This window comes from Salipiger sp. CCB-MM3 (assembly GCF_001687105.1).
Classification (GTDB): Bacteria; Pseudomonadota; Alphaproteobacteria; order Rhodobacterales; family Rhodobacteraceae; genus Salipiger.
Map to the genome: position 1 here is coordinate 334099 of NZ_CP014595.1, position 225771 is coordinate 559869.

Consider the following 225771-nt stretch of genomic DNA (forward strand, 5'->3'; position numbering starts at 1 on the left):
TAGGCATCTTCCACGCGACACGAAAGCGTCAAAGCCTGTCATCGCCCGCGCCGCCGGGGGTTTTCTTTCGGCTTTGTGACAGTATCTTGTCAGGTGCCAATAATCTGTCAGTTGGGCCACGCGCAGTGAGTCGCGAAATGCCCGAATCGCCGCCCCAAGGAGCCCGCGTGATGAAGAAGACCGACCGCCTCTATGCGCTGATGCAGCGGCTGAAGGATGGCGCGCTGCACACCGCCGAGGCGCTGGCCGAAGACTTGGGGGTTTCGGTGCGGACCATCTATCGCGACATGGACACGCTGGCCGCCTCGGGCGTGCCGATCGAGGGCGAGCGCGGGCGCGGCTACACCGCGCGCGCTGCCTTCACCCTGCCGCCGCTGAACCTGAGCGAGCTCGAGCTCGAAGCGCTGCACCTCGGCCTTGCCGCCGTCGGTCAGGGCGGGATGCCGGATCTGGCGCAGGCCGCCGAGAGCCTTTCGGCCCGCATCGACGCGCTGCTGCCCGAGGATGGCGAGACGCAGGGGGCCTTTGGCTTTGCCACCTATCCGTTCCGCGATGCCGCCGAGGGGTTTCGCTTCATGCCCGACTTCCGCGCCGCGATCCGCGCCCGGCAAAAGCTGCGCGTGACGCTGAAGGATCGCACCGAGCCGCAGGAGTTGCGCCCGCTGCACATGGACTACTGGGGCCGGATCTGGACCTGCATCGCGTGGAACGAGACGGCGCGCGGCTTCGAGACCCTCCGCATCGATCAGGTCAGCGCCGTGACGCCCCTGCCCGGCCTCTTCGTCGATGAACCGGGCAAGAGCCTCGCCGATTACCGCGCGCAGGCCCGCTGAGCGCGCTTCGCGCTTGACCGAAGGGCCTTGCCGCGGCGACGCTGAGATATGGATCAGAGCGTTGCCACACGGGGCTTTTTCCCCTCCGAATACCACAGCCGGCTGGAGCGGGCGCAGGCACGCATGGCCATGTCGGGGATCTCTGCGCTGCTGCTGACGACCGAGCCCGAGGTACGCTATTTCACCGGCTTCCTGACACGGTTCTGGGAAAGCCCGACGCGGCCATGGTTCCTTGTGGTGCCGGCCGAGGGCGATCCGGTGGCGGTGATCCCCTCGATCGGCGCGCATCTGATGGCGCAAAGCTGGATCACCGACATCCGCTGCTGGAGTTCCCCCGATTACGAGGACGACGGCATCTCGCTGCTGGCCGAGGCGCTGGCCGAGGCGGTGCCGCCGGGCGAATGGGTCGGCGTGCCGAGCGGCGGCGAGACTCATCTGCGCATGCCACTCACCGACTGGGAGGCGCTGAAGCACCGGCTGCCCGACCGGCTGTTCGGACCCGATGCGGGGATCATGCGCAAGCTGCGTATGGTGAAATCCGAGGCCGAGATCGCCTGCATCCGCGCCGCCTGCGACGTCGGCACCCGCGCCTTCGCCCGGCTGCCCGAGATCCTGCGCCCCGGCGTGCCGCTGTCGGAGGTGTTCCGACGCTTCCAGATCCTCGCGCTGGAGGAAGGTGCCGATTGGGTGCCCTATCTGGCCGGGGCTGCCGGACCGGACGGCTATGGCGACGTGATCTCTCCGGCCAGCCAGACGCCGCTCTGCGAGGGCGATGTGCTGATGCTCGACACCGGGCTGATGCGCGATGGATATTTTTGCGATTTTGACCGCAACATCTCGCTCGGCACCGCCGCGCCCGGTGTTCTTGATGCCCATGCGCGGTTGCTAGATGCGGTGCAGGCGGGGTTCGCCGCCGCCCGCCCCGGTGCCCGCGCCAACGATCTGTTCCGGGCGATGGCCGCGATCACCGGCGGGTCGGACGTCGGGCGGCTGGGCCATGGGCTGGGCATGCAGCTGACCGAGCCGCCTTCGCTCATCGCCGCCGATGACACGCGGCTGGAGCCGGGCATGGTGCTGACGCTGGAGCCGGGGATCGCGCTCTCTCCCAGCCATATGCTGGTTCATGAGGAGGACATCGTGATCACCGAAACCGGTGCCGAATGGCTCACCATCCCCGCCACCAGCCTGCCGGAGGTGCCGGTATGAGCGATGCCCTGAAAGGACTGCACTTCCCGCATGAACTGGACCCGGTCCGCGCCGCGCAGGTTGGTCTGATCGTGCTGCAGTCGGATGAGACCATCGAGACGGATTTCCGCCAGTTGATCCCGACCGAACTGGAACTTCTGGTCAGCCGCATCCCCTCAGGCGCCGAGGTTACGCCCGACACGCTGGCGGCGATGGAGGGCTATATGACCGCCTCTGCCGCGCTTTTCCCGCAGGGCGCAGATCTGGCGGCGGTGGGCTATGGCTGCACCTCGGGCACCGCGCAGATCGGTGCCGCGCAGGTCGCCGCGCGCATCCGCAAGGCCATCGACGTGCCGCAGGTGACCGAGCCCGTCTCGGCCCTCATCGCCGCCTGCCGCAGCCTTGGCGTGCGGCGGCTGGCGATGCTGTCGCCCTATCTGCCCGAGGTCTCGGAGCGGCTGCGCGAGGTGCTGGCGGCGGCGGAGATCGACACGCCGGTCTTCGGCAGCTTCGAGATCGAGGAAGAGGCCCGCGTGGTGCGCATCTCGGCAAGCTCGATCGTCGAGGCGGGCGCGGCGCTGATCGCGCAGGCCCCCGAGCCGGTGGACGCGCTCTTTTTGTCGTGCACCAACCTGCGCGCCCTGCCCGCCATCGATGCGCTCGAGGCCGCGACGGGGCTGCCAGTGCTGGCCAGCAACAGCGTTCTGGCGTGGCATCTCGCGCGGCTCGCCGGTCAGCAGGCGCGAGGGCCGGGCCGCCTGCTGCGCGCCAGCCCGCCGCCGCTGCGCGCCGCCGAGTAAAATCTGTCCCTAAAATGTGCCGGAAAAGCCGCTCTGCGCGGCGGATCCGCGATTGACGCAAGAGGCCTCAACAGGCATCGAGCCGCTAAGATTCGCCCGCAGCCCGCCCCTCCTTAGATCGCCCCCCATTTCGCCCCGGAGGCCCTCATGTTCCAGCTAGTCACCAGTGTCTGGTCGCTTCTTCTTGGCGTCTTCCTGATCATGATCGGCAACGGCATGCAGGCCACGCTGATGGGCGTGCGCGGCGATATCGAGGGGTTCTCTACCTTCGAGCTGTCGCTGATCACCTCGGGCTATTTCCTTGGCTTCCTCGTGGGCTCGCGGCTGACGCCGAAGATGATCCGCAAGGTCAGCCACGTGCGGGTCTTCGCGGCGCTCGGCTCGATGATGTCGGCGCTGCTGATCGCCTTCCCGCTGCTGTCGGACCCGTGGAGCTGGACCGCGCTGCGGGTGCTGCTGGGGTTCTGCCTGTCGGGGCTCTATGTGACCTCGGAAAGCTGGCTCAACGACCGCGCCACCAACCAGACGCGCGGCACGCTGCTGTCGGCCTATATGGTGGCGCAGACGCTGGGCATGGTGGCGGCGCAGGGCCTGCTCAACTTCGGCGACGCGGCGGGGTTCTCGCTGTTTGTGGTCGCCTCGATCCTCGTATCGGTGGCCTTCACCCCGGTGCTGCTGTCGGCGGTGCCGATCCCGGCGGTGGAATCGATTAAGCCGATGAGCCTGCGCCAGCTTTACGACCGTTCGCCGCTGGGCACGATCGGCACGCTGCTGCTGGGCGGGGTGTTCTCGGCGCAGATGGGCATGGCGGCGGTCTATGGCGCCAAGGTCGGGCTGTCGGTGCAAGAGATCTCGGGCTTCGTGGCGGCGCTCTTCATGGGCTCGTTCCTGTTCCAGTTCCCGGTGGGCTGGCTGTCGGACCTGATGGATCGCCGGGTGATGATCCTGACGCTGGCGGCGGTGGGCGCGCTCACCTGCGGCATCGCGTTTTTCTACAGCCAGTCGCTCACCGCGCTGCTGGTGGCCGGTCTGATCATGGGCGGCATGGCCAGCCCGCTCTATTCGCTCTTCATCGCCTACACCAACGACTACCTCGAGCTTGAGGACATGCCCGCCGCGGCGAGCGGCATGGTGTTCATCTATGGCGTCGGCGCCATCGCGGGGCCGCTGGTCACCGGTCAGGCCATGGACATCGCCGGGCCGCAGAGCTTCTGGGCGGTGCTGACCGTGCTTTTCGCGATGATCGCGATCTATACCGCGTGGCGCATGACACGCCGTCAGGCGGCGGATGGCGATGGGTCGGCCTATCTCAACGTTCTGCCCAACTCGTCGACCGTCGCGGTCGGTGCCGCCTATGAGTGGTACGCCGAGGCCGCCGCCGAAGAGGAAGCGGCCGCCGAGGCGGAAGAGAATGCCGGAACGCAGGGCCACTGACGCCCTGCCGCGCATCAAAAGCCATCATTGCCAGACATGAAAAAACGGGCCCGAAGGCCCGTTTTCTTTTACCTCAAAGACCGCTGCGCGATCAGGCCGCGGCTTCGGCCTTGGCGCTGGCGAGATACTCCAGCAGGTTTTCCGGGCTGGACACGCCATAGGGGTCTTCGCCGTGGTTGTCGCACAGGCCCGGCTCTTCGAACCATGCCTCGACCACGCCGTCGTTGATGATCGCCGCATAGCGCCACGAGCGCATGCCGAAGCCGAGGTTGTCCTTGTTCACCAGCATGCCGATGCGGCGGGTGAACTCGCCCGAGCCGTCGGGGATGACCGAGACGTTCTCGAGGTTCTGCGACTTCGCCCATTGGTTCATCACGAAGCTGTCGTTCACCGACATGCAATAGATCGCGTCGATGCCCTGCGCGCGGAAGGTCTCGGCGTTCTTCTCGAAGCCCGGCAGCTGGTAGGTCGAGCAGGTCGGGGTGAAGGCGCCCGGCAGCGAGAACAGGATGACGCGCTTGCCTTTGAAATAATCGGCAGTGGTCATGTCCTGCCAGCGGAAGGGGTTCGGACCTTCGATGGACTCGTCACGCACGCGGGTGCGGAAGGTGACATTGGGGAGGGCGACACCGGCTTTCATGGCACAGGTCCTTTCGTGTAACTGGCACTTCGATTTCCTCCCTGACGCTGGGATAATTTCGCCGCTCCGAAGACGCAACCGCCGATCTTGCCCCGGGTGCCGCAGCGATGCACAAGCGGGCCTGCCTGCTCAGCAATTGCGCTTTGTGCCGGATCGGCGTAGGGGACCATAACGTATCTGCCGTCCCGCAGCCGGACCGGGCCCGGGCGCAGGGGTGGAACCTGCGCGGACAACGGTCTATCTTGCGGGAAACCTGACCCACATCGCGGGGGAAACGCTTTGCGAGACCTGAAGATCCCGGCGCAGCGCCATCCGGAAAAGGCGCATCGGCCCGACAATGCCCAGCCCAAGAAACCGGACTGGATTCGCGTCAAGGCGCCCGGCGGCGCGGGCTATAACGAGACCCGCCGCATCATGCGCGAGCATGGTCTCGTCACCGTCTGCGAAGAGGCTGGCTGCCCGAACGTGGGCGAGTGCTGGAGCCAGGGCCACGCCACCATGATGATCATGGGCGACATCTGCACCCGTGGCTGCACCTTCTGCAACATCGCCACCGGCCGCCCCGACACGCTCGACGTCTTCGAGCCGGGCCGCGTCGCCGACTCGGTCGCCAAGCTGGGGCTGAATCACGTGGTGATCACCTCGGTGGACCGCGACGACCTCGACGATGGCGGGGCCGAGCATTTCGCCCAGACCATCCGCGCGATCCGTCACCGTGCGCCTGCCACCACCATCGAGATCCTGACGCCCGACTTCCTCAAGTCGAAGCCCGGCGCGCTGGAGACCGTGGTTGCGGCGCGCCCCGATGTGTTCAACCACAACCTCGAGACCGTGCCCGGCCTCTACCCCGAGGTGCGCCCCGGGGCCCGCTACTTCCACTCGCTGCGCCTGCTGCAGCGCGTGAAAGAAATGGACCCGCATATCTTCACCAAGTCGGGCATCATGGTCGGCCTCGGCGAAGAGCGTCAGCAGGTCGTGCAGGTGATGGACGATATGCGCGCCGCCGACATCGACTTCCTGACCATCGGCCAGTACCTGCAGCCGACGCCGAAGCACCACCGCGTTGACCGTTTCGTCACGCCCGACGAGTTCGCCTCGTATGAGAAGACCGCGTTCGGCAAGGGCTTCCTGATGGTCTCGGCCACGCCGCTGACCCGCTCGAGCTATCACGCGGGCGATGATTTCGCGCGGCTGCGCGAGGCCCGCGAGGCCAAGCTCGCCAAGGCCTGAGCGCGGCGCATCTTCGCAAAACGGAAACGCCCTCGCAGTCATCTGCGAGGGCGTTCGTCATTTAAACCGTCCCTAGGTGGGCCGTCCCCTTGGACCGGTATCGGTCCTCGTCTTCTTGCGCCTTAATCCCTGCGCCCAAGTCCGAAGACCGAGCACAGCCCCACGATCAAAAGCAGCAGCGACGCTCCCAGCCGCCAGAGCGACAAACCCTCGCTTGCCTCAGGCATCAGCCACAGCGCGAAGGCCGAGAGCGCCAGAAGAAATCCCACCATCTGCGTCAGCACGCGCAGCCCCAGCATCACCGGATCATTGGTCTCCGTAAAGCGGGGGTCCCCCATCGACATCGTGCTTCCTCCAACTCGTCACGTTCTTAACGAAGAAAGGTTTTGACGCCGAAACGCGTCAGGAATGGGGCACGACCGGGGAAGACCCCCGGCGATTTCGCGCCCTGCCCCGAGGTCATGCGCCGCAAGTCCTAACGCAAGGTTTCGGCGCCGCAGAGGCGCGCTCATCAAGCGGCCCATCAAGGGTTGAATCCCCCGCCCAAGGGTGTATAGAGCGCCATCCCTCCGCGAGATCACGTGAACCGCGCAGTCTCTCGTGGGCAGGTGCGGAGTGGACTGCCTGCCCTATGAAATGCGCCCGGACAGAAATGGAGCACACATGCCGCTTTATGAGCATGTTTTCATCACGCGTCAGGATCTTTCCAACGCGCAGGCTGAAGGCCTTGTCGAACACTTCGGCACCGTCCTTTCGGACAACGGCGGCAAAGTCGTCGAATCCGAGTACTGGGGCGTGAAGACCATGGCCTACAAGATCAACAAGAACCGTAAAGGCCACTACGCCTTCCTGAAGACCGACGCTCCGGCGACTGCGGTTCAGGAAATGGAGCGTCTGATGCGCCTGCATGACGACGTCATGCGCGTTCTGACGATCAAGGTCGAAGAGCACGCCGAGGGCCCCTCGGTGCAGATGCAGAAGCGCGACGAGCGCGAAGGTCGCGGCGAACGCCGTGGCCGTAACTGATCTGAACGAGAGGAGCTAAACAATGGCTGCAAAACCGTTTTTCCGCCGTCGCAAAGTCTGCCCCTTCTCGGGCGACAACGCACCCAAAATCGACTACAAGGACACCCGTCTCCTGCAGCGCTACATCTCTGAGCGCGGCAAGATCGTCCCGTCCCGCATCACCGCAGTGTCGGCAAAGAAGCAGCGTGAACTGGCCCGTGCCATCAAGCGCGCCCGCTTCCTCGCCCTGCTGCCCTACGCCGTGAAATAAGGAGAGAGACCCATGCAAGTCATTCTTCTGGAACGCGTGGCCAAGCTCGGCCAAATGGGCGATGTCGTTGACGTGAAGCCCGGCTTCGCGCGCAACTACCTGCTGCTGCAGGGCAAGGCACTGACCGCGTCGAAAGAGAACATCGCGCAGTTCGAAGAGCAGAAAGCTCAGCTCGAAGCGCGTAACCTCGAGAGCAAAAAAGAAGCCGAAGCGCTCGGCGAGAAGCTCGGCGGCCAGCAGTTCGTCGTGATTCGTCAGGCGTCCGATGGCGGCAACCTCTACGGTTCGGTCACCACCCGTGACGCCGCAGACGTCGCCACCGAGGAAGGTTTCTCGATCGACCGCAAGCAGGTCATCATCCGTCAGCCGATCAAAGAGCTCGGCCTGCACGAGGTGGAAGTTCACCTGCACCCCGAGGTGATGGTCACCATCAACCTCAACGTCGCACGTTCGCCCGAAGAGGCCGAACTGCAGGCGTCGGGCAAGTCGATCCAGGAACTCGCCGCTGAAGAAGAAGCACAGGCCGAGTTCGAGATCTCGGAACTGTTCGACGACATCGGCAGCGCCGCATCGGACGACGACGACGCTCCGGCAGCCGCCGAAGCCGAAGAGACCGAAGACAACGCCTGATCCTTTCGGATCATCGCGAAATGTCGAGACCGCGCCGGAGCTTTCCGGCGCGGTTTTTCTTTGTGCGCTGACCTGATTGCTCAGCCCATGCTGGTCCGGTCCCGGCGCATCTGAGCGCGCCGCTGGTCGTCGCGCCAGCTGATCAGCGCCGCAACGCTCCACGCCGCGCAATACCCCGCCCCGGCCGCCAGAACCAAGCCGCCGTGAATAGGCCCCACCCCCGCCCGCTCGATCAGCTGCACCGGCGCGGTCAGCGGCTCGGGGTGGACCAGCAGCTTGCCGATATAGGCGACGCTCTGGATCAGCAGAATCCACACGTAATTGCGCCGGATGCGCCGCCCGATCGCCACCCAGAGCGAGACGTGGTAGCGCGGCTTCCAGTAATCCTCGGCCAGCGTCTGCTGCCAGCCCTCCTCCATATGCAGATCGCCGTCGTGCAGCATGGGAGCAAAGAAATGCGTCTCCATCCAGCGGCAGCGCGCGCGCCAGACGTTGAAGTAGCGATAGCGCCGCGCCTCCTGCATCAGGAAGAACAGGATCAGAATGCCGACAAGGATCAGCGGCAGCGGCGAGGCGGCGGGCGAGCTGTAGGAGATCGACAGCGCGATCCCCAGCGTCACCACCGCCCAATTGGTGGTGGTGTCGAGCCGGGTGCGCCAGATGGTCGAGCGATAGACCTCGCCGCGATAGAGATGCGACAGCGCGGTGATCTCCGAGCTGTCGAGCATCTTGCGCGGCTTCTGCGCGGCACGGGGCTCGGGTCCGTCCATGATCTCCTCCGGGGTCGCCTCCGGGCACCCAAGATCACATGCAGACCCCGGCTGCGGCAAGGAAATTCGCCGCCGCAGTGCCGCAAACGCAAAAGGGCCGCCCCTGCGGGCGGCCCTCAATCCTGCGCCAATGGCGCCGGAAATTACTCTTCGTCGAGCTCTTCGACGGCCTTCTGGAGGTCTTCTTTCGAGACTTCCTTTTCGCTCACATTCGCGCCTTCGGCGATGTGATCGATGACCTTGTCTTCGAAGATCGGCGCGCGCAGCTGCTGCTGCATCTGAGCGTTCTGGCGCACGAAGTCGAAGAACGCGCGCTCCTGACCCGGGTACTGACGCGCCTGCATCATGATCGCCTGGGTCATCTCCTGATCGGTCACCTCGATCTCGGCTTTCTGGCCGATCTCGGCGAGCAGCAGGCCAAGACGCACACGGCGCTCTGCAAGCTTGTTGTGCTCGTCGGTGGGCTCGATCTCGCCGTGGTCGTGACCGTGATCGTCCGGGTGCTCTTCGTGGTAGAGCTGGTGCGCGATCTGCTTGGCTTCGGCTTCAACGAGGCTCGGCGGCAGTTCGAAGGAGACCTGCTCGTCCAGCGCGTCGAGCATGGCGCGCTTCATCACCTGACGCGATGCGCCGGTGTATTCAGCTTCCAGACGCTCACGGATCTGGCCTTTCAGCGCCTCGAGGTCCTCGGCACCGAATTTCTTCGCCAGCTCGTCGTCGATCTCGGCAGCAACGGGCTCTTTCACGGCCTTGACGGTCACGTCAAAGACAGCGGCTTTGCCTGCGAGGTTCTCTGCGCCGTACTCCTCGGGGAAGGTGACCTCGACGGCCTTCTCTTCCTCGACCTTCACGCCGACCAGCTGCTCTTCGAAGCCGGGGATGAAGGAGTTGGAGCCGAGCACCAGCGGGTAGTCTTCCGCCGAGCCGCCTTCGAAGGCTTCACCGTCGACCTTGCCGACGAAGTCGATGACCACCTGATCGCCGTCTTTCGCCTTGGAGCCCTTGCGGCGGTCCTTGAAGTCCTGCGCGTTCTCGGCCAGCTGTGCCAGCGCCTCGTCGACGGCGGCGTCATCGGCCTTCACCACGAGCTTCTCGAGGGTGATTTTCGACGCGTCCACGTCCGGAACTTCCGGCAGCTTCTCGTAGCTCATCTCGACCGCGACGTCGTCGCCTTCTTTCCAGTCCTCGTTGGTCATCTTGACCTGCGGCTGGAGCGCCGGACGGTCGCCCGACTTCTCGAAGTGCTCGTTCATCGCGCCGTCGATGGCTTCCTGCATGCTCTCGCCCAGCAGACGCTGGCCGAACTGCTTCTTGAGCAGCGGCATCGGGACCTTGCCCTTGCGGAAGCCCTTCATCTCAATCTCAGGCTGCGCCTCGGCGAGCTTCTCGTTCACCTTCGCGTCCAGCTCTTCGGCGGTGAGGATGAGCTCGTACGCGCGCTTCAGACCTTCGTTCAGCGTCTCGTTGACCTGCATGCCAATTCCCTTGTGGTCGTGATGCGAGGGCACGGAATCCGGCCCACCGCGAAATTCGAATTTGCGGTCTTCTATGCGTCCCCGAAGGCCCTTGCAAGGCGGAAACGCGCCTCTGGCGCGGGCTCTGGCGGCTTTGCGGGCACAATCCGCCGATTTGCCGCGGCTGCGAGGGGCGCGCGGCACGCCGCCCTGCCCCGGTGCCGCGCTGCGGCGCCGTTTCGCCCTGCGTATTTGACAAAGAGAAGAAGACCCGCCTTGCCGCCCCGGTCGCTTCTTCTCTTCTCAAATACGCACTCCGCCCTCGCCGCCTGCGGCGCGCCGGGACTGGGGCACTGAGACTGGGGCGCACCGGCCAAGCAAAGGGGCCCCGCCATCGCTGGCGGGGCCCCTGTCATTTTGTCGTTCAGGCTCAGCTGATCTTGTTCAGCAGCTCGCCAATCGACTGTTTCGCGTCACCGTAGTACATCCGCGTGTTGTCCTTGTAGAACAGCGGGTTCTCAATGCCCGAGTAGCCGGTGCCCTGACCGCGCTTGGAGACAAAGACCTGCTTGGCCTTCCACACTTCCAGCACCGGCATGCCGGCGATGGGCGAGTTGGGGTCTTCCTGCGCGGCGGGGTTCACGATGTCATTCGAGCCGATGACGATGACCACGTCGGTCTCGGGGAAGTCCTCGTTGATCTCGTCCATTTCCAGAACGATATCGTAAGGCACTTTCGCCTCGGCCAGCAGCACGTTCATGTGGCCCGGCAGACGGCCCGCCACGGGGTGGATGGCGAAACGCACCTCCTTGCCCTTGGCACGCAGCTTGCGGGTGAGTTCCGCGACGTTCTGCTGCGCCTGCGCCACGGCCATGCCGTAGCCCGGCACGATGATGACACTGTCGGCTTCTTCGAGCGCCGAGGCCACGCCGTCGACGTCGATCGCCACCTGCTCGCCTTCGACTTCCATCGCAGGACCGGATGTACCGCCGAAGCCGCCGAGGATCACCGAGATGAACGAGCGGTTCATCGCCTTACACATGATGTAGCTCAGGATCGCACCCGAGGAGCCCACTAGCGCACCGACGACGATCAGCAGATCGTTGCTGAGCGAGAAGCCGATGGCCGCCGCGGCCCAGCCCGAGTAGCTGTTCAGCATCGAGACCACCACCGGCATGTCGGCGCCGCCGATGCCCATGATCAGGTGGTAGCCGATGAAGAGCGCGCAGAGCGTCATGATCAGCACCGGGAAGAGCCCGGCGGTGTTCATGTACCAGATCAGGCAGATCACCGAGAGCGCCGCTGCAGAGGCGTTCAGGATGTGCCCGCCCGGCAGTTTCTCGGCCTTCGAGGTCACCTTGCCCGCCAGCTTGCCGTAAGCGATCACCGAGCCGGTGAAGGTCACCGCACCGATGAAGATGCCGAGGAAGAGCTCGACCTGCAGGATGCTCAGCTCGACGGGCGACTTATGCGCCACCAACCCCGCGAATACGCCGTGGTCGGTCGTCACCATATGCTCGAAGGCGTCCTTCGCAAGATCGGAGGCCGCGCGAAGCTTCTCGACGCTGCGCATGGTGAGATGCGCGTTGAAGCCGACGAAGACCGCCGCGAGACCCACCAGCGAGTGCATGGCGGCAACCAGCTGCGGCATCTCGGTCATCTCGACCTTCTTGGCCACGTAGGTGCCGATGATGCCGCCCGCCGCGATCAGGATGACCGAGAGCAGCCAGAGGCCCGAGCCCGGGCCGATCAGCGTGGCGAAGACCGCGAGGCCCATGCCGACAATGCCGTACCACACGGCGCGCTTGGCGCTTTCCTGCCCCGAGAGGCCACCCAGCGACAGGATGAACAGAACGGCCGCGACCACATAGGCCGCCGTCGTGAATCCGAATTCCATAGTCCCCACCTCTCCTTACGATTTCTGGAACATGGCGAGCATGCGCCGTGTCACGAGGAAGCCGCCGAAGATGTTGATCCCGGCCATAAAGACCGAAAGCGCGGCAAGGATGATCACCAGCCAGTTGCCCGAGCCGATTTGCATCAGCGCGCCAAGGATGATGATCGAGGAGATGGCGTTGGTCACGGCCATCAGCGGGGTGTGCAGGGAATGCGAGACGTTCCAGATCACTTGGAAGCCGACAAAGACCGACAGCACGAAGACGATGAAGTGCTGCATGAAGCTAGCGGGTGCCACGAGGCCCACGCCGAGCAGCAGCACGGCACCGACGGTGAGCAGGGTCACCTGCTGTTTCGTCTGCGCCTTGAAGGCGGCCACTTCCTGCGCGCGCTTCTCTTCCGGCGTCAGTTCGGGCGCCTTTTCCTTCGGCTTCTGCGCCGCGATCGCCTTGGTTTTCGGCGGCGGCGGCGGGAAGGTGACCTCTTTGGCGTGCGCGATGGTCGCGCCGCGGATCACGTCGTCGTCCATGTTGTGGTTGACCGTGCCGTCCTTCTCTGGCGTCAGGTCGGCCATCATGTGCCGGATGTTGGTGGCGTAGAGCGTCGAGCTCTGCGTCGCCATGCGGCTCGGGAAGTCGGTGTAGCCGATGATGGTCACGCCGTTGTCGGTGACGATCTTCTCGTCCATCACCGTCAGCTTGCAGTTGCCGCCGCGCTCTGCCGCCAGATCGACGATCACCGAGCCGGGCTTCATCGCCTGCACCATGTCCTCGGTCCACAGCTCGGGAGCTTCCCGGTTCGGAATGAGGGCGGTGGTGATAACGATGTCCATCTCGGGCGCAAGTTCACGGAACTTGGCAAGCTGGGCTTCACGGAACTCGGGGCTGGAGACAGAGGCGTAGCCGCCCGAGGAGGCGCCGTCGGCCTGCTCTTCCTCGAAGTCGAGGTAGACGAACTCTGCGCCCATGCTCTCGACCTGCTCGGCCACTTCCGGGCGCACGTCGAAGGCATAGGTGATGGCGCCCAGCGAGGTCGAGGTGCCGATGGCCGCAAGACCGGCCACACCGGCGCCGACGATCAGCACTTTGGCGGGCGGCACCTTGCCGGCGGCGGTCACCTGACCGGTGAAGAAGCGGCCGAAGTTGTTGCCCGCCTCGATCACCGCGCGGTAGCCGGCGATGTTGGCCATGGACGACAGCGCGTCCATCTTCTGCGCGCGGCTGATGCGCGGCACCATGTCCATCGCGATCACGCTGGCACCGAGATCGGCGGCCTGCTTCATCAGTGCCTCGTTCGAGGCCGGGTAGAAGAAGGAGATCAGCAGCTTCTCGGGCGTCAGCCGGGCCGCTTCCTCTTCACTCGGCGGGCGCACCTTGGCGATGATGTCGGCGCCGCTCCACAGCGCGTCGGCATCTGCCACCACGGTCACGCCAGCGGCCTCATAGGCCGCGTCGGCAAAGCCTGCCTTCGCGCCGGCGCCTGACTGTATCAGGCAATCGTAACCCAGCTTCTGCAGTTGCAGCGCCGAGTCCGGGGTCATGGCGACACGCGCCTCACCCTCGAAAATCTCTGTCGGCGTTCCGATCTTCACGTAGTTGGTCCCCCTTTTAGGCCGTTCCGAAGGCCCTTGGTTCTAGATTTGTCGTCCTCCGGTTGACGTATGGTCTACCTTTGCGGCGCCATGCTCACAACCGGGTCGAACGTGTTAACCACATAGTGCGGCGAATTCAAAGCCACCGGCGGGTTTGTTGCTCATATTTCCGAAACTCGGCAACAAACTTGCGACGCAGCCGCACCTCTTCCGGCACGATGAAGCGTTTTTCCAGCACCCAGACGAAGACCGGCAGCAACACCAGAGACGGCACCGCATCCCAATAAAGAATGAGTCCGGTCAGAATCATCACATCCCCCAGATAGATCGGGTTGCGGGAAAAGCGAAAAATCCCCGAAGTCACCAACCGATCCGCCTCGGCATGCGGCATGAAGGTGGTGCGCTGGCGCCGCATCTCGGTCAGTGCCACAGCGGCGATCAGCACACCGCCGCCCACCAGCAGCCCGCCCAAGAGATCGGCCCAGACCGGCCCAAAGCTCAGCCCCATGGGGAAATGCCGCGCCTGCGTCCATGCCAAAGCCAGAAACGCCAGCAGCCAGACCGGCGGCAGATCGAGGGTGCGCGGCATGGCAAAACTCCTTCATCTTTCCCAAAATACTCCGGGGTGAGGCGCGCAGCGCCGAGGGGCAGCGCCCCTTTCAACCACTCCTACCGCAAGGGTTTCCGCCTTGACCCTGCGCGATATGCCGCAGCCCCGTCTTGCCTCTGGCGGATTTCCCGGCCAGTTTCTCTGCGAACAACCGGAGGATGCCATGCTCAGCGGAACCCACGCCCTGGTGACAGGCGGCGGCACGGGCATCGGGCTTGCCATTGCGCGGGCTCTGGCCACTGCCGGGGCCGAGGTGACCATCGCCGGGCGCCGCGCCGAGGTTCTGCAGGCCGCCGCCGGGCCTCGCCTGCATCCGCTGGTCATGGATGTCTCGGATGAGGCCTCGGTGCAGCAGGGCCTCGCCGAGGCCACCGCCGCGCGCGGGCCCTTCGGCATCTGCATCGCCAATGCGGGCCTCGCCGAGCCGTCGGAGCTTGCCAGCACCAGCCTCGAGACATGGCGGCGCACCATGGCCACAAATCTCGACGGTGCCTTTCTGACGATCCGCGAGGTGCTTCCTGCCATGCTCGAGGCGGGCTGGGGCCGCGTCATCGCAATCTCCTCGGTCGCGGGCCTGCGCGGCATGCGCCGCGCCGTGCCCTATGTCGCCTCGAAACACGGGCTGGTCGGGCTGATCCGCGCGCTGGCCGCCGATCACGCGGGCCTGCCGGTCACCTTCAACGCGCTCTGCCCCGGCTATGTCGAGACCGAGATCGCCCCGCGCAATATCGAACGCGTCATGGCCCGCGAAGGGCTGACGCAGGGCGAGGCCACGGCGCTCGTTCACTCCGCCAATCCCCATAATCGCCTGATCGCCCCGGACGAGATCGCAAGCGCCGTGCTCTGGCTCTGCGGTCCCGGCTCGGGCAGCGTGAACGGTCAGGCCATCGAAATATCAGGAGGCCAGTTTTGACCACATCCCCCGACGCGCTCTTTGCCTGGACGAAAGAGCAGTTCCACCTGCCGCTCGGGCTCATCTATCTCGACGGCAATTCGCTGGGTCCGCTGCCCAAGGCCACGCCCGAGCGCGTGCAGAGGATGATGACCGACGAATGGGGCGAGCATCTGATCACCGGCTGGAACGCCTGCGGCTGGATGGGCATGCCCAGCGAGCTTGGCGACCGCGTTGGCCGCCTCATCGGTGCCGAGCGCGGGCATACGGTGATTGGCGACACGCTGTCGATCAAAGTGTTTCAGGCGCTGGCGGCGGCGGTCTCGATGAACCCGGGCCGCAAGGTGATCCTGTCGGACACCGGCAATTTCCCCTCTGATCTCTATATGGCCGAGGGGCTGATCGAGCTTCTGGGCGACGAATATGAACTCCGCCTCGCCGAGCCGCACCGGCTGGCCGAAGAGATCACCGAAGAGGTTGCCGTGCTCTTGGTGACCGAGGTCGATTATCGCACCGGGCGGCGCCACGATGTGGCCGCGCTCACCGAGCGGGCGCATGAGATGGGCGCGCTGGCGATCTGGGATCTGGCGCATTCGGCGGGCGCGCTGCCGGTGGATGTGGCGGGCGGCGGGGCCGATTTCGCCGTCGGCTGCACCTATAAATACCTCAACGCCGGGCCCGGCGCGCCGGCCTTCATCTATGTCGCACCGCGCCATGCGGACCATGCCGAACCCGCGCTGTCGGGCTGGCTCGGCCATGACACGCCCTTCGCCTTCGAGCGCAGCTATCGCCCCGCCTCGGGGATCGAGCGGATGCGCGTCGGCACGCCGCCGGTGCTGCAGATGGCGGCGCTCGACGCGGCGCTGGACGTCTGGGACCGGATCGACATGAAGGCGCTGCGCCGGCGCTCGCTGGAATTGACCGGCCTGATGATCGAAGAGGTCGAGACCCATTGCCCGGGCCTGAAGCTCGCCACACCGCGCGAGAACGACAAGCGCGGCAGTCAGGTCAGCTTTCGCTTCGAGCATGGCTATGCGGCGATGCAGGCGCTGATCGATCAAGGCGTGATCGGTGATTTCCGCGCGCCCGACATCATGCGCTTTGGCATCACGCCGCTTTACATCGGCGAGGATGAGATCCGTGAGGCGGTGGAAATTCTTGCGCGTATCCTGCGCGGCGCGATCTGGGATCAGCCCAAATACCAGCGCCGCAAGCGCGTCACCTGATCAGGCCGAGACGACCCGGGGGGCGTGCTGCCCCTCGCCCCCGCCAGCCCAGGCCCGCACCGCATCGCCGAAAGCCTCGAACAGCGGCCGCGAGACCGGATCGTTCGCCGCATCCCACTCGGGGTGCCATTGCACCGCCATGGTGAAACCCGGCGCGCCCTTGACGTACAGCGCCTCAGGCGTGCCATCGGGGGCGTAGCCCTCGATCTCGATGCGCGCGCCAGCGGTCTTTACCCCCTGCCCGTGCAGCGTGTTGGTCATCACCTCGGGCGCTCCGAACAGCTTGTGGAAGCGCCCGCCGGGCGTCAGCGTCACCTTGTGGCGCAGCGCGAAACGCTCCTCCAGCGTGCCGTCTGGGGGCATGCGGTGGTTCATCCGCCCCGGCAGATCGCGGATCTCGGGATAGAGCGTGCCGCCCATGGCGACGTTCACTTCCTGAAAGCCGCGGCAGATGCCAAGGAACGGCTGGCCGCGCTCGACGCAGGCACGCACCAGCGGCAGCACGATGGCGTCGCGGGCCCGGTCAAAGGCGCCATGCGCCTCGGTCGCCTCTTCGCCGTATTCTTCGGGGTGCACGTTCGGCCGCCCGCCGGTGAGCAGGAAACCGTCGCAGGTCTCCATCAGCTCTTCGACCGAGACAAAGCGCGGATCGGCGGCAATGAGCAGAGGCAGGCAGCCCGAGACGCAGGCCACCGCCTCGGTGTTCATGACCCCCCCGGCATGCGCCGGATAGGTCTCGTTGAGCATGTGCTGGTTGCCGATGATGCCGACGGTGGGACGGGTCATTTGCATGCCTCTCCTTGCCTGTTCGTTGAAAACATAAGGCACGGAGAGGCGCTGTAAAAGGCCGCTCAGATCACCGCGGTGAGGCCGACCGCCTCGATGCCCGCTTTTGCGGCAGCCGCATCATTGTCCGAACTGTCGCCGGTGACCCCCACCGCGCCCAGCGTCCGGCCCTTGGAATCCTTGACCAAAACGCCGCCCGGCACGGGGATCAGCTTGCCGCCGAACGCGCCGTTTGCGGCGGCGATGAAATAGGCCTGCGACTCGGCGCGCGCCATTTGTGCAGAGCCGGGCATGCCCAGCATCACCGCGCCATAGGCCTTGCCAAAGGCGATCTCGAACCGGCCCGGCGCCGCGCCATCCTGGCGCTCGAAGGCCTGCACATGGCCGCCCTCGTCCAGCACCACCACCGAAAGCGGCGCCATGCCCGCGTCCTTGCCTGCTTCCAGCGCCTTGCGGATGATGGTCCGCGCGCGGCTCAGCGAAATCCCTGCCATGTCGTAAGTCCTTCTTGTTGGTACGACGTTCGCCCGAAAGCGCCCGCCTCTTCCTCTTGGCGAAAATATCCTCGGGGGGGCCGAGGGGGCAGACAGCCCCCTCGTTCCAGCCCATGGTCTGGCGCGCCTTAGAGGCGCGCCGCACGGATCAGCCCGCCTTCAGTTCCAGACGGCGCTTGTGCAGCACCGGCTCGGTGTAGCCCGAGGGCTGAACCCGGCCTTCGAAGACCAGATCGCAGGCGGCCTTATAGGCCACGGTGTCAAAGCCCGGCGCCATGGGAATATAGGCGGCATCCCCGGCGTTCTGACGGTCCACCACGGCGGCCATCTTCTCCATCACCCCGCGCACCTCTTCGGCGGAGACCACACCATGGTGCAGCCAGTTCGCCAGATGCTGCGAGGAGATGCGGCAGGTGGCGCGGTCTTCCATCAGGCCGACGTCGTGGATGTCCGGCACCTTCGAGCAGCCGACACCCTGATCGACCCAGCGCACCACATAGCCCAGAATGCCCTGCGCGTTGTTCTCGATCTCCTCGCGGATTTCCTCTTCCGACCAATTGGCGCCCGCGGCGACCGGGATGGTCAGCAGGTCTTCGAGCGTGCCGCGCGGCCCGCCCTCGGCGATCTCCGCCTGCCGCGCCAGCACGTCGACCATGTGGTAATGCAGCGCGTGCAGCGTGGCGGCGGTGGGCGACGGCACCCAGGCGCAGTTTGCCCCCGCCTTGGGATGACCGATCTTCGCCTCCAGCATGGCCTCCATCAGGTCGGGCATGGCCCACATGCCCTTGCCGATCTGCGCCTTGCCGCGCAGCCCGCAGGCCAGACCGATGTCGACGTTGCGGTCCTCATAAGAGGCGATCCACGCGGTGCCCTTGATCTCGCCCTTGCGCAGCATCGGGCCCGCTTCCATCGCCGTGTGCATCTCGTCGCCGGTGCGGTCGAGGAAGCCGGTGTTGATGAAGGCAACACGGTTCTTGGCGGCGCGGATGCACTCCTTGAGGTTCACCGAGGTGCGGCGTTCCTCATCCATGATGCCAAGTTTCACGGTGTATTGCGGCAGGCCGAGCGCCTCTTCGACAAAGCTGAAGATCTCATTGGCGAAGGCCACTTCTTCCGGCCCGTGCATCTTCGGCTTCACCACATAGACCGAGCCTTGGGTGGAGTTGCGCGGGCCGCGGTCCTTCGCCAGATCGTGCTTGGCGATGAGCGTGGTGATCATCGCGTCCATCAGCCCCTCGAAGATCTCCGAGCCGTCTTTCAGCAGGATCGCCGGGTTGGTCATCAGGTGGCCGACATTGCGCACCAGCATCAGCGCGCGGCCTTTCAGCACCAGTTCGCCGCCGTCCGGCGCGGTATAGCTGCGATCGCCGCTCAGCGTGCGGGTGACCTGCTTGCCGCCCTTCTCGAAGGTGTCCGACAGATCGCCCTTCATCAGGCCGAGCCAGTTGGTGTAGGCCAGCGTCTTCTCTTCGCCGTCGACGCAGGCCACCGAGTCCTCGCAGTCCATGATCGCCGAGATCGCCGATTCCATCAGCACATCGGCCAGCCCCGAGGCATCGTCCTTGCCGATAAAATGGCTGCGGTCGATGACCAGTTCGACATGCAGCGCGTTGTTGACCAGCAGCACCGCCTCCGGCGAGGCCGCCTCGCCGCGGTAGCCCGCGAATTGCTCCGGCTGGGCCAGAGGCTTACCGCCCACCAGCAGCGCGCCGCCATCGATGGTGTAGCCCGCCGCCTCGGCATGGCTGCCGCCCGCCACCGGGAAGTTCTCGTCGAGGAAGGCCTTGGCCTTGGCGACCACCTCTTTGCCGCGCGCCGCGTCAAAGCCGCCCTTCGCCGGGGTCGAGCCCATGGCGTCGGTGCCGTAGAAGGCATCATAGAGCGAGCCCCAGCGCGCGTTGGCCGCGTTCAACGCGTAACGCGCGTTGGTGATCGGCACCACCAGCTGCGGGCCGGGCACCGAGGCGAACTCGGGGTCGGTGTTCTCGGTCTCGATCTCGAAATCCGGGCCCTCGGGCAGCAGATAGCCGATCTCTTCGAGGAAGGCGGTATAGGGCACCATCTCGGGCTGGCCGGGGTTGGCCTTGTGCCATGCGTCGATCTTTTCCTGCAGCGCGTCGCGCTTGGCCAGCAGCGCCGCATTGCGCGGCCCGAACTCGTGCGCCAGCTTCGAGAGCGCCGCCCAGAACGCATCGGCCTCGACGCCGCTGCCCGGCAGGGCCTGCTCTTCGACGAAATTGCACAGAACGGGGTCGATCTGCAGACCGTGGCGTTGAATACGCGCGCTCATGGGGAGCCTCCTTCGGAATCGTGGTTGCGACACGTTTAGGAAACAAGTTTCCGATAGGCAACACGCGTGGTCATATAAGCTAACCAAAATGGGCGCTGCCCCATAGGCTTTGCCAATACTCCCGCGCCGGGGCCCCGCCCCGCGCCCGCCGCAATATGCCCTTCATTGTTCCACAAATACGCAGCCCTGCCACCCGCGCGCCGCCCCGGCCCTGTCGCGACACCGCCACCAGCGGGAGATTGCGTATTTTCAGAACAATGAAGGGCGCCCGCCGCAGCGCACGCCCCCATTTCATCTTTCTAAAAATACCCAGTCCCGCCGGGTCAGGCGGCGCGCTCCTCGGCCTGCTGCAGCGCCCAAAGCTGCGCGTAGCGCCCGGCGCGCGCCAGCAGCGCCTCATGGGTGCCTTCCTCAACCACCTCGCCCTTTTCCAGCACGACGATGCGGTCGGCGTCGGCGATGGTCGACAGCCGGTGGGCGATGGTCAGCACCGTGCGCCCCTCACCGGCGCGGCGCAGCGCGGTCTGGATCGAGGCCTCGGTTTCGGTGTCGAGCGCCGAGGTCGCCTCGTCGAGCAGCAGGATCGGCGGGTTCTTCAGCAAGGTCCGGGCGATGCCGACGCGCTGCTTCTCGCCGCCCGACAGCTTCAGGCCGCGCTCGCCGACCATCGTATCGTAGCCTTCGGGGAGCGAGCTGATGAACTCATGGATCTGCGCCGATTTCGCCGCCGCGATCACTTCCTCTTCGCTGGCACCGCCGCGACCGTAGGCGATGTTGTAGCGGATGGTGTCGTTGAACAGCACGGTGTCCTGCGGCACCACGCCGATGGCGCCATGCAGGCTGTCTTGGGTCACGTCGCGCAGATCCTGCCCGTCGATGCGGATCGCCCCGCCCGAGACGTCGTAGAAGCGGAACAGCAGCCGCCCGATGGTGGATTTGCCCGACCCCGACGGCCCCACCAGCGCGACGCTTTCGCCCGCGCCCACGGTCAGCGAAATGCCCTTGAGGATCTCGCGCTCGGGGTCATAGCCGAAGCGCAGGTGATCGAAGCTCACCTGCCCGCCCGAGACCCGCAGGTCCGGCGCGCCGGGCTTGTCGGAGACCTCCGAGGGTTGATCCAGCAGGTCGAACATCTGCCCCATGTCGACGAGGCTCTGGCGGATCTCGCGGTAGACCGTGCCGAGGAAGTTCAGCGGCATGGTGATCTGGATCATATAGGCGTTGACCATGACGAAATCGCCCACCGTCAGATCACCGTTCTGCACGCCGAGCGCCGCCATGACCATCACCGCCACCAGCCCGGCGTTGATGATCAGCGCCTGACCGAAGTTGAGCATGGCCAGCGAGGTCGCGGTCTTGACCGCAGCTTCCTCATAGCCCTGCATCGCCTGATCGTAGCGCGCGGCCTCGCGCGCCTCGGCGCCGAAGTATTTCACCGTCTCGAAGTTGAGCAGGCTGTCGATGGCCTTCTGGTTGGCATCGGTGTCCTGCGCGTTCATCTTGCGGCGCAGGCGCACGCGCCATTCGGTCACCGCAAAGGTGAACCAGACGTAGAGCGCGATGGTCACCGCCACCACCGCCAGATACCACACGTCGAACAGCCAGAAGAGCACGATGCCGACGAGCAGAAGCTCGAGGATCAGCGGCCCTACCGAGAACAGCATGAAGCGCAGCAGAAACTCGACGCCCTTCACCCCGCGCTCGATGATCCGGCTCAGCCCGCCGGTCTTGCGGGTGATGTGATAGCGCAGCGAAAGCTTGTGGATGTGGGTGAAGGTTTCGAGCGCCAGCTTGCGCAGCGCGCGCTGCCCGACCTTTGCAAAGACCGCGTCCCGCGCCTGCTGGAACGCGGCGTTGAAGATACGCGCCATACCATAGGCCAGCGTCAGCCCGACCGCGCCCAGAAGCAGCGTCGAAGCCTCGCCGCCCAGCCTGTCCACCGCCTGCTTGTAGAGCATCGGCGTGCCCACGGCGATCAGCTTGGCCGCGATCAGCATCAGCATCGCCAGCACCACGCGGCGTTTCACCCATGTCTGCCCCTCGGGCCACAGATAAGGGGCGACGCGGCGGATGGTGCGCAGCCCCGAGCGGCGCTCGGCGTCGGCGATGGTGGTCTGATCGGTCTCGGGAGGCATGGCTGGGCTCTCTTGGCTTGGCGGGTCCTGCCCTTATCGCGGCGGGCGCACAAAGGCCAGTGCGGGGCGTGCACAGTCGCCTGTGCGCTGCCGTCCGGTTCCTGGCCCATCAGCGCTTCGGATCAGTCGGGCCGGATCAGTCAGGCCCGATCAGTCAGGGAAATCGAAAATCTGCCCGGGATAGATCAGGTTGGGATCGCGGATCTGCGTCTTGTTGGCCTCGAAAAGACGCACATAGGCCAGACCGTCACCGTAGCGCTCGCGCGCGATGGCCCAGAGCGTATTGCCCGGCTGCACGGTGATCGCGGTCACCTCCTCGGCCTCGGTCAGCTCTTCGCTGGCAGCGGCGAGCTTTTCGACCGGCTCGCGGCGGAACGGGCTTTCGGCGCGCGCGGTGACCTCGCCGCTGTCATCCACCTGATCGACGCGCAGCGTATAGGTGCCCGCCTCAACGCCCGGCAGCGCCACTTGCCAGCGGCCGTCGCCCGCGACCTTGAGCGTGGTGATCGGGCTGTTGTCGAGATAGACCTGCAACATGGCATCGCCCCGGCCCCGGCCCGACAGCGCCACGCCGCCGGTCTCGTCATAGGTGATCGCGTCGATGGCGACATTGCCCGGCGCCATGGGGGCCGCGCTTTGCATCACCTCGACACCATCCGCATCCGACAGCAGCACGGTGGGCGCCGCCGTCACTGCGGGCTGGGCGCTGGCCAGTTCGGTCTCAGCCGCTCCCTCTGTGGTCTCGCCCTCGGCCACCTGATTTGCTGCGGCGACCGGCGGCGTCAGAATGACTTCCTGTTCGGACTCAATTGCTTCGCCGTTCAGCATCATACGCAGACGCAGCACCTGCGCCTCGCCCGAGGCAGGCAGGTCGAAGAACGCGGCGAAGCGCCCGTCGCTCCCGGCGCGGCTGGTGAGTTCCTCTTCGCCGTCGAGCAGCAGGGTCACCTCGGTGCCGGGCTCGGCACGGCCCGCCACGGTGATCAGCCCGCCCGGCTCGGCGCGCACGAGATCAAAGCTGGGCGCTGCGGTGACCGGCGCCGCCTCTGCGGCATCTGTGGCATCGGACGCGGGGTCGTCGCCCTGCGCGGTTCCCGGCGCGGCCTCATCGGGCGCGAGCAGTGCCACTTCGGTTTCTTCGGGGTCTGCGGTTGTGCCCTCAGCGGTGGTCTTGTCCGAGGCGGGCGCGTTTTCTGTGTCTGCAACGGCTGCGTCGGAACTTGCCGTTTCGTCTTGCGTCTCAGCCGTGGCCTCAGCCGTAGTCTCTGCGGCAGCGTCCCCCGATGCTGCCGTGATTTCCGCCGGTTGCGCGGCTGTGTTGTCTGTATCCGACGCGCTGACCTCAGGCTCCGGCGCGGCGCTTTCGGCCACGGGTGTCGCTTCGGTCAGGCCCTGCGGTGGCTGTTGCGGGCCGATCACACCACTGACGTAGAGCGCGCCGATAACCGCGGCAGCACCCAGTCCGATCCAGACCCAATGTTTCTCGTTCATCTTTACATAATCCCAATCACGGCGCCCGTTTTCCTGTCCCTCACGAGCGCGGTTGAGAACCTATAACAATCCCGTTATCACCGGTCAAAACAGCATTTTTTTGGATTATCCACATGCCCGTCAAATCTGTCTGCATTTATTGCGGCTCGCGCCACGGTACCGCGCCCAGTTACACGGCAGCTGCCTCAATGCTTGGCACTTCCATTGCACAGCAAGGTTGGCGACTTGTCTACGGTGCAGGTGACGTCGGCCTGATGGGAGAGGTCGCGCGGGCCGCGCAGACCGCTGGCGGCGAGACCTTCGGGGTAATCCCCACCCACCTTCTGGCGCATGAAGTGGGCAAGACCGACCTCACCCGCTTCGTGATCACCGAGACAATGCACGAGCGCAAAAAAGTCATGCTGATGAATGCCGATGCGGTGGTTCTTATGCCCGGCGGCGCGGGCAGCCTCGACGAGTTCTTCGAGGCACTCACATGGCGCCAGCTTGGGCTGCACGCCAAGCCGATCGTGCTGCTGGATACCGAAGGGTTCTGGGAGCCGTTGAAGGCGCTGATGCAGCATGTGGTCGACAAAGGATTTGCCGAGGCCTCGCTGCTGGACTTCGTGCAAAGCGCCGACAGCCCCGAGGGAGTGATGGAGATCCTGCGCCAAGAGTTCACGTAACACATCACGCGAGCTTTGGCGCTTAAAGTCATGTTTCAAATGGGAAACGCCGCCATAAATGGCGGCGTTTTTCTTTCGGAATTCCCTGAACCTGTCAGGCCGGAGCGAATTCGTCGCGTAGCAGTTTCTCGATCTTGTCGAGCGGATGGTTGGTCAGGGTCTTGTCCAGTTCGGCCACGACCTTGTCTGAAACCTCTTTGTGCAGCTTGCTGCGCAGCTCGCCCAGCGTGGCGGGCGGTGCGACCAGAACGATGCGGTCGAACTTGCCCTTATGCGCCTGCTTGTAGAGGATCTCGGCCAGATCATCGGCGAAGCGTTCCTTCGCCAACTCGTGCCAGTCGGTGTCCTCCACCGCGGATTTCTGGCCCGGTCCGCCATCGTGCATCCGCCCCGGGCGGTTCGCCGATTGCTCGCGGTCCGAAGGGTTCTCCTGCTCTTCGATGCGCACGACGTTCAGATCGGGATCCTGCTCGTCCACATCGTTGCGCAGGAACAGCGCTTTTTCGCCGTCCGCGATCAAAACCCAAGTGCCATTGGTGAGAATCGCCATGGTCGTGCCTCCTTACACCTTTTCCTTGTCGCCGCTGCTGTCCTGATCCTGAGCCAGCGGCCGGGTCGCGCCCGCGGAGGTTTCATCGACGCGCTTCTCCTCGTCGCGCGTCCCGACCTTGCGAGCCATTTCGCCGCCTTTGCGGCCTTCCTGTGCGGTGGCGCCCGGCGTGACCGGCTGACCGTCGAGGATTTCAGCGGTCTCGCTGCGCCCGTCCTGCGATCTCTTGCGTTCAGACATAGGGTCCTCCTTTTCTTCTGCTCCCACAACGCAAGGATGTGGGCCCGCGTTCCACCGGCGATCACGCGCCGATCTCACGTCCGGTCACAGCCGCGCGGGACACAGCAAAACGCCCGGCCCCTCGTGAAGAGGCCGGGCGCTTCAGGCCCATCCGGGCCGCGTGCAATCAGGCGTGGATCAGAGCGACGCCTGGTAGATCTTGTCGATGTTGCTGCCCAGAAGCGCGTTGAACTCATCGTCCGACTGCTTCTTCGACAGGCCCTCGGCCAGCGCACGGCTGAAGGAGGCGATCATCTTGGCGTTCTTCGACAGGCGCTCGCAGGCGTCATCGGTGGTGTAGCCGCCCGACAGGGCCACCACGCGCACGACGCGCGGGTGATCGGCCAGACCGTCGTAGAGGCCGGGCTTGCTGGGGATGGTCAGCTTGATCATCACGTCCTCGCCCTCGGCCAGCGTGTCGAGGTGCTTGGCCAGCGACGCCTCGAGCAGCGCCTCGGCTTCGTCCTTGCTCTCGGAGTGGATGTTCACCTCCGGCTCGAGGATCGGCACCATGCCCGCTGCGATCACCATGCGGCCCACTTCGAACTGCTGCGCCACGACGGCCTCGATCCCCTCGGCATTCGCCTCGTGGATCACCGAGCGTTCCTTGGTGCCGAAGATGCCAAAGTTCTGCGCCGCGTCGGTCAGCAGGTCCTCGAGGCCGGGCATCGGCTTCATCACCTGCACGCCGTTTTCCTGATCTGCCAGACCCTTGTCGATCTTCAGGAAGGGCACCACGCCGCGCTTTTCCCAGAGGTATTGCGCGGTGGGGATGCCGTCGATCTCGCCGCGCATGGTGCGCTCGAACAGGATCGCGCCCAGCACTTTGTCAGAGGTAAACTCCGGCGCGGTGATGATGCGGGTGCGCATCTTGTGGATCTCGCCGAACATCTCCGCTTCGCCGTTGTATTCGCTTTCCTCGACGCCGTATTGCAGCAGCGCTTTCGGGGTCGAGCCGCCGGACTGGTCGAGCGCGGCGATGAAGCCCTTGCCCGTTGCCATCTGGTCTTTTTGCTTTGCAAAAACGGCCTTGTCCTGTGCCATGGAAGATCCTCTTTAAGATCGTTAAAATTGCTTTGCCAAAGGCTTAGCCCAATCGCCGGGTATTGGATAGATCGAAGCCGCCGTTTATCGCTACCTTTAGCGCTAGCGGGCGGAGATGCGCAGCCAGATGCCGCTGCGCGCCCGCACGGTCAGAAAGGCCACCGGCTCGGGCATCTTCTCGGGGACGATTTCGAGCTTCAGATCGCGCAGGATCAGCGACAGCAAAAGCACGCCCTCGACCATGGCAAATCCCGCGCCCGTGCAGACCCTGGGCCCGGCGGAAAACGGCATATAGGCCTCGCGCGCACAGGTCTTGCCGTTCTCGGTGCCCCAGCGCGCCGGGTCGAAACCGTCAGGATTGTCCCAGAGCCGCTCGTGCCGGTGCTGGTGCCACGGGCTCAGCACCACCTGCGCGCCCTTGGGCAACTCGCGGTCGCGGAACCGCTCGGGGCAGCGCGTTTCGCGCACCATCATCGGCACCGGCGGATAGAGCCGCAGCGCCTCGCGGAACACGTCGCGCGACAGCCGCAGCTTGGCGATGTCGGAAAACTCCGGCGTATCGCCCAGAACCTGTGCCTCTTCCGCCAGCCGCTCTTGCCACTCGGGATGCGCCGCCACCAGCCACAGCGCCCAGGCCAGCGCCGAGGCAGAGGTCTCATGCCCGGCCAGAAAGAAGATCGCCACCTGATCCACCATCTCCGAAGTCGAGAAGGTCTCGCCGGTCCGCGGATCGCGCGTGGTCATGATCTTGGTGGCCAGATCATCGGGCGCCCTGCCCGCCGCGATATCCGCCTGCCGCGCCGCGGTCAGTTCGGTGATCAGCCCGCGGATGCGTCGTGCTGCGGCCTTCGTCGAGGCGCGGTGAAACCGCGGCATCCAGCGCGGCAGAGGCAGAAAGGCGGCGAGGTTGAGAATGGGCTGGGTGCGCTGGTAGGCGCGGAACTCGTGGAACACCGCCTGCGCCACCTCATGCTCGATCGGCAGCGAAAACAGCGTGCGAAAGATCACATCGGCAGCGGCGTGGCTGGTGTGCGCCTCGATCTCCACCTCCGCGCCCGCCTCTGCCTTGAGCCGTGCCAGCGCCGCCTGCGCCGCGTCCCACATAGCGGGATAGGTCTCACGCAGCCGCCCGCCCTCAAAGGCCGGGTCGATGATCCGCCGCTGGCGCTGCCACGTCTCGCCGTTGGTCAGGAAGACCGAATTTCCCAGCAGCGGCCGCAGCCCCTCGGCGATCCGTCCCGACTTGGGAAACTCCATCGGCCGGTCCTTCAGAACCGTTTTCACCAGATCCGGCTGGTTCACGAGATAAGACCGAAAGAAGGGCGTGCGAAACTCGGCCATCCACGCCCGATAAAGCCGCGCGGGCTGGGCCGACAGCAGATCGGCCCGAAAGAGCCGCAGGTAGCGCAGCAGCGAGACCCTGTCGGGCCGCGATTTCGGCTTCGGCGGGATCATGCGGCGCGCGCTGATGAACTTGTGGGCGCGGTCGAGGTGAAGCGGTTCACCGGCGCCTCCAGCCGACTTGCCGAGGGCGGGCGCTGCGCATAGCGCGTGGCCAGCGTCAGCGGCCCGGCGGTGATGCGGAAATAGTCATAGTCGAGCGGCCTGTCGAAGGCGCAGAGATACTGGAAATGCAGCCGGAAGAAGCGCCAGCGCAGCTCTTTCCAGCGCGCGGGGCTGAGCGAGCGGGTGAATTGCGCCGAGAACACCAAGGGCCAGCGCTTGCCCTCGGGCGCCACGCCCGACACCGCCACCGGATCGCAAAGCGCAAAGGCGCAGCCATCGCCGGGCGCGGTCACATCCACCCAAGTCAGTTCGCCGCGCTGCGACAGATAGGCAAGATCAGCGCGCAGCCGCCATGCCTCGGGCAAGAAAGACACCATGGGCACCACCTGGCCAAGGCTGAGAAATCCCAGCCGAGGCCCCTGCTCCGGCACTTTGCCCGACCGGATGAGATCGGCGAGGATCGACACCGCCAGATGCGCGCCGGAGCTGTGCCCGACCACCAGCACCTCATCCACCTCTTCGCGCAGCGCCGCGGCGATGATCTCGCCGAACAGCGACAGCCGCGCTTCCAACTCGGGCGGATTAGCACCACGGTGACGGGCGGAATAGGCGTAATCATGCATGAGGTAATAGGCGAAGAACTTGCCGTCCTTGGCCTGAAACCAGCGCAGCAGCGCCCAGCCGAGCCCCAGCCCTGCCGCAGCGCCAATGATCCGCGCGACGAGCCCCAGCAGCGGTTCCGCCAGCGTCGCCAGCGCGTAGACACCCCACGCCAGCAGCGCCGCGAGCAGCAGTTGCAGTAGCAGCATCCCCACCGGGTAAAGCGCCGCAATGACCGGTCCTTTGCGCAGCCGCATCAGCCGAAAGAGCGCGCCGGTGGAGATATACACCCAAGCCGTCCGCAGCAGCTGCAGGTAAGTGGCGGGAATGGAGTTGGACATGCTGGAGCGCACAATTTCGGACCAGACCAGCACCTCGATCTCTGCCGACACCTGCGCGCCGTCCATCTCGGCCGCCACCTGCCAGCCATAGGGGCTGCCGGGCACCGCGCTCTTGGGTTTGGGTTTCAGCGTCAGCGCATAGCCCGAGATCGCCGCCTGCGCGGCGCCCTCCTTGCGGTAGAGCTCACGGTAGCGGCGCGGATGGATCGGATCATAGCCGGGGATGTAGAACACCCGCCTGCGCCGCACCTCTGGCTGCCCGTCACTCATACCCCTGCCCTCACTGCTCTTTGGACGATGCCTTTAGCAGCCCGCGAGGGCAAGAGTGAGGCAGTGGCAAGGCAGGCTTTAATCTTTCCCCAAATACTCATCCCGCCCGCAGTAGCAGAGCCTCCGGCGGGAGTATTTTCCGAAAGATGAAAGTGTCAGCCGAGCTGCCCCAGCGCCGGGAAGGTTTCCAGCAGCCAGAACGAGAAGGCCGAGAAGGCCCCGGTCAGCAGCGCCAGACCGACGGCGATGAGCAGGACGCCCATGATCCGCTCGATGGTCTTCATATGGCGCTTCATGCGGTTCATCAGCCCCATGGCGCGGCTCAGGAACATCGCCGCCAGCAGGAACGGCAGCCCAAGGCCAAGCGCGTAAACTCCCAAGAGCAGCGTGCCGCGCGCCACCGAGCTTTCGGTTGCCGCCAGCGACAGGATCGCGCCAAGCTGCGGGCCGATGCAGGGCGTCCAGCCGAAGGCGAAGGCGAGCCCCAGCAGATAGGCGCCGAAGGCCGAACCGCCCGCCTCACCGGTGTCGAGACGCGCCTCGCGGTCGAGGAAGGGAATGCGGAAGACATGCAGGAAATGCAGCCCGAAGACGATCACCACGACGCCGGAGATACGCGCCAGAAGCAGTTGGTTCTGCAAAAAGAACGTGCCCAGCCAAGACGCGGTGAACCCCAGCAGGATGAACACCGTCGACAGACCGAGCACAAAGAAGAGCGCCGCGATGAAGGCGCGCCAGCGGGCGCTGCCACCGGCCTGCATCTCCTGCAGGCTCACGCCCGACATGAAGGCCAGATAGGGCGGCACAATGGGCAGCACGCAGGGGCTGAGAAACGAAATCACGCCCCCGAAAAGCGCCACGAGCATGGCGGGGAGCAGGCTTGCGTCGATGATCTCGATTCCGAACATGCCACCCGAATAGGCGATCGCGCTTGCCGCGTCATCAGACAGCTTGTCACGTCTGCGTTGCCGCAGGTCCTCTGATGTTACAGAGCCACGGCTTCACGCGCGGCGCGAATGAACAAAAACGCCCCGGCGCGAGCACCGGGGCGTTCTTATCTCTGTCCTGCGGGTCTAGCTTGCGCTGCGGCGTCGCCTCAGCGGCTCCACCATCCGCGACGCTTGGGCTTCGGAGCCTCTTCCTGAACCGGCTCTGCCGAGACAGGCTCGGGTTCCGGCGCGGGCTCAGGCTGAGGCTCGGGCTCAGCGGGCGTTTCCGCAACCGGCACCTCTTCGGCGGGTGCTTCAGGCGCAGCCTCGGCCTGCGGCTCGACCGGAGCTTCGGCGACGGGCGCCTCGCTTACCGGCTCGGGCGCCGCTTCGACCTCGGTCACCACCGGCTCTTCGCTCACCGCAGGTGCCGCCTCTTCCGCAGCGGCTTCGGGCGCAGGCGCGGCAGCAGCTTCAACAGCAGCTTCCGCCGGTGCCTCGGCTGCCGGTGCCTCAGTCGGTGCCTCCGTCGCTTCGGGCTCGGCCTTCTTGCGGCTGCGCGAGCGGCGGGTGCGCTTGGGCTTCTCGGCGGGCGCCTCTTCGGCAGCAGGCGCCTCAGTGGAAGCCTCGCTGGAGGCCTCGGTGGAGCCTGCCTCTGCCGGCGCCACCTCGGTCGCAGCTTCCGCCGTTCCGGTCACCGTTTCAGCAGCGGCAGCTTCGGAGACTTCGGTCGGAGTGGCGTCATTGCCCTCGCCGTTGCCCTCACCATTCTCGCCGTTCTGCGCGTCCTTGTTCTTCGAACGCGAGCGGCGGCGGCGGCGGCGGCGCTTCTTCGGCTTGCCGTCACCGTCTTCGGATCCGTTGCCGTTCTCGCCGTTGCCGTCACTGGAAGAGTTGTCTTCAGCCTGATCTTCAGCCTGAGTTTCGAGCTGATCCTCGTCCTCGTCTTCTTCGGCGGCCACGTCTTCGTCGACCTGATCCATCAGCGAGGCGTTGGCCGAGACCACCGGCGCGACCACTTCGGGCACGTTGCGGGTGGCGGTCTTGAACTTCTCCATGGTGAAGTCGGGGCTGACGAGGTGCAGATCGCCCTCGATGCGCACGGCCATGCCGTAGCGCGCCTCGATCTGGGCCACATGCTCGCGCTTCTGGTTCATCAGGTAGTTGGCGATGCCCACCGGGCATTTCACCAGCACCTCACGCGAGCGGCGGCGCACGCCCTCTTCCTCGACCTGACGCAGGATGTTCAGCGCCATATTGTCATCCGAGCGGATAAGGCCGGTGCCGTGGCAGGCCGCGCAGGGCTGCGTGGTGGCCTCGATCATGCCCGGGCGCAGACGCTGGCGCGACATCTCCAGCAGGCCGAAGCCCGAGATGCGGCCAACCTGAATGCGCGCACGATCGGTCTTGAGCTTGTCTTTCAGCTTCTTCTCGACGGCGGCGTTGTTCTTGCGCTCTTCCATGTCGATGAAGTCGATGACGATCAGACCCGCGAGGTCGCGCAGACGCAGCTGACGCGCCACTTCTTCGGCGGCCTCTAGGTTGGTCTTGAGCGCCGTCTCTTCGATCGATCCTTCCTTGGTGGCCCGGCCCGAGTTCACGTCGATCGCCACCAGCGCCTCGGTCACACCGATCACGATGTAGCCGCCGGATTTCAGCTGGACCGTCGGGTTGAACATGCCCGCGAGGTAGCTTTCGACCTGATAGCGCGCGAAGAGCGGCATCGGGTCGAGGTAGTGTTTCACGTTCTTCGCGTGGGACGGCATGATCATCTTCATGAAGTCCTTGGCGATGCGGTAGCCGCGCTCGCCTTCCACGTGAACTTCGTCGATCTCGCGGTTGTAGAGGTCGCGGATCGAGCGCTTGATGAGGTCGCCCTCTTCGTAAATCTTCGCCGGGGCAACCGACTTCAGCGTCAGTTCGCGGATCTGCTCCCAGAGGCGCTGCAGGTATTCATAGTCGCGCTTGATCTCGGTCTTGGTGCGCTTGGCACCCGCGGTGCGGATGATCAGACCGGCGCCCTTGGGCACGTCGATGGTCTGCGCGATCTCCTTGAGCTTCGAGCGGTCGGCGGCATTGGTGATCTTGCGCGAGATGCCGCCGCCACGGGCGGTATTCGGCATCAGAACGCAATAGCGGCCCGCAAGCGACAGATAGGTGGTGAGCGCCGCGCCCTTGTTGCCGCGCTCCTCCTTGACGACCTGCACCAGAAGGATCTGGCGGACTTTGATGACTTCTTGGATCTTGTACTTGCGCGGACGCGGCTTGCGCGCCGGGCGGATGTCTTCCTCGGTGTCGTCGTCAGCGACCGACTCGATGCTGTCATCGGCTTTCGAAGAGCCAACGTGATCGTCGTCATGATCCTCGTCGTCGTCTTCGACCGGCGCCTTGGCTTCGGTCTCGGGCGCGCCTGCATCCGTCTCCGGGGTGCCCACCACCTCGGCCTCTGCCGCGGCGGTGTCCGCTTCAGTGCTGTCGTTGGGGCCATCGTTGGGCTCTTCGACCGGGGTCTCGGCCACGGTCTCCATCGGCGACAGGCCTTCGCCCTCGCCCGGCTCGACGGTGTCGTCGCCGAGGTCAATGGTCTCCATACCCGATATGCCGGTCGACACTTCGGACACTTCGCTGGTCACCGTCTTGTCGTCGGTGCTGGCCTTCTCGGCCTTGCTGCGCGAGCGCGAACGACGGGTGCGCGAGCGCGAGGATTTCGAGCGCGACTTTTCCTTGTCGTCGTCATCGTCCTCGGCGGCGAGTGCAGCCTCTTCCTCCATCAGCGCCTGACGGTCGGCGACGGGGATCTGGTAATAATCGGGGTGGATCTCGGAAAACGCGAGGAACCCGTGGCGGTTGCCGCCGTAGTCCACGAAAGCGGCCTGAAGCGACGGCTCGACCCGCGTGACTTTCGCGAGATAGATATTGCCTGCTAGTTGGCGCTTGTTTTCCGATTCAAAGTCGAATTCCTCGACCTTGTTTCCGTCGACCACCACAACGCGGGTCTCTTCCGCGTGGGTGGCATCGATGAGCATTTTCTTTGCCATGTTTTCCGTATGCACGGCACATGCGCCAAGGGCCCGGGCGGAGCCGGGCTGCGTGGTGATGTGGCGTGGCTTGTCTGGGCGCTGAGCGGCGCGCAGGCACGGGAAGACAATCTGTCTTCGCCCGGGTGCCTCACTTGCGTCGCGCGCGTCATCGCGTTTCTTCTCCGACACCCTCGCCGCGGATCGCGCCTTGGTGCCTTGTTGCGGCCCGGAGCGTTGGATGTCCGGACGGTGTACTCGGCCTTGCGGCCTGATCGGTCTGCCCGGGGTCCCTGTACGGACGGCTCCGGAGCAGCGAAACTCTTTGGCTTTTCACGAAACTGCAGCGCGGCTATCGGCTGTGGATAACCATGTGCGAAACGCAATTGCCTAACAGGTAGCATAGGGGCATCGCAGCCCCAATGACAATATCCAATATGACGCGCGCATGAATTCCCCGTCCCATTGCCCGATGGCTGCACAAAGCCCGCCAGACGTCCCCTCTCCCGGCTTTCATTGTTCCCCAAATACGCAGCGACACGCCGCGCCCTCCGCTCGAGTCTCATCGCTCCCTTCGCCGCGCGCCCACCTCAATTTGGTATACCATTTATATTGACCTTGCGTCGCGCAGGGTATTCAACTCGTCCGGGTGGCCCGGGCACGCAGGCTCGCGCCAAGACGAGGAGGACATGATGACAGGAAGAAACAGGCTCAAGGCGCGGCTCAAGGCCGGCGAGACGGTGACCGCCGCGTGGTTCGAGCTGGGCTCGCCAGAGGTGGCCGAACTGCTGGTCTACAGCGGCTGGGACGTGCTGGTGATCGACTGCGAACACGGCAGCGCCGGGCTTGAGGCGGGGCTGAACCTGCTGCGCGCGGTGGAAGGGGCTGGCGGCGAGGCGGTGATCCGCGTGCCTGACTCTTCGGAGGCGACGCTGAAACGGGCGCTCGACCGCGGCGCGCGCTCGATCATGGTGCCGATGGTGCATACCGCCAAGATGGCGCGCGAGATCGCTTCTTTCTGCCTCTACGCGCCGCGCGGCCGCCGCGGCTATGCCGCGCCCATCGTGCGCGCCACCAATTGGGGCAACCTGCCCGGCTATGCCGCCACCGCGCACGAAGAACTGCTGATCATGGCGCAGGTCGAACATGTGGAGACGGTGGCCGAGGTTGAAGAGATCGCCGGGATCGAGGGCATCGACATGGCCTTCGTCGGCCCCAATGATTTCGCCGCCTCGATGAACCACCTCGAGGACATGGATCACCCTGACGTGCGTGCCAAGATCGAAGAGGTCGAGCGCAGCGCGACCGCGAGTGGACTGATGCTGGGCACGATCACCGGCGTCGCCGGTCCGGGGCGCAGCTATTCGGAACTGCGCGACGCGGGCTATGGCTTCATCGTTGGCCCCAATGACGTTGGCTTGCTGGCCGGGGCCGCCCGCGCCGCGAAGGCGCAGGCCGCCAAAGAGCTGGGCGAGGAGACCGGTGAGGCCGCCCCGCTGCCGTCTTACTGATCAGTCGAAGGCCTTCAGGCGCTTGATCAGGGCGGAGGTGTCCCAACGGCCGCCGCCCATCGCCTGAACGTCCTTGTAGAACTGGTCCACAAGCGCCGTCACCGGCAGCGAGGCGCCGATCTCGTCGCCGGTGGCAAGGCAGATGCCAAGGTCCTTGCGCATCCAGTCCACCGCGAAGCCATGGTCGAACTTGTCGTCCAGCATGGTCTCGAAGCGGTTCACCATCTGCCACGATCCGGCTGCGCCGCCGCCGATCACCTCGACCACCTCGCGCCCGTCAATGCCCGCCTTTTCGGCAAAGGCCAGACCTTCCGACAGGCCCTGCACCAGCCCGGCGATGCAGATCTGGTTGACCATCTTGCACAGCTGCCCCGCGCCGCTCTCGCCAAGGCGCTTGCAGAGCTTGGCATAGGCGTCGATCACCGGCGCTGCGGCGTCGTAATTCGCCTGCTCGCCGCCGCACATCACCACCAGCTGGCCATTCTCGGCCCCCGCCTGCCCGCCAGAGACCGGCGCGTCGATAAAACCAAGGCCCTTTTCCGCGGCGATCGCCGACAGCTCGGTGGTCACCATCGAGGACACGGTGGTGTGATCGACAAAGATCGCCCCCGGTTTCATGCCTGCAAAGGCGCCCTCCTCGCCGGTGCAGACGGCGCGCAGATCATCGTCATTGCCGACGCAGGCCATGATGAAATCGGCGCCTTCTGCCGCCTCGCGCGGCGTCGCGGCGCTGGCGCCCCCGAACTCCGCCACCCATTTTTCGGCCTTTGCTGCGGTGCGATTGTAGACCGTCACCTCGTGCCCGGCCTTGGTCATATGCCCGGCCATCGGATAGCCCATCACACCCAGACCCAGGAATGCGCATTTCGCCATGGATCAACCTCCTGTTACGATTGTCGTTGCGGGAGTTGTCGCGCCTCACCCAGCCCTTGGCAAGGGGGCGGGTCTTGGGTAAGCCCGTCGAAAGCCGAAAGACGCGGGACAGATCATGGCACTTATCTTCCGATGGCTCCTCAGGCTCGTCAGCACGGCGATCCTGTTGGCGGTGATTGCCGTGGCGCTGGTCTATTACCTCGCCTCGCGCTCGCTGCCCGAGTACGACAAGACGCTTGCCGTCTCCGGCACCACCGGGGATGTCGAGATCGTGCGCGACAACGCGGGCGTGCCGCATATCTTTGCCCCCGTGGATCGCGACGTCTACTTCGGCCTCGGCTATGCCCACGCGCAGGACCGGCTGTGGCAGATGATGATGCTGCGCCGCACCGCGCAGGGCCGCCTGTCCGAGCTTTTCGGCCGCCGCACGGTCGAGACCGACACGCTGATGCGCCGGCTCGACCTCTACACCCACGCCATGCGCTCGGTCGAGGCGCAGGACCCCGAGACGCGCGACGCGCTCGAAGCCTATGCCGCCGGGGTCAATGCGCGCGTGCAAGAGATCAACTCGGAAAGCCTCGGTCGCGGCGCGCCGGAGTTCTTCCTGTTCAATGCCCCGATCGCGCCGTGGCAACCGGCGGATTCGCTGGCGGTGATCAAGCTGATGGCGCTGCAACTCTCGGGCCAGTTCCGAGATGAGATCCTGCGCGCCCGCACCTCGCTGGCCCTGCCCGATCCCGAGATGATCCGCGATATTCTGCCCGACATCCCCGGCCCCGGCATCGCCGAGCTGCCCGCCTATGCCGCGCTCTTTCCCGGCAAGGGCCTGCCGCAATATGCCAGCGCGTCGCGCCCGCGCCCGGCGATGATGCCGGTGGCCGAGCCCGGCCTTGCCGGGGCCTCCAACGCATGGGCCGCCGCGCCGGATCGCTCTGCCGGTGGCGGCACGCTGCTGGCCAATGATCCGCATCTTGGCTTCACCGCGCCCTCGACGTGGTATCTCGCGCGGATGCAACTGTCATCCGGCGACGTCATCGGTGCCACCATTCCCGGCGTTCCGGCGATCATGCTGGGCCGGTCCGAGCATGTGGCTTGGGGGCTCACCTCGTCCTATCTCGACGATCAGGACCTGCATATCGAAGAGCTCGACCCCGAGAACCCCGAGCGCTACCGCACGCCCAGAGGCTTCAAGACATTCAGCACCCGCCGCTCGATCGTCAATATCAAGGACGAGGCGCCGGTCACCCTTACCCTGCGCTGGACCGACAACGGCCCGGTGCTGCCGCGCACCGCCTTCGATCTCGACCAGATCACCCCGCGCGGCGATGTGGTCTCGCTCAGCTGGACCGCGCTCAGCGACGACGACAGCTCGATGAGCGCCGCGATGGGCCTGATGCGCGCGCAGGATGTGGATGAGGCGCTGACCGCCAGCGAAGATTTCGTCGCCCCCTCGCAGATGCTGACGCTGATCGATGACGAGCATATCGCCATGAAGCTGATCGGTGCCATGCCCAAGCGAGATGCGACCCATCAGACCGAGGGCCGCATGCCCAGCCCCGGCTGGATCGAGGCGAACCGCTGGCAGGGGATGTTCCCGCCCTCCGAAAACCCCGTCTTCAAGGACCCCAAGGGCGGCATCCTCGGCAATACCAACAATAAGATCATCGACCGGCCCTTCCCCGAGCATGTCACCTTCGACTGGGGCGACAGCCAGCGGGTGATGCGCTGGCAGGCGCTGATGCAGGGCCGCGAGGTGCACACCCGCGACAGCTTTATCGAGGCGCAGCTCGACACCGTTTCGCCCGCCGCGCGCACCCTGCTGCCGCTGATCGGGCGCGATCTGTGGTTCACCGGCGAGGCCGCGCCCGAGGGCACCCCGCTGCGCCAGCGCGAGCGCGCGCTCGACCTGCTGGCCAATTGGAACGGCGAGATGAACGAGCATCTGCCCGAGCCGCTGATCTACGCCGCATGGCTGCGCGCCCTGCAGGACCGGCTGATCCGCGACGAGATCGGCCCGCTGGCGGATGAGTACACCCACGTCGACCCGCTGTTCATCGAGCGCGTGTTCCGCGACATCGACGGCGCGGGAAAATGGTGCGACGTGCTGCGCTCGGCCCCGGTCGAGACCTGCACCGACATCGCGCGCATGGCGCTCGACGACGCGCTGGTGTGGATCGGTGAGCGCTATGGCACGCAGCTCGAAAGCCTGCGCTGGGGCGATGCGCACCAAGCCACGCATAAGCACAGCGTGCTGGGCGATGTGCCGCTGCTGAATTACTTCGTGAACATCCGCCAGACCACCTCGGGCGGCGACTTCACCCTGCAGCGCGGCGTCACCGCGGGCGACGGCCCGGATCCTTTCGCCAACGTGCATGGCGCCACCTATCGCGGCGTCTATGATTTCGCCGATCCCGACAGTTCGGTCTTCATCATCGCCACCGGCGAGTCGGGGCACCTGCTGTCGCGCCACTACGACGATATGGGCACGCTCTGGCGGCGCGGCGAATATATCCCGATGTCGCTCGACGAGGATCTGGCCCGCGCGGCTTCGGTCGGGATCACGCATCTGGTCAAACCATGACGGCTGGCAGCCGCCTCAGCCGCGCCGAGGCGCAGGCGCTCGCCCGCGACGCGCTGGCCGAGCAGCATCCGGAGCGCGCCTTTGGGCTGGGCTGCCTGAAGAACATCGACCGCCCGATGCGCGCGCAGGTGTTTTGCGCCGCCCATCCGGACGCGCATCTGGTGGTGAAGGTCTACGCCCCCGCAGAGGCCGACAAGGCCCGCGCGCAGGCCGAGCGGCAACGCGCGGTCGCGGCGCAGCTGCAGGCCGGACCGTGGCGCGCACCGGAGGTGCTGTTCTTTGACGAGGCGCGGCTGGTTCTGGGCATGAGCTACGCCCCCGGCCCCAACCTCGCCGAGCTCTGGCCGCGCATCCCGCCCGCCAAGCGCGACGTGCCGCTCATCGCCGCAGGCTGCTGGCTGGCCGCGCTGCACCGGCCCACGCTGGAGCCGCGCAAGCTGCGCCCGCGCGGCCAGCTTGCTTGGCTCGAAGCGCAGCTTGAGGCGGCCCGCGCCTCTGACGACGGCTTTGCCGAATGCGAGAATTTCGCCTTTGCGCTGGCGGCCCTGCAGGATCTGTTCCCGCAGGCGCGCGGGCGCATGGCGACCCGCGCCGTCACCCACCGCGATCTGCATCTGTCCAATCTGGTGAGCGCGACAGGCGCGCTTTGGGGGCTGGATGTGGAGAACGCCAAGCCCGATGCACCCTACCGCGATCTGGTGGGGCTGCTGGTCGACGCGCTGGCACGCAGCCCGGCCCCCGATCCCCGGCGGTTCGGCGCGGCACTGGCGCGTGGCTATGGTGACGACACCACCGATCCCATCGCGCGGCTGTTCCTGCAGCGCGCCTATGCGCTTGGCGTCTGGTGCCGCACCCCTTCCGAGCCATCGCAGCACCAGCGCGCACGGCTCGAGGCGGCGAAGATGATCCTCGCCGCCGAAAGCGCGCTTTTCTAGGGAGACAACGTCCTTGCAAGGACGTTGCAACTTTCTTCGAAGAAAGTTGCCTTACACCGTCTCGAACTGAGCACGATCCTTGGCCGACCAGCGCAGGTGCAGAAGGTAGCCCTCCTCGTCCTGCTCCTCGCCCAGCACCAGACCCTTGCCAAAGAGCCACGCCCGCCGCTTGCCCTCATCGAAGCCAAGCCGCACATCCTCTTCGACCGCGGCGCCCTGCAGCTTTTCAGTCACCGCCTCGAGAAGCTCGTGCAGCCCCTCGCCGGTCAGCGCCGAGACGGCAAAGATGCCCTCGTCGCGCGCGGCCCGCGCCAGCGCGGCGTCATGCTCTTCGGGCTCCAGCCGGTCGATCTTGTTCCAGACCTCGATCTGCGCCACGTCCTCGGCCACACCAAGCGAGCGCAGGATGCCATAGACATCCTCGGCCTGCTCCATGGTGCCCGGATGCGAGATGTCGCGCACATGCAGCACGATGTCCGCCGCCAGCACCTCTTCGAGCGTGGCGCGGAACGCGGCGACCAATTCGGTCGGCAGGTCCGAGATGAAACCCACCGTATCCGACAGGATCACGTCGATGCCGGTCGGCAGCTTCACCGCACGCATGGTCGGGTCGAGCGTGGCAAAGAGCATGTCCTTGGCCATCACATCGGCGCCGGTGAGGCGGTTGAAGATTGTCGACTTGCCGGCGTTGGTATAGCCCACCAGCGCCACGATCGGATAGGGCACCTTGGCGCGCGCCTTGCGGTGCAGGGCGCGGGTCTTCACCACCTTGTCGAGCTGTCGGCGCAGGCGCACCAATTGCTCGTCGATGGCGCGGCGGTCGGCCTCGATCTGCGTCTCGCCGGGGCCGCCGACGAAGCCGAGCCCGCCCCGCTGACGTTCGAGGTGGGTCCAGGCCCGCACGAGGCGGGTGCGCTGGTAGCTCAGTGCCGCCATCTCGACCTGCAGCACGCCCTCGCGGGTGGCGGCGCGGTCCGAGAAGATCTCGAGGATCAGCCCGGTCCGGTCGAGCAGCTTTACCTTCCACTCTTTTTCGAGGTTGCGCTGCTGCACCGGCGTCACCGGGCCGTCGACGAGCACCAGCTCGACCTCGGCCTCGCTGATACGCTCCTTCAGTTCGGCAATCTTGCCGGAACCGAAAAGCGTGCCGGGGTGCGGATCGCGCAAGGGCACGACTTCGCTCCCCACAACCTCGAGGTCGGGGAGAGCGGCGGCCAGGGCCACACCTTCGTCGAGCGCCATCTCCGCATCGCGGCGATCACGGTCGGACTTGATGTCGGGGTGCAGGACCCAGGCGCGGGTCACATGCGGGTCATGTTCGTTCAAGCGTTATCGTCGCCGTCATAAAGGTTGATCGGCTGCGACGGCATGATGGTCGAGATCGCGTGCTTGTAAACGAGCTGCGATTGGCCATCCCGGCGCAGAAGGACGCAGAAATTGTCAAACCAAGTGATGACACCCTGCAATTTCACACCGTTGATCAGGAAAACCGTGACCGGAACCTTGGTCTTCCGAACATGATTAAGAAATGCGTCCTGTAGATTTTGTCTGTCCGAAGCCATTAAATTAGCCTTTTTTTCTTGCCTTCGCCGTTCTGGGGCGCTCCCTCGTTCTGGGGGAGTATGTATTGCAAGTGCCGGAACTTCCAGAGCAAAAATATCCCCTTTTTGGCATCCGCCGCGAGCGGCGCACATTCGCCTGCCAAGAGCGTGTCAATCGCGCCAGATATCCGGCGTGAGCAGCACGATGATGCCCAGCACTTCAAGGCGCCCCAGCACCATGGCGGCCACGAAGAGCCCTTTGGCCGCCTCGCCCATCTCGCTCAGCGGCACCGGCTGCTCGGCGGCGGCGCGAATGAGCGGGCCGCAATTGGTCAATGCGGCCACGGTGGTGACCATGGCGTTCTCGAAATCCAGCCCCGAGAGCGCGAAGAGCAGCGAGAAGGCGGCGATGGTCATGGCAAAGAGCATGAAGAACACCCATGCCACAAAGGCCCCCTGCCGCCGGATGCGCCGCGCCATGACGCCCGAGCGGCCAAGTGAGTGCGGGTGCACCAGCCGTTCCATCTCGCGCACGCCCGCAAGGTAGAGCGCGTAGATTCGCAGCAGCTTCACCCCGCCCGCCGTGGTCGCCACGCCGCCGCCCATGATCGCCAGCCCCATCAGGATGACGCCCGGTGTCTGCAGCCCGGACCAGCCGCGCACGGCGGCCCAATCGGCGCTTTGAAAGCCGGTGGTCGACAGGAACGACAGCGCGGTGAAAAGCCCGCCCCAGAGCGCCCGGACCCCGGCGGTGAGGTCGGTCTCGGTGCCGATGTCGAACGCGGCGATCCAATGCCGGAAGAACAGTGCCACCGGCAACATCACCACGATCAGCAGGCCAAGACGGAACTCGGGATCATTCTGCAGCCGCGAGCCCGCGAGCCCCTTTGTGTCGCCCGAGAAGGTCAGCCGCGACAGGGCGAAGAAGAGGAACAAAAAGATGATCATCTCGCCCGCCATGCCACTGCGCGCCTGCTCTGGCCCGCCCACCGGCGAGATGCCGGAGGTCGACAGCGTCGACATGGCGTGGCTCAGCGCCACCAGCGGCTGGTCCCCGGCCATCATCAGCATGATCCACAGCGCCAGCGTCAGCCCGCTATAGATCGGCACCAAGACCCGCGCCGAGGCCGCCAGCCGCAGCGCCGGATCCGACGCATCGCGGCGCGCGGCCCCAGCATCGACGCTCTGCCCCGGCTCGCCCGAGGCGGTCACCTCGAATCCCCCAAGCGTCAGCGGGGCCAGCAGCGCCGCCGAGCTGACCCAGATCAGCAGCCCGCCAAGCCAGCCCACCTGCGCCCGCCACAGATGCTCGGCGATCGACAGCCGCTCGGGCGCAAACAGCGTGGCTCCGGTGGTGGTGAAGCTCGAGACCATCTCGACATAGGCGTTGAGAAAGGTGGTGGTGCGCACCGCCTCATGGAACGGAACCGCCAGCATCGCGGGCAGCAGCAGGAAGGCCCCCAGCAGCGCCAGAAGCTGCCGCGAGGCGCTGCGGTAATGCGTGCGTGTGGCCTGCGCGATGGTGATCAGCGTCGTCAGCACCATGCCGACGATCCCGGCATAGAAGAAGCTGCGCGCGTCGTGGAATTCCTCTGCCGCCAGAGCCACCGCCGCGGGAATGATCATCGAGGCGCTGGCGATCCCCGCCAGAAGCAGCAAAAGAGGCGTGCGGGCGAGCGAGATCATGGCTCAGAAGAAATCGATCGAGACCTGCAGAAGCCGTTCGACCTCCGGCACGTCCTTGGCCAGCGCGAACATGACGATGCGGTCGCCCTCTTCCACGCGCAGATTGCCGGTGATCTTCACCACCTCGCCATCCTTCATCACCGCGCCCACCAGAACGCCCTCGGGGAAGTCGATCTCGCGGATCGCGCGGCCGGCGATCGACGAGGTCGACAGCACCTCGGCCTCGATCACCTCGGCCTCGGCATCGCCGATGGAATAGACCGAGCGCACGCGGCCATGGCGAATGTGGCGCAGGATCGAACTCACGGTGGTGGCGCGCGGGTTGATGTGCGCGTCAACGCCCATCGGCTCCATCAGCGGCACCAGCGTGGGATCGTTGATCAGCGCGATGGCCATCGGGCAGCCCTCGGCCTTGGCGCGCACGGCGGCCAGCATGTTGGTCTTTTCGTCGTCGGTCACGCAAAGCACCGCGTCGGCGCGGCCAATCCCCGCCTCGCGCAGCAGCGCCGTGTCGAGCGCGTCGCCATGCAGCACGATGGTCCGCTCCAGCGCGTCAGCCGCGCGCTCTGCCGAGCGGCGGTCCTTCTCGATCACCTTGGCGCGGATGCGGTCGGGGCGGCTTTCCAGCGCCCGCGCCACCGCAAGGCCGACGTTGCCACCGCCAAGCACCACGATACGCTCCTGCTTGCGCTGCGCCTTGCCGAAGATCTCCAGCGTGCGCTGGATGTCGTCGGCATGGACCAGCACGTAACAGGCATCGCCCGCGAAAATCTGATCGCGCGGCTCGGGCGCGAACAAAGTGCCCTCGCGCCGGATGCCCACCACCACCGAGCGCAGCGTCGAAAAGAGGTCCGACAGCTGCCGCAGCGGCGTATTGATGATCGGGCAATGCTCGTCGATTGTCAGACCAAGGAGTTGCGCCCCACCCTCGAGAAAGCGTTCGGTGTCAAAAGCCGCAGGGGCCGAAAGACGCTGCAGCGCGGCCTCCGCCACCTCTTTCTCGGGCGAGATCACCACGTCGATGGGCAGGTGATCGCGGCGATAGAGATCGGAGTAGATCGCCGTCAGATAGCTCTGCGAGCGCAGGCGGGCGATCTTGCGCGGAATGGCAAAGATCGAATGGGCCACCTGACAGGTGACCATATTGACCTCATCCGAATAGGTGGCCGCGATGATCATGTCGGCGTCGCGCGCACCGGCCTTGTCGAGCACATCGGGATAGGAGGCGAAGCCCGCGATCCCCTGCACGTCGAGCGAATCCGTCGCGCGGCGGACGAGGTCGGGGTTGTTGTCCACCACGGTTACGTCGTTGCGCTCGCCCGAGAGGTGGCGGGCGATTTGCCAGCCGACCTGGCCGGCGCCGCAAATGATGACCTTCATGTCGTCTGCCTAATCTGCTGGCCCGAGGCCGGGATTGCGTCCGGCATGACATGCCGGGCGCTAACGGTCAATCCGCAGGCGGGGTTACGCGCGCCGGACACCCGGCGCGCGTTGCCATCCTGTCTTGCCCGCAGGCGGGATGCTCAGGAAACCTGCGACACCTGCTCGTCTTCGACATAAGCGATACGGCCACCGGATTTGGCCCCGGTGACCACACCCAGCGACTTCAGCTTGCGGTGCAGCGCCGAGCGCTCCATGCCGACGAAGGCCGCGGTGCGGGAGATATTGCCGCCAAAGCGGTTGATCTGGGTGAGCAGATATTCCCGTTCGAACGCCTCGCGCGCCTCGCGCAGCGGCAGAGTCGCCAGCGTGCCCGACAGCACCACGCGCCCTTCTTCCGCCTCGCCCGCCGGTCCGTCCTGCGGCAGTTCGCGCGCCTCGATCGGGCCGGTGCCATCGCCGAGGATCAGCACCCGCTCGATCAGGTTCTTCAGCTGCCGCACGTTGCCCGGCCAGACCATGGTCTGCAGCAGCGCCACCGCGTCGTCGGAAAGCTCGCGCAGCGGCAGGCCCTGCCCGCGGTTGAAGCCTTCGATGAAATGCCGCGCCAGCATCGGGATGTCCTCGCGCCGGTCCTCGAGCGAGGGCACGGCGATCGGCACCACGTTGAGGCGGTGGTACAGCTCCTGCCGGAAGGTGCCCGCGGCGATCTCGGCGTCGAGATCGCGGTTGGTCGAGGAGATCACCCGCAGATCGACGCGCACCTTGTCGGTGCCGCCCACCCGCGTGAAGCTTTGGTCGACCAGCACGCGCAGGATTTTCGACTGCGTGCCGAGCGGCATGTCGGCGACCTCGTCAAAATAGATCACCCCGCCGTGCGCCTGCTCCAGAAGACCGGCCTCGATGCCGCGCTCGGCGCTCTCGCGGCCAAACAGCATCTGCTCCATGTTCTCGGGGGCGACACCGGCGCAGTTGACGGTGACGAAGGGGGCCGAGGCGCGACCGGAATTGGCATGGATGAACCGCGCCGCCACTTCCTTGCCCGAGCCCGCCGGGCCGGTCAGCATCACCCGGCCATTGGATTTGGTCACCTTGTCGAGCTGGCTGACGAGGCCGCGGAACATGGCGCTGTCGCCGATCATCTGCGCCACTTCGGTCTCGCGACGACGCAGCTGATTGTTTTCGCGGCGCAGGCGCGAGGTTTCCATCGCGCGGCGGATCACCACCAAAAGCTGGTCGATATTGAAGGGCTTCTCGATGAAGTCATAAGCGCCCTGCTTGATCGCCGCCACGGCGATCTCGATGTTGCCATGTCCCGAGATGATGATGATCGGAATATCGGGATTATCGCGCTTGACCGTCTTGAGGATGTCGATCCCGTCCATCTTGCTGTCTTTCAGCCAGATATCGAGGATCATCAGCGCCGGAGGTTCGGAGTTCACCTCGTTCATCGCCTCGGTGGAGTTGCCTGCCAACCGCGTGGTGTAGCCCTCATCCTCGAGAATGTCCCCGATCAGCTCGCGGATGTCGCGCTCGTCGTCGACGATCAGGATGTCGCTCATATCTGCCTCTCCAGTTCCGAAATATTCTTATCCGAATTCTCCGGCTGTGTGCCGGTTGTGCCGAGCGGCAGGCGGATCACCGCCATGCCCCCGGCATGGGTGGCGCCGCCAAACAGCGGCGCATCCTCGAGAGACAGCGTGCCGCCGTGCTCCTCGATGATCTTCTTGACGATGGGCAGGCCAAGGCCGGTGCCCTTGTCGCGGGTCGTCACATAGGGTTCGAACAGCCGCGCCCGGTCCTCGGGCAGGCCGATGCCATTGTCCATGATGTGGATGAGCGCGCGCCCGTCCTCTTCGGCAAGGCTCACGCGGATCTCGGGATGGTGACCCTCGGGCGCGCCCTTTTCCTGCAGGCTCTCGATCGCCTCGCCCGCGTTCTTGATGAGGTTGGTCAGCGCCTGCCCGACCATCGTGGCATCAAGCTCAGCGGGCATGTCATGCGCTGGCAGATCGCTGACGAAACGGATGCCCGGCTGGCCGGTTTCCTGCAGCAGCACCGCGCCGCGCAGCAGCGACACCACGTCCTCGGGCTTGCGCTCGGGCTCGGGCATGCGGGCGAACTTGCTGAACTCATCGACGATGCGGCGCAGGTCCTCGGTCTGGCGCACGATGACCTCGGTCATCTGGTCGAGCTTCTGCGCGTCTTCCTCGGCCAGTTCGCGCGAGAATTTGCGCTTGATGCGCTCTGCCGACAGACGAATGGGCGTCAGCGGGTTCTTGATCTCATGCGCGATGCGCCGCGCCACGTCGCCCCAAGCCGCCATACGCTGCGCGCTGACAAGATCGGTGACGTCGTCGAACGCGATCACATAGCCTTCGAGCGTGCCATCCTCGCGCCGCCGAGGGGCGAGCCGCACCAGAAGATGCTCTAGCCTGCCGTCGCGGCTGACCTTCACCTCTTCCTGCGCCGTCTCCAGCCCGTTGTCGCGAAGCCGGTCATAGAGCGGGCCGAACTCGGGCACCGCCACGGTGAGCGGCACATCGGCGCGTGGGGTCTCCCAGCCGAGCAGCCGCTCGGCGGGGCGGTTGACGAAGGTTACCTTGCCCTCGGCATCGAGGCCGACAACGCCCGAGGTGATCGACGACAGCACGGAATCGAACAGCCGCTGGCGGCGCTCGATCTGGCGCGTGTTTTCAAGCAGCGTCTCGCGCTGGCCCTTCAGTTGGCGGGTCATCTGGTTGAAGTAGCGCCCGAGCATGGCAATTTCGTCATCGCCCTCGCCCTCGATCACCTGCACATCGAGATCGCCCGCCCCGACCCGCTGCGCCGCGCCGGTGAGCCGCCCCACCGGGCGCGCCAGACGTTCGGCGAACCACAGGCCCAGCCAGATCGCCGCAAGGATCAGCAGCAGCGCAAAGCCGAGGTACAGCAGCGCGAAGTCAAACAGCCGCCGCCCGCGTTCGCTTTCCTGCTGCTGGTAGAAGCGCGCGGTCTCCTGCGTCTCGTCGAGCAGGTTCAGAAGGTTCCCGTCCACCGCGCGGCTGACATAGAGAAAACGGTCGGCAAAGGCCGAAAGCGGCACCAGCGCCCGCAGTTCGTGATTGTCCCAATCGGGGATCAGCACCAGCCCTTCGGCGCGGGCGCGGAGGAACTGATCGCGGGTCGGCTCCTCGTAGTAGAACAGATACGAGCGATCGCCGCGGGCGCGGATCTCGCCGCCGCCGTCGATCACATAGGCCTCGCGCAAGCCGCGCTGGATCTGGCCCTGTCCCTGCCCCAGCACCTGCCGCACATCGCCGTCATCCAGCGCGAAGTTGGCCCGCCGCGCGCCGTCGATGAAGCGCGCCAGCGCCTGAACGTCCTCGGTCAGACCCTCGCGCTGTTCCTTCTCATAGGCTTCGGCTGCAGCAAGCGAGGCCCCCACCACGTTCTGCACGCGGCTGGAGAACCATGTCTCGAGGCCGATGTTGATGGTGAGAACGGCAAAGACCGCGACGGTCACCGTGGGCAGCAGCGCCATCAGGGCAAACACCCCGGTCAACCGCAGGTGCAGCCGCGAGCCCGCCGATTGCGCACGCCGGTCGGCGATCATCCGCACCAGCCGCGCCAAGACCAGCGTCGCGATGAGCAGCACATAGACCATATCGGCCAGCAGCACGAGCCGCAGGCTGAGCTGTGTCGCGCGGTCGCCGCCGCCTAGCGGCCCGAGGACGAAAAAGGTCATAACCGCCAGAACTGGACCCAGCAGCACAAGCCCAAGGGTCGCCACGTTCTGAACGCGCCTTTGTCGGCGCAGCCTGCTCAGCCGCGCCCACGTCGAACTCCGTGCCCGGGTGGCCACAGATTCACCTCACACTGATACGCTGCTCGTGGCAGCTCCGCCAAAGGCTGTGGCTTCTAGTGAAAGCGCCGCCCCGAGGGCGGCGCAATGCGGCCACATGCCTGTGACGCTTTTACATCAGTTTGCGGCGGCGTGTCACGCGAATATCCAGATCCGTGATCTTCTTACGCAAGGTATTGCGGTTGATGCCAAGCAGATCAGCACATTTCGCCTGATTCCCGCCGGTTGCCTCTAGGGCAATCTCGATCAAAGGCGCCTCGACCTCTTTCAGGATGCGCGCATAGAGCCCCGGTGCCGGCAACATATTGCCGTGCAGATCGAAGTAACGGCGCAGGTGACGGGCCACCGATGTGCTCAGTTTCTCGCTGTCGCCGCCGCGCAGGATCGGTCCGGTGTCGGGCTGGTTGCCCAGCACCGCCTCAACTTCGGCGCGGCTGATCTCTTCGGCGCGGCTGGTCAGCGACAGGCGGCGCACCGAGTTCTCGAGTTGCCGCACGTTGCCCGGCCAGCTGTAGGCGCGGAAAAGCTCAGCGGCATCCTTCGACAGCCAGCGTTTCGAAGCGCCCTCGCGCTCGGCCCGCTGCAGAAAGTGATCGGTGAGCAGCGCGATATCCTCGACCCGCTCGCGCAGGCTCGGCACGTTGATCGTCGCGCCCGACAGGCGGTAGTAAAGGTCCTGCCGCACGGCGCCCTCTTCCATCGCCTGCGCCAGATCGCCCTGGCTGGTGGCCATGAAGCGCGGCACATGCTCGCCCGGAATGTCCATCATGCGCACCACGCGCGCTTGGATTTCATCGGGGATATCGGTGATCTCGTCGATCAGCAGCGTGCCACCCTTGACCCGCGCCAGCACCCGCGCCGGCCCTTCGAGGTCAGACAGGTCCGCGCCGGTCACGGTGATGAACGGCAGCGTGCGGCGGTCCGAGAAATCGTGGATCGCGCGGGCGATCAGCGATTTTCCCGTGCCGCTCTCGCCAGAGATCAGCACCGGCAGATCGGTGTTCATCACCTTGGCGACAAGGCGATAGAGCGCCTGCATCGCCGGGGTCTTGCCAACCAGCGGCAGCTCGTCCGGGCCATCGGCACCGATCGTCGCGACCTCTTCACGCTTGGGCGTGCGGTTGCGGTTGTCGAGCGCCTTGGCGGTGCGTTTCATCAGATCGGGCAGATCGAAAGGCTTGGGCAGATAATCGTAGGCCTCTGCCTCTGCGGCCTGAATGGCCGTCATGATGGTGTTCTGCGCCGAGATCACGATGACCGGCAGATCGGGCCGGTCCTGATGGATTTTCGGCAGCATTTCCAGCCCGTTGCCATCGGGCATGACGACGTCGGAGATCACCACGTCACCCTTGCCTTCGCCGACCCAGCGCATCAGCGTGGTGAGCGACGAGGTCGCATGCACCTTGCAGCCGGCGCGGGTCAACGCCTGGGTCAGCACCGTGCGGATTGTGCGGTCGTCGTCAGCGACAAGTACGGTCCCGTCCATTTACCTGTTCTCCTCAATCTCGCGCGGGGCGCGCGGCAGTGAAATGCGAAAGACCGTGCGGCCGGGGACCGAGTCCACCGAGATCCAGCCGTCGTGGTCGGAAATGATCTTGGACACCAGCGCGAGGCCAAGCCCGGTGCCGTTTTCCTTGCCGGATACGAAGGGGTCGAACACGTCGCCCTTGATATCCTCGGGCAGGCCGGGGCCGTCGTCGATCACTTCGATCTGCAGCGGCAGCTTCTGGGTCGAGCCGTCGGGGCGGCGCATCCGGAAGCTGTGCTCATAGAAAGTGTGCAGGCGGATCGTGCCGCCCTCTTTCGGGTCGGCGGCCTCGGCGGCGTTCTTCAGAAGGTTCAGCACCACCTGCAAAAGCTGATCCGGATCGCCATGGGCGAGCGGCAGCGAGGGGTCGTAATCCTCGACGAACTTCATATGCGCGCCAACGCCCAACTGGGTCGAGCGGCGGGCGCGGTCCAGCACGTCGTGCAGGTTGACCGGTTTTTTTTCCGGCGCCGAGAGATTGCCGAACTGTTCCACCTGCTCCAGCAGCTTCACGATGCGGCGGGTCTCGGCGACGATCAGATCGGTCAGCTCCAGATCTTCCTTGCTGAGGTTCATCGACAGCAACTGCGCCGCGCCGGTGATCCCCGCCAGCGGGTTCTTGATCTCATGCGCCAGCATCTCGGCCATGCCGATAGCCGATTTCGCGGCGGATTTCACCGAATGGCTCTGGGTCATGCGCCCGGCCAGTTCGCGCGGGCTAATCAGCATGATGAACCAGCCGGGATAGTTCTGCACCGGCGCAAGCTGCAGGTTGCACACCAGCGGCGGGCGGCTGCCGGTGCCCACGTCGACATCATTGACGAAGAGCGGCGTGCCATGTTCGCGGGCGCGGCCAAGGCTCTCTTCGAGCGGCGCATCCACGGCGAGACGGTCCCAGATCGGCTGGCCCACCAGCCATTTCGCCGAGTTGTTCATGAAGCCTTCGGCAGCCGGGTTCATGTCGGCGATGCGCTCTTCGGCATCCAGCAGGATCGCGGGCACTGGAAGCGACGACCAAAGCTGCATCAGCAATTCATTGTTCGTGCTCATGCCGCGACCTTCAGATCGGCGTCCAGCGCCTCGTTGAGCAGGCGCAGCGTGACCGCCGGATCGCGTTCGGTCAGGATGCGTTTGCGCAGGCCCGGCTCGGGCGCTGCGTGATCCATGTACCAGCCCAAATGCTTGCGCGCGACACGGCCGCCCAAGTCCTTGCCGTAAAATCTCAGCATCGCCTCGTAATGCTCTGCAACCATTTGGTAAAATGCCTTTCCTTCCGGCACCTCAGGTGCCGCTGTCCCATAGAGCTCCGACGCAATCTGCGCGAGCCGCCAAGGTGCGCCCTGCGCCCCGCGCCCGACCATGACACCTGCGGCGCCAGAGGCCTTCAGCGCGGCCCGCGCCGTGGCCGCATCGACAATGTCGCCATTGGCGATCACCGGGATCGACACCGCCTCGACGACCTCGCGGATCGCCGCCCAATCGGCAGAGCCTTTGTAGAACTGGCAGCGCGTGCGCCCGTGGATCACGATCATCTTCACGCCCGCCGCCTCGGCCCGCTTGGCGATCTCGGCGGCGTTCAGGCAATCGCCGTCCCAGCCAAGCCGCGTCTTCAACGTCACCGGCAGATCGACCGCGCCGACAACCGCTTCGATCAGCCGCAGGGCGTGATCCGGCTCGCGCATCAACGCCGATCCCGACCAGCCGCCCGTCACCTTCTTGGCCGGGCAGCCCATGTTAATGTCGATGACCTTGGCCCCCATGCCCGCCACATGGCGCGCGGTTTCGGCCATCGGCTCGGGCGCGCGCCCGGCAAGCTGGACAGAGGTGTTCTCGATGCCAGCGCCCAGTTCGGCCTTCTCGCGGGTTCCCGGGCGCGCGGTGAGAAACTCGCCGCTGGCGATCATTTCCGACACCACAAGCCCCGCGCCAAAGCGCGACACCAGCGTGCGGAAGGGCAGATCGGTGATTCCCGCCAGCGGAGCCAGCAGGACCGGGGGTTCGATGAGTCTGTCACCCAGCGAGAAGTTCAAGCGCCTATTCCTTGTGCAGTTGCTTGGGAGTTAACGTGCCTCCGCCGCGTGTTCAATCATTTGGGGACATTAGCTGCGCACGCAAGGCGGTAGTGCCTAAAAAATAATCACCCCACCGCCGGAGATTGCACCGCCCTGCGCCAGCGCCTAGAGAGGGACGCCGGAGGTCAACACCATGGAAACAGCCGCGGAAACAGCCGCAATCATCGTCGCCGCAGGGCGCGGCACCCGCGCCGGTGGCGGGCTGCCAAAGCAATGGCGCGACATTGCGGCGCGCCCGGTTGCGCGCTGGACGCTCGAGGCCTTTGCCGCCCGCTGCCCGATTGTGCTCGTGGTCCACCCCGACGACCGCGCGCGGGCCGAGTCGGTCTGCGATGGCCTGCCAGTCACATTGGTGAGCGGCGCTGCGGATCGCGCGGGCTCTGTTCGCGCCGGGCTCGAGGCACTGGCCGCCGCCCCGCCGCGCAAGGTGCTGATCCATGATGTCGCCCGGCCCTGCGTCTCGCCGCAGATCATCGACGCCGTGCTGGCCGCGCTCGACAGCGCGCCGGGCGCCGCGCCCGCGCTGCCGGTCACCGATGCGCTCTGGACCGGCGCGGGCGGCGAAGTCACCGGCACGCAGGACCGCAGCGGCCTTTTCCGCGCGCAGACCCCGCAGGGCTTTCACTACACAGCCATCCGCGCCGCCCATGCGGCGCATCCCGGCGGTGCCGCCGATGACGTCGAGGTGGCGCGCGCCGCCGGACTTGCGGTGCGCATCGTTCCCGGCGAAGAGCGCAACCTCAAGATCACCGGCCCCGAAGATTTCGCCCGGGCCGAAACCTATCTGCTGTCCGCCACGGACAGCGCCAAAGACCCCCTCAAGCAGGAGACCGCCATGGATATCCGCCTCGGCAATGGCTACGACGTGCACCGTTTCGGCGAGGGAGACCACGTGGTGCTCTGCGGTGTGAAAGTGCCGCATGGGCGCGGCCTGCAGGGTCATTCCGACGCCGACGTCGGGATGCATGCGGTCACCGATGCGCTTTACGGCGCGCTGGCCGAGGGCGACATCGGCCGTCACTTCCCGCCCAGCGATCCGCAGTGGAAAGGCGCCGCGTCAGAGATTTTCCTGCGCCATGCGGTCGATCTGGCCCGCGCCAAGGGCTACACAATCTCCAACATCGACCTGACGCTGATCTGCGAGCGCCCCAAGATCGGCCCCCATGCCGCCGCCATGATGGCCGAGATGGGCCGGATCATGGATCTCTCGCAGGACCGCGTCTCGGTCAAGGCGACCACCTCCGAACGGCTGGGCTTCACCGGCCGCGAGGAAGGCATCGCCGCCATTGCAACCGCTACGCTGGTGAAGCCATGAGACTGATCGCAACCTTCTTCTACACCGGGCTGATGCGCCCCGCGCCGGGCACCTGGGGCTCGCTTGCCGCTCTGCCCGCCGCCTATCTGCTGCTGGTGCTGGGCGGCTTCTGGCTGCTGCTCGCCGCCACCGTGCTGGCCTTCGTGCTGGGTTATATCGCCACGCAAAAGCTGACCGCAGGCGGCGAGGATGAGGATCCGTCGTGGATCGTCATCGACGAGGTGGTCGGCCAATGGATCGCGCTCTATCCCGTCGCCTATGGCGCGATGATGATGGGCGCAGAGTTCTGGCGGCTCTGGCCGGGCTGGGTCTCGGCGTTTTTCCTGTTCCGCCTGTTCGACATCTGGAAGCCCTCGCTGGTGGGCTGGGCTGACCGTCGCGGCGACGCCATGGGCGTGATGCTCGACGATGTGATCGCCGGGATCTTCGCCGCCATCGTCACCATCATCCTCGCCGGCATCGCGCACGGCTTTCTGATGTGAGGCCTGCCATGACCGAAGATCTGTCCAAAGACATCCTCGCCCGCGCCATGGCCGCCGGCCAGCGCGTCACCACCGCCGAAAGCTGCACCGGCGGCATGGTCGCTGCGGCGATCACCGATATCGCGGGCTCGTCGAACATCTTCGACCGGGGCTTCGTGACCTATTCCAACGCCGCAAAGCAGGACATGCTGGGCGTTCAGGCCACCACGCTCAAAGCGCATGGGGCCGTGTCCGAAGAGGTTGCTGCCGAAATGGCGAAAGGCGCGCGCCGCGCCGCAGAGGCCGATCTGGCGGTGGCGATCTCGGGCATCGCGGGCCCCGGCGGGTCCGGGCATAAGCCCGAGGGCCGCGTCTGCTTTGGCCTTGCCAGCGCGGGCGGTGTCAGCACCGAGACGGTGGAGTTCGGCGCGCTTGGCCGCGCGGGCGTGCGCGCCGCCGCCACGCGCCATGCGCTGCAGTTGCTGCTGGACGCCCTGCCCTGATCGCCGGGCAGCTCAGCCGTAAAGCTCTGCCGCCCGCCGCTCGAAGGCACGCACGATGCGCTGCATCGCCTCGTAGAAGAACATCCCGGCGGCGCTCTGCAGCAGCCGGTTCTTGAACTCGAAATCCACGAAGAAATGCACGTCGACGCCGCCCTCGGGCGCGTCCTCGAAATGCCATTTCGAGATCATGTGCTTGAACGGACCGTCGAGATACTCGGTGTCGATCTTCTTGTCGTCGGGCCAGAGCGTCACACGGCTGCCAAAGCGTTCGCGGAACACTTTGAAGCTGATCACCAGATCGGCCAGCATCACCTCATGATCGCCCATATCGTCGCGCGAACGGATCCGCGCCGCTGCCGTCCAAGGCAGAAACTTCGGATAGTTCGCGACATCCGCCACGAGGTCATACATCTGCTGCGCCGTGTACGGCAGGCGCTTCGTCTCGGAGTGGGTCGGCATGTCGCCCCTTTATCGCGTGACAATGTCCGCACATTTCCTATGCTGCGCGCGGATTTTCAAGGGGAGAACCATGGCAGAGAAGCCATATGTCGTAGACCAGATGATTTCGGCCAAAACCATCGCGGCGCGGATCGAAGATCTGGCACGCGAAATCGAAGTCGAATTTTCCGACACCGAAAAGCTGGTGGTCGTGGGCCTGCTGCGAGGCAGCTTCGTGTTCATCGCCGATCTGGTGCGCGAGCTTGATCTGGCGGTGGAAGTGGATTTCCTCGAAGCCTCCTCTTACGGCGACGGCATGGAATCGAGCCGCGAGGTGCGCATCCTCAAGGACCTGCGCTCGCCGATCGAGGGGCGCGACGTTCTGGTGGTCGAGGATATCGTCGACACCGGCTTTACGCTCAGCCATGTGATCCAGCTGATGCAGAGCCGCAAGCCGCGCAAACTGCGTACCATCGCGCTGCTCGACAAGCCCGCACGGCGCGAGGTGCAGCTGACCGCCGACTGGATCGGTTTTGAGATTCCTGACGAATTTATAGTGGGTTACGGCATCGACTTCGCGCAAAGGAATAGGAACCTTCCGTTCATCGGCAAGGTGCGGTTCCCCGAAGACGGCGACGCGGACACAAGCGGCGCATGAACCAGATGTGGCTCTTACGGATGGCGCGCTGGCTGCGCCATCCACCCTCGCCGAAACGGGTGAAACTGGTGCTTGTGGTGCTCGCCGCCTGTCTTGCGCTTTACGCCGTCGAGCGGTGGATCGGCTGGCCCGACGCATTGACCGCCGAGCGGATGCGGGCGCCCATGCGGGTCAGCCAGTAACAGCGCGCGATAAAGTTACCTAGGGCAAGCTATGTTCTTTCATCAAGAGAGCTTCGCCCAACAAGTCACTATAATTGTAAGAAAAACGCTCATCGCACCCCGCCTCCTTATGCAACCGGTTCGCGGTTGCCCGGCACCTCCCTGGAACCTGACAAGGCTTGATCGCACCCGGTGCTCCGCTACCCTCTGACGCGCAAGTGTTTTGAAGGACAGCCCGCTTTCGGGAGGAAAGGGAGTTTCCAATGAAGACCACGATTGCCGCCCTCGCCGCGCTCGCCACTTTGGGCAGCGCCGCCGCCGCCACCGCGCAGGACCTGCCCGCGCCGGTCAAGGCACGTCAGGGCCAGTTCCGGATCATGGCGATCAATCTCGGCATTCTTGGCGACATGGCCCAAGGCAAGACCGCCTATGACGCCGATGCCGCGCAAAAGGCCGCCGACTCGCTGGTCGGCGTGTCGATGATTGACGAAGCGCCCCTCTTCGCCGAGGGCACCTCGGAGATGGACATCGACGGCACCCGCGCCAAGGCGGAAATCTGGGACAGTTGGGACGATTTCGCCAGCAAGTGGAGCGGCTTCGGTGAGGCTGCCGCCAACATGCAGCAGGTCGCGGCGACTGGTCAGGAGGCGCTTGGCCCAGCGATGGGGCAACTCGGCGGCGCCTGTAAGGCGTGCCACGACACTTACCGCGCGCCCGAGTAAGCCATGCGCCGCCTTCTGGGCTTTTCCGTTCTGGCGGCGCTGGTCGCCGCCGGAGCCCTCTGGCTGATCAGCGCCCCCGACATCCTGCCCGAGAGCGAATTTTCCGGTGACGCCGCCGGTGATCCCGCGCGCGGCGAGAGTATCTTCACCGCCGCGGGCTGCGCCTCGTGCCACCATGCGCCCGAGAGCGAGGACAAGCTCGTTCTGGCGGGCGGCCAGCGTTTCGCGTCAGACTTCGGCACGTTCATCGCGCCGAACATCTCGCCCGACCCGGTGCAGGGCATCGGCGCGTGGTCGCTGCACGACTTTGCCAATGCGCTGCTGCGCGGCGTCTCGCCCGAGGGGCAGCATTATTACCCCGCCTTTCCCTATGGCGCCTACATCCGCATGCAGCCGCAGGACGTGGCGAACCTCTGGAGCTACATCCAATCCCTGCCCGCCTCGCAGGAACCGAGCCAGCCGCATGAGGTGGGCTTTCCCTTCAATATCCGGCGCGGGCTTGGACTGTGGAAGCAGCTTTACCTCGATCCCTCGTGGGTGATGGCCGATGCAGAGACTGAGGAGCTTGCACGCGGGCGCTATCTGGTCGAGGCGCTGGCCCATTGCGGTGAATGCCACACGCCGCGCGATGGCTTTGGCGGGCTGCAGCGCGAGGCTTGGCTGACCGGCGCACCGAACCCCTCTGGCGAGGGCTCGATCCCCGCGCTGACGCCGGACAAGCTGAGCTGGGATGCCGCGTCCATCGCCTATTACCTCGAGACCGGCTTCACCCCCGATTACGACAGCGCTGGCGGCCATATGGTCGCGGTGGTGGAGAATTTCGCCAAGCTGCCCGCCGAAGACCGGGCGGCGGTGGCGGCCTATGTGAAGGCGCTGCCGGAGGTCGGCGCAATGGAGTAAGGCTTTGGCCCTCTTCTGCGGCGCGGCGCCCTGTGTGGGGCACGGCGCCATGCGTATTTGGAAAGAGAAGAAGCGGGGGACGGTGCGCTTTTTTTCCCGGCGTCAGGCGGGGATGAAGCGGTAGCCGTCCTGCGTTTTCTCGGCGCGCCCCATGCCGCCCTGCGACAGGTGAAAGCCGATCAGCAGCATCTGCTCCTGCGCCAGCCGGTCCATCAGCGCGCTGCGGGTCTGCGCGCCGCGGGTCGGGTCCTGATCGGAATTGGCCTCCCAGCCTGGCCGCGCAAAGGCCACGTGATCATTGCCGATGGCATCGCCGATGACCATCGCCGCCTCGCTGCCCGATCTTAGCTCGAAACTCATATGACCCGGTGTGTGGCCCGGCGTCAGCATCGCAGCCACGCCGGGCAGGATTTCCTCGCCGTCGCCGAAGCGTTCAATGCGGTCCTCGATCATCTCCATGCGGCGCCGGGCGCCGACGGCGAAGGCCTGCCGCGCGGTGCCGATGGTGCGCGCGGTCTCGGGGTCCCACCAATAGTCCCATTCCTGCTGCCCCATGAGGTAGCGCGCCTGCGGGAACACCAGATCGTCGAAATCGTCGAGCAGCCCCCAGAGGTGATCCGGGTGGGCGTGGGTGAAGACGATGGCGGTCACCTCGTCCGGCGCCACGCCCGCCGCGTCGAGACTGTCTAAGAGCAAGCCCGCGCTCTCCATGAACGTGGAGCCGGACCCTACATCGAAAAGCACGGTTTGCGTCTCGTCCTGCCAAAGAGTGACATTGCATTCGGGCGTCACCCGCGCCGGGTCGACATGATGCGCCGCGAGGATCTGCGCCAGTTCCTCCTCGGGCATCCCGGCAAAAAGGAAGGACCCCGGCAGCACGAGATTGCCATCGCTCACCGTGGTCAGCCGGGCCGATCCTATGGCGGTTTCGGCGACGAGCCGCTGCGGCAGCAAAGGCGCGAGGCTGGCGGCGGCGGCGCTGCGCAGCAGCTGCCTGCGCGACAGGGCGCCTGACAGCCTATGAGGCGACGTAATGGGGCGGGCTGGTGAGCGGAACATGTGATCTCCTCCAATTCACATATTCGCATTCTATGGTGCGACTGCCCGCCCGTGAAGAGAAGACTTTCATCGGGCCCAAAAGCACAGCGCCCGCAGCTTCTTCTCTTTAAAAATACGCATGTCGCAACGCCTGCCACGGATCGCCGCGCCCGAGGGACGGCCCGCCCGTTCACTCGGCGGGCGCGAATCCGACGATGAGTTGCCGCAGCCCGAAGGCCGCCCCGACGAAGATCGACAGCAGCGCCACCGGCGCGCTGAAGGTCAGCAGGGAGAAGGCGCTGAGCCCCTGCCCAACGCTGCAGCCCGCCGCGAGCACCGCGCCCGGCCCCATCAGTGCCGCGCCGAGGATCTGCCGCTTGAGCTCGCGCGGGTCCTCACAGGCCTCCCAGCGGAAGTGGCCCTTGCGCCATGAGCCGAGGAAAGCGCCGAGCAGCACTCCGGTGACCGAGCCCACGGCAAAGCCCGGCGCTGCCGCCGAGGCGGTCATCAGCCACAGCAGGCTCTCTCCCAAGGGCCGGGCGAAAGAGTGGCTCTCGACGTGCAGCGCGCCAAAGCTTGCGGTGGCCGCCCATTGCGTGCCGAGCCAGCCGGAGGTGATCGCAAGGCCGACCAGCACGCCCCAGCCGATGAACCGTGGCGCGCGGGTCATGCCGCCGCCGCTGAGCGCCGCGGCGATTACTGCGCCGCCGACCAGCCCCCCGGTCAGCAGCGGCGCGCCGGTCAGTTGGAACAGCGCCTGCGGGCCTTCGGGCGGATATTCGGGAAACACCGCGACACGCAGGAAGGCCAGCGGCCCGGAGATGGTGATATAGGCGGTGAGCCCCATCACCACGACAATGACCAGCGAACGCAGATCGCCGCCGCCCAGCCGGGCCAGCGCGCCGTAGCCGCAATTGCCCGAAAGCGCCATGCCGTAGCCGAAGACCAGCCCGCCGATCACCGTCGCGGGCAAGGACCACTGACGAGAGAGAAAGAAGGTTTGCGCAGGATCGATCCAGCCCGCCGCCAGCGCCACATGCGTGCAGAGGATGGCCGTGCCGATGGCCACGCCCCACATGCGCAGGCGCCGACTGTCCGAGGAATAGAGCGCGTCCTCGATCGCGCCGAGGGTGCAGAACCGCCCCAGCCGGGCCGCGAGCCCGAGGACGATCCCCCCAAACAGGCCAGCAAGCGCCGCAATCGCGGCGCCATCACCAAAGTCGAACATGCCGTCCGCCGCTCCCTTCCGACCGGCGGCTGTCGCCCCCGGTCACTCCTCTCGACAGAACAGGTCGTATATGACCTCCATGATCTTCTTCGGCCGATCGTCCGTCAAGGAGTAGTAGATCGTCTTGCCATCCCGGCGCGGCGTGACCAGCCCCTCGAGCCGCAGCCGCGACAGCTGCTGCGACACCGCCGACTGTCGGGCGGAGAGCAGATCTTCGAGCTCGGTCACCGATTTCTCGCCCGAGGCCAGATGACACAGGATCATCATCCGCCCCCCGTGGCTCATCGCCTTGAGAAGGTTCGAGGCCGCTTCGGCCTTTTCCATGAACCGGTCCATTTCCGGCTCGCTCATACCCTCGTCAAACACGGGGAGCGGGGCTGCATTCGACATCGGCGTCATCCGTCTATCGTCGGGGAGGATGGGAGGTCCTCTAGGAGGCGGCCCAGAAGGGCCCAGAAAAAGTCTTCGCCAGGATAGCCTTCGATTCGCCCAGTTTCCATCCCGTCGCGCAGCAAGACGAAGGTCGGGGTGAAGACCACCGGCCGTTTGAGCGCAACGTCATCCGGGATCGCGCGAAACTCGACACGGGCCAGCGGCGCGATCCGAGATTCCTGCGTTTTCGGGTAGATCGGGCCAATCTGCGCCTCCCACGCCTCGCAATAGGCACATCCATCCTGTCGCACCATCATCAGCAGCGTCTCGGCGGAGACGCGCATTGGCAGCAGCAAAAGAGCGAGGATCACGAGATAGCGCATCGAAACCTTTCCAGCATGATTGACGGGCAGCATATCACATACGTAACGTAATATGCGAATATGTACTTTGGGAGGGGTGCAGCCGAATGTTCGATGTCACATTTCTGGGCGCTTTTGTGGCCGGGCTGCTGTCTTTCCTGTCCCCCTGCATCCTGCCGATGGTGCCGTTCTATCTGTCCTATCTCGCCGGACAGGGCGTGCATGTGGTGGCGGAGACCGGAACGGTCCCCGAGGGGCTGCGGCGGCGGGCGATCACCGGCGCGCTGTTCTTTGCGCTGGGGGTGATCACGGTTTTCGTCGGCCTTGGTGCCACGGCCACGCTCTTTGGGCAGCTGGTGCGCGAGTGGTTCGGCGTGCTGCGCTGGATCGCTGCGGGGATTATCATCCTGATGGGGCTGCATTTTCTTGGCGTGCTGAAGATCGGCTTTCTCTACCGTCAGGTGCGGGCCGACGCGCAGAACGCCACCGGGCTCTTCGGAGCTTTCGTGATCGGCCTCGCCTTCGCCTTCGGCTGGACGCCCTGCGTTGGCCCGGTCTTGGCGGCGATTCTGTTCACCGCCGCCGGGCAGGACACCGCCCAGCACGGCGCTCTGCTGCTGCTGACCTATGGCGCCGGGATGACCCTGCCCTTCGTGCTGGCGGCGGCCTTCATCGGGCCGTTCCTGAGTTTCATGGCGCGGTTCCGGCGCCATCTTGGCCGCGTCGAAAAGGCGATGGGCCTGCTGCTGATCCTGTTCGGCGTGCTGATCGCCACAGGCAGCCTCAACCTCATCGCCGCTTGGATGATCGAACATATTCCCTGGTTCACCAGCATCGGCTGAAACGCCGCTGCCCCCGGGGCCCACATCGGCCCGGGACCCACATCGGAAGGAGGAGACCGATGAGACAACCACGACCCCTACCCGCGCTCATGACCGCCACGCTGCTGACCTGCGCCGCCGCCCTGCCCGGCCTCGCCGCCGAACTTGGCGACGACGGGCTGCATAAGGCGCCTTGGATGCATGACACCTTCAAGGATCTGTCCGACGATCTCGCCGAGGCCAATGCCGAGGGCAAGCGGCTGATGATTCTCGTCGAGCAGCGCGGCTGCATCTATTGCACCAAGATGCACGCCGAGGTCTTTCCTCAGCCAGATATCGAGAAGATGCTGAGCGAGGATTACTTCGTCATCCAGATCAACATGTTCGGCGATGTCGAAGTGACCGATTTCGACGGCACCACCCTGCCCGAGAAAGACATGGTGCGGCGCTGGAGCCTGCTGTTCACGCCGACCCTGATGTTCCTGCCCGAAGAGGTCGAAGGCACCCCGGCGAACGAAGCGGCGGTCGCCACCCTGCCCGGCGCATTCTCTGCGGGGACCACCGGCGATCTGCTCACATGGGTGCTGGAGAAAGGCTATGACGGCGACGAGCCCTTCCAGAAATACCACGCCCGGATGATCGAAGAGCGGCGCCCGCAAGCCTCTGACTAGACGCGGAAACTGCGCCGGAGCGAGGCGAACAGTCAGAGGGCAGTCCGGGCGCAATTAGGGCCAACCTCTTGATTTTTCTGCGTTGCGGCGATCGCCATGGCGGGAACGCTTAATCATATCTTAAAATTCACGGCTATGAATTTGTTGTTGCGTATCCCCCACAGTGTGCCGTAGCATTCAACCCATGGAAGGGGAGGAGACATGAAAACCACGGTCGCAATCGCGTCCGTCATCGGGATAGTTGCATCTGCCGCATTGGCAGACCCCACGGCCCCCGCTGACGTGAGTTTCACAGACTACGGCGAAATCGAAAGCTCGCTGACCGGCACCCCCGGAGACCCGGCAAACGGTGCGGTGGTCATGACCACACGGTCGAAGGGCAATTGCGTCGCCTGCCACGAGATCACCGCGCTCAAGGACGCGCCGTTCCACGGCGAGGTCGGCCCGATGCTCGACGGTGTCGGCGGCTACCGCTCCGAGGCGGAGCTGCGCGGCATCGTGGCGAACGCCAAGAAGATGTTCGAGGGCACGGTTATGCCCGCATTCTACAAAAGCAGTGGCTTCATCCGGCCCGGCGACGGCTACACCGGCAAGGCTGCACAAGGTGACCTGCCCCCGATCCTGTCCGCGCAGGAGATCGAGGACGTGGTGGCCTTCCTGATGACCCTGCAGGACAGCTGAGAGAGGAGACAGCATGCAGCTGACACGAAGAGACACTCTGGGCCTTGCCCTCGGCGCGCTGGCGCTGAGCGTTCTGCCCTACCGCGCCAACGCCTCGGTCGACGACATGATCGCCGAGTTCACCGGGGGCGCCGACATGGCCGACAGCGGCATCGATCTCACCGCGCCTGAAATCGCAGAGAACGGCAACACCGTGCCGATCACCGTCGATGCGCCCGGCGCGTCCGAGATCCTCGTGCTGGCGGCCGGCAACCCGACGCCCGCCGTCGCCACCTTCGCATTCGGCCCGCTCGCGGCCTCGCGCATGGCCTCCACCCGCATCCGGCTTGCCGGCACGCAGGATGTGATCGCCATCGCGAAGATGGAGGATGGAAGCTTTGCCCGCGCCGCCAAGACCGTGAAGGTCACCATCGGCGGCTGCGGCGGATAAGGAGGAGCAAGAGCTATGGCATCCGGAGTCAGACCCCGCGTCAAAGTGCCGAAGACCGCATCGGCGGGCGAGGCGATCACCATCAAGGTGCTGATCAGCCACCCGATGGAAAGCGGCCAGCGCAAAGACAGCGACGGCAACATCATCCCGCGCTCGATCATCAATCGCTTCACCTGCGATTTCAACGGCCAGAACGTCATCGACGTGACGATGGAACCGGCGATCTCGACCAACCCGTATTTCGAGTTCGAGGCCACCGTGCCCGAGGCTGGCGAGTTCACCTTCACATGGCTCGACGACGACGGCTCGACCTACACCGAGACCAAGGCGATCGCCATCGAATGACGCGCGTCGGGCGGGCGGTTGAGGAGCCGCGCCGCCCGAAGCCCCACCCGCCCCGCAGGGGATGGGTCAACTGGAGGGAGGAGTATCATGATACGCAAGGCGACCGCGCTGACCGCGCTCGCCCTGCTGGCGGCACCGCTGGTGGTGCAGGCCGGCGGGCCCGATGACGACGAGCTTGTCATCAACGGCGAAATCGAGATCACCACGAAGGCCCCCGCGCCCGAGTTTCTCTCGGAGGCGATGGACGAGGTGATGTCGGGCTGGCACTTCCGCTCGGACGAGACGCAGGCGCTCGAGATGGATGATTTCGACAATCCCGGAATGATCTTCGTCGACGACGCGCGCGAACAATGGGCGATGGTCGAAGGCAGCGAAGGCAAGAGCTGCGCCTCCTGCCACGGCGAGCCCGAGGATATGGCTGGCGTCAAGGCCACCTATCCCAAGTGGAACGACGAGACCGAAGAGGTGCGCACGCTGCAGATGCAGGTCAACGGCTGCCGCACCGAGCGTATGGGCGCCGAGGCGTGGAAATACGACGGCAAGGACGCGATCAATATGGTGGCGCTGCTCTCGGCGGTCTCGCGCGGGATGCCGGTCAACGTGGCTATTGACGGTCCGGTCGAGGCGACGTGGGAGCTTGGCAAAGAGCTCTACTACACGCGCACCGGCCAGCTGGAACTGAGCTGCGCCAACTGCCACGAGCAGAACTACGGCAATTACATCCGCGCCGACCATCTCAGCCAGGGCCAGATCAACGCCTTTCCAGCGTACCGGCTGAAGAACGCGCAGCTCAACGGTGTGCATTCGCGCTTCAAGGGCTGTGTGCGCGACACCCGCGCGGAAACCTATGCCCCCGGCAGCCCCGAGTTCGTGGCCCTCGAGCTTTATGTCGCCTCGCGCGGCAATGGCCTGTCGGTCGAGGGCCCTTCGGTCCGCAACTGATCCCTGCCCCGCGCGACAGGCTCGCGCGGGGCTTCTCGCTTCTAACAAATTCACGCATTCGAATGCGTAAGAGGAAAGCCCGATGATCTCCAGACGCGACTTCCTTCAGGTCTCCATGGCTGCGGCTGCGGCCTATGGGGGCTCCGGCTTTGGCAACTGGGCCCGGCTCGCCGCGCAGCAGCAGCTGACGCAGGACGATCTTCTGGCCATGCCCGCCTTCGGGAATGTCTCGCTGATCCATATCACCGACATCCACGCCCAGCTGAAGCCGATCTACTTCCGCGAGCCCTCGGTGAATATCGGCGTTGGCCCGAACCGCGGCGAGGTGCCCCATCTCACCGGCGCCGACTTCCGCAAGATGTACGGGATCGCGGATGGCTCGCCATCGCATTACGCCCTCTCCTCTGGCGATTTCTCCGCGCTGGCCAAGGCGTATGGCCGCGTCGGTGGCATGGACCGTGTCGCCACGGTGGTGAAGCAGATCCGTTCCGAGCGCCCCGATGCGCTGCTGCTGGATGGCGGCGACACATGGCACGGCAGCTACACCTGCTATCAGACCGCCGGGCAGGACTGCGTCAACGTGATGAACCTGCTCAAGCCCGACGCGATGACCTTCCACTGGGAGTTCACCCTCGGCTCGGAGCGAGTGCGCGAGATCGTCGAGGGGCTGCCCTTCGCCGCGCTTGGCCAGAACATCTTTGACGCCGAGTGGGACGAACCGGCCGAGCTGTTCCAGCCCTATAAGTTCTTCGAGCGCGGCGGGGTGAAGATCGCCGTCATCGGTCAGGCCTTCCCCTATATGCCGATCGCCAACCCCTCGTGGATGTTCCCCGAGTATTCCTTCGGCATCCGCGACGAGCGCATGCAGGAGATGGTCGACGAGGTGCGGGCGGACGGCGCCGAACTGGTGGTGGTGCTGAGCCACAATGGTTTCGACGTCGACAAGAAGATGGCCGAGAAAGTCACCGGCATCGACGTGCTGCTGTCGGGCCATACCCATGACGCGCTGCCCGAACCGGTGCTGGTGGGCGAGACGATCATCATCGCCTCGGGCTCCAACGGCAAATTCGTCTCCCGCGTCGATCTGGATGTGCGCGATGGCCGGATGATGGGGTTCCGTCACAAGCTGATCCCGATCTTCTCGGATGTGATCGCCCCCGACCCCGAGATGACCGCGCTGATCGACGCCCAGCGCGCGCCCTATGCCGACAAGCTCTCGGAGGTGATCGGCCACACCGACACCACGCTCTACCGCCGCGGCAATTTCAACGGCACATGGGACGACCTGATCTGCGACGCGCTGCTCGCCCAGCGCGACGCGCAGATCGCCATGTCGCCCGGCGTGCGCTGGGGGCCGTCGCTGGTGGCGGGCGATCCGATCACCCGCGAAGACATCTGGAACGTCACCTCGATGACCTACCCCGAGGCCTACCGCTCGGAGATGACCGGCGAGTTTCTCAAGGTCATTCTCGAAGACGTGGCCGACAACATCTTCAACCCCGATCCCTATTACCAGCAAGGCGGCGACATGGTCCGCGTCGGCGGGCTTGGCTATCGCATCGACGTCACCGCCCCGGTCGGCGAGCGGGTCTCGGAGATGACGCTGCTGAAGACCGGCGAGGCGATCGACCCGGCGAAGTCCTACGTCGTCGCGGGCTGGGCCAGCGTCAACGAGGGCACCGAGGGCCCGCCGATCTGGGACGTGGTGGAAAGCCATATCCGCAGCCTCGGGCGCGTCACGCTCGACGAGAACAACTCCGTCGACGTGGTGGGTGCCTGATGGCCGGTGCAAAAGACTTCAAGGAGGAGAGAATGAGCGAACCGAAGACCTCGCGCCGCGCCTTCCTGCAGGGGGCCGCCACCGTGGCGGTCACCGCAGGCGCCGCCCGCGCCGCGGATGGCCCCGACCCGCTGATCACAGAGGTGCAACCCTGGGCGCAGGGGTTTGGCGACGGCGTCGATGCCACGCCCTACGGCATGCCGATCCGTTTCGAGGAAGACGTGGTGCGCCGCAACGTGCCATGGCTGACCGCCGATCCGATCAGCTCGATCAACTTCACGCCGATCCACGCGCTCGATGGCACGATCACCCCGCAGGGCTGCGCTTTCGAGCGGCACCACTCCGGCGCGATCGAACTGCGCAAGGAAGATTACCGGCTGATGATCAACGGCCTGGTCGATCAGCCGCTGGTGTTCACCTATGAGGATCTCGAACGCTTCCCGCGCGAGAACCACGTGTATTTCTGCGAATGCGCCGCGAACACCGGTATGGAATGGGCGGGCGCGCAGCTCAATGGCGCGCAGTTCACCCATGGCATGATCCACAACATGGAATACACCGGCGTGCCGCTGCGCACCCTGCTGCAAGAAGCCGGTCTTCCCGCCACGACGGACAAATGGGTCTATGTCGAGGGCGCCGATGCCTCCTCTAACGGCCGCTCGATCCCGATGGAGAAGGCGCTGGATGACGTGCTGGTCGCCTTCAAGGCCAATGGCGAGGCGCTGCGCAAGGAGCATGGCTATCCGGTGCGCCTTGTGGTGCCCGGCTGGGAAGGCAACATGTGGGTGAAATGGCTGCGCCGCATCGAGGTGATGGACGGCCCCGTGGAGAGCCGCGAGGAGACCTCCAAATACACCGACACGCTGGCCGATGGCACCTCGCGCAAATGGACATGGGTGATGGACGCGAAGTCTGTCATCACCTCGCCCAGCCCGCAGGCCCCCATCAAGCACGGTCATGGCCCCTTGGTGATCACCGGCCTTGCATGGTCCGGTCACGGCAAGATCACCCGCGTCGACGTGTCTACCGATGGCGGCAAGAACTGGCAGACCGCCCGCCTCGCCCGCGAGGGGGAGAACAAGGCGCTCACCCGCTTCTACCTCGACACCGAGTGGAGCGGCGAGGAGATGTTCCTGCAATCCCGCGCGATGGATGAGACGGGCTATGTGCAGCCCACCAAGACGCAGTTGCGCGACGTCCGGGGCGAGAACTCCGTCTACCACAACAATTGCATTCAGACTTGGTGGGTGAAGCCCACGGGGGAGGCCGAGAATGTCGAAGTCTCTTAAGCTTTACGGCAGCGTTTTTGGCGGGATCGCGGTCACCCTGACCTTTGCGATCAACATGGCCGACCGTTTCGTGGCCGACATGCCGGAAAGCCCGCGCCACACCATTCCGCTGGCCAAGGCCCCCGAGCCCTCGGGCACGCTGGTCGCCGCCGCCCATGCGGATGAGGCCCCTAAGGAGGCCAAGCTCGGCATTGGGCGCCCGGCCCTGCCCGAGGAAGTTGCCGCATGGAACCTCGACGTCTCGCCCGATGGCACTGGCCTGCCGCCCGGCAGCGGCTCGGTCGAAGATGGCGAGATGCTGTTCTCCGACAATTGCGCCTCCTGCCACGGTGAGTTTGCCGAAGGCTCGGGCAACTGGCCCAAGCTGGCGGGCGGCGAGGACACGCTCGCCAACAAGGACCCGGTGAAGACCGTGGGCAGCTACTGGCCCTATCTGTCAACCGTCTGGGACTATGTGCACCGCTCTATGCCCTTCGGCAACGCGCAGTCGCTGGCTCCCGATGAGGTCTATGCGATCACCGCCTATATCCTCTATTCGAACTACCTCGTCGAAGATGACTTCGTGCTCTCGGATGAGAACTTCTCGGAAGTGGTGCTGCCCAATACGGACGGCTTCATCATCGACGACCGTGCCGAGACGGAATACCCGCAGTGGCGGACCGAGCCTTGCATGTCGGACTGCAAGGAGAGCGTCGAGATCACCATGCAGGCCACGGTGCTCGACGTGACCCCCGACAAGGGCGCGGATGAAGAGGCCTCGGCCACCGGAGACGCCCCGAAGGAGGAAGCCGCCGAAGAGGTCCAGATGGCCGCCGCGGAGACCTCTGCCGAGGCAGAGAGCCCCGCCGCCGAACCCGCGCCTGCCGCAGCCGCTCCCGATCCGGAGCTTGTCGCCGCGGGCGAGAAGATCTTCCGCAAGTGCCAAGCCTGTCACGCGGTCGGAGAGGATGCCAAGAACAAGTCCGGCCCGGTGCTGAACGGCGTCGTTGGTGCCACCGTCGGCCATGTCGAGGACTTCCGCTATTCGAAGACCTTCGAGGCGGCGCATGAGGCGGGCGACAAATGGACCCATGATCGCCTGACCGAGTTCCTCACCAAGCCGCGCGACGCGATGAAAGGCACCAAGATGTCCTTCGCCGGGTTGCGCAAGCAGGAAGAGATCGACGCGGTGATCGCCTATCTGTCGACCTTCAGCCAGTGACCAATGACCGGCCCGCGTATGGCGTGGGTCGGTTTTCCCGGCTTCCATACCTCTGCGGCCAAGATAATGGCCCAAGCACAAGTCATGGTAAGCTGGATCAGCCCCATTCCGCCGGGAGGAGCCGAGCAAGGCAGCGGGGCAAACCAAGGGAGGAAACCATGCTGAAAACTCTGGCCATACTTGCGGCGAGCGCCCTGCCCCTGCCCCTGCCCGCGCTGGCGCAGGAGATCGTCACCCATGAGTTCGACGGCAGCTTCGAGGACGCCACCTTCGCGCTCGAGAATGCCATCATCGGTGAAGGGCTGGTGGTCGATCACGTCAGCCATGTGGGCGAGATGCTGGCACGCACCGCCGAGGACGTCGGTTCTGACGTCCAACTCTTCGACGGCGCCGACGTGTACCTGTTTTGTTCCGCAACCACCTCGCGCGAGGTGATGGAGGCGGACCCGGCGAACATCGCCTTCTGCCCCTATGCAATCTACGCCGCCGCGCGCGACGGCCGTACCACCATCGGGTATCGCAGCTATGGCCGCGAGAGCATGACGCCGGTCAACGATCTGCTCGAACGCATCGCCACCACGGCCACGGAGTTCTGAGCATGTATGAGGCCCTGTTTCGCGACCACCTCAACCGGCTGAAAGAGGACGGCAACTACCGCCATTTCGCCGAGCTTGAACGCCATCGCGGCGACTTTCCCGCCGCAACCCATCATGGCGAGGGGCGCGAAGTCACCGTCTGGTGCTCGAACGACTATCTCGGCATGGGCCAGCACCCCGCGGTGCTGGACGCGATGCACGGCGCGCTCGACGCCTGCGGTGCCGGGGCCGGTGGCACCCGCAATATCTCTGGCACCACGCATGCGCATGTCTTGCTGGAGGCCGAACTTGCCGATCTGCACGGCAAGGATGCGGCGCTGCTGTTCACCTCGGGCTATGTGTCGAACTGGGCGGCACTCGGAACGCTGGGGGCGCGCATCCCCGATCTGGTGATCCTGTCGGACGCGCTCAACCACGCCTCGATGATCGAAGGCATCCGCCACTCCAAGGCGCAGCGGATCATCTGGAAGCACAATGACCTCGAAGACCTCGAGCGCCACCTCGCCGCGCTGCCCCTCGAGCAACCCAAGCTGATCGCCTTCGAGAGCGTCTATTCCATGGATGGCGACATCGCCCCCATCGCCGCGATCTGCGACCTTGCCGAGCGCTACAACGCGATGACCTATCTCGACGAGGTGCATGCGGTCGGCCTCTACGGGCCGCGCGGCGGCGGCGTGGCCGAGCGCGAAGGGCTGATGGACCGCATCGACGTGATCCAAGGTACGCTCGGCAAGGCTTATGGCGTGATGGGCGGATATATCGCCGCCTCCGCCGCCACCTGCGATTTCATCCGCAGCTTTGCCTCGGGGTTCATCTTCACCACCGCGCTGCCGCCCGCTGTGGCCGCAGGCGCGCGCGCCGCCGTGGCGCATCTCAAGACCTCGACCGCCGAGCGCAAGGCGCAGCGCGCCGCCGTGGCGCAGGTCCGGGCCGCGCTTGACCGGATCGGCATTCCGCATCTGCAGAACCCCAGCCACATCATCCCGGTGATGGTCGGCTGCCCGCAGAAATGCCGCTACATCTCGGACCGGCTGCTGCAGGAGCATGGCATCTACATCCAGCCGATCAACTATCCCACCGTGCCGCGCGGCACCGAGCGCCTGCGCATCACCCCCTCGCCGGTGCATGACGCGGCGCAGATCGCCCATCTCACCGAGGCGCTGGAGGCGCTCTGGACCGAATGCCAGCTGGCCCGCCGGCCCATGGCGGCGCAATAGATCGGCGCGATTTTCGCACTCTGGCGTCCCGCGCCCCCTTAACACGGGGGCGCGGATCGCCTATCTGCCCCGCATGAGCAAAACTCTTCATATCGTGGGCGGCGGCATGGCCGGGTCCGAGGCCGCCTGGCAGGCGGCGCGGCTGGGTGTCGACGTGGTCATTCACGAGATGCGGCCGAAGGTGGAAACCTTCGCCCATCGCACCGGCAATCTGGCCGAGATGGTCTGTTCCAACTCCTTCCGCTCGGATGACGACGAGCAGAACGCCGTCGGCCTTCTGCATTGGGAGATGCGGCAGGCGGGCTCGCTGATCATGCAAAGCGCCGATGAGCATCGGCTGCCTGCTGGCGGCGCGCTGGCGGTGGACCGCGACCCGTTCTCGGAAACGGTGACCGCCAAGCTGCGCGCTCTGCCCAACGTCTCGGTCAGCGACGAAGAGATCACCGAACTGCCCGATGACGGCCATTGGATCTTTGCCACCGGCCCGCTGACCTCTGGCGCGCTCGGCAAGGCGCTGCAGGCCGAGACCGGCAGCGAAGCGCTGGCCTTTTTCGACGCCATCGCCCCCATCGTCTATTTCGACACGATCGACATGGACACGGCGTGGCTGCAGAGCCGCTACGACAAGGGCGAGACCGAAGAAGAGCAAAAGGCCTATATCAACTGCCCGATGACCAAAGAGCAGTATGAGGGCTTCATCGACGCGCTGCTGGCCGCCGAAAAGACCGAGTTCCACGAGGGCGAGACAGCCGGCTACTTCGACGGCTGCCTGCCGATCGAGGTGATGGCCGAGCGCGGACGCGAGACGCTGCGCCACGGGCCGATGAAGCCGGTCGGCCTGACCAATCCCCATAATCCCGAGGAAAAGGCCTATGCCGTGGTGCAACTGCGCCGCGACAATGCGCTTGGCACGCTCTACAACATCGTCGGCTTCCAGACGAAAATGAAATACGGCGCGCAGACCGAGGTCTTCCGCCGCATTCCGGGGCTGCAGAACGCCAGCTTTGCGCGTCTGGGGGGCATCCACCGCAACACCTTCCTCAACTCGCCGACGCTGCTGGACGCGCAGATGCGCTTCAAGAGCCGTCCGAACCTGCGTTTCGCCGGGCAGATCACCGGCGTCGAAGGCTATGTGGAAAGCGCCTCGATGGGGCTCGTCGCAGGCCGCATGGCCGCCGCCGAGATCCTCGGCCAGCCGGTCGCCGATGTGCCGCAGGACAGCGCCCATGGCGCGCTGATCCACCACATCACCGGCGGCGCCGAAGCCAAGACCTTCCAGCCGATGAACGTGAACTTCGGCCTGTTCCGCCCGCTCGAAGGGCTGCGCGGTGGCCGCCGTGGCCGCAAGGACCGCTACAAGGCCTATACCGACCGCGCCAAGGGCGTCTGGCAGGACTGGCTCGCCGCGCAGGAGGTGCCCGCATGAACTATGTGCTCGCCTTGCTGCTGCCGCCGCTGTCGATCCTGCTGACCGGGCGTCCGATCCTGTCGATCGTGGTCTTTCTGGTCTGGGTGCCGGCGATCATCTTCTCGGGCGGGTTGACGCATCCGATGTTCATCCTGCTGGCATGGGTGCTGATCTATCAGTCCGGCGAGGAACGCCGCACCCGCCGCATCGAAAAGGCCTATCGCCGCGAGGATTGATGTGCGCACGCGCTTTGCCCCCTCGCCCACCGGCCCGCTGCATCTCGGCCACGCCTATTCGGCGCTGCTGGCGGCGGGCATGGCGCGGGCGGCGGATGGCGCGTTTCTGTTGCGGATCGAAGACATCGACAGCACCCGTTCGCGCCCCCAATGGGAGGCGCAAATCCTTGAGGACCTGCAGTGGCTCGGCCTCACGTGGGACGCGCCGCCAATGCGCCAGTCGGACCGGCTGCCGGCCTATGAGGCGGCGCTCGACGATCTCTGGGCGCGCGAGCTGATCTACCCCTGCCATTGCAGCCGCCGCGACATTCAGGCCGCCGCCTCGGCGCCGCAGGAGGGCGCAGAGCCTGCCTATGGCCCTGACGGCCTCGTCTATCCCGGCACCTGCCGCGATCTGCTCGCGCCGGGCTATGGCGCCACGCCCCGCCCCCACGGCGAAGCGCTGCGGCTGAACATGCGCAAGGCGCTGGCGCAGATCGACACGCCGCTCGGGTTCGCGGAAACCGGTGCCGGTCCCGCCGGAGAGACCGGCCCTGTCCGCCTTTCGCCCGAGGCGCTGATCCACGGCATCGGCGATGTGGTTCTGTCCCGCCGGGACTTTCCCGGGTCCTACCATCTGTCGGTGGTGCTGGACGACGCGGCGCAGGGTATCACCCATGTCGTGCGCGGGCGCGATCTCTTCGAGGCGACGGCGATCCACGTGGTGCTGCAGCGCCTGCTCGGGCTGGTGACGCCGGTCTATCACCACCACGATTTGATCCGCGACGCGCAGGGCAAACGGCTGGCAAAGCGCGATGACGCGCGGGCCATCGCCACCTACCGCGACAGCGGCGCAACGCCAGAGGACATCATGCGCATGGTGGGGCTGGAGCGCTAAGCGGCTCCGCAGCTGTGGCGTTTGAGGGGCTCCGCAGCTGTGACGTGTCAGGGGCTCCGCCCCTCGGCGCGGCGCGTCTCAGCCTTCGCGCACCGGGGTCATGATCTCCACTTCCTCGCCGCCGCGCAGCGCGGTGTAAAAGCAGCTGCGGCGGTTGGTGTGGCACGCAGGCCCGGTCTGATCGACCACGGCGAGCAGGCAGTCGCGGTCGCAATCCACGCGCAGTTCGACCAGCTTTTGAACGTGGCCCGAGCTTTCGCCCTTCACCCAGAAGCTCTGCCGCGAGCGCGACCAATAGGTGACGCGGCCCGTGGCCAGCGTGCGCGCCACCGCGTCGGCGTTCATCCAGGCCATCATCAGCACCTCGCCGGTGCCCTCCTGCTGTGCGATGCAGGGGATCAGACCGTTTGCGTCATAGACCAAAGTCGCAGGATCGAAGCTCATGGTGAAATTCCTTTTTGCAGCCGCCGGGCGCGCACCCTATCTATGGGGGGCGAGCCGAAAGGGAAACCCATGTCCGCAGACACTTCCGCAGAAACCGACCTGATCAAGCTTTACTCCACGCGCATCCTTGCGCTGGCGGCGGATATCCCGCGGACCGAGCGGCTGTCGCATCCCGACGCCACGGTGAAGAAGCGCTCGCCGCTCTGCGGCTCGACAGTGACGGTGGATCTTTCGCTGCAGGAGGGCAAGGTCAGCGACTACGGGCAGGACGTGAAGGCCTGCGCCTTGGGTCAGGCGGCGGCTTCGGTGGTCGGCGAGGCGATCATCGGCTGCACACCCGCCGAATTGGCCACGGCGCGCGACGCGCTGCGCGCCATGCTCAAGGAAGACGGCCCCACTCCTCCTGCGCCCTTTGATGGGCTGGAGGTGCTGCGCCCGGCCAGCGCCTATAAGAACCGCCATGCCTCGATCATGCTGGCGCTCGACGCCGCGACCGAGGCCGCCAATGAGGTGGCGGCGAAACAGCGCGCGTGATCGCCGCGCGCTGAGACCTTCCCTTTCCCAATCGTGATAAAAAAACCGCCGCTCTCCCTGGGTGGAAGGCGGCGGCAGTGGCGTGTCTTGGTGGATCCGGAACAGACCGTGGCAGCGCGTCCGGGGATCAGGCGACCCGGATGGGGAAACAGGCGCGCGCATCGAGGGACAGGGATGCGCCGGCTGCCGGATACAAGACCGCAGGCAGAAATCTAAAACGTCAGAGCAGCGGCAGATGCAGCGCGCCCACGAGGATGACGACGAGCGACAGCGCGCCGATCATATCCCCCACCAGCGAGGGGCTGGACATCTGGGATTTGAACTGGGCGCGGGTCACTGTGGTGCGGATCATGGCAATCATCTCGGCTCTCCCTGTGAGCGTGTTCTCATCATGTTCTCTGTTGCTCTTTTGTTCTCATAGCGCCTGAGTCGTGTAAAGAACTTTTTGAGAACATTTGCGAACACTGCGGAACGCGAGGCCGGAACAGCGCCGCCGCCCGTGCGTAGATTGCCTACGCACGAGATGAATCCTCATTCAGAAACAGTGATTTAGAAGAGGCCGAAACGCTCAGCCGACCGAAATCAGCCCGATCGCCTCATCCTGCCGCATCAGCCAGAGCAGCAGCCGTGCGGCGCGCCCGCGTTCGGAGGTGAGACCCGGATCCTCGGCCAGCAGCTTGCGCGCGTCGCTCTGCGCCATGGCCATCAGCCCCGACTGCGCCTCGAGGTCGGCGACCTTGAAGCGCGGCAGGCCCGATTGCGCGGTGCCGATGAGATCGCCGGCGCCGCGCATCTGCAGATCGACCTCGGAGATGCGGAAGCCATCCTCGGTCTCGCGCAGCGTGGTGAGCCGTTTCGAGCCGCTCTCGCCCAGCGGCGGCTGGTACATGAGCAGGCAGGTCGAGGCTGCCTCGCCACGCCCGACCCGGCCGCGCAGCTGGTGCAACTGCGCCAGCCCGAAAATCTCGGCGCGTTCGATCACCATGATCGAGGCATTGGGCACGTTCACCCCGACCTCGATCACCGTGGTGGCGACCAGAACCTTGGTCTCCCCGGCGACGAAGCGCGCCATGGCGGCGTCTTTCTCGGCGGGCGGCATCTGGCCGTGCACCAGCCCCACCACACCCTCGCCCAACTGCGCGCGCAGGCGCTTGAAACGCTCTTCGGCGGCGGTGAGATCCGAGACCTCGCTTTCCTCGACCAGCGGGCAGACCCAATAGGCCTGCCGCCCCTCGGAGACCGCCTTGCGCAGATGTTCGACCACCTCGCCGATGCGCTCGGTGGAGACCAGCGCGGTCTGCACTGGTTTGCGCCCCGGCGGTTTCTCGTCGAGCACCGAGACATCCATGTCGCCATATTGCGCCAGCGCGAGGCTGCGCGGGATCGGCGTGGCGGTCATCACCAGCACGTCGGCGCCCTGCCCCTTACGGCCCAGTTCCAGCCGCTGGCGCACGCCGAAGCGGTGTTGCTCGTCGACGATGGCGAGCCGCAGGTCGCGGAACACCACGTCTTCCTGAAACACCGCATGGGTGCCGACGAGGATGTGGATATTGCCCTCGGCCAGCGCGGCGAGCTTGGCCTTGCGCTCGGCGCCCTTGTCGCGGCCGGTGAGGATTTCCACCACCACGCCCGCGCTTTCGGCCAGCGGCTGCAGCCCCTCGAGGTGCTGGCGGGCGAGGATTTCCGTCGGCGCCATCATCACGCCCTGCGCGCTGCTTTCCACCGCGATCAGCAGCGCCATGAAGGCCACCAGCGTTTTGCCCGCGCCCACGTCGCCCTGCAGCAGGCGGTTCATCCGCGTCTCATCGGCCATGTCGGTGGCGATCTCATCCATCGCGCGCAGCTGCGCGCCGGTGGGCCGATAGGGCAGCGCCGCAAGCACGCGGCGGCGCAGATGGCCATCGCCCAGGGTGGGGTGCCCCTTGCCGCGGCGGCGGTTGATCCGCGCCAGCGCCAGCGTCAGCTGATGCGCCAAAAGCTCGTCATAGGCGAGGCGCGCGCGCGCCGGGGCCGAGGGGCTGAGCGCGTCCATTCCGTCGGGCGCATGGGCGGCCTCGAGCGCGTCGTGCCAGTCGGGCCAGCCCTCGCGGTCCTTCAGCGGGCCGTCGATCCATTCGGGCATCTGCGGCGCGCGCGTCATGGCATCGCGGATGGCGCGGGCCATGAGCTTTTGCGTGACGCCAGAGGTGAGCGGGTAGACCGGCTCGAAATCGGGCAGCGTATGCGCCTCGTCGAGCGGCAGGATGTGGTCGGGGTGGACCATCTGCGCCATGCCGTCGAAGAGCTCGACCTTGCCCGAGACCAGTCGCCGCGAGCCTTCGGGCAGCACGCGGGTGAGGTAATCGGCGCGGCCATGGAAGAACACCAGCTGGAACGGCCCCTCGCCATCCTCGACCTGAATGCGGTAGGGGCGCCCCTTCACCGCAGGGGCCATGTGGCGCAGCACCTGCACCTCGACCGTCACCGTGCCGGGCAGCACCGCCTCCTGCACCGAGCCGCGCGGACGCCGGTCGATCACCGCATGCGGCAGCGTCAGCAGCAGGTCGCGCGGGGCGTGCACGTCGAGCCCCTCGAAGGCCTGCGCGGTCTTCGGGCCGACGCCGTCCAGCGTCTTGAGCTCGGCAAACAGCGGCCAGAGCGGTTCCGGGCGCTGGCTCATGCGGCGCTCCTCATGTGCACTCTCACCCCCCTATCAGCGCCAGCCATGCATCCTCATCCATGATCTCGATGCCAAGCTCGCGGGCCTTGGTTTCCTTGCTGCCAGCGCCGGGGCCAGCGACGAGAATGTCGGTCTTTTTCGACACCGAGCCCGAGACCTTGGCCCCAAGCGCCTCGGCGCGGGCCTTGGCCTCGGCGCGGGTCATCTTTTCCAGCGTGCCGGTGAACACCACGGTCTTGCCCGCGACGGGGCTGCCTTCGGTCGCCGGACGCTCGGCGTCCTGAATGTCGAGATGCGCCACCAGCCGGTCGATCGAGGCGCGCTCGGCCTCTTGGTTCATCGACGTCACCAGCGAGACCGCCACCGTGGCGCCGATACCGTCGATACCCACAAGATCGTTCCACGCGGATTTCGCCTCGGCGGGCACCTTCGGCTCTTCGGCCCAGACCGCATCCTGCGTCTCCTTGATCCGCGCGCGGCGGCCCTCGGCGGCGGCGGCCTTGCGCTCGTCTTCCACCGCGGCCTCGGCCTTGCGATAGCGCTCGGCGGCGGGCAGCGCGGCGTCCACCGCCTCGATCATCGCGGACCAGCTGAGGTAGTGCTTGGCCAGATCGCCCGCGACCACCTCGCCCACGTGGCGCATGCCGAGCGCGAAGAGCACGCGCTTCAGCTCAATCTTGCGGCGCTCGTCGATGGCATCGAAGAGGTTGCTGGCGCTCTTGTCGCCCCAGCCCTCGCGGTTCTTCAGCTGCTGCATGCCCGCGCCATAGCGTGCCTTCAGCTCGAAGATATCCGCCGGTTCCTTGACCCAGCCGTCGCGGTAGAACTGCTCGACCTGCTTGGCGCCCAGCCCGTCGATGTCGAAGGCGGCGCGCGAGACGAAATGCTTGAGCTTCTCCACCGCCTGCGCCGGGCAGATCAAACCGCCGGTACAGCGGCGCACGGCGTCACCCTCCTCGCGGATCGCCTCGGAGCCGCATTCGGGGCAGACATGTGGAAACGCGTAGGGCTGCGCATCCTCGGGGCGTTTACTGAGATCGACATCGGCCACCTTGGGGATCACGTCGCCCGCGCGATAAACCTGCACCCAGTCGCCGGTGCGGATGTCCTTGGCGTTGCCCTCGGCGTCGGGGCGGATCACCTCGCCCTTGGCGTCACGCCCGGCGATGTAATCCTCATTGTGCAGCGTCGCGTTGGACACCACGACGCCGCCCACCGTCACCGGCGTCAGCCGCGCGACCGGGCTAAGCGCGCCGGTGCGCCCCACCTGAATGTCGATCCCCTCGAGCCGGGTCCACGCCAGTTCCGCCGGGAATTTATGCGCGATCGCCCAGCGCGGCGTGGTGGACCGGAAACCCAGCCGCCCCTGCAGGGCAAGGTCGTTGACCTTGTAGACCACGCCGTCGATGTCATAGCCGAGCGTGGCGCGCTGTTCCTCGATCTGGCGGTAATGGGCGATCATCTCGTCCGGCCCGTCACACAGCTGTGTCAGCGGGTTGGTCTGAAAGCCCAGCGCCTGCAGACGTTCGATGGCGCCCATCTGCGTCTCGGCCAGCGGCTCCGACAGCTCGCCCCAGGCGTAGGCGAAGAATTTCAGCGGACGCGCGCGGGTGATCTCGGCATCAAGCTGGCGCAGCGAGCCGGCGGCGGCGTTGCGCGGGTTGGCGAAGGATTTGCCGCCGCGCGCCGCTTGCCGCTCGTTGAGGGCGGCGAAATCGGCGTGGCTCATATAAACCTCGCCGCGCACTTCGAGCACCTCGGGCAGATCCCCGGCGGCGCCGTCGAGCTGCTGCGGGATATCGTCAATGGTGCGGGCATTGGCGGTGACATTCTCGCCCTCGGTGCCATCGCCGCGCGTGGCGGCCTGCACCAGAGTGCCGTTCTCGTAGCGCAGCGAGAGCGAGAGCCCGTCGATCTTGGGCTCGGCGGTATAGGTCAGCTCGGCAAATTGCGACATGCCGAGATAGCGCCGGATGCGCCCGTCGAAATCCTTGACCTCTTCCGCCTCGAAGGCATTGCCCAGCGACATCATGCGCACCGCGTGGCGCACCTTAGAGAAGCCTTCGGCCAGCGGCGCGCCGACCTGCTCGGTGGGGCTGTCCTCGCGCTTGAGCGCGGGGAAGCGGTCTTCGATGGCGATGTTGCGCTGTTTCAGCGCGTCATATTCGGCGTCCGAGATCTCGGGCGCGTCCTCGGTGTGATAGGCGACATTCGCCTGCGACAGGCTTTCGGCGAGCCGCGCCAGTTCGTCACGCGCCTCCGCTTCCGTCAGATCGCCAACCGGTTTGTCCGCCACTTTCTGGGCCATTGCCGTATCCCTTGATCACGCCGTTCGAAGGACGTGATAGGGCGCGGGGCGAGGCGCGTCCAGTCAGCCGTTGACCGCCATGGCGCCAAGCGGCGGCTCGGGATCGCGCAGCACGTAGCCCCGGCCCCAGACTGTCTCGATGTAGTTCTCATCCCCCGTCGCTTCGGAGAGTTTCTTGCGCAGCTTGCAGATGAACACATCGATGATCTTGAGCTCGGGTTCGTCCATCCCCCCGTAGAGATGGTTGAGGAACATCTCTTTGGTGAGCGTGGTGCCTTTGCGCAGCGAGAGCAGTTCGAGCATCTGGTATTCCTTGCCGGTCAGATGCACCGGGCGTTCGGCCACGGTCACCGTCTTGGCGTCGAGGTTCACCGACACTTTGCCGGTGCGGATGATCGACTGCGAATGCCCCTTCGAGCGGCGGATGATCGCGTGGATTCGCGCCACCAACTCGTCGCGGTGGAAAGGCTTGGTCAGATAGTCGTCAGCGCCAAAGCCGAAGCCTTTGATCTTGTTCTCGGTGTCATCGGCCCCCGACAGGATCAGGATCGGCGTATTGATCCGCGCAAGGCGCAACTGCCGCAGAACCTCATGCCCGTGAATATCGGGCAAGTTCAGATCGAGCAGGATCAGATCGTAGTCATAGAGCTTTGCCAGATCGATCCCCTCTTCCCCGAGATCGGTGGCATAGACGTTCAGATTGGCATGGTTCAGCATCAGCTCGATGCTTTTCGATGTGGTTGGATCGTCTTCAACCAGAAGGATTCGCATGGCTGTCTCCGCTTCTCTTTTACCCCTGGGACCGAGCCTGTCCCAAATTAGTTAACGGTTCTTTACTGCGACCCCGTGTGTTGGTCCGCAGTCTAGGGAAGCACGGGGTCAATTCAACTTAGGAACGAAACCCAAATGGATAGTTCTCCTAACCGAACGTGCCACTCAGCTTCAAGCTGCGCGGCTCTCCTTCCCCGTGTTCCGTTAAAACGACGCAACGGCACTACTCCCGGAAGCGCTGAATGAGCGTTGCCTTGAGCGCCTCTTCCCCGTGGGAGGACACTGCCCGGAGCCATTCTTCCAGTTCCTCGCTGCTGAGCGCGTAGTACTCCATCGCCTGTGCCTGTGTGAGCAGACCATGACGCACGGCGCGCACCACGGCAGCCTTGCGGGAAGCGACCCAGCGCCGCGTTTCCTGCGGTGGAAGGTCCGCACGGGTCATGATCGAGCCGTCCGGCAAGGTCACCGCGCGGGGGCCGTCGATCTTCTTGAGGTACATCTTCGTCGTCCCTGCTCTTCCAAGTTCCGCCCTCGTGCCTTCCCTGCTTCCCCAGCCTGCTCCCCCCGTCGGCTCTGAGCCTTTGCCGCCGTCAATGCGCCCGCCCGAGCTATGGGGGTGACGCATATTGGGCTTGCGTGATTTAACGCTGTCTAAAACGCGCCCTTGTTAGTATGACGCATTTTCCTATATTCCCCCGGACTCCCGGAGATTGATGATGGCCCTCGATACCCAGACCCTGAACTCGCTTGGATTCGCGAAACCGCCCGCCGAAACGCGGGTGGTCGTTGCCATGTCCGGCGGCGTGGACAGCTCTGTCGTCGCCGCCATGCTGGCCGAAGAAGGCTATGACGTGGTTGGCGTGACGCTGCAGCTTTACGATCACGGCGCGGCGCTGGCCAAGAAGGGCGCCTGCTGCGCTGGCATCGACATCCATGATGCCCGCCGCGTGGCCGAGCAGATGGGCTTCCCGCATTACGTTCTGGACTATGAGAACATCTTCAAGGATGCGGTGATCGACGAGTTCGCCGAGAGCTATCTTGGCGGCGCCACGCCCGTGCCCTGCATCCGCTGCAACGAGCGGGTGAAGTTCAAGGACCTGCTGGAGACCGCGAAAGACCTCGACGCCGATTGCATGGCCACGGGCCACTACATCCAGCGGATGGTCGGCGGCGAAGGGCCGGAACTGCATTCGGCGGCAGATGCCAACCGCGATCAGAGCTACTTCCTCTTCTCCACCACGCCCGAGCAGCTATCGTATCTGCGCTTCCCGCTGGGGCACCTGAAGAGCAAGGCCGAGACCCGCGAGCTGGCGGCCAAATACGGGCTGTCGGTGGCCGACAAGCCCGACAGTCAGGACATCTGCTTTGTGCCCGACGGCAATTATGCCTCGGTGATCGAGAAGCTGCGCCCCGGTGCCGCCGAGCCGGGCGAGATCGTCCATGCGGACGGGCGCAAGCTGGGCACCCACAAGGGGGTGATCCACTACACCATCGGCCAGCGCCGCGGGCTTGGCATCGGTGGGCTGGAAGAGCCGCTCTATGTGGTCAAGCTCGACGTGGACAAACAGCAGGTCATCGTGGGCCCGAAAGAGATGCTGGCGACCCGCAAGGTGCCGGTGCGCGAGATCAACTGGCTTGGCGACGAGCCCTTCACCAGCCGCGACGAGTGGCACCTGAAGGTGAAGGTCCGCTCCACCCGCCCGCCGCGGGATGCGATCATCCGTCCGATCTCGGACACCGAGGCCGAGGTCGAACTGCTGACCCCCGAGGAAGGCGTGAGCCCCGGTCAGGCCTGCGTTTTCTACGCCCCCGAAAGCAGCCGCATCTATGGCGGCGGCTGGATCTGGCGCGGGTACTGATCCCCCACAGCAGCGCGCTTGCACCTTATGCCCTGAAGGCCCATTCTTTCACGCGAAAGGGTGGGCCTTTGCATGTCTTGGCTGAGCCGTCTGACCGAACGCCGGATTCTGAAATCCCTTGCCGAGGGCAAGCTGCAGGGCCTTGAAGGTGAGGGCCGTCCGCTGCCTGACCGCAGCGGCGAGGCGCATCTCGATCCCGGCGAAGCCATGGGATTTCGCATCATGGCCGAGGCCGGTGCGCTGCCCGAGGAGATCACCCTGAAAAAGCAGGTCGCTCTGCAGCGTCAGGCGCTTGCCGCGCTCACCGATCCCGCCGAACGCCGCGCGGCAATGGCGCTTCTGGCAGAGCTCGAGATGAAGCAGGCAATGGCCGAAGAGGCCCGGCGCCGCTTCTTGCGTGACTGACAGGTGTGACAGACTGGCGTCTCTGGCCGAAGCTAGGCTTCGACGCCGCTCAGCGGATAGACCGCCGGTGCAGAGGTGAGCTCCTCTATGCTCAGCGGCGCGGAAATCAGATGACCCTGCCCCGCATCGCAGCCCATGGCGCGCAGGTAGCTGAGCTGTCCCGGCGTCTCGATCCCCTCGGCCACCACGCGAAAGCCAAAGCGGCGCGCCATGCTCAGGATCGCCTCGACCACGGCGCGGTCGCGCGGGCGCGCGCTCAGGCCCTGCACGAACTGGCAGTCGATCTTCAGCATGTCGATCGGCCATGTGCCCAAGTGGCGCAGGCTGCCATAGCCGGTGCCGAAGTCGTCAAGGGCGATCTTGGCTCCACGCGCCCGCAGATCACGGAGCGCCTCGAACACATTGCCGCCGGTCTCGCCCAGCATTACCGTCTCGGGCACCTCGATCACCAGCGCCTCCCAGCTCAGACCGAAATCCGCCAGCAGCCGTGCGAGGTCGTCGGCAAAACTGCGGTTGCACAGATCAAAGCGGGTGACATTGATCCCGATGCGCAGCGGCTGGCCTTCGGCGCGGCAGCGCTGCGGCAGGCGGCTCAGCCATTCGGTGGCCTGCCCGATCATGCTGCGCGTCAACTGCTCGGCCAGCACCGGGCTTTCGAAGATCGGCGAGAAAAGTTCGGGCCCCACCATGTCGCCGCCGGGCGCCTGCCAACGCGCCAGCACCTCGTAGCCGGTGCAGACCCCGGTCGCGAGGTCGACCACAGGGTGAAACACCGGGCGCACCTCGCCAGCGGCCAAAGCACCCGAGAAATTGCGCATCAGTTCGCGCAGGCTGAACCGCAGGTGCCGTCGCGGATCGAACAGCATCTCGGCACCGCGCCCGGCCCGTTTCGCCGCATAGAGCGCCGTATCGGCCAGTTCGAACAGCGTGTCATAGGTTTCCGCCTGCCTTGGAAACAGCGCCGCGCCGATGCTGACGCCGCCGATCTCGGGTTTTCCCAGACTCTCGCCAAGCCCTTGAAGCGCGGCCTGACAGCGGCGCAATGCGCTTGCCAGAGCGGGCTCGGGGTCGCTCGGCAACCGCAGCAGCGCGGCAAACTCATCGCCGCCGATGCGCCCGATCCGCGCGTCTGCAGGCAGGCTGCTGCTCAGCGCGCCGGCGATGGCCCGCAGGTAGATGTCGCCGAACTGGTGGCCGTGCAGATCGTTGATGTCTTTGAAGTGATCCACGTCGAACAGCACCAACGCCTGCGCGCCGCGCCCGGCGCCAAGATCATCACGCACCCCCGCCTCGAAGGAGGTGGCATTCTCCAGCCCGGTCAGTGGGTCCTTGCGCAGACGCCGCTGCAGATGCGCCGCATGACGCCCCAGCGCCGCCATGTCGCGCGCCATGGCCAACTTGCCCCGACGCTCGGCCAGCAGCGACGCCAGCAGCGCGGTGAAATGAAGCGCCGCCTGTTCAGCCTCGTCCGCACCGGTGCGCGCAGCGTCAAAGCCCAGCAGGATGTCCCCCAGCACAAGGCCGCAGGGGCCGGTGAAGCAGCGCTGCACGAAGCGATAGCGGCTCCCCTCGACCTCCTGCAGCGTGGTGTTCGCCGCGTCCCGCGCAGCCCCCAGCGCAGGTGCCGAGCGCGGCAGTGCCGCGGCGCTGCCAAGCGGCTGCACCCGAGCCTGTGCCATCTGCTGCATATGGTCGGCCAATGGCCCGCTCAGCGGCGCGGCCAGACATATGGCGCGCGGGCCGACGATCTCGGCAGGCAGGTCGATACGACAGGCCACCGCCCCGGTCAGCGGCAGTGCCGCCGCGCCAAGACGATCAAGCACCGCGTCCAGTTCCGACGCCGGAAGCCCGGCCTCGGCGCCAAGCGCCATATCCGGCAGAGTGTTCATATCCGCTCCCCTCCTGCTTGTTCAAAACTTGTTAACCAAATGGGATCACACAGGCGGCGCAGACGCCGCTGAATGCAGAAAAACCTCCCGGATGGACCGGGAGGTTTCTTTAGGTTTTAGCGAAAAGCTTAATAAGCCATTAACAGGGGCACCCTATCGAAGCGTCAAGCCGCACACCGAGGGCTGCGGCCTCACCTTGATCAATGCCCTGCTCCGAGGCTCTGCTCAGAGGTAATCCGAGCGTTGCAGGCCGTATTTGGCCATCTTCTCGTTTAGCGTGCGGCGCGGCAGGCACAGCTCGTCCATCACCGAAGAGATCGAGCCCTTGTGGCGGCGCATGGTGTTGTCGATCAGCATGCGCTCGAAGGCTTCGACGTATTCTTTCAACGGCTTGCCCTCGGTGGTCATCACCGGCTGCATGTCCTCGTGATCGTTCATCAGCAACGAGGCGATGGTGCCTGTGCCGCGGCGCGATTGCAGCACCGCGCGCTCTGCGAGGTTGATCAACTGGCGCACGTTGCCCGGCCACGGCGCCTGCAAGAGCTGCGCCGCCTCCTGTGCCGAGACCTGCGGCGCGTCGCAGCCGTATTCATCCGAGAACTGCTCGGAGAAGCGGGTGAACAGCGTCAGGATGTCCTCGCCGCGCTGGCGCAGCGGCGGCACGGTGATCTTCAGCGCCGCAAGGCGGTAGTAGAGATCGGGGCGCAGAGCGGTCTCGCAGGTGCGACCTTCGTCCTGAAGGTTGCAGATGGCGACGATGCGGGTCTCGGGCGGGGTGCCCTGATCGTTGATCACCGACAGCAGGCGGGCCTGCGAGGCGTCCGACAGGCTCTCGATGTCTTCCAGCACCAGCGTGCCGCCGCGCGCCTCCTCGATCGCCGGCAGGCGGGTGTCCTCGGGCTGCATCGGGCCGAAGAGGCGGCGCATCAGCGCATCCTCATCCATCGCCGCGCAAGAGATCAGCACGAATTTCTTGCCCGCGCGCGACCCCACCGCGTGCAGCGCGTGGGCGATCAGCGTCTTGCCGGTGCCGGTTTCGCCGTCGATCAGCACATGGCCATCGGCCTGCCCCAGATCGAGCACGTCCTCGCGCAGCCGCTCCATGGCGGGGCTCTGGCCGATGAGCTTGCTCATCAGCTGGCCGCCGTCCGACAGCTCGCGCCGCAGCACCCGGTTGTCGAGCGTCAGGCGACGGGCGTTGGTGGCCTTCTTCGCCAGTTCCGACATGCGATCGGGGTTGAAGGGCTTTTCGAGGAAGTCATAGGCCCCGATGCGCATCGCCTCGACCGCCATCGGCACATCGCCGTGGCCGGTGATCATGATGACGGGCAGCGCGCTGTCATTGCCCATGAGCTTGCGCAGCAGCTGGATGCCATCCATGCCCGGCATGCGAATGTCAGAGATCACGATCCCCGGATAATCGGCACCGACCGCGCCGAGCGCCTCTTCGGCGCTGGAATAGGTCTCGGTGTCATAGCCCGACAGGGCCAGCCATTGGCTGATCGACTGGCGCATGTCCTTTTCATCGTCGACGATGGCGATCTTCATGGCTTTGGTCATTCGGTCTGGTCGCCTTTTGTTGTGGTCTTCTTACGCGTTACGCGGTGTCATACTCGTCATGGCGCCCGCTCACTCGGCCGCCGCGTGGCTTTGGTTCAAGATAGGCAATTGCATCTCGAAAACAGCCCCACCCTCGGTTCCGTTCCGAGCGGTGAGACGGCCGCCCAGATCGGCGACGATCCCCGAAGAGATCGCAAGGCCGAGGCCGGTGCCGTCGCCGGGCTGTTTGGTGGTGTAGAAAGGCTCGAACAGCGCATCGAGATCCTCGATGCCATGGCCGTTGTCGCGCACGCTCAGCGTCGCGGTCTCGCCGCTGGCGAGGATGATCTCGATCTCGGGGTTGACCACGGATTTGGTCGCGTCGATGGCGTTGCGCAGCAGGTTCACCAGAACCTGCTCGATCCGCATCCGGTCGCCCATCACCCGCACCGGCACATCGGGCAGAATTTTCGAGATCCGCACCCGCCGCGCCTTGAGTTGCGGCTCCATCATCGACAGCGACGAGGCAAGCGCCTCGCCCATGTCGACGGGCACGAAATTGGCCTGCCCCTTGCGGGCATAGCTTTTGAGCTGGCGGGTGATCGCGCCCATGCGCTCAATGAGATCGTCGATGCGCGAGAAGGCGGTCAGCGCCTCCTCGGGGCGGTTGCGGTTGAGCAGCAGCCGCGCCCCGGCAAGATAGGTCTTCATCGCCGCCAGCGGCTGGTTCAACTCGTGGCTCACCGCGGCGGACATCTCGCCAAGCGCGGCGAGTTTCGAGCTTTGCTCCAGCGTCTGCTCGGCGCTGGCGAGATCCTTCTGCACCTTCTCGCGCTCGGCGATCTCGCGCTGCAGCCGGGCGTTGAGCGCGCGCAACTCGACGCTTTCGCGCTGGAACAGGGCCATGCGCAGCGCGGTCTTGCGAGACAGCGCGTAAAAGGCCAGCGCCGCCAGCAGCGCAAAGGCCATGATCTCCAGCGCCAGCACGGCGTTCACCTTCTCGCGCACCGAGGCGTAGGTGGTGAAGGTCGCCATGGTCCAGCCGCGGAACGGGATACGCCCGTCGATCCGCATCACCGCCTCGCCGCGCAGATAGGCGTCGGCGGGCAGCGCGGTCCAATCGGCGGTGGCCTTGATGGCACGCTCTATGGCGTTCTCGGCGGGCTGGCGGGCCAGCGCCTCATCCATGGTGAGCCCGCGCCAGCGCGGCTCGGTCGCCAGAATGATATGGCCTTCGGAATCGAGCACGGCGACAGCATCGGTGATCCCGGCCCAGGCGCGTTCGAACTTGGCCAGATCAACCTCGACCACGATGACCCCGATGGCGGAATTCTGGCTTTCGACCCGGCGCGAATAGGTGAAGGCATAGCCGCCCGCCTCGCGCTCCTGCACGGTAAAGACGGTGGTGTTGGCGCGCAGCGCGTCGACGTAATAGGCCTCGCCGCGGTGGTTTTGCCCTAGCCGGTTGCGGTCCGTCGCCGCCACGGTGCGCCCGTCGCGATCCAGCAGCATCAACGAGGCGGCACCGATCTCATCCACGTAAGAGATCAGGCGCTGAGTCGACTGGCTGAAATCATTGGAATTGAGCGCGCCGATCAACGCCGGGTCGCGCGCCAGAAGCTGCGGCACGATGGCGTTGCGGCGCAGTTCGGAAAGGATGTTGCCGGAGTAGAGCGCCAGCCGCAGCTCGGCGCGGTTGCGCGTCGAGGCGGTGGAGCGGTCGGTCAGCAGGACGTTGGTGATCCACACCGTGCTGACCGCCAGAACCAGCAGCACAATCAAGGCAGCCCGCACCCGCCAGCTAAGCGGGCCCGAGCGCCTGCGGTCTTTTTGATCGTTGGCGGGCTCCGACATGGCGCCCAATTTACGCGCCGCGTGCCGCCTTCTCAAGCGTTGCCGGTCAAGCCTCGGCCAGCGCGGCGGTCAAATGGGCGAAAAGACGCGCACCGTCCTCATTGCCTTGCGACGGATCGCAGGCCCGCTCGGGGTGCGGCATCATCCCGAGAACACGGCGGTTTTCCGAAAGAATACCCGCAATATCCCGGTCCGAGCCATTGGGGTTGTCGGTGTAGCGGAAGGCCACGCGGCCTTCGCCTTCGAGCCTATCCAGCGTCGCCGCATCGGCGGTGTAATTGCCGTCGTGGTGCGCGATCGGGATGCCGATGCGCTCGCCCGCCTCATAGCCGCGGGTAAAGATCGACTGGCTTTCAGCCACCTCGAGGCCGATGGTGCGGCAGATGTACTTGAGGTTTGCGTTGCGCAGCAGCGCGCCCGGCAGCAGCCCGGTCTCGGTGAGGATCTGAAAGCCGTTGCAGACGCCGAAGACGTAGCCGCCGCGCTCGGCATGGGCCTTCACATCGCGGCAGATCGGCGAGTTGGCGGCAATGGCGCCGCAGCGCAGGTAATCGCCGTAGGAAAAGCCGCCCGGCAGGCCGACAATGTCGACGCCCTCGGGCAGCGCGGTGTCCTTGTGCCAGACCATCTCGACCTGCAGCCCGGCCTGTTCGAAGGCCATCTTGAGATCACGATCGCAGTTCGATCCGGGGAAGACGATGACGGCGGCTTTCATGGGCACTCTCCTGAACGGCCTTGCGACGCGCTGCGGCGCCGCCCCCGCGTCAGCGGGTGAAATCGGTGATCACGGCCACACCCGGAGGCGTCGGCCCGTTGAACGCCGCCAGTTCCGCCCCGGCCTGGCTGAGGGGAATCTCGCGCGCGATAAGCGGGCTCATATCCACCTTTCCGCGCGTAATCAATCCAAGCAGCGACGGATAGCGATGCGAGGGCATGCCGCGGGTGCCGTAAAGCGCCAGATTGGCCATATAGACGGCGTTCATGTCCACCTCCTGCACAGCGTGATGACCCACAGGCATGCCCACCTGCACGTGCCGACCGAGGGGCCGCAGGCAGCGGATCGAGGCGTTGACGGTCTGCGGGATGCCCAGTGCCTCGACGCTCACATGCGCGCCGCCGCTGGTGATCTCCTTGATCTTCGCCGCAGCGTCCTCCTCGGCGGCGTTCACCGCCGCATCCATGCCCAGCGACAGCGCGTGATCCAGCTTTTCCTGCACCACGTCCACGACCACCACATGCGCCCCTAGCGCGCGGCCGAGGATGGCCGCCGAAAGCCCGATGCCGCCGGTGCCATGCACCGCCAGCCACTCGCCGCCCTGCAGCGCCGCGCGCCCGGTGAGCGCGTGCCACGCCGTGGTCACCCGGCAGCCAAGCCCTGCGGCCAATGTCGGCGACATGCCCTCGGGCAGTCGCGCGAGATTGAAGTCGCGCGGCACGGCGACATATTCGGCAAAAGCGCCGGGCTCGATGAACCCCGGCAGGCGCTGGTCGAAGCAGGTGTGCTGCTGCCCCTCGCGGCACTGCGGACAGGTGCCGCAGGCAAGGATGAAGGGAGCCACCAGCTTGTCGCCGACCTGCCATTGCGAGGCGGGTCCTGCCTCGACCACCTCGCCGCAATATTCATGCCCCTGGATCTGCCCCGGCTTCACCCGCGGATGCTCGCCCGACCAGCCGTGCCAGTCCGAGCGGCAGACCCCGCAGGCCAGCACCTTCAGCACTACGCCATCTTCGGGACAGGCCGGCACCGGCACCTCCTCGATCGACAGGTCGGCGTTGTATTCTCTCAGGACAGCGGCGCGCATGAATGATCTCCTCCCAAAACTGCGATCACAGAACGACAGGCCGCGCGAAAACACAAGCCCCTCGAAGGCGGTACCGGTCGGCCTGCCTCCGGCGGGGATATTTTTGCCAAGAGGAAGCCCGCCCCTTCCTCTTGGCAAAAATATCCCGGGGGAGCCCGCGCAGCGGGCGGGGGCAGCGCCCCCTCTTTTGCCGCGCCGCAAGCCCATCCCCGCGCCCCTCTTGAGCAAATGCCCCTGCGGCGATACATCTGCGCATCTGACCAAAGGATAAACTCCATGCCGATCAAGCTGCCCGAAGACCTTCCCGCCTATAACGTGCTCTCGCGCGAGGGCGTGATGGTCATGTCCGAGGACAGCGCCTCGCGGCAGGACATAAGGCCGCTGCGCATCGCGCTGCTCAACCTCATGCCCAAGAAGATCCAGACCGAGAACCAGTTCGCGCGCCTCATCGGGGCGACGCCGCTGCAGATCGAGTTTTCGCTGATCCGCATGAGCGAGCATCAGACCAAGAACACCGCCGCCGAACATATGGAAGCCTTCTACCGGCCCTTCTCGGAGGTCGAGGCCTCGGGCGAGAAGTTCGACGGGCTAATCATCACCGGCGCGCCGATCGAACATCTCGAGTTCACCGATGTCACCTATTGGGACGAGCTCAAGCGCGTCTTCGAGTGGAGCCAGACCCATGTGCACGCCACCTTCGGCGTCTGCTGGGGCGGCATGGCGATGATCAACTATTTCCACGGCATCAAGAAGCACATCCTCGATCACAAGGCCTTCGGCTGCGTGCGCCATCAGAACCTCGCCCCCGCCTCGCCCTTCCTGCGCGGCTTTTCGGACGATATGGTGATGCCGGTCTCGCGCTGGACGGAGATGCGCCGCGACGAGATCGAGGCGGCGGGCCTGCCGGTGCTGATCCACTCGCCGGAAACCGGCCCGGCGCTGGTCGAAGACAAGGCGCATCGCGCGCTCTATATCTTCAACCACCTCGAGTATGACAGCACCACGCTGAAGGACGAGTATGACCGCGACGTCGAGGCGGGCAAGCCGATCAACGTGCCAGCGAATTACTACCCCAGCGACGATCCGAGCCAGAAGCCGCTGAACCGCTGGCGCAGCCACGCGCATCTGCTGTTCACCAATTGGATCTCCGAGATCTACATGACCACGCCGTTCGACGTGGCGCGGATCGGCAGCGAGTCCACCGACTGGCGCGCCGCCGCCAAGGTCGGGGCCTGAGCCATGTGGCAGATGCTGCTGCCCGCCCTGCTGCTGACACTGGCCGGCTGCGGGCTGACCAGCAGCAAGGCGGGCCGCGAGGCCAGCGGCGCCGAAGCGGCCTTCCCCCCCGAGGGGCAGTTCCTGCAGGTCGGCGACCGCCGGGTGCATTACGTGGAAAAGGGCAGCGGCCCGCCGCTGGTTCTGATCCATGGTGCCAGCGGCAATCTGCGCGACTGGACCTTTGACGCGGTCGCGCGGCTGAGCCCGCGCTATCGCGTCATCGCCTTCGACCGCCCGGGCCTTGGCTACACAGAGGCCGAGGCGGATGGCGACAGCATCTTCGAGCAGGCGGCGCTGCTGTCGTCCGCCGCCGGGCAACTGGGCGCGGCGCGGCCCATCGTGCTTGGCCAGTCCTATGGCGGCGCCGTGGCGCTGGCCTGGGCGGCGAACCATCCCGAGAGCGTGTCCGCGCTGGTGCTGCTGGGCGCCGCCTCGCAGCCTTGGGAGGGCGGGCTGCCGCTCTTTTATCAGATCACCGCCGGGCCGCTCGCGCCGCTCGCCAATCCCGCCATTGCCGCTTTCGCGCCCGACAGCGCCGTGCAGGATGCCATCGAGGATGTGTTCCTGCCCAACCCGGTGCCCGCGGGCTATGCCGCGCATATCGGCGCGCCGCTGACCCTGCGCCGCGAGAGCCTTGCGGCCAACGCCCGCCAGCGCGCCAGCCTCAAGGCCGAGATCCGCACCCTCGCGCCGCGCTACCCGGCGCTCGATCTGCCGGTGGAACTGGTCCACGGCGAGGCCGACACCACGGTGGGCCTGCAGATCCACTCGGTGCCGACGGCGGCGCAGATCCCGCGCGCCAATCTCGTCACCCTGCCCGGCGTCGGCCATATGCCCCAGCATGTCAGCCCCGCGCAGATGGACGCCGCCATCGCCCGCGCCGCCGCGCGCGCGGGTTTGCGCTGACCGGCGCTTGGCCCCATATTGATGAAGACGACGCAATCAGAAGGACCTAGCCCCGTGTCCCTGCCCTTCGACGGCGCGATCAGCGCGTTCTTCGAGAAGAAGGCTCCCAAGGAGGTGCGACAGGCCATCCGCCGCGCCGACAAGGATGACATCCTCTCGCACAGCTATCCCTATTCCGAAGAGATGAAGGGCAAGAGCTACGACAAGCAGATGAAAGCGCTGCAGGTCGAGCTGATGAAGCTGCAGCGCCATGTGAAGGCCAGCGGCGATCGCATCGCCATTCTGTTCGAGGGCCGCGACGCCGCCGGCAAGGGCGGCACGATCAAACGCTTCCGCGAGAACCTCAATCCGCGCGGTGCGCGCGTGGTGGCGCTTTCGAAACCCTCAGACACCGAGGCGACGCAATGGTATCTGCAGCGCTACATCGACCATCTGCCCGCGGGCGGCGAGATCGTCTTCTTCGACCGCAGCTGGTACAACCGCGGCGTGGTCGAGCATGTCTTCGGCTTCTGCACCGAGGCGCAGCGCGAGCATTTCTTTGCGCAGGTGCCCGACTTCGAGAAGATGCTGGTCGAGGAAGGCATCAAGCTGTTCAAGTTCTGGCTCAACGTCGGACAGGCCGAGCAGCTGCGCCGCTTCCTTGCGCGTGAGCAGGACCCGCTGAAACAGTGGAAACTGTCGTCGATCGACGTCGAGGGGCTGAAGCTCTGGGACGAATATGGCGCCGCGATCCGCGAGACGCTCTCGCGCAGCCATACCTCCGCCGCGCCCTGGACGGTGATCCGCTCGGACGACAAGAAGCGCGCCCGCATCGCCGCCATCCGCCACGTGCTGAGCCATCTGGACTATGACAACAAGGATGAGGCCGCCGTTGGCGTGCCCGACGCGAAGATCGCCGGGGGTCCCGAAGTCTGGGATGGGTAAACGCGGCTATCACCATGGCAACCTGCGGCAGGCGCTGGTCGAGGCCGCGCTGGAGCTGATCGAGGAAAAGGGCCCCACCGGCTTCACCCTGTCGGAGGCGGCAAAGCGCGCCGGGGTCACGCCTGCCGCGGTCTACCGGCATTTCTCGGGCCGTGAGGATCTGATCGCCGAGGCGGCGCGGCAGGGCTATGAGATCTTCGGCGATCTCATGCAATACGCCTATGACAGCGGCCAGCCCTCGGCGCTGGCGGCCTTCGAGGCCACGGGCCGCGCCTATCTCGCCTTCGCCCGCCGCCATCCCGGCCATTACATCTCGATGTTCGAAAGCGGTATCTCGGTGAACCATTCGCCCGAGTTGGCCGCCGCCTCGCGCCACGCCCGCGGCGTGCTGGAGAAGGCCGCGAGCGATCTGTCGCAGCACATCCCCCCGGAGAAGCGCCCGCCCGCGGCGATGTTCTCGGCGCATGTCTGGGCGCTGAGCCACGGCGTCGTCGAGCTGTTCGCGCGCAACTCGCCGGGCACCCAGTCGCCCTTCCCCGCGGACGAGCTGCTGGAGACCGGCATCGGCATCTACCTGCGCGGCCTCGGCCTCATCCCACCCGACAACAGTTAAGGCGCGCTCAGCGCGCCCTCTGCGGCGCTGTTCAACGCCCCAGCGTGCGGCGAATCTCGGCTTCCAGCTTTTTCAGCAGCTCGGCGTTGTCGTAATCGGCGATGGCGATGCGCCGCGCCTCTTCGCCCATCTGGCGCTTTTGTTCGGGCGGCAGCGCAACCGCGCGGGCCACGGCCTCGGTATAGCCCGCCTCATCGTGCTCTTCGACGAGATAGCCGGTCTGCCCCTCGCGCACCGCCTCTGGGATGCCGGCATGGCGGGTCGAGACCACCACGCAGCCCGCCGCCATCGCCTCTTGGATCGAGGTCGGCAGCCCTTCGGTATTGCCGTTCCGCGCGGTGACCGAATGCTGAACAAAGACCTCGGTGCGTTCGAGATGCGCGCGCACCTCTTCGTGCGGCAACGCGCCGGGCAGCAACACCCGATCCTGCAGCCCCAACTCGGACACCAGCGCCTTGGCGGGCTCATAAAGCTCACCGTCGCCGATCATCGTCAGCTGCGCCTGCGGGTTGCGTTGGGCGGCCTCGGCAAAGGCGCGGATGGTCATCAGCGGCGTCTTCTTTTCGACGAAACGCCCCACCGCAAGGCAGGATCCCGGCAGCTTCTCGCCCGGCACGAAGCGCCGCACGTCCACGCCCGAGGGAATGACCACCGAATTGGGATGGCTGACACCGACCGAGGCGAGATTGTCGAGCAGGAACTGCGAGACCGAGAACACCCCGGCCAGCCGTGGCATCATCTTCTTGTAGGCGCGCTGCACATGCGGATGGCGAATGCGCGACGAGGCATCCGAGCCGCGGAAATAGCAGAACACCGGAATACCGGCCGCGTTGGCGATGGGCGCGATGGCCACGCCCTGCGGGCCGAATTCAGACAGGATCATGTCCGGCTTGTGCTGCGCCAGAAAGCGCAAAGCACCGCGGCGCGCCGAGCCATAGGGCATGCGGCTGGAGCCGTGGCGCAGGTGGTTGAGGCCACGCGCAAAGGGACGGATGAGCTTGTCAGTGGCGGGACGGTCTTCGGGCGACATCTCGAAAAAGCGCCCATCTTCAGGGGTTTCCTCGGTCAGCCGGTCAGCGATCACGCAGGCCGCGCCGCCGAACAGGTGCTGGATGTGGCGGTTGACGAAGGTCTGCCCCGGAGACAGGTAGGTTCCGACGACGATGCAGGATTTCATGCCAGGGCGCTCCTTGGTTCATGGCGCGTCCGCGCTCAGTAAAATTCTTCCACGACGTTGGCCAGCTGATTTGCAATCGCCTCGGGCCGCACCATTTCGGCCATCGCGGCCATACGCGCACGCGCCTCTGTCCAGACCGGACCGCCAAACGCATCGCGCGCCCGTTCCAGCACCGCCGGAGCCTCGCCGCAATCGAAAAAGAACGGATAATCCGCGCCAAGAAACCGCTCGGCGTCCTCGGTGTCGCGGCTGGCCAGCACTGCGGCTCCCAGCGCCGCGGCGGTAAAGCCCTTAAGGAAGGGCTTGAAGGCGCCCTCCTGTCCGGCCCGAAAGCGGCGCGCACAGAAATGCAGGTTGTACTCCGGCAGGCGCGGCAGCGCCGCTTCGAACTCGGCCCGCGTGCTGGCGGGCAATTGCGTGACCTCCGCCGCGATTTCCGGCGGCACTTCGGTGTTCAGCGGATCGCCCAGATAGAGCGCCGCGAACTGCGCCTGCTGCGCCTGCGGCAAGCGATAAATCTCGGGATCCACATGGTGATGCACCAGCCGCACGCGTCCGGCCAGCTCGGGCCGGGCCGAGATTGCATCTTGCTGGGTGAAGGAACAGCTCAGGTGCAGGTCGGCACCGGCAAAGCGCATCCGGTCCTGCGGCTCGTCGACATGGTCGAAACACAGACCCCGTCCCCACCAGCGCAGCAGATGCGCCGCGCGGGACGACAGTTTGCGCACCGCGGTCTTCGAGATCACATAGACCGCATCGCGCGGCAGCGACAGCACCCAGCGTTCCTGTGCGGCAAAGCCGTCGGCACGTTCGGGCATCTCGATCAGCCCCGCCTCGATGCGCGCAGAGGCATGCTGCGCAAGCATTTCACGCAGTTGGAAGGCGCGCATCACCGTGCTGCCGGTGTCACGCTTGCGGCGCGTATAGACAAAGTAGACGCGATATGGACGTGCCATGGCTCCTCCTCCGCAAACATGCCCGCAGAAACAAGAAATCGCGCCGACACAAGGCCGGCGCGATCCAAATCGTCCGAAGGCTGAAAATCAGCGCTTCGAGAACTGGAAGCTACGGCGTGCCTTGCGGCGGCCGAACTTCTTACGCTCGACGACGCGGCTGTCGCGGGTCAGGAAGCCTGCGGCTTTCAGAGCGCCACGCAGCGACGGATCGTAAAGCTGCAGTGCTTTCGAGATGCCGTGCTTGACCGCACCGGCCTGACCCGAAAGACCGCCACCTTTCACGGTCGCGTAAACGTCGAACTGGTCTTCCACACCGGCAACGGTGAAGGGCTGACGCAGGATCATCTGCAGCACGGGACGTGCGAAGTATTTCGCCTGTTCCTTGCCGTTCACCACGACCTTGCCCGAGCCCGGCTTGATCCAGACGCGTGCAACAGCGTCCTTCCGCTTGCCGGTGGCATAGGAGCGGCCCAGCTCGTCACGAACGGGCTCACGCGGGGCTTCGACGGTTTCGGGCGCAGCTTCGATGCCTGCAGCGGTGCCCAGCTCTTCCAGAGAGTTGATCTGTTCGGCCATGATTACACCCGGGTGTTTTTCTTGTTCATCGACTTGACGTCCAGCACTTCGGGCGATTGCGCCTCGTGCGGGTGCGCCGCGCCTGCGTAGATGCGCAGGTTGGTCATTTGCTGACGCGACAGGCGGTTGCCCGGAAGCATGCGCTTGACGGCCTGGAACACCACACGCTCGGGGTGTGCACCCTCGAGGATCTGGGCCTTGGTGCGGGACTTGATGCCGCCCGGGTGGCCGGTGTGCCAGTAGAAGTTTTCTTCACGCTTCTTGCCGGTCATCTGCACCTTGTCGGCGTTGATGACGATGACATTGTCGCCCATGTCCATGTGCGGGGTGAAGGTGGCTTTGTGCTTGCCACGCAGACGCATGGCAACGATCGAGGCGAGACGGCCGAGAACGACGCCTTCCGCGTCGATCACGATCCATTTCTTCTCGATGTCTGCCGGAGTCGCAGAGAAGGTTTTCATCGTGGTTGCCCTTGAGCTTGTTCAAAAAGGAGCCACGGCGGGCCCCGAATTCCGATGGGCGGGTTATAAGCATGCCCGCGACACAGTCAAGCGCCACCTTTCCGCATTAGTCGTTTGAAAACATATACTTAAAAAAACGGTATCTAAATACCCCACAAATATTCAGCCCCAGCCCCGCTCAGACGAGGATTTGCTCGGGCGGATCGTCCAGCAGCCTGCGCAGCTTCAGGATCGCGGCCTCGAACTCGGGCAGCGGCACCTGCCCGTTCATGCCGATGCGCACCGCATGCGGCGCGAAGGCGTCGCGCAGGGCGAACTCCTCGGCGGCCCGCACCTGCACGCCCTCGGCTTCTGCCGCCATGCAGAAGGCGGCGGCGCGCCAGCCCGCCGGAAGCCGCAGCCAGACGAAGGGCGCCTCCTCGTTCCACGTGATATCATGGCCGCCAAGGAAATTCACCGCGCTGCGCACATAGAGCGCGTTGCGCTCGCGCACGGCCCGGACGATCTCGCGGGTCTCGCGGCGGCTGAGCAGATCGGTCACCAGATCGGCCAGCGGCAGCGCAAGGCCGAAGAACCCGTATTCCGCCGCCCGGCGCAGATCGCCGCGCCGCGCCCGTGGGGCAATGACGAAGCCGACCCGCAGGCTCGGCGTCAACGTCTTGGAGATCGACGAGACGAACCAGCCCTGCTCCGGCAGCATCGCGCGATAGGTCTCGCAGCGCGCCTCGCCCAGAAAGGTGCTGTCGTCCTCCAGCACGTGCAGCCCGCAACTGCGGGCGACTGCGGCGATCTCGCGCCGCCGCGCGGGCGGCGTCACATGGGTGGTGGGATTGTGCATTGCCGGAGAGGTGCAGAGCAGCTGCGCCTCATGTTTGCGTGCCAGTTCCGCCAGCGCATCGGGCCGCAGCCCCTGCGAGTCCATCGGCACTGGCACCGGCTCGGCGCGCAACAGTTCGGCGGCGCGGCGAAAGCCGGGATAGCACAGCTCCTCCACCAGCACGACAGGACGGCGCCCGCGCAGCACCGCCTGCATCACCAGCGAGATGCCGTTCTGCGCCCCGTGGCTAAGCACCACATCCTCGTGATGCACCTGCCCCATGGGCACATCCGCCAGCCAGTTCAGCGCCGCCTGACGCGCCGGAGCGAAGGCGCGGCTGGTGGGATAGTCCATCAGACCGGGCGACGGCCGTGCCGAGATCCGGGCCAGCGCCTCACGCACCAGCGCCACCTGCCCCAGATCGGGAATGCGCCCGGTGAAGAGACTCACCATCGCGTCGCCGCTGGGGGTCACCTCGCGCGGGCCGCTCTCGATCAGCAGCGGCGGCGCGGTCTCGGGCGCGCCGCGCACGAAGGTGCCGCGTCCCACTTCCGCCACCAGCACGGACTCGTCGGTGAGGATTGTATAGGCCCGCGCCACGGTGCCCGGGGTCATGCCGAGCCGCCATCCAAGCTCCCGCACCGGCGGAAGCCGCGTGCCCGCGGCAAGCTTCCCCTGCGTGACCCCGTCCCGCAAAGCACTTGCCAGCATTCGATATTTCGGACCCGACGCCTGATTTTCGAACAGTTCGAAAATTGTATCGGTAACAATGTTTTTCTCGACGCTCATTGGGGCACAATGTATCAATGAACACATGAGATCAAGATAATTGTACCGATACAAAACTGGAGACACACCGATGGCACATGCCGCCCACGCCCCGCTTCTTGCCTATCTCGACGCGCAGCGCCCGCTGCCGCCGTTTGCGGCCATTGCGCTGCGCGTTGCGGTGGTGACCGCGAAATGGTCCGAGCGCCGCCACACCCGCCGTGCGCTGCTCGAGCTCGATGACCATCTTCTGCGTGACGTCGGATTGGAACGGACCGCCGCCCTCCGGGAGGCGCGCCGCAAGTTCTGGCAGGGCTGATCCCCGGACCTGACGGAACCTCTTCCACTTGGCGCGAGGCACACCCTCGCGCCATTTTTGTGTCTGGCGCCAAGCGCCCGCCCACAGCGCAAGCGCCACAGTATCAACATGCGTATTTTTAAAGAGAAGAAGCCCGAGGATGAGCAAGATCCCCGGGCTTCTTCTCTTTTCAAATACGCCTTATAGGCGCGGCGGCGCCGTTCAGCGGGCGGCCAGCCCATCGCGCAGCACGCCCAGCACCGCCTCGCGCGGCACATCGGCGGTGACGAAAGCCTGTCCAATGCCGCGGGCGAGGATGAAGCGAATGGCGCCGTCGAGCACCTTTTTATCCTGCCCCATGAGATCGAAGAGCGCCTCGGCACTCGGCAGATCGCAGGGAATATCGCTGAGGTCGCGCTTCATGCCCATTTGCGCCAGATGCGCGCGGAGCCGCGACGGGTCCTCTTGCGGGCAGAGCCCGAGGCGGGCCGAAAGCTCGAAAGCCAGCGCGCAGCCGATCGCCACGCCCTCGCCATGCAGCAGCCGGTCCGAATAGCCGGTGGCCGCCTCCAGCGCGTGGCAGAAAGTGTGCCCGAGGTTGAGCAGCGCGCGATCGCCCTGTTCAGTCTCGTCGCGCACCACGATTTCGGCCTTCATCTCCACCGAGCGGGTCACCGCATGCGCCAGCACCCGCGGATCGCGCGCCACCAGCCCGGCGGCACTGTCCTCGAGCCAATGGAAGAATGTCGCATCGCCGAGCAGCCCGTATTTCACCACCTCGCCGTAGCCCGCGAGAAAGTCGCGCGGCGCCAGCGTGGCGAGCACATCGATATCGGCCAGCACCAGCGAGGGCTGGTGGAAGGCGCCGATGAGATTCTTCCCCGCGGGCGAGTTGATGCCGGTCTTGCCGCCGACCGAACTGTCGACCTGCGCCAGCAGCGAGGTGGGGATCTGCACAAAGCGCACACCCCGGCGCAGGATCGCCGCGGCAAACCCCACCAGATCGCCGATCACCCCGCCCCCGAGCGCCACCACCACGTCGCGCCGCTCGACCTTCTGGGCCAGCAGCCATTCGGTGACATGCTCCAGCTCGCGCCAGCATTTGGTCGCCTCGCCGGGCGTCAGGCTCAGCGCCTCGCAGGTGATGCCTTCGGCGGCGAGCCCTGCCTTCAGCGCCGGCAGATGCGCCGCGGCGACGGTCTCGTCGCTGACCACCACCACGCGTTTGCGGCTGCCCAGCAGCGGCGCGATCTCGGCCCCGGCCCGCGCCAGCAGCCCGGCGCCGATGCGCACGTCATAGGCGCGCGCGCCAAGGTCCACATGTACCGTTCCCAGCAGAGCCGCATCACTCATCCGCTGCATTCCTCCAATACGTCGGGCCGCGTCTTCAGCGTCTCGATCACTTTCAGCGCCATACTGTCCACCGACAGCCCATGCTCCGAGGTCACCGCCAGATCGGCCAGCGCATAGATCGGCACGCGGCGCTCATAGATCTCGGTCAGCGTGGCCAGCGGATCGGGCGTGCGCAGCAGCGGACGCGTGTCCTTGTGGCGCACCCGCCCCCAGAGCACCTTGAGATCGGCATCGAGCCAGACCGCGACGCCCTTTTCGGTGATCATCCGGCGGTTCGCTTCGGCCATATAGGCCCCGCCCCCGGTCGACAGCACCGCCGGGCGGGCGTCGAGCAGACGCTCGATCACCTGACTTTCCTTGCGCCGAAAGAATGCCTCGCCGTCGCGGGCGAAGATCTCGGCAATCGTCATATTCGCCGCTTTCTCGATTTCGGCATCCGAATCGCGAAACGGCACGTTCAGGGCAGAGGCGAGCGCTCGGCCAACGGCCGATTTTCCTGCTCCCATCATGCCCACCAGCACAACTGTCTTTTTCAACTTCGGGTGCAATCCCCTTGTTTCTCGGCCATGCATCGCCAATTCTGCCTCCTGAGGCCGTGAATGACGTGTCGTTGCCGAAAAGGCTAGGTATAAGTGACAAAAAACATGAGGCAGGACTAACGAGCATATGGGACGACTCCTCAAACCCCTTTTCTTCCTTCTCGTCCTCGCGGCGATCGCGCTGGTGGCTTACGCCTATGTGGGCCCCTACTTCGGCGCGGATTTCTCGCCGCCCCAGACGGAAATTCGCCAGCCCGTGGAGCTTGATGCGAACTAGGCTACTTCTGAGCGCCCTGCTTCTGGGCGCCCCGACGCTCGGCGCTGCCGAGGCCCCGCTTGCTGCCATCGACTGGCTCAAGCCCGGCCCCGCTGTGTCTGGTGTTCCCGGTGTAAGCGCGGCGATGCCACTGCCAGAGGCGCCCGCGACCGGCACTCTGCGCGTGCCGCATCCGCTGCCCGAGAGCGGGACCTCGAGCCGTGCCTTTCCCGGACGCAGTTCACCCCCCAGTTCTTCCCCCAGTTCTTCCCCCGGCGCGCTGCCCAAGGATGAGCCGCCAATCGCGCGTTCGGGCACCTCCCCCGCGGTCGAGAGCGCCACGCTCGATGCGCCCTCCGCCGAGGCGGCGGGGCTGCTGTCGACGGCGATGACCGGCCTGCCGCGCTCGCTCTGGTCCGCGTCCGACGCGGCGCAGCTGGCGCCGCTCATCGCCCGCGTGGAGCCTGCGGTGCCCGCGCTTTCCGCGCAGATGCTGACGCTGCTTCTGGCCGAGGCCGACGCGCCGCAGGGCAAGCCGTCGCTGCTGGTGGCGCGCATCGACCGGCTGATCGAGGAAGGCGCGGTGGATGCCGCGCTGGCGCTGGTCGAACAGGCTGGCGGCGCCTCGTCGCCCGAGATCTTCCGACGCTGGCTCGACCTCGCGCTGATCGCCGGGGATGATTCTCCGCCCTGCGCGACGCTGATGCGCCAGCCCTATCTGTCGGACGACATCCCCACGCGAATCTATTGCGACGCGCGGATCGGCAATTGGGAGCATTCGGTCACCGTGTTCGGCAGCGCCGAGGCGCTTGGGCAGATCGACGGGCGCGACGCCGAGCTTCTGGCCCGTCACCTCGATCCCGAACTGGTCGACGCCTCTGCGCCGCTCAACCCGCCTGCGCGCCCGACGCCGCTGGAGTTTCGCCTGTTCGAAAGCATCGGAGAGGCGCTGCCGACGCAGCCGCTGCCGCGGATGTTCGCCGCCGCCGATCTGTCGGGCAACCGCGGCTGGCGCGCGCAGATCCTGTCGGCTGAGCGGCTGGCGCGGCGCGGCACGCTGTCGGGCAACCGGCTGTTGGGCATTTACACCGACCGCGAGCCCGCCGCCTCTGGCGGGGTCTGGGACCGGGTGTCCGCGATTCAGGATCTGGAGGCCGCGCTCGAGGGCCGCCGCAGCGATCTCATTGGCCCCGCGCTGATCGCCGCATGGCCGCAGATGCGCAGCGCCGGGCTGCTGGTGCCCTTTGCCGAGCTTTACGCCCCGCGCCTGAGCGGGCTTGCGCTTGAGGGCCGCGCCGCCGGGCTGGCCCGGCGCGCTGCGTTGCTCTCGCCCGACTATGAGGCCGCCGCGCGCGCGATGGCACCGCAGTCCGGGCTGATGGAGACCGTTGCCGCCGTCGCGAAGGGCGACACGCCCGAGGCGATGCCGCGCAGCCCCGCCGCGCAGGCGGTGGCCGAAGCCTGGCGCCCCGATGCAGAGGTGCCGCCCGAGCTTGAGACGCTGCTGCAAGAGGGCAAGCTGGGCGAGACCGTGCTGCGCGCCATCGCCCTCTTTGGGTCCGGCGCCGAGGGCAATCACGCCGATCTGACCGGCGCGCTGGCGACGCTGCGCCGCGTCGGGCTCGAAGACACGGCGCGCCGCGCCGCGATCCAGCAGCTCATCCTCGCGGACGAAGGAGCCCCGCTGTGAGCGCGGCGAACTGGGTTTCAGCCTTCCTCGAAGCGCAGGCCGCCGAACGCGGCGCCGCCGACAACACGCGCTCGGCCTATGCCCGCGATCTGGCGGATTTCACCGCGTGGCTCGCCGCCCGTGGCCGCGATCTGGCCAGCGCCGAGCGCGCTGATGTCGAGCAATATCTGATCGCCTGCGAGGCCGACGGGCTCGCGGTATCGACCCGCGCGCGGCGGCTGTCGTCGATCAAGCAGCTCTACCGTTTCGCCTTTGAAGAAGGGCTGCGGGGCGACAACCCGGCGGTGCAGATCTCTGGCCCCGGCCGCCCGAAGCGCCTGCCAAAGACGCTCAGCACCGAAGAAGTGGACCGGCTGCTCGACGCTTCCGAGACCCATGGCCGCACCGCCGACGACCGGCTGCGCAACGCGTGCCTGATGCAACTGCTCTATGCCACCGGGATGCGGGTGAGCGAGCTTGTGACGCTGCCGCTCTCGGCGGCGCGTGGCGATCCGCGGATGCTGCTGATCCGCGGCAAGGGTGGCAAGGAACGGATGGTGCCGCTCTCGGCCCCCGCGCGCGAGGCACTGGCCATCTGGCTCGAACGCCGCGACGCCCGCGAGGCGCTGGCGAAGGCGGAAGGCAAGCCCGCGTCGGGCTTTCTCTTTGCCTCGCGCGGCAAGGCCGGGCATCTGACCCGCCATGCATTCTATGTGATGATCAAGGATATCGCGGTCGCTGCAGGGGTGTCCCCGGCGAAGGTGACGCCGCACACGCTGCGCCACGCTTTTGCGACGCATCTTCTGGCCAATGGCGCCGACCTGCGCGCCATCCAGACCTTTCTCGGCCACGCCGACGTGGCGACCACCGAGATCTACACCCATGTTCTGGAAGAGCGCCTGCGCGATCTGGTGATGGACCACCACCCGCTGGCAAGAGACTGAAGCCCCCGCTCCCCGGTCCCCCGTTCCTCTTGGCGAAAATATCCCGGGGGTTCGGGGGCGGAGCCCCCGTTTTATGCAGCGTATGGAGCCTGCGCCCCAGCCTCTGTGGCGCGTCGGCCTTGAAAGGTTACGCGTGCACCTCGGTATAGGTGCCCTCGCCCGCCAGAATGCCCCGGAACCCGCCCGGCTCGTTCAGCGAGAAGACGATCAGCGGCATCTTGTTGTCGCGCGCCAGCGCGATCGCCGAGGCATCCATGACCTTCAAGTTGTCGCGCAGCACATCGTCATAGGTGATGCGGTCGTAGCGCTTGGCCTCGGGGTTGGTCTTGGGGTCGCTGTCGTAGATGCCATCCACCTGCTTGCCCATGAAGATCGCCTCGCAGGCCATCTCGTTGGCGCGCAGCGCCGAGGCGGTGTCGGTGGTGAAATAGGGGTTGCCGGTGCCCGCGGCGAAGATGCAGACGCGCTTCTTCTCGAGGTGGCGCACAGCGCGGCGGCGGATGTAGGGCTCGGCCACTTCGTCCATGCGGATCGCCGAGATCACCCGGGTGAAGACGCCCAGCTCTTCCAGCGCCGACTGCATCGCCAGCGCGTTCATCACCGTGGCCAGCATGCCCATATAGTCGGCGGTGGTCCGCTCCATCCCCTGTGCCGAGCCTGCGAGGCCGCGGAAGATGTTGCCGCCGCCGATCACCATGCAGATCTCTACACCCATATCGTGAACGGATTTTACCTCGCGGGCGATCCGTTCGACGGTCTGCGGGTTGAGGCCGTAGCCCCTGTCGCCCATAAGCGCCTCACCCGAGATTTTCAGCATCACACGTTTGAAGGTGGTCTGGGGCTGCTCGGTCATGTTGCGCTCCGTCTGTGCAGGATCCAAATTCCGGCTATATGTGACGGAAAATCCCCCGGCCTGCAATGCCGTGCGCCGGGTCAATGACAAGGAGCACCGGTGTCAGATCTGGTGAAAAAATTCGCGCCCGATCCGGATCTGCCGGTGCTGATCGCAGGCCCCACGGCCAGCGGCAAATCCGCCCTCGCGCTGGAGATTGCCGAAACCGCCGGGGGTGTGGTGATCAACGCCGATGCCATACAGGTATTTGACGACTGGCGCGTGCTCACCGCGCGCCCGCCCGCCGAGGATGAAGCCCGCGCGCCGCATCTGCTCTATGGCCATGTTCCGGGCAGCCGGGCCTATTCCGTGGGCGATTGGCTGCGCGATCTGCAGCCGCTGCTGGCGGGGGCGCGGCCAATTATCGTCGGCGGCACGGGGCTTTATTTCTCGGCGCTGACCGAGGGGCTGGCGGCGATTCCCGAAACCCCGCCAGAGATTCGCGCCCGCGCCATGGCGCGGCTGGAGGCGGGCGAGCTGGCCGCGATGGTCGCCGAGCTCGACCCCGAGACCCGCGCCCGGATCGACACCTGCAACCCGATGCGGGTGCAGCGCGCGTGGGAGGTGCTGAGCGCCACCGGGCGCGGCATCGCCGCATGGCAGGCCGAGACCCCGCCACCGCTTTTGCCGCTGGCGCAAGCGCAGCCCATCGTTTTTGACGCCCCCAAAGAGTGGCTCAACGACCGCATCGCCCGCCGCTTCACGCTGATGGTCGAGGGCGGCGCGCTTGACGAGGCGCGCGCAAACCTTGCCAGCTGGCGGCCCGATCTGCCCTCGGCCAAGGCCATCGGGGCCGCCGAGTTGATCGCCCATCTGCGCGGCGAGATGAGCCTCGAGGACGCCTGCGAGCGCGCGACGATCCTCACCCGGCAGTTCGCCAAGCGCCAGCGCACGTGGTTCCGCGCGCGGATGAAATCCTGGCCCGCCTATAGCCCGGATGGAGCCCCGGCATGAGTCCGCAATCGCTTCTTCAGTCACCAGAAGGCACGGTGCGGCTGCTGTCGCCCGGACAGCAACCGGCGTGGCGCTATGGCCTCTTGCACGACCGCGACGAGATCACCCTGCTGTGGCTCACCCGCGGACAGGGCAAGATCACCCTTGATGGCCGCCGCCGCGGGCTTGGCACGCATAACGCCGTGTTCATTCCGCCGCGGGCGCTTTTCGCGCTTGATCTGGCACCGCAGAGCCTTGCGCTGATCCTGCATGCGCCCGCGCCGCAGCCCGGCGGCGCGCAGTTTCCCGATGCGCCGCTGCACCTTCGGGTGCGCGAGGCGCTGGCGCAGGCCGAATTGACTTCGGTGCTGGAGACGATCCAGCGCGAGATCACGCAGGCCCGCCCCTTTATGGATGAGGCGCTGGACGCGCATCTGCGGCTCGCCGCGGTCTGGCTGCGCCGCCAGAGCGCGCAGGGCAGCAGCGACCAGCCCGAGGAAACCGCGGCGCAGCGCCTTGCGCAGGCCTATTCGCATTCGGTGGTGGCGCGCTTCCGCAGCCCCGACGGTCCCGGCGATATGGCCGCCGAACTGGGCGTCACCGGCACACATCTCACCCGCGCCTGCCGCGCCGCCTGCGGGCGCTCGGCGCAGCGCATGCTCTCCGAGCGCAAATTGCACGAGGCGCATCGCCTGCTGGCAGAGCCCGAGCCCGCCATCGCCAATATTGCCGCCTCATTGGGCTTTGCCAGCGCGGCCTATTTCTCGCGCTTCATCCGCAAGCAGACCGGCCAGACGCCCAGCGACCTGCGCGCCGGGGTGCCTCCGGTCCGCCGCACGCCGATGAGCGGTCGCCCCGGACCGCGCCCCATCCGCCGCTTCTGACCGGAATTGAGACCGCCCGCCGGGGCGTTAGATGATTGACGTGCCGCCGCATTTGAGGCGCAATGGCACGGCATAGAGATGCGGCAGACGATCGTTGAAGGGGAGACGACAATGAGCCGAGCACGCAGCGTGCCGTGGATTCATCCCGCCACGCAGCAGGAGTTGCGCGATTTCCGGCGCGGCCGCGTGTCCCGGCGCGAGTTTCTGACCCGTGTGACCGCGCTTGGCACCTCGGCGCTGGCGGCGCGCGCGATGATCGGCGTGGCGCATGCCGAAGAGGACGGCAGCACCACCCCATCGGGCACCACGCTGCGCATCCAGATGGAGGTGCGCCCGCTCAAGGACCCGCGCCGCTACGACTGGTCCGAGATCGCCAATGTCTCGCGCGGGTGGCTGGAATATCTGGTCGAATACAGCCGCGATGGCAGTCTGCGCGGCATGCTGCTGGACAGTTGGGAGGCCAGCGAGGATGCCACCAGCTATCTTCTGAACATCCGCCCCGGCGTGACATGGACCACCGGCGAGCCTTTCACCTCTGCCGATGTGGCGCGTCTCATGGCCTATTGGTGCGACCGCAGCGTCGAGGGCAATTCTATGGCGGGCCGCCTCGCCGCGCTGCTTGATCCGCAGACAGAGCAACTGGCCGAAACCGCCGTCGAGGTGATCGACGATCTGACGCTGCGGCTGCATCTGGCCTATCCCGATGTGGCGCTGATGGTCGGGCTGTCGGATTATCCCGCCGCCTGCGTGCACGAAAGCCACGACCCCGAGACCATGCTCTCGAACCCCATCGGCACCGGCCCCTATCTGCCCGAGGCCGTCGTGCCCAACGAGCGCGCCGCGCTGGTGCGCAACCACGCGCACAACTGGTGGGGAGAGCAGGCCGAGGGCTGGGGCGGCGCCACGCTCGAGCGGATCGAGTTCATCGACTATGGCACCGATCCGGCCGCTTGGCTTCAGGCGGCGCAGAATGACGAGATCGACATGCTCTACGAGAATGTCGGGGCCTTCATCGAACGCGCGGACACTTTGGGTTGGGAGCGCTCCGAAGTGGTCACCGGCGCGACAGTGGTGCTGCGGGGCAACCAGAACGCACTGGTGGACGGTCGCGCGGTCTATGCCGAGCCCAAGATGCGCAAGGCGCTGCAACTGGCGATCAGCAATGAGATCGCGCTGGAGCTTGGCCACGAAGGGCTCGGCACGCTGGCCGAGAACCACCATGTGGCCCCGGTGCACCCCGATTACGCCGAGGTCGGCCCCACCGAATACGATCCCGCCCGCGCCCTGCCGCTGGCCGAAGAGGCCGGGCTCGCGGATGTCGAGCATGAGCTGGTGACGCTGGACGATGGCCTCACGCGGCGCACTGGCGACGCTTGTAGCGCCATGCTGCGCGACGCGGGGCTGAAGGTGAGCCGCAAGGTGTTGCCCGGCTCGGCCTTCTGGCAGGCGTGGAAGGAATACCCGCTGTCGATCACCGAGTGGAACCACCGCCCGCTCGGCATTCAGGTTCTGGCGCTGGCCTATCGCTCTGGCGAGGCATGGAACGAGACGGGCTATGCCTCGCCAGAGTTCGACGCGCTGGTCGCCGAGGCGCTGACCATCGCCGACGCCGAGGCACGGCAAAAGATCATGGCGCGGATCGAGCGCAAGCTGCAGGAGGACGCGGTGATCGTGCAGCCTTTCTGGCGCTCGCTCTACCGGCATGTCCGTCCCGGCGTCACCGGCGCCGAGATGCACCCCTCCTTCGAGATCCATCTCTACAAGCTGGGGCTCAAGGTCTAGCGGCGCTGATCTTGGGACGTCTACCTAGTCTTGCAGAAGGTCCTCATAGCGCGCATCGGTCAGCGTCTTGAGGAAGGCCACCAGCGCGTCGACGCGTTTGTCGTCGAGCGCGGGCCCTTCGGTCAGTTCGGGGGCCAGCGTCTCTGGCACCTCAGGAGCGCCAAAAGCCGCGCCGGTCTCGGGGTTGATCTTCCGCGCCTCATTGCGGGTGTTGTAGCTGTTGTAGAACAGGATCACCGTGCGCAGATCCTCGAAGGCGCCGTTGTGCATATAGGGCGGCGTCACCGCCACATTGCGCAGCGTTGGCGTGCGGAACGCCCCTTCGACCGCGTTCTCTGCGGCGAGCGGGTTCTGCGCGAGCCCATGGTCGATGAACCCCTCCACCGAGCCATTCGCAAGCCGCAAGTCGCGGTTCTCGGGCACGCCGATATTGTGGAAGCGGTAGTCCGAGAAGGTCTCGGCGGGATCGACCGCGCTGCGCTGCAGCTGATGGCATTGGTTGCAGTTGGTGAACTGCTGCGAGAAGAAGAGCAGCCGCCCCAGTTCCTCTTGGTTGGTCAGCTCCGCCTCGCCGCGCAGGAAGCGGTCGTATTTGGAATCGAAGGGCGCGAACTCGGGCCGCCGCTCGAAGGCGGCGATGGCACGGGTCATGGCGGCATAGCCGGTCTCGGGATCGTCCAGCGTGCCCGGCCCGAAAAGCGCGGTGAAGGCGGCCACGTAATCGGGATTCTCACGGAGCCGCGCGACCACCTCGGATTTGCTGCCCATCGCCATCTCGACCGGATTCAGCGGCGGGCCGCCCGCCTGCTCTTCCAGCGTCGCGGCGCGCCCATCATGGAACAGCCCACCGCGCCAGCCGTCGGTCTCGTCGAACGCAAGCTCGGGCACATGCGCGGCATAGGTCACCGTGGGCGCGTTGCGATCCCCTAGCGAGCTGCCGTCATCGCCGATCGACGCCGCGCCGCGCGGGTCGGCAAAGGCGAAGGCCGGATCATGGCAGGTGGCGCAGCTTTGGGTGCGGGCCTGCGACAGGTTTGGATCGAAGAACAGCGCCTCGCCCAGATCATCCATCGCGTCAAAGCTGGCGGGCGCGGCCCCAAGCCCGCGCAGCCCCAATCCGCCCACGGCAAGCGCGAGGACGGTGGCGATGACGGCAAGATGTGCTTTGCGCATGAGGGTCTCCGGCGGCGATGTCGGGCTGGGGCTGGACCCGATCAGAGTGCCGCTCCGCCATGGGTCCGGCCTTGATCGGGATCAAATCCCAATGTTTTCGCTCAGGCATATCTCGCAAACACCCGCCCTCCGTCAAGGGAGCCGGGCAAGGGAGACAGGCAAGGGAGGCGGGCGCACTGCCCGTCTCGCTACATCATGTTGGATAGGTCGGGTTGGCCCCGAACAAGGCATCAGGGGCTCACTGCCCCCAGATCACCTTCACGTAGTTCATCGTCTCGCGGTACGGCGGAACGCCCTTGTGCTTTTCCACCGCGCCGGGACCGGCGTTATAGGCGGCCAGCGCCAGCCGCCACGAGCCGAACTTGCGAAACTGCTGCTGCAGATAGCGCGCGCCGCCCTCGAGGTTCTGCGCCGGATCATGCGGGTCGACGCCCAGCTTGCGCGCGGTGAACGGCATCAGCTGCGCCAGACCGATCGCCCCCTTGTGCGACAGCGCCTTGGGGTTGAAGCCCGATTCCTGTTGCACGAGGCGCAGGAACAGATCTTCGGGGATGCCGTTGCGCCGCGCCGCCTGACGCGCCAGATCGGCGTAGGGCCCGCGGTAGTTGCCGCGATAGGAGGGCACCGCCCCCTCGCCGCCCATCGGTCCCCATTTGGTTGGCGTGACCACGCGCTTGGGCTGCAGCCGCACCGAATTGTTGTACTGCTGAGATGCCCGATTATCGAGCACGCTGGTCTGTTTGGAGAATAGCCGCACACGGCTTTTGGACGAGAGCACCTCGGCAGAGGCCCCCGTCGCCGCCATCACCAGAGCACACACAACTCCGGCCAGTGCGCGCGTTGCGTGGTTGCGCATCACGTCCCTGTTCCGATCTCACTGTTCCCTCGACCCCGGACTATACAGAAAAACTGACCCTACGCCAGCCGTGGCCGCAATGTGGCACAGGCGGAATTCCGCGCGGCATTCCTTCTTTAGCGTGCGGGTGCGGTGGTGTAGACCAATTCAAACCCCGCCGCTGCGGGGATTCGCGAAGACGCGGAACACACAGGAAAACGACCAGTACAAAGGGGATGACATGGCCGGCTCCGTCAACAAGGTGATCCTGGTAGGCAATCTCGGCGCGGACCCCGAGGTGCGCACCTTCCAGAACGGCGGCAAGGTCTGCAACCTGCGCATCGCCACCTCCGAGAACTGGAAAGACCGCAACACCGGCGAGCGCCGCGAGCGCACCGAGTGGCACTCGGTCGCGATCTTCTCGGAGCCGCTGGCGCGGATCGCCGAGCAATATCTGCGCAAGGGCTCGAAAGTTTACATCGAAGGCCAGCTGGAAACCCGCAAATGGCAGGACCAGTCCGGTCAGGACCGCTACAGCACCGAAGTGGTGCTGCGCCCCTACCGCGGCGAGCTGACCCTGCTCGACAGCCGTCAGGGCGGCGGCGGCGGTGACTTCGGCGGCGGTTCGGGTGGCGGCTACGGCGGCGGCTCGGGCGGTGGCTACGGTGGCAATGACGACGGCGGCTACGGTGGTGGCTCGGGCGGCGGCTACGGCGGCGGTTCGGGCGGTGGCGGCGGCTCGCGCGGCCCGTCGCGCGACATCGACGACGAGATCCCGTTCTAAGATCAACGCCCGACCCCAGCGCCGGGCGTTTTCTTTTTGGGGTGAAGGATGGCGAAGGGTTCCGCCAGCCTTCCCACACGCCCGCAGCAGAGCCTTTCCTAACCAAGTCACAGCCACAGGGCGCCCGCCCCGAGGCAACCTTGCGTTGCAGCAGACGGCTTGCGCCCGCGCTGTCCGGAACCGCGCCACCTCACTATGAGGGGCGCATCCCTCACAATGAGGGTTTAGGCACCATCCCCCTTTGCAGAGCGCGACATAGCGGAACTCCGCCGTCAGGTTGCCGGTTCAATCATGTCTGCGTGACCCATCTTTCGCGGGCGCCCCGGAAACAACAGCAAAGAATAAATGAGCCTTTCAGCAACGCCTGACCCTGCCGCCGCCACTCCCCTCACAGCCCCCTCCCGCGTCGCAAAGCCACGCCATGGGCGCAGCGCCATTCCGCCCGCCGCACGCCACGTGCGCGGCTGGCGCTACTTCGCCGGGCTCTTCGGCGGAGAGCATATCGCCGCCACGGAGTTCGTCATCGGCGTGACCTTCGTCACCATGGGCGTCGGCACGATGGAACTGCTGCTGGGTCTGCTGATCGGCAACCTGCTGGCCGTGGCAAGCTGGACGCTGGTCACCACGCCCATCGCAGTTGAAACCCGGCGCTCGCTGTTCAGCTATCTCGAGCAGATCACCGGCCCCTATTTCTCGAAGATCTACAACACCGCCATCTTGCTGTTCTACGGCGCGCTGGCGGCGGCGATGATCACCGTCTCGGCCTATGCCGTGCGCTTTGCCTTCGGACTTCCGGTCCAGCTCGAGCCCTACCCGACCTCGCTGGCCTTCATCGTGATCACCATGCTGCTGGGCACCGTGGTGATCGTCGTGGCGGCCCGTGGCTTCGAGGCGATGGCGAATTTCGCCACCATCTGCGCGCCGTGGATGCTGGCCTGTTTCGTCTGCGGCGGCGCTGCGGCGCTGCCGATGCTGGCCTTCGCGGTCACCGGCGACACCGGCATGAGCAGCTTTGGTGAATTCCTCGAGGTCGCCCACGCCAGCATCTGGACCGGCACCACGCCCGAGGGCGAGCCGGGCATCTCGGTCTGGGAAGTGGCCGCCTTCGCATGGGCCAATGGCGCCATGGTGCACCTCGGCCTTATCGATATGGCCACCTTCCGCTTTGCGCACCGCAAGTGGTACGGCGTCTTCTCGGGTGTCGGCATGTTCCTTGGCCATTACATCGGCTGGATCGCGGCGGGCCTCATGGGCGCCGGTGCTGCGGTGATCCTCGGCAAACCGTTGATGGCGCTCGACTCGGCTGACGTGGCCTTCTCGGTGCTGGGCTATGTGGGCGTGCTCGCGGTGATCTGCGCGGGCTGGACCACCGCCAACGCCTGCCTCTACCGCGCGGGCCTCGCGGCCAGCACGCTGATGCCCTCCATGTCGCGCGGCAAGGTGACGGCCATCGTCGGCGGCTTCATCGTGATCGCGGCCTGTTTCCCCTTCGTGGCGCAGTCGATCATGCCGCTGACGGTCTATGGCGCGATCCTGCTCTGCCCGATTGGCGCCATCGTCATCGCCGAGCACTACCTGCTGCCGCGCATGGGGCTGACCCGCTATTGGTCGCGCTACCTCGGCCAGTCGCTGAACCCGGCGGCGCTGATCACATGGGGCGTCTCGCTGGCCTTTGCGGTCGTGGTCTTCATGACCGGTGCGATCAGCTTCTATTTCATCTTCATCCCCGAGTATCTCATCGCGCTCGTGGTCTATCCGCTCGCCGCCAGCTACCTTGGTGCGCGCGACACATGGCCCGCGGATGAGGCCCGTCAGGCCGCCCGCGAAGAGGCGCTGGCCAAGTTCGAGCGCAAGCGCCTCGAAGAGTTCGGCGAGGATGACGATGACGACCCCTCGCAGGAGCACACCGCCCGGCTGGCCAAATGGCTGCTGGTGGGGGCAGGCGCGGTGCTGGTCTTCATGATCGCCTTTGCCGTGCGGCTGGTGGTGACCGCCCCGGACGGCGAGGCTCTGGTGGTCATGCAGAAGGATTTCTTCCTCACCGCTGCGGCGCTCACCGTGACCTATTTCCTGCTGTCCATGGCCGCCATGCGCGCCACCGACGGGCCGGACAGCGACGACGGCTGAGCATTGCGCGCCCAGCTTGCGAAGACGGGCAGCCCAGAGGGGCTGCCCGTTTTTCATGGGCGGATACCGGTCAGAGCCTTGAAGAGCCCTGCCCCGAGCCCCATAACTCTCTGAACACTCTCAAACACAAAAAGACGGACGTATGGACGCCCCTGCCACCGGAACACTCGACGCGGCCTTCTGGATGACCTCCGCCGCGATCCTGCTGCTCATCCTTTTCTCGGCCTTCTTCTCGGGCTCCGAGACCGCGCTCACCGCCGCCTCCCGCGGCAAGCTGCGCGCCGCCATGGACCGCGGCTCACGCGGGGCCGCCATGGCGCTGAAGATCACCGAGGACAACGAGCGGCTGATCGGCTCGGTGCTGCTGGGCAACAACCTCGTCAACATTCTCGCCACCTCGCTGGCGACCGCGCTGTTCACCCGGCTCTTGGGCGACGGCGGCGTTGCCATGGCAACGCTGATCATGACGCTGCTGGTGCTGATCTTTGCCGAGGTGCTGCCCAAGACCTATGCCATCACCAACCCCGAGACCGCCGCCGCCACCGTGGCGCCGCCGATCCGGCTGGTGATCCTGATCTTCTCGCCCGTGGTGGCCGCGATCCGCGCGCTGGTGCGACTGCTGCTCAAACTCATCGGCGTGCAGACCGACCCCGACAGCCAGATCCTCGCCGTGCGCGAAGAGATCGCCGGCGCGCTGCAACTGGGCCACTCCGAGGGCGTGGTCGAAAAAGAAGACCGCGACCGTATCCTTGGCGCGCTCGATCTGGCGGAACGCACGGTCGAAGAGATCATGCTGCACCGCTCGGGCATCGAGAGCATCGACGCCGAGGCCGAGCCGCGGGACATCCTGCAGCAGTGCCTCGAAAGCAACCACACCCGCCTGCCCGTCTTCCGCGGCGAGCCCGAGAACATCATCGGCATGGTCCACGCCAAGGACCTGCTGCGCGCCATGTACGACGTGATGGCCAAAGCAGGCGAGCGCGGGTTTGGCGCGCTCGACGACTTCCGCATCACCGAGGTGATGATGAAGCCCTACTTCGTGCCCGACACCACCACGCTGGCCGACCAGATGCGCAACTTCCTGCGCCGCCGCACCCACTTTGCGCTGGTGGTCGATGAATATGGCTCGCTCGAGGGTCTGATCACGCTCGAGGACATCCTCGAGGAGATCGTGGGCGAGATCGCCGACGAGCACGATCCCGACGCCGAGCATCAGGTCAGCGCGGGCGAGGATGGCTGGTATTGGCTCGACGGCGCGATGACCATTCGCGACCTCAACCGGGCCGCCGATTGGTCACTGCCCGACGACGAGGCGAACACCATCGCCGGGCTGGTGATTCATGAGGCGCAGATGATCCCGACCGTGGGTCAGCGCTTCAGCTTCCACGGCTTCCGCTTCGAAGTCATGGAGCGCGAGAACAACCGGATCACTCGGCTGCGGGTGCGGCCGGTGACGCCGCTGCCGGTGTAACAGGGGTCTCGGCGGCGGGATCGATGGGCAGCTCTGCCTCAAGCAGATAGCCCCCCTCTTCCCGCCGTTCGACCACGGTGCCGCCAACTTGGCTCACCGCCGCCTCCAGCAGCCGCGCGCCAAGCGCGGTGGAGGCCAGAACGTCCAGCTTCGATCCCGGCTCGGGCCCGGAGCCATTGTCGCGGCAGGTGAACAGCAGGCGGTTCTCGCCGGTCTGCTCCGCCTCGAAACGGATCTCGGGATTGTTGGTGCCATCGCGGAAGGCGTATTTCATCGCGTTCGCGGCGAACTCATTCGCCACCACGCCGATCGACGCCGCGACCCGCGATTCCACCTCGATGCGCGGCACATCCACATGCACCTGCACCTCGGCCACCGCGTGGCGCTGCAGCAGCGTCGCCACCCGCGACAGATAGGTATCAAGGCGCACAAAGTGCATCTTTGAGGTCAGATTGAGCTCCGCATGCAGCTGCGACACCGAATCCACCCGGCGCGCGATGGCATCCAGCGCGTCGCGGGTCTCGGGCACGGTCGAGCGCGCACGGTAGAGACGGATGGTCGAGGCCACCGTCTGCAGCGAGTTCTTCACCCGATGGTCGATCTCTTCGCGCAGGATTTCCTTGTTGTGCAGCGCCCGCTGCAGATCGAGCTGCCGCATCACCTGCCCGGCCATCACCTTCAGCAATTGCCGCTGCTGACATGTGAGTTTCCGCGGCTTGTCGTCGAGCACGCAGAGCGTTCCGATGCTGTGACCGCTGCGAGTGACCAGCGGTGCCCCGGCATAGAACCGCATGGCCGAGATCGACCCGCAGCACAGCGGATTATCGGCGCTGCGCAGGTCGAGCATCGTATCCTCGATCTCGAGAATATCATCGCTCAGGATGGCATGGGCGCAGATCGACTGCTCCAGCGGCGTCTGCCCCGGCTTCATGCCGTAGCGCGCCTTGAACCATTGGCGGTTCTCATCGACGAGGCTGATCAGAGCCACCGGCACCTCAAGCAGCGACGCCAGCAGTTCGACCACCTCGTCGAACGCCGGATCGGGCGCGCTGTCGAGCACGCCGTAGCTGCGCAGCTCGGCCAGACGCTCGAGCTCATCATCCGATTTTCTTGCGAGAACCATTATCCGCCCTGACCTTCGAGCCTTCCCGGGACCATGCACCAATGCTTTTGCGCAGCCCGTGTCTAATTTCCGACATAGCAGCTTGCCTTGCCCCGCCAAGAGCAAAACTTTCAAGACACCGCTACAGAGGGTAAGAACGCAGCGGCAGGCGGTCAGTTTACTAAATTTTAGCAAACTTGTCGCACAACCTTTCTGTGTAAGGGCGGTGGATTGCGCTAATGTTAGGGCCACCGGCTGATCGCGCGGCACACAGGCGATGCGACGCTGCATCCCGCCCTCGCAGACCGGGCTCTGAAAGAGCTGACAGCGCTCGGCTCTGAATCCACGCCGAAAGCATCCACGTCGAACGGGCGCGTAAGCTCGGCTTACATATTGGTACGTGGCGCGATCTGCCATCGATCTGCCCAAGATCAGGCCGCGCATTCCTGCGCTGCACCGTGTCGCACGCAAGGGCCGTCTCTGCCGCGCCAGTTGCGCCGCCCGGCCCAGCTGATGAAAGTCCGCCGGATTTCCGGCCTTTGCTGTATAAGGAGCCTCATGGGAGGAATTGCCGTATTGATTCCCGCCGCTGGCACAAGCAGCCGGATGCGCGGGGCCGACAAGCTGCTGAAGCATGTCGGGGGCCGGGCGCTGTTGCGCCGACAGGCCGAAGAAGCGCTGCGCGCGGTCAACCACGTGACTGTCACACTGCCAGATCACGACCATCCGCGCGCCGCCGCCCTCGCCGGGCTGCCGGTGCAGCTTATTGCCGTGCCCGATGCGGATCAGGGCATGTCGGCCTCGCTGCGCCGCGGGGTTGGCATGCTGCCGCGGGGGATCGACGCTGTCATCGTGCTGCCCGCCGATATGCCCGACCTGCGCGCCGAGGACATCGACAAACTGGTGCGAGGCTTTCGCGCCATGCCGCATCCGGCGCTGCAACAGGGCTGCACCGAGGATGGCACACCGGGCCATCCGGTGCTGTTCCCTGCCGATTGCTTCTCGGCGATCCAGATGCTCTCGGGCGACGAAGGGGCGCGCAGCGTGCTGGCCACCAACCGGCACCGATTGCGCATGGTGCCCCTGCCCGGTCGCCGCGCGCTGACCGACCTCGACACGCCCGAGGCGTGGCAGGATTGGGAGCGCGAGCGCGCTGCCCTCGATCCCTGCTGAGCCGCGTGCCGCCTGACGGTATGTCCTAGCCGGTGCCCCGGCATCGTCCGTTTGCCCAATGCTCAAGAAAAAACCCGAGGCGCTGACGCGCCCCGGGTCCTTGTCCGCTCCGGTGCCAAAAGGTTCACTGGCCCCAGAGCGAGCTGCATATTCCGTGTGGCAAATCCCTCAGTTGGTGAGCAGCTGCGCCTCGTGCTTCTTCAGCGAGCGGCGCGCCGCGCCATAGGCCTTCAGCCCCTCTTCATGCTCAAGCTCGGGGAAGAGATCGAAGATCTCCTGCCGCTGCTCGTCGCCGATGCCCTTGAGCGTGTAGTCGCCGGGCTGGAAGCTTTCGGTCCAGGCGCCGTTCGACAGCACCACCTCGTGCTGGTCGAACATGAAGTGGATATAGGCCACGCCCATGGTCTCCACCTCGTCCACACCCTCGAGCCCGGTCAGATGCTTGGCGGCGGCGAGCACCTCACGCTCTTCGAAGTAGAGCGCGGTGCGGTCGTTGGCGACCAGCACACGGTGGTTCGGCGAGACCAGCAGGTCATGCTCGGGAAGGTTCTTGCCGAGCGCGCCCTTCTGGATCAGCACCGGGCGCAGATGCGGCTGGCGCGCCAGTTCGAAGCCGGTGAGTTCCTTGCGGCCAACCCAGCGGATTTCCTGAATGCCGTTGTCGCGGGTGATCACCCGGTCGCCGACCTGCAGGTCCTCGACCAGACGCTCGCCCTGCGGCGTGGCGATCAGCGTGCCGGGGGTGAAGCAGGGCATCACCTCAACGGTCACATAGGCGGTGTCGGTGCCGCCGTTGCCATCGTCCACCTCGTAGCTGAAGGCGTCATAGCCGGTGTAGCCCTCGTCGGCGGTGTAAGAGACGGTGCCATCTTCGTTCAGCGTCGCGGTGCCGTTGCTGGCCTCGCCCAGAGCCGAGATGGTCAGCGCGTCGCCATCGGCGTCCGTGTCGTTCTCGGTGGGATCGAAGGTGACCGTGGCGGCCGCCGTGGCGCTGTAGAGGTCGTTGTTGGCCACCGGCGGGGTGTTGCCGCCCGCTTCCGGATTGGTCTCGATGCCGGTGTTGACGGTGATCGTGCCGGTATCGCTGCCGCCATTGCCGTCGTCGACGGTGTAGCTGAAGCTGTCGGTGCCGCTGTAGTCATCATTCGGCGTGTAGGTGACGGTGCCATCTTCGTTGAGCGTGACGGTGCCGTTCTCGGCCTCGCCCACCTCGGTGACGGTCAAATCGTCGCCATCCACATCGGTGTCATTCTCGGTGGGATCGAGGGTGACCGGCGTCTCGTAACCGGTGTTGACGGTATCATCCTCGGCCACCGGATCGTCGTTCACCGGGTAGACGGTGACGGCCACATTGCCCGTCGCGCTGTTTCCGGCGGGATCTTCGATGGTGTAGGTGATCTCGGCGTCGCCGTTGTAATCGGCGTCCGGGGTGAAGGTCAGCGTGCCGTCGCCGTTGATCACAACCGAGCCATTGGTGGCGGTCGCCGAAGTCACGGTGAGATCGTCGCCATCGGGATCGCTGTCGTTGGAGAGCACGTCGATGGTGACGGCCACGTCTTCGTCGGTTTCGGCTGCGTCATCCTCGGCCACGGGCACACCGTCGCCGTCGACATCGCAGGTCGAGAAGGACATGTCAGAGATCAGCACGCCTTGGGTCGAGTCGCCGCCGTTCTCGTAGATCACTTCGATACGCGACACCGGGCCTGCGATGTTCACCATCAGCGTGCCGTCCTGGTCGGCGAAATCGGTCACCTCTTCGCCGGTGGCGGTGCTGCCGTCGACGCTGGTGCCGCTGCCGAGCGTGGTCAGCTCGACCTCGACGGCATTGCCTTCGGCGTCATAGGCGAGGATCGTCACATTGTCCTGAAAGCTGGTGCCATCCGGGGTTGCGGTGTCGTCGCCGACAAGATCGCCCAGGTCCGACCCCGCGCCGCCATCCACGTCGTTGAGGATGAACGAGAGGTTCTGCACTTCGTCGGTGTAAAGCTCATCGGAGGAGCTGAAATCGAACACGGTGGTCGAGGTCGAGGAGACCGTGCCGCCGTCGCCGCCTTCGCCGAACAGCTTGAGGTGCGAGGTGGCGCTGGTGGTCGAGCCTTCGGGCACATAGCCGTCGTAGGTCGCCGTGAAGGCCTGCGCACCGAGGTCCTGCGCGGTGAAGGAAATCTCAACGTTTACACCGCCAGTATCGACGGTGGTGGAGCTGCCCCCGGATGCGGTGTCGCCAAGCGTGGTTCCATAATCCCCAAGCGCGGCCCAGTTCAAAAACAAATCAGCCATCGTTACGACCCTTTCAACTACAGAACGGGGCAGGCCCCGCGCCGCGAAGGCGGCAGCGACGCTCGCGCGCCGCAAACTCCGATCCGTCGTCTGGTCGTGATGCTGTGCCGGGCGGTGCAGTCCTGCGCGGCAGAAGCGCAGGGCGAAAGCTTTCCTAGAGGTGCCAAGGCGGTCCCGCGGCACCTTCCGTCACATCCTCACGGATGACTCTGAGATCGGTGGCCGCCCCCCGGCCTATCCTCGTCGCCCCCCAGTCGGGCTTGCGATTTATTTAGAGCTACTGGGACGGCGAACAAAGGCAAAAGTGGCGCTGGGGTGGCAAAATGCGACCATAGCGGGACATGATCGCGCAATTATGGGCGTCTTAGTCGAAAATGTGGCGGCATATTGTTTCCAATTTCCAGCAGAGGACGCGGTATTTAAGTTATATATTTCTGATACTTACCATGAAGGCGAGCCCACCGCCCTGCATTTCGGCGACATTCCTGACCGCAGCCCGGAAACAATAGCGCCACGCCGCCGTTGCAACCCTGCGCGCCATCACAGCGCCCGATTTCCCGGACCGCTGTTCCTCAAGTGGAACCAATGTCAGCTTTTTCAATTAATTGACCAAAATTGCCCGCAGTTGCGCGCCAAATCCCCGAATCGCGATCGCCAATTAAGACGCAAACTTGGCGAAGATGCTCTGCCCGGACCGCGGCCACTTTCGCCACATTCCCGCCACCTACCGCCAGCGGCACCGCCCTGCCCCTGCCCGTCGCGCATAAAAAAGCCCCCGGCGCGCGCGCCGAGGGCCCTATCTTGCGTCCGCGAGAGCGCGGTTCAGATCATCTCGATCGTGTAGCTTTCGATCACGGTGTTGGCGAGCAGCTTCTCGCACATCTCTTTCACCGTGTCTTCGCCGGTGCCATCGGCGAGATCGAGCTCGATCACCTTGCCCTGACGCACGCCGTCCACACCGTCGAAGCCGAGCCCGCCAAGCGCGTGGCGCACCGCCTCGCCCTGCGGGTCGAGCACGCCCTCTTTCAGCATCACATGCACACGTGCCTTCATGGCAATATCTCCGTTCGTCGCGAAAGGCCCGCGCCTTTCATTGTTCTTCAAATACGCAAAGCGCAACGCCGCCACGGGCGGTACGCTTTCAGTTGATCAGCTTGGGCTTGGCCGCATGGGTCGCCTGCTTGGGCATCACGCCCAGACGCCGCGCCACTTCGGCATAAGCGTCGGTGAGCGAGCCGAGGTCACGGCGGAACACGTCCTTGTCGAGCTTCTGACCGCTCTCGATGTCCCACAGGCGCATCGAGTCGGGCGAGATCTCATCGGCGAGGATCAGGCGCTGATAGTCGCCCTCATAGACCCGACCGATCTCGATCTTGAAGTCCACCAGACGGATGCCGACGCCATACATCAGACCCGACAGGTAGTCGTTCACCCGCAGCGCGAGGCTCAGGATATCATCCATGTCCTGCTGGCTGGCCCAGCCGAAGGCGGCGATATGCTCTTCGGTGACCAGCGGATCGCCCAGCTTGTCGTCCTTGTAGCAATATTCGACGATCGGGCGCGGCAGCGCGGTGCCCTCTTCGATGCCAAGGCGCTTGGACATCGAGCCGGCGGCGTAGTTGCGCACGATCACCTCAAGCGGCACGATCTCGCAGGCGCGGACCAGTTGCTCACGCATGTTCAGCCGCTTCAGGAAGTGCGTCGGCACGCCGATGCCGTTCAGACCGGTCATGAAGAACTCTGACAGGCGGTTGTTGAGCACGCCCTTGCCTTCGATCACGTCTTTCTTCTGCGCGTTGAAGGCGGTGGCATCATCCTTGAAGTACTGCACGATGGTGCCCGGTTCGGGGCCTTCGTAGAGGATCTTCGCCTTGCCTTCGTAAATCTTCTTGCGCCGTGCCATGGGAATCCTTTCGCCCGGGGCCGCGTATCGGCCGCTGCGTATCTTGCCGCTCTCATAAATCAAGGCTGCCCCTGCCGCAAGCGCGCTGCTTTGACTTGAGCCAGCGCAAAGCACGTTACAAACTGAATGCATTAAATAGAGGTCATGTAACGGAGGGGATTCCCATGACCACGTTTGACGACCGCGAACAGGCCTATGAAAACAAGTTCGCCCATGATGCTCATCTGAACTTCCGCGCCGAGGTCCGCTGCAACAAGATGCTCGGTCTCTGGGCCGCCGAACAGCTGGGCAAGACCGGCAATGAGGCCGAAGCCTATGCCAGCGGCATCATCAAGGCCGACCTCGACGAGGCCAGCCATGACGAGGTGATCGCCAGCATCGCCAGCGACCTCGACGGCAAGGCCAGCGTCGCCGAAGTGACCGCCAAACGTGCCGAGTTTCTGGCCATCGCCCGCAAGGAAGTGCTCGAGGAAAGCTGACCGCTTCCTTTGGCGCGCCGCATCCCCGCCCCGCAGCGGCCGGTCCGGCGCGCCGTCAGCGCGCGATCACAATATCGGCGCGCAGCCCGCCAAGCGCCTCGCTTTCACCAAGCCGCAGCACTCCGCCGTGCGCGCGCGCAATGTCCGCCGCGATGGCGAGCCCCAGACCGACGCCCGTGCCCTTGTCCTGATTGCGCGCCGGATCGAGCCGCGAGAAGGGTTTCATCGCCTCTTCGCGCCGCTCCGGCGGAATGCCCGGGCCATCGTCCTCGACCCGCAGGCGCAGCGAGCGCTCGGTCAGCGTTACCGACACTTCGCAGTGGCTGCCATAGCGCACCGCATTGCCCACGAGGTTCTCGAGCGCCCGGCGCAGCGCCACGGGCCGCACGTTCACCTCGCCGCTGCCCTCGACCCGCCCCATCGCGACTGGCTTGCCGCCGCGCTGCGCGTCGGCGACCACCGAAGAGGCCAGCGCAACCGGGTCCACCGGCTCTGCCTCGCCCTCCTGGGAATTGCCCCGGGCGAACTCCAGAAAAGCGTCGATCAGCTTTTGCATGTCGTCGACGTCGCGCTCCAAGGGCTCGCGGTCCTCATCGTCCAGCATCGACAGCCCCAGCCGCAGCCGGGTGATCGGCGTGCGCAGGTCGTGGCTGACCCCCGAAAGCATCATCGTGCGCTGCTCGATCTGCCGTTCGATCCGGTTGCGCATGTCCAGAAAGGCGCTGCCCGCCGCCCGCACTTCGACCGCCCCGCCCGGCTGATAGGGCACGTGACGCCCGCGCCCAAACGCCTCGGCCGCCTCGGCGAGCCGGGTGATCGGCCGCAGCTGGTTGCGCAGGTAGAAAAAGGCGATGACCGTCATCAGCACGCCAAAGAACAGCATATTGACCAGCAACTGATGCGGGTTCGACGCCGAGGCCCGTTGGCGCGAGAATTCGACGCGGTAGAGCGTTTCGTCGGCCTGCCGCAGATAAAGCTGCACATCATTGTCATTGGGCAGCATCACCCGCTCTACACCCTGCAATTGCCGCGCCAGAGTTTCGGCGACCACAATGCCGGAAAAGTCGTACCAGCGCCGTGCGTCGGCCTCAGGCAGCGCCGCGTCATCCACGATGCGCATGCTCAGCCCCAGCGGCGCCGCCGCCTCCGGCGCTTTCAAGGCATAGGCGATGTCGCGCGCCACGCCGCGGGTCATCTGCTGCGAGACCCCTTCAAAATGCCGCTGCACGAAGACAACCGACACCACCAGCTGAATGGTGAACACCGGCAGCACGAGGATCAGCGCCGCCCGTGCATAGATGCCGCGGGGCATATAGCGTTTGAGCCATTGGAAAAACATGGGATACCCCTAGCCTGAGGCGCTGCCGCGCCCCCCTGCACATGAGGCGCAAGATGATCGATCCGCAGCCAGACTTCCAGCCCCGCCCCGGCTACGCCGAACCGCTCGGCCCCGGGCTGCGCCGGATTCTGGCCCCCAACCCCTCGCCGATGACCTATCGCGGCACCAACACCTATCTGCTGGGCACGCGCGCTCTGGCGGTGATCGACCCCGGTCCCGCCGATGAGGTCCACCTACAGGCGATACTCGCCGCTCTCTCGCCCGGCCAGCGCATCAGCCATATCCTCGTCACCCACGCGCATCTCGATCACTCCCCGCTCGCCCGTCCGTTGGCCAAGGCCACCGGCGCGCCGGTGCTTGCCTTCGGCGATGCCACCGCCGGACGCAGCCCCGAGATGCAGGTGCTAGCCGAAACCGGGCTCGCTGGCGGGGGCGAAGGCGTGGATGCGGGATTCACCCCCGATGAGCGGCTGGCGGACGGCGCGCGGATCGAGGGGGACGGCTGGCAGATCGAGGCGCTGCACACGCCGGGCCATTTCGGCAATCATCTGAGCTTTGCCTGCGGCGACATCCTGTTCTCCGGCGATCTGGTCATGGGCTGGGCCAGTTCGCTGGTCTCTCCCCCCGATGGCGATCTTGGGGACTTCATGCGCTCGCTCGAAAAGCTGCGCGCGCGCGACTGGCGCTGCTTCCATCCCGGCCATGGCGCCCCGGTCGAGGCCCCGGCAGAGCGGCTGGATGCCCTCTATGCGCACCGCCGCGCCCGTGAGGCCGCGATCCTCGAAGCGCTCGCCCGCGGCCCTGCCGATGCCGCCCAACTGGCCCGCCTGATCTACCACGACACAGACCCCGCCCTGCTGCCCGCCGCGACCCGCAATGTGCTGGCCCATCTGGTCGACCTCACCCAGCGTAAGGCTGTCATTCCGCAAGGGAAACTTTCGAAATCCTCTTCGTTTTCAGTGATTTGAAAGAAAAATGCAGCCTATCGCAGAAAAATGCAAAAAACCTCTGGACGCCCGGAGTCGGCATTGCTAGATACGCCCCACGTTCCGGCGTAGCTCAGCGGTAGAGCAGTTGACTGTTAATCAATTGGTCGTAGGTTCGATCCCTACCGCCGGAGCCAACTTCCCCTAAAAGGAAGCTGGCAAAGTCAAAAAAGCGATCCTCCGGGATCGCTTTTTTTGCTTCCAGCGCAGCCTGAACAGTCGCGTCCGCGAGCGCGATGGTTCGTCGGGCATCGCCTGCGATTGCTGCGATCATTGATTGCTGCGTGATCACAAGCCACACTCATAAGCTGTAAAACACATTGGATTTTTAGAATTTACGCATTTCTCCCACTGAGTTCTGTTAATTTAAAAGTGCTATCTTGGAGACGCGTTATGGGTGCCGTGAATATTCTCGTCGTTGACGACGAGACAGCCGTGCTTGAGATTCTCCGAAAGGGGTTCGAAGCTGAAGGCTGGACGGTGCATGTGGCGCAAAGCCCTTCGGCCATGTTCGAGGCGCTCAAAACCCATTCCATCGATCTCGTCACACTGGATCTGGTGCATGGTCAGGACGATGGCCTTGAACTGGCCCGAACATTGCGGGCGAGCTGGAACATCCCGATCCTGATGATCTCGGGCCGCACCGGCGCTTACGACCGTATTCGGGGGCTGGAATCGGGGGCTGATGATTACATCGCAAAACCCTTCCACATCCGCGAGGTCGTGCTTCGGGTGCGCCGCACGCTGGAGCTATATGGCCGTGAGCTTTCGGGCCACGACAACCTGCTTTTCGATCACACGGTCTTCGACCCAGAGCGCGGCATCGTGCAGCATTTCGATGGAACGCCCGTGGACCTCACCGGTATCGAGCTGAAATTGCTGGAGCTTTTCGTGCGCCACCCGGGCCGCATCCTGAGCCGGGATGAGATCTCCCAGAGCCTGCACGGGCGCGACTGGTCGCCCGAGGATCGCACCATCGACGGCCATGTGGCCCGCCTGCGGCGCAAGCTCGGCACCTCACCCGATGTGGTCAATCTGATCCGATCGGTGCGCGGCGTCGGCTATGTCTTCACCGGCGATGTGCAGGTCGCACGCAGCGCAGCAGCCACGACCCTGCGTGCGCGCAACCGCCTTCAATGACCCAGTTTAACGCGCCGCGTGCCCTCTTGCCGCGTTGACTGCCGTCAATGATCTGCCCTGCGGATGCGTGCATAGTTGAGGTGTTCGCGGCTCAGGCGTCCCCAAGCTCTTCCGGTTCGCATGCCGGATACCGCGAACGTCGCCGCCGACCCGGCTTTCTCCGTTCCGAGCCATGGTCGGCGGCGCCCCTGCCCGGGCAGCGCCCGCTCGGTACCGCTTCTGTCGGGTAGATTACACAAATCTGCAAAAATCTCTTCATGACATCATATTCGATTCTCGGAAACCATAGAGACGCAAGTGGTACGCAAAGGGGGGGAACCTGTGCAGACACGCGTTTTGGAACGGGAGTTTACCGCGTCTCGCTGTCGAAATTGCGCGGCGCGGGAGGGAGGGTTCTGCAGTTTGCTGGACCCGGATTCAGTTAATGCATTTTCAGCACATAGCGCGCGGACGCTCTATCCGCAGGACACCGAACTTGTGGCGCAGGGCGATAGCTGCGACCGGGTCGGCGTCATCGCCAGCGGGCTGATCAAGCTGCAAACCCTCACCGAAAGTGGCGAAGAACATCTTCTGCAGGTGCTGCGAAGTGGTCAGCTCGTCAGCGTCGCAAGGAATGCGCCCAGCCGGTTTTCGTGGCAGACGGCGACGGCGTCAGAGATCTGCTGGATGCCGCAGAAGGCGTGGGAGAGCTTCTTGACGGAGCGCCCGCAGCACTTCCAGTCGTACATGAAGACGACGCTCTACCAGCTTGAACAGATGCAGTTATTTCTGATCAACATGCGCGGCAGAAACACCCTGCAACGGGTGGCGCTCTGGCTGGTGGAGGAATTGCTGAACGGTGCCGAGATCGAGGCCGCGCTGCACGTCCAGCTTTCGCGGCGCGATCTTGCCTCCTTGCTCGACATGACGGTCGAGACGCTCTGCCGCTCGTTGCGACAGTTGCAGGACGGCGGCGCCATTCGCCTGCCAAAGCCGGACCGGGTGGAGATCGCCGATTTCACCACGCTGCAGCAGATGGCGGGCTGCAGCGAGAGCGGCGCGGGCGACATTCACGCCCTGCCGCCCAGAGGGCGCAGTCAAAGCCGCGGCGCGGACGGCTGGCGCAATGCCGAGGCGGACAATGACGCACGGCGGCCCGCCTCGCGCGGCAAGCCGCCTCGGCGAAGCAAGTGACACGGCAGGCAAGTCCGGTGTGAGGGGTCACCCATCAGCGCCGGGCTTGCCGGACAGTCTCTTGCCGAGCACCCGGCGCGCGCCCGCAAGGGTCTCGGCAGGCGTGGCCGAGGCGTCGAGACGGTGCCAAACGCTTGCTCCGGCCACCCCTTCGTCCAGATCACCGGCGCCGCGCGCGATCTGCGCCCGCAGCACGGAAACATCCGCGTCGGAGGCATCGCCATGGCGGGCGGCGACCCGTGCCTCCAGCACCGGCACCGGAGCCTCCAGCCAGAGCCCGTGGAACCCGGCCCCTGCCTCTTGGGCGACTGCCCCGGCGGCTCTGCGCAGTGCCGGGTCGGTGAAGGTCGCATCCAGAACCACCGATTGCCCTGCCGCCAGCAGCACCGCGGCCCGCTCCAACATGCGTTCATAGACCGCCTCGCGCCGGCCCAAGGCGTAGTTTTCAGCACCCAGCCGCCCTGCGCTCCGCCCCTGTTTGCGCTCGAGATCCGAGGACAGCAGCACCGCGCCGGGCAAGGCCCCTAGACCGGGCGCAAGTGCGCGGGCCAGAACGCTTTTGCCGCTGCCAGAAAAGCCGCCCACCGCGAGCAGAACGGCGGCTGGCGGGTGCAGCGCCCGCACCGCAAGCGAGAGATAAGACGACACCTCGGCCGCACTCGCGCCAATGCGCCGCCGCGCCGCGTCGGTCTGCAATAGCACCATGGCGCGGATCGCCGCCCGGACCGATAGAAACAGCGGCAAGGCCGCAAGGCCCGCATCCTCGGCGCCTCGCGCCTCGCGCAGCCATGCGTCGAGCACCCGGCAGGCCTGCCGCGGCAGCCCGCGATGGCACAGGTCCATGACCAGAAACGCCACGTCGTAGAGCACATCGCAGGTGCCCAAGGTCTCGTCGAATTCCAAGGCGTCGAACAGCACCGGCTGGCCGTCGATGCGCACGAGGTTGCGCAGGTGCAGATCGCCATGAGCACGGCGCACGTGGCCTGCCGCGCCGCGCGCCTCCAGCACGTCGCCCTGCTCTGCCAGCGCCGCGCGCGCCGCCGCCTGCCATTCGGGCAAAGCCTCGGTTCCCAGTGTCTCGGTTCCGGGGGCCTGCGCGAACTCGGCGAGCACCCGGTCAAGCTCGGCCAGTATCTCGGCGATGAGCCTGCGGCCAGACACGCGCCGCTCCGGCGCTGCCGCGTGGTAGCGCGCGATCGCCGCGCCGGTCTGCAGCGCCAACGCATCGTCAAAAGCGCAGCGCGCGGCGATGGCCTCAAACTCCTCCTCCGCAGGAAAGCGCCACATGCGCAGCACCCAATCCACCACCGGACCACTGCCGCCAAGCTGCAGCCCGCGCGCGCCGCGCGTCACCGGCAGAACGTCGCGGTAGATCTGCGGCGCGGCGGGCGCGTTGAGGTCCAACTCGCGCAACAGCATCTCATGGCGCAGCTCGACGGTGCTCAGGTCCATGTAGTCATAGGTGACCGCGCGCTTCAGTTTCAGCGCGGTATCGCCGCAAAGGAAGACATAGGCGCCGTGGGTCTCGACCACCTCCACCGGCTCCGTTGCTCCCGCCTCGAAGGCCGCGCCGGACGACAGGAAGGCCACTGTCTGGGTTTGCGTCATGGCTCTTCTCCGGGTTTCGCCGCCATCCTAGACGGGTTTGTGTGACGCCACATTGACCTGCCGCAAGCTTTCAGGCCCGCCCGGAGGCTGACCTCGCGCCGCGATGCGCGATGCCCGTTTCCCTCGCCCGTCAAAGCGGTTACGCCGAGACCCAAGGGCGGCCCGCCAGCCGCGCCACGCCCCGGGCCAAATGCAAGGAGACCGAGATGACCGAGCGCCAGCTCAACCAGCCGCTCAGCGGCAACGCCATGCCCCGCACCGGCGGCCCGGCGACGATGATGCGCCTGCCCGCCGCCGAGAGCGCCGAAGGGCTCGACGCCTGCTTCCTCGGCATCCCGATGGATATCGGCACCTCCAACCGACCCGGCACAAGGCTTGGCCCGCGCCAGATCCGCGACGAAAGCCGGATGATCCGCCCTTACAATATGGCCACCGGCGCCGCGCCTTTCGAGCATCTGCAGGTGGCCGACATCGGCGATGTGCCGATCAACCTCTATGATCTGAAGAAATCGGTGGAAATCATCGCCGAGCACTATCGCGGCGTGCTGGCGCATGGCGTGGTGCCGCTGACGCTGGGCGGCGATCACACGCTCACATGGCCGATCCTGCGCGCCATCAAGGAACGTCACGGCCCGGTGGCGCTGATCCATGTGGACGCCCATTCCGACACCAACGAAGAGATGTTCGGCGAGACCGCCGCGCATGGCTGCCCGTTCCGCCGGGCGTGGGAAGAGGGCTGCCTGCAGAACGACAAAGTGTTCCAGATCGGCCTGCGCGGCACCGGCTATGCCGCCGATGATTTCGACTGGGGCCGCAGGCAGGGCTGGACCTGCATTCAGGCCGAAGAGTGCTGGCACAAGTCGCTGAGCCCGCTGATGGCCGAGATCCGTGCCAAGATCGGCGATGCGCCGGTTTATCTCTCCTACGATATCGACAGTCTCGACCCGGCCTTTGCGCCCGGCACCGGTACCGTCGAGGTGGGCGGGCTGACCACAATGCAGGGGCTCGAGATCATCCGCGGCTGCGCGGGGCTGAACCTCGTGGGCTGCGATCTGGTCGAGGTCTCGCCGCCCTATGACCCTTCGGGCAACACCGCGGTGATCGCGGCGAATTTCCTCTACGAGATGCTCTGCGCCCTGCCCGGCGTGCCGCAAGGCCGCTGACGGGCGCTTGGCGCGCCGTTCTCAGGCGCGCCCGGGGTTCAGCGGCGGCAGCGCAAAGCTACGGCCCGGCACCGCGGCAGCGGCGCGCGCCTGCGACAGCGCGCGCTGCAGGCCCGCCCAGTCCTTGGCCCAGCCCTGCTCGGCGGCTCCCGAAGCGGTGCCGTAGCGCGCCGCGCCAAGCAGCAGCAGCGCGGCCTCGACCTCGGGCGCGCGGCGCGGATCGGAACCGGCGACCCGGCCCGCCCAGAGATCGAGCGCCGGGCGCAGGGCCTGATGGTCGCGGCGCGCAATCACCCGCTGCAGCCCGCGCCATGCGTAGACCTCCGAGGCAAGCCGCCGCGCCTGCCGGTCCTGCCGCCGCGCGCGCAACACCGGCAGAAGCCACCGCAGCACCGCAAATAGGGCCAGCGCGCCCAGCAGCACCAAGCCCGCAAGCAGCGCCAGCAGCCGCCAGTCGCGCGGCGCATCGCGTTCGGGCGGCGGGCCATCCACCTCCAGCGTTAGCGCTTCGGCGGTGGCGGTCTTTACCGCACCATCGTCGATATCATACCACTCCAGCCGCACCTCGGGCAGCGCGCCACCGCCGCCTGCTTCGGCCACATAGGTGATGCTCTCGGTGCGGCTGCCACTGACAAGGCCGCGCTCTTCGGTTTCGGACAGCTGCGGCGCATCGGGATAGGCCGCCAGCCCCGGCAGGCCCGCAGGCTCCAGCATCTGCGGCAGGAACATCGGAGAGACGCCCTGCACCTCCACCGTCAGCCGCCGCGTCAGGCTGTTGCCCGGAACCATGGCCAGCTCGCCCTCGATCTCCTGCGTCAGCGTCAGGTCCGCGGCGGCGATGAAAGGATCAAGCCCCTCGGCCCCCTCGGGCACCTCGCCAGAAAAGGCGATGGGCGGGGTCGGCAGGCGGCTCTCGCGCGGGGCGCCGGTTTCGGGGTCCTGCCATGTGATCAGAATATCCTGCGGCGGCAGGGTGAAACTGCCCGGCACCATCGGAGAGATCGTGTAGCGCCGGCTCACGCCTGCCCATGTCTCGCCGTTCACCCGCTCCGAGGTCGGATTGGTCGCCCGTCCGGGCAGGCGCACCAGCAGGTTGGGCGCTTCGAAGCTGGGCCAGACTGGCGGCTTGGGCATGAAGGTCGGCACCAGCACCGTCAGGCGCAGGCTGAGTGGCTGGCCAGGGATCGCGGCATCCTCGGGAAAATCCACCCGCAGCTGCGGCGCGTCTGCCTCCTGCGCGGCAGCGGGCACCACCAGCGCCACGGCGAGCCACACAGTCAGAACGCGCAGCAGCCAGCGGATCATTGCTCTGCCTCCGCGTCCTCAGGCTGCACCGGGGTCTGCGGCACAGACGCCGCCTCGAGCGCAAAGCGCATCCGCAGGAAATCCCCCGTGCGCGTGTCGACCGTGTTCATCCACTCATCGGCGGTCAGCAAGGTGGCGCCGCCCTCTTCCGAGCGGGCGCGCAGCGTCTCTTCGCCCTGCCCGCTTTCATTGTCGTACACCTCTTCGTCGGCGCCCTCGCCGCGCTCCTCGCCGGTGTCCGACTGCGCCTGCGCATTTTCGACATAGGTCACGATGTGCTGCGCCGTCTCAAGGTTCTGCGCCGCGCCCGGATAGTCCGGGTCGCGCTCCAGCGCCGTCTCGAAGGCCCGCACCCCATCGCGGTAGCTGCGCGACTTGATCTGCGCCAGACCCTGAAGCGAGGCCGCCTGCGCCGTCTCCACCCGGTTCAGCACCTCGATCGCCTCGGCATATTGCCCGTCCTTATAGAGCGCGATTCCGCGCCAGAGCGGATCGACAAAAAGCTCGGCGGCGCGCTCGAAATGCTTGTTCTCGAAGGCCAGCCGCCCCTGCTGATCCGGAGTGAGGAACCAATCGGCGATGCCCTCGGCCCGCGCGCCCTGCGGCGGCACCAGCAGCGCCAGCGCCGCGACGATGCCCCAGCGCATGGTCCAGCCGCGGCGGAACCACAGCAGCAGCAGCGCCGCTGCGGGCCATGCCAGCCAATGCGCGCGGTCCTCCCAAGGCTGTTCGACGTTATCGAGTTGCGCCCGGCGGTAGGCGGCGTTGAGCAGCCCGTCGAGCCGCCGCACATCGCTGGCATCGGGGCTCACGTCCACCACCGGCACCGAAAGCGCATCCAGCCCGCGGTCGCGACTGCCCTCGGGCCGCAGCGACAGCACCGCCAGCGGCCGCGGGCTGGCGTTGAGCGCGGCCACATCCGCCGGGTCGAGGCTGTCGGTGACAAAAAGAATGCCGCCCGGCGCGTCCTCTTCGGCCAGCAGCGCCTCGGCCAGCGCCAAAGCCTCGCCCGCCACCGCGCCCTCCTTGGGCATGATCTCGGGCGAGAGCCCTTCGAGATAGGGCAGCACCACCTGCGCATCCTCTGTCATCGGCAGCACCACATGCGCGGTGCCCGCATAGGCCAGAAGCGCCGTGCGCGCCCCGGCCCGCAGCTGCAGGAAGTCGCGGATCTTCTGCTTGCCCCGCTCCAGCCGCGACGGGGCGATGTCGGTGCTCTCCATCCCCGGCGTCACGGCCAGCACCACGGCGGCGGGCGCCGATTGCGCCGCGAAAGGATCGGGCTGGCGCGACCACGTGGGCCCGGCGGCCCCCAGCAGCGCAAAGACGAGGATCGCCGCCACGCTGTCGACCGGCGTGACGCGCCGCCGATGGCTGCGCCCCACGGTCAGCGCCGCGCGCAGATGCGGCGCAATGCCCTCGGCCTGTATCTCGCGCCCGCGCCCGGCCCGGCGCACCCACCACCACACCGCCAGCACCAGCGGGATCGGCACCAGCCAGAGCGGACGCAGAAAATGGAAGGCCTCGAAGAAGAAGGCAAACTCCCCCATCACACGGCCTCCGCCCTGCCGCGCGCCCGCAAGCGTTGGCGCAGGCTCAGATAGGCCAGCGACGCGAGGCCCAGAAGCGCGGCGAGCCCCATCGGCACCCACGCCAGAGAGCGGCGCGGACGGAACGAGAGCGTTTCGGTCTCGCGCGGGGCCAGTTCGTCGATCCGCGCATAGACCGCATCCAGCGCCGCCTCATCCTCGGCAAAGAAATACGCACCGCCGGTTCGCGCCGCGATCGCCTGCAGCGTCGCCAGATCGACGCGGTTCTCGCCGGTTGTGTCCGGATCGCCGACGCCGATGGTGTAGATCTCGACACCCCGGTCCGCCGCGATCTCGGCGGCATTGATCGGGCTCATGCGGCTGGCAGTGTCCGAGCCGTCCGACAGCAGGATCAGCAGCCGCTGATCGATCTCGCTGCTCTCGAAGGTGCGGATGGCAAGGCCGATGGCGTCGCCAAGCGCGGTATGCGGCCCGGCCATGCCAACCTCGGTGCGGCCCAAAAGCTCGGTGACGGTCTGCAGATCATCGGTGAGCGGGGTCTGCAGATAGGCCGCCGAGCCAAAGACGATCAGCGCCATACGGTCGCCCTCGCGCCCGGCGACGAAGTCGCCGACAACGTCGCGAACCGCCGCGAGCCGCTGCTTGCGGCTGCCATCGGGCGCGGCGAAATCGCGCGCGTCCATCGAGCCCGAAATGTCGATCGCCAGCACCACGTCGCGGGCGGCGGTCTCGATGGTGATCGGCGCGCCGACGCGCTCGGGCCGGGCCAGAGCCAGCACCAGCAGCGCCCAGCAGAGCGCCGCCGTGATCACCGAGAGCACCGGGCGCGACAGGATCACCGCCCCGGCGCGCGGCTCGGCGCCCGCCGCCTCGGTCATGCGGCGGAAGAACGGAAAGCGCAGCGCGCTCTCTTGCTCGCGGTGCGGCGGCAGCAGCCAGCGCACCAGAAGCGGCAGCGGGAGCAGCAGCAAGATCCAGGGCTGACCGAGCGAGATCATGCGCGCGCCTCCCGAGCCGGTGTGACGCGATGCGCGCGCAGCCAATGCGCGGCGGCGGCGCGCAGTTCGGGCGACGGCGGTGCCGCCTCATCGCGGTACGGCGCGCGGCGCAACTCGGCCCCGGCGGCCTGCGGGAAGGCGCGCCTGCCGGTGCGGTCAAGAAAGGCGATCCACGCGGTGCCGGTCAGCGAGGCCACCTCCTCGCGCGGGAAAGCTGCCAGCGCAGCGCGACGCAGGATCACCGCCAGGTCTGCGGTCGTGCCCGCCTGCGCCAGCGCGCCCAGCGCCTCGCGGCGGTAGGCATTGGCGCGATGCACGCGCGCCCAGCGCCAGAGGCCCCACGCGGCCAGCGCAAGGACCAGCACCAGCAGTACCGCCCAGCCCCATGTCTGCGGCGTCAGCGGCACCGGCGCGGGCAGCGGCGGCTCTACGAGCTGGCCGATTAGCGACACAAGGCTTTCGGGGGCGCCGTCCTCGTTCATCACGGCCCAAGCCCCAGCAGGCGGCGCATCTGCGGCAGGGTCTCCTCGCCCGCCGAGAGCGGCAGCACCGCGACACCAAAACGCCGCTGCCAGTCGAGCACATCCGCGAGCCGCCCCTTGGACATCTCGATCAGCCCATGCCGCGCGCCGGGCGCGTCGGTGTCGATCTCGGCCTGCAACTCGCCATCGGTCACGATAAGACGCATCCCTTTGGGAAGCTCCCCGGCGCTGGGGTCGGTCACCGGCACGAGGATCAGATCATTGTGCCGCGCCAGCCCCGAGACGATGCGGTCGGTCTCGGCGTCGATCCCGTCGAAATCGCTCAGCACGACGATCAGGTGATTGCGGCTGGCAATCCGTGCCACCGCGCGCAGCACCTGCGTCAGCCCGAGCGGCGGCACATTGGGCGCCTCGGCATGGAGCAGCGCGTTGGCATCCGACAGCGCGGTGAGAAATCGGTTGAGCGCGGCGCGGCTGCGCTGCGGGCGGATCTCGGCCAAAAGCTCGTCGCCAAAGACGATGCCGCCCACCCGGTCGCCCTGATCGAGGATGCGAAAGGCGGTCATCGCGGCGGCCTCGGCGGCGGTGACGGATTTCATCGACCGTTTCGTGCCAAAGAACATCGACATGCGCTGATCGACGACCAGCAGCGCTGGGCGGTCGCGCTCTTCGGTCATCACCCGCACATGCGGCGTGCCGGTGCGCGCGGTGACCTTCCAGTCGATCGCGCGGATGTCATCGCCCGGCAGGTAGTCGCGCAGCTCCTCGAAGTTGAGCCCGCGCCCGCGCAGCCGCGAGGCATGGCGTCCGTTGAGCACCGATTGCGCGGGCTGGCGCGGCAAAAAGCTGAGCCCGCGCGCCGGGCCTTCGAGGCTGCGCAGATAGGCCAGATCGGTGTGAATGCGCGGATCGCCCGAGACCTGCGGCGCTTTTGGCAGGGTGCCGGTGCGGATACGGGCGGCGCGGTCTTTCATCATCCCTCCCTTCGGCGCGGCTCAGGGCAGCGCCACCTGCCGGACGATCTCGGCCACCACCGCATCGGGGCTGATGCCCTCGCCCTGCGCCTCGTAGGACAGCCCAAGCCGGTGCCGCAGCACATCGGGCACCACGGCGCGGATGTCCTCGGGGTCGACGTAATCGCGCCCGGCAAGCCACGCATGGGTGCGCCCGCATTTGTCGAGCGCCAGCGAGGCGCGCGGGCTGGCCCCGACCTCGATCCAGCGCTTGAGATCGTCGCCAAAGGCAGACGGCACGCGGGTGGCGTTGACCAGATCCGCGATATAGCGCTCCATCTCCGGCGCCACATGCAGCGCGGCGATCTCGCGGCGGGCGGCAAAGACCGCCTCCTGCGGGATCGGGGCCTGAGCCTCGGCAGCGGCCTTGCCTGCGCCCTGCTGCGCGGCGATCTCTTCGCCCCGCACCAGCCGGATCACCTCGACCTCATCCTCGACCGGCGGATAGGTGATGTTCACATGCATGAGGAACCGGTCCATCTGCGCCTCGGGCAGCGGATAGGTGCCCTCTTGCTCGATGGGGTTCTGCGTGGCCATGACCATGAACAGCGGCTCCATCTTATGGGTGGTGCCCGCCACGGTGACCTGCCGCTCTTCCATCGCCTCGAGCAGCGCCGCCTGCACTTTCGCGGGCGCTCGGTTGATCTCATCGGCCAGCACAAGGTTGGCAAAGATCGGCCCGGCCTCGAACCGGAACTCGCCGCCGCCCTCGCCCTGATAATAGACCTCGGTGCCGGTGACATCCGAGGGCAGCAGATCGGGGGTGAACTGGATGCGGGAAAAATCGCATTCGAGGTTGCGCGCCAGCGCCTTGATCGCACGGGTCTTGGCAAGGCCCGGAAGCCCCTCGACCAGCAGGTTGCCATTGGCCAGAAGCCCGATCAGCAACCGCTCGATCACCTCGCGCTGGCCGATGATCGCCTCGCCCATACGGGCGCGCAGGCTGTCGATCTGCGCCCGCGTGCCGCTTTCAGTCATGCCTTCCATACCTTACGCACCTTTCCGCGAAACTCAGTCGCCGGGGAACACTTTGGCCCAGTCCTGCGCCATGTCGACGATGGTCCAGCCAAGGTTCGGCCCTTCGTCCAGCCCGCGGTTCAGCGTGCCGATATGGCCCTCGCGGTCATAGGCAAACTCGCGCTCGGCATCGGTGTGGTGCACCAGCAGGCCAAACGACGGCCCCTCGCCCGAGGTGGTGTATTCGAGCATAGCGAAATCGCCGTCGGAATTGCCCCCGGCAAAGATCGGCTTTTGCCCGATGTGCCGCGCGATGCCGACCGGCTTGCCCTCTTTGTCGTCGATGAAGGTGACGCCGCCGTTCTTGGTCAGCATCGGCAGCCCGTCCACCACCTCATAGGCGGTGTTGCCCTCGGTGCCGACCACCTGCCACGGCGGGATGCCATAGGCCTGATCGGAAAAGGCGCGAATGAAGTCGATGCCGCCGCCCGAGACGATATAGGTGGTGAACCCCTCGTCGCGCAGATAGCTGAGCAGTTCCAGCATCGGCTGGTAAACCATGTCGACATAGGGCTTTTTCGTGGTGGGATGGGTGTAATTGGTCAGCCAGTCCAGCGCATCGGTCTGAAACTCATCCACCGTGAGCCCCGCATGCGAGACATTGATCACCTCCAGCAGACCCTCCATCCCGGTGGCAAGAATGCCGCCCACATCGCCCTTTGCCCCGGCCTTCAGCGCATCGGTGGTGAGGATGCCGGGATCGGCCTTGGCCTTCTCCTGCAGCACGTCGAGCGCATAGAGCGCCTGAAAATAGACCGGCTGCTCGGTCCACAGCGTACCGTCATTGTCGAAAGTGGCGATGCGGTCGCGCTCGGGGACGAAATCCTCGGAGGCCGGATCGGTCACGCTCTCGACAAAGCCGATGATCGCCTGTTTCGCGCCGGTGTCGTTCCACGAAGGGAGCGGGTCGGCAAGGGCGGCCAGCGGCAGCGCGGCGAGCGTGGCGGGAAGAAGATACCGCAGCATATGTACAATCCTTTCTAAAATCGGGCTGGCGAACCGCGCCGCCAGCCCCGCTCTCGTTAGGCGTCCGGCGTCATCCGCCGGCCCGGGATCGCTGCGATGGGATCAGTTGCTGCCCATGTTGGCGAGGCTGTTGTTCAGGTCTTCCTGAATCTGGTCGATCGAGAAGCTGTCCGGGCGCTGCGACGGCGGATATTCCTCGAAAGTGGCGAAGAACTTGGCGATCTCCTGCGCCGCCGGGGCAACCAGATAGGCGTGATCGCTCAGCCAGTCCCAATAGGTGTTCGAGGTGATGTCGGCGCGCTCATAGGGGTCGGCACGCAGATCGAACATCTTGGGCACACGCAGGTTGGTGAAAGGCTCGGCCCAGACCGCCATGGTGCCTTTCATGCGCTGCTCTTTGAAGACCACCTTCCAGTTCTCGTAGCGCAGGCCGACGATCTCGCCATCGTCGTTGAGATAGAAGAACTCGTTGCGCGCGCCTTCATCCGTGGCGCCGGTCAGGTAGTCGAGCTGGTTATAGCCATCAAGGTAGTTGTTGTACTCCTTGCCGTTGATGGTCGTGCCTTCCAGCAGGCGCTCCTTGATGTCGGTATCGCCCACCGCGGCCATGAGGGTCGGGAACCAGTCGAGCCCCGAGAACATCTCGGTATAGACCGTGCCCGGCTCGATAACGCCGGGCCAGCGGATCAGCGCAGGCACGCGGTATGCGCCTTCCCAGTTGGTGTTCTTCTCGGACCGGAACGGCGTGGTGCCAGCATCCGGCCAAGTGTTCTGGTGCGGGCCGTTGTCGGTGGTGTAGACGACGATGGTGTTGTCGGCGACGCCGAGCTCGTCGAGCGCGTCGAGCACCGTGCCCACCACCCCGTCATTTTCGACCATGCCATCGGCATATTCGGTCGGCGCGGTCAGCCCCGGCTCGCTGCGGTTCTCTTCGCGCACGTGGGTTTTGTAGTGCATCCGCGTGGTGTTGTACCAAGTGAAGAACGGCGTCCCCGCCTCCACCGCGCGGGTCATGAAGTCGATGGCCCCGGCGGCGGTTTCCTCATCCACCGTCTCCATGCGTTTGCGGGTGAGCGGGCCGGTGTCCTCGATCTCGCCGTCAGCATAAGAGTGCAACACGCCGCGCGGGCCGAACCGCTCGCGGAATTCCGGGTCCTGCGGATAGTTGAACTGCTCCGGCTCTTCCTCGGCATTGAGGTGGTAAAGGTTGCCAAAGAACTCGTCGAAGCCATGCGCGGTGGGCAGGAACTCGTCCCGGTCGCCCATGTGGTTCTTGCCGAACTGGCCAGTGGCATAGCCCAGATCCTTGAGCGCCGACGCGAGCGTCACGTCCTTGGCCTGAAGCCCGGCATTTGCGCCCGGCAGGCCCACTTTCGAAAGACCGGTGCGCAGCGTCGACTGCCCGGTGAGGAAGGTCGAGCGGCCGGCGGTGCAGCTCTGCTCGGCGTAATAATCGGTGAATTTGGCGCCCTCGGTGGCGATCCGGTCGATGTTGGGCGTGGTATAGCCCATCAGGCCGAAGCTGTAGGTCGACAGGTTGGTCTGGCCGATGTCGTCGCCGAAGATAACCAGGATGTTCGGCTTGGCGGCGGCGTCATCCTGCGCCCAAGCGGCTGAGCCGAAGGCCAGAAGACTGCCGGCAAGGGCGGCCGTGAGTAGGTCGGGTCTCATGTAATTCTCCCAAGCAAGTCGTTCAAAATCGAAACCTCATTCAAATGCGCGGACGTCCCCGACATGCCGGTGCCCCGGCCCGGAACCCGCTTGAATGCTCGCAATTCACGAGAAAAACCGATGGGAAATTTGTTGACCTACAAACAGCGCAAGCATTCAACCATGAGGGGTCGTGCTTTCACGTACGCTCCCCCCCACGTGGCAAGTATCTAGATTACCTCACGTAAATGCAACAACCGCGTGATCTTGTGCGGGTTTTTCCGCGCCCCCACGGCAGGGCCCCGCCGATGCCCCCGCTGAAAGCCTTGCGCTACTGGATCGACACGTCGATCGCATAGCTCACGCTGGCCCCGGCATCGCGGTCGTTGCCCATGAGATAGACCCGGATCGTATAGGTCCCGTCCTCCGGCAGCGGCACGGTTTCGGTGCTGTCTTCGTCCATAGAGCCCACGTAGATCGCCACATCGTCGCTGCCCGGCGGCAGGATATTGAGATACGCGATGCCAAAACCATCTGTCTGCGTAACTTTCAAATCGACAAAAAGCTCTTGCCCCGCCTGCGCGCCAAGGCGGTAATCGCGATATTCATGCCCGACGATCATGCCGGTGATCATCGTGCCGTAGTTGCCCGGCGCAAAGCTGACGTCTTCGCTTTGCTGCGCGGCAGCCCCCTGCGCCACCAGCGCCAGCCCTGCCCCCAGCACGGCTCCGATCCACTTGGTCATCTCTGTCTCCCTCCTCTCAACCCATTGACCGCAAGCGCCTAAAGGGCTCGCGCAGCCGCCCACAGCTTAGCGCAGAATCAGAATTTCTCGCAGCGCCAGAGCATGCATTGGCCGAGTTTGCGGGCCAAAGAGACGCCTGACTTCACATTTCGGAAACACTGTGTTTGCGCCAAGCGGTGTTTTGCCACGAGATAGGCGAAATTTAGCCCACAATTTCCGGGGATTACCCTGCGGCAGCGCAGAAAGGTCCTCTGTTACCGCTCTGAAACATCACAAAATGAAAGCTAGGCTACGCATCGAAAGCCTGTATTCTGCCTCAGTTACCAGTCTGACGTCATTTCGAATCATTAGTAAGTACGAGTCCCGCTCGGTCGACCAAGCGCTTTAGTAACTCGGCATTTGTTTATTGTTTTCTTGCCGGGTATCCCCACGGATGGGGGCCCAATGTCCCAAGGCCTCAATCCCATATACGTCCCATATCGGCTCTGGCCGTGCCAAGGCACCTCGTTTCCCCAGCGATCATTGCCAGCACGGAGGTTTCGTGAGGGATCAGGAAGCCGCGCAGATTACCTGCGCGGCTTCATACCCGTTTCTGCGACCCATTCTTTCTGCGATCTTACTGCGTGTCGGCGATCTCGTCGCTCTGACGGACCCGCGCCACCAGATCGTCGCCCACCGTCTGCAGGATGTCGGCAAGCTCGGTGAACCACCCTTCCTGATGGCTCGACGCACGCCGCGCCAGTGCCACGAGCCGCGACGGTTCAGGCCGCGCAAAGCGGCGCAGGCGCATGCCGGGCGAGGCACGCAACTCGGTCAGCGCCGCCAGCTCGGGCATCAACGTGAGGCCAAAGCCCGCCGCGACCAGCCGCGACAGCGTCGACAGCGAGGTCGCGCCCATGTTGATCCGCGCGTTGCCCCTGCCCCGTCCGCAGACCGCCAGCGCCTGATCGGTCAGGCAATGGCCATCCTCGAGCAGCAGAAGCTGGCTTTCCGCCAGACCCTCGGGGCTGGAGACGCGGGCGATCTGATCGAGCCGCGCGGCGCTGCCCGCCAGCAGGAAACGGTCTTCGAAGAGCGGCAGCACCTCGATCCCCTCATCCTCGATCGGCAGGGCCACCAGTGCGGCATCCAGCGCGCCGCTTGCCAGTTGCGCAAGCAGCCGCTCGGTTTTCGCCTCGGTGACCTCGACATCGAGAGAGATGTCCTCGGCGCGCAGCGCGGCCAGCGCTTCGGGCAGGAAATACGGGGCAATCGTCGGGATCACGCCCAGCGACAGACGCCCGGCCAGCCCGGCACGGCGGCGCGCCGCCTGCTCCAGCCCGGCGATCTCGGAAAGCACCCGCTCGGCACTGTCGAGCACCTCGCGCCCAAAGGGCGTCAGCACAACATCACGCGCATGTCGCTCCACCAGCGGGCCGTTCAGCGCCGCCTCAAGCTCGCGGATTTGCACTGAAAGTGCGGGCTGCGAGACATGGCAGGTTTCAGCGGCACGGCGGAAGTTCCGCTGTTCGGCAAGAGCTTTAAAATAGCTCAACTGGCGCAGGGTGACTGGCATAACATTTTCTTATCACAGCGCAAGGAAACAGCAATTGGGAACTTATCGGCAGCCCTCTAGTTGAACGCTCAGCAAGTCATTCACGGAGGACGTCATGAGCAAGCGACTGACAACATCGGCCGGCGCACCGGTACCCAGCAACGAGACCTCGGCCACCGCCGGCCCGCGCGGCCCGGTCCTGCTCGAGGACTACCAACTGGTCGAGAAGCTGGCCCACCAGAACCGCGAGCGCATCCCCGAGCGCGTCGTGCACGCCAAGGGCTGGGGCGCGCAGGGCACCTTCACCGTCACCCACGACATCAGCAAATACACCAGCGCCAAGCTGTTCTCCAAGGTCGGCAATACCTGCGACATCCTCTCGCGCTGGTCGACCGTGGCCGGCGAGCAAGGCGCAGCCGACGCCGAGCGCGACGTGCGCGGTTTTTCGATCAAGTTTTACACCGAAGAAGGCAACTGGGACGTTGTGGGCAACAACACCCCGATCTTCTTCATCCGTGACGCCTTCAAGTTCCCCGACTTCATCCGCACGCAGAAGCGCCACCCCAAGACCAACCTGCGCTCGCCCGAAGCCATGTTCGACTTCTGGGCCGGTCAGCCCGAGTCGGTGCATCAGGTGACCATCCTGATGTCGGACCGCGGCATTCCCAAGAACCCGATGCATATGCACGGCTACGGCTCGCACACCTTCTCGATGTTCAACGACAAGGGTGAGCGCTACTGGGTGAAGTTCCACTTCCGCTGCCAGCAGCCGATCGCGAATTACACCAACGAGCAGGCCGAAAAGATCGTTGGCGAAACCCGCGAGAGCTATCAGGAAGATCTCTACAACGCGATCGAGGAAGGCAAATTCCCCAAGTGGGAGCTGAACATTCAGGTGATGGAAGAGGAGCAGGCGGCACAGCTGGACTTCAACCCGTTCGACCTGACGAAAGTTTGGTCGCACAAGGACTTCCCGCTGATCCCCGTCGGCATGCTGGAGTTCAACAAGAACCCCGACAACTACTTCCAGATGATCGAGAACGCGGCCTTCTCGCCGTCGAACAAGATCCCCGGCATCGGCTTCTCGCCGGACAAGATGCTGCAGGGCCGCCTGTTCTCTTACGCTGACGCGCACCGCTATCGCCTTGGCACCCACTACGAGGCGCTGCCGGCCAACGCCCCGAAATCGCCGGTGCACCACTACCACAAGGACGGCGCGATGCGGTTCTTCCCGCCGCAGACCGGCCATATCGACGCTTACTACGAGCCGAACCAATATGAGGACTCGGCCAAGGCAGACCCCTCGGTGATGGAGCCGCCGCTGAAAATCTCGGGCGACGCCGACCGCTATGTGCAGGAAGACAAAGACGCCGATTACGTGCAGCCCCGCGCGCTTTATGCCGAGGTGCTGGGCGATGACGAGCGCAAGCGTCTGCACCTGAACATGGCCCGTGCCATGGCGCCGGTCTCGGACAGCGTGCGCGAGCGCTGGTATGCCGTTCTGGGCCGTGTGCACCCCGACTATCTTGCCGGTGTGAAACAGGCCGCCGCCGACCTCGAAAGCGGCAATATCGACGACTACCCCGGCATTCCGGTCACCGACGACACGCCGGTGCGCGCCGCGGAATAATTGCCTGTCCCCGCGGGGACAGCTCAAAATGACGAAGGGGCGGTGCCGATCGGCACCGCCCCTTTTGCATGGCATCCCTGCGCGAGCCGGCTCAGCCGATCAGGCCGCCCCCCGCCGCATCCACTTTCTCGTAGTGGCTGCGAAGGCGTTGCAACGCGATGCGCAGCACCACCTTGCCCGAGCGCGCGGCCCAGCCCATGCGCCGCTCGGTCTCTTCCAGCCCTTCAAGGTAGCAGCAGCAGCGCAGCGCCGCATGACCCAGCCCCGGCCCAAGTTCACGCAGCGCGGCGGCAAAGCGCGCGCGGGCCGCATCGCCGCCCTGCGCGGGCAGATCGCCGGCATCGACGCGCACCCCGGCGGTCAGGAACTGATCCCAGTTCTGCGTCACCCTCGGCCCCATCTGCGCGAGTTCGAAATCCTCGCGCAGACGCTCGCCCGCGCGCACCAGACCGTCTTCGAGAAAGCGCTGCCCGTCCCTGTCGCGCCGCCGCGCCAGCACCGCCAGCGGGCTCTCGCTCAGGGCAAAGCGGCGCTTGCCGCGCGGGTCGGCGTCTTCTTCTTCCAGCGCGGCCTCGGCCTCGCGTCCGCTCTCGAATCCCGCTTGCGCCTCGGCAAAGCCGCGCAGGCGGCTCTCCTGCTCGGCCAGCAGATGCCCCAGCGCGCTGCGCCCCGCCGCGGTGATCCGGTAGCGCGAGATGCGGCCCGGCGCGTCGCAACGGATCCAGCCCTTGAGCGCCATGGCCTGCGCCACCGGCGCCGAGACCACCGCGGTGCGCGCCGAGCCGCCCTCGGCGCCGTCGCGCACCACCACCGCCTTGTCCATTTCCGCCGCGACCGCGAGCATTGCTCCGCTTTCGCACAGCCGCCTCAGCACCCGGCGCGCCTCGCGCGACAGGGTCGCGGCATCGGGTGTCGTCCCGTCGATTTCGGGGGTCTTCATCGCTTTGCCCTCCTTGGCATGGGGCACGCCTGCGCCGCGCGTTGCGCCAAGTCGGCGCAGCGCCTCATCCACCAGCGGATCATCCCGCAGCAGTTCCATCCGTCGCACCTGCCGCAACACCGTCGAGGCATGGCAGCCCTCTTTCCGGGCCAAAGCGCGAATGCCCGCCCCCCCTTCGGTATGCGCAAGATAAAGCCGTGCGATCTCTGGCACCCAGGCCGGAAGGCCCGTGTCTTTGGCGTGGTGTTGGCTCGAAATCATTGAACAAGTCCCCCTAAGCTACGCCCTGATTTTGCAGGGTTTTCCACAGTGAACCTGAAACCTGCGCGCTGCGATCTTAGGTAAAAGTTAATGATTTTAGCAATTTACGAGACTTATCCACAAAATATAAACATACGTGAATGCCGCGTACGCAAACATTGACCAAGCGGCAACATGGGGGAAACCCGTGCAAGGCTCGTGTCCTGTTCCACATCCGGGAGATGAGCGATGCAAGACCTACACAGCCGCCTTGGCGCGATGCGCCGCCCCCGCCTTTTGGTGCGGGCCGCGCGCATCGGGGCCAGCGAGTATCGCCGCCGCCCACATCTGGCGCGGCTGCTGGGCGAACCCTGCCCGCCGCAGCACGGGGCGGCGCTGCTGCAGTTGATGGAATTGGAAGAGATGCTGGATGATGGGCGCCAGCGCCGCGCGGCGGATTACTCTGCCGCGCAACATGTGGAGCTTTTGGCCGCGATCATCGGCGAGGCGCGGTCCCTGCAGGTCGCCGCGCGGCCCAGCACTGGGGCCAGCGCCTGAGCGCCGCCCTCAGAGGAAAGCGTCGGGCACGGCGGCCTTCTTGCGGGCCACGTACTCAGAGAGCGCGGCCTCGACATCGGCGTCGATGGCAGGCTGCTCATAGCTCGCCAGCAGCGCCTTCACCCGCGCGCTCGCCAGTTGCATCGTGTCGCGCGCGCCCTCTTCGGACCATGTCTCGAAGGGTTTGTAATCAAAGAGTTCCGAGCGCCAGAAGGCGGTCTTGAAGTTCTCCTGCGTGTGCGCGCAGCCAAGGTAGTGCCCGCCCGGCCCCACCTCGCGGATCGCGTCCAGCGCCTGCGTGCTCTCGTCCACGGTGATGCCCTGCGCGAACTTGTGCAGCGCGCCCAGTTGATCGGCGTCCATGACGAATTTCTCGTAGGACGCCACCAGCCCGCCCTCGAGCCAGCCGCAGGCGTGCAGCATGAAGTTGACCCCCGCCTGCAGCCCCATGTTGAGCGAATTGGCGCTCTCATAACCCGCCTGCGCATCGGGCAGTTTCGAGCCGCAGAAGCCCCCCGCCGAGCGGTAGGGCAGCCCCAGCCGCCGCGCCAGCTGGCCGACGCCATAGGTGATCTGCGAGGCCTCGGGCGTGCCGAAGGTGGGCGCGCCAGAGTTCATGTCGATCGAGGTGACGAAGGCGCCGAAGATCACCGGCGCACCCTTGCGCACCAATTGGGCGTACGCGATGCCCGCCATCCCCTCGGCCAGCACCTGCGTCAGCGTGCCCGCGACGGACACCGGCGCCATCGCGCCACCGACGATGAACGGCGAGACGATGCAGGCCTGATTGGCGGCGGCATAGACCTCCAGCGCCCCCATCATCGTGTCGTCGAAGGTCAGCGGCGAGTTGATGTTGATCAGCGAGGTCATCACCGTGTTGTCGCGCACGAATTCCTTGCCGAAGAGGATCTCGCACATCTCGACGCTGTCGCGCGCCCGTCCCGGCTCTGTCACCGAGCCCATGAAGGGCTTGTCCGAGAGCGTCATATGGGCGTGCAGCATGTCGAGGTGACGCTTGTTCACCGCCACATCGGTGGGCTCGCAGAGCGTGCCGCCCGAATGGTGCAGCCAGCGCGACATCTGCCCCAGCTTCACGAAGTTGCGGAAATCCTCGATGGTGCCATAGCGGCGCCCCTTCTCGGCATCCTGCACGAAGGGCGGGCCATAGACCGGCGCCAGCACCAGCGAGCGCCCGCCGATCTCGACGCTGCGCGCGGGGTTGCGGGCGTGCTGGGTGATTGTCGAGGGAGCATGGCCACACAGCTGCCGCGCCAGCCCACGCGGGATGCGCACGCGCTCGCCCTCGATCTCCGCCCCGGCCTCGCGCCAGCGCTCCAGCGCGGCGGGGTTGTTGACGAAATTGACGCCGATCTCTTCCAGCACCGTCTCGGCGCCAGCCTCGATCATCTGAAGCGCTTCTTCGTTCAGCAGCTCGAAGTTGGGGATGTTGCGTTCGATGAAGCGCGCCGTCTCGACCTGTGCCGAGCCGCGCGCCGCGCGCCGTGCCGCACCACCGCCGCTGCGTGTCCGTTTCCGCGTTTCCGTCTCAGACATGGCGCCTCTCCCGTTCCGTCGCATGCCCCTCAGTAGTAGCCCGGACCGGCACTGGCCAGAGCCGAGTTTTGCGCCGCCCTGCAGACAAATGCGACATCTCCGCGCCGCTTGGCGGCACGAAACGGCTTCTTAAGCTGTATCCGGTTAGCATGTTTTCAGGGTGCGGGGCTTTGCATCAAGGCCAAAGGGGGCTCACCATGAGGGATGAGCAACTGACAACGCAGGGAAGTGCAGCAAAGGGGCGTGCAACAGAGGCGCGTGCCACGGATGCGTGTCCAATACAGACGCGTCCAACGGAGGCGCATTCAACCGAGGCATCTACAGAGCCGCGACCGCTCGGCAGCGCCGAAATCGGCGCATTGGCGCATCTGTACCGCAGCGAGGTCTACCGCTGCTCGATCTGGCGCACCCGGCTCGACACCACGACCAATTGGGCGGTGGTGACGCTGGGGGTGGCGCTGTCGATCGCCTATGCCGCCCCCGACGCCTCGCCGCTGCCGCTGGTGCTGGTGGGCATTCTGAACCTCTTCTTCCTGACGCTGGAGGCGCGGCGCTATCGCTACTGCGATCTCTGGCGCCGCCGCTTCCGCAATATGGAGATGAATTTCTACGGCCCGATGCTGGGCGCCCCCGCGGGCTCCGATCTCTGGGCGGAGGACTTGCGCAGCGATTACCGCCGCCCGGTGTTTCGCATCAGCTATCTGCACGCCATGGGGCGACGAATCCGCCGCTGCTATTTCTGGATCATGCTGATCCAGATCCTCGCCTTTGTCGGCAAGATCACCGTGCACCCTTTTACCGTCACATCACTGCAAGAGGCGCTGGATCGTGCAGCCGTCGGGTCGGTGTCCGGCGCGGTCATGGCCTTCGGCGGGCTGATCTACGCGGCCAGCTTTGCGGCGCTGGCGCTCTGGAGCTGGCGGCTCGATCGGAAAGATCAAATTGAAAACGATATTCCCCAGCCGGACGCGATCTACTGAGCGGCGATTAAGCCCCGGTTCAGACCTGCCGGGCAAAATCATCGCGGTTCTGTATGCTGGGGATCTGAGAGGCGGAGCGCAATGGGACGGGCAGTGAAAGTCGCCGTAAGACAGGCTGTGAGACACGCCGTGAGACTGGCCGTAAGACAGGCCCTGAGACAGACCGCGAGAGTCGCAGGCAGAAGCGCGCGGTGTATGACGTCGCTAAGGGCTCCCTGTCTTCTGGCGCTGTTCGCGTTCGCCGCGGGTCTGCTGCCGCTCGAAGCATGGGCAGAGGCGAAGGTCACCTACCCGCCTGCAGGGCATGGGGACGGGCATGGGGGCGACCAAGCGACCGGGCATGACACCGGGCATGACAATGGGCACGGAAGCGCGGCGTCCTCCCATGGCGCTGCGCAGAACGGAAGCCAGACGGCAGCGCATGGCGTAACGCAAAGCGCCGCGGGCGGGCATGCTGCACCGATCCCCGAGGAAAGCGGGGCGCTCTGTCAGGGCTTCGGCCCGCAGACACCGCGCGACATCGGCAACCGGCACGGACTCAACCCCGCCGGTTTCACCCTTGCGCCGCCGCCCGAAGAGATGAACCTGTGCAACATTCACACCCACACCAACGCCGAACACCTCGGCCCCGGCTTTTCGATCTACGCCGGACCGGGGGAGCACGGCGGCTTCAAATGCGCGGGCTCGCAGGGGCTTTCCGACATCGAACTCACGCGCCCGCATGGCAGCCCCGCGCGCTTTGATGGGGTGGAACCCGGCGACACGATCAAGGTGCATTGGGTCTATTCCTCCTGCGCCGTCTCGCCCGGCCCCGGGCTCGGATCCTGCCTCTCGGAGGCCTGCTCGAACCCAGAGCTGCGGGTGGAATCGCAGGTTTTTTTGGTGGTGAATGACCCCAACGCGCTGGATTTTCGCGACTTCATCTATTTCGGCACCATGCGCGAGGGGCGCTATCAGGCGCGCAGCCTGCCCACCGGCACCGGCGCGCCGGTGGTGTTCCGCGGCTCCACCACCGGCCCCAGCTACAGCCAGCAGGTCTGCTCGCCGCTGCAGGTCACTTGGTCGGTCCGGCCCCGCTGTGCCCGGCTCGACATCTCGACGCTCGACGCATGGGCGGGCATGGGCAATGTCTTCGAAGAAACCCACAGCCACGGCGTGCGCAGACTGGTGACCGCCCCGGCGCTGCTCAGCCAGATCGAGTGAACCGCGACGGATGCCCGCGCAGAGGCTGACGAACAAGACGCGGCAAAGCCTGCCAATCCCCCGCCGATGCGGCTATCAGCGGGCGCGATCCGCCTTGGAAATGCGGCAAATCCCTTCAGGCCGCACCCAGCCTCTTGCGCGTTGCGCGCCGCCCGCCTAAAGCAGCCGCATGACCCAGCATGATCGCCTCCTCATCATCGACTTCGGTAGCCAGGTGACGCAGCTTATCGCGCGGCGCCTGCGCGAGCTGAACGTCTACTGCGAGATCCACCCCTATCAGAACGTCACCGACGATTTTCTGAAGGAGTTCGCCCCCAAGGCCATCGTCTTCTCCGGTGGCCCCGACAGCGTGACGCGCGAGGGCTCGCCTCGCCCGCCCAAATCCGCCTATGACCTCGGCGTGCCGATCCTCGGCATCTGCTACGGCCAGCAGGTCATGATGCATGACCTCGGCGGCAAGGTCGAAGCCGGCCAAAGCCACACCGCAGAGTTCGGCCGCGCCTATGTGACGCCGAATGACGACCGCCTCGACCTGCTGTCGGGCTGGTTCCTCGATGGCACCGGCCGCGAGCAGGTGTGGATGAGCCACGGCGACCACGTCTCGGAACTTGCCCCGGGTTTCAAGGTCTTCGCCACCTCGCCCGGCGCGCCCTTCGCGGTGACCGCCGACCCCGAGCGCAAGTTCTACGCCGTGCAGTTCCACCCCGAGGTGCACCACACGCCGAACGGCAAGACGCTTTACGAGAATTTCATCAAGGAAGCTGGCTTCACCGGCGACTGGACGATGGATGCCTACCGCGAAGAGGCCGTGCGCCAAATCCGCGAACAGGTGGGCGACGCCAAGGTGATCTGCGCGCTTTCGGGCGGCGTCGACAGCTCGGTCACCGCCGCGCTGCTGCATGAGGCGATCGGCGAGCAGCTGACCTGCGTCTTCGTCGACCACGGGCTCTTGCGTCTCAACGAGGCCGACGAGGTCGTCGCGATGTTCCGCGATCACATGAACCTCTCGGTGATCCACGCGCAGGAGCAGGACCTGTTCCTTGGCGAGCTTGAGGGCGTTTCCGACCCCGAGACCAAGCGCAAGATCATTGGCAAGCTGTTCATCGACGTGTTCCAGAAATACGCCGACGGCATCGAGGGCGCGCAGTTCCTCGCGCAGGGCACGCTTTATCCCGACGTGATCGAGAGCGTCAGCTTCTCGGGCGGCCCGTCGGTCACCATCAAGTCGCACCACAACGTGGGCGGCCTGCCGGAGAAAATGGGCCTCAAGCTGGTCGAGCCGCTGCGCGAGCTCTTCAAGGACGAGGTCCGCGTGCTGGGTCACGAGCTTGGCCTGCCCGCCAGCTTCATTGGCCGCCACCCCTTCCCCGGTCCGGGTCTGGCGATCCGCTGCCCCGGCGAGATCACCCGCGAAAAGCTCGACATCCTGCGCAAGGCGGATGCGGTCTATATCGACCAGATCCGCAAGCATGGCCTCTATGACGAGATCTGGCAGGCCTTCGTGGCGATTCTGCCGGTGCGCACCGTGGGCGTGATGGGCGATGGCCGCACCTATGATTACGCCTGCGCGCTGCGTGCGGTGACCTCGGTCGACGGGATGACGGCGGATTACTACCCGTTCAGCCACGAGTTCCTTGGCGAGACCGCGACGCGGATCATCAACGAGGTGAAGGGCATCAACCGCTGCACCTATGACATCACCTCGAAGCCTCCGGGCACGATCGAGTGGGAATGATCTGATATAGAAAAAGGCCGGGGTTCGCCCCGGCCTTTTGCGTTGCGGCTGATTGGCGGCTGCTTGGCGGGGGTGCCGCCTGCGAAAATCCGGCGCTTCCGGCCAAGCTTCCGGTCAGCCCGCGACCAGCGAGCCCACGCGCGCCATCTGCCCGCCGCCCACCGGCGCGGCGACACCCGTGGTCGAAGGCCCGGAGGTCGGCCAGCCCTGCGCCACGCGCACCGCGAGAAAGCCGAAGGCCTGCGCTTCGAGCATGTCACCGTCGAGCCCGGCCTCTTCCACCGGCACCACCGGGCAGTCGAGCCCGGCCGACAGCATCGCCATCATCACCGGGTTGTGGCGACCGCCGCCGGTAACCAGCAGCCGCTCGGGCGGGATCGGGCAATGCTCCATGCCTTGCATCACCGCGGCGGCGGCCATCGCCGTCATCGTCGCGGCGGCATCGGCGTCGGACAGCTCGCGCACCAGATCGAGCATAAGCGAGAAATCATCCCGATCTAGGGATTTGGGCGGCATGCGGCGAAAGAACCCCTCTTCGAGGAACAACTCCAGCGCGCCATCGACCACCTCGCCCTTCGCCGCCAGCTGCCCGTCGCGGTCGCAGTCGAGGCCGAGCCGCTCGCCCACCAGATCGTTGATCGGCGCATTCGCGGGCCCGGTGTCAAAGGCCAAAAGCGCGCCGGGCGCTTCAGGCGAGGCTTTGCGCGGATCGACCCACGTGAGGTTGCCGACGCCGCCGAGATTGAGGAAGGCGACGGGCCGGGTTGCCCCGATCTTCTTGGCACAGGCGAAATGATAGAAGGGCGCAAGCGGTGCGCCCTCGCCCCCCAGTGCCACATCGGCAGAGCGGAAATCCCACACCACGTCGCGATCCAGCGCCTCGGCCAATGCGCCGCCGTCGCCCAGCTGATGGGTGCCACGGCCCTGCGGCTCATGCGCCAGCGTCTGGCCATGAAAGCCGACCAGCTCGGCCTCGGGGAACTGCGACAAAAGCTCGATATGCGCGCGCTGCGTCACGTCGAGCGCCGCGGCCAGAACTTCGGCGTTCTCCTCGACCGGCCAGCACCCAAGCGCCGCGCGCAGCACGGCCCGCTCGGCCTCGGAATAGGGCCGATAGCCCGTGCGCCCAAACTCATGGATTTCAGCGCCATCGGTGCGGATCAGCGCCGCATCGACCCCATCGAGAGAGGTCCCCGACATACACCCAAGTGCCCAAACGGAGCGTGCACCCAACTTGCCCTTCACCTTCGCCTTCCCCGCGCTTATAGGAACGGTCGAACTATAGAAGGGATCCGCGATGACCTACCATCCCAAATCGGACTTCATGCGCGTCATGATCGAGCGCGGCTATCTGGCCGACTGCACCGATTATCAGGGCCTCGACGAGGCGCTGAGCAAAGGCGTGGTCACTGCGTATATCGGCTATGACGCGACGGCGAAATCGCTGCATGTGGGCCATTTGCTCAACATCATGATGCTGCGCTGGCTGCAGAAAACCGGGCACAAGCCGATCACCCTGATGGGCGGCGGCACCACGAAGGTGGGCGATCCGTCGTTCCGCTCGGACGAGCGCCCGCTGCTCGGGCCGGAGCAGATTGACGCCAATATCGAGGGTATGAAGCAGGTCTTCGCGAAATATCTGCAATACGGCGGCGGCGAGACCGACGCGCTGATGCTCAACAACGCCGAATGGCTCGACGGGCTCAACTACCTGGAGTTCCTGCGCGACATCGGGCGGCACTTCTCGGTGAACCGCATGCTGAGCTTCGAGAGCGTGAAATCGCGCCTCGACCGCGAGCAGTCGCTGTCGTTCCTCGAGTTTAACTACATGATCCTGCAGGCCTATGACTTCCTAGAGCTGAACCGCCGCTATGGCTGCGTTCTGCAAATGGGCGGCTCGGACCAATGGGGCAATATCGTCAACGGCATCGACCTGACCCGGCGGGTGCTCGACAATGAGATCTACGGCCTCACCTCGCCGCTGCTGACCACCTCGGACGGCCGCAAGATGGGCAAGAGCCAAGGCGGGGCCATGTGGCTCAACGCCGACATGCTCTCGCCCTACGAGTTCTGGCAGTTCTGGCGCAACACCACCGATGCCGACACCGGCCGGTTCCTCAAGCTCTATACCGAACTGCCGGTCGAGGAATGCGAGCGGCTGGGATCGCTGCAGGGCTCGGAGATCAACGAGGCCAAGATCATCCTCGCCAATGAGGTGACCACGCTGTGCCACGGGGCCGAGGCCGCCGCCGCCGCCGAGGCGACCGCGCGCGAGGTCTTCGAAAAGGGCGGCGTCGGGGATGACCTGCCGACGCTGGAGCTTTCGGCCGAAGAGATCGGCGACGGCATTTCCATCGTGCAGGTGATCGTGCGCGCGGGCCTTGCCAAATCGGGCAAGGAGGCCAAGCGCCTGATCGCCGAGAATGGCGCGCGCATGGACGACGCGCCGCTGACCGACGCCGGGCTTATGCTGGACGCGGGCAAGCTGGCCGCGCCGGTGAAGCTCTCGGCGGGCAAGAAGCGCCACGCGCTGGTGAAGCTGGGCTGAGCCCCTCGCTCTCGCGCAATGATCGAGGGGCGGCGCCGCGGGCGCTGCCCCTTTTCAGTTTGAGAGGCCATGCCGGTCGCTGGCCCGAAACCGTGGCCGCGCTGCATCGCCTTGCAGATCGGGTCTTGCCCCCGACGCGGCGCCGGGCCAGTCTCGCGCCGCGAGAGGACCCCATGACAAAGAGCATCACACAATCCGGTAAACAGTCCGGTAAACAGTCCGGTAAAAGTTCCGGTTTTATCAGTGGCGCGATGCGCTGCCAGGCGCAGGGCGGACCCACCCGATGAGCGCGGTGCAACTGACCGGCACGATGACCGCCCCCGAAGACCGCGCCGAGGCCGTGCGCGCCGCCATGCCCGAGCACATTCGCCTCAGCCGCGAAGAGCCGGGCTGCGTCTTTTTCGAGCTTCGAGAGACCGATCCCGGTGTGTTCGAGGTCTCCGAGCTTTTCCTGAACCGCGCCGCCTTTGACGCGCATCAGGCGCGCACCCGCGCCAGCGACTGGTTCCGCGTCACCGGCGATCTGCCCCGCGATTACGACGTGGCCGACCTGTGAGCGCGCCGCTTGCCGCCAGCGCCGTGCCGAGCGCGGTGCCGAGGGCCGCGCTTTGGATGATCGGCTCGATCATCTCGTTCAGCGCCATGGCGGTGGCCGGACGCTATGTCAGTTCCGGCCTCGATACCTTCGAGATCATGCTCTACCGCTCGCTGATCGGCGTTGCCATCATCAGCGCCGTGGTCCTGGGCACCGGTCGGCGCAAGACCATCACCACGCGCCATATGGGCACGCAGATCACCCGCAACCTTTGCCATTTCACCGGGCAGAACCTTTGGCTCTATGCCATCACCGTGATCCCACTGGCGCAGGTCTTTGCGCTGGAATTCACCGGACCGATCTGGGCACTGCTGCTGGCGCCGCTGGTGCTCGGCGAGCGTCTCACATGGCCGCGCGCCCGTGCCGCGCTCATCGGTTTTCTCGGCATTCTGATCGTCACGCGGCCTTCGCCCGAAACGCTTTCGCCGGGGATCTTCGCGGCCGCCGGGGCGGCCATCGGTTTTGCCGGATCGGCGATCTACACCCGCAGGCTGACCCGCAGCGAAAGCACGCTGTGCATCCTCTTCTGGCTGACGGTGACGCAGGCGGTGATGGGCCTCATCTGCGCGGGATATGACGGGCAGATCGCCCTGCCCTCCGCCGCCGCATGGCCCGGCGTGGTGGTCATCGGCCTTGCCGGGCTCTGCGCGCATTACTGCCTGACCACCGCGCTTGGCCTCGCGCCCGCCTCGGTGGTTATGCCGATTGATTTCACCCGGCTGCCGGTGATCGCCATCGTCGGCATGCTGCTCTACGCCGAGCCGCTCGACCCATGGGTGCTGCTGGGGGCGGCGATCATTTTCGCCGCCAATTACGCCAATATCCTGCGCGAGACCCGCGCCGCCCGCCGCGCGCCGGCTCCGCATGGCTGATCGAGGGATTTGACGCCGCCCGCGCGCGCAAGTACCTGTCGGGACGGACGAATGGAGAGCCGAAGAATGCTGTATAACACCGCCGCCGAGTGGCGCGACGCGCCCCGCAAGCATGTGGTGCTCTTTGCCATGTCGGGGCTTGGGAAAACCCATGTCTCGTCGATGCTGCGGCAGTCGGGAGATTGGTTCCACTATTCGATCGATTACCGCATCGGCACGCGCTACATGGGCGAATATATCGCCGACAATGCCAAGGCCGAGGCGATGAAGAACCCGTTCCTGCGCGAGCTTCTTCTGTCGGATTCGATCTACATCGGCTCGAACATCACGTTCGAGAACCTCACACCCGTCTCCACCTACCTTGGCAAGCCCGGTGATCCCGCGCGCGGCGGCCTTGCCATGGACACCTACCGCCTGCGGCAGGAGCAGTTCCGCCGCGCGGAAGAGCAAGCCTTGCTCGACACTGGCTATTTTATCGAACGCGCGCAGCAGCTTTACGGCTACCCGCATTTCATCTGCGACACCGGCGGCTCGATCTGCGAATGGGTGGATGCCGAGAACCCGGCGGACCCGATCCTGACCGAATTGTCGCGGCAGGCGTTGATGATCTGGATTCGCGGCAGCGAGGCGCATACCGAGGAACTGGTGCGCCGCTTTGATCGTGCGCCAAAGCCGATGGCCTATCAGCCGGAATTTCTCGCAAGTGCATGGACGGCCTACCTCGACGAGAAAGGGCTCGCCGAAAGCGCCGTGGACCCTGACGATTTCATTCGCTGGACCTACGCGCGTGCCCTGGCGCACCGGCAACCGCGCTATGAGGCGATGGCCCGGAACTGGGGCGTCACGGTCGAGGCCGCCGATATGGCAACGGTGCGGGACGAAGCGGATTTCACAGAGGTCGTGGCACAGGCGATCGCGGCGCGGGGCTGAACCACCGCCGCAGCGCTTCTTCCCGGCGCGGGGTGCATGAGGCAGCGCATCAGGCGCAGAGCCCTGGGGCGCCGATGTCTCGGTGTGCCAAACCCTGAGGTCACGCAGCGGCATTGTCTTCCCGCCCCACCTGCCCGGTCGTAACGCCAAGCCGGAACCCCTGAATCAGATGCGAGAGTTTGCCCGCATCGCCGCGCAGCATATGGGCGGCCGCCGTGCTTTGCTCGACCATGGCGGCGTTCTGCTGGGTGACGCGATCAAGGTTGCTGACGCCGGTGTTGATCTCGGTCAGCCCTTGGGCCTGTTCCGAAGCGACGCCAGCGATATTGCTGACGAGCGCCGAGATTTGGCCGACCTGCGCCACCACTTCGCTCAGTGCCTCGCCAGAGCGCTCCACCAGTTCCACCCCGTCGCGCACCTGATCGGCGGAGCCGCTAATCAGCGTTTTGATCTGCTGCGCCGCGTCAGAACTGCGTTGCGCCAGCGCGCGCACCTCGGAGGCGACAACGGCGAAGCCTTTGCCGGAAGATCCCGCGCGCGCGGCCTCGACCCCGGCGTTGAGGGCCAGAAGATTGGTCTGGAAGGCGATGTCGTCGATCACCCCGATGATCTCGTTGATCTGCTGCGAACTGCGCTCGATCCCGCCCATGGCTTCGACCGCCGAGCGCATCACCTCGCCGTTCTGATCGGCCAGTTTCGAAGCGGCCTGCACGCTGTTTTCCGCGTCTCGGGCCGATTGCGCCGCGTCGCGCACGCTGGAGAGCATCTGGTCGAGCGCGGCGGCGGTTTCCTCTAGGGTCGCGGCCTGCGTCTCGGTGCGGCGGGACAGGTCGTCAGAGGCTTTGGCGATCTCTTCGGCACTGCCATGAATGTTGAGTGCGCCTGCGTTCACCTCGGTCATCGCGGCGCGCAGGCTGTCGACCGCGCGATTGTAATTGCCGCGCAATTCTTCGTATTCGTCGGGGAATTCTTCGCGAATGCTGTGTTCGAGCGAGCCTTCAGCCAGTTCGTTCAGCGCCTCGCTGAGATGGCGCACCACGCGGTTCTGTGCCTCATGCGCGCGCCCCCGCGCCTCCTGAGCATCGCGGCCCCGGCCCAGCGTTTCGGTCAGATCCGCAAGATGCCGCGCCAGATCGCCAAACTCATCGCGCCGCCCGTGCATCGACAGCTCGACGTCATAGTCGCCTGCCGCCACCCGTGACATGGCCTGTTGCAGCATTGCCAGAGGGCGCAGCACCACGCGACGCAACCAAAGGAGCGACACCAGCAGCATCACTGCAAGGCTGCCTGCCCCGGTGAGCAGCATGAGCTGTCGGTCCCAGACCGTGGCGGCGCGAAGACCCGCATCACTCCAGACCTCGGCAACGGCGGCCACGGGCGCTCCTTCGGGAGACAGACGTTCAGGCACGGCGACCATATGGCCCTGGGTATTCCCCTGCCTTGTGCCGCTTTCGAGCGCCTCGCGCGCCAGCGCCTCAAGCTCGGGCAGGAGTGGCCCCAAATCGCCGACTTGAGCGAGAATTTCCCCGGTGCCGGAGATGACCAACCCGCCCAAAAGATCTGGGCCGCTGGCCTCGAGATGCTCGGCTAGAAGCGCCTCGACCCGCTCTGCGTCACCAAAACGGATCGCGGGCAGCAATGTGCCCGCCACCGAGTCGATTGACTGGCGCGCCGTGGCCGCGATCCCTAGCGCGGTCACGCGATCTCCCAGGCGCCACGCTTGCCATGCCAAAAGGCTGGCGACCACAAGCGTTGCAAGCACCACCAGCCCTGCAACTTTGAAGAAGACCGAGCCTGGAAACAGGCGCAGCGTTCCGATCTTCCCGGCGATGCCGGCGGCCCGCACCTTCACTGCAGCATCTCCGCGTTGAGCCCCGCTGTCAGTGCGCGCCCAAAGGCGCGCCGCTGTCAGGATCGGAAATCGTCATGGAGACCTGAACGAGGTAGTGCTGGCTCGATTCGTCAAATTCCACATCGCCCACATGCAGCGCACCGGCCCCCCGCGGAACGGTTTCAAGGAATTTTGCCTCGTCGCCCTGCCAAAAATCCGAAGTGATATGGGACATCGCCACATTGAGGCCCTGCCCATCCATGACGAAGACTTCGGTGATCAAACCGTGAGATGAATAGGCGTAGGCCATCAGCATCTGCGACACCGGGTTTTCCAGCACCGGGGAGATTGTCGGTGTCTCCGCCGCGCCGATCTCGGCCCGCCAGCGCGCGTCGAGCGCATCAATCTGCGCCGCATCATAGCCCGATGTCGCCGCATTCTGCTCTGCGAGTGCTGCGAGGATCTGAGGCTCGGTCAGCAATGGCGTGACCTGCGCCGCGATTGCCTGCTGCAACGCTGCCGCGTCCACCTGCTGCGCGCGCGCCGCGCCACTGCAGAGGAGGGTGCAAAGGCAGGCGAGCGACAGCGCACCGGCAGCCAATGCACCGTAGCGCGCCCGAGGCAGCCCCCCGAGGGGACGCGATGTATTGGCGTGATCACTTTGACTCTTTGGGAAACCGTCGGCTGTGCCGATCATGTCAGACCTCCGCAGGCAAGGGGCATATCCCCTGCTCTAAGCCCGATTTCCTCACGTCAGGTTAAGACGCACCGCATATTTGCCCCGATATTCCATCGGGTTTCCCGCGCTTGCACCAGCTTGCAGCGGCGTCCGCGCCGGGCCAGAAGGGGGGCAAGAGCCCTTCGGAGACCGTCATGACCTATGTGATCCTTGCCTTCGCCGTGCTGGCCGAGACCATCGGCACCGCCGCCCTGCAGGCGAGCCAGCAATTCACCCGCCCGCTGCCCTCCGTGATCGTTGTGGTCGCCTATGCCGCGGCCTTCTACCTGCTGGCGATGGTGCTGCGCGCCATGCCCGTGGGCCTGGCCTATGCCATGTGGTCGGGGCTCGGGATCGTCTTCATCTCGATCATCGGGCTGGTCGCCTTCGGGCAGAAGCTGGACCTGGCGGCAATCGTCGGAATGGGGCTGATTGTTGCCGGGATCCTCGTGATTCACCTGTTTTCCGGCGCCTCGCCGCATTAGGGCTGGCTTTTTGTCGCCTGCGCGGATAACCCGCGCGCAAACCTCCCTTCAAAGGCATTCCTATGGACCTGCGCAATATCGCGATCATCGCACACGTTGACCATGGCAAGACCACGCTTGTGGACGAGCTGCTCAAACAGTCCGGCGCGTTCCGCGAGAACCAAGCCGTGGCCGAGCGCGCTATGGACAGCAACGATCTCGAACGCGAGCGCGGCATCACCATCTTCGCCAAACCGACCTCGGTGGAGTGGAAAGACACCCGCATCAACATCGTCGACACCCCCGGTCACGCCGATTTCGGCGGCGAGGTGGAGCGTATCCTGAGCATGGTCGACGGCGTTGTGCTGCTGGTGGACGCGGCCGAAGGCCCGATGCCGCAGACCAAATTCGTGACCTCCAAGGCGCTCGCCCTCGGCCTGCGCCCGATCGTCGTGCTGAACAAGGTCGACAAGCCCGACGCCGAGCCCGACCGCGCGCTCGACGAGTGCTTTGACCTCTTCGCCTCGCTGGGCGCGGACGAAGACCAGCTGGACTTCCCGCATATGTACGCCTCGGGCCGCAACGGCTGGGCCGACGCCGAGCTCGACGGGCCGCGCAAGGATCTCTCGGCGCTGTTCAACCTGGTTGTGAACCACGTCCCCGCCCCCAAGCAGATCAAGCATCAGGACGAAGATTTCCGCATGCTGGCGACCACGCTGGGCAGCGATCCCTTCGTTGGCCGTCTGCTGACCGGCCGCATCGAGAGCGGCCGCGTCAAGGTGGGCCAGACCGTGCAGGCGATCAGCCGCATCGGCCAGAAGATCGAACAGTTCCGCGTCACCCGCGTGCAGGCGTTCCGTGGCCTCGCGCAGGCGGACATCGACGAGGGTCTGGCCGGCGACATCGTCTCGCTCGCAGGGATGACCAAGGCGACCGTGGCCGACACGATCTGTGCCCTCGCCGTGGACGAGCCGATCGACGCGCAGCCGATCGATCCGCCCACCATCACCGTGACCTTCGGCATCAACGACAGCCCGCTGGCGGGCCGTGACGGCAAGAAAGTGCAGTCGCGCGTGATCCGCGAGCGCCTGATGAAAGAAGCCGAGGGCAACGTGGCGATCAAGATCGCCGACACCCCCGGCGGCGAGGCCTTCGAAGTGTCCGGCCGCGGCGAACTGCAGATGGGCGTTCTGATCGAGAACATGCGCCGCGAGGGCTTTGAGCTCAGCATCTCGCGTCCGCAGGTGATCATGAAGGAAGAAGACGGCCAGCGCATGGAGCCGGTCGAGGAAGTCACCATCGACGTGGATGACGAATACACCGGCGCGGTGATCGAAAAGCTCACCGGTCCGCGCAAGGGCGAGCTGGTCGAGATGAAACCCGCCGGTGCCGGCAAGACCCGTATCGTCGGCCATGTGCCCTCGCGCGGTCTGATCGGCTATCACGGCGAGTTCCTCACCGACACCCGCGGCACCGGCGTGCTGAACCGCGTGTTCCACGGCTGGACCGCACATAAGGGCCCGATCGAAGGCCGCCGCGCCGGCGTGCTGATCTCGATGGAAAACGGCGAGGCCGTGGCCTATGCGCTGTGGAACCTCGAGGACCGTGGCAAGATGTTCCTCGGCGCGCAGGCACCGGTCTATCAGGGCATGATCATCGGCGAGCACAGCCGCGAGAATGACCTGGAAGTGAACCCGCTGAAGGGCAAGAAACTGACCAACGTCCGCGCCTCGGGCACCGACGAAGCGGTCCGCCTGACCACCCCGGTCACCCTGTCGCTGGAAGAGGCCATCGCCTACATCAACGACGACGAACTGGTGGAAGTGACGCCGAACGCGATCCGTCTGCGCAAGCGCTACCTCGACCCGCACGAGCGCAAGCGCCAAGCGCGCAGCCAGTAAGCCGAAGCGCCGCAGGGGCCAGCCCCCGCACCCTGGATCAGGCGGGGGCCAGCCCCCGCACACAGGTACAAGCGGGGGCCAGCCCCCGCACCCCCGGCGTATTTTCAAAGAGAAGAAGATGCAGAGCGGTCCCTTCGGGGGCCGCTTTTTCTTTGCCGGTTGCACCTGAGCGGGCGTGCCGGGTCTGACAAAGGCGTGAGGAGGCGCAACTCTTTACGCAAGGTCCGCTTTAAGACGGAGACGGCCCAATTCTCCCTCCCGAAAGGATTTTTCATGACCCGCCCCACATTGCTCGCGCTCGGCGCCTCGCTGCCTGTGCTTCTCCCTGTCGACGCGCTTGCGCAGGACGCCGACCGCCACCTTCTGACGGGGGCCGAAGTGGTCACCATGCAGGGTGGATGGACCGAGCCGCAGGCGCTGGACATCCTCATCGAAGACGGCCGCATCGCCGAGATCGGCCCTGATCTCACCGCGGAGGGCGCCGAAGAGATCGACCTGTCGGGCCATGTCATCACCCCCGGCCTCGTCGATGGGCATTGGCATATGTGGAACACCATCGCCCGCGGCATGGCGCGCTCGGAGCGCGGCGGCTTCTCGCAGACCATGGGGCCGCTGGCCAAGGTCTGGACGCCAGAAGCCTCAGCGCTTTCGGTGAAACTGGGCATGGCGCTGGCGGTGAACTCGGGCATCACGTGGGTGAACAACTGGGCACATAACACCGTCTCGCCCGCGCATGCCGACGCCGAAGTGGCCGCCATGCGCGACAGCGGCGTGCGCGGACGGTTCAGCTACGGCTACCCGCAGGCGGCGGGCGAAGGCGAGATGATGGACCTTGCGGACCTGCGCGCCACCGCCGAGGATTGGGAGAGCGGAAGGATCGGCCTCGGCGTTTCGCTGCGCGGGCCGGACCGGTCGGAGCCCGAGGTCTGGCAGACCGAGATCACCACGGCGCGCGAATTGGGCCTGCCGGTGACCTTCCATATGGGCGGCAGTGAGGATGCCGCCGCGCAGCACAATGCGCAATCGCTGGATGAGGAAGGCATGCTGGGTGAGGACATCCATGTAGTGCATATGACCTCGGCCCCGCGCGCGGATTTGGAGACGCTGGCCGAGAGCGGCAGCCCGCTGATCATTTCGCCATGGACCGAGATGCAGGTGGGCTATGGTGTGCCGAACCCGGCGCTGATGCAGGCGGCTGGCCTCGATATGGCGGTCTCGGTCGACAACACGGTGCTGGCCGGGCAGATCAACATGTTCGAGGTGATGCGGCTGACCGCCGATCTTGGCGATGGCTTCTCGCAGGCGCAGCAGAGCCTGACCGATGCCACCGTCTTTGACTGGGCCAGCCGTCAGGGTGCGGCCTCGGTGCAGGCGCCCGAAGGCGTGGGCGTGCTGCAGATCGGCGGCCCGGCGGATCTGATCGCGGTGGATACCGAAAGCCTCAACACCCAACCCTCTGGCAGCATGGATTTCCTGCTGACCCATGCGGCGGATCCGGAGGATGTGTCTTTCGTGATGATCGGCGGCGAGGTGCACAAACAAGGCGGTGCGCTCACCCGCGTCGACATGCGCGCGCTGACCCGCGAGGCGGCGCAGATGCTGGATGAGATCAAGGCGGCGGCAGCCGACGGCTGAGGCTCAGGCTGGCGTCAGGCTGGCGTCAGGCGGTCACCGATGCGGATCGCGCCGGGGTGGATCACCTCGGCGCACCAGCCGCCATGGCCGCGCATGGCGTTGTAACCGCCCTGCCCCAGCGCCTTTTCCATCCGTGAACAAGGCGCGCACACGGTGGTGAAGCGCAGGCGCGCCTCGCCGAGCGTCACCTCCCGCCCACGTAGGGCCGAGAGGTTGATGCCAGAGATGACGAGGTTGCGGCGCAGCACCTCGGGGGCCAAAGCCTCATGCCCGCAGAGCGCGGCGATGACCGGCAGATGCTCGGCCTGAATGAGCGTGACCGCGCGTTTGCCGGGGCGGCTATGGTCACCCTCCAGCCCGGCCTCGGCGATCAGCGCCTCGGCCGCATAGCGCAGCGGCGCAAGGCGCTCGGCGCGCAGGCCGATCCAATCGAGCCGGCCCGGCGCGTGATGGGTTTCCAGAAGAGCCTTGAGGCTCACCGGATCATTCGGAGGTTTCGACGATCAGCAGCTCGCGCTCGGAAGCGCCGCGCGCGTGGCTCAGGGCCTCTTGGTACTCGGGCGAGTGATAGCAGGTCTCTGCCGCCTCGACCGAGGGGAATTTCGCCACGACATTGCGCGGGCGTTCCTTGCCCTCAAGCTGCACGAAGCGACCGCCGCGGGCGATGAACTGCCCGCCATGCGCGGCAATCGCCGGACCCGCCAGCTTGGCATATTTGCCATAGGCCTCTTCGTCCGTGACGGTGACATGGGCGATCCAGAGTGCGGGCATCAGTTCATTCCTTCGACGATGACGAGATCCCGTTTCGACGCGCTGAGCGCGATGGGCAGGATCCGCTGGTATTCGGGCGAGTTGTACCAGCGCTCGGCGGCGATGCGGCTGGGAAACTCGATGATCACGTGACGGCCCGGCCCATCGCCTTCGACAAAGCTTTGCGGGCCGCCCTTCACAATAAAGCGCCCGCCGAATTTCTCGGCGAGCGCAATGGTTTGGCCGGCATAGACGGCGTAATCCTCGTAATCGGTCACATCGATGCGCGCGATAACGTAGGCAGTCATGTAGGTCCTCCTCCCTCGGGGTTCGCTCAGCCCGCCAGCACGGCCTCGGCTGCGGCGATCGCCGCGTCGGCCTGCGCCGCGTCCTTGGCACCGCCTTGGGCGAGATCGGGACGGCCACCGCCGCCCTTGCCGCCAAGCGCCGCAACCGCCGCCTTGACCACATCGACCGCCGAAACCGAACCCGTCAGGTCCTCGGTCACGCCTGCTGCGACGGCCACCTTGCCGCCGGTGTCGGCGATCAGCAGCACCACGCCCGAGCCGAGCCGCGATTTATGCTCGTCGATGAGCGGCGGCAGGTCCTTGCCCGAGACGCCCGAGAGCACTTGGCCGACGAACTTCTTACCGTTCACCTCGCGGGCCTCGGCACCGCCGCCCTGCCCGGCCCCACCGGCCATGGCGAGATCACGGCGCAGCTGGGCCACTTCGTTTTCCAGCTTGCGGCGCTCGTCGAGCAGCGTGGCGACGCGGGTCACGGCGTCTTCGCCCGAGACCTTGAGCAGCGCTTCGATGCCCGAGAGCGCCTTGTCGCGGCCACGAAGCTCGGCCATGGCGGCCTCGCCGGTCAGCGCCTCGATGCGGCGCACGCCTGCGGAAGATGCCGTCTCGGAGGTCAGGGCGAACATGCCGATGTCGCCGGTCTGGGCGACATGGGTGCCGCCGCAAAGCTCCAGCGAGTAGGTCTGCCCGTCCGAGCCCTTGCCCGAGCCAGCCAGCGTGCCCATGGAGACCACGCGCACCTCGTCACCGTATTTCTCGCCAAAGAGCGCCTGTGCGCCGATGGCGCGGGCGTCGTCGGGGGTCATGATGCGGGTGCTCACCGCCGAGTTCTGGCGGATAAAGGTGTTCACCTCGGTCTCGACCTTCGCCACTTCCTCCGGCGTCAGTGCCTTGGTGTGCGAGAAGTCGAAGCGCAGGCGCTCGGGGGCGTTGAGCGAGCCACGCTGTGCGACGTGATCACCAAGCGCGCGGCGCAGCGCCTCGTGCAGCAGGTGGGTCGCCGAGTGGTTGGCGCGGATCTTGCCGCGGCGCTTGTGATCCACCTCAAGACCCAGCGCGTCCCCTTTCGAGAAGGTGCCGGATTTGACCGTGACCATATGGCCGGTGATCTTGCCGCCCGCCAGTTTCTGCGTCTCGGTGACCTCGGCCTGATCGTCCTCATTCTCGAGGCGGCGCAGCCAGCCGGTGTCGCCCACCTGACCGCCGCTTTCGCCGTAGAACGGGGTCTGGTTCAGCACCACCCAGCCGCTCTCGCCCGCCGCCAGCGTATCGACGGCCTTGCCGTCTTTGACCAGCGCGAGGATCTGGCCCTCGGCGGTTTCGGTGTCATAGCCGAGGAAATCGGTGGCGCCCTTATCTTCGGCGATGTCGAACCAGATCGCCAGATCGGCGGCCTCGCCCGAGCCGGACCATGCGGCGCGCGCCTTGGCCTTTTGCTCGGCCATGGACTTGTCAAAGCCCTCGGTGTCGACCTCGCGGCCACGCTCGCGCAGGGCGTCCTGCGTCAGATCGAGCGGGAAGCCATAAGTGTCATAGAGCTTGAACGCCGCCTCGCCGGGCAGCTTGGCACCGTCGCCAAGACCGACAAGCTCGTCGTCGAGCAGCTTGAGACCGCGGTCGAGCGTCTGCTTGAAGCGGGTTTCCTCGAGCTTCAGCGTCTCTTCAATCAGCGCCTGCGCGCGCACCAGTTCGGGATAGGCGGCGCCCATCTGGCGCACCAGCGCCGGCACCAGCCGGTGCATGACCGGATCCTTCGAGCCCAGCATATGCGCGTGGCGCATGGCGCGGCGCATGATCCGGCGCAGCACGTAGCCGCGGCCATCGTTGGAGGGCATCACGCCATCGGCGATCAGGAAGGAGGTCGAGCGCAGGTGGTCGGCGATCACCCGGTGGTGGGTCTTGCCCGGACCGTCGGGATCGCTCGACGTGGCATCGGCCGACGCCTCGATCAGCGAGCGGATGAGGTCGGTGGCGTAGTTGTCATTGGTGCCCTGAAGCAGCGCCGCAACCCGCTCGATGCCCATGCCGGTGTCGATCGACTGCATGTCGAGCGCGCGCATGGATCCGTCTTCGAACTGCTCGTTCTGCATGAAGACGAGGTTCCAGATCTCGACGAAACGGTCGCCGTCTTCCTCGGGCGATCCCGGAGGGCCACCCCAGTATTTCTCGCCGTGATCAAAGAAGATCTCGGTGCAGGGGCCGCAGGGACCGGTCGGGCCCATCATCCAGAAGTTGTCGTTCGTCGGGATGCGGATGATCCGGTCGTCGGGCAGGCCCGCCACTTTCTTCCAGATGTCGGCGGCCTCGTCATCGGTGTGATAGACGGTGACCAGAAGCCGTTCCTTGGGAATGTCGAGCTCTTTGGTGATCAGCTCCCAAGCGAAGGGGATCGCCTCGGACTTGAAGTAATCCCCAAAGGAGAAGTTCCCCATCATCTCGAAGAACGTGTGGTGGCGCGCGGTGTAGCCCACGTTGTCGAGGTCATTGTGCTTGCCACCGGCACGCACGCATTTCTGCGCGGTGGTGGCCCGCTTGTAGTCGCGATGTTCGACGCCGGTGAACAGGTTCTTGAACTGAACCATCCCGGAGTTGGTGAACATGAGCGTGGGGTCGTTGCGGGGAACAAGCGGGCTCGAGGGGACGATCTCGTGGCCCTGCTTGGCGAAGTAGTTTAGAAACGTCGAGCGAATGTCGTTCAGCGTGGGCATGGGTGTTCTCTTGCGCCTCGTCTGCGGGTTCCGGACGGGTGTATATCTCCAACCCCGCCCTGTCCATAAGCCGCCCGCGAAAAGCGTGGACTGGATGCTGGGGGGAGCGACAGCACCGCAAATGCAACGCGAGCCGGGCGCGCGCCTGCCCGTGGGGTGGCGCCGCAAGTGTCGAGGTCAGCACTTTATCCCAGCCAAATCCGTGCAAGACATGAGCGCCGTGCTTCATGCCCAAAGCGCCAGCCCGCCCCGCACGCCAAAGGCGTGCAACATTCAAGATGCGCACCTCTGGTGCGGCGGGCAGGCGCTCGCCCGGCGGCTTCGCCTTGGTTCCGGGCGCGCTGGTGCCCTTGGCTTACGCCCGCCGCACCGCCCGTGCGGGCATCGCCTCATCCGCCACCAGCCACAGGCCCGAGCCGACCACCAGCGCAGTGCCGAGCAGAGCGCCCAGCGTCGGCACCTCGCCGAAGCCAAAGAAGCCGATAACCACCATCCACACGAACTGCAGGTTCATCAGCGGTGTTGCGACGAAGGCGGGCAGCAGCCGCAGCGCCTCGACCGAGACGAAGCGCGCGCCAAAAAGGAACACCGCATAGCCCGCCACCCACAGCACATCGGCCAGCGGCATGGGGTGCCAGACGAAGGGCAGCACCGCGCCCATGCTCAGCGCCAAGGCGAGGTTCGGCCAGAACACCTGCGCCAGCGGCTTGCGCTCTTCCTTGGCGATGCGGCGCGCGGCCACCATCGAGGCCGTGCCGGTCAGCGAGGCCAGCAGCGCCCAGCCGTGGCCTGCATCCAATGCCACACTGCCCTCGGGCAGCAGAAAGAGGATGCCCCCGGCCCCGGCGCCAAGCGCCAGCCACGCCGCCGGACGCACCGGCTCGCCAAGCGCCGGACCCGACAGCGCGGCGGCAAAGAGCGGCATCAGCCCGATAAAGAGGAACACGTCGGCAAAGGGCAGCAGGCGGAAGGCCTGAAAGAAGCCGATCGCCGCGACCACGGTCAGCGCCGCGCGCAGCGCCATCACCCTGCGGCAGCGGATCGCCAGCGCCGCGCGCAGCCCGCCCTGCCGCCGCGCGCTCAGTCCCGTGATGATAAGCACCAGCCCAGAGGAGAGCGCGAAAAGCTGCGGTGCCTCATAGCCGCCCGCGATCAGCTTGGTGATCCCATCCGCAGCGGCGATGAGCGCGGTATATAGCGCGACGAGCGCCGCTCCGAGCAGAGCCGGACGCAGCCCGCTCATCGCTGGCCTGCCCGGGCGAAGCCCTCAAAGAACGCATCGAAATGCTCCGAGCCCTCGGCCATCGTGTCGAGCAGACCCAGCACCTGCGGCGACAGCGCCCCATTCATCCGGCGGCGCATCACCTGCCAGTCGGCGCAGCGCTGCGCGCCCAGCCCGTAAAGCGCCTGCGACAGCTCGCGCAGCGGTGCGCCCTGCTGCGTGCCGCGGAGGAATTGCCTGCGGCCTGCGCCGGCGGGGATCTCAAACGCCGCGCCCCCTGCCACAGCGGCCTGCCAGTTGCAGACCAGAAAATCATGGTAATCGTCCTGCAGCGAAAGCTGCGGGCCTTCCTCGAGTGCAAAGCCGCGCAATTGCCGGGCCAGCCAGAGCGTCCAGAGCGCAGGCGGCACCTGCCCGGCATAGCGCAGCGCGATGCAAATCTCGGACAGCAGGTCGGAGTTCTGCTCCAGATAGGCCAGATTGCCCGCAAATTGCAGGCTGGTCAGCGCCTCGACCGGAAGCTGTGGATCGCGGCGGCCATACTCACTGAGATAGAAGACCACATGCGTCAGCTCATAGGCGGCTTTCTTGTTGGGAAGCGCGAAGCCGCGCGAGCGGGCGCAGAAGTCGCGCAGCCGGTCTTCCAGCCCCGCATCAGCGCCAGCGCAGGTAATGTCGCGCCGCGCCAGCAGACGCCGGGCCTCCATCCGCTGCAGGTCCGACAGTTCGGCATCCGGAAGATCATGGTCAGCAATGCTCTGGGCCATGCGTGCGCCGCTCTCTCCCGGCATCCCGAGGTCTTCGAGATCGAGCACGATGGACAGAAGGAAGCGGTAATATTGCGGAAAGAAGGCCAAGCGCGCCTCGGCACCCGTGTAGAACGTCTCAAGCACCTCAAGCGCCTGCGGCGCCACCTCGGCCCCTGTGCATTCGAGGATGTTGAGCAACTCGGCATTCTCTTTGAGCCAGAACACATCTTCCTCGCGGCGCCGGTGCCGGGCGAAACACTGCAGCAGGGACGCGGCGCCCTCAGTCGCAGAGAGGGCGGCTTGGCGCGCGGGAAAGGCGATGACATTGCCGGAGGTGGAGAGAGGCGCGTGCACGGTCATAACGGCGACCCTTCTTGAAACGGGAAACGTCATGCGGGCGCCTTTTCAGGGCGCCCGCGCGAGCAGATCAGGGCCTTAGGCGCCCGAGGTGAAGAGCCCCGTCGCCTCGCCTGCTGCGGTTTCCGAACGCAGCGGTGCAGCGCCAGAGGTAAAAAGCGCGGTGGCTTCGCCGCGCAGCGCCTCGGCGCGCACCGGACCCGCACCCGAGGTGAACAGTTCCACCGCGTCGCCGGTGGCGGTCTCGGACATCTGCGGCGCTGCGCCGGAGGTGAAGAGCGCAACGCCCTCGCCCGCCGCAAGCTCGGCCCGCACCGGGCTGGCACCGGAGGTGAACATCTCGAGCCCTTCGCCGCTCAGGGCGTCGGCCTGCGCCATCGGCGCCGCGCCGGAGGTGAAGAGCGCGCAGCCCTCACCCGAGAAGAGGTCGGCCTCATTGGAAACATGGGTTTCGGGGGCAACAAAAGTCTTTTGCAGAGCGGTCATGGAAAACTCCCTGGTTGGATACGCACTGAAATCGTGCTTCAGGGTTTCCCGGGAAACTTGCTTCGGGCAATATAGTTTCTTGTCAGGGTTGAATTATACCGGAGTTGCTCACAGAAACAATCGACGCTAGTGACACTGCTTTTCGTAACAATACGACTTGCCCACAGAAATAATTTTTCTGGGGATGCTTTCCCTTGCGTAATGAAAACCCGGAAATTCGATTCGCTGCGAGGGCGAATCTGATGGAATCAGCCCCCTCGCCCTTGTCCCCGAGTCGGCTTTGAGCGATAGGTTGCGCAACTTCCGGAGGGCCCCAGATGAAGATCGCCACCTTCAACATCAACGGCATCAAGGCACGCATCGGCGCGCTGACCGACTGGCTCGACGAGGCTCAGCCCGATGTCGCGCTGCTGCAGGAGATCAAATCGGTCGACGAGGCCTTCCCGCGCGAGTTGATCGAAGAGCGCGGCTACAACGTCGAGACCCACGGTCAGAAGGGCTTCAACGGCGTCGCGATCCTCTCGAAGCACCCGCTCGAGGATGTGCGCCGCGGCCTGCCGGGCGATGACAGCGACGAACAGGCGCGCTGGATCGAGGCCACTGTGGTTGGCGAGAAAGAGGCCGTGCGGCTTTGCGGGCTCTACCTGCCCAACGGCAACCCGGTGGAGTTCGACGCCGAGGGCCAGCCGATCCGGGACGGCAAATACGGCTATAAGCTGGACTGGATGGACCGGCTCCACGCCCGCGCAGAGCAGCTTCTGGCCGATGAGACCCCCGCCCTGATGGCGGGCGATTACAACATCATCCCGCAGGCCGAGGATGCCGCCAAACCGCAGGCCTGGGAGAAGGACGCGCTTTATCTGCAGCAGAGCCGCGACGCCTTCCGCCGCATTCTCAACCTCGGCTTCACCGAGGCGTTCCGCGCCCGCGTGCAGGGGCCGGGGCATTACTCCTTCTGGGACTATCAGGCGGGCGCATGGCAACGGAACAACGGCATCCGCATCGACCATGTGCTGATGACCCCCGCCTGCGCCGACCTGATGCTTGACTGCGGCATCGACCGTGACATCCGTGGCCGCGACAAGCCCTCGGACCACGTGCCGGTCTGGGTCGAGCTGGCGCTCTGAGCAAAACGCAGTCCCTTTGAAACACGGCGCTTCCGGCGCCGTGCCAAGCGACGGGCCGTGCTTGCACCCGCGCGGCGCCCGTCTTACATCTGAGTAGAACAGTCAGACAGCGGAGTCCGCCCACATGGCAATCGAAGCGACGGAGATCGAGCAGCTCATCCGCGCCGCCTTTCCCGAGGCCAAAGTCACCATCACCGACCTTGCAGGCGACGGCAATCACTACGCCGCCGAGGTCATCGACGAAAGCTTCCGCGGCCAGAACCGCGTGCAGCAGCAACGCGCCGTCTATGCCGCGCTGAAGGGCAAGATGGACGGCAACCATGGCGAGTTGCACGCGCTGGCGCTCACCACCAAAGCCCCGGACTAAACCATTCCACGCCGCGTGCCCGTGCCGCAGCACCTTGGCGCGCGCAGACAGGAGACAGAGATGACGACCGAAGCGACCACCCAGATCGAAGAGACGGTGAAAGCCAACGCCGTGGTGCTCTACATGAAGGGCACCAAGACCATGCCCCAGTGCGGCTTTTCCAGCCGCGTGGCGGGTGTGCTCAACTACATGGGCGTCGAGTATCTCGACGTGAACGTGCTGGCCGATGACGCGATCCGTCAGGGCATCAAGGATTACTCGGACTGGCCGACGATCCCCCAGCTTTACGTGAAGGGCGAGTTCGTCGGCGGCTGCGACATCATCACCGAGATGACCCTCTCGGGCGAACTCGACAGCCTCTTCGAGCAAAGCGGTGTGACCTACGACAAGGACGCCGCCGACAAGATCCGCGAAGCCAACGGCTGAGCGCGGGCGCTCGCTTGAGCACGATCGACATTCGCGCGGCGGCGGATCCCGAGGATTTCGCCGCCGTGCGCAGCCTGTGTCTCGCCTATCGCGAAGACCTGCGCGCGCATCACCCCGCCGCCCCGGCGCTGGTGAGCCTCTTCTACCCCGACCCCGCCTATACCGACCTGCTGGACGCGCTGCCCGGCAAGCATGACGCCGTGCTGCTGGCCACACTCGGCGGCGCGCCGGTGGGCTGCGCCATGAGCCAGCCGCTGCCTGATGGCAGCCTCGAGATCAAGCGCGTCTATGTCGCCCCCGCCGCGCGCGGCTACGGGCTGGCACAGCGGCTGATGGAAGACTTGGCCGCCCGCGCCCGCGCCAAGGGCGTGCCCCTGCTTCGCCTCGACACGATGAAGACGCTGAGCGCGGCGCGGCGGCTCTACGCACGGCTCGGCTTTGCCGAACGCGGCCCCTACCAGCCGGTGCCCGAGGCGGCGCTGCCGCATTTGTGCTTCTACGAACGCCCGCCCTGAACTAGCGACCTTGAGCCAGCGCCCTGAGCGAGCGGCATCCGCAGATCCGCGACGCTTTGCGCAGGAACCGGGTCGGCCCCTCGCGCCGCTGCAGGCTATCCCTATGCCCATCCTGAAACGGAGGGCGACATGCGCTTGCACGGAAAAACCATCCTCATCACCGGCGCCAGCAGCGGCATCGGCGCCGAAACCGCACGGCTCTGCGCCGCGGCAGGCGCCAATGTGGTGCTGGGCGCACGGCGCGCCGAGCGGCTCGCGGCCCTCGCCGAAGAGATCGCCAACGCCGGAGGCGCTGCCGCCTACGCGCCGGGCGACGTGCGCAGCGCCGCCTATGCCGCCGAACTGGTGGCGCTGGCGCAAAGCCGTTTCGGCGGGCTCGACGGCGCGTTCAACAACGCCGGGATCACCGGCGCGCTCGGACCACTGGCCGAGATGACGGAAGACACCTGGCGCGAGGTGATCGAGACCAATCTCACCAGCGGCTTTCACGCGGCCAAAGCGCAGATCCCCGCGCTGCAGATGCGCGGCGGCGGCGCGCTGGTCTTCACCTCCTCTTTCGTCGGCCACACGATCGGCCTGCCCGGCATGGCCGCCTATGCTGCGTCAAAGGCGGGGCTTATCGGCATGACGCAGGCGCTCGCCACTGAGCTCGGGCCGCAAAACATCCGCGTCAACGCCCTGCTGCCCGGCGGCACGATGACCGAGATGGCGGGCGAGGACCGTGCCTTCCATGAGACCGTCGCCACCATGCATGCGCTCAAACGCATGGCCACCCCCGCCGAGATCGCCCGCGCGGCGCTGTTCCTGCTCTCAGACGACGCTTCCTTCGTAACCGGCAGCGCCATGCTGGCCGACGGCGGCAATTCGATTACCAAACTCTGAACAGCCCTTGCCTCGCCACGCCAGAACGCAAAAGGCGCCCCAAGGGGAGCGCCTTTTCGAAATCACCGAGCCTCGCGCCACGCTCAGCTTTCGGGCGTCGGTGCCTCATAGACGCCCTGCTCTTTCAGCGCGTCGATCACTTCCTTGGGCATATAGGTCTCGTCGTGCTTGGCGAGGATCTCGGTCGCCTGGAACACGCCATCCACATAGCGCCCGGTGCCGACCATGCCTTGGTTCTCGTCGAAGAGATCGGGCAGCACCCCGGCAAACACCACCGGCACCGAGGCACCGCCATCGGTCACCGAGAAGCTGATCTCATGGCCCTGACCGCGCACCAGCGAGCCCTCTTCGACCAGCCCGCCGATGCGGAAGGTCTCATTCGGCGAGGGCGGCGCTTCGACAATCTGGCTCGGCGAGCGGAAGAAGTTGATCCCGTCGCGCATGGCGTAGCCGATCAGCGCGGTCGAGACGACCAGCGCCACCGCTGCCAGTGCGACGATCTGGATGCGCCGCTGCTTCTTCAGCGATTTGAGACCCATCTTCTACTCCTCAGCACGTATGCCATTCTCCCTATATGGCATCTTAAAGCCGCAAGAGAACTGTTCCAAATCAAATTGCGTCACCGCGCCGCGCCCGCCCTTCCTCTTGGCGGAAATATCCCGGGGGCCCGGGGGCGGAGCCCCCGACTTATTCTGCGTGCGGGCAGAGCCCCCGACTTACCCTGCGTGCAGGACTTAGGACGGCTCAGACGCTCTCGAAGCTGAGCGGCCGCTTCAGGAACTGCGTGGCGTGCACCGACACCTTGCGCGGATCGCCCGTGGTCAGAAAGCGGCTCTCCTTGCCCGGCCCGTACATATCGGGATGACGCTGCAGGTAGTCGGCCAGCGAGGAGGCCACCAGATTGGCTTGCGAATAGACCGCGACCTCCGGCCCCAGCGCCTCCTGAAAGACCTCCTGCATCAGCGGGTAATGCGTGCAGCCAAGGATCGCCGCCTGCGGCTCGGGCATCTTGCGCTTCAGCGCCTCTACATGGCTGCGCACCAGCGCCTCGGCGAGGATCATGTCGCCGTCTTCGATGGCATCCACCAGCCCGCCGCAGGCCTGCGCTTCCACATCCACACCGATCGCCCGGAACGCCAGTTCGCGCTGGAAGGCGCGGCTGCGCACCGTGGCGGGCGTCGCAAAGAGCGCCACATGCTGCACCGCCACCTCGCGCGGCGGTGAGTTGTCGCCCCACTGCCGCTCGGTCAGCGCCTCGATCAGCGGCACGAAAACCCCCAGCACCCGCTTGCCCTTGGGTAGACCGCCCTCTTGCATGCGGCGCAGCGCGGCGGCGGAGGCGGTGTTGCAGGCGAGGATGACCAGATCGCAGCCCGCGTTCCAGAGGTTGTGCACCGCATCGACGGTCAGATTGTAGATGTCCTCGGCGTCGCGCACGCCATAGGGCGCATGGCTGCTGTCGGCGTAATAGACAAAGGGCACCTCGGGGAGCCGCTTGGCCACCGCGTCGAGAACCGTGAGCCCGCCCAGCCCGGAATCGAACACACCAACCGCCATATCCTGCCCTCCTTGCCGCGCATCGCGGGCCTGCACTCAGCCGGTCTTTGCCGGTCTGCCTCGGATGTCCGCCGCACGACTCGCGCAGCGGAAGCCTTGGGATCCGGTCTTACGGCGCTTTGGCTGGGAGATCCATTGCGGCATGCGGCGCGCTCACGACAACGTTCGCGGTAGGCTGGATGCGGCGGGGCAAGACGGGGGCTCGGCCCACAGGCATGATACGACGGGGGCTCCGGGATATTTTTGCCAAGAGGAAGAGGGACGCTCGGCGAAAGCGTCCCTCCCTTGGTTTACTCGGCGGCCCTGGCCAGCGGCGCGCCGCCGGCGCGAATGGCGGCGAGCAATTCCTCGCGGCGTTTGGCGGCCTCGCGCTCGTTCGCCTCTTTCACCGGGCCGTAGCCGCGGATTTTCAGCGGCAGTTCGGCCAGCGCCACCACAGCGTCGAGCGTCTCGGGCGTGACCTTTGGCAACACTTCGGCCATATCGGCCTCATATTGCGCGATGAGAGCACGCTCCATCCGGCGCTCTGCGGTGCGGCCAAAGGGATCGAGCGCCGTGCCGCGCAGCCACTTCAGCCTAGCCAGCAGGCCGAAGGTTTTCAGCATCGTCTCGCCATATGTCTTCTTGACCGGACGACCATCCGAACCCTCTTTCGAGAGCATCGGCGGTGCGAGGTGGAAGCTCATCTCAAAGCCCGGCTCAAAGGTCTCTTCAGCCTTTTTGCGGGTCTCCAGATGCAGGCGGGCCACCTCGTATTCATCCTTATAGGCGAGCAGCTTGTGATAGCCTTTGGCCAATGCCTCGCGCAGCCGCGGCTCGGTGACGGGCTCGAGCATGGCGCGGTATTTCTTCGCCAGCCGCTTGTTCTGATACTGCGTCAGGTGATCGGCGCGGAAGGCGATCTTCTCGTCGAGAGATTTGGGCTTTTCCACCACCGTCGCTTTCGGCGAGACCAGCCCGGCCGCCTCGGCCGGGTGGAGCACCGCCCAGCGTCCGATCTCGAAGGCGCGCAGGTTGCGCTCCACTGCGGCGCCATTGAGGCGGATGGCCTCTTCGATGGCCTCATGCGGCAGCGGCAAGAGCCCCTGCTGCCAGGCCGCGCCGAGGATCATCATGTTCGAGAAGATCGAGTCGCCCATGGTGACCCGCGCCAGTTCGGTGGCGTCGAAGATCGCCAGCCGGTCCTGCATCCGCGCCTCGAGCGCCACGCGCAGTTGATCGAAAGGCAGCGTGAACTCGGTATCGCGGGTGAACTCGCCGGTGATGATCTCATGCCCGTTGACCACCGCACCGGTGCGGCCACGCTTGGTGAGGCCGAGGGTCTTGGCCCCGGCGCTGACCACCAGATCGCCGCCGATGAGCGCATCGGCCTCGCCGGTCGCCACGCGCACCGCCGAGATGTCTTCGGGCCGGTTCGCCAGCCGCAGGTGGATGTGCACCGCGCCGCCCTTCTGAGCGAGGCCTGCCATCTCCATCATGCCCGCGCCCATACCGGCGATCTGCGCCGCCTGTGCCAGCACCGCGCCCACGGTCACCACCCCGGTGCCACCGACGCCGGTGATCACCACGTTGTGGGTCTTGTCGATGCTGGGCAGGTTCGGCTGCGGCAGATGCGGCAGGTCGAGGTCCGTCGTCTCGCCCTTGCGCATCTTCGCGCCCTTGAGCGTCACGAAGGACGGGCAGAAGCCGCGCAGACAGGAATAATCCTTGTTGCAGCTCGACTGGTCGATGGCGCGCTTGCGGCCAAGCTCGGTCTCGGCGGGGACGATGGAGACACAGTTCGACTGCACCCCGCAATCGCCACAGCCCTCGCAGACGTCCGTGTTGATGAACACCCGCTTGTCCGGGTCCGGGAAGGCGCCCTTCTTGCGGCGGCGGCGCTTTTCGGCGGCGCAGGTCTGGATGTAGAGGATAATCGATACGCCGCCGATCTGCTCGAAGCGCTTCTGCACGGCCATCATGTCGGCCCGCTCGAAGGTTTCGATGCCCGCCGGGAAGAGATCGAAATCGACGTCTTCCTTCTCGTCATAGACCACCGCCAGATGCTCGACGCCCATGGCTTTAAGCTCGCGCGCGATGCGGTCGGCGGTAAGCCCGCCTTCGTTGGGCTGGCCGCCGGTCATCGCCACCGCGTCATTGTAGAGCAGCTTGTAGGTGATGTTGGTGCCCGCGGCGAGGGCCGCGCGGATGGCCAGCGAGCCGGAGTGGTTGTAGGTGCCATCGCCGAGGTTCTGGAACACATGGCTGCGCTTCGAGAAGGGCGCCTCGCCGACCCAGTTCACGCCTTCTCCGCCCATATGGGTGAAGCCGGTGGTCTCGCGGTCCATCCACTGCACCATATAGTGGCAGCCGATGCCCGCGTAGGCGCGCGAACCTTCCGGCAGACGCGTCGAGGTGTTGTGCGGGCAGCCCGAGCAGAAATACGGCAGACGCGCCGCCAGATCGGGGGCATTGTCGGCCTTGCACGCCGCGTCGAGCGCGGAAAGACCGGCCTTGATGCCGTCGGTGCCGCGGCCTTCCTCGATGAAGATCTCGCCAAGCTTCTGCGCGATCCAAACCGGATCGAGCGCGCCGCGGGTCGGGAAGAGCTCTTCGCGGTGCATGCCGCCTGCCCCGCCCTTGTACCAGCCATAGACCCGGCGGCCGCGGCGGTCGTCAAAGATCGCCTCCTTGACCTGCACCTCGATCAGCTTGCGCTTCTCCTCGACGATGATGATCAGATCGAGCCCCTCGGCCCAATCGTGGAAGCCCTTCATGTCGAGCGGGAAGGTCTGGCCGATCTTATAGGTGGTGAGACCCAGCCGCTCGGCCTCTGCCTCGTCGATATTCAGCAGCGACATGGCGTGCTGCAGGTCGAGCCAGTTCTTGCCCGCCGCCACAAGGCCGATCTTGGCGCCGGGTTTGCCCCAGACGCGCTTGTCCATCTTGTTGGCGTGGGAAAACTCTTCGGCGGCGAAGCGCTTGAAGTCGATCATCCGCGTTTCTTGCAGATGCGGCGTGTCGCCGAGGCGGATGTTCAGCCCGCCGTCGGGCATGGCGAACTCGGGCACCACCAGCGACATGCGGTCCCAGCGGCCATCGACCACGGCGGTCGCCTCGACCGTGTCCTTCATGGTCTTGAGCCCGCACCAGACGCCGGCAAAGCGCGAGAGCGCAAAGCCGTAGACGCCGTAATCCAGCACTTCCTGCACACCGGCGGGCGAGACCACGGGCATATAGGCATCCACCAGCGCCCATTCCGACTGATGCAGCACCGTCGAGCTTTCGCCGGTGTGATCGTCGCCCATGGCCATCAGCACGCCGCCGTGTTGCGAGGTGCCCGCCATATTGGCGTGGCGCATCACGTCGCCCGAGCGGTCGACGCCGGGACCCTTGCCGTACCAGAGGCCGAAGACCCCGTCGTACTTGCCCTCGCCCCTCAGTTCCGCCTGTTGCGAGCCCCATAGCGCCGTGGCCGCGAGGTCTTCGTTCAGGCCTTCCTGAAAGACGATGTCATTCTCGGTCAGCAGTTTGCCAGCGCGCTTCATCTGGATGTCGACGGCGCCCAGCGGCGAGCCGCGGTAGCCCGTCACATAGCCGGCCGTGTTCAAACCGGCGGCGCGATCGCGCTCTTTTTGCATCAGCATCAGGCGAACCAACGCCTGCGTGCCATTCAAAAGGACCGGACTCTTGCTTAAATCGAACCTGTCCTGCAGGGAAATTGCTTGCTTGCTCATGCGCGCCTCCCTTCGCTCATTGTGCTTGCAGCTGTCGTTCTATGATAGGTCACACATGCTGACCCGGATAGGGAAATTTTCGTTATTTTCCCACAGTCGGCTAAGATGTGTTTCCGTTTATCGTTCCTGTCGTATACAGGGCGCCAAAGTTGAATAAGATGCCGCCATGGATTGGGATAAGCTCAGGATCTTTCACGCTGTCGCAGATGCGGGCAGCCTGACTCATGCGGGAGATGCGCTGCATCTGTCGCAATCCGCGGTCTCGCGGCAGATTCGTGCGCTGGAGGAGGCGCTCGATACCACCCTTTTCCACCGTCATGCCCGTGGCCTGATTCTCACCGAACAGGGTGAGCTGCTGTTTGATGCCACCGCCTCGATGGTGAAGCGGATCGACAGCGCCACCGCGCGCATTCGCGACAGCGAAGAGGAAGTGTTCGGCGAACTCAAGGTCACCACGACCCATGGCTTCGGTGTGCTCTGGCTGGCCCCGCGCCTGACCAAGCTCTACGAGAAGTACCCCGATCTGAAGATCGACCTGATGCTCGAAGAGCGGGTGCTTGACCTGCCCATGCGCGAAGCCGACGTGGCGATCCGCATGAAAGAGCCGAGTCAGGCCGACCTGATCCGCAAGCGCCTGATGTCGATCCGCATGCGCATGTATGCGTCCCCAGCTTATCTGGAGCAGAACGGTCTGCCCGAGTCGCTCGAGGATCTCTCGGCGCATCGGCTGATCTGCCAGAATCCGAACTCGGCGCAGGTGCTGTCGGGCAAGGCGCTGGTGCAGAAGCTGCTCACCTATGACATCCGCACGGGTCTCACGGTGAACAACTACTTCGGTGTGCTGCAGGCGGTGATCGCCAATCTCGGCATTGGCGTGCTGCCCGACTACATCATAGAGGATTTCCCGCATGTGGTGCGGGTTCTGCCTGATGTGGAGTCCAACGAGGTGCCGGTGTTCCTCGCCTACCCCGAAGAATTGCGTCATTCCAAGCGCGTAACCGCGTTCCGCGACTTCGTGCAGGATGAGATCTTCGCGCATCGGCGGCAGCTGAAAGCGATGGGCGCCGACTGAATTTGCTCAAAAATCAGGCGCCATGCAAACAATGCATGGCAGCAATGACGTTGAGCAGCGATTTCGGCCCTTGATCGACTCAATACTGATCACATATTCAGCACACGAAGCTTGAAGCGCCCTAGCGCGCGTCATCTTCAACCTCCCTGTTGGACTTCGGCCGAGCTTTGTGCTCGGCCTTTTTTTTGCGGAATCGCCAGAGGTTGCTTTGGCGGGGCCACGCGCTGCGGTACCCTTGGCCCTTGAACAGGGAGGGTGGCATGGCAGCAAATGAGGTCTCCGCCGGGAGCGTTTCACCGGGCAACGCGGCACAGCAGGCATTCTGGACCGAGGGGCCCGGCCTCACGTGGGTCGCCATGCGCGACGAGCTTGATACGCTGCATTCGCATATCTCGGAACTGGTGCTTTCGGCGGCGGCGGCCCAGCCCGGGGAGACGGCCCTTGATCTGGGCTGCGGCGCAGGGGCGACGACGCTGGCGCTGGCCGAGGCCGTGGCGCCCGAAGGACATGTCACCGGCATCGACGTCTCCACCTCTTTGCTCGAAGTCGCCCGCGCCCGCGCCGAGGCGCTGGGGGGCATCCGGCCCGACTTCATTCATGCGGATGCGCAGGTCTGGCGGCCCGAGACGCAGGCAGACCTCTGCCTCTCGCGCATGGGGGTGATGTTCTTTGACGATCCGGGCGCCGCCTTCGCCAATATCCTGCACTTTCTGCGCCCCGGCGGGCGGCTCGCCTTCATCTGCTGGCGCGCGAGCGACGAAAACCCGTGGTTCGATCTGCCGATGAAAGCCGCCGTTGCGCATCTTGGTCCGCCCGAGGCCGGCGATCCCGATGCCCCCGGCCCCATGGCCTTCCGCGATCCCGAGCGGGTGCGGCGCATCCTTTTGGGGGCCGGGTTCGAACGGATCACCATAGAGACGGTCGAGGCGGTGCTGCGCCTGCCTCAAGGTGCCAAAGCCTCTGATCTGGCCACGCGCATTGGCCCCGCCGTGCGCCATATGCGCGACAAGGGCGCCAGCGCGGCGCAGGCCGAAGCGATCCGCGCAGAGATAGAGATCGCCTTTGCCGCGCTGACAGCCAACGGCAGCGCCACAATCCCCGCAAGAATGAACCTTGTGACCGCTTCGAGGCCTTGACCCCTCTTCCCCCTTTGCCGCCCTTGCCTTAAAGAGCGCCTCAACCACGCTAAGGGGAGTCAGGATGCAGGAACCGTCCATCACCGAAGAGCTCATTGCCGCCCACGGGATCAGTCCCGACGAATACGAGCGGATCCTGCAGATCATCGGCCGCGAGCCGACGTTCACAGAGCTGGGGATCTTCTCGGCCATGTGGAACGAGCACTGCTCCTACAAGAGCTCGAAGATCCACCTGCGCAAGCTGCCGACCAAAGGCCCGCAGGTCATCTGCGGTCCGGGCGAGAACGCGGGCGTTGTCGACATTGGCGACGGTCAGGCGGTCATCTTCAAGATGGAAAGCCACAACCACCCCTCCTACATCGAGCCCTATCAGGGCGCGGCGACGGGCGTGGGCGGCATCCTGCGCGACGTCTTCACCATGGGCGCGCGCCCCGTCGCAGCGATGAACGCGCTGTCCTTCGGTGAAAAGGACCACCATAAGACCCGCCAGCTGGTGCACGGCGTGGTCGAAGGCGTGGGCGGCTACGGCAACTGCTTCGGCGTTCCGACGGTGGGCGGCGAAGTGCGCTTCCACCCGGCTTACAACGGCAACTGCCTTGTGAACGCTTTCGCGGCGGGCCTCGCCGACACCGACAAGATCTTCTACTCCGCCGCATCCGGCGTTGGCCGCCCGGTGGTCTACCTTGGCGCCAAGACCGGCCGTGACGGCGTTGGCGGCGCGACCATGGCCTCGGCGGAATTCGACGAGACCATCGAGGAAAAGCGCCCCACCGTTCAGGTTGGCGATCCGTTCACCGAAAAGCGCCTGATGGAAGCCACGCTGGAGCTGATGCAGACCGGCGCGGTGATCTCGATTCAGGACATGGGCGCGGCAGGCCTGACCTGCTCGGCTGTGGAAATGGGCGACAAGGGCAACCTTGGCGTGCGCCTCGACCTCGAAAAGGTGCCGGTGCGCGAGAAACACATGACCGCCTACGAGATGATGCTCTCGGAAAGCCAAGAGCGCATGCTCATGGTGCTCGACCCGACGAAAGAGGCCGAGGCCAAGGCCGTCTTCGACAAATGGGACCTCGACTTTGCCATCGTCGGCGAGACCATCGCCGAGGACCGCTTCCTCATCGTGCTCAACGGTGACGTGAAGGCCGACCTGCCGCTCAAGGCGCTCTCGGGCACCGCGCCCGAATACGACCGCCCGTGGGTTCCGACCCCCGCCGCCGAGCCGCTGGCCGATGTGCCGGGCGTCGATCCGATCGACGGGCTGAAGGCGCTGGTCTCTTCGCCGAACTACTGCTCGCGCGAATGGGTCTACGAGCAATACGACAGTCAGGTGATGGCCGACACCGTGCGTATCCCCGGCTTCGGCGCTGGCGTGATCCGCGTGCATGGCACCGACAAGAAGCTGGCCTTCACCTCGGACGTGACGCCGCGCTACGTGCGCGCCAACCCGGTCGAGGGTGGCAAGCAGGCAGTAGCCGAAGCGTACCGCAACCTTGTCGCCGTGGGCGCCCGCCCGCTCGCCACCACCGACAACATGAACTTCGGAAACCCCGAGAAGCCCGAGATCATGGGGCAGTTCGTGGGCGCCATCGACGGTATCGGCGCGGCCTGCCTTGCGCTCGACACGCCCATCGTTTCGGGCAACGTCTCGCTTTATAACGAGACCGACGGCGAGCCGATCCTGCCGACGCCCACCATTGGCGCTGTGGGCCTGATCGCCGCTGGCGAAGAGCCGATCCTCGGTTACGCCCGCGAAGGTCATGTGGCGCTGCTGGTCGGCGAGACCGCTGGCCATCTTGGCCAGTCGGCCCTGCTGGCCGAGGTGTTCAACCGCGAAGACGGCGACGCCCCGGCGGTCGACCTCGAGGCAGAGCGCCGCAACGGCGAGTTCATCCTCGCCAACCGCGACCTGATCCGCAGCTGCACCGACCTTGCAGACGGCGGTCTGGCGATGGCGGCCTTCGAGATGGCCGAAGCCTCGGGCGTGGGTGTGCAGCTTGATGCCGCCGACACGCCGACGCTCTTTGGCGAAGATCAGGGCCGCTACCTGATCGCCTGCAACTTCGACAGCGCCGAAGCCCTGATGACCGCCGCCTCGCAGGCAGGCGTGACCCTCAGCAGCGTTGGCAAGTTCACCGGCGACACGGTGCGCTTCGGCTCCAGCGAAGCGCCGCTTTCCGAGCTTGCCGCCGCCTACCGTGGCAGCTTTGGCGAGTATTTCGGCTGAGCCAACCGGCCCTGCTGCAGTAACGCCACCGCAGCAACGAACATCGGGCAGATGCCCTCAGAAATCGCCGTATCCTTCCGGGGTGCGGCGATTTTTTCTTCTTCCGTTACAGTATCCTGACACAAATCAGCGCCCCTGATCCCTAGAGCTGGCCTTGCTTGACCTAAGGTCGAGACCTAGATTGTCCCGAAGTTACCACCGGTGAGGGCGAAGACCTGATCGGTTGCAACTTAAGACATGTACCGCGCCGGCACGACACGACGCCCAAAAAATTCGAGTACACCCACGACCATGAATAATTGGGACGACCTTCGTTTCCTCGTCGCGCTTTCAAAGACCGGCACAATGACCGCCGCGGCGAAACTTCTGGGAACCAACACCGCCACCGTCTCGCGCAGGATCGAACGCCTGTCGGAAACGCTGGGTGTGCCCGCCTTCGTCAAAACCGCAGACGGCTGGCGTCCGTCAGAAGCGGTGCGCGAGCTTATCGACGTCGCTCTGAATTTCGATGGGCAATTGAAGGCGACGCTCAACAGTCAAGCCTCGGGCCTCGACGGAGAGATCGTCCCCCTCACATTGGGTGCCTCGCCGATCATCAGCACCCTGATGCTATTCCCGGGGCTGGATCCGGACACCAATCCCCTGCCCGGCGTGCAACTCAACATCACCGACCGGCTCGATCGTGAAGGTCTGGGGCAGAATGATCTGGTGGTGCAGTTCGGACGTCCCGATCAGGGCCGCATCGTTGCGCGCAAGGCGGGCGATCTCAGCTTCCGCCCCTACCGCTTTCGCGACGCCGATCCAAATGGCGATTGGATCAGCCTGAACCACGCGCCGAGCCGCTCTTGTATCCTGCGCAGCGCGCATGACCTTTTTGGCAAAGAGCCGAAGATCCGGGTCGATCACTTCATGGCGCTCTATACGCTGATGCAGGCCACCGGGCTGGCCGGTCCCCTGCCTGATCTGCTAGCCAAGCGCTCGCCGGACCTGGTGCCGGTCTGCGCCTCTGCCGCGCCGGTGACGCTGGATTGCTGGCTGTTCTACCATGAAAGCCGCCGCTCCGACCCCGGTATGCGCCGCGCCGTGGACTGGGTGATCCGCTGCTTCGAGAACTCTGGCGCGACGACGACACAGGCAGAAGACGCGTAGCGCTGCCGCTAAACGCGAACTGATAAAAACGCCGCAACCATCGGTTTACGCAAGGTCAAGTTTGATCATTTCTGTCTTGGATTTGACACAGCATGCTGTAACACTGCTTCTTGTGTAAAGTTCCGCGAGGTCACTCTCCGGACGTAACGAGCAAACGAATGGTCAGACTCATACCCACATTGCAATGCGCCCTGCGTGTCGCCCTCGCCCTTACCCTCGGCGATGCGGTGGCAAAGGAGATTTTTACGGCCGATCCTACCCTCATCGGCGCACTCTCCGTGCAGATACCGGGCCTTGCGACTTCTCTCTTGTGCGCACTTCTGGCGTCGATCGCCATCTGGCTGATCCTCGGCATTGGTGTGCGCGCCGTAGCTCTGATCGGGCTGGGCCTCTATTCCTTCCATGCATTTTTCGCACCGGGACTGGAGCCGTTCGATCTCACCACACTCTACAGCTGCGGCTTGGTCGCGCTGCTGGCGGTACCGCTTGTTCTCTTCGGCGGCGGACGGTTCAGCATAGCCCATCCCATTGCGTCTGACGCGAATTAGGCTCGAAGCACATCACTCACGAACACACACACACCTAAAGCGGCCCCTCGGGGCCGCTCTTTTCTTGTCCTGACGGAAAGCACAGGGCGACTTACAGAGCCGCTCCGCCGGACTCACAGCCCGTAAAGCGCGCCGAATTTCTCTTCGAGATACTCCAGCAGCGGCGCCTCGCTGGGGGCAAAGCCGCAGGCCTTCTCGATGACCTCGCGCGGGGCGTAGAGACCGCCGTGGCGCTGCACATTCTCGCGCAGCCAGCCGGTCGCCGCCGACAGATCACCCGCCTGCATCTGCGCGTCGAGATCGGGCACCGCCGTGCGCAGCGCCTTGTGCAGACAGCCCGCGTAGACATTGCCAAGGCTGTAGGTCGGGAAATAGCCGAAGAGGCCCGCCGACCAATGCACATCCTGCAGCACCCCGTCCGAGGCTTTGTCGACGGCAAAGCCGAAGTCCGCCTTGAAGCGCTCGTTCCACGCGTCTTCCAGATCGTCCACCGCCAGATCGCCAGAAATCAGCGCCCGCTCCAGATCGAAGCGCAGAAGCACATGCAGGTTGTACTGCACCTCGTCGCTTTCGGTGCGAATGTAGTTGTTCTGCACCCGGTTGGCGGCCTTGTAGAACTCTTCCGCGCTCAGCCCGATGTCGCCAAAGACCTCGGTGACCTGACCGTGCAGCCAGTGGGTGAAGGCCGCCGAACGGCCCATCTGGTTCTCGTAGATGCGGCTCTGGCTTTCGTGCACGCCCATCGAGACGCCCTCGCCCAGCGGGGTGAAGCGATAGTCCGGCGCGATCGCCTGCTCATAGGCCGCATGGCCGGTCTCGTGGATGATCGAGTAGATGCAGTTGAACGGGTCGAGCGCATTGGTGCGCGTGGTGATCCGCACGTCGTCGCCGCTGCCCGAGCTGAACGGATGCACCGCCTTGTCGACGCGGCCCCGGCTCATGTCATACCCGAAGGTCTCGGCCAGCTTGCGCGACAGTGCCATCTGCGCGGCATCGTCATAGGTGCCCGACAGCGCCTTCGGCGCGGGCCGCTCGAGGATCGCCTGCCGCAGCGCCACGAGGCGCGGACGCAGCGCGCCGAACATATCCGAAAGCTGCTGCGCCGTGGCGCCGGGCTCGTAATCATCAAGCAGCGCGTCATAGACATCGCCGCCATCCGCCAGCGCCGCGCCCTCTTCGCGCTTCAGCGCCACCACGTCGCGCAGCACAGGGGCGAAGGCGGCGAAATCATCATCCGCCCGCGCCTCGGCCCAGATGCGATGCGCCCGGCTGGTGAGCCGCGCCAGATCGGCGGCCAGCTTGCCCGGCACCCGCCCCGCGCGGGTGTAGCTGCGGGTGATGTGGCGCAGCTGCGCCTGCCCGACCTGATCAAGCTCTTCGGGGCGGATCACCGCCAGCCACTCGCCGACGCGCGGATCGGTGCGACGGGCGTGCAGCACGCCCTCCAGCGCCGCGATCTCTTCCGAGCGCTGGTCCGCCGCGCCATGCGGCATGGTCGTTTCCTGGTCCCAGCCGAGCCGGCCAGCGACCTGCGCCAGCGCCCCGGTGTCGCGCTGGAACGCCATCAGATCATCGAATGCGGACATTTCAGCGGGTCTCCCGGATGGATTGGGTCTTGGGGAATTGCGCGCCGAAGCGGGCGCGCAGGATCAGCACCCAGAGCACCACAGCGCCCAACTGGTGGGTGATCGCGATATGCCACGGTGCGACGTAGAGGACCGTGGTGATACCCAGCACCAGTTGCACACAGAGCATCGCCATCACCGCGTTGAAGCGGAAGCGCGTGTCGGCATTGGCGGACTTGCGGCCTTTCAGCCATGTGACGATGCCGAAGATGAACAGCAGATAGCCCGCCATCCGGTGCATGAACTGCACCAGCCCCGGATCCTCGAAAAAGTTGCGCCAGAGCGGCACCAGATCGAAGGGCTGCGGCGGGAAGAAGCCGCCCGCCATCAGCGGCCAGTCGGTGTAGGACCGCCCGGCGTCGATTCCCGCCACCAGCGCGCCCAGCAGGATCTGCAGGAAGGCGAAATGCAGCATCCCCGTCGACATCGAAAAGAGCTTGGGCTCACGCAGACGCCGCGCCTGCATCAGATCGCGCTCCTCGCGCCCCAGCAGGAAGATGTCCCAAGCGATGAAGCCAAGGATGATGAAGGCCAGCCCCAGATGCGTCGCCAGCCGGTAGGAGGCGACCGCGATCATCTCTCCGACAAGGCCCGACGAGACCATCCACCAGCCCACGGCCCCCTGCAGCCCGCCGAGCGCGCCCAAAAGCAGCAGACGCCCGGTCCAGCCGGTGGGGATTTTACGCGCGATCAGGAAGCCAAAGAAACCAAGCGCCCAGACAAGGCCGATCACCCGGCCAAGCTGGCGGTGGCCCCATTCCCACCAGTAGATGCCCTTGAACTCCGAAAGGGTCATACCCTTGTTGAGCAGCTCATATTGCGGGATCTGCTGGTAGAGGATGAATTCCTCCTGCCATTCAGCCTCGTTCAGCGGCGGGATGGCGCCATGCAGCGGCTTCCACTCGGTGATCGACAAGCCGCTGTCGGTGAGCCGGGTCAGCCCGCCGACGCAGATCATCGCCACCACCAACGCAAAGATCAGCATCAGCCAGATGCGGATCGCGCCCCGGGCGCCGCCGCGCCCTTTGTCGATCATGCCGCCCGCCGGGGCAGCTTTCTGGGTCTCCGCCCCAACCTCTTCAAAGAGCTTGCGGTTTCCGGCCATGATCTTCTCCTTCATCCGTCGCGGCGACGATAGGCGGCGCCTGCCGCCCCATCAAGTCAGCCGCGTTCCTTCCAGCGCACCATCTGGCGCATCACCCCATGCAGGGTCTTCACGTCTTCGCGGGTCAGCGGCATGCGGCTCCAGAGGTTGCGCAGCGTCAGCTTCATGCTCTCGGCCTTATGGTCCGGGAAGAAGAACCCAGCCTCGCTCAGCCGCTCCTCGTAATGCTCGGCCAGCTTCTCGACCTCAATACCGGTGGCCCATTCGGCGCCCGCCATCTCGACCCGCTGCGCCTCGATCTGCGTCGAGGCCCGCTGCCATTCGTAAGCGCAGAGCAGCACGCATTGCGCAAGGTTGAGCGAGGGAAACTCGGGGTTCACCGGCACGTTGATCAGCGCATTGGCCACGGCAACATCGGAATTTTCCAGACCGGCACGCTCGGGGCCGAACATCACCGCCACCTTGCCGCCCTGCGCGATGCGCTCGGCGGCTTCCTTCATCGCCTGCTCGGGCGAATAGACCGGCTTGGTGAGCCCACGCATCCGCGCCGTGGTGGCGAACACCAGATCGCAATCCTCGACCGCCTGCGCCGTGGTCTCGACCAGTTGCGCCTCGTCCAGCAGCCGCCCCGCGCCCGAGGCCATGGCCACCGCCGAAGGGTTCGGCCAGCCATCGCGCGGGCTGACCAGACGCATCCGGTCCAGACCAAAGTTCCACATGGCGCGCGACGCCGCGCCGATATTCTCGCCCATCTGCGGCCGCACCAGCACAAACGCCGGCTGCCTCGTCTCGCTTGGCATGACAAACTCCGTAAATTCCGCTCCCGCATAGTCCTGCCTGCCGCCAAGAGCAAGAAAGCCGCACATCACGGCTCCGATTTGTCGCGGGGCACGCCGCGCTTGCCCTGCGCCCTGCACCCTGCCACGCAGGCCCGGAAAGCCACAGACGAGACCCCATGCCGCTCAGAGACGCCACCCTCACCGATGCCTCCAGCCTTGCCGCCCTGTCGGTCGAAGTCTGGCTCGGCACCTACATCCGCCACGGGGTGAGCGCGCGCTTTGCCGATTACGCATTGGACACATTCACCCGCGCCAATTTCGAGCGCTGGCTGCAAAGCCCGACCGAGCGCTTCATCGTCTCGCAGAACCGCGACGGGATCGATGGCTTCCTGCGCCTTTCGACCTGCGCCCCCGGCCCGCTGCCCGGCTGCGGCAGCTGCGAGATCGCCACGCTCTACGTGCAGCCGCGCCACCATGGCCGCGGCATCGGCGGCGCGCTGCTGCAGGCGGGCCTGCGCATGGCGCACGATCAGGGCGCCGCATCGGTCTGGCTCACCACCAATTCCGAAAACGCCCCCGCCATCGCCTTTTACCACCGCATGGGCTTTCAGCACATCGGCGAGACCCACTTCCGCATCGACGGCGAAGCCTACCCCAACCACGTCTTCGTGCATCCCCCGAGCCAACCACCCGCCGCCTGACCCCCATCTTCCTCTTGGCAAAAATATCCCCGCCGGAGGCATCCCACGGCTCAGCCGGGCGCGCACCCCGGCAGAAGCGCCCGCACAATCGCCCCGCGGGCCGAAGTTTCGCTGGACTTTGTCCGCGCGCTGCCGCCGAAATGACGCTGCCCCCTTTTCTTGCCCCCTAAAGCCGCGATATAGGGGCGCAATTCGCAAGTCAGGAGCCGCGCCATGGCCGAAGCAGACCAGCCTCAGCTCTATCTCGTCACCCCGCCCGAGTTCGATCTCTCGAGCTTCCCCGACCAGCTCGCCTCGGTGCTCGAGGCCGAGGAGTTCGCCTGCATCCGCCTGTCGCTCGCCACGCGCGACGAGGACCGGCTGCAGCGCGCCGCCGATGCGGTGCGCGAGGTGGCGCATCGCTTCGACATCGCGCTGGTGATCGACACCCATGTGGTGCTCGCACAGCGGCTGGGGCTCGACGGGGTGCATCTCACCGACGGCTCGCGCTCGGTGCGCGCCGCGCGCAAGGAATTGGGCGCGGACGCCATCGTCGGCGCGTTCTGCGGCAGCTCGCGCCATGACGGCATGAACGCGGGCGAAGCCGGGGCCGATTACGTCTCCTTCGGCCCGCTCAGCGGCACAGCGCTCGGCGACGGCACGCTGGCCGATTTCGAGGTCTTCGAATGGTGGTCGCAGATGATCGAACTGCCGGTGGTGGCCGAGGGCGGGCTGACGCCCGAGCTGGTCGCCAAACTGGCACCGGTCACCGACTTCTTCTCGATCGGTGAAGAGATCTGGAACGCCGAAGACCCGGTTGCCGCGCTGCGTGAGCTGACCGCCGCAATACGCTGATATTACAGCGCATTCACGCCCTTCTTAACGTTACTCAGCAAAGGGATGCGCGGCCCGCAGCCGCGCTTCTGCCGCGCGCGCCAGCGGCTTTCGCCCGGCGAAATCAGACGCCTTGAGCGGCGCGTGATAGATCACCTCGACCCGGCCCTGACGGCGCGCGCCCAAGACCCGCAGAAGATGCGGCGCCAGCGCCATATCCCCCCACCATCCGTAGAACGCAGGCGCCATTTCCGGCGGCGCATGATAGACCACGGTCACCGGCTGCAGCTGCAGATCCGCCTTCACACCTTCCGACAGGAATGCCTCGAAAAGCGTTGTTTTAAATGGCAAAACACGCAGTCCGTCTGTCGAGGTTCCCTCGGGAAAGAATAGCAGCCGATCGCCCGCAGCAAGCCGCGTCTCGATCACGCCGCTCTGCGCCGCCGCCTCGCGCCGGTCACGCCGGATGAACACCGTGCCGGTGAGTTTGGCCAAAAGCCCGATGCCCGGCCAGCCCGCCACCTCGGCCTTCGAGACGAAAAGCACATTGCGCCGCGCGTTGAGCACGAAGATGTCGAGCCATGACGAATGATTGGCAACATAGGCCCCGCGCCCGCCCATCCGCGGCCCGCGCACCTCATGCCGCAGCCTGAGGATCAGCAGCACCAAGCGGCAGGTCAGCTGCGTGACAAACGGCGACCAGATGCGCCGCCCGCCGCACAGCAGCCGCTCGCCGACCAGAACCAAAAGCTTGGCCACGATCCCCACCAGCAGCGCCGCGCCGACCAGCACAGCGCGCAGCCCCGCGCGCAGATAGTCGGCCCAGCCCAGCGGGATCACCGGCGGCTCCGCTCCGCGCCAAGTCGGATCGCTCACCGGCGGGCCCGCGTGTAGCGCGAGGCCGCCTGCGCGTTGAGCCGCTCGGTATCCATCACCAGACAGACATCGGTGGTGTTGAAAGCATGATCGACAAAGGCCCCCTCGCCGACCGTCCCGCCAAGCCGCAGATAGCCTTTGATCAGCGCCGGCGTTTCGACCATAGCGCGGCGGCGGTCAATCTCGGCCTCGGGCAGCAGGTCCATCCGCTGAAACACCCGGCTGCGCACGCGCAGGTCTTCGGGCGCCAGATGCCGCTCGTGCAGCAGCGAAAGCGGATGCGCCAGCGCCTGCACATCGGTGCCATGGAACGACGCGGTGCCAAAGAGAATCTCGATCCCATGCTCGGCCACATAGCCCGCCAACGCCTGCCACATCAGCATCACGCCCGGCCCGCCCCGATACTCGGGATGCAGGCACGAGCGCCCCAACTCCAGCAGCCGCCGGCCAGAGGCGCGCAGCAGCGCCAGATCATATTCATCCTCGGAATAGAACTGCCCGGCCGCCTTGGCCTGATCGTCGCGCAGCAGACGGTAGACGCCCACCACCTCGCCCCCCCGCCGTGCGTCGCTGAGCAGAAGATGATCGAAGAAGGGATCGAACCGGTCGCGCTCCAGCCGCCGCGCGTGATCCACCATCTCGCCGCCGCCGCCAAGTTCCGAGACAAAGACCTCGTAGCGCAGGCGCTGCGCCGCCTCGATCTCGTCTTGCGTGCGCGCCAGCCGCACCGTCAAATTCCTGTCGTCCAGCGCCATGGCCGTCCTCTTTCGCTTGTCGCGGTTCTAATGCGACAAACCACAAAGGAAAACAGTTTTCCCGATGCGGAGGGCCTGCGGCAAAATTCGGAAATGTTGGTTAACCATTCGTAAACGACTGCGCTCTAAGCCTAGGCGTCAAACACCGGCAGGAGGGTCACCCGCTCACCATCGAGCACGACCTTGCCCTGCTCCCTGAAATTGACAGTGATACGGCCCCCGATATTGGATTGCACCTGCCCTATTCCCCAATCCGGTTGGTCGGGATGCTGGACCAGCATCCCCGGCTCGAGAAACGCGTTGAGGTCACTCATGTATGTCCCCTTTCGTCGAGGCTTGAATGGAAGATCGTAACGCCAAACTCGCGACGCTGGTAGCCTCGCGCCTCTGCCATGATCTGGTCAGCCCGGTCGGCGCCATCGCCAATGGGCTCGAGCTTCTGGCGCTGTCGGGCGATATGATGGACCGCCCCGAGCTTGCGCTGATAAACGACAGTTGCAACGCCGCCCGCGCGCGGATCAACCTGTTTCGCCTCGCCTTTGGCAATGCCGAGGGCGAGCAGATGATCGGCCCTTCCGAGGCGGCCCGGCTGCTGCGCGATTATTGCGCGGGCGGGCGGCTCACCCCCGACTGGCGGCGGATCAGCGATGCGCCGCGCCCCGAGGTGCAACTGGCGATGCTGGCGTTTCTGTGCTGCGAAAGCGCGCTGCCGCTCGGTGGTCAGATCGAGATCGCCGAACATGAGGGCGGATGGCGGATCACCGGCACCGGCCCGCGCATCGGCCATGACCCGGCGCTCTGGGCTTTGCTCGGGGCACCCGGCGCGCTGCCCGGCGTGTCCGGCGCGCAGGTGCATTTCCCGATGCTGGCCGCGCTCGCCGCACGCAGCGGCCGCCGGATAGAGGTGACCGCGGGCGATGCTGCGGTCACGCTCGATCTTGTCTGAGCGCAAAGCGCCCGGGGTCGCCCGGATCAGCTGCGCACCGCGCCCTCCGAGCGCACCACATATTTGAAGCTGGTCAGCTGCTCGGCCCCCACCGGACCGCGCGCGTGCATCTTGCCGGTGGCGATGCCGATCTCGGCGCCCATGCCAAACTCGCCGCCATCGGCGAACTGGGTCGAGGAATTGACCATGACGATGGCGCTGTCGACCCGCTGGATGAACGTCTCGATCGCCGCCTCGTCCTGCGACAGGATGCAATCGGTGTGCTGCGAGCCATAGCGGCGGATATGTGCGATGGCGTCCTCCTCGTCGGCCACGAGCTTGGCGGCGACGATCTTGTCGAGATACTCGCGCCCCCAGTCCTCTTCGGTGGCCGGGACCACGCCGTCGATCTGCTGCAGACCGCTGTCGCCGCGCACCTCGACCCCCGCATCGAGCAGCGCCCGAATGACGCCCTGCCCAACGGTGTCCATCGCCTCGCGGTGGATCAGCAGGCATTCGGCGGCGCCGCAGATTCCGGTGCGCCGGGTCTTGGCGTTGAGCACGACCTTCAGCGCAGTGACCGGATCGGCGGATTTGTCGATATAGATGTGCACGATGCCCTCGAGATGGGCAAAGACCGGCACCCGCGCCTCGCGCTGCACCAGCCCGACGAGCCCCTTGCCGCCGCGCGGCACGATGACATCGACGTAGTCGGTCATGGTCAGCAGTTGCTGCACCGCCGCGCGGTCGCGCGTCGGCACAAGCTGGATGGCATCCTCGGGCAGGCCCGCCTTGCGCAGCCCGTCCACGAGGCACTCATGGATCGCGCCGGAGCTGTGGAAGCTTTCGGAGCCGCCGCGCAGGATCACCGCATTGCCTGCCTTGAGGCAGAGCGCCCCGGCGTCGGCGGTTACATTGGGGCGGGATTCGTAGATCACGCCAATGACGCCGAGCGGCGTGCGCACGCGCTTGATGTGCAGCCCGCTGGGCTGATCCCACTCGGTGATCACCTTACCGACCGGATCCTCCTGCGCCGCAATCGCGCGCAGACCGGTGACGATGCCCTGAAGCCGCTCTTCGGTCAGCTTCAGACGGTCCATCATCGCGTCCGACAGACCCTTCTCGCGACCGAACGCCATGTCCTTGTCGTTGGCGGCGAGGATCTCGGCGCGGCGCGCCCAGACCGCATCCGCGGCGGCCTCGAGCGCCTCTGTCTTGCGCTCTGGCGGGGTAAAGGCGAGCTCCGCGGCGGCGGCCTTGGCACGTTTGCCGAGGTCAGTCATGATCGCTTGGATATCGCTGAGGTCTTTCATCGCTCTTTACCCTTGGTGTTGGGGTTTGGAGCCCTCTTATAGCGCCGTGACCTTGGGGGATACAGTGCCGATTGCGCGCCCTTCCGGCCTATTGCGGGGTTGGCCAGCGCCGGGCCGTGCGTACTTTCAAAGAGAAGAAGCCCGAAGGTTTCCGCGTCCTTCTTCTCTTTTCTAAATACGCATTCCGAAGCGCGCCACGCGCACGAAGCCGGGCAGAGGCGCTCAGAGCGCCATATCGTCGCGGTGGATCAGCACGGCGCGGCCGGGATAGCCCAGCACCTGTTCGATCTCGGAACTGTGGTGGCCGATGATCGCCTGCGCCTCATCGGCGGTGTAGCGCGTCAGCCCCTGCCCCAGCGTGCGCCCTGCGCTATCGCGGATCATCACCGGATCGCCGCGGCCAAAGGCGCCCTCAGCGCGGGTGACCCCAACCGGCAGCAGCGATTTGCCATGCGCCAGCGCCTCGGCGGCGCCCTCGTCGAGGGTCAGCACGCCGCAGGGTTTCATCGACAGGATCCACGCTTTGCGCGCCGCATGCGGGTCGGTCTGCGGCGTGAACCATGTGGCGTTGGCGCCGCCCTCCAGCGCGCTGAGCGGGTGCAGCACCGAGCCTTCGGTGATCGCCATGGCGCAGCCCGCCGCGGTGGCGGTCTTGGCGGCCATGAGCTTGGTCTTCATCCCGCCCTTCGACAGGCCCGAACCGGCGTCGCCGGCCATCGCCTCGATCTCGGGGGTGATGTCGTGGATCACCTCGTAGCGCCGCGCCTTGGGGTCCTGCGCCGGGTTGGCGGTGTAAAAGCCGTCCACATCCGACAGAAGGATCAGCTGATCCGCGCCCACGGTGACCGCCACCTGCGCCGCCAGACGGTCGTTGTCGCCGTAGCGAATCTCATCCGTGGCGACGGTGTCATTTTCATTGACGATCGGCACGGTGCCGAAACCAAGCAGCGTTTCCATCGTCGCGCGGGAGTTGAGATAGCGCCGACGCGAGGCGGAATCCTCAAGCGTGACAAGCACTTGCGCGGTGATGAGCCCATGCGGCTCCAACGCTTCTTCCCATGCGCGGGCAAGGCGGATCTGCCCCGCAGCCGCGGCGGCCTGACTCTGTTCCAGCGGCAGCGCCACGGGCGGCAGTTTCAGGATGCCGCGCCCCAGCGCAATCGAGCCTGAGGAGACCAGCACCACATCGGTGCCGCGCGCCTTCACCCGCGCCACATCGGCGGCCATGGAGGCGAGCCAGTCGCGGCGCAGATCGCCGCTATGTTTGTCGACCAAAAGGGCCGAGCCGATCTTTACAACGAGGCGGCGCGCCTCGCTCAGGGTTGCCATTGGGTGTCTTCCTCGGGCGCTTCGCGCAGGCGGTTGTCGTCGATATGGGCGCGCAGGGCACGCAGCACTTCGGTCACGCCCTCACCGGCGGCGCCCGACATGAGCATCACCTTCGTGCCGCATTTCTCTTCGAGTTCTTCGCGCAGGAAGACGCGTTCTTCGTCGTCCAGCGCGTCGATCTTGTTGAGCACGGTGACGCGGGGCTTGTCGGCAAGCCCTTCGCCATAGGCTTCGATCTCGTTGATGATCGTCTGCCAGTCCTCGAGCAGCGTTCCCGAGGTGCCATCCACCAGATGCAGCAGCACGGCGCAGCGCTCGACATGGCCGAGGAAGAGATCGCCAAGGCCGCGGCCTTCGTGTGCGCCTTCGATCAGGCCGGGAATGTCGGCGACGACGAATTCCTTGCCGTCGACACCCACCACCCCGAGGTTCGGGTGCAGCGTGGTGAACGGGTAGTCGGCAATCTTCGGGCGCGCGTTCGAGGTCGCGGCGAGGAAGGTCGATTTGCCCGCGTTGGGCAGACCCAGCAGGCCGACGTCGGCGATGAGTTTCAGGCGCAGCCAGATGGTGCGCTCGATCCCCGGCTGGCCGGGGTTGGCGCGGCGTGGCGCCTGATTGGTCGAGGTCTTGAAGTGCAGGTTGCCCCAGCCGCCGTTGCCGCCCTTGGCCAGCAGCACGCGCTGACCCAGTTCGGTGAGATCGGCGATCACCGTCTCTTCGTCCTCGTCGAGGATCTCTGTCCCCACGGGGACACGCAGCACGATGTCGTCGCCATCGGCGCCGGTGCGCTGGCGGCCCATGCCCGGCACGCCGTTGCCAGCGAAGAAATGCTGCTGGTAGCGGAAGTCGATGAGCGTGTTGAGCCCGTCTACCGCCTCGGCCCAGACATCGCCGCCGCGACCGCCATCGCCGCCGTCGGGCCCACCGTATTCGATGTATTTCTCGCGCCGGAACGAGGTGCAGCCTTTGCCGCCCTGACCGGATCGGATGTAGACCTTGCAAAGATCGAGGAATTTCATGGTCGGACTTTCCGGCTGGGTGACGTAAGGGCGCATCGCATAGGGTTGCGGCGCGGTTTAGCGCGCTTCGGCGCGCGGCTCAAGTTGCGGGCCGGGCGCCATTGGGGGCGCTGCCCCCGCCGCGCGCTGCGCGGCTCCCCCGGGATATTTTTGTCTAGACGAAAGGCACGAGGCCCTTCCTCCGGAAAACCTACCCCCGAAAAGCAGAAACGCCGCGCGGCCCGAGGGCTGCGAGGCGTCTGCGTTCCGAAGAAAGTGGCGCGGTTGACGGGGCTCGAACCCGCGACCCCCGGCGTGACAGGCCGGTACTCTAACCATCTGAGCTACAACCGCGCTTTTCTGTCAGTCATCAATCCAAGGTAGCGGTGGCGCGGTTGACGGGGCTCGAACCCGCGACCCCCGGCGTGACAGGCCGGTACTCTAACCATCTGAGCTACAACCGCTCGCTACCGTCTGGACTGTGTCCTGAACGTGAGGGGGCTTTTAGGCGGGGTGGCGAATACCGTCAAGCGCTTTCCTAGGGGCAAATGCGGATTTTTCTTAGAGCGGCCAAATTTCTCTGCCGGGAGGGCGCAACTTCCCTAGCGGAACACCAATTTTAACGTGTTATCAATGGCTTTGCGCCCGCGCCCGTTTGCACCGTGCGCCCGCGCTGCCGGGTCACTGGGCCTTGGCGTCGCGGGCCATGCGCTCAATTTCCGCTGAAATCAGGATGATCCGGGACACCTGCCCGCCCTGCTCGCTGCGCGCGAGTTCATAGGCGGCATGCTCCAGCAACGAGGCAGAGAGTTGCAGCAGATCCGCGACCTCGGCACGCCCTTGAATCCGGTCGACCAGCGCAATCGCCGCGTCTCGAAGCTGCGCCTCCGGGCTGAGGCCCGCATCATGGCGGGGCGCGTGGTGCGCGCCGAGTCCATCGACCCTGCGCTCATCACGCGCGTCTTCGAATAGTTTTGTATCAACGGTGTTAATCATAACCATACATCCCCAACTCTCCGCGACGGCATATCGCCACGCCGAGCGGCGCAGTTCCCTGCGTCCTTTCCCACAAGTCCCCCGTGGAACACCCACGCTGGCACGGCGACGACCCTCGCAAGTCCAAACGGCGGCCCGCGTCAAATCATGCAGCGTTCCCCTTGCTGCTTGCAGCGGACTCGCGATCTTTCCGTCTTGGTAAATGTCCCCGTCTTGGCAAATGCCCCATGCGAGCGCGGGAGCCGACGCGCTGAGTTCCCCCAGATTCCCCGTATTCGTGCCGACCTCTGGCTGCGCGCCCATGCGCCGTTCGGCGAGTGTCCCTCCGACGTGGCCGCGTGGCGATGACGCCAACTAGCGCCAATCGTACCACAAGTTTTGCCCACAAAAAGACATTTTTCAGAATTGCACCGCTGAAAGCGCGGCTTGCGCAGGATCTGCCACAGCGGCAGGCACATCAAGGCACCAGCGTGGAAGACATCGCCTGATCCTCTTGTGCACCCTCGGGAGATTGGGCAAGAAAAGGCAATGATTACGGATATCTACAATAGTCCACGCGGGGCCGGCGCAGTGCTTTTCGAGGAATTGGACCTGCGCGATATCGTGTGGCAACGGCAGAGCTACACGGTCGCGGGGCATCTGCTGCATTACAGCCAGAGGCGGACGTGGCGATATCTGTCAATTGTTCTGGTGGCCCTCGTCGCGTCCGATCCATTGGGGCTTGGCGGCGAATTGCCCTTTCCCGCCTACCTGCTGGCATGGGTGCTGGGCATGTGCTGCTACCTTGCGGCACAGGTCTCGCTGATGCTTGGGGCGGCGGCGCTGCGGCGTCTCCTCCCCCGCCTGCCGGTCTATGCGCCGCTGATCTCGCTGCTGGCGCTTGTGCCGGCGCTAGCGCTGCTCGACATTGGGCTCAACAGTTTCGCCGCGGTCTCGATCAGGCCGTTCCTTGCCGACCGTCTGGCGTATCTTTGGATCACTGTGGTGATGCTCGAGACGATCTTTCTGAGGTTCGTCGTCACGTGGGACGCAGGCCCCGAAGCCTCCCGCGCCACATGGCACGCCCTCCACGACGGTCTCGCCGCGACCGAGCAGGCCGCCGACAGCACGCCGCCGACCGCCGAGCAGACCCTGCCCCCTGCCACCCAGCCCGCCGTCACAGACCCAAACCAAGCGCCTGGCGCCAGCCGCATCCTGCTGATCGGATCACAGCCCGTCGCCATGGACGATCTGATCTGCCTTGAAGCGCGGCAACACCATGTGCTTGCACGCCATAGCGGCGGAACGCTTAGCCAGCGGGCACGGCTTTCGGACATCGTGGCGCAAACCCGCCCCGAGGAGGGGCTGCAGCCGCATCGCTCTTGGTGGGTGGCGGCGCATGCGCTATGCCATTTGGAGCGGCAGGACGGAAAACCTGTCCTGCGGCTGACGGATGGCACGCTGGTGCCGGTGGCGCGCGGACGCATGGGCGATGTGGAGCGCTGGCTGGAGGCCCGGCTGCGCAGGGCGGCATGAGGCCGCAACGCGGCGGCGCTCTTTACCCCGGCGCCCGCTTTTCCTATATCTTCGCTCAGGAACCCCGAGGAAGGACCCGCCATGACCGACGCACCGCTTGAAGGCGCCCCGCTGATCGCGCCCTCCAGCACTGACCATCCGCTTTACGATTCGGTCGTCGAGGCCTGTCGCACGGTGTTCGACCCCGAAATCCCGGTGAACATCTACGATCTGGGCCTGATCTACACGATCGACATCGCCGAGGGCGGCGAGGTGAAGGTCACCATGACGCTCACCGCGCCGGGCTGTCCGGTGGCGGGCGAGATGCCGGGCTGGGTTCAGGATGCCGTGGCCTCGGTGCCCGGCGTCAAGGATGTGGATGTGGACATGGTCTTCGATCCGCCGTGGGGCATGGACATGATGTCCGACGAAGCGCGGCTCGAACTGGGCTTCATGTAAGCGCGGCCCGTCGCCTAACCTGCACAATGTATGACGAGACCGGGCGCCCCTACGGCGCCCTTTTTCATGCCCTGCGCGCCGCTGACACAGGTTGAGGCGGAACCTCCCGCGGTCTGGGCGGTTAAGCGGTGATGCTTCGATTGATCCAGTTCTTCGCCTGCGCCCTGATCGCGCTGTCTGTCGCCCTGCCCGGATCGGGTCGGGCGCAGGAGTCTAATCCCGGGACGTGGTACGAGGTTGATCTGGTCAATCCCGGTCTCGGCAGCCCGCCGCAGAACATCGACCGCAGCACCCCGCGCTCCAGCCTCGAAAGCTTCCTCTTCCGCGCCGACGCCGAAGATTGGGAGGGCGCGGCCCATATGCTGGACCTCGGCTCGATCGAGCCGGGCAAGCAGGCGGAAGTGGGGCCCGAGCGCGCCGAGCAGTTCTCTACGCTCATGGATCGCAAGATCATGATCAACTGGTACGATCTGCGCGACCGGCCCGACGGCGTGGATGCAAGGACCAAGGATGCGCCGATGGCGGGCGAGCCGCGCCGCTCGCTGCTGCTGTGGTACGTCAAGCTTGGCGACCGCCCAGTACCGATCCGCATCAACCGGGTGAAGGGCGCGACCGGTGAGCCGGTCTGGCTCGTCTCGCGCCAGACCGTACAGGCGCTGCCCGCGCTGGCCGAGGCCTATGGCCCGACGGAGCTTGAGAAATCCCTGCCCGCCCCGCTGCGCGAACGCGCGGTCTGGGGCCTGCGCTGGTGGGAGGTGATCGGCCTGCCGCTGGTGCTGCTGCTGACCACCGCCATTGGTGTCGTGGCCAATCAGCTGATGTCGCGCGGGATGAACCGCACCCATCGCGACGCGCCCTATTCGATGCTGGTGGCCCTGCGCGGGCCGCTGACGCTGGCCCTGATGACGCTTTGCCTGTCGCTGATGACCAGCAAGGTTGTCGTCTTCTCGGGGCGAATCGACACGGTGCTGTCGCCGCTGATCATCCTCGGCTTTGTCGTCGCGGTGCTTTGGCTGGTGATCAATTTTGCCGATGTGGTGCTCAACCGGCTGGTGAAATTCGACGGTGACGAGCTGTCGCAGATGGGCGACGGGCAAGAGCAGCGCCGCAACATCGCCACAAGAATTTCCGCCGCGCGGCGCGCGCTGATCGTCATCGTCGTCTTGGTTGGCGCGGGCATCGTGATCAGCGAGGCCAGCGTGATGCGCTCGCTCGGCATCTCGCTGCTGGCCTCGGCGGGTACGGCGACGATCATCCTCGCCTACGCCGGGCGCAACGTGCTGACCAATATCATGGCCTCGCTGCAGATCGCGCTGAACCAATCGGCGCGGATCGGCGACAAGGTTCTGTTCCGCGGCTATCTCTGCTCGGTCGAGCGCATCCATTTCACCTATGTGCAGCTGCGCGTCTGGACCGGGCAGCGGCTGGTGGTGCCGGTGGTGGATTTCGTCGCAGAGCCGTTTGAGAACTGGACCATGCAAGAGCATTTCCTGATCCGCGAAGTGACGCTGCGGCTCTCGCACAAAGCCGATATCGAAGCGCTGCGCCAGCGCTACGAGGAGATCCTCGATGGTATGGAGATGATCGCCGACCGCCCCGAGTCGCGCGGGGTTTATGTGGCCAAACACGATGTCTTCGGACAGGAGGCGCTGTTCCTCGTGCCCTGCCCCGATCCCAATATCGCGTGGTCGCTGGAATGCGAGGTCCGCGAGAAACTGCTCGCCGCCGCGCGGGAACTCGACGCCGAGGCCGAGGCGATCTTCCCCGATGCCGCCGCGGCGCAGGCCGCCTGAGCCTCGCCCGCTTCGCTCAGTCGCTGATCTTTGCGGTCAGCACGTGATCGCGCCAGCGCCCGGCGATCCGCAGATAGTCCCGCGCGTGGCCCTCGACCTCGAAACCGAGCCGTGCCAGCAGCGCCGCGCTGCGGGTGTTCTCGGGCAGATGCGCCGCCATGATGCGGTGCAGACCAAGCTCGCCAAAGACGTGGGGAATCAATGCCTCCAGCATCTCGGTCATCACGCCCTGCCCCTCGTGCCGCGCATCCACCGAGTAGCCGAGAGTGCAGGCGTCGAAAGCGCCGCGGATCACATTCGAGAAATTTGCCCGCGCGATGATCTCTCCCTGTCCGTCCGCGCCCTGAAATCGCGCAACGAACTGATACTGCGTCCCATCCACCGCCTGCTCGAGAGCGGCGGCGGCGCGCGCCTCCCATTCCGTCGCCCCGTGATATCCCGCCTCGCGCAGCGGCTCCCAAGGCCCGAGGTGCGCGGCATTGCGCAGGTGATAGCCGCGCAGCGCCGCGGCATCGGCGGCGCAGGCCAGCGAAATGCGCAGACGGGCGGTTTCAATGACGGTTGGCTCGAAACTCATGGCCTCTCCTTCGCGGGCTCTGCGGCGCTGCGGCCGGGCGCCTGCCTTGCCGCGCGGGCGGCCGCCCCTCAAGCGCGCCTTAGAGCAGCGCAGATGCGCAGGCCCGGTTGCGCATGGATGCACCGAAGCGCGCGGCGCTGCGCGCGCCCTCCCCTTGTTTCCCCCGCTCAAGAGCCTTAGATTCAACGCTCAAAGCTCACAGGAGACGCGGATGTTCGGCATTCCCGGAAAACAGGCAGTCACCATCACCCCGGCCGCGGTGACGCAGGTGCGCAAGCTGATGGAACGCGACGGTCGCGCCGGTCTGCGCATCGGCGTGAAGAAAGGCGGCTGCGCGGGCATGGAATACACCATGGAGTTCGTCGACACCGCCGAGGCCAATGACGAAGTGGTCGAGCAGGACGGCGCGCGGGTGCTGATCGCCCCGATGGCGCAGATGTTCCTTTTCGGCACCGAGATCGATTACCAGACCTCGCTGCTCGAGGCGGGGTTCAAGTTCAACAACCCCAATGTCACCGATGCCTGTGGCTGCGGCGAATCGATCAAATTCAAAGACGTCGAAGAGCTCGAAGCCGAGCGCCGCGCCGCCGAGTAAGCGGCGCAGCGACCTGCGTCGCTACGGCTCCCCTTCGCGCGGGCGCGCCCTATGTAAGTCCCCTAGATCATTGATTGCGCAACCGAGCTTGACGCCACGGTCTGCGCCGCGATGATACCCGCGAATTGCGAAGATAGGAGCGACCATGCGCAGGAAACTTGCCGCCGGAAACTGGAAGATGAACGGGCTGGCCGCCGCCCTCGAGCAGATCGAGGCGATGGCCCCCGCCGCCAGTGGCGACGCCGAGGTGCTGATCTGCCCGCCCGCCACGCTGCTGGCGCAGGCCGCTGCGCTGAAGGGCGACATCGCGATCGGCGGGCAGGACTGCCACGCCAGCGAGTCGGGGGCCCATACCGGCGACATCTCCGCCCCGATGCTGAAGGATGCAGGCGCGAGCTATGTGATCCTCGGCCACTCCGAGCGCCGCACCGACCACGACGAACATGACGACGAGATCCGCGCCAAGACCCGCGCCGCATGGGACGCCGGGCTGACCGCCGTGGTCTGCGTCGGCGAGAGCCTCGCCGAGCGAGAGGCCTCCAACACACTCGACATCATCGGCGGGCAGTTGGCGGGCTCGATCCCCGACGGCGCCACCGGCCACAACCTCGTGGTCGCCTACGAGCCGATCTGGGCGATCGGCACCGGCAAAGTCCCGACCACCGACCAGATCGGCGAGGTGCATGACTTCATGCGCGCGCGTCTCGAAAAGCGCTTCGGCGAAGGTGTGGGCCGCTCGGTGCGCCTGCTCTACGGCGGCTCGGTGAAGCCCGGCAATGCCGCCGAGATCTTCGCCGTGTCCAATGTCGACGGCGCGCTGGTTGGCGGCGCCAGCCTCAAGGCGGATGATTTCGTGCCGATCATCGAGGCGCTAGGGCACGCCTAGAAGGCCGCATACCCTTCCGGGTGGAAATGAATAGGCAGGCGCATTCCCTGCCTATTCAATTTAAGAATCATATTTGACGAAATTTACTTCGGTCCAAGTAAAGCATTCCGACGACCCGCGCCTTGGCACAGAAGACATTGTTTCCCCCTCAAGCACAGAAACCGCAGATTTCAGGGATTATCCGGCAACGATATGGAAATTCTGCCACATAAGCACATCAGTCGTATGCACTACCAAAAATACATTGCGGCTCAAGGGAACTCACCCGCAGATAGAGCAACGTAACGAACGGATACGAGTATGAGCCTGACTACAGAAGACAAAATTCTTATCGAACAACGCGTTGCCAACGACAGTAAATCCACGGGCGTTACCTATGCGCTTTGGTTATTCCTTGGCCTCCTTGGCATTCACCGCTTCTATCTCGGCCGGACCGGCAGTGCAGTCGGCATGCTCTTGCTGAATATTGTCGGGGCATTCACCTGGATGATCGGCGTCGGCTTCGTCCTGTATTTCATTCTCGGGATTTGGTGGCTGGTCGATGCATTCCTGATTCCCGGAATGATCAGCGCCGACAAAGACGCAATTCGCGCACAATACACCCACTGAGGCTGAGCCCGCGCCAAAGCGGCGCCGGTAACCTGGCCTTGAAGCCGGACCTGACCCCAGAAAAGCAGACGGCGCCCAAATTCGGGCGCCGTTCGTGTTTTCAGATTCCGCAAGATCAGTTGGTGATGATCTCGGGGCCCATGAAGGTGGTCGGCAGCCAAGTGGACAGCCACGGGATGTAGGTCACCATGATCAGGAAGACGAAGAGCACCGCGAGGAAGGGCAGCGCCGCCTTCACCACCCGCATCATCGGCATGCCCGCAACGCCCGAGGTGACGAAGAGGTTGAGGCCGACCGGCGGGGTGATCATGCCGATCTCCATGTTGACCACCATGATGATGCCGAGGTGGATCGGATCGATGCCGAGCTCGATGGCGATCGGGAAGACCAGCGGCGCGACGATCACCAGCAGGCCCGAGGGCTCCATGAACTGGCCGCCGATCAGCAGGATCACGTTGACGATCACCAGGAAGATCACTGGCCCGAAGCCCGCGTCGAGCATCGCCGCGGCGATCTGCTGCGGGATCTGCTCGTCGGTCAGCACGTGCTTGAGGATCAGCGCGTTGGCGATGATGAACATCAGCGTGATCGTCAGCTTGCCCGCCTCGAAGAGCGTGTCGCGGGTGTCGCGGTGGAAGAAGACGGTGACCAGCGCGATCGGCTTCTTGATCAGCGGCAGGTTCGGCGCCCCGTCCTTGCCCGCCAGCGGCCCCATGTCACGATAGACGAAGTTGGCGATGAAGAAGGCGTAGACGGCGGCCACGGCAGCGGCCTCGGTCGGGGTGAAGATACCGCCATAGATGCCGCCGAGGATGATGACGATGAGGAAGAGACCCCATGCCGCCTCGCGGCCCGAGCGGATCGCCTCGCCCCAGCCCATCCATTCGCCCTTCGGCAGGCCGCGGATGCGGGCGATGGCGTAGATGGTGATCATCAGCATGGTGCCCGCCAGAAGGCCCGGGATCACGCCGGCAAGGAACATCCGCCCCACCGACACATCCGTGGCCGAGGCATAGACCACCATCACGATCGACGGCGGGATGAGGATGCCAAGGGTGCCCGCGTTGGCGATGACGCCCGCCGCGAAATCCTTGGTATAGCCCACCTGCCGCATGCCGGCGATGACGATCGAGCCGATGGCCACCACGGTCGCGGGCGACGAGCCCGAGAGCGCCGCGAAGAGCATGCAGGCGAAGACGCCGGCGATGGCGAGGCCGCCGTGGAAATGGCCGACCAGCGAGATCGAGAAGCGGATGATCCGCCGCGCCACACCGCCCGTCGACATGAACGACGAGGCGAGGATGAAGAAGGGAATGGCGAGCAGCGTATAGTGCCCCGCCATGGCCTGGAACATCGACTGCGCCACCGAGGCGAGCGAGGTGTCCGACAGCGCCAGCAGGAAGATGATCGACGACAGGCCCAGCGACACCGCGATGGGCAGGCCGATCAGCATCAGTCCGATGATGCAGATGAAAAGGAGAAGTACTTCCATCGGACTCAGTCCTCGCGGTTCATGTGGGCAACGTCATCGATGGCGTCTTCGGCCTCGTGACTGACGATCAGGCTGTCCTGCTTTCCGGTCCAGATACGGACCCCGGCCTGGACGAAGCGGAAGAGCAGCAGCGCCATGCCGAAGGGCAGCATGAAATAGGGGATGAAGCGGGGCAGCTTTTCGTAGTGCTCGCCCTCGTTGATCATCGGCTCGATGAAGCGCAGCCACTCGGGCATCGGGATGTCGACCACCTCGTACCACGAGCGGTAGGAGGTGCGTTTCATCTCTTCAAAGCCGGTGGGGAACCAGCGGCCGGTGGTCTGCGGCAGGTTGGCGAAATTGGCCCAATAGTCCCACGCGCCCTTGAACAGCAGGAAGGCGTAGAAGATGCAGAGCACAGCTGCGATGATCGCGAAAGTCCGGCGCAGCGGCGTGGGCAGCAGGCTGGTGACCGCATCGACGCCGAGATGCGCGGTGACCTTCACCGCGTAGCTCACGCCGAAGAGCACCAGCCAGGCAAACAGGAAGGTGACCGCTTCGAGGCCCCAGATCAGGCCGGTGTTGAACCCGTAGCGCAGGACCACGTTGATGAAGGTGATGATGGTCATCAGCCCGAGGATCAGCGCAATCGCCGATTCCTCCAGCTCGTTGACGAAGCGGCCGAGTGGCGAGCCGCCGTGGGTGATGTTGGACATCCTGTCCCCCGCTATGCCGGATGGGTTGCCCCAAGGTGAAGGTTCGGGTGTGAAAAGGCCCGGCCCCGCGCTGCGCAGGACCGGGCCGAACGCAACGGCGCCAGATCAGAACTGCGCGTTGAACTCCTGCGCGGCGTCGATGTTTTCTTGGCCGACGTCATCGGTGAACTGGTCCCAGACGGGCTTCATCACGTCGAGCCATGCGGCGCGCTCTTCGGGGCTCAGCTCGCGGATCTCGCCGCCCGCGTCCAGCACCGCCTGACGGTTGTCGGCGTCCACTTCGGCGATGGCCGCGTTACGCTCGGTGGTCACCTCGTCGAGGATGGTGCCCATCTGCTCGCGCACGTCCTCGGGCAGGCTGTCCCACCAGTCGGCGGAGGTCACGACCATATAGTCGAGCACGCCGTGGTTGGTTTCGGTGGTGCCGTCCTGCACTTCAAAGAACTTCTGGCCGTAGATGTTCGACCAGGTGTTTTCCTGACCGTCGACAACGCCGGTCTGCAGCGCGCCGTAAACCTCCGAGAAGGCCATGGGCTGCGGCGAGGCGTCGAGCGCGGCGAACTGCGCTTTCAGCACTTCCGACGGCTGCACGCGGAACTTCAGGCCCTTGGCGTCCGCCGGCTCGATCAGCGGCTTGTTGGCCGAAAGCTGCTTCATGCCATTGTGCCAGAACCCGAGGCCCAGCAGGCCGCGGCGCACCATAACCTCTTTCATTTCCTGACCGATTTCGCTGTTCTGGAAGGCGTCCACGGCTTCCATGTTCTTGAACATGAACGGCAGGTCGAAAATGCGGAACACTTTGGTGAACTGTTCGAACTTCGACAGCGAGGGCGCGGCCATCTGAACGTCGCCGTTCAGCATCGCCTCGAGCACCTGATCGTCGTTGTAGAGCGTGGAGTTCGGGAAGACCTCGACACAGGCCTTGCCGTCCATCTCTTCGTTCACGCGGTCGGCGAAGAGCTGCGCCGCGATGCCCTTGGGGTGTTTGTCGGTGTTGGTCACATGGCTGAACTTGACCACGATCTCGCCGTCGTCACAGGCCGCCGTTGCAGCCTGCGTGCCGGACACGAGTGCGCTCACCGCCGCTGCGGTCATCAGAAACTTTTTCATGTTATCCTCCCGGATGGTCCGTTCCTGGCGCCCGCCTGCTCCTCAGCGCGGGCCCTCCGAAGACGAGAAGACAGCCCGGCAGAAATCCGCGCAAGAAATTGTGCGGAGCGCGTCAAAAATTCTTCATATTCTATATTTTTCAACGCCTTACGTGACATTACGTCGCGTTTCACAAGCCAACACGCCTCTGCGATGTGTGAAATCCCGCACGCCGAATTTTGTACCTGTGCGGAAATCCGCACAGTTTTCCTAGCGCTCATTTTTGACGCAGATGCGCGACTCGTCGCCAAAGTGCTCCGCAGTCAGCGAAACTCCTCGGCGCGGATGCCGTATTTGGCGAGCTTGTCGTAGAAGGTCTTGCGCGGCAGCTTCAGCGCCTGAGCCGCGGCGCTGGCCTGCCCGCCGGTGCGCTTGAGCGCCTCGATCAGCAACGAACGCTCGACCTGCGCCATGCGCTCGGCCAGCCCCAGCCCCTCGCCTTCATCGCCGCTTTCGGCCAGCCCCAAGGCAAAGCGCATCGCCGCCGACATCAGCGCGCGGGTGTTGCCCGGCCAGTCGCGTGCGATCAGCCCATTGGTGATCTCGTCGGTGATCTCGGGCGGTTGCAGCCCGGCCTGCTCGGCGGCCTGCGCAACGTAGTGGCGGAACAGCACGGGGATATCGTCCGGACGCTCAGCCAGCGCCGGGATCTGGATCTGCATCACCTCAAGGCGGTAAAACAGTTCCGCCGAAAGCGCCCCCTCCGCGACCTTGGCCGCAAGATCATCCACCGAACCCGCGATCAGCCGCGCGCCGCCTTCGTCGAGCCGGTCGATCAGCGCCAACTGGCTGTCCTTGGGAAGCTGGCCAATCTCATCGAGGAACAGGCTGCCGCCCGCACAACTGGGCCAAAGCTCGTTCAGCGCGTCGCGGCTGAGCCCTGCCGCAGAGCGTTTCTCGAACGGCCCTTTGGCGCGGGGCGAGCAAAGATGCACCACCTCGGCCACCTTCGAGATGCCCGAGCCGGGCGCGCCGGTGACCAGCACATCGGTCCCGGCACGCGCCGCCACCCGGCAGCGTGCACGCAGCGCATCGGCCTTGCGCGAGGTGCCAAAGAGCAGCCGCGCCGCAGCGTCGCCGGTCTCCAGTTCCGCCTTCAGACGGCGGTTCTCCAGCACCAGTGCGCGGGTGCGCAGCGCGCGTTCGACCACAGCCGTCAGATCGGCGGGCGCGCAGGGTTTTTCAAGAAAATCAAAGGCCCCCGCCGCCATCGCGCGCACCGCCATCGGGATGTCGCCCTCGCCGGTCAGCAGGATCACCGGCAGCTCGGGATCCTGCCGGTGGGCATAGTCGAGCAAGTGAAACCCGTCGCGCCCCGGCATCCGGATGTCCGAGACGATCACCCCTTCGAACCCCGGCTCGATCAGTTCCTTGCACTCGACGAAACTGCCCGCCGTCACCGCATCAAGATCAGCCAGCTCCAGCGTCTGGCCGAGCGCCTCGCGCACCGCCGCATCATCATCCACAAGCAATACGCGCCGTGTCATGCCAGTTCCTCTGCCTGTCTAAGATCGAGCGTGAATTCCGCACCGCCGCCGGGCAGGTTGGTGCCCCGCAGTTTGCCGCCAAAACCTTCGACGATCCCATAGGAGATCGAAAGCCCCAGCCCCATGCCCTCTTCGGGGCCGACCTCCTTGGTCGAATAGAAGGGATCGAAGATGCGGTCCGGCTCGGCAATTCCCGGCCCGCTGTCGCGCACCGTCAGCCGCACCAGACCCGCCGCATCGTCATGGCTGATCCGCAGGTGCAGCCTGCGGTCCGGCCCGCCTTGCATGGCGTCGAGCGCATTGGAGATGAGGTTCACCACCACTTGGCTCAGCCGCACCTCGCCGCCCATGACGATGGCCGGGCACGCGGGGCGCTGCCAGTCCACTTTGGTGCCGGTGCTGTCAATGCGGCGCTGCATAAGCTCCAGCGCCTGCTCGACCACAGAGGCCAGCCCGACCCGATGCGCAGGTCCCGGCTCGGCCTTGGCGAAGGCGCGCAGGTTCTTGATGATCCGGCCCATCCTCCCGGCCATGTCGCTGATCCGCCCGAGGTTCTCGGCGGCGCGCTCGGGCTTGCCCCGGTCGAGGAACGCCGCGCCGTTCTCGGCGAACGAGCGGATCGCCATTAGCGGCTGGTTGAGCTCGTGGCTGATCCCCGCGCTCATCTTACCAAGCGCCGAAAGCTTGGACGCCTGCACCAGTTCGGCCTGCGTGCGCTTGAGCGCCGCCTCGGCTTCCTGCCGCTCGACCACCTCGCGGCGCAGCGCGAGGTTCGCCTCTTCAAGATCACGCGTCCGTTCCGAAACCCGCTGCTCGAGCGCAAGGTTGATCGCCGCCAGCGCCTGCCGCCGCTCCACCGCGAACCACAGCAGCGCAAGAAAGAACAGCGCCCCCGCCCCGACCGCCGCCGATTGCAGCAGCGCGTAGCGCCGCGCCGGGCGCACGTCGATCATCAGCACGCCGGTCATATTGATCACAGGCAGATCGGCGGTGCGGCGCAGGGCGCGGGCGGGAATATAGGACGACCAGTTCTGCGCCACGATCTCGTGGCTGCCGTGCTGGATCGTTTCGGTGACATAGTGACGCCCCGAGGGCGAGAGCATCCCGTCCCCTTCGCGCCGCCATCCCAAAAGCTCGGTGCGGTTGGTGACAAACACCGTGCCGCTTTCATCAAGGAAGAACACCGCCGGAAGCGAGCCGCGCCAATCGCGTTCGAGCACCGCCGCATCGACCACCACCACCAGCACCCCGCGCACTTCGCCTGCGGGAGCAAAACTGGGCGCGGCGTAGTAGAACACCCGCTCCGCCTCGCCCGGCCCCTCGCCATGGGCAACGCCAAGCGCGCCGGTGAGCGCGCGGCGGAAATAGCTGCTACGCGGCACATCACCCGGCAGCGGCCCGCCCGAAGAGGCCAGAAGCTCGCCCGAGGCATCCATGTAAAAGGCGCTGACCGCGCCGGTCCGGTCGGCAGCACCGAGCAGCATCGCTTCGGCAGTGCCGCGCGAGCCGCCTTCGTGCAGCGCCTCAAGCGCCGGGTGGCGCACGGTGAGCACGGCAAACTCGCGGAACCGCTGCAACTGGCTGACCAGACGATCCGAGGCCAGTTCCAGATCGCTCTGCCCGCGCGCCGCCAGCGGCCCCAGCGCCTGCAGGTAGCCATAATGCCAGACCGCGCCCGACAGCGCGGCCACGAAGGCGAGCGTCAGCACCAGCCATGCGGCGCGGCTCCGGGTCAGCAGGCTCCAGTTCATCGCTCCCTCATAGCAACAGCGCTCTTGCCAAGAAAGCGTGGCCGTGGCCTAGGCTTGCGCCATGAGACGCTTTTCCCGATCCCCGACCGATCCCGCCTTCGTGCAGGACCCCTACCCGTTCTACGACGAGATGCGCGCTGCAGGTGATCTCGCCTATTGGGACGACTATGCAATGCCCTGCGCGGTGTCGCATCGCGCGGTCTCGGCGCTGCTGAAGGACCGCCGCTTTGGCCGCGAGGTGCCGCCCGAGATGGCGCGCGACATTCCCGCGCATCAGGCGCCCTTCTACGCGGTCGAAGCGCATTCCATGCTGGAGCTTGAGCCGCCGCGCCACACCCGTCTGCGCGGGCTAGTGCTGCGCGCCTTCACCTCGCGCCGGATCAAGGCGCTGGGGCCCGAGATCGCCGAACTGGCGCACCGGCTGATCGACGAGATGCCCGAGGGTGAGATCGACCTGCTGCCCGCCTTCTGCCAGCCGATCCCGGTGATCGTCATCGCGCGGCTGCTGGGCGTGCCCGAGGAGATGGCGCCGCAACTGCTGCGCTGGTCGGCGGATATGGTCGGCATGTATCAGGCCCGGCGCGACATGGCGATGGAGCTTGCCGCCGCCAGCGCCGCCACCGAGTTCTCGGACTTCCTGCGCGGCTATGTGAACGAGCGGCGCAAGGTGCCGGGGGACGATCTGCTGTCGCATCTGATCGCCGCCGAAGAGGATGGCGAGAAGCTCTCGACCGACGAGCTGATCACCACCTGCATTCTGCTGCTCAACGCCGGGCATGAGGCGACGGTCCACACCATGGGCAACGGCATCAAGACGCTGCTCGAAGAGGGCGTGGCAATCACCGAAGAAAACGCCGCGCCAGTGGTCGAGGAAGTGCTGCGCTTCGACCCGCCGCTGCATATGTTCACCCGTTTCGCCTATGAGGAGGTCGAGGCCTATGGCCACAGCTTCAAGCGCGGCGATCAGGTGGCCTTGCTGCTGGGCGCGGCGAACCGCGATCCTGCGGTCTGGGCCGATCCTGCACGCTTCGATCCCTCGCGCGCGGTGGTGACGAGCACCAGCTTTGGCGGCGGTCTGCATTTCTGCGTCGGCGCGCCGCTGGCGCGGCTGGAACTGGTGACCGCTCTGCCGATCCTTTTTGACCGGCTGAAGGGAATGAAGCTGGCCGGAGTGCCGAAATACGCCGACCTCTACCATTTCCACGGGCTCGAGGCGCTGCGGGTCATGCGCTGATTGGGTCGGGGGCGATCAGCCCCCGGACCGCGCCCGACCCTCCCCCCGGGAGGGCGCATCGTCGCTGCCGCTTGCCATTCAATGCGCGTTCGGTGCGGCACGATAAAGTGCTGACCACATGCGCCGCAGGCGCCCACCCGAGGCTCGGGCGCGATCCTCCGTCCCACAAATGAAAGGCGCGCCGCTTTCGCGACGCGCCTTTTGTCCGTCCGGCCGAACGCCTTACGACAGGCGGCTGATCACCACCGTCACCTCGGGCTTTTTGCCGATCTCATTGACCGCCGAGTTGCGCACGATGCGGCGCATGCCTTCCTCGAGCTTGTCGTCATCGGTCAGTGTCTTCTCTCCGGCGCGGCCAAGGAACTGCGCCAGATCCTCTTCGAGGATGTCCACCAGCGGCGCGTTCGAACGGCCGATCTCGGGCAGGCCCTTCAACTCGCACCACGGCTCGCCCAGCGGCTCGTCTTCCTCGTCGAGGATCACCGTCACCACCACATGGCCATTGAGCGCCATGCGGATACGGTCGCGCACGATGCCGTCCATCGCGCCGATCTGCACCGAACCGTCGAGATAGGTGCGGCCCGTCTCCACATAGCCCGCCACGGTGGGCTGATTGCCCGACAGATCCACCATCGTGCCGTTGATCGCCAGAACCCCGGCGCGGCCCAGCCCTTCGGCCAGCTTCATGTGCTCGCGGAGGTGGCGGTGCTCGCCGTGCATCGGCACGACGATCTGCGGGTTCACGATGTCCTGCATCCGCTCCAGATCGGGGCGGTTGGCGTGGCCCGAGACGTGATACTTGCCGCCGTTGTCATCGACGATGTCGACGCCCTTCTCGGACAGCGAGTTCATGATGTGGATCACGCCCTTCTCGTTGCCCGGAATGGTCTTCGACGAGAAGAGGAACAGATCGCCCTCTTTCAGCTCGATGCCGTTGTATTTGCCGCGTGCCAGCTGCGCCGAGGCCGCCCGGCGCTCGCCCTGCGAGCCGGTGACGATCAGCATGACGTTCTCACGCGGGATCTGCGTCGCATCCTCGGGCGAGATCACCTTGGGGAAAGAGCTGACCACGCCGGTCTCGATCGCCGCCTCGATCATCCGCCGCATGGCGCGGCCCAGCAGGCAGATCGAGCGCCCGGCCCGCTCACCGGCCTCGGCCAGCGTCTTCACCCGCGCCACGTTCGACGCGAAGGTGGTGGCGACAACCATCTGCGGCGCGCTGGAGATCAGTGTCTCGATCTCGGGGCCGACGGTGATCTCGCTGCGCCCGGGGTTGGGCGAGAAGACGTTGGTCGAGTCGCAGATCAGCGCCTTCACCCCTTTCGAGGCGACCTCGCCCCAGAGCGTCGGGTCGAAGGCCTCGCCCACCACCGGATCGCTGTCGAGCTTGAAGTCGCCGGTGTGGATGAGCCGCCCGCCGGGCGTGTCGATCACCAGACCCGAGCTTTCCGGGATCGAGTGCGAGATCGGCAGGAAGCCGACGGTGAAGGGACCCGCCTTGGTGGTTTCGGGCCAGGGCGACACGGTGGTGACCGTCTCGGGCGAATGGCCGTATTCCGCCAGCTTGCCGCGGGCGATATTGGCGGTGAAGGCGCGGGCATAGACCGGCACGCCGAGGTCCTCGAAACAATGGCCGATGGCGCCCACGTGGTCCTCGTGGGCGTGGGTGATGAACACCGCTTCCAGCCGCTCGCGGTTCTCTTTTAGCCAGGTGATGTCGGCGAAGATGATGTCGACGCCGGGGGTCGTGTCCATGTCGGGAAAGGCGACACCGATGTCGACGAGGATCAGCCGTTCCTCGCCCGGTTTGCCGTATCCGTAGACATAGGCGTTCATGCCGATCTCGCCGGCGCCCCCCAGAGGGAGGTAGATGATGCGTTCACTGCTCATGTGCTTTGGCTCCTGCCAAGATTGTACGTATGGATGACGGTGAGACCATGCATGGTCAAATCTTCCCGCCAGTCGTCGAAGAGGTCTTCAGCCTGCTGGAAAAGCGGCGCCAGCCCGCCGGTCGATATGACGCGCATCGGGCGGTCTCGTTCCGCCTTGATGCGCGCGCAGATTTCTCTCACGAGGCCCACATAGCCCCAGAACACGCCTGACTGCATGCAGGCGACGGTATTGGTTCCCACCACCCGCTGCGGCTTGGTGATGTCCACATGCGGCAGCGCGGCGGCGGCCTGATGCAGCGCCTCAAGGCTGAGGTTCACGCCGGGCGCAATCACCCCGCCCTCATAGGCGCCGTCCTGCGCCACCACGTCGAAGGTGGTCGCGGTGCCGAAGTCGACGACGATGAGATCGCCGCCGTAAAGGTCAAAGCCCGCCACGGTGTTCACCAGACGGTCGGGGCCCACATTGGTGCCCAGATCCACGCGCACCTCGACGGGCAGTTCCACGTCGGGCTTGCCCACCACCAGCGCGCGGGTGTTGAAATAACGATCCGCCAGAACCCGCAGGTTGAACACCACGCGCGGGACAGTGGAGGAGACGATCACATCGGTGATCTCGGCCTCGATCTTCTGAAACGCCATCAGCGTCGAGAGCCAGACGTAATATTGGTCGGCGGTGCGCTGGTGCTCGGTCGAGGTGCGCCAGGTCGCAAGGAAGCGCGCCCCGTCCCAGATCGAGAACACGGTGTTGGTATTGCCGCAATCGATGGCCAGAAGCATCCGCCGCTCCTTCAGAAAAACACGTCTGCCGCGGCAATCGCCTGCCGGCCGCTGGCTGTCCTTAGGACAAGATTGCCGGCATCGTCCACCGTTTCGAACGTGCCCACGAATTCGTGCCTGCCGGTGCGCGCGGTGATCACCGATCCCAGCCGCGCCGCCCGCTGCAGCCAGGCCTCGCGCAGCCCGGCGAACCCATAGCCGCGGAACCGCGTCTCTTCGCGCGCATAGGCGGCGGCGAGCGCGGTCAGAAACTCCTCGGGCCCCACAGCCGCGCCGGTTTCGGACAGCAGCGAGACCGGGCGCAGCGCGCCAGGCTCGACCTCGCCCACATCCGGCGCGGCGGCGAGGTTGACGCCGATGCCAATCGCCAGCCAGTCGCAATTGCCGTGCCGCCCAAGGCTTTCCAGCAGGATGCCCGCCACTTTGCCGCCGTTCATCAGCACGTCGTTGGGCCATTTCAGCGCCAGCCCGTCCGAACGCCCGGTCACCGCCACGAAGGCCTCATAGAGCGCCAGCGAGGCGACGAAACTGCGCAGGGCCACCACCTGCGGCGGCTCGGCCACGGGCAGCACCAGCGTCGCGGCGAAATTGCCTTCGGGCATCGACCACGCGCGGCCCCGGCGCCCGCGCCCGGCGCTCTGCCGCAGCCCGAGGATCCACTCGGGCGCTTCGAGCGCGGGCACGATCCGCACCGCCTCGGCATTGGTGCTGTCCACCTCGTCCAGCACGCGCCGCCCATAGCCTTCAGGCCACATGCCCTGCCCTTTCATCTTTCCGAAAATACTCCCGCCGGAGGCAACGCCGCCAAGGGCGGAAAAAAAGCGACGCGCCAGAGGCGCGTCACTCGAAGGCTCGTACCTGAGTTGGGGCTCAGTTGACAAGGGTGGCTGCCGCCGCGGCCGCGGGCCCCTCGATGCCGAAGAGGTTCACCACCCCGGCCACCATGATCACCGCCGAGACCATCAAAAAGCCCCAGAGGATCGGCGAGCCGCCGGTGTCCAGCGCATCCTCGCGGTCTTCACCGAAGTACATGTAGAAGACGATGCGCAGGTAGTAGAACGCCCCGATGGCCGAGGCCACGGCGGAGGCGACCACCAGCCAGACCATGTCTTCGGCGATGGCGGCGCGCCAGACGCCCAGCTTGGCAAAGAAGCCCAGCAGCGGCGGCACACCGGCGAGGCTGAACAGCAGCACCAGCATGGCCAGAGCCTTGCCCGGCTCGCGCTTGGAGTACATCCCCAGTGCGGTGATATCGGCGACCGGCTGGCCGTCCTTGCTCATCGACATGATGAAGGCAAAGGTGCCGACGTTCATCGTCACATAGATCACCATGTAGATCAGCATCGCCTCGACGCCCGCCTCGGTGCCCGCGGCAAGGCCGATCAGCGCATAGCCCATATGGGCGATCGAGGAATAGGCCATCAGGCGCTTGATGTTGGTCTGGCCGATGGCGGCGATGGAACCGAGGAACATCGACAGCACGGCGATCAGCGCGACCACCTGGCTCCAGTCCGCCACGGCACCGCCGAAGGCGTCATGCATGACGCGGGCGAAAAGCGCCATGGCCGCCACCTTCGGCGCAGTGGCGAAGAAGGCGGTGACCGGCGTCGGCGCGCCTTGATAGACGTCGGGGGTCCACATGTGGAAGGGCACCGCCGAGACCTTGAAGGCAAAGCCCGAAATCATCAGCACGAGGCCGATCAGCAGCCCGATCGACAGATGCCCCTCGGAGGCGGCGTTGATGATGCCCGAATAAAGCGTGGTGCCGGCAAAGCCGTAGGTCAGCGAGGCACCGTAGAGCAGCATGCCCGACGACAGCGCGCCCAGCACGAAATACTTCAGGCCCGCCTCGGTGGACATCTCGCTGTCGCGGCGCAGCGAGGCGACCACGTAAAGCGAGAGCGACATCAGTTCGAGCCCCATGTAGAGCGTCATCAGATCGCCCGAGGAGACCATGACCATCATGCCCACGGTCGAGAGCGCCACCAGCACCGGGTATTCAAAGCGCAGCAGCTTTTGCTTTTGCATGAAGCCGAGGCCCATCACCAGCACGCAGGCCGCCGAGACGAGGATCACCACTTTGGCAAAGCGCGAGAAGGCGTCATCCACGAACATGCCGTGGAAGGCCGGGCGCGTGCCGCTCGCCGTGGTGCCGATCCACAGCGCGAGGATCACCATCACCGCTGCGGTGGCCCAGACCAGCGCCGGGGCCAGCTTGTCCTTGCCGGTGTAGACCGCCCCGACCAGCGCCAGCATGGCGTAAACCGCCAGCAGGATCTCCGGAAGGATTGTGTTCAGATCAGCCGAGATCATGCCCCGTCCCCTCAGTGGTTCGCTTCGGCCACGGTGGTGCCGCCGAGATCGGCGGCCGCCACGGCCGTATCATAATTGTTGACCAGCGCCTCGACCGACGGGCCGATGATGTCCAGCGCCGCGGCCGGGTAGACCCCCAGCCACAGGGTCATGACGACCAGCGGCGCGAAGGTCCAGCGCTCGCGCGGGGTCATGTCCTGAATGGTCTTGAGGCTTTCCTTGATAAGATCGCCGAACACCACGCGGCGGTAGAGCCACAGCGCGTAGGACGCCGACAGGATCACCCCCGAAGCGGCAAACAGCGCCACCCAGGTGTTGACCTGGAAGATCCCCATCATGGTCAGGAATTCCCCGATGAAGCCCGAGGTCCCCGGCAGGCCGACGTTGGCCATCGTGAAGAACATGAAGATCAGCGCATAGGCGGGCATGCGGTTCACCAGGCCGCCGTAGGCGTCGATCTCGCGGGTGTGCATGCGGTCGTAGATCACCCCGACGCAGAGGAAGAGCGCGCCCGACACGAAGCCATGGCTGATCATCTGGAAGATCGCGCCATCGATCCCCTGCTGGTTGGCGGCAAAGATGCCCAGCGTCACATAGCCCATGTGGGCGACCGACGAATAGGCGATCAGCTTCTTCATGTCCTCCTGCACTAGCGCGACCAGCGAGGTGTAGACGATGGCGATGGCCGACATCCAGAACACCAGCGGCGCCAGCACTTCCGAGCCCACCGGGAACATCGGCAGCGAAAAGCGCAGGAAGCCGTAGCCGCCCATCTTCAGCAGGATCGCCGCCAGCACCACAGAGCCCGCCGTGGGCGCCTGCACGTGCGCGTCGGGCAGCCATGTGTGCACCGGCCACATGGGCATCTTCACCGCGAAGGAGGCGAAGAAGGCCAGCCAGAGCATCGTCTGCAGACCGCCGACGATGTGGATGCCCAGCACCGAGAAGCCCGCGGTCGAGAACTCATGGGTCAGCAGCGTCGGGATATCCAGCGTGCCCGCATCGGCATACATCGCCACGATCGCCACCAGCATCAGCACCGAGCCGAGGAAGGTGTAGAGGAAGAACTTGAACGAAGCGTAGATGCGGTTCTTGCCGCCCCAGATGCCGATGATCAGGAACATCGGGATCAGGCCCGCCTCGAAGAACAGGTAGAAGAGCACCAGATCGAGCGCCATGAACACGCCGAGCATCAGCGTCTCGAGCAGCAGGAAGGCGATCATATACTCTTTGACCCGCACCTTCACGTCCCACGACGCGAGGATCACCAGCGGCATCATGAAGGTGGTGAGCATCACGAACAGCACCGAGATGCCGTCGACGCCCATCTTGTAGCTCATGCCCATGATCCAGCTGCCGGTCTCCACCATCTGGAAGCCGGGGTTCGACGCGTCGAACTGGAACAGGATGAACAGCGAGATCACGAAGGTCGCCGAGGTGGCGATCATCGCGAGCCATTTGGCATTCCGGTCCGCCGCGGCGTCACCGCCGCGCAGGAAGAGCGCGAGGATCAGCGCCGCCAGCGCGGGCAGGAAGGTGACGATGGAAAGAAGGTTGGCCATTAGTGAGCCCCTCCGAGGATCGACATCCAGGTGACCAGAACGGCGATGCCGATCACCATGGCGAAGGCGTAGGTGAAGATGTAGCCGGACTGCGCGCGGCCCGCGAGCTTGGTGAAGAAGGGGATGATCCCCATCGCCACGCCGTTGATCGAGCCGTCGATGACGTTGCCGTCAACCCGCTTCCACAGGAAGCGCCCGATCGCCTTGGCTGGCCGCACGAAGATGAAGTCGTAAATCTCGTCGAAATACCACTTGTTCAGCAAGAAGAGATACAGCGGGCGCTGGTTCTCTGCGAGCCGCTTCGGCAGCGCCGGGTTCACGATGTAGAAGAGATAGGCAACGCCAAAGCCGATCAGCATGGCGAAGAACGGCGAGACCTTGACCCAGACCGGCGCGTGGTGCGCCTCGTCCATGACGTGGTTGTCCGGCCCCATGAAGATCGCGCCCTCGGGCGCCATGCCAGTGGCCACATGGGTGGTCTCTTCGGCGGTGGTCTCTTCGGCGGTGGTCTCCTCGGCGGCAGCCTCGGCAGTCTCGGTGCCATGCTCTTCGGTGGCGACGGCGGTGTCTTCGCCGTGCGCCTCGGTGGCCGCGTGCTCTTCGCCCGCAGCTTCGCCTTCCGCCTCACCATGCCCCTCTTCCGAGGCTTCCGCATGATGCGCGGGGATGCCGAAGAAGCGGTTCACCCTCTCATGGTCGCCAAAGAACGGCCCGTAGAAGACCATCCCGGCAAAGACCGCGCCCACGGCAAGAACCGCCAGCGGAATGGTCATGACTTTCGGGCTTTCATGCGCGTGCTCATGCGTGTGCTTGTCGCCGCGCGGACGCCCGTAGAAGGTCAGGAAGATCAGGCGCCAAGAGTAGAACGAAGTGAACAGCGCCGCGATGACCAGCATCCAGAAGGCGTAGCCGCCCGCGGTTCCTGCCCATGCGCTCTCGATGATCGCGTCCTTCGACAGGAAACCAGCAAAGCCGATGTGCGTGAGCGGGATGCCGACGCCGGTGATCGCCAGCGTGCCTATCATCATCGCCCAGAAGGTGTAGGGGATCTTGCCGCGCAGACCGCCGTAGTTCCGCATGTCCTGCTCGTGGTGCATCGCGTGGATGACCGAGCCGGCGCCAAGGAACAGCATCGCCTTGAAGAAGGCGTGGGTCAGCAGGTGGAACATGGCCGCCGAGTAGACACCGACGCCCGCCGCCACGAACATGTAGCCGAGCTGCGAACAGGTCGAATAGGCGATCACCCGCTTGATGTCGTTCTGGACGAGGCCGACCGTCGCCGCGAAGAAGGCGGTGGTGGCGCCGAGGAAGGTGACGAAAGCCATCGCTTCCGGCGCGTATTCCATCAGCGGCGACATGCGGCAGACGAGGAAGACACCGGCGGTCACCATGGTCGCGGCGTGGATCAGCGCCGACACCGGGGTCGGGCCTTCCATCGCGTCGGGCAGCCATGTGTGCAGCAAGAGCTGCGCCGATTTGCCCATGGCGCCGACAAACAGCAGGAAGGCCAGCAGGTTCGCCGCGTTCCAGTCGGTCCAGAGGAAGGTCAGCTGCGTTTCCGCCAACTGCGGTGCCGCCGCGAAGATGTCGTCAAAGCGGATGGAGTCGGTGAGGAAGAAGAGGCCAAGGATGCCGAGCAGGAAGCCGAAGTCACCCACACGGTTGACGATGAAGGCCTTCATCGCCGCAGCCCCCGCCGAGGGTTTCTTGTAGTAGAACCCGATCAGCAAGTAGGACGCGACGCCCACGCCTTCCCAGCCAAAGAACATCTGCACGAGGTTGTCCGAAGTCACCAGCGCGAGCATCGCGAAGGTGAAGAACGACAGGTAGGCAAAGAAGCGCGGCTTGTAGCTCTCGCCTTCCTTGAACTGCGGGTCATGCGCCATGTAGCCGAAGCTGTAGAGGTGCACGAGCGCCGAGACCGTGGTGACCACGATCAGCATGATCGCCGTCAGACGGTCCGAGCGGATCGCCCATTCGGTGCTGAGCGTGCCGCTTTCGATGAAGCGGAACAGTGGGATGGTCTCTGCCTCGCCGAGGAAGAGGAACACGATCCACGACAGCAGACAGGCCAGAAACAGCAGGCCGGTGGTGACCCACATGGCCCCCTTCTCGCCGATGAAGCGCCAGCCGAACCCCGCCAGCACGGCCCCGAGCAGCGGGGCAAAGAGAATAATCGTCTCCATGGGCGGTCAGCCTTTCATCACGTTGACGTCTTCCACGGCGATCGAGCCGCGGTTGCGGAAGAAGCAGACGAGGATCGCAAGGCCGATGGCCGCTTCGGCCGCCGCCACGGTCAGCACGAAGAGCGTGAAGACCTGCCCCGCGAGATCGCCCAGAAAGGACGAGAAGGCGACGAAGTTGATGTTGACCGAGAGCAGAATGAGCTCGATCGACATCAGCAGGATGATCACGTTCTTCCGATTGAGGAAAATCCCGAAAATCCCGATGACGAACAGCACGGCCGCCACCGTCAGGTAATGTTCAAGTCCGATCATGCATCCCTCCGGGTCATTGCCCCGATCCTTCAAGTCCCTCGCGGCCCTTTGTCGGGTGGGTCCGCGTCATATCCCGTTGCCCGCAGCGCCCGCCCCTCCCGGGGGGCGCTGCAGGGTGTAATTCAGAGCCCCTGCCCGGGCTTCACGTCTTTCAGTTCCAGCGCCTTGGCCGGATCGCGCCACATCTGCGCCAGCACGTTCTGACGCTTGACGTCGGTGCGATGGCGCAGCGTGAGGACGATCGCGCCGATCATGGCGACCAGCAGGATCAGCCCCGCCAGCTGGAACAGCAGGAAGTAGCGGTCATAGAGCAGCACGCCGAGTGCGACGGTGTTTTGCATCTCTTCGGGCGCAGGCGTCGGCGCCGACAGCTGGCTGGCCGCCAGTTCCGAGGCTTCCCAGCCGCCAAAGGCCATGCCCAGCTGCATCAGAATGACCACGCCGATGAGCAGCGCCAACGGCATGTATTTCGCCATGCCCGCGCGCAGTTCGGCAAAGTCTACATCCAGCATCATCACCACGAAGAGGAACAGCACCGCCACCGCGCCGACGTAGACGATGATTAGCAGCATCGCCACGAACTCGGCGCCCAGCAGCACGAAGAGCCCCGCCGCGCTGAGGAAGGAGAGGATCAGCCAGAGCACCGAGTGCACCGGGTTCCGGGCGATCACCGTGAGCAGCCCGCCCACGATCACGCAGAGCGAAAAGAGGTAGAAGGCGAACACCATCATTTTGCGTTATCCTCGTTGTCTTCCATCACCTCGCGCGCAAGCTCCATGGCGCGGGTCATGGCGGGTATGCCAGCGAACATCGACATATGGGCGATGGTCTCGGCGATCTCGTCTTTGGTGGCGCCGGCCTCGATCAGGTGGCGCACGGTCATGCGCACCGGCGTGTCAGCCTGCGCGCCCTGCATGGTCAGCCCGGCCAGCGTCAGCAGCAGCCGGGTCTTGGCGTCGAGCCCGTCCTTGGACATGCCCTTGCCGAACCAGAACTCCATGATGTCCTTGGGCATGGTCGGCCAGAGTTTCTCGTATTCCTTGGGCGCGAAGCTCTCGAGCGCAGGGTTGAAGGCTTTCGCCATCTCCTGCGCCTGCGTCATCATCAGCTCGAAGGGGGTTTTGGGATCGCTCATGCCGGGTCTCCTGAATGGCCTCCTGCATGGCCAAGCCGCGCGCTGCCCCGCGCGCGGGTGCGGCGGGCCTCGGTCCGGGCTTGGTCAAAACTGGCGGTCATTTGCTCTCCTCCCCTGCGGCGTCAGCGATATGGAGCGTCAAGCTCGAGGTTGCGGGCGATCTCGGCTTCCCAGCGCTCACCGTTCGCCAGCAGCTTGTCCTTGTCGTAGAACAGCTCCTCGCGGGTCTCGGTCGAGAACTCGAAGTTCGGCCCCTCGACGATCGCGTCCACCGGGCAGGCCTCTTGGCAGAAGCCGCAGTAGATGCATTTCGTCATGTCGATGTCGTAACGCGTGGTGCGGCGGCTGCCGTCGTCCCGCGGCTCAGCGTCGATGGTGATGGCCTGCGCCGGGCAGATGGCCTCGCAGAGTTTGCAGGCGATGCAGCGCTCTTCGCCATTGGGATAGCGACGCAGCGCGTGCTCGCCGCGGAAGCGCGGGGACAGATAGCCCTTCTCATGCGGGTAGTTCAGCGTGGGCTTGGGCGCGAAGAAGTACTTCAGCCCCAGTTGGAAGCCCTTGATGAAGTCTGCCAGCAGGAAATACTTGGCTGCCCGGCCGTAATCGATCGATGCCATGGTTGCTTAACCTCCCGTGGTCCAGCGGGCGAAGATGCCCCAGAACCATCCGAATTTCGCCGCGAAGGACACGAAGACCACCCAGAACAGGCTGAACGGAAGGAAGACCTTCCAGCCAAGGCGCATCAGCTGGTCGTAGCGGTAGCGCGGGGTGATCGCCTTCACCATCGCGAAGATGAAGAAGAAGAACGCCATCTTCGCGACCATCCACAGCACGCCGTCGGGCAGGCCGGGGATCGGCGACAGCCAGCCGCCGAAGAACAGCAGCGAGGTCAGCGCGCACATCAAGAAGATCGCGATATATTCACCTGCCATGAACAGCAGGAAGGGCGTCGAGGAATATTCCACCTGATAACCGGCCACCAGTTCCGATTCCGCTTCGGGAAGGTCGAACGGCGGGCGGTTGGTCTCGGCCAGCGCCGAGATGAAGAACAGGAACACCATCGGGAAATGCGGCAGCCAGTACCAGTTGAACAGGCCAAAGCTGCCATCCTGCGCCCGCACGATGTCGCCAAAGCTCATCGAGCCGGTAGAGATGATCACGCCGATGATGATCAGGCCGATCGACACCTCATACGAGATCATCTGTGCCGCCGAGCGCAGCGAGCCGAGGAACGGGTATTTCGAGTTAGACGCCCAGCCCCCCATGATCACGCCGTAGACCTCGAGCGAGCTGATCGCCATCACGTAGAGGATCGCCACGTTGATATCAGCGAGCACCCAGCCGTCGTTGAACGGGATCGCCGCCCAGGCGATCATCGCCATCACGAAAGAAATGATCGGCGCCAGCAGGAAGACGGCCTTGTCAGAGCCCGCCGGGATCACCACTTCCTTCAGCACGTATTTGATCGCGTCCGCCACCGACTGGAGAATGCCGAACATCCCCACGACGTTGGGGCCGCGCCGCATCTGCACGGCGGCCCAGATCTTGCGGTCGCCATAGACCAGGAACAACAGCGAGATCATCACGAAGGCCACGACCGCAAGGGTTTGCGCGAGCACTAGGATGAAGATGCCGAAGGGCGTTGCGAAGAAGTCTGCCATCAAGTGTCCCTCACACCATCGGTATTCCGTTCTCGGCGCAGGCTGACGCGACGACTTCCGCGTCGATCGTCTTGAGCCCGCGAGGCAGCGCCGCAGAGATGGTGTAAACCGCATCTCCGCGCCAGAGGCCACCCTCTTCCGACACATTCGTCCGCAGATGACGCGCGAACCCGTAACCCCGGATCAGCGCATATTGCGCTGCGGCGCAATCTGCGTAGTTCTCTACATCCTCCGAGCCGCGCGCCCCGCGCATCGCCACGAAGAAATTCACCAGATCGCCATCCAGCAGCCGCGTCTCCACCCCCTCGTAGAGCGGCGCAAAGGGCGCTGTCTCCGGCGCGGGTTCCGCGCAGGCGCTCAGCGCGGCCAGCGCCGCAAGGGAAAGGGATATCCGCAGCGACATGGATCACTCGGCTGCCATCGGCGCGTCGCGCCGGGCCTTCGCGTTTGCCGAAAGCTCGGCCATCAGCACCGAGGCGCGGGCAATCGGGTTGGTCAGCCAGAAATCCTTCACCGCATTGCGGAACGACGCATCGCCCAGCTTGTCCGTCTCCAGCGGCACCCACGCGTTCTCGGGCACCGTGTCGATCTGCGCCAGATGCGGCACCTCGGCGACCAGCGCCTGACGCAGTTGCGCAAGGCTGTCCCACGGCTGCTTGGCCCCAAGCTCGGCGGACAGCGCCCGCAGGATCGCCCAGTTTTCCTTGGCCTCGCCCGGTGCGAACCCGGCGCGGAAGGCCAGCTGCGGGCGGCCTTCGGTGTTGACGAAAAGGCCGTTTTCTTCGGTGTAGGCGGCGCCCGGCAGGATCACGTCGGCTCGGTGCGCGCCCCGGTCACCATGGCTGCCCTGATAGATGACGAAGGCACCCGGCTCGATCTCGATCTCGTCGGCCCCGAGGTTGTAGATCACGTCGGCATCCTTGGTGGCGGCTTCGAGCCCGCCTTCGGTCACCGCGCCCACGTCCAGCGCGCCGACGCGCGCGGCGGCGGTGTGCAGCACCAGCAGCTTGCCGGTGAGCGCCTGCGCCGCGGCGAGAACCGCCAGACCGTCGGCCTCGCGCAGCGCGCCCTGCCCGACGATCACGATGGCATCTTCCGAGACCTTCGCGTCCGCCAGCGCCTTGCGGTCCGCGCCGAGCTGCGTGGCGTCATAGGTCAGATCGGCAGCCTCGCCGATCACCTTGACCTCGGCCCCGGCGATCCATGCCTTGCGGATACGCGCGTTCAGCACCGGCGCCTCGTCGCGCGGGTTGGTGCCGATGAGCACGATCTCTTTGGCGGTGTCGATCTCCTCAACCGCCACATTGCCCACATAGGCCGAACGGTTGCCCACCGGCAGCCGCGCGCTGTCGGTGCGGCATTCGACCGAACCGCCCAGCCCTTCGACCAGTTGCTTGAGCGAGAAGGCCGCCTCGACCGGGGCCAGATCGCCCACCAGACCGGCCACTTTCTTCGCGCCCTTCAGTGCCGCGCTCGCCGCGGCCAGAGCTTCAGGCCAGGTGGCGGGCTTCAGCTTGCCGTCTTTGCGGATATAGGGGCGGTCGAGCCGCTGGCGGCGCAGCCCGTCCCAGACGAAGCGGCTCTTGTCCGACAGCCATTCCTCGTTCACGCCATCATGGTTGCGCGGCAGGAAGCGCATCACTTCGCGGCCCTTGGTGTCGACCCGGATATTGGAGCCGAGCGCATCCATCACGTCGATGCTCTCGGTCTTGGTCAGCTCCCACGGGCGGGCGGTGAAGGCATAGGGTTTCGACACCAGCGCGCCCACCGGGCAGAGGTCGATGATGTTGCCCTGCAGGTTACTGTCCAGCGTCTGGTTCAGATACGAGGTGATCTCGGCATCTTCGCCGCGCCCGGTCTGGCCCATCTGCGTCAGCCCCGCCACCTCGGTGGTGAAGCGTACGCAGCGGGTGCAGGAAATGCAGCGGGTCATATGGGTCTCGACCAGCGGACCGAGGTCGAGATCGTCGACCGCGCGCTTGGCCTCGCGGAAGCGCGAGAAGTCGACGCCATAGGCCATCGCCTGATCCTGCAGGTCACACTCGCCGCCCTGATCGCAGATCGGGCAGTCGAGCGGGTGGTTGATGAGCAGGAACTCCATCACCCCCTCGCGGGCCTTCTTGACCATCGGCGAGTTGGTCTTCACGACCGGCGGCTGGCCCTCGGGGCCGGGCCGCAGGTCACGCACCTGCATGGCGCAGGAGGCCGCGGGCTTGGGCGGGCCGCCGACCACTTCGACAAGGCACATGCGGCAGTTGCCCGCGATGGACAGGCGCTCGTGGTAGCAGAAGCGCGGCACTTCGATGCCGGCCTCTTCACAGGCCTGGATCAGGGTCATCGCCCCATCCACCTCAAGCTCTTTGCCGTCGATGATGATCTTACGAAGGTTGGTCATTGGCATCTTCCCATGACTGGTGACACACGCGACGCTCCCGCCGCCTGCGGCAGGGCGCTGGGGGATATGTACGTCGCGTGTCGCATCATTTCTCCCTCAGGAGGCGCCCGATGGCGCTGCCCCTGGCAATTTCGTCGAGCCCGACGCGGCACAGACCGGCCGTATCCTTGGGCGATACGCCGCGGGCCGCCATATAGGCCTCGCCATCGGCGCGCATTTGCTTCTTCTCGGCCTTCGAGGTCACGTAATCCTCGATCTCCTCGTCGCTGTAGCCAAGCGCACGGGCCCGGTTCTTCAGCGCATTGAGCGTGGTCATCGCGGTGATCATCCGTGCACCGATATTGTCGCAGCGCTTGCGGATCTCATCCGCCAGAGCGACCGCCAGCAGACCGTCGTGAATCTCGCGCACCTCGCCCAGCGGGGGCTTGGTCTGGGCCGCAGCGGGAAGCGCCCCGAGGCCGATCAGCATCGCGGCGGCAGCGGCTTTGAACTTGCGCATATCTTCTCTCCATTGACGAAAGGTGGAGCCAGCCGACGGGCGGACTCCCTCGTCACGGAATGTGGGGACCCGAGGTGCGGCTATGCAATAACCGCCCGGAAATCCGCCAGATATGAGCGCGCTCTCTCTCATTCCACGCAGCGACCGCTCAGCACGAGGTCACTTCCCGCAAGCCGCGGCTGCGCGCGCAGCGCCGCCGGGTCCACCGCCCAGGCGATGTCGGAGGTGCCAAGAAAATGAATGCAGTATTTCGTGCCTTCATAGACCGCTGCGTCCACCGCCAGTTGCGGCGCACGAGCGGCGTTCTTGACCGTGGCGGCAAAGGCCGCGCGGTCTTGGCTGGACGCTTTGGCGTCGGCGCGGAACTTCAGGCCGCCGAATTCCGGGTCATCCTTGCTCGTGCCGCAGGCCGCCAGCGCCGCGATCAGCGCCAGAGCGGCCCCCGCGCGCAGTTTGCGACCAGCCAATTGGTTTGCCAGTGCCATCACTCGTTCATCCCTTCTGCAGCGTCTGGCCCAGATCGGACCCCGCCGCGATTTCCTTCTCGCCAAGCGCGCAGAGCGACGCGGGCTGCGCCTCATTGCCGCCACGCCGGGCGATCTCGCTGTCGATCTTCGTCGAGAGCGCACCAAAATCCTGATTTTGATAAGCCGCTTCCAGCGCCGCACGATCGGTGCCTTCGGCGACCATCTCTTCGGTGGCGCGGTGCACGGCGCCGCCGTAGCGCGAGGCGGCCAGATAGATGCCCTGATCGTGGCAGGCATCGGCAATACGCTGAGCCATCGAGATGGTCACAACCCGGTTCTCCCAACGGCTCGCCACCGAGCCGCCGCCAAAGCCACCGGTCGAGGGCGTGCCCGCGCAGGCCGCCAGCGTCAGCGCGGCGATCAAACCAAAAGCACCGTTCATATAAGTCACACGCATCAAATCACTCCGCCGCCATGGCGCCCATGCGCCCGGTCTTCTTGGCCTTGATGCGGTCTTCGATCTCTTCGCGGAAGTGCCGGATCAGGCCCTGGATCGGCCATGCCGCCGCGTCGCCAAGCGCGCAGATGGTGTGGCCCTCGACCTGTTTGGTCACGTTGAGCAGCATGTCGATCTCTTCGACCTCCGCATCGCCGGTCACCAGACGGTCCATCACCCGCATCATCCAGCCGGTGCCTTCGCGGCACGGTGTGCACTGGCCGCAGCTTTCGTGCTTGAAGAACTTCGACAGGCGCCAGACCGCCTTCACCACATCGGTGCTCTGATCCATGACGATCATGCAGCCGGTGCCAAAGGACGACTGGTTCTGACGCATCCAGTCGAAATCCATGATGGCGTCTTCAAGCTTGTCCTTGGGCAGGATCGGGCAAGACGCGCCGCCGGGGATGATCGCCTTGAGATTGTCCCAGCCGCCGCGAATGCCGCCGCCGTGCTTTTCGATCAGTTCGCGCACCGGCAGCGACATCTGCTCTTCGAAGACCGAAGGCGTGTTCACATGGCCGGTGATGGCAAAGAGCTTGGTGCCCGCGTTGTTCTGCCGTCCGAACGACGAGAACCACGTCGCGCCGCGGCGCAGGATGGTCGGGCAGACGGCGATGGATTCGACGTTGTTCACCGTGGTCGGGCAGCCGTAGAGGCCCGCCCCCGCCGGGAACGGCGGCTTCATGCGCGGCATGCCCTTCTTGCCCTCGAGGCTTTCCAGAAGCGCGGTTTCCTCACCGCAGATGTAAGCGCCCGCGCCGTGGTGCAGGTAGAGATCGAAGTCCCAGCCCGAGCCAGCGGCGTTCTTCCCCAGCAGGCCCGCGTCATAACATTCGTCGATCGCCGCCTGCAGCGCCTCGCGCTCGCGGATGTATTCGCCGCGGATGTAGATGTAGCTCGCATGGGCGTTCATCGCGAACGACGCAATCAGCGCGCCCTCGATCAGCGTGTGCGGATCGTGGCGCATGATCTCGCGGTCCTTGCAGGTCGCGGGCTCGGATTCATCGGCGTTGATCACCAGATAGGCCGGGCGACCGTCGCTTTCCTTGGGCATGAAGGACCATTTGAGGCCGGTCGGGAAGCCCGCCCCGCCGCGCCCGCGCAGGCCCGAGGCCTTCATCTCGTCGATGATCCAGTCGCGACCCTTGGCGATGATGCCAGCCGTGCCGTCCCAGTGGCCACGCTTCTTCGCCCCGGCGAGGGAGCGATCCTGCATGCCGTAGAGATTGGTAAAGATCCGATCTTCGTCCTTCAGCATCTCTCAGTCCTTGTCTTCCTGGCGGCCTTTCTGACGCGACCGCCAGAGCCCGTAAATCATCCAGATCGCCGTCCCGAACCCGGCCAGAGCGGCAAGGTCAAAGAAGGCCCTCATGCGCTGGGTCCAGCCCAGCATCTCGCCCGCCACCGTCGCGGCGATCCAAGCCAGCCCGGTTCCGGCGATCACCAGCGCGATAATGCGCCCCTGCCGGTTGTGCTGTGCTTCGTCGCTCATCTTCGGTCCGGTCCTCTTCCCGTTCGCACCGCCGGATCTGTCCGGCGGCACTCATCCTCTGGGCACGTCAGTAGACGTCGCCCTCTTCGACGCGCTTCGAGAACTCGGTCTCGCCGCCCGCCGCAAGTGTCTTGGCCTGCCCGATCCAATCATCGCGCGAGACCCGGCCGCGGAACCCTTTCAGGTTCTGATCCATCCACGCCACTTCACTGGCGCTCCAGCCAGCGATCTGGTCGAAATGGTAGATCCCAAGCTCGTGCAGAAGCGATTCAAGCTTGGGGCCCACGCCCTTGATTTCCTTGAGGTTGTCCGCCTCCCCTCCGCGCGGCGACGCCAGCGCTTCGGGTTGGGCTTCCTCCTCCTCAGTCGCCGCGGGGGCGACCGTCTCCGGCTTCGCCGGTATCTCTTCTTTCGGCGCCGGAGCAGGCTCCGGTGCGGCGGCCGCCGCAGGTGCCGGCTCCGGCAAATCCTCGACCGGAGGCACTTCTTGCGACGTCATCAGCGTGGCCGGCTCTGCGGTCACCGTGTCCGGCATCGTCGGCACTTCGCCCTCGACCGCCGGCGCAAGCGAGGACATCGGCGAGCGCTCGCTAAGCTGCGGCACCGCCGCGCAGGAGAGCCAGGTGAACAGGGAGCCGAGCAGACCGGCGGTGATCAGCGCGAGCACGATGGCTGCAAAGAAGCCCTTCCCGCCGCCAAGCGCAAACAGCGCAACGATGAGCCCAAAAACGGCTGCCGTTATCCAGCATTTGCGGGCGCATCCGTCCTGCATCGTCACGTCTGTCATCTCTCACTCCCTGTCTAACTCATCCTGCTTATTCGTCGTCGTAGACCTCGCCCTTCTTCACACGGGTCGAGAAATCCGTCTCGCCACCTTCGGCCAGTGTCTTGGCCTGAGCAACCCACTCGTCACGCGATGCCCGGCCCTTGAAGCCCTCGAGGTTGGCATCGACCCAAGCCAGTTCTTCCTCGGTCCACGAGGCGATCTGGCCGAAGTGGAAGAACCCAAGGCGGTGCAGCAGCTCTTCGAGCTTCGGCCCGACGCCCCTGATCATCTTGAGATCGTCAGCCCCGCCGTCTAGCGGCGCCGAAAGCGTCTCGGGCTTGCGGCCTTCGTCCAGCGGCTTCGGCTCGGCGGGTTCGGGATCGGATTTGACCTCGCCTGCCGGAGTGACCGGAGCCTCGCGCTTGTCGATCCCGGTGGCATCTGCGGGCTCGCCTTCCGACAGCTTAGGCGCATGGGTCTCGGGCTTTGCGTCGCCCTTCTCGTCCGAGCGGTCACGCCACGGCGCGCGCAGCGGCACCTCGGTGCCGTCGATGCGTTTCACCGTGTCGCCAATCGAAGTTGCCAGCGCGACCGAAGCGTTCTGCGCCTCGTCCTTGCCTTCGGTCAGCACCACCGGACCGCCCAGCGGCTCCGAGCCGAAACGACCATTCTGCGGGCCCGGCACTGGCACCTCGCCCGCCGCCATGGCATCAAGGATCTCGGCCAGCTTCTCGCCGGTCAGATCCTCGTAGTAATCCTTGCCGATCTGCGCCATCGGGGCGTTCGAGCAGGCACCGAGGCATTCCACCTCTTCCCACGAGAACTTGCCATCCGCCGAGACCTCATGCGGCTTGGCGGCGATCTTGGCCTTGCAGACCTCCATCAGCTCGCCCGCGCCGCAGATCATGCACGACGTGGTGCCGCAGATCTGCACATGCGCCACCGAGCCCACCGGCTGCAGCTGGAACATGAAGTAGAAGGTCGCCACTTCCAGCGCGCGGATATAGGCCATGCCCAGCATGTCGGCGACATGCTCGATGGCCGGACGGCTCAGCCAGCCCTCCTGCTCCTGCGCGCGCCACAGCAGCGGAATGATGGCGCTGGCCTGACGGCCCTCAGGATACTTGCTGATCTGCGCCTCGGCCCACTCAAGGTTGGCGGGCGTGAAAGCGAAGCTCTCGGGCTGTTCGTGATGAAGACGGCGCAACATGGCAAACGGACCTTCGGTTCATATCATTGGCCGGGGGCGAGGCCGCCGCGGCGTTAGGACGGGGCACCTGCCCCGCCGCTCTTTACTCTCTCAGCCCGCTGCCGGAGCCTCGGCCATGACGTCAGCCTCGGGCGCCGGTGCGGCCGGAGTGCAGGTGCCGGTGATCAGACGGACACCGCCGGTGGCATTGGGCTCGGCCACGCCGGTTTTCACCTTGTAGGACGCGATCTCTTGCACCTGCGCACGGCTCAGGCCGGTCTGCAGTTCGACGGGCAGATAGTCGCTCTCGGTCGAAAGCTCGCAGCCGATCGAGGCCACGGCCTCGTCCCATGCGGCGAGTTGCAGGTCGTCCACGCCCTTCGGCGGCATGGTGCAGGCGGTGAGCAGAGCAAGCGCGGACAGCGCGGCAGTGATGCGGATCATCGGTCAACTTCTCCGAAAACAATGTCGAGCGAGCCGAGGATCGCCGCGACGTCGGCCAGCTGGTGGCCTTTGCAAATGTAGTCCATGGCCTGCAGGTGCAGGAAGCCCGGCGCGCGCAGCTTGGCGCGGTAGGGTTTGTTGCTGCCATCGGCCACGAGGTAGACACCGAACTCGCCCTTGGGCGCCTCGACGCAGGCGTAAACCTCGCCCGCGGGCACGTGGAACCCTTCGGTGTAGAGTTTGAAGTGGTGGATGAGCGCCTCCATCGAGGTTTTCATCTCGGACCGCTTCGGCGGGGTGATCTTGCCGCGCGCCAGAACGTCGCCCTGGTTCTCGGGCAGTTTCAGCTTTTCGCAGGCCTGAACCATGATCTTCACGCTCTCGCGCATCTCGGCCATGCGGACGAGGTAACGGTCATAGCAATCGCCGTTCTTGCCGACGGGGATCTGGAACTCGAACTCGTCGTAGCACTCATAGGGCTGCGCGCGGCGCAGGTCCCATGCAAGGCCCGACCCGCGCACCATGACACCCGAGAAGCCATGTTCTTGGATGTCTTGCTCGGT

General features: G+C 65.7%; 214 protein-coding genes and 3 tRNA genes (1 of these 217 only partly in view). 91 read left to right on the forward strand and 126 right to left on the reverse strand.

Translation table 11 applies throughout. The annotated features are described in order from the left end of the window. The first annotated feature begins 170 nt into the window (after positions 1–170). From AYJ57_RS01645 to AYJ57_RS01660, 4 genes are all read left to right on the forward strand, one after another. A complete protein-coding gene (locus AYJ57_RS01645) occupies positions 171–833 on the forward strand; it encodes a helix-turn-helix transcriptional regulator (RefSeq protein ID WP_066100278.1) in 663 nt (220 codons plus the stop codon). A gap of 48 nt (positions 834–881) precedes the next feature. Continuing rightward, on the forward strand, positions 882–2039 hold the full coding sequence (locus tag AYJ57_RS01650; RefSeq protein ID WP_066100281.1) for a M24 family metallopeptidase: 1158 nt from the start codon (positions 882–884) through the stop codon (positions 2037–2039). After that, positions 2036–2818 (forward strand): maleate cis-trans isomerase family protein, encoded by a 783-nt coding sequence (locus AYJ57_RS01655; RefSeq protein WP_066100284.1) that lies wholly within the window; start codon positions 2036–2038, stop codon positions 2816–2818. The genes AYJ57_RS01650 and AYJ57_RS01655 overlap by 4 nt, the downstream gene beginning before the upstream one ends. 147 nt (positions 2819–2965) lie before the next feature. Then, the gene (locus AYJ57_RS01660) at positions 2966–4252 is read left to right on the forward strand and encodes an MFS transporter (protein WP_066100287.1); all 1287 of its coding nucleotides are present in this window, start codon (positions 2966–2968) and stop codon (positions 4250–4252) included. 91 nt (positions 4253–4343) lie between these two features. On the opposite strand, the gene AYJ57_RS01665 is transcribed toward AYJ57_RS01660, so the two are convergent. Continuing rightward, positions 4344–4892, reverse strand: coding sequence for a peroxiredoxin (locus AYJ57_RS01665; RefSeq protein ID WP_066100290.1), 549 nt, complete (start codon positions 4890–4892; stop codon positions 4344–4346). A gap of 279 nt (positions 4893–5171) precedes the next feature. Here AYJ57_RS01665 and lipA point away from each other — a divergent pair, with 279 nt between their 5' ends. Next, on the forward strand, positions 5172–6122 hold the full coding sequence (lipA, locus tag AYJ57_RS01670) for a lipoyl synthase (protein ID WP_066100294.1): 951 nt from the start codon (positions 5172–5174) through the stop codon (positions 6120–6122). Between the two features lie 122 nt (positions 6123–6244). Here lipA and AYJ57_RS01675 read toward each other — a convergent pair whose 3' ends face one another. Continuing rightward, positions 6245–6466: a hypothetical protein gene (locus AYJ57_RS01675; RefSeq protein WP_066100297.1), complete on the reverse strand. Its 222-nt coding sequence runs from the start codon at positions 6464–6466 to the stop codon at positions 6245–6247. Between the two features lie 319 nt (positions 6467–6785). Here AYJ57_RS01675 and rpsF point away from each other — a divergent pair, with 319 nt between their 5' ends. The 3 genes from rpsF to rplI are packed head-to-tail and all read left to right on the forward strand — an operon-like array spanning position 6786 to position 8028. Beyond that, positions 6786–7148 carry a 30S ribosomal protein S6 gene (gene rpsF / locus AYJ57_RS01680; protein WP_066100300.1) on the forward strand — a complete coding sequence of 121 codons (363 nt, stop codon included), beginning with the start codon at positions 6786–6788 and terminating at the stop codon, positions 7146–7148. 22 nt (positions 7149–7170) lie between these two features. Then, on the forward strand, positions 7171–7398 hold the full coding sequence (gene rpsR, locus AYJ57_RS01685; protein WP_005982441.1) for a 30S ribosomal protein S18: 228 nt from the start codon (positions 7171–7173) through the stop codon (positions 7396–7398). A gap of 12 nt (positions 7399–7410) precedes the next feature. Next, positions 7411–8028 (forward strand): 50S ribosomal protein L9, encoded by a 618-nt coding sequence (gene rplI / locus AYJ57_RS01690; protein WP_066100302.1) that lies wholly within the window; start codon positions 7411–7413, stop codon positions 8026–8028. An 80-nt stretch (positions 8029–8108) separates the two neighbouring features. Here rplI and AYJ57_RS01695 read toward each other — a convergent pair whose 3' ends face one another. The 5 genes from AYJ57_RS01695 to AYJ57_RS01715 all read right to left on the reverse strand — a co-directional run bounded on the left by AYJ57_RS01695 (position 8109) and on the right by AYJ57_RS01715 (position 14328). Beyond that, positions 8109–8798, reverse strand: coding sequence for a DUF2270 domain-containing protein (locus AYJ57_RS01695; RefSeq protein WP_066100304.1), 690 nt, complete (start codon positions 8796–8798; stop codon positions 8109–8111). Positions 8799–8941: 143 nt separating this feature from the next. Continuing rightward, positions 8942–10273: a trigger factor gene (gene tig / locus AYJ57_RS01700; protein ID WP_066100307.1), complete on the reverse strand. Its 1332-nt coding sequence runs from the start codon at positions 10271–10273 to the stop codon at positions 8942–8944. A gap of 409 nt (positions 10274–10682) precedes the next feature. After that, positions 10683–12149 (reverse strand): NAD(P)(+) transhydrogenase (Re/Si-specific) subunit beta, encoded by a 1467-nt coding sequence (locus AYJ57_RS01705; RefSeq protein WP_066100310.1) that lies wholly within the window; start codon positions 12147–12149, stop codon positions 10683–10685. A 15-nt stretch (positions 12150–12164) separates the two neighbouring features. Beyond that, entirely contained in the window at positions 12165–13739 is a 1575-nt protein-coding gene (locus AYJ57_RS01710; protein ID WP_066100313.1) for a Re/Si-specific NAD(P)(+) transhydrogenase subunit alpha, read from the reverse strand. 136 nt (positions 13740–13875) lie between these two features. After that, complete coding sequence (locus AYJ57_RS01715; protein WP_066100315.1) at positions 13876–14328, reverse strand: methyltransferase family protein; 453 nt, start codon at positions 14326–14328, stop codon at positions 13876–13878. 184 nt (positions 14329–14512) lie between these two features. On the opposite strand from AYJ57_RS01715, the gene AYJ57_RS01720 reads away from it, so the two are divergent. Both AYJ57_RS01720 and kynU read left to right on the forward strand, forming a co-directional pair. Continuing rightward, positions 14513–15262: an SDR family NAD(P)-dependent oxidoreductase gene (locus AYJ57_RS01720; protein WP_066106515.1), complete on the forward strand. Its 750-nt coding sequence runs from the start codon at positions 14513–14515 to the stop codon at positions 15260–15262. Next, positions 15259–16467: a kynureninase gene (gene kynU, locus AYJ57_RS01725; protein WP_066100318.1), complete on the forward strand. Its 1209-nt coding sequence runs from the start codon at positions 15259–15261 to the stop codon at positions 16465–16467. Before AYJ57_RS01720 ends, kynU begins: the two co-directional genes overlap by 4 nt. Here kynU and AYJ57_RS01730 read toward each other — a convergent pair whose 3' ends face one another. The 5 genes from AYJ57_RS01730 to AYJ57_RS01750 form a co-directional block, all read right to left on the reverse strand. Next, positions 16468–17253, reverse strand: coding sequence for a gamma-glutamyl-gamma-aminobutyrate hydrolase family protein (locus AYJ57_RS01730; RefSeq protein ID WP_066100323.1), 786 nt, complete (start codon positions 17251–17253; stop codon positions 16468–16470). Positions 17254–17318: 65 nt separating this feature from the next. After that, the gene (locus AYJ57_RS01735; RefSeq protein ID WP_066100327.1) at positions 17319–17747 is read right to left on the reverse strand and encodes a GlcG/HbpS family heme-binding protein; all 429 of its coding nucleotides are present in this window, start codon (positions 17745–17747) and stop codon (positions 17319–17321) included. A gap of 148 nt (positions 17748–17895) precedes the next feature. Then, positions 17896–20037, reverse strand: a complete 2142-nt coding sequence (locus AYJ57_RS01740; protein WP_066100330.1) for a malate synthase G — start codon at positions 20035–20037, stop codon at positions 17896–17898. Between the two features lie 323 nt (positions 20038–20360). Continuing rightward, positions 20361–22172: an ABCB family ABC transporter ATP-binding protein/permease gene (locus tag AYJ57_RS01745; RefSeq protein WP_066100334.1), complete on the reverse strand. Its 1812-nt coding sequence runs from the start codon at positions 22170–22172 to the stop codon at positions 20361–20363. A gap of 150 nt (positions 22173–22322) precedes the next feature. Further along, on the reverse strand, positions 22323–23663 hold the full coding sequence (locus AYJ57_RS01750; RefSeq protein ID WP_066100339.1) for a LysM peptidoglycan-binding domain-containing protein: 1341 nt from the start codon (positions 23661–23663) through the stop codon (positions 22323–22325). A 113-nt stretch (positions 23664–23776) separates the two neighbouring features. Between AYJ57_RS01750 and AYJ57_RS01755 the strand changes: the two genes are divergently transcribed. Beyond that, positions 23777–24328, forward strand: a complete 552-nt coding sequence (locus AYJ57_RS01755; protein ID WP_066100342.1) for a TIGR00730 family Rossman fold protein — start codon at positions 23777–23779, stop codon at positions 24326–24328. A gap of 94 nt (positions 24329–24422) precedes the next feature. Here the strand turns inward: AYJ57_RS01755 and AYJ57_RS01760 are convergent, their stop codons facing one another. From AYJ57_RS01760 to AYJ57_RS01790, 7 genes are all read right to left on the reverse strand, one after another. Then, positions 24423–24878: a baeRF12 domain-containing protein gene (locus AYJ57_RS01760; RefSeq protein ID WP_066100345.1), complete on the reverse strand. Its 456-nt coding sequence runs from the start codon at positions 24876–24878 to the stop codon at positions 24423–24425. Positions 24879–24890: 12 nt separating this feature from the next. Then, a complete protein-coding gene (locus AYJ57_RS01765; protein WP_066100347.1) occupies positions 24891–25118 on the reverse strand; it encodes a hypothetical protein in 228 nt (75 codons plus the stop codon). A gap of 177 nt (positions 25119–25295) precedes the next feature. Further along, positions 25296–26201, reverse strand: coding sequence for a fructose bisphosphate aldolase (locus tag AYJ57_RS01770; protein ID WP_066100350.1), 906 nt, complete (start codon positions 26199–26201; stop codon positions 25296–25298). A 102-nt stretch (positions 26202–26303) separates the two neighbouring features. Further along, positions 26304–27656, reverse strand: a complete 1353-nt coding sequence (locus AYJ57_RS01775) for a cytochrome P450 (RefSeq protein WP_066100353.1) — start codon at positions 27654–27656, stop codon at positions 26304–26306. Continuing rightward, positions 27653–28918: a hypothetical protein gene (locus tag AYJ57_RS01780; RefSeq protein ID WP_066100356.1), complete on the reverse strand. Its 1266-nt coding sequence runs from the start codon at positions 28916–28918 to the stop codon at positions 27653–27655. The genes AYJ57_RS01775 and AYJ57_RS01780 overlap by 4 nt, the downstream gene beginning before the upstream one ends. Positions 28919–29073: 155 nt before the next feature. Next, positions 29074–29826 carry a cytochrome c biogenesis CcdA family protein gene (locus tag AYJ57_RS01785; protein ID WP_066100359.1) on the reverse strand — a complete coding sequence of 251 codons (753 nt, stop codon included), beginning with the start codon at positions 29824–29826 and terminating at the stop codon, positions 29074–29076. A 188-nt stretch (positions 29827–30014) separates the two neighbouring features. Further along, the gene (locus AYJ57_RS01790) at positions 30015–32885 is read right to left on the reverse strand and encodes an Rne/Rng family ribonuclease (RefSeq protein ID WP_066100361.1); all 2871 of its coding nucleotides are present in this window, start codon (positions 32883–32885) and stop codon (positions 30015–30017) included. 668 nt (positions 32886–33553) lie between these two features. Between AYJ57_RS01790 and AYJ57_RS01795 the strand changes: the two genes are divergently transcribed. Beyond that, positions 33554–34375: an HpcH/HpaI aldolase family protein gene (locus AYJ57_RS01795; RefSeq protein ID WP_237220180.1), complete on the forward strand. Its 822-nt coding sequence runs from the start codon at positions 33554–33556 to the stop codon at positions 34373–34375. On the opposite strand, the gene AYJ57_RS01800 is transcribed toward AYJ57_RS01795, so the two are convergent. Then, positions 34376–35248: an NAD(P)-dependent oxidoreductase gene (locus tag AYJ57_RS01800; protein WP_066100365.1), complete on the reverse strand. Its 873-nt coding sequence runs from the start codon at positions 35246–35248 to the stop codon at positions 34376–34378. A gap of 115 nt (positions 35249–35363) precedes the next feature. Here AYJ57_RS01800 and AYJ57_RS01805 point away from each other — a divergent pair, with 115 nt between their 5' ends. Then, entirely contained in the window at positions 35364–37829 is a 2466-nt protein-coding gene (locus AYJ57_RS01805; RefSeq protein WP_066100368.1) for a penicillin acylase family protein, read from the forward strand. Beyond that, positions 37826–38764 carry a phosphotransferase family protein gene (locus tag AYJ57_RS01810; RefSeq protein WP_066100371.1) on the forward strand — a complete coding sequence of 313 codons (939 nt, stop codon included), beginning with the start codon at positions 37826–37828 and terminating at the stop codon, positions 38762–38764. Before AYJ57_RS01805 ends, AYJ57_RS01810 begins: the two co-directional genes overlap by 4 nt. Before the next feature lie 51 nt (positions 38765–38815). Here the strand turns inward: AYJ57_RS01810 and hflX are convergent, their stop codons facing one another. The 9 genes from hflX to dusB form a co-directional block, all read right to left on the reverse strand. Further along, entirely contained in the window at positions 38816–40069 is a 1254-nt protein-coding gene (hflX, locus tag AYJ57_RS01815; RefSeq protein WP_083191260.1) for a GTPase HflX, read from the reverse strand. A 17-nt stretch (positions 40070–40086) separates the two neighbouring features. Next, a complete protein-coding gene (hfq, locus tag AYJ57_RS01820) occupies positions 40087–40326 on the reverse strand; it encodes an RNA chaperone Hfq (RefSeq protein WP_066100377.1) in 240 nt (79 codons plus the stop codon). A 150-nt stretch (positions 40327–40476) separates the two neighbouring features. Continuing rightward, on the reverse strand, positions 40477–41991 hold the full coding sequence (locus tag AYJ57_RS01825) for a TrkH family potassium uptake protein (protein ID WP_066100379.1): 1515 nt from the start codon (positions 41989–41991) through the stop codon (positions 40477–40479). A gap of 3 nt (positions 41992–41994) precedes the next feature. Next, positions 41995–43371, reverse strand: coding sequence for a Trk system potassium transporter TrkA (trkA, locus tag AYJ57_RS01830; RefSeq protein WP_066100382.1), 1377 nt, complete (start codon positions 43369–43371; stop codon positions 41995–41997). A gap of 143 nt (positions 43372–43514) precedes the next feature. Beyond that, the gene (gene ntrX, locus AYJ57_RS01835; protein ID WP_066100384.1) at positions 43515–44933 is read right to left on the reverse strand and encodes a nitrogen assimilation response regulator NtrX; all 1419 of its coding nucleotides are present in this window, start codon (positions 44931–44933) and stop codon (positions 43515–43517) included. After that, positions 44930–47215: a sensor histidine kinase NtrY-like gene (locus tag AYJ57_RS01840; RefSeq protein ID WP_083191118.1), complete on the reverse strand. Its 2286-nt coding sequence runs from the start codon at positions 47213–47215 to the stop codon at positions 44930–44932. Before AYJ57_RS01840 ends, ntrX begins: the two co-directional genes overlap by 4 nt. Positions 47216–47327: 112 nt before the next feature. Then, positions 47328–48701: a response regulator gene (locus AYJ57_RS01845; protein ID WP_066100390.1), complete on the reverse strand. Its 1374-nt coding sequence runs from the start codon at positions 48699–48701 to the stop codon at positions 47328–47330. Continuing rightward, the gene (locus AYJ57_RS01850; protein ID WP_066100393.1) at positions 48702–49793 is read right to left on the reverse strand and encodes a two-component system sensor histidine kinase NtrB; all 1092 of its coding nucleotides are present in this window, start codon (positions 49791–49793) and stop codon (positions 48702–48704) included. Then, on the reverse strand, positions 49790–50773 hold the full coding sequence (dusB, locus tag AYJ57_RS01855) for a tRNA dihydrouridine synthase DusB (protein ID WP_066100395.1): 984 nt from the start codon (positions 50771–50773) through the stop codon (positions 49790–49792). The genes AYJ57_RS01850 and dusB overlap by 4 nt, the downstream gene beginning before the upstream one ends. Positions 50774–50948: 175 nt before the next feature. On the opposite strand from dusB, the gene AYJ57_RS01860 reads away from it, so the two are divergent. The 3 genes from AYJ57_RS01860 to AYJ57_RS01870 are packed head-to-tail and all read left to right on the forward strand — an operon-like array spanning position 50949 to position 53094. Continuing rightward, positions 50949–52130 carry a bifunctional 2-C-methyl-D-erythritol 4-phosphate cytidylyltransferase/2-C-methyl-D-erythritol 2,4-cyclodiphosphate synthase gene (locus AYJ57_RS01860; RefSeq protein WP_066100397.1) on the forward strand — a complete coding sequence of 394 codons (1182 nt, stop codon included), beginning with the start codon at positions 50949–50951 and terminating at the stop codon, positions 52128–52130. Continuing rightward, positions 52127–52612, forward strand: a complete 486-nt coding sequence (locus tag AYJ57_RS01865) for a phosphatidylglycerophosphatase A family protein (RefSeq protein WP_066100400.1) — start codon at positions 52127–52129, stop codon at positions 52610–52612. Before AYJ57_RS01860 ends, AYJ57_RS01865 begins: the two co-directional genes overlap by 4 nt. An 8-nt stretch (positions 52613–52620) precedes the next feature. Next, a complete protein-coding gene (locus AYJ57_RS01870; RefSeq protein WP_066100403.1) occupies positions 52621–53094 on the forward strand; it encodes a CinA family protein in 474 nt (157 codons plus the stop codon). 12 nt (positions 53095–53106) lie between these two features. Here AYJ57_RS01870 and AYJ57_RS01875 read toward each other — a convergent pair whose 3' ends face one another. Further along, on the reverse strand, positions 53107–53553 hold the full coding sequence (locus AYJ57_RS01875; protein ID WP_066100406.1) for a type II toxin-antitoxin system RatA family toxin: 447 nt from the start codon (positions 53551–53553) through the stop codon (positions 53107–53109). 70 nt (positions 53554–53623) lie between these two features. Between AYJ57_RS01875 and hpt the strand changes: the two genes are divergently transcribed. The 4 genes from hpt to AYJ57_RS01895 all read left to right on the forward strand — a co-directional run bounded on the left by hpt (position 53624) and on the right by AYJ57_RS01895 (position 55973). Then, entirely contained in the window at positions 53624–54190 is a 567-nt protein-coding gene (gene hpt / locus AYJ57_RS01880) for a hypoxanthine phosphoribosyltransferase (RefSeq protein ID WP_066100409.1), read from the forward strand. Further along, complete coding sequence (locus AYJ57_RS01885) at positions 54187–54372, forward strand: hypothetical protein (protein ID WP_066100411.1); 186 nt, start codon at positions 54187–54189, stop codon at positions 54370–54372. Before hpt ends, AYJ57_RS01885 begins: the two co-directional genes overlap by 4 nt. 242 nt (positions 54373–54614) lie before the next feature. Beyond that, positions 54615–55073: a c-type cytochrome gene (locus AYJ57_RS01890; protein ID WP_066100414.1), complete on the forward strand. Its 459-nt coding sequence runs from the start codon at positions 54615–54617 to the stop codon at positions 55071–55073. 3 nt (positions 55074–55076) lie between these two features. Beyond that, the gene (locus tag AYJ57_RS01895; RefSeq protein WP_066100416.1) at positions 55077–55973 is read left to right on the forward strand and encodes a c-type cytochrome; all 897 of its coding nucleotides are present in this window, start codon (positions 55077–55079) and stop codon (positions 55971–55973) included. Between the two features lie 102 nt (positions 55974–56075). Here AYJ57_RS01895 and AYJ57_RS01900 read toward each other — a convergent pair whose 3' ends face one another. From AYJ57_RS01900 to AYJ57_RS01915, 4 genes are all read right to left on the reverse strand, one after another. After that, positions 56076–57032, reverse strand: coding sequence for an MBL fold metallo-hydrolase (locus AYJ57_RS01900; RefSeq protein WP_083191119.1), 957 nt, complete (start codon positions 57030–57032; stop codon positions 56076–56078). A 169-nt stretch (positions 57033–57201) separates the two neighbouring features. Continuing rightward, positions 57202–58239 (reverse strand): YeeE/YedE family protein, encoded by a 1038-nt coding sequence (locus AYJ57_RS01905; protein ID WP_066100419.1) that lies wholly within the window; start codon positions 58237–58239, stop codon positions 57202–57204. A 42-nt stretch (positions 58240–58281) separates the two neighbouring features. Further along, positions 58282–58629, reverse strand: a complete 348-nt coding sequence (locus AYJ57_RS01910; RefSeq protein WP_066100422.1) for an ArsR/SmtB family transcription factor — start codon at positions 58627–58629, stop codon at positions 58282–58284. Between the two features lie 5 nt (positions 58630–58634). Next, on the reverse strand, positions 58635–59027 hold the full coding sequence (locus tag AYJ57_RS01915) for a hypothetical protein (protein ID WP_237220181.1): 393 nt from the start codon (positions 59025–59027) through the stop codon (positions 58635–58637). 53 nt (positions 59028–59080) lie between these two features. Here AYJ57_RS01915 and AYJ57_RS01920 point away from each other — a divergent pair, with 53 nt between their 5' ends. From AYJ57_RS01920 to gluQRS, 14 genes are all read left to right on the forward strand, one after another. Further along, entirely contained in the window at positions 59081–59815 is a 735-nt protein-coding gene (locus tag AYJ57_RS01920; RefSeq protein ID WP_066100428.1) for a cytochrome c biogenesis CcdA family protein, read from the forward strand. Positions 59816–59874: 59 nt separating this feature from the next. After that, complete coding sequence (locus AYJ57_RS01925) at positions 59875–60465, forward strand: thioredoxin family protein (protein WP_442974589.1); 591 nt, start codon at positions 59875–59877, stop codon at positions 60463–60465. A gap of 201 nt (positions 60466–60666) precedes the next feature. After that, entirely contained in the window at positions 60667–61146 is a 480-nt protein-coding gene (soxX, locus tag AYJ57_RS01930; protein ID WP_066100435.1) for a sulfur oxidation c-type cytochrome SoxX, read from the forward strand. 13 nt (positions 61147–61159) lie between these two features. Beyond that, positions 61160–61576 carry a thiosulfate oxidation carrier protein SoxY gene (gene soxY / locus AYJ57_RS01935; RefSeq protein WP_066100438.1) on the forward strand — a complete coding sequence of 139 codons (417 nt, stop codon included), beginning with the start codon at positions 61160–61162 and terminating at the stop codon, positions 61574–61576. 15 nt (positions 61577–61591) lie between these two features. Then, the gene (gene soxZ / locus AYJ57_RS01940) at positions 61592–61921 is read left to right on the forward strand and encodes a thiosulfate oxidation carrier complex protein SoxZ (RefSeq protein ID WP_066100441.1); all 330 of its coding nucleotides are present in this window, start codon (positions 61592–61594) and stop codon (positions 61919–61921) included. Positions 61922–62008: 87 nt separating this feature from the next. Beyond that, complete coding sequence (gene soxA / locus AYJ57_RS01945) at positions 62009–62863, forward strand: sulfur oxidation c-type cytochrome SoxA (RefSeq protein WP_157373901.1); 855 nt, start codon at positions 62009–62011, stop codon at positions 62861–62863. A gap of 82 nt (positions 62864–62945) precedes the next feature. Next, positions 62946–64643 carry a thiosulfohydrolase SoxB gene (gene soxB, locus AYJ57_RS01950; RefSeq protein ID WP_066100444.1) on the forward strand — a complete coding sequence of 566 codons (1698 nt, stop codon included), beginning with the start codon at positions 62946–62948 and terminating at the stop codon, positions 64641–64643. Between the two features lie 32 nt (positions 64644–64675). Then, positions 64676–65932 (forward strand): sulfite dehydrogenase, encoded by a 1257-nt coding sequence (gene soxC, locus AYJ57_RS01955; RefSeq protein WP_066100447.1) that lies wholly within the window; start codon positions 64676–64678, stop codon positions 65930–65932. Next, entirely contained in the window at positions 65916–67133 is a 1218-nt protein-coding gene (locus AYJ57_RS01960; RefSeq protein ID WP_066100450.1) for a c-type cytochrome, read from the forward strand. Before soxC ends, AYJ57_RS01960 begins: the two co-directional genes overlap by 17 nt. 158 nt (positions 67134–67291) lie before the next feature. After that, positions 67292–67729 (forward strand): DUF302 domain-containing protein, encoded by a 438-nt coding sequence (locus AYJ57_RS01965; protein WP_157373903.1) that lies wholly within the window; start codon positions 67292–67294, stop codon positions 67727–67729. A 2-nt stretch (positions 67730–67731) separates the two neighbouring features. Then, positions 67732–68946: a 5-aminolevulinate synthase gene (gene hemA / locus AYJ57_RS01970; protein WP_066100453.1), complete on the forward strand. Its 1215-nt coding sequence runs from the start codon at positions 67732–67734 to the stop codon at positions 68944–68946. Between the two features lie 73 nt (positions 68947–69019). Next, positions 69020–70372 carry a methylenetetrahydrofolate--tRNA-(uracil(54)-C(5))-methyltransferase (FADH(2)-oxidizing) TrmFO gene (trmFO, locus tag AYJ57_RS01975; protein WP_066100456.1) on the forward strand — a complete coding sequence of 451 codons (1353 nt, stop codon included), beginning with the start codon at positions 69020–69022 and terminating at the stop codon, positions 70370–70372. Next, positions 70369–70590 carry a hypothetical protein gene (locus tag AYJ57_RS01980; RefSeq protein ID WP_066100458.1) on the forward strand — a complete coding sequence of 74 codons (222 nt, stop codon included), beginning with the start codon at positions 70369–70371 and terminating at the stop codon, positions 70588–70590. Before trmFO ends, AYJ57_RS01980 begins: the two co-directional genes overlap by 4 nt. 1 nt (position 70591) lies before the next feature. Beyond that, the gene (gene gluQRS, locus AYJ57_RS01985; RefSeq protein WP_066100461.1) at positions 70592–71467 is read left to right on the forward strand and encodes a tRNA glutamyl-Q(34) synthetase GluQRS; all 876 of its coding nucleotides are present in this window, start codon (positions 70592–70594) and stop codon (positions 71465–71467) included. Between the two features lie 78 nt (positions 71468–71545). On the opposite strand, the gene hisI is transcribed toward gluQRS, so the two are convergent. After that, a complete protein-coding gene (hisI, locus tag AYJ57_RS01990; protein WP_066100464.1) occupies positions 71546–71911 on the reverse strand; it encodes a phosphoribosyl-AMP cyclohydrolase in 366 nt (121 codons plus the stop codon). A 69-nt stretch (positions 71912–71980) separates the two neighbouring features. On the opposite strand from hisI, the gene AYJ57_RS01995 reads away from it, so the two are divergent. Beyond that, the gene (locus AYJ57_RS01995) at positions 71981–72445 is read left to right on the forward strand and encodes an iron-sulfur cluster assembly scaffold protein (RefSeq protein WP_066100466.1); all 465 of its coding nucleotides are present in this window, start codon (positions 71981–71983) and stop codon (positions 72443–72445) included. A gap of 220 nt (positions 72446–72665) precedes the next feature. On the opposite strand, the gene AYJ57_RS25800 is transcribed toward AYJ57_RS01995, so the two are convergent. The 5 genes from AYJ57_RS25800 to sciP all read right to left on the reverse strand — a co-directional run bounded on the left by AYJ57_RS25800 (position 72666) and on the right by sciP (position 78682). Next, complete coding sequence (locus AYJ57_RS25800) at positions 72666–72806, reverse strand: hypothetical protein (protein ID WP_157373905.1); 141 nt, start codon at positions 72804–72806, stop codon at positions 72666–72668. A gap of 207 nt (positions 72807–73013) precedes the next feature. Next, entirely contained in the window at positions 73014–75104 is a 2091-nt protein-coding gene (gene recG / locus AYJ57_RS02000) for an ATP-dependent DNA helicase RecG (RefSeq protein WP_066100469.1), read from the reverse strand. Positions 75105–75126: 22 nt separating this feature from the next. Beyond that, positions 75127–77412, reverse strand: a complete 2286-nt coding sequence (gene ligA, locus AYJ57_RS02005) for an NAD-dependent DNA ligase LigA (RefSeq protein WP_066100472.1) — start codon at positions 77410–77412, stop codon at positions 75127–75129. Between the two features lie 63 nt (positions 77413–77475). After that, a complete protein-coding gene (ctrA, locus tag AYJ57_RS02010; protein ID WP_066100474.1) occupies positions 77476–78183 on the reverse strand; it encodes a response regulator transcription factor CtrA in 708 nt (235 codons plus the stop codon). Between the two features lie 223 nt (positions 78184–78406). Beyond that, positions 78407–78682, reverse strand: a complete 276-nt coding sequence (sciP, locus tag AYJ57_RS02015; RefSeq protein WP_066100477.1) for a CtrA inhibitor SciP — start codon at positions 78680–78682, stop codon at positions 78407–78409. A 217-nt stretch (positions 78683–78899) separates the two neighbouring features. Here sciP and mnmA point away from each other — a divergent pair, with 217 nt between their 5' ends. After that, positions 78900–80042, forward strand: coding sequence for a tRNA 2-thiouridine(34) synthase MnmA (mnmA, locus tag AYJ57_RS02020; protein WP_066100480.1), 1143 nt, complete (start codon positions 78900–78902; stop codon positions 80040–80042). 72 nt (positions 80043–80114) lie between these two features. Beyond that, positions 80115–80447: a J-domain-containing protein gene (locus tag AYJ57_RS02025; protein ID WP_066100483.1), complete on the forward strand. Its 333-nt coding sequence runs from the start codon at positions 80115–80117 to the stop codon at positions 80445–80447. Positions 80448–80479: 32 nt separating this feature from the next. Here the strand turns inward: AYJ57_RS02025 and AYJ57_RS02030 are convergent, their stop codons facing one another. From AYJ57_RS02030 to AYJ57_RS02050, 5 genes are all read right to left on the reverse strand, one after another. Then, positions 80480–82336 (reverse strand): putative bifunctional diguanylate cyclase/phosphodiesterase, encoded by a 1857-nt coding sequence (locus AYJ57_RS02030; protein WP_066100485.1) that lies wholly within the window; start codon positions 82334–82336, stop codon positions 80480–80482. Positions 82337–82561: 225 nt separating this feature from the next. Further along, complete coding sequence (locus AYJ57_RS02035; protein WP_066100488.1) at positions 82562–83896, reverse strand: sigma-54-dependent transcriptional regulator; 1335 nt, start codon at positions 83894–83896, stop codon at positions 82562–82564. Between the two features lie 69 nt (positions 83897–83965). Further along, on the reverse strand, positions 83966–85729 hold the full coding sequence (locus AYJ57_RS02040) for a sensor histidine kinase (protein ID WP_066100490.1): 1764 nt from the start codon (positions 85727–85729) through the stop codon (positions 83966–83968). Between the two features lie 46 nt (positions 85730–85775). After that, positions 85776–86444, reverse strand: coding sequence for a phosphoribosylformylglycinamidine synthase subunit PurQ (purQ, locus tag AYJ57_RS02045; protein WP_066100492.1), 669 nt, complete (start codon positions 86442–86444; stop codon positions 85776–85778). Positions 86445–86493: 49 nt separating this feature from the next. After that, positions 86494–87531 (reverse strand): zinc-binding dehydrogenase, encoded by a 1038-nt coding sequence (locus tag AYJ57_RS02050; RefSeq protein WP_066100494.1) that lies wholly within the window; start codon positions 87529–87531, stop codon positions 86494–86496. Between the two features lie 276 nt (positions 87532–87807). Between AYJ57_RS02050 and AYJ57_RS02055 the strand changes: the two genes are divergently transcribed. Genes AYJ57_RS02055 through AYJ57_RS02070 form a run of 4 tightly spaced genes read left to right on the forward strand, consistent with a single transcriptional unit; the run spans position 87808 to position 91252 of the window. Next, positions 87808–88767: a homoserine O-succinyltransferase gene (locus AYJ57_RS02055; protein ID WP_066100497.1), complete on the forward strand. Its 960-nt coding sequence runs from the start codon at positions 87808–87810 to the stop codon at positions 88765–88767. Between the two features lie 3 nt (positions 88768–88770). Next, positions 88771–89715 carry an alpha/beta fold hydrolase gene (locus tag AYJ57_RS02060; RefSeq protein ID WP_066100500.1) on the forward strand — a complete coding sequence of 315 codons (945 nt, stop codon included), beginning with the start codon at positions 88771–88773 and terminating at the stop codon, positions 89713–89715. Positions 89716–89769: 54 nt separating this feature from the next. Then, a complete protein-coding gene (ppk2, locus tag AYJ57_RS02065) occupies positions 89770–90639 on the forward strand; it encodes a polyphosphate kinase 2 (protein WP_066100503.1) in 870 nt (289 codons plus the stop codon). Then, the gene (locus tag AYJ57_RS02070; RefSeq protein WP_066100506.1) at positions 90632–91252 is read left to right on the forward strand and encodes a TetR/AcrR family transcriptional regulator; all 621 of its coding nucleotides are present in this window, start codon (positions 90632–90634) and stop codon (positions 91250–91252) included. The genes ppk2 and AYJ57_RS02070 overlap by 8 nt, the downstream gene beginning before the upstream one ends. 31 nt (positions 91253–91283) lie before the next feature. Here AYJ57_RS02070 and AYJ57_RS02075 read toward each other — a convergent pair whose 3' ends face one another. The 5 genes from AYJ57_RS02075 to AYJ57_RS02095 all read right to left on the reverse strand — a co-directional run bounded on the left by AYJ57_RS02075 (position 91284) and on the right by AYJ57_RS02095 (position 96028). Next, the gene (locus AYJ57_RS02075; protein ID WP_066100510.1) at positions 91284–92429 is read right to left on the reverse strand and encodes a glycosyltransferase; all 1146 of its coding nucleotides are present in this window, start codon (positions 92427–92429) and stop codon (positions 91284–91286) included. A 35-nt stretch (positions 92430–92464) separates the two neighbouring features. Continuing rightward, entirely contained in the window at positions 92465–93385 is a 921-nt protein-coding gene (locus AYJ57_RS02080) for a hypothetical protein (protein WP_066100513.1), read from the reverse strand. 87 nt (positions 93386–93472) lie between these two features. After that, positions 93473–93961 carry a 30S ribosomal protein S9 gene (gene rpsI, locus AYJ57_RS02085; RefSeq protein WP_066100516.1) on the reverse strand — a complete coding sequence of 163 codons (489 nt, stop codon included), beginning with the start codon at positions 93959–93961 and terminating at the stop codon, positions 93473–93475. 2 nt (positions 93962–93963) lie between these two features. After that, a complete protein-coding gene (gene rplM / locus AYJ57_RS02090) occupies positions 93964–94422 on the reverse strand; it encodes a 50S ribosomal protein L13 (RefSeq protein ID WP_066100519.1) in 459 nt (152 codons plus the stop codon). A 178-nt stretch (positions 94423–94600) separates the two neighbouring features. Continuing rightward, positions 94601–96028: an aminotransferase-like domain-containing protein gene (locus AYJ57_RS02095; RefSeq protein WP_066100522.1), complete on the reverse strand. Its 1428-nt coding sequence runs from the start codon at positions 96026–96028 to the stop codon at positions 94601–94603. Positions 96029–96098: 70 nt separating this feature from the next. Between AYJ57_RS02095 and AYJ57_RS02100 the strand changes: the two genes are divergently transcribed. After that, positions 96099–96326: a DUF1127 domain-containing protein gene (locus AYJ57_RS02100; protein ID WP_066100525.1), complete on the forward strand. Its 228-nt coding sequence runs from the start codon at positions 96099–96101 to the stop codon at positions 96324–96326. A 201-nt stretch (positions 96327–96527) separates the two neighbouring features. Here AYJ57_RS02100 and aroB read toward each other — a convergent pair whose 3' ends face one another. Together aroB and AYJ57_RS02110 are read right to left on the reverse strand one after the other, a co-directional pair. Next, entirely contained in the window at positions 96528–97643 is a 1116-nt protein-coding gene (gene aroB / locus AYJ57_RS02105) for a 3-dehydroquinate synthase (RefSeq protein ID WP_157374104.1), read from the reverse strand. Positions 97644–97654: 11 nt separating this feature from the next. Next, positions 97655–98230: a shikimate kinase gene (locus tag AYJ57_RS02110; protein ID WP_066106534.1), complete on the reverse strand. Its 576-nt coding sequence runs from the start codon at positions 98228–98230 to the stop codon at positions 97655–97657. Between the two features lie 94 nt (positions 98231–98324). Here AYJ57_RS02110 and AYJ57_RS26165 point away from each other — a divergent pair, with 94 nt between their 5' ends. Genes AYJ57_RS26165 through AYJ57_RS02120 form a run of 3 tightly spaced genes read left to right on the forward strand, consistent with a single transcriptional unit; the run spans position 98325 to position 101066 of the window. Further along, the gene (locus AYJ57_RS26165) at positions 98325–98474 is read left to right on the forward strand and encodes a hypothetical protein (protein ID WP_193789503.1); all 150 of its coding nucleotides are present in this window, start codon (positions 98325–98327) and stop codon (positions 98472–98474) included. Next, positions 98464–100143, forward strand: coding sequence for a hypothetical protein (locus AYJ57_RS02115; protein ID WP_157373907.1), 1680 nt, complete (start codon positions 98464–98466; stop codon positions 100141–100143). Before AYJ57_RS26165 ends, AYJ57_RS02115 begins: the two co-directional genes overlap by 11 nt. Then, positions 100140–101066, forward strand: coding sequence for a site-specific tyrosine recombinase XerD (locus AYJ57_RS02120; protein ID WP_066100533.1), 927 nt, complete (start codon positions 100140–100142; stop codon positions 101064–101066). Before AYJ57_RS02115 ends, AYJ57_RS02120 begins: the two co-directional genes overlap by 4 nt. A gap of 127 nt (positions 101067–101193) precedes the next feature. Here the strand turns inward: AYJ57_RS02120 and pyrH are convergent, their stop codons facing one another. Continuing rightward, positions 101194–101919, reverse strand: coding sequence for a UMP kinase (gene pyrH, locus AYJ57_RS02125; protein WP_066100535.1), 726 nt, complete (start codon positions 101917–101919; stop codon positions 101194–101196). Positions 101920–102018: 99 nt separating this feature from the next. Between pyrH and miaA the strand changes: the two genes are divergently transcribed. The 3 genes from miaA (at position 102019) to AYJ57_RS02140 (ending at position 105557) form a co-directional block, all read left to right on the forward strand. Beyond that, positions 102019–102912: a tRNA (adenosine(37)-N6)-dimethylallyltransferase MiaA gene (gene miaA, locus AYJ57_RS02130; protein ID WP_066100538.1), complete on the forward strand. Its 894-nt coding sequence runs from the start codon at positions 102019–102021 to the stop codon at positions 102910–102912. Beyond that, on the forward strand, positions 102909–103775 hold the full coding sequence (locus tag AYJ57_RS02135; RefSeq protein WP_066100541.1) for a helix-turn-helix transcriptional regulator: 867 nt from the start codon (positions 102909–102911) through the stop codon (positions 103773–103775). Before miaA ends, AYJ57_RS02135 begins: the two co-directional genes overlap by 4 nt. A 111-nt stretch (positions 103776–103886) precedes the next feature. Next, positions 103887–105557: an ABC transporter substrate-binding protein gene (locus tag AYJ57_RS02140; protein WP_066100543.1), complete on the forward strand. Its 1671-nt coding sequence runs from the start codon at positions 103887–103889 to the stop codon at positions 105555–105557. Between the two features lie 24 nt (positions 105558–105581). Here the strand turns inward: AYJ57_RS02140 and AYJ57_RS02145 are convergent, their stop codons facing one another. Together AYJ57_RS02145 and AYJ57_RS02150 are read right to left on the reverse strand one after the other, a co-directional pair. Beyond that, positions 105582–106730, reverse strand: a complete 1149-nt coding sequence (locus AYJ57_RS02145) for a cytochrome-c peroxidase (protein ID WP_066100546.1) — start codon at positions 106728–106730, stop codon at positions 105582–105584. A 238-nt stretch (positions 106731–106968) separates the two neighbouring features. After that, positions 106969–107535, reverse strand: coding sequence for a lytic transglycosylase domain-containing protein (locus AYJ57_RS02150; protein WP_066100548.1), 567 nt, complete (start codon positions 107533–107535; stop codon positions 106969–106971). Positions 107536–107806: 271 nt separating this feature from the next. Here AYJ57_RS02150 and ssb point away from each other — a divergent pair, with 271 nt between their 5' ends. From ssb to AYJ57_RS02165, 3 genes are all read left to right on the forward strand, one after another. Further along, positions 107807–108349, forward strand: coding sequence for a single-stranded DNA-binding protein (gene ssb / locus AYJ57_RS02155; protein ID WP_066100550.1), 543 nt, complete (start codon positions 107807–107809; stop codon positions 108347–108349). A 345-nt stretch (positions 108350–108694) separates the two neighbouring features. Continuing rightward, entirely contained in the window at positions 108695–110476 is a 1782-nt protein-coding gene (locus tag AYJ57_RS02160; RefSeq protein ID WP_157373909.1) for a hypothetical protein, read from the forward strand. 142 nt (positions 110477–110618) lie between these two features. Continuing rightward, positions 110619–111947 carry an HlyC/CorC family transporter gene (locus tag AYJ57_RS02165; RefSeq protein ID WP_066100553.1) on the forward strand — a complete coding sequence of 443 codons (1329 nt, stop codon included), beginning with the start codon at positions 110619–110621 and terminating at the stop codon, positions 111945–111947. Here the strand turns inward: AYJ57_RS02165 and AYJ57_RS02170 are convergent. Further along, positions 111904–113070, reverse strand: a complete 1167-nt coding sequence (locus AYJ57_RS02170) for a histidine kinase dimerization/phosphoacceptor domain -containing protein (RefSeq protein ID WP_066100555.1) — start codon at positions 113068–113070, stop codon at positions 111904–111906. The two genes, AYJ57_RS02165 and AYJ57_RS02170, sit on opposite strands and share 44 nt — an antisense overlap. Positions 113071–113607: 537 nt before the next feature. On the opposite strand from AYJ57_RS02170, the gene AYJ57_RS02175 reads away from it, so the two are divergent. Further along, positions 113608–114222 carry a nucleotidyltransferase family protein gene (locus AYJ57_RS02175; protein WP_066100557.1) on the forward strand — a complete coding sequence of 205 codons (615 nt, stop codon included), beginning with the start codon at positions 113608–113610 and terminating at the stop codon, positions 114220–114222. Positions 114223–114390: 168 nt separating this feature from the next. On the opposite strand, the gene AYJ57_RS02180 is transcribed toward AYJ57_RS02175, so the two are convergent. The 3 genes from AYJ57_RS02180 to purC form a co-directional block, all read right to left on the reverse strand. Then, positions 114391–116502, reverse strand: coding sequence for an Ig-like domain-containing protein (locus tag AYJ57_RS02180; protein WP_066100560.1), 2112 nt, complete (start codon positions 116500–116502; stop codon positions 114391–114393). Between the two features lie 822 nt (positions 116503–117324). Further along, positions 117325–117555: a phosphoribosylformylglycinamidine synthase subunit PurS gene (gene purS / locus AYJ57_RS02185; protein WP_066100563.1), complete on the reverse strand. Its 231-nt coding sequence runs from the start codon at positions 117553–117555 to the stop codon at positions 117325–117327. A gap of 88 nt (positions 117556–117643) precedes the next feature. Then, complete coding sequence (purC, locus tag AYJ57_RS02190; RefSeq protein ID WP_066100566.1) at positions 117644–118405, reverse strand: phosphoribosylaminoimidazolesuccinocarboxamide synthase; 762 nt, start codon at positions 118403–118405, stop codon at positions 117644–117646. 164 nt (positions 118406–118569) lie between these two features. Between purC and AYJ57_RS02195 the strand changes: the two genes are divergently transcribed. Next, positions 118570–118884 carry a DUF1476 domain-containing protein gene (locus tag AYJ57_RS02195; protein ID WP_066100569.1) on the forward strand — a complete coding sequence of 105 codons (315 nt, stop codon included), beginning with the start codon at positions 118570–118572 and terminating at the stop codon, positions 118882–118884. A 55-nt stretch (positions 118885–118939) separates the two neighbouring features. Here AYJ57_RS02195 and AYJ57_RS02200 read toward each other — a convergent pair whose 3' ends face one another. Further along, positions 118940–120223 (reverse strand): ATP-binding protein, encoded by a 1284-nt coding sequence (locus tag AYJ57_RS02200; protein ID WP_066100572.1) that lies wholly within the window; start codon positions 120221–120223, stop codon positions 118940–118942. Positions 120224–120276: 53 nt separating this feature from the next. On the opposite strand from AYJ57_RS02200, the gene AYJ57_RS02205 reads away from it, so the two are divergent. The 4 genes from AYJ57_RS02205 (at position 120277) to AYJ57_RS02220 (ending at position 123522) form a co-directional block, all read left to right on the forward strand. After that, complete coding sequence (locus tag AYJ57_RS02205) at positions 120277–121191, forward strand: MBL fold metallo-hydrolase (RefSeq protein ID WP_066100575.1); 915 nt, start codon at positions 120277–120279, stop codon at positions 121189–121191. Positions 121192–121271: 80 nt separating this feature from the next. After that, positions 121272–121346, forward strand: a tRNA-Asn gene (locus AYJ57_RS02210). A 256-nt stretch (positions 121347–121602) separates the two neighbouring features. After that, positions 121603–122349, forward strand: coding sequence for a response regulator transcription factor (locus AYJ57_RS02215; protein ID WP_066100578.1), 747 nt, complete (start codon positions 121603–121605; stop codon positions 122347–122349). Between the two features lie 402 nt (positions 122350–122751). After that, positions 122752–123522, forward strand: coding sequence for a Crp/Fnr family transcriptional regulator (locus AYJ57_RS02220; protein WP_157373911.1), 771 nt, complete (start codon positions 122752–122754; stop codon positions 123520–123522). Positions 123523–123549: 27 nt separating this feature from the next. Here AYJ57_RS02220 and AYJ57_RS02225 read toward each other — a convergent pair whose 3' ends face one another. After that, positions 123550–125130, reverse strand: coding sequence for a bifunctional aminoglycoside phosphotransferase/ATP-binding protein (locus AYJ57_RS02225; protein WP_066100583.1), 1581 nt, complete (start codon positions 125128–125130; stop codon positions 123550–123552). 206 nt (positions 125131–125336) lie between these two features. On the opposite strand from AYJ57_RS02225, the gene speB reads away from it, so the two are divergent. Further along, complete coding sequence (speB, locus tag AYJ57_RS02230; RefSeq protein ID WP_066100588.1) at positions 125337–126293, forward strand: agmatinase; 957 nt, start codon at positions 125337–125339, stop codon at positions 126291–126293. Between the two features lie 21 nt (positions 126294–126314). On the opposite strand, the gene AYJ57_RS02235 is transcribed toward speB, so the two are convergent. The 10 genes from AYJ57_RS02235 to AYJ57_RS02280 all read right to left on the reverse strand — a co-directional run bounded on the left by AYJ57_RS02235 (position 126315) and on the right by AYJ57_RS02280 (position 137574). Further along, complete coding sequence (locus AYJ57_RS02235; protein WP_066100591.1) at positions 126315–127598, reverse strand: BatD family protein; 1284 nt, start codon at positions 127596–127598, stop codon at positions 126315–126317. After that, the gene (locus tag AYJ57_RS02240) at positions 127595–129148 is read right to left on the reverse strand and encodes a VWA domain-containing protein (RefSeq protein WP_066100594.1); all 1554 of its coding nucleotides are present in this window, start codon (positions 129146–129148) and stop codon (positions 127595–127597) included. Before AYJ57_RS02240 ends, AYJ57_RS02235 begins: the two co-directional genes overlap by 4 nt. Then, positions 129148–130146, reverse strand: coding sequence for a VWA domain-containing protein (locus tag AYJ57_RS02245; RefSeq protein WP_066100597.1), 999 nt, complete (start codon positions 130144–130146; stop codon positions 129148–129150). Before AYJ57_RS02245 ends, AYJ57_RS02240 begins: the two co-directional genes overlap by 1 nt. Further along, a complete protein-coding gene (locus AYJ57_RS02250; protein WP_066100601.1) occupies positions 130143–130628 on the reverse strand; it encodes a DUF4381 domain-containing protein in 486 nt (161 codons plus the stop codon). The genes AYJ57_RS02245 and AYJ57_RS02250 overlap by 4 nt, the downstream gene beginning before the upstream one ends. Then, positions 130628–131605, reverse strand: a complete 978-nt coding sequence (locus AYJ57_RS02255; protein WP_237220183.1) for a DUF58 domain-containing protein — start codon at positions 131603–131605, stop codon at positions 130628–130630. The genes AYJ57_RS02250 and AYJ57_RS02255 overlap by 1 nt, the downstream gene beginning before the upstream one ends. Positions 131606–131623: 18 nt before the next feature. Further along, positions 131624–132628: an AAA family ATPase gene (locus AYJ57_RS02260; RefSeq protein ID WP_066100610.1), complete on the reverse strand. Its 1005-nt coding sequence runs from the start codon at positions 132626–132628 to the stop codon at positions 131624–131626. A gap of 24 nt (positions 132629–132652) precedes the next feature. After that, positions 132653–133624, reverse strand: a complete 972-nt coding sequence (locus AYJ57_RS02265; protein WP_066100613.1) for an HAD family hydrolase — start codon at positions 133622–133624, stop codon at positions 132653–132655. 102 nt (positions 133625–133726) lie between these two features. Next, a complete protein-coding gene (locus AYJ57_RS02270; RefSeq protein WP_066100616.1) occupies positions 133727–135295 on the reverse strand; it encodes an arylsulfatase in 1569 nt (522 codons plus the stop codon). Between the two features lie 310 nt (positions 135296–135605). After that, positions 135606–136019 carry a hypothetical protein gene (locus tag AYJ57_RS02275; RefSeq protein ID WP_066100619.1) on the reverse strand — a complete coding sequence of 138 codons (414 nt, stop codon included), beginning with the start codon at positions 136017–136019 and terminating at the stop codon, positions 135606–135608. Between the two features lie 616 nt (positions 136020–136635). Beyond that, positions 136636–137574 (reverse strand): LysR substrate-binding domain-containing protein, encoded by a 939-nt coding sequence (locus AYJ57_RS02280; protein ID WP_066100622.1) that lies wholly within the window; start codon positions 137572–137574, stop codon positions 136636–136638. A gap of 94 nt (positions 137575–137668) precedes the next feature. On the opposite strand from AYJ57_RS02280, the gene AYJ57_RS02285 reads away from it, so the two are divergent. Further along, positions 137669–139183, forward strand: a complete 1515-nt coding sequence (locus tag AYJ57_RS02285) for a catalase (RefSeq protein ID WP_066100625.1) — start codon at positions 137669–137671, stop codon at positions 139181–139183. A 91-nt stretch (positions 139184–139274) separates the two neighbouring features. Here the strand turns inward: AYJ57_RS02285 and AYJ57_RS02290 are convergent, their stop codons facing one another. After that, the gene (locus AYJ57_RS02290; protein ID WP_066100628.1) at positions 139275–140384 is read right to left on the reverse strand and encodes a DUF6456 domain-containing protein; all 1110 of its coding nucleotides are present in this window, start codon (positions 140382–140384) and stop codon (positions 139275–139277) included. A 228-nt stretch (positions 140385–140612) separates the two neighbouring features. Between AYJ57_RS02290 and AYJ57_RS02295 the strand changes: the two genes are divergently transcribed. Further along, positions 140613–140921: a DUF6477 family protein gene (locus tag AYJ57_RS02295; RefSeq protein ID WP_066100631.1), complete on the forward strand. Its 309-nt coding sequence runs from the start codon at positions 140613–140615 to the stop codon at positions 140919–140921. Positions 140922–140930: 9 nt separating this feature from the next. Here the strand turns inward: AYJ57_RS02295 and AYJ57_RS02300 are convergent, their stop codons facing one another. Next, a complete protein-coding gene (locus AYJ57_RS02300) occupies positions 140931–142475 on the reverse strand; it encodes a trimethylamine methyltransferase family protein (RefSeq protein ID WP_066100635.1) in 1545 nt (514 codons plus the stop codon). Between the two features lie 359 nt (positions 142476–142834). On the opposite strand from AYJ57_RS02300, the gene AYJ57_RS02305 reads away from it, so the two are divergent. From AYJ57_RS02305 to guaA, 3 genes are all read left to right on the forward strand, one after another. Beyond that, positions 142835–143455 carry a DUF2270 domain-containing protein gene (locus AYJ57_RS02305; protein ID WP_335740008.1) on the forward strand — a complete coding sequence of 207 codons (621 nt, stop codon included), beginning with the start codon at positions 142835–142837 and terminating at the stop codon, positions 143453–143455. A gap of 195 nt (positions 143456–143650) precedes the next feature. After that, positions 143651–144658, forward strand: a complete 1008-nt coding sequence (locus AYJ57_RS25805; protein WP_157373913.1) for a delta-class carbonic anhydrase — start codon at positions 143651–143653, stop codon at positions 144656–144658. Between the two features lie 169 nt (positions 144659–144827). Beyond that, positions 144828–146393 (forward strand): glutamine-hydrolyzing GMP synthase, encoded by a 1566-nt coding sequence (guaA, locus tag AYJ57_RS02315; RefSeq protein WP_066100638.1) that lies wholly within the window; start codon positions 144828–144830, stop codon positions 146391–146393. A gap of 114 nt (positions 146394–146507) precedes the next feature. Here the strand turns inward: guaA and AYJ57_RS02320 are convergent, their stop codons facing one another. Further along, positions 146508–147593: an anhydro-N-acetylmuramic acid kinase gene (locus tag AYJ57_RS02320; protein ID WP_066100641.1), complete on the reverse strand. Its 1086-nt coding sequence runs from the start codon at positions 147591–147593 to the stop codon at positions 146508–146510. A gap of 97 nt (positions 147594–147690) precedes the next feature. Between AYJ57_RS02320 and tyrS the strand changes: the two genes are divergently transcribed. The 4 genes from tyrS (at position 147691) to AYJ57_RS02340 (ending at position 151338) form a co-directional block, all read left to right on the forward strand. Then, positions 147691–148941: a tyrosine--tRNA ligase gene (gene tyrS / locus AYJ57_RS02325; protein WP_066100643.1), complete on the forward strand. Its 1251-nt coding sequence runs from the start codon at positions 147691–147693 to the stop codon at positions 148939–148941. 283 nt (positions 148942–149224) lie between these two features. Beyond that, a complete protein-coding gene (locus AYJ57_RS02330; protein ID WP_066100646.1) occupies positions 149225–149497 on the forward strand; it encodes a putative quinol monooxygenase in 273 nt (90 codons plus the stop codon). Positions 149498–149553: 56 nt separating this feature from the next. Then, positions 149554–150408 carry a DMT family transporter gene (locus tag AYJ57_RS02335; RefSeq protein ID WP_066106547.1) on the forward strand — a complete coding sequence of 285 codons (855 nt, stop codon included), beginning with the start codon at positions 149554–149556 and terminating at the stop codon, positions 150406–150408. Positions 150409–150474: 66 nt separating this feature from the next. Then, a complete protein-coding gene (locus tag AYJ57_RS02340; RefSeq protein ID WP_066100649.1) occupies positions 150475–151338 on the forward strand; it encodes an ATPase in 864 nt (287 codons plus the stop codon). Positions 151339–151438: 100 nt separating this feature from the next. Here AYJ57_RS02340 and AYJ57_RS26305 read toward each other — a convergent pair whose 3' ends face one another. Further along, positions 151439–153190 carry a methyl-accepting chemotaxis protein gene (locus tag AYJ57_RS26305; protein WP_066100651.1) on the reverse strand — a complete coding sequence of 584 codons (1752 nt, stop codon included), beginning with the start codon at positions 153188–153190 and terminating at the stop codon, positions 151439–151441. Positions 153191–153218: 28 nt separating this feature from the next. Continuing rightward, entirely contained in the window at positions 153219–153866 is a 648-nt protein-coding gene (locus AYJ57_RS02350; protein WP_157373919.1) for a hypothetical protein, read from the reverse strand. A gap of 176 nt (positions 153867–154042) precedes the next feature. On the opposite strand from AYJ57_RS02350, the gene AYJ57_RS02355 reads away from it, so the two are divergent. The 3 genes from AYJ57_RS02355 (at position 154043) to AYJ57_RS02365 (ending at position 157887) form a co-directional block, all read left to right on the forward strand. Then, positions 154043–154372 carry an SMR family transporter gene (locus tag AYJ57_RS02355; protein WP_066100654.1) on the forward strand — a complete coding sequence of 110 codons (330 nt, stop codon included), beginning with the start codon at positions 154043–154045 and terminating at the stop codon, positions 154370–154372. A 62-nt stretch (positions 154373–154434) separates the two neighbouring features. Next, on the forward strand, positions 154435–156252 hold the full coding sequence (gene typA, locus AYJ57_RS02360) for a translational GTPase TypA (protein WP_066100656.1): 1818 nt from the start codon (positions 154435–154437) through the stop codon (positions 156250–156252). 273 nt (positions 156253–156525) lie between these two features. After that, complete coding sequence (locus tag AYJ57_RS02365; protein ID WP_066100659.1) at positions 156526–157887, forward strand: amidohydrolase family protein; 1362 nt, start codon at positions 156526–156528, stop codon at positions 157885–157887. Between the two features lie 14 nt (positions 157888–157901). On the opposite strand, the gene AYJ57_RS02370 is transcribed toward AYJ57_RS02365, so the two are convergent. From AYJ57_RS02370 to AYJ57_RS02400, 7 genes are all read right to left on the reverse strand, one after another. Beyond that, positions 157902–158366, reverse strand: a complete 465-nt coding sequence (locus AYJ57_RS02370; protein ID WP_066100662.1) for an MOSC domain-containing protein — start codon at positions 158364–158366, stop codon at positions 157902–157904. 4 nt (positions 158367–158370) lie between these two features. Beyond that, complete coding sequence (locus AYJ57_RS02375) at positions 158371–158658, reverse strand: DUF1330 domain-containing protein (RefSeq protein ID WP_066100665.1); 288 nt, start codon at positions 158656–158658, stop codon at positions 158371–158373. After that, a complete protein-coding gene (locus tag AYJ57_RS02380) occupies positions 158658–158945 on the reverse strand; it encodes a DUF1330 domain-containing protein (protein WP_066100668.1) in 288 nt (95 codons plus the stop codon). Before AYJ57_RS02380 ends, AYJ57_RS02375 begins: the two co-directional genes overlap by 1 nt. 26 nt (positions 158946–158971) lie before the next feature. Continuing rightward, a complete protein-coding gene (gene alaS / locus AYJ57_RS02385; RefSeq protein WP_066100671.1) occupies positions 158972–161650 on the reverse strand; it encodes an alanine--tRNA ligase in 2679 nt (892 codons plus the stop codon). A gap of 355 nt (positions 161651–162005) precedes the next feature. Further along, on the reverse strand, positions 162006–162893 hold the full coding sequence (locus AYJ57_RS02390) for a DMT family transporter (protein WP_066100675.1): 888 nt from the start codon (positions 162891–162893) through the stop codon (positions 162006–162008). Further along, positions 162890–163981, reverse strand: a complete 1092-nt coding sequence (locus AYJ57_RS02395; RefSeq protein WP_066100679.1) for a DUF6902 family protein — start codon at positions 163979–163981, stop codon at positions 162890–162892. The genes AYJ57_RS02390 and AYJ57_RS02395 overlap by 4 nt, the downstream gene beginning before the upstream one ends. A 75-nt stretch (positions 163982–164056) precedes the next feature. After that, positions 164057–164464, reverse strand: a complete 408-nt coding sequence (locus AYJ57_RS02400; protein ID WP_066100682.1) for a DUF6749 family protein — start codon at positions 164462–164464, stop codon at positions 164057–164059. 317 nt (positions 164465–164781) lie between these two features. Between AYJ57_RS02400 and xth the strand changes: the two genes are divergently transcribed. The 5 genes from xth to AYJ57_RS02425 all read left to right on the forward strand — a co-directional run bounded on the left by xth (position 164782) and on the right by AYJ57_RS02425 (position 167781). Next, positions 164782–165591 carry an exodeoxyribonuclease III gene (gene xth / locus AYJ57_RS02405; RefSeq protein WP_066100685.1) on the forward strand — a complete coding sequence of 270 codons (810 nt, stop codon included), beginning with the start codon at positions 164782–164784 and terminating at the stop codon, positions 165589–165591. Positions 165592–165715: 124 nt separating this feature from the next. Beyond that, positions 165716–165958: a BolA/IbaG family iron-sulfur metabolism protein gene (locus tag AYJ57_RS02410; protein WP_066100688.1), complete on the forward strand. Its 243-nt coding sequence runs from the start codon at positions 165716–165718 to the stop codon at positions 165956–165958. A gap of 60 nt (positions 165959–166018) precedes the next feature. Beyond that, a complete protein-coding gene (grxD, locus tag AYJ57_RS02415) occupies positions 166019–166384 on the forward strand; it encodes a Grx4 family monothiol glutaredoxin (protein ID WP_066100691.1) in 366 nt (121 codons plus the stop codon). Positions 166385–166398: 14 nt separating this feature from the next. Next, positions 166399–166899, forward strand: coding sequence for a GNAT family N-acetyltransferase (locus AYJ57_RS26310; RefSeq protein WP_083191126.1), 501 nt, complete (start codon positions 166399–166401; stop codon positions 166897–166899). A 129-nt stretch (positions 166900–167028) separates the two neighbouring features. Continuing rightward, positions 167029–167781, forward strand: coding sequence for an SDR family oxidoreductase (locus AYJ57_RS02425; protein ID WP_066100695.1), 753 nt, complete (start codon positions 167029–167031; stop codon positions 167779–167781). An 83-nt stretch (positions 167782–167864) separates the two neighbouring features. Here AYJ57_RS02425 and ccmE read toward each other — a convergent pair whose 3' ends face one another. The 3 genes from ccmE to AYJ57_RS02440 form a co-directional block, all read right to left on the reverse strand. Beyond that, positions 167865–168320 carry a cytochrome c maturation protein CcmE gene (gene ccmE / locus AYJ57_RS02430; RefSeq protein ID WP_066100697.1) on the reverse strand — a complete coding sequence of 152 codons (456 nt, stop codon included), beginning with the start codon at positions 168318–168320 and terminating at the stop codon, positions 167865–167867. 205 nt (positions 168321–168525) lie between these two features. Continuing rightward, positions 168526–169338, reverse strand: a complete 813-nt coding sequence (gene murI, locus AYJ57_RS02435) for a glutamate racemase (RefSeq protein WP_066100699.1) — start codon at positions 169336–169338, stop codon at positions 168526–168528. A gap of 290 nt (positions 169339–169628) precedes the next feature. Continuing rightward, positions 169629–173054, reverse strand: coding sequence for an indolepyruvate ferredoxin oxidoreductase family protein (locus AYJ57_RS02440; RefSeq protein ID WP_066100702.1), 3426 nt, complete (start codon positions 173052–173054; stop codon positions 169629–169631). A 166-nt stretch (positions 173055–173220) separates the two neighbouring features. On the opposite strand from AYJ57_RS02440, the gene AYJ57_RS02445 reads away from it, so the two are divergent. The 5 genes from AYJ57_RS02445 to AYJ57_RS02465 all read left to right on the forward strand — a co-directional run bounded on the left by AYJ57_RS02445 (position 173221) and on the right by AYJ57_RS02465 (position 179183). Continuing rightward, on the forward strand, positions 173221–174126 hold the full coding sequence (locus tag AYJ57_RS02445) for a LysR family transcriptional regulator (RefSeq protein ID WP_066100705.1): 906 nt from the start codon (positions 173221–173223) through the stop codon (positions 174124–174126). A gap of 260 nt (positions 174127–174386) precedes the next feature. Then, positions 174387–175262 carry a class I SAM-dependent methyltransferase gene (locus tag AYJ57_RS02450; protein WP_066100708.1) on the forward strand — a complete coding sequence of 292 codons (876 nt, stop codon included), beginning with the start codon at positions 174387–174389 and terminating at the stop codon, positions 175260–175262. Between the two features lie 64 nt (positions 175263–175326). Then, positions 175327–177486, forward strand: coding sequence for a phosphoribosylformylglycinamidine synthase subunit PurL (gene purL, locus AYJ57_RS02455; protein ID WP_066100710.1), 2160 nt, complete (start codon positions 175327–175329; stop codon positions 177484–177486). 291 nt (positions 177487–177777) lie between these two features. Then, entirely contained in the window at positions 177778–178635 is an 858-nt protein-coding gene (locus tag AYJ57_RS02460) for a LysR family transcriptional regulator (protein ID WP_066100712.1), read from the forward strand. A gap of 158 nt (positions 178636–178793) precedes the next feature. Beyond that, on the forward strand, positions 178794–179183 hold the full coding sequence (locus AYJ57_RS02465) for a hypothetical protein (protein WP_066100715.1): 390 nt from the start codon (positions 178794–178796) through the stop codon (positions 179181–179183). 113 nt (positions 179184–179296) lie between these two features. On the opposite strand, the gene AYJ57_RS02470 is transcribed toward AYJ57_RS02465, so the two are convergent. From AYJ57_RS02470 to AYJ57_RS02480, 3 genes are read right to left on the reverse strand one after another with little or no spacing between them, the layout of a single operon-like run. Continuing rightward, positions 179297–180769 carry a carboxypeptidase M32 gene (locus tag AYJ57_RS02470; protein ID WP_066100718.1) on the reverse strand — a complete coding sequence of 491 codons (1473 nt, stop codon included), beginning with the start codon at positions 180767–180769 and terminating at the stop codon, positions 179297–179299. 1 nt (position 180770) lies between these two features. Next, on the reverse strand, positions 180771–181913 hold the full coding sequence (ctaA, locus tag AYJ57_RS02475; RefSeq protein ID WP_066106552.1) for a heme A synthase: 1143 nt from the start codon (positions 181911–181913) through the stop codon (positions 180771–180773). Between the two features lie 56 nt (positions 181914–181969). After that, the gene (locus AYJ57_RS02480) at positions 181970–182713 is read right to left on the reverse strand and encodes an RNA methyltransferase (protein WP_066100721.1); all 744 of its coding nucleotides are present in this window, start codon (positions 182711–182713) and stop codon (positions 181970–181972) included. A gap of 155 nt (positions 182714–182868) precedes the next feature. Here AYJ57_RS02480 and AYJ57_RS02485 point away from each other — a divergent pair, with 155 nt between their 5' ends. Together AYJ57_RS02485 and AYJ57_RS02490 are read left to right on the forward strand one after the other, a co-directional pair. Continuing rightward, positions 182869–183393 carry a GNAT family N-acetyltransferase gene (locus tag AYJ57_RS02485; RefSeq protein ID WP_066100724.1) on the forward strand — a complete coding sequence of 175 codons (525 nt, stop codon included), beginning with the start codon at positions 182869–182871 and terminating at the stop codon, positions 183391–183393. A gap of 213 nt (positions 183394–183606) precedes the next feature. Then, a complete protein-coding gene (locus AYJ57_RS02490; RefSeq protein ID WP_066100727.1) occupies positions 183607–184227 on the forward strand; it encodes a thiamine phosphate synthase in 621 nt (206 codons plus the stop codon). Positions 184228–184257: 30 nt separating this feature from the next. Here the strand turns inward: AYJ57_RS02490 and AYJ57_RS02495 are convergent, their stop codons facing one another. The 3 genes from AYJ57_RS02495 to AYJ57_RS02505 form a co-directional block, all read right to left on the reverse strand. Beyond that, a complete protein-coding gene (locus AYJ57_RS02495; RefSeq protein WP_066100730.1) occupies positions 184258–185082 on the reverse strand; it encodes a lysophospholipid acyltransferase family protein in 825 nt (274 codons plus the stop codon). Further along, positions 185079–185837, reverse strand: a complete 759-nt coding sequence (locus AYJ57_RS02500; protein WP_066100733.1) for a GNAT family N-acetyltransferase — start codon at positions 185835–185837, stop codon at positions 185079–185081. The genes AYJ57_RS02495 and AYJ57_RS02500 overlap by 4 nt, the downstream gene beginning before the upstream one ends. Positions 185838–185968: 131 nt before the next feature. Continuing rightward, a complete protein-coding gene (locus tag AYJ57_RS02505; protein WP_066100736.1) occupies positions 185969–186151 on the reverse strand; it encodes a DUF3553 domain-containing protein in 183 nt (60 codons plus the stop codon). Positions 186152–186177: 26 nt separating this feature from the next. Between AYJ57_RS02505 and AYJ57_RS02510 the strand changes: the two genes are divergently transcribed. After that, complete coding sequence (locus AYJ57_RS02510) at positions 186178–186783, forward strand: histidine phosphotransferase family protein (RefSeq protein ID WP_066100739.1); 606 nt, start codon at positions 186178–186180, stop codon at positions 186781–186783. Positions 186784–186809: 26 nt separating this feature from the next. Here the strand turns inward: AYJ57_RS02510 and AYJ57_RS02515 are convergent, their stop codons facing one another. The 6 genes from AYJ57_RS02515 to AYJ57_RS02540 form a co-directional block, all read right to left on the reverse strand. Then, complete coding sequence (locus AYJ57_RS02515; protein WP_066100743.1) at positions 186810–188075, reverse strand: glutamate-5-semialdehyde dehydrogenase; 1266 nt, start codon at positions 188073–188075, stop codon at positions 186810–186812. A gap of 222 nt (positions 188076–188297) precedes the next feature. After that, positions 188298–189404: a glutamate 5-kinase gene (proB, locus tag AYJ57_RS02520; RefSeq protein ID WP_066100746.1), complete on the reverse strand. Its 1107-nt coding sequence runs from the start codon at positions 189402–189404 to the stop codon at positions 188298–188300. Continuing rightward, a complete protein-coding gene (gene obgE / locus AYJ57_RS02525; RefSeq protein ID WP_066100749.1) occupies positions 189392–190423 on the reverse strand; it encodes a GTPase ObgE in 1032 nt (343 codons plus the stop codon). Before obgE ends, proB begins: the two co-directional genes overlap by 13 nt. A 256-nt stretch (positions 190424–190679) precedes the next feature. Continuing rightward, positions 190680–190756: transfer RNA gene (locus AYJ57_RS02530), tRNA-Asp, on the reverse strand. Between the two features lie 33 nt (positions 190757–190789). After that, a tRNA-Asp gene (locus tag AYJ57_RS02535) sits at positions 190790–190866 on the reverse strand. Positions 190867–191083: 217 nt separating this feature from the next. Next, the gene (locus tag AYJ57_RS02540) at positions 191084–191398 is read right to left on the reverse strand and encodes a hypothetical protein (RefSeq protein ID WP_157373922.1); all 315 of its coding nucleotides are present in this window, start codon (positions 191396–191398) and stop codon (positions 191084–191086) included. 528 nt (positions 191399–191926) lie between these two features. On the opposite strand from AYJ57_RS02540, the gene AYJ57_RS02545 reads away from it, so the two are divergent. From AYJ57_RS02545 to AYJ57_RS02555, 3 genes are all read left to right on the forward strand, one after another. Continuing rightward, positions 191927–192913: a LytTR family DNA-binding domain-containing protein gene (locus tag AYJ57_RS02545; protein WP_066100757.1), complete on the forward strand. Its 987-nt coding sequence runs from the start codon at positions 191927–191929 to the stop codon at positions 192911–192913. A gap of 81 nt (positions 192914–192994) precedes the next feature. Further along, the gene (locus tag AYJ57_RS02550; protein WP_066100759.1) at positions 192995–193351 is read left to right on the forward strand and encodes an SUF system Fe-S cluster assembly protein; all 357 of its coding nucleotides are present in this window, start codon (positions 192995–192997) and stop codon (positions 193349–193351) included. Positions 193352–193482: 131 nt separating this feature from the next. Next, positions 193483–195144 carry a mechanosensitive ion channel family protein gene (locus AYJ57_RS02555; RefSeq protein WP_066100762.1) on the forward strand — a complete coding sequence of 554 codons (1662 nt, stop codon included), beginning with the start codon at positions 193483–193485 and terminating at the stop codon, positions 195142–195144. Positions 195145–195160: 16 nt separating this feature from the next. Here AYJ57_RS02555 and AYJ57_RS02560 read toward each other — a convergent pair whose 3' ends face one another. Further along, positions 195161–195721, reverse strand: a complete 561-nt coding sequence (locus tag AYJ57_RS02560) for a GNAT family N-acetyltransferase (RefSeq protein WP_066100767.1) — start codon at positions 195719–195721, stop codon at positions 195161–195163. A 211-nt stretch (positions 195722–195932) separates the two neighbouring features. Here AYJ57_RS02560 and AYJ57_RS02565 point away from each other — a divergent pair, with 211 nt between their 5' ends. From AYJ57_RS02565 to AYJ57_RS02575, 3 genes are all read left to right on the forward strand, one after another. After that, entirely contained in the window at positions 195933–196316 is a 384-nt protein-coding gene (locus AYJ57_RS02565; protein WP_066100770.1) for a HesB/IscA family protein, read from the forward strand. A 145-nt stretch (positions 196317–196461) separates the two neighbouring features. Next, positions 196462–197202, forward strand: coding sequence for a triose-phosphate isomerase (tpiA, locus tag AYJ57_RS02570; RefSeq protein WP_066100773.1), 741 nt, complete (start codon positions 196462–196464; stop codon positions 197200–197202). A 300-nt stretch (positions 197203–197502) separates the two neighbouring features. Beyond that, complete coding sequence (locus tag AYJ57_RS02575) at positions 197503–197811, forward strand: TM2 domain-containing protein (RefSeq protein WP_066100776.1); 309 nt, start codon at positions 197503–197505, stop codon at positions 197809–197811. A gap of 115 nt (positions 197812–197926) precedes the next feature. Here the strand turns inward: AYJ57_RS02575 and AYJ57_RS02580 are convergent, their stop codons facing one another. From AYJ57_RS02580 to AYJ57_RS02600, 5 genes are all read right to left on the reverse strand, one after another. Further along, a complete protein-coding gene (locus AYJ57_RS02580) occupies positions 197927–199303 on the reverse strand; it encodes a TRAP transporter large permease (protein ID WP_066100779.1) in 1377 nt (458 codons plus the stop codon). A 5-nt stretch (positions 199304–199308) separates the two neighbouring features. Next, positions 199309–199998, reverse strand: a complete 690-nt coding sequence (locus tag AYJ57_RS02585; protein WP_066100782.1) for a TRAP transporter small permease — start codon at positions 199996–199998, stop codon at positions 199309–199311. Between the two features lie 105 nt (positions 199999–200103). After that, positions 200104–201108: a TRAP transporter substrate-binding protein gene (locus AYJ57_RS02590; protein WP_083191127.1), complete on the reverse strand. Its 1005-nt coding sequence runs from the start codon at positions 201106–201108 to the stop codon at positions 200104–200106. Between the two features lie 302 nt (positions 201109–201410). After that, on the reverse strand, positions 201411–202634 hold the full coding sequence (locus AYJ57_RS02595) for a sigma-54-dependent transcriptional regulator (protein ID WP_066100785.1): 1224 nt from the start codon (positions 202632–202634) through the stop codon (positions 201411–201413). After that, on the reverse strand, positions 202631–204385 hold the full coding sequence (locus AYJ57_RS02600; protein ID WP_066100790.1) for a sensor histidine kinase: 1755 nt from the start codon (positions 204383–204385) through the stop codon (positions 202631–202633). Before AYJ57_RS02600 ends, AYJ57_RS02595 begins: the two co-directional genes overlap by 4 nt. Positions 204386–204446: 61 nt before the next feature. On the opposite strand from AYJ57_RS02600, the gene AYJ57_RS02605 reads away from it, so the two are divergent. Continuing rightward, the gene (locus AYJ57_RS02605; RefSeq protein WP_066100793.1) at positions 204447–205619 is read left to right on the forward strand and encodes a cytochrome P450; all 1173 of its coding nucleotides are present in this window, start codon (positions 204447–204449) and stop codon (positions 205617–205619) included. 222 nt (positions 205620–205841) lie between these two features. On the opposite strand, the gene AYJ57_RS02610 is transcribed toward AYJ57_RS02605, so the two are convergent. The 22 genes from AYJ57_RS02610 to AYJ57_RS02715 all read right to left on the reverse strand — a co-directional run. Beyond that, entirely contained in the window at positions 205842–207509 is a 1668-nt protein-coding gene (locus AYJ57_RS02610; RefSeq protein WP_066100796.1) for a ribonuclease J, read from the reverse strand. Further along, positions 207506–208288: a type III pantothenate kinase gene (locus AYJ57_RS02615; protein WP_066100798.1), complete on the reverse strand. Its 783-nt coding sequence runs from the start codon at positions 208286–208288 to the stop codon at positions 207506–207508. Before AYJ57_RS02615 ends, AYJ57_RS02610 begins: the two co-directional genes overlap by 4 nt. Positions 208289–208299: 11 nt before the next feature. Further along, positions 208300–209043 (reverse strand): biotin--[acetyl-CoA-carboxylase] ligase, encoded by a 744-nt coding sequence (locus AYJ57_RS02620; RefSeq protein WP_193789504.1) that lies wholly within the window; start codon positions 209041–209043, stop codon positions 208300–208302. A 115-nt stretch (positions 209044–209158) separates the two neighbouring features. Then, positions 209159–210601: an NADH-quinone oxidoreductase subunit NuoN gene (nuoN, locus tag AYJ57_RS02625; protein WP_066100804.1), complete on the reverse strand. Its 1443-nt coding sequence runs from the start codon at positions 210599–210601 to the stop codon at positions 209159–209161. Positions 210602–210612: 11 nt separating this feature from the next. Continuing rightward, the gene (locus AYJ57_RS02630; RefSeq protein WP_066100807.1) at positions 210613–212163 is read right to left on the reverse strand and encodes an NADH-quinone oxidoreductase subunit M; all 1551 of its coding nucleotides are present in this window, start codon (positions 212161–212163) and stop codon (positions 210613–210615) included. Then, positions 212163–214349, reverse strand: a complete 2187-nt coding sequence (gene nuoL / locus AYJ57_RS02635) for an NADH-quinone oxidoreductase subunit L (protein ID WP_066100810.1) — start codon at positions 214347–214349, stop codon at positions 212163–212165. Before nuoL ends, AYJ57_RS02630 begins: the two co-directional genes overlap by 1 nt. Before the next feature lie 6 nt (positions 214350–214355). Then, on the reverse strand, positions 214356–214661 hold the full coding sequence (gene nuoK / locus AYJ57_RS02640; RefSeq protein ID WP_066100814.1) for an NADH-quinone oxidoreductase subunit NuoK: 306 nt from the start codon (positions 214659–214661) through the stop codon (positions 214356–214358). 122 nt (positions 214662–214783) lie between these two features. Next, the gene (locus AYJ57_RS02645) at positions 214784–215392 is read right to left on the reverse strand and encodes an NADH-quinone oxidoreductase subunit J (protein WP_066100817.1); all 609 of its coding nucleotides are present in this window, start codon (positions 215390–215392) and stop codon (positions 214784–214786) included. Beyond that, complete coding sequence (locus AYJ57_RS02650) at positions 215389–215796, reverse strand: carboxymuconolactone decarboxylase family protein (protein ID WP_066100820.1); 408 nt, start codon at positions 215794–215796, stop codon at positions 215389–215391. Before AYJ57_RS02650 ends, AYJ57_RS02645 begins: the two co-directional genes overlap by 4 nt. A 122-nt stretch (positions 215797–215918) precedes the next feature. Further along, the gene (nuoI, locus tag AYJ57_RS02655; RefSeq protein ID WP_066100823.1) at positions 215919–216413 is read right to left on the reverse strand and encodes an NADH-quinone oxidoreductase subunit NuoI; all 495 of its coding nucleotides are present in this window, start codon (positions 216411–216413) and stop codon (positions 215919–215921) included. A 6-nt stretch (positions 216414–216419) separates the two neighbouring features. Then, positions 216420–217457 carry an NADH-quinone oxidoreductase subunit NuoH gene (gene nuoH, locus AYJ57_RS02660; RefSeq protein WP_066100826.1) on the reverse strand — a complete coding sequence of 346 codons (1038 nt, stop codon included), beginning with the start codon at positions 217455–217457 and terminating at the stop codon, positions 216420–216422. Between the two features lie 10 nt (positions 217458–217467). Continuing rightward, positions 217468–217860 carry a hypothetical protein gene (locus tag AYJ57_RS02665; RefSeq protein ID WP_066100828.1) on the reverse strand — a complete coding sequence of 131 codons (393 nt, stop codon included), beginning with the start codon at positions 217858–217860 and terminating at the stop codon, positions 217468–217470. A gap of 3 nt (positions 217861–217863) precedes the next feature. Then, positions 217864–219852, reverse strand: coding sequence for an NADH-quinone oxidoreductase subunit NuoG (gene nuoG, locus AYJ57_RS02670; RefSeq protein WP_066100831.1), 1989 nt, complete (start codon positions 219850–219852; stop codon positions 217864–217866). Between the two features lie 85 nt (positions 219853–219937). Then, positions 219938–220351 carry a DUF5333 domain-containing protein gene (locus AYJ57_RS02675; protein ID WP_066100833.1) on the reverse strand — a complete coding sequence of 138 codons (414 nt, stop codon included), beginning with the start codon at positions 220349–220351 and terminating at the stop codon, positions 219938–219940. 128 nt (positions 220352–220479) lie between these two features. Beyond that, positions 220480–220836 carry a hypothetical protein gene (locus AYJ57_RS02680; RefSeq protein ID WP_066100836.1) on the reverse strand — a complete coding sequence of 119 codons (357 nt, stop codon included), beginning with the start codon at positions 220834–220836 and terminating at the stop codon, positions 220480–220482. Between the two features lie 7 nt (positions 220837–220843). Beyond that, positions 220844–221275: a DUF5333 family protein gene (locus tag AYJ57_RS02685; RefSeq protein WP_237220184.1), complete on the reverse strand. Its 432-nt coding sequence runs from the start codon at positions 221273–221275 to the stop codon at positions 220844–220846. Between the two features lie 4 nt (positions 221276–221279). Further along, positions 221280–222575 carry an NADH-quinone oxidoreductase subunit NuoF gene (gene nuoF / locus AYJ57_RS02690; protein WP_066100839.1) on the reverse strand — a complete coding sequence of 432 codons (1296 nt, stop codon included), beginning with the start codon at positions 222573–222575 and terminating at the stop codon, positions 221280–221282. A gap of 3 nt (positions 222576–222578) precedes the next feature. Next, positions 222579–222809, reverse strand: a complete 231-nt coding sequence (locus AYJ57_RS02695) for a DUF5337 domain-containing protein (RefSeq protein ID WP_066100843.1) — start codon at positions 222807–222809, stop codon at positions 222579–222581. Between the two features lie 67 nt (positions 222810–222876). Continuing rightward, positions 222877–223596 carry an endonuclease gene (locus AYJ57_RS02700; RefSeq protein ID WP_066100845.1) on the reverse strand — a complete coding sequence of 240 codons (720 nt, stop codon included), beginning with the start codon at positions 223594–223596 and terminating at the stop codon, positions 222877–222879. Positions 223597–223624: 28 nt separating this feature from the next. Continuing rightward, complete coding sequence (locus tag AYJ57_RS02705; RefSeq protein WP_066100848.1) at positions 223625–224785, reverse strand: NADH-quinone oxidoreductase subunit E; 1161 nt, start codon at positions 224783–224785, stop codon at positions 223625–223627. 90 nt (positions 224786–224875) lie between these two features. Continuing rightward, positions 224876–225208, reverse strand: coding sequence for a hypothetical protein (locus tag AYJ57_RS02710; protein WP_066100852.1), 333 nt, complete (start codon positions 225206–225208; stop codon positions 224876–224878). After that, positions 225205–225771 carry the final stretch of an NADH-quinone oxidoreductase subunit D gene (locus tag AYJ57_RS02715; RefSeq protein WP_066100855.1) on the reverse strand. Its footprint extends 654 nt past the window's final position, so only the last 567 of its 1221 coding nucleotides appear in the window; its start codon lies off the right edge, out of view; it ends in the stop codon at positions 225205–225207. Before AYJ57_RS02715 ends, AYJ57_RS02710 begins: the two co-directional genes overlap by 4 nt.

Excerpts from the sequence above, each read along its gene's own strand:
- AYJ57_RS01645 (WP_066100278.1), top strand. The coding sequence starts at position 171 with ATGAAGAAGACCGACCGCCTCTATGCGCTGATGCAGCGGCTGAAGGAT.
- AYJ57_RS01650 (WP_066100281.1), top strand. The coding sequence starts at position 882 with ATGGATCAGAGCGTTGCCACACGGGGCTTTTTCCCCTCCGAATACCAC.
- AYJ57_RS01655 (WP_066100284.1), top strand. The coding sequence starts at position 2,036 with ATGAGCGATGCCCTGAAAGGACTGCACTTCCCGCATGAACTGGACCCG.
- AYJ57_RS01660 (WP_066100287.1), top strand. The coding sequence starts at position 2,966 with ATGTTCCAGCTAGTCACCAGTGTCTGGTCGCTTCTTCTTGGCGTCTTC.
- AYJ57_RS01665 (WP_066100290.1), bottom strand. The coding sequence starts at position 4,892 with ATGAAAGCCGGTGTCGCCCTCCCCAATGTCACCTTCCGCACCCGCGTG.
- AYJ57_RS01675 (WP_066100297.1), bottom strand. The coding sequence starts at position 6,466 with ATGTCGATGGGGGACCCCCGCTTTACGGAGACCAATGATCCGGTGATG.
- rpsF (WP_066100300.1), top strand. The coding sequence starts at position 6,786 with ATGCCGCTTTATGAGCATGTTTTCATCACGCGTCAGGATCTTTCCAAC.
- rpsR (WP_005982441.1), top strand. The coding sequence starts at position 7,171 with ATGGCTGCAAAACCGTTTTTCCGCCGTCGCAAAGTCTGCCCCTTCTCG.
- rplI (WP_066100302.1), top strand. The coding sequence starts at position 7,411 with ATGCAAGTCATTCTTCTGGAACGCGTGGCCAAGCTCGGCCAAATGGGC.
- AYJ57_RS01695 (WP_066100304.1), bottom strand. The coding sequence starts at position 8,798 with ATGGACGGACCCGAGCCCCGTGCCGCGCAGAAGCCGCGCAAGATGCTC.
- tig (WP_066100307.1), bottom strand. The coding sequence starts at position 10,273 with ATGCAGGTCAACGAGACGCTGAACGAAGGTCTGAAGCGCGCGTACGAG.
- AYJ57_RS01705 (WP_066100310.1), bottom strand. The coding sequence starts at position 12,149 with ATGGAATTCGGATTCACGACGGCGGCCTATGTGGTCGCGGCCGTTCTG.
- AYJ57_RS01715 (WP_066100315.1), bottom strand. The coding sequence starts at position 14,328 with ATGCCGCGCACCCTCGATCTGCCGCCGGTCTGGCTGCTGGCGTTTCTG.
- AYJ57_RS01720 (WP_066106515.1), top strand. The coding sequence starts at position 14,513 with ATGCTCAGCGGAACCCACGCCCTGGTGACAGGCGGCGGCACGGGCATC.
- AYJ57_RS01730 (WP_066100323.1), bottom strand. The coding sequence starts at position 17,253 with ATGACCCGTCCCACCGTCGGCATCATCGGCAACCAGCACATGCTCAAC.
- AYJ57_RS01735 (WP_066100327.1), bottom strand. The coding sequence starts at position 17,747 with ATGGCAGGGATTTCGCTGAGCCGCGCGCGGACCATCATCCGCAAGGCG.
- AYJ57_RS01740 (WP_066100330.1), bottom strand. The coding sequence starts at position 20,037 with ATGAGCGCGCGTATTCAACGCCACGGTCTGCAGATCGACCCCGTTCTG.
- AYJ57_RS01745 (WP_066100334.1), bottom strand. The coding sequence starts at position 22,172 with ATGCCTCCCGAGACCGATCAGACCACCATCGCCGACGCCGAGCGCCGC.
- AYJ57_RS01750 (WP_066100339.1), bottom strand. The coding sequence starts at position 23,663 with ATGAACGAGAAACATTGGGTCTGGATCGGACTGGGTGCTGCCGCGGTT.
- AYJ57_RS01755 (WP_066100342.1), top strand. The coding sequence starts at position 23,777 with ATGCCCGTCAAATCTGTCTGCATTTATTGCGGCTCGCGCCACGGTACC.
- AYJ57_RS01760 (WP_066100345.1), bottom strand. The coding sequence starts at position 24,878 with ATGGCGATTCTCACCAATGGCACTTGGGTTTTGATCGCGGACGGCGAA.
- AYJ57_RS01765 (WP_066100347.1), bottom strand. The coding sequence starts at position 25,118 with ATGTCTGAACGCAAGAGATCGCAGGACGGGCGCAGCGAGACCGCTGAA.
- AYJ57_RS01770 (WP_066100350.1), bottom strand. The coding sequence starts at position 26,201 with ATGGCACAGGACAAGGCCGTTTTTGCAAAGCAAAAAGACCAGATGGCA.
- AYJ57_RS01775 (WP_066100353.1), bottom strand. The coding sequence starts at position 27,656 with ATGATCCCGCCGAAGCCGAAATCGCGGCCCGACAGGGTCTCGCTGCTG.
- AYJ57_RS01780 (WP_066100356.1), bottom strand. The coding sequence starts at position 28,918 with ATGAGTGACGGGCAGCCAGAGGTGCGGCGCAGGCGGGTGTTCTACATC.
- AYJ57_RS01785 (WP_066100359.1), bottom strand. The coding sequence starts at position 29,826 with ATGTTCGGAATCGAGATCATCGACGCAAGCCTGCTCCCCGCCATGCTC.
- AYJ57_RS01790 (WP_066100361.1), bottom strand. The coding sequence starts at position 32,885 with ATGGCAAAGAAAATGCTCATCGATGCCACCCACGCGGAAGAGACCCGC.
- AYJ57_RS01795 (WP_237220180.1), top strand. The coding sequence starts at position 33,554 with ATGATGACAGGAAGAAACAGGCTCAAGGCGCGGCTCAAGGCCGGCGAG.
- AYJ57_RS01800 (WP_066100365.1), bottom strand. The coding sequence starts at position 35,248 with ATGGCGAAATGCGCATTCCTGGGTCTGGGTGTGATGGGCTATCCGATG.
- AYJ57_RS01805 (WP_066100368.1), top strand. The coding sequence starts at position 35,364 with ATGGCACTTATCTTCCGATGGCTCCTCAGGCTCGTCAGCACGGCGATC.
- AYJ57_RS01810 (WP_066100371.1), top strand. The coding sequence starts at position 37,826 with ATGACGGCTGGCAGCCGCCTCAGCCGCGCCGAGGCGCAGGCGCTCGCC.
- hfq (WP_066100377.1), bottom strand. The coding sequence starts at position 40,326 with ATGGCTTCGGACAGACAAAATCTACAGGACGCATTTCTTAATCATGTT.
- AYJ57_RS01825 (WP_066100379.1), bottom strand. The coding sequence starts at position 41,991 with ATGATCTCGCTCGCCCGCACGCCTCTTTTGCTGCTTCTGGCGGGGATC.
- trkA (WP_066100382.1), bottom strand. The coding sequence starts at position 43,371 with ATGAAGGTCATCATTTGCGGCGCCGGCCAGGTCGGCTGGCAAATCGCC.
- ntrX (WP_066100384.1), bottom strand. The coding sequence starts at position 44,933 with ATGAGCGACATCCTGATCGTCGACGACGAGCGCGACATCCGCGAGCTG.
- AYJ57_RS01845 (WP_066100390.1), bottom strand. The coding sequence starts at position 48,701 with ATGGACGGGACCGTACTTGTCGCTGACGACGACCGCACAATCCGCACG.
- AYJ57_RS01850 (WP_066100393.1), bottom strand. The coding sequence starts at position 49,793 with ATGAGCACGAACAATGAATTGCTGATGCAGCTTTGGTCGTCGCTTCCA.
- AYJ57_RS01860 (WP_066100397.1), top strand. The coding sequence starts at position 50,949 with ATGGAAACAGCCGCGGAAACAGCCGCAATCATCGTCGCCGCAGGGCGC.
- AYJ57_RS01865 (WP_066100400.1), top strand. The coding sequence starts at position 52,127 with ATGAGACTGATCGCAACCTTCTTCTACACCGGGCTGATGCGCCCCGCG.
- AYJ57_RS01870 (WP_066100403.1), top strand. The coding sequence starts at position 52,621 with ATGACCGAAGATCTGTCCAAAGACATCCTCGCCCGCGCCATGGCCGCC.
- AYJ57_RS01875 (WP_066100406.1), bottom strand. The coding sequence starts at position 53,553 with ATGCCGACCCACTCCGAGACGAAGCGCCTGCCGTACACGGCGCAGCAG.
- hpt (WP_066100409.1), top strand. The coding sequence starts at position 53,624 with ATGGCAGAGAAGCCATATGTCGTAGACCAGATGATTTCGGCCAAAACC.
- AYJ57_RS01885 (WP_066100411.1), top strand. The coding sequence starts at position 54,187 with ATGAACCAGATGTGGCTCTTACGGATGGCGCGCTGGCTGCGCCATCCA.
- AYJ57_RS01890 (WP_066100414.1), top strand. The coding sequence starts at position 54,615 with ATGAAGACCACGATTGCCGCCCTCGCCGCGCTCGCCACTTTGGGCAGC.
- AYJ57_RS01895 (WP_066100416.1), top strand. The coding sequence starts at position 55,077 with ATGCGCCGCCTTCTGGGCTTTTCCGTTCTGGCGGCGCTGGTCGCCGCC.
- AYJ57_RS01900 (WP_083191119.1), bottom strand. The coding sequence starts at position 57,032 with ATGTTCCGCTCACCAGCCCGCCCCATTACGTCGCCTCATAGGCTGTCA.
- AYJ57_RS01905 (WP_066100419.1), bottom strand. The coding sequence starts at position 58,239 with ATGTTCGACTTTGGTGATGGCGCCGCGATTGCGGCGCTTGCTGGCCTG.
- AYJ57_RS01910 (WP_066100422.1), bottom strand. The coding sequence starts at position 58,629 with ATGTCGAATGCAGCCCCGCTCCCCGTGTTTGACGAGGGTATGAGCGAG.
- AYJ57_RS01915 (WP_237220181.1), bottom strand. The coding sequence starts at position 59,027 with ATGCTGCCCGTCAATCATGCTGGAAAGGTTTCGATGCGCTATCTCGTG.
- AYJ57_RS01920 (WP_066100428.1), top strand. The coding sequence starts at position 59,081 with ATGTTCGATGTCACATTTCTGGGCGCTTTTGTGGCCGGGCTGCTGTCT.
- AYJ57_RS01925 (WP_442974589.1), top strand. The coding sequence starts at position 59,875 with ATGAGACAACCACGACCCCTACCCGCGCTCATGACCGCCACGCTGCTG.
- soxX (WP_066100435.1), top strand. The coding sequence starts at position 60,667 with ATGAAAACCACGGTCGCAATCGCGTCCGTCATCGGGATAGTTGCATCT.
- soxY (WP_066100438.1), top strand. The coding sequence starts at position 61,160 with ATGCAGCTGACACGAAGAGACACTCTGGGCCTTGCCCTCGGCGCGCTG.
- soxZ (WP_066100441.1), top strand. The coding sequence starts at position 61,592 with ATGGCATCCGGAGTCAGACCCCGCGTCAAAGTGCCGAAGACCGCATCG.
- soxA (WP_157373901.1), top strand. The coding sequence starts at position 62,009 with ATGATACGCAAGGCGACCGCGCTGACCGCGCTCGCCCTGCTGGCGGCA.
- soxB (WP_066100444.1), top strand. The coding sequence starts at position 62,946 with ATGATCTCCAGACGCGACTTCCTTCAGGTCTCCATGGCTGCGGCTGCG.
- soxC (WP_066100447.1), top strand. The coding sequence starts at position 64,676 with ATGAGCGAACCGAAGACCTCGCGCCGCGCCTTCCTGCAGGGGGCCGCC.
- AYJ57_RS01960 (WP_066100450.1), top strand. The coding sequence starts at position 65,916 with ATGTCGAAGTCTCTTAAGCTTTACGGCAGCGTTTTTGGCGGGATCGCG.
- AYJ57_RS01965 (WP_157373903.1), top strand. The coding sequence starts at position 67,292 with ATGCTGAAAACTCTGGCCATACTTGCGGCGAGCGCCCTGCCCCTGCCC.
- hemA (WP_066100453.1), top strand. The coding sequence starts at position 67,732 with ATGTATGAGGCCCTGTTTCGCGACCACCTCAACCGGCTGAAAGAGGAC.
- trmFO (WP_066100456.1), top strand. The coding sequence starts at position 69,020 with ATGAGCAAAACTCTTCATATCGTGGGCGGCGGCATGGCCGGGTCCGAG.
- AYJ57_RS01980 (WP_066100458.1), top strand. The coding sequence starts at position 70,369 with ATGAACTATGTGCTCGCCTTGCTGCTGCCGCCGCTGTCGATCCTGCTG.
- hisI (WP_066100464.1), bottom strand. The coding sequence starts at position 71,911 with ATGAGCTTCGATCCTGCGACTTTGGTCTATGACGCAAACGGTCTGATC.
- AYJ57_RS01995 (WP_066100466.1), top strand. The coding sequence starts at position 71,981 with ATGTCCGCAGACACTTCCGCAGAAACCGACCTGATCAAGCTTTACTCC.
- AYJ57_RS25800 (WP_157373905.1), bottom strand. The coding sequence starts at position 72,806 with ATGATTGCCATGATCCGCACCACAGTGACCCGCGCCCAGTTCAAATCC.
- recG (WP_066100469.1), bottom strand. The coding sequence starts at position 75,104 with ATGAGCCAGCGCCCGGAACCGCTCTGGCCGCTGTTTGCCGAGCTCAAG.
- ligA (WP_066100472.1), bottom strand. The coding sequence starts at position 77,412 with ATGGCCCAGAAAGTGGCGGACAAACCGGTTGGCGATCTGACGGAAGCG.
- ctrA (WP_066100474.1), bottom strand. The coding sequence starts at position 78,183 with ATGCGAATCCTTCTGGTTGAAGACGATCCAACCACATCGAAAAGCATC.
- sciP (WP_066100477.1), bottom strand. The coding sequence starts at position 78,682 with ATGTACCTCAAGAAGATCGACGGCCCCCGCGCGGTGACCTTGCCGGAC.
- mnmA (WP_066100480.1), top strand. The coding sequence starts at position 78,900 with ATGGCCCTCGATACCCAGACCCTGAACTCGCTTGGATTCGCGAAACCG.
- AYJ57_RS02025 (WP_066100483.1), top strand. The coding sequence starts at position 80,115 with ATGTCTTGGCTGAGCCGTCTGACCGAACGCCGGATTCTGAAATCCCTT.
- AYJ57_RS02030 (WP_066100485.1), bottom strand. The coding sequence starts at position 82,336 with ATGAACACTCTGCCGGATATGGCGCTTGGCGCCGAGGCCGGGCTTCCG.
- AYJ57_RS02035 (WP_066100488.1), bottom strand. The coding sequence starts at position 83,896 with ATGACCAAAGCCATGAAGATCGCCATCGTCGACGATGAAAAGGACATG.
- AYJ57_RS02040 (WP_066100490.1), bottom strand. The coding sequence starts at position 85,729 with ATGTCGGAGCCCGCCAACGATCAAAAAGACCGCAGGCGCTCGGGCCCG.
- purQ (WP_066100492.1), bottom strand. The coding sequence starts at position 86,444 with ATGAAAGCCGCCGTCATCGTCTTCCCCGGATCGAACTGCGATCGTGAT.
- AYJ57_RS02050 (WP_066100494.1), bottom strand. The coding sequence starts at position 87,531 with ATGCGCGCCGCTGTCCTGAGAGAATACAACGCCGACCTGTCGATCGAG.
- AYJ57_RS02055 (WP_066100497.1), top strand. The coding sequence starts at position 87,808 with ATGCCGATCAAGCTGCCCGAAGACCTTCCCGCCTATAACGTGCTCTCG.
- AYJ57_RS02060 (WP_066100500.1), top strand. The coding sequence starts at position 88,771 with ATGTGGCAGATGCTGCTGCCCGCCCTGCTGCTGACACTGGCCGGCTGC.
- AYJ57_RS02070 (WP_066100506.1), top strand. The coding sequence starts at position 90,632 with ATGGGTAAACGCGGCTATCACCATGGCAACCTGCGGCAGGCGCTGGTC.
- AYJ57_RS02075 (WP_066100510.1), bottom strand. The coding sequence starts at position 92,429 with ATGAAATCCTGCATCGTCGTCGGAACCTACCTGTCTCCGGGGCAGACC.
- AYJ57_RS02080 (WP_066100513.1), bottom strand. The coding sequence starts at position 93,385 with ATGGCACGTCCATATCGCGTCTACTTTGTCTATACGCGCCGCAAGCGT.
- rpsI (WP_066100516.1), bottom strand. The coding sequence starts at position 93,961 with ATGGCCGAACAGATCAACTCTCTGGAAGAGCTGGGCACCGCTGCAGGC.
- rplM (WP_066100519.1), bottom strand. The coding sequence starts at position 94,422 with ATGAAAACCTTCTCTGCGACTCCGGCAGACATCGAGAAGAAATGGATC.
- AYJ57_RS02095 (WP_066100522.1), bottom strand. The coding sequence starts at position 96,028 with ATGAGCGTCGAGAAAAACATTGTTACCGATACAATTTTCGAACTGTTC.
- AYJ57_RS02100 (WP_066100525.1), top strand. The coding sequence starts at position 96,099 with ATGGCACATGCCGCCCACGCCCCGCTTCTTGCCTATCTCGACGCGCAG.
- AYJ57_RS02110 (WP_066106534.1), bottom strand. The coding sequence starts at position 98,230 with ATGCATGGCCGAGAAACAAGGGGATTGCACCCGAAGTTGAAAAAGACA.
- AYJ57_RS26165 (WP_193789503.1), top strand. The coding sequence starts at position 98,325 with ATGGGACGACTCCTCAAACCCCTTTTCTTCCTTCTCGTCCTCGCGGCG.
- AYJ57_RS02115 (WP_157373907.1), top strand. The coding sequence starts at position 98,464 with ATGCGAACTAGGCTACTTCTGAGCGCCCTGCTTCTGGGCGCCCCGACG.
- pyrH (WP_066100535.1), bottom strand. The coding sequence starts at position 101,919 with ATGACCGAGCAGCCCCAGACCACCTTCAAACGTGTGATGCTGAAAATC.
- AYJ57_RS02135 (WP_066100541.1), top strand. The coding sequence starts at position 102,909 with ATGAGTCCGCAATCGCTTCTTCAGTCACCAGAAGGCACGGTGCGGCTG.
- AYJ57_RS02140 (WP_066100543.1), top strand. The coding sequence starts at position 103,887 with ATGAGCCGAGCACGCAGCGTGCCGTGGATTCATCCCGCCACGCAGCAG.
- AYJ57_RS02145 (WP_066100546.1), bottom strand. The coding sequence starts at position 106,730 with ATGCGCAAAGCACATCTTGCCGTCATCGCCACCGTCCTCGCGCTTGCC.
- AYJ57_RS02150 (WP_066100548.1), bottom strand. The coding sequence starts at position 107,535 with ATGGCGGCGACGGGGGCCTCTGCCGAGGTGCTCTCGTCCAAAAGCCGT.
- ssb (WP_066100550.1), top strand. The coding sequence starts at position 107,807 with ATGGCCGGCTCCGTCAACAAGGTGATCCTGGTAGGCAATCTCGGCGCG.
- AYJ57_RS02160 (WP_157373909.1), top strand. The coding sequence starts at position 108,695 with ATGAGCCTTTCAGCAACGCCTGACCCTGCCGCCGCCACTCCCCTCACA.
- AYJ57_RS02165 (WP_066100553.1), top strand. The coding sequence starts at position 110,619 with ATGGACGCCCCTGCCACCGGAACACTCGACGCGGCCTTCTGGATGACC.
- AYJ57_RS02170 (WP_066100555.1), bottom strand. The coding sequence starts at position 113,070 with ATGGTTCTCGCAAGAAAATCGGATGATGAGCTCGAGCGTCTGGCCGAG.
- AYJ57_RS02175 (WP_066100557.1), top strand. The coding sequence starts at position 113,608 with ATGGGAGGAATTGCCGTATTGATTCCCGCCGCTGGCACAAGCAGCCGG.
- AYJ57_RS02180 (WP_066100560.1), bottom strand. The coding sequence starts at position 116,502 with ATGGCTGATTTGTTTTTGAACTGGGCCGCGCTTGGGGATTATGGAACC.
- purS (WP_066100563.1), bottom strand. The coding sequence starts at position 117,555 with ATGAAGGCACGTGTGCATGTGATGCTGAAAGAGGGCGTGCTCGACCCG.
- purC (WP_066100566.1), bottom strand. The coding sequence starts at position 118,405 with ATGGCACGGCGCAAGAAGATTTACGAAGGCAAGGCGAAGATCCTCTAC.
- AYJ57_RS02195 (WP_066100569.1), top strand. The coding sequence starts at position 118,570 with ATGACCACGTTTGACGACCGCGAACAGGCCTATGAAAACAAGTTCGCC.
- AYJ57_RS02200 (WP_066100572.1), bottom strand. The coding sequence starts at position 120,223 with ATGTTTTTCCAATGGCTCAAACGCTATATGCCCCGCGGCATCTATGCA.
- AYJ57_RS02205 (WP_066100575.1), top strand. The coding sequence starts at position 120,277 with ATGATCGATCCGCAGCCAGACTTCCAGCCCCGCCCCGGCTACGCCGAA.
- AYJ57_RS02215 (WP_066100578.1), top strand. The coding sequence starts at position 121,603 with ATGGGTGCCGTGAATATTCTCGTCGTTGACGACGAGACAGCCGTGCTT.
- AYJ57_RS02225 (WP_066100583.1), bottom strand. The coding sequence starts at position 125,130 with ATGACGCAAACCCAGACAGTGGCCTTCCTGTCGTCCGGCGCGGCCTTC.
- speB (WP_066100588.1), top strand. The coding sequence starts at position 125,337 with ATGACCGAGCGCCAGCTCAACCAGCCGCTCAGCGGCAACGCCATGCCC.
- AYJ57_RS02235 (WP_066100591.1), bottom strand. The coding sequence starts at position 127,598 with ATGATCCGCTGGCTGCTGCGCGTTCTGACTGTGTGGCTCGCCGTGGCG.
- AYJ57_RS02240 (WP_066100594.1), bottom strand. The coding sequence starts at position 129,148 with ATGGGGGAGTTTGCCTTCTTCTTCGAGGCCTTCCATTTTCTGCGTCCG.
- AYJ57_RS02245 (WP_066100597.1), bottom strand. The coding sequence starts at position 130,146 with ATGATCTCGCTCGGTCAGCCCTGGATCTTGCTGCTGCTCCCGCTGCCG.
- AYJ57_RS02250 (WP_066100601.1), bottom strand. The coding sequence starts at position 130,628 with ATGAACGAGGACGGCGCCCCCGAAAGCCTTGTGTCGCTAATCGGCCAG.
- AYJ57_RS02255 (WP_237220183.1), bottom strand. The coding sequence starts at position 131,605 with ATGATGAAAGACCGCGCCGCCCGTATCCGCACCGGCACCCTGCCAAAA.
- AYJ57_RS02260 (WP_066100610.1), bottom strand. The coding sequence starts at position 132,628 with ATGGAAGGCATGACTGAAAGCGGCACGCGGGCGCAGATCGACAGCCTG.
- AYJ57_RS02265 (WP_066100613.1), bottom strand. The coding sequence starts at position 133,624 with ATGCTGCGGTATCTTCTTCCCGCCACGCTCGCCGCGCTGCCGCTGGCC.
- AYJ57_RS02270 (WP_066100616.1), bottom strand. The coding sequence starts at position 135,295 with ATGAGACCCGACCTACTCACGGCCGCCCTTGCCGGCAGTCTTCTGGCC.
- AYJ57_RS02275 (WP_066100619.1), bottom strand. The coding sequence starts at position 136,019 with ATGACCAAGTGGATCGGAGCCGTGCTGGGGGCAGGGCTGGCGCTGGTG.
- AYJ57_RS02280 (WP_066100622.1), bottom strand. The coding sequence starts at position 137,574 with ATGCCAGTCACCCTGCGCCAGTTGAGCTATTTTAAAGCTCTTGCCGAA.
- AYJ57_RS02285 (WP_066100625.1), top strand. The coding sequence starts at position 137,669 with ATGAGCAAGCGACTGACAACATCGGCCGGCGCACCGGTACCCAGCAAC.
- AYJ57_RS02290 (WP_066100628.1), bottom strand. The coding sequence starts at position 140,384 with ATGATTTCGAGCCAACACCACGCCAAAGACACGGGCCTTCCGGCCTGG.
- AYJ57_RS02295 (WP_066100631.1), top strand. The coding sequence starts at position 140,613 with ATGCAAGACCTACACAGCCGCCTTGGCGCGATGCGCCGCCCCCGCCTT.
- AYJ57_RS02300 (WP_066100635.1), bottom strand. The coding sequence starts at position 142,475 with ATGTCTGAGACGGAAACGCGGAAACGGACACGCAGCGGCGGTGGTGCG.
- AYJ57_RS25805 (WP_157373913.1), top strand. The coding sequence starts at position 143,651 with ATGACGTCGCTAAGGGCTCCCTGTCTTCTGGCGCTGTTCGCGTTCGCC.
- guaA (WP_066100638.1), top strand. The coding sequence starts at position 144,828 with ATGACCCAGCATGATCGCCTCCTCATCATCGACTTCGGTAGCCAGGTG.
- AYJ57_RS02320 (WP_066100641.1), bottom strand. The coding sequence starts at position 147,593 with ATGTCGGGGACCTCTCTCGATGGGGTCGATGCGGCGCTGATCCGCACC.
- tyrS (WP_066100643.1), top strand. The coding sequence starts at position 147,691 with ATGACCTACCATCCCAAATCGGACTTCATGCGCGTCATGATCGAGCGC.
- AYJ57_RS02330 (WP_066100646.1), top strand. The coding sequence starts at position 149,225 with ATGAGCGCGGTGCAACTGACCGGCACGATGACCGCCCCCGAAGACCGC.
- AYJ57_RS02335 (WP_066106547.1), top strand. The coding sequence starts at position 149,554 with ATGATCGGCTCGATCATCTCGTTCAGCGCCATGGCGGTGGCCGGACGC.
- AYJ57_RS02340 (WP_066100649.1), top strand. The coding sequence starts at position 150,475 with ATGCTGTATAACACCGCCGCCGAGTGGCGCGACGCGCCCCGCAAGCAT.
- AYJ57_RS02350 (WP_157373919.1), bottom strand. The coding sequence starts at position 153,866 with ATGATCGGCACAGCCGACGGTTTCCCAAAGAGTCAAAGTGATCACGCC.
- AYJ57_RS02355 (WP_066100654.1), top strand. The coding sequence starts at position 154,043 with ATGACCTATGTGATCCTTGCCTTCGCCGTGCTGGCCGAGACCATCGGC.
- typA (WP_066100656.1), top strand. The coding sequence starts at position 154,435 with ATGGACCTGCGCAATATCGCGATCATCGCACACGTTGACCATGGCAAG.
- AYJ57_RS02365 (WP_066100659.1), top strand. The coding sequence starts at position 156,526 with ATGACCCGCCCCACATTGCTCGCGCTCGGCGCCTCGCTGCCTGTGCTT.
- AYJ57_RS02375 (WP_066100665.1), bottom strand. The coding sequence starts at position 158,658 with ATGCCCGCACTCTGGATCGCCCATGTCACCGTCACGGACGAAGAGGCC.
- AYJ57_RS02380 (WP_066100668.1), bottom strand. The coding sequence starts at position 158,945 with ATGACTGCCTACGTTATCGCGCGCATCGATGTGACCGATTACGAGGAT.
- alaS (WP_066100671.1), bottom strand. The coding sequence starts at position 161,650 with ATGCCCACGCTGAACGACATTCGCTCGACGTTTCTAAACTACTTCGCC.
- AYJ57_RS02390 (WP_066100675.1), bottom strand. The coding sequence starts at position 162,893 with ATGAGCGGGCTGCGTCCGGCTCTGCTCGGAGCGGCGCTCGTCGCGCTA.
- AYJ57_RS02395 (WP_066100679.1), bottom strand. The coding sequence starts at position 163,981 with ATGACCGTGCACGCGCCTCTCTCCACCTCCGGCAATGTCATCGCCTTT.
- AYJ57_RS02400 (WP_066100682.1), bottom strand. The coding sequence starts at position 164,464 with ATGACCGCTCTGCAAAAGACTTTTGTTGCCCCCGAAACCCATGTTTCC.
- xth (WP_066100685.1), top strand. The coding sequence starts at position 164,782 with ATGAAGATCGCCACCTTCAACATCAACGGCATCAAGGCACGCATCGGC.
- AYJ57_RS02410 (WP_066100688.1), top strand. The coding sequence starts at position 165,716 with ATGGCAATCGAAGCGACGGAGATCGAGCAGCTCATCCGCGCCGCCTTT.
- grxD (WP_066100691.1), top strand. The coding sequence starts at position 166,019 with ATGACGACCGAAGCGACCACCCAGATCGAAGAGACGGTGAAAGCCAAC.
- AYJ57_RS02425 (WP_066100695.1), top strand. The coding sequence starts at position 167,029 with ATGCGCTTGCACGGAAAAACCATCCTCATCACCGGCGCCAGCAGCGGC.
- ccmE (WP_066100697.1), bottom strand. The coding sequence starts at position 168,320 with ATGGGTCTCAAATCGCTGAAGAAGCAGCGGCGCATCCAGATCGTCGCA.
- murI (WP_066100699.1), bottom strand. The coding sequence starts at position 169,338 with ATGGCGGTTGGTGTGTTCGATTCCGGGCTGGGCGGGCTCACGGTTCTC.
- AYJ57_RS02440 (WP_066100702.1), bottom strand. The coding sequence starts at position 173,054 with ATGAGCAAGCAAGCAATTTCCCTGCAGGACAGGTTCGATTTAAGCAAG.
- AYJ57_RS02445 (WP_066100705.1), top strand. The coding sequence starts at position 173,221 with ATGGATTGGGATAAGCTCAGGATCTTTCACGCTGTCGCAGATGCGGGC.
- AYJ57_RS02450 (WP_066100708.1), top strand. The coding sequence starts at position 174,387 with ATGGCAGCAAATGAGGTCTCCGCCGGGAGCGTTTCACCGGGCAACGCG.
- purL (WP_066100710.1), top strand. The coding sequence starts at position 175,327 with ATGCAGGAACCGTCCATCACCGAAGAGCTCATTGCCGCCCACGGGATC.
- AYJ57_RS02460 (WP_066100712.1), top strand. The coding sequence starts at position 177,778 with ATGAATAATTGGGACGACCTTCGTTTCCTCGTCGCGCTTTCAAAGACC.
- AYJ57_RS02465 (WP_066100715.1), top strand. The coding sequence starts at position 178,794 with ATGGTCAGACTCATACCCACATTGCAATGCGCCCTGCGTGTCGCCCTC.
- AYJ57_RS02470 (WP_066100718.1), bottom strand. The coding sequence starts at position 180,769 with ATGTCCGCATTCGATGATCTGATGGCGTTCCAGCGCGACACCGGGGCG.
- ctaA (WP_066106552.1), bottom strand. The coding sequence starts at position 181,913 with ATGGCCGGAAACCGCAAGCTCTTTGAAGAGGTTGGGGCGGAGACCCAG.
- AYJ57_RS02480 (WP_066100721.1), bottom strand. The coding sequence starts at position 182,713 with ATGCCAAGCGAGACGAGGCAGCCGGCGTTTGTGCTGGTGCGGCCGCAG.
- AYJ57_RS02485 (WP_066100724.1), top strand. The coding sequence starts at position 182,869 with ATGCCGCTCAGAGACGCCACCCTCACCGATGCCTCCAGCCTTGCCGCC.
- AYJ57_RS02490 (WP_066100727.1), top strand. The coding sequence starts at position 183,607 with ATGGCCGAAGCAGACCAGCCTCAGCTCTATCTCGTCACCCCGCCCGAG.
- AYJ57_RS02500 (WP_066100733.1), bottom strand. The coding sequence starts at position 185,837 with ATGGCGCTGGACGACAGGAATTTGACGGTGCGGCTGGCGCGCACGCAA.
- AYJ57_RS02505 (WP_066100736.1), bottom strand. The coding sequence starts at position 186,151 with ATGAGTGACCTCAACGCGTTTCTCGAGCCGGGGATGCTGGTCCAGCAT.
- AYJ57_RS02510 (WP_066100739.1), top strand. The coding sequence starts at position 186,178 with ATGGAAGATCGTAACGCCAAACTCGCGACGCTGGTAGCCTCGCGCCTC.
- AYJ57_RS02515 (WP_066100743.1), bottom strand. The coding sequence starts at position 188,075 with ATGAAAGACCTCAGCGATATCCAAGCGATCATGACTGACCTCGGCAAA.
- proB (WP_066100746.1), bottom strand. The coding sequence starts at position 189,404 with ATGGCAACCCTGAGCGAGGCGCGCCGCCTCGTTGTAAAGATCGGCTCG.
- obgE (WP_066100749.1), bottom strand. The coding sequence starts at position 190,423 with ATGAAATTCCTCGATCTTTGCAAGGTCTACATCCGATCCGGTCAGGGC.
- AYJ57_RS02540 (WP_157373922.1), bottom strand. The coding sequence starts at position 191,398 with ATGATTAACACCGTTGATACAAAACTATTCGAAGACGCGCGTGATGAG.
- AYJ57_RS02545 (WP_066100757.1), top strand. The coding sequence starts at position 191,927 with ATGATTACGGATATCTACAATAGTCCACGCGGGGCCGGCGCAGTGCTT.
- AYJ57_RS02550 (WP_066100759.1), top strand. The coding sequence starts at position 192,995 with ATGACCGACGCACCGCTTGAAGGCGCCCCGCTGATCGCGCCCTCCAGC.
- AYJ57_RS02555 (WP_066100762.1), top strand. The coding sequence starts at position 193,483 with ATGCTTCGATTGATCCAGTTCTTCGCCTGCGCCCTGATCGCGCTGTCT.
- AYJ57_RS02560 (WP_066100767.1), bottom strand. The coding sequence starts at position 195,721 with ATGAGTTTCGAGCCAACCGTCATTGAAACCGCCCGTCTGCGCATTTCG.
- AYJ57_RS02565 (WP_066100770.1), top strand. The coding sequence starts at position 195,933 with ATGTTCGGCATTCCCGGAAAACAGGCAGTCACCATCACCCCGGCCGCG.
- tpiA (WP_066100773.1), top strand. The coding sequence starts at position 196,462 with ATGCGCAGGAAACTTGCCGCCGGAAACTGGAAGATGAACGGGCTGGCC.
- AYJ57_RS02575 (WP_066100776.1), top strand. The coding sequence starts at position 197,503 with ATGAGCCTGACTACAGAAGACAAAATTCTTATCGAACAACGCGTTGCC.
- AYJ57_RS02580 (WP_066100779.1), bottom strand. The coding sequence starts at position 199,303 with ATGGAAGTACTTCTCCTTTTCATCTGCATCATCGGACTGATGCTGATC.
- AYJ57_RS02585 (WP_066100782.1), bottom strand. The coding sequence starts at position 199,998 with ATGTCCAACATCACCCACGGCGGCTCGCCACTCGGCCGCTTCGTCAAC.
- AYJ57_RS02590 (WP_083191127.1), bottom strand. The coding sequence starts at position 201,108 with ATGAAAAAGTTTCTGATGACCGCAGCGGCGGTGAGCGCACTCGTGTCC.
- AYJ57_RS02595 (WP_066100785.1), bottom strand. The coding sequence starts at position 202,634 with ATGACACGGCGCGTATTGCTTGTGGATGATGATGCGGCGGTGCGCGAG.
- AYJ57_RS02600 (WP_066100790.1), bottom strand. The coding sequence starts at position 204,385 with ATGAACTGGAGCCTGCTGACCCGGAGCCGCGCCGCATGGCTGGTGCTG.
- AYJ57_RS02605 (WP_066100793.1), top strand. The coding sequence starts at position 204,447 with ATGAGACGCTTTTCCCGATCCCCGACCGATCCCGCCTTCGTGCAGGAC.
- AYJ57_RS02610 (WP_066100796.1), bottom strand. The coding sequence starts at position 207,509 with ATGAGCAGTGAACGCATCATCTACCTCCCTCTGGGGGGCGCCGGCGAG.
- AYJ57_RS02615 (WP_066100798.1), bottom strand. The coding sequence starts at position 208,288 with ATGCTTCTGGCCATCGATTGCGGCAATACCAACACCGTGTTCTCGATC.
- AYJ57_RS02620 (WP_193789504.1), bottom strand. The coding sequence starts at position 209,043 with ATGTGGCCTGAAGGCTATGGGCGGCGCGTGCTGGACGAGGTGGACAGC.
- nuoN (WP_066100804.1), bottom strand. The coding sequence starts at position 210,601 with ATGATCTCGGCTGATCTGAACACAATCCTTCCGGAGATCCTGCTGGCG.
- AYJ57_RS02630 (WP_066100807.1), bottom strand. The coding sequence starts at position 212,163 with ATGGCCAACCTTCTTTCCATCGTCACCTTCCTGCCCGCGCTGGCGGCG.
- nuoL (WP_066100810.1), bottom strand. The coding sequence starts at position 214,349 with ATGGAGACGATTATTCTCTTTGCCCCGCTGCTCGGGGCCGTGCTGGCG.
- nuoK (WP_066100814.1), bottom strand. The coding sequence starts at position 214,661 with ATGATCGGACTTGAACATTACCTGACGGTGGCGGCCGTGCTGTTCGTC.
- AYJ57_RS02645 (WP_066100817.1), bottom strand. The coding sequence starts at position 215,392 with ATGATGGTGTTCGCCTTCTACCTCTTTTCGCTCTGCGTGATCGTGGGC.
- AYJ57_RS02650 (WP_066100820.1), bottom strand. The coding sequence starts at position 215,796 with ATGAGCGATCCCAAAACCCCCTTCGAGCTGATGATGACGCAGGCGCAG.
- nuoI (WP_066100823.1), bottom strand. The coding sequence starts at position 216,413 with ATGGCATCGATCGATTACGGCCGGGCAGCCAAGTATTTCCTGCTGGCA.
- nuoH (WP_066100826.1), bottom strand. The coding sequence starts at position 217,457 with ATGGCAGACTTCTTCGCAACGCCCTTCGGCATCTTCATCCTAGTGCTC.
- AYJ57_RS02665 (WP_066100828.1), bottom strand. The coding sequence starts at position 217,860 with ATGTCGCTGCGGATATCCCTTTCCCTTGCGGCGCTGGCCGCGCTGAGC.
- nuoG (WP_066100831.1), bottom strand. The coding sequence starts at position 219,852 with ATGACCAACCTTCGTAAGATCATCATCGACGGCAAAGAGCTTGAGGTG.
- AYJ57_RS02675 (WP_066100833.1), bottom strand. The coding sequence starts at position 220,351 with ATGCGCAAGTTCAAAGCCGCTGCCGCCGCGATGCTGATCGGCCTCGGG.
- AYJ57_RS02680 (WP_066100836.1), bottom strand. The coding sequence starts at position 220,836 with ATGGCACTGGCAAACCAATTGGCTGGTCGCAAACTGCGCGCGGGGGCC.
- AYJ57_RS02685 (WP_237220184.1), bottom strand. The coding sequence starts at position 221,275 with ATGCGTGTGACTTATATGAACGGTGCTTTTGGTTTGATCGCCGCGCTG.
- nuoF (WP_066100839.1), bottom strand. The coding sequence starts at position 222,575 with ATGCTGAAGGACGAAGATCGGATCTTTACCAATCTCTACGGCATGCAG.
- AYJ57_RS02695 (WP_066100843.1), bottom strand. The coding sequence starts at position 222,809 with ATGAGCGACGAAGCACAGCACAACCGGCAGGGGCGCATTATCGCGCTG.
- AYJ57_RS02700 (WP_066100845.1), bottom strand. The coding sequence starts at position 223,596 with ATGACAGACGTGACGATGCAGGACGGATGCGCCCGCAAATGCTGGATA.
- AYJ57_RS02705 (WP_066100848.1), bottom strand. The coding sequence starts at position 224,785 with ATGTTGCGCCGTCTTCATCACGAACAGCCCGAGAGCTTCGCTTTCACG.
- AYJ57_RS02710 (WP_066100852.1), bottom strand. The coding sequence starts at position 225,208 with ATGATCCGCATCACTGCCGCGCTGTCCGCGCTTGCTCTGCTCACCGCC.